The sequence below is a fragment of the Burkholderia sp. MSMB617WGS genome (assembly GCF_001532025.2).
In the GTDB taxonomy this organism is placed as follows: Bacteria; Pseudomonadota; Gammaproteobacteria; order Burkholderiales; family Burkholderiaceae; genus Burkholderia; species Burkholderia savannae.
Genome location: NZ_CP013457.1, coordinates 2006047 through 2236732, shown reverse-complemented (window position 1 = coordinate 2236732; position 230686 = coordinate 2006047). Strand labels below are relative to the sequence as shown.

The window sequence follows — 230686 nt, the reverse complement described above, 5'->3', positions numbered from 1 at the left end:
AGGGGAGGTCGCTCGCCGACGCGGCGCTCGAAGCGGCGCGGCTGCGGCTGCGCCCGATCGTGATGACGTCGCTCGCGTTCGGCGTGGGCGTGCTGCCGCTCGCGTTCGCGACGGGCGCCGCGTCCGGCGCGCAGGTCGCGATCGGCACGGGCGTGCTCGGCGGCGTGATCAGCGCGACGCTGTTCGCGATCTTCCTCGTCCCGCTCTTTTTCGTGTGCGTCGGCCGCGTGTTCGACGTGAGCCCGCGCCGCCGCGGCGGCGCGAATGCGGCCCTGGAGATCAAGTGAAAGCGATGATGACACCTCTGTTCGTGCGAAACGGATCATGCCGTTCGGGGCGGCCGGGCGCGCCTCGGGCGTGGCCGATCGCGCTCGCGGCGGCGCTTGTCGCGGGCTGCACGCTCGCGCCGCGCTACGAGCGGCCGGCCGCGCCCGTGCCGGCGAGCTATGCGCGAACGGACGCGGCGGTGTCGCGGGATGCGGCGGCATCGGCGGCCGACGGCGGGGCGCGCGGCATGCCCGGCGCGCGTGACGCGGCGAACGCGAGCGGCGCGCACGAGATGCACGAACTGCATGAGCTGCAAGAGGTACACGACACGCACGACACGCGCCTCGACGACTGGCGCGCGTACTTCACCGATCCGTCGCTGCGCACGCTGATCGACGCGGCGCTCGCGAACAATCGCGACCTGCGGATCGCGACGCTGCGCATTCAGGAAGCGCGCGGCCTGTACGGCGTCGCGCGCGCGGACCGGCTGCCGTCGATCGACGGCAATCTCGGCTACGAGCGCACGCGCCAGTACGACCCGGTGCTGCGCGAGAGCGCGACGAGCACGCTGTATCGCGCGGGCGTCGGCGTGAGCGCGTTCGAGATCGATCTGTTCGGCCGCGTGAAGAGCCTGTCCGACGCGGCGCTCGCCGAATACTTCGCGACGGCCGAAGGGCGGCGCGCGGCGCACATCAGCCTGATCGCCGAGGTCGCGTCCGCTTACGTGGCCGAGCGCGCGCTCGTCGATCAACTGGCGCTCGCCGAGCGCACGCTCGCCGCGCGCGACGCGACGTACGCGCTCACGCAGCGCCGCTACGCGGCCGGCACGAGCACGGCGATCGAGCTGCGCACGGCCGAGATGCTCGTCGCGTCGGCGCGCGCGTCGAAGGCGGCGCTCGAGCGCGAGCATACGCAGGCGACGAGCGCGCTGAAGCTGCTCGCGGGCGATTTCACGACGACGTTGCCCGCCGGCGCGCCCGCGCTCGACGAGTTCGCCGTCGCGCCGGTGTCGCCGGGGCTGCCGTCGGATCTGCTCGAACAGCGGCCGGACATCCGGCAGGCCGAGCAGCGGCTCGTTGCGGCGAACGCGAACATCGGCGCCGCGCGCGCGGCGTTCTTCCCGCGCATCACGCTTACCACCGACGCCGGTTCGGTCAGCGATGCGTTCTCGGGGCTCTTCTCGGCCGGCTCGAGCGTGTGGACGTTCGCGCCGCGACTCACGCTGCCGATCTTCGCGGGCGGGCGCAATCGTGCGAACCTCGACGTCGCCGACGCGCGCAAGGACATCGCGGTGGCCGACTACGAGAAGACGATCCAGACGGCGTTTCGCGAAGTCGCCGACGCGCTCGCGGCCCGCGATCAGATCGACGCGCAGCTCGCCGCGCAGCAGGCGGCGTACGGCGCGGACGCCGAGCGGCTGCGGCTCGCGCAGCGGCGCTACGGCAGCGGCGTCGCGAGCTATCTCGAACTGCTCGACGCGCAGCGCAGCACGTTCGAATCCGGGCAGGAGCTGATTCGCCTGAAGCAGCTGCGGCTCACGAACGCGATCGCGCTGTATCGCGCGCTCGGCGGCGGCTGGTCGCGCGCCGCGTGCGGTGGCGGGGACATCTGTCCGCAAGCCTGAGCTAGCGTTCGAGCTGATCGGGCGCGCCGCGTGGCCTCGGCATGCGTGCCCGTCGGCTCAGGTAGTGCGCCGTGCGTGGCGTTGGCGCGTCGCAGCGTCGGATTCGTTGCGCGCCGGTGCGCCGCTTCTGGTTCGCTGAGCGCGAGGGCCGATCGTCCGGCCGTTGTGACGCTCGGCACGTCGATACGGAGGTCGATACGCACGTCGATACGCAGATTCGGTGCGGCAAGCGCCGCTAGTCGACCCGCGCGCGTCGCCCGCGCGTGAATTCGCGAAGCATTCCCGCGACGCCGAACGCGTCGCTTCGCATCCGCGCCGCGGTTTTCAATTCTCGTCTTGTTGCCTCGCTGATTCCGCGTGGGCGACGCGCGCCCGCGAAATCCTATCCACCGCCTGCGCATTGCGCATCATCGCCCGGCTAACGGGCGCTCTCGCGCGTTAGCCGGGCCGGCCGCGTCGGCCGTGCGCGATCCGCATATTGGCGGCCTTCGCGATGCGCAACACGCGATGCGCACCCGTCGGCGAGCCGCACCGCTGCCGCTCGGCATCGTCGGCGAAGCGCCCGGCGCTCGCGCTCGGCGGGCGATCCGGCCGCTTCGCTTTCCGTTTCGCTTCCCGCTTTCCGCTTCGCTTCGCACGTCGCTTCTCATTGCACGCGTGACGCCGTTCGAACGTGCGTCGGCCGATCGTCTCGATCGGGGTAGCTCGCGCCAGCGCGCCGCCATCTCGCAACCCCGCGCGGCGCTCGATCGATTCGGGGCCCGCCGGCGCGTTGCGGATCGCATCCGGCAGCCGCCGAATCGCCGAATCGCCCCGATCCGCACGGCGGGGGAGGGCCGCCCCCGAGCGAATTCCACGGTCTTTTCGTTCGGCGACGTCGGCAAACGTTTGAGCACGCACACTCTCAATCGGCAAACGATTGCAAATGAATTAAATCGCTAATCGACTTATCTCATAAATACAAATGTGCAATTTAATTGTCAAATAAATTCAAATTCATGAATATTGAAATGATTGCATGAAATGAAAACATGTGAGCCGTGAGATTTCATGGATTCGCAAACGATTGCGTCAATAATTTTTAATGAAATTGATATCTCATAATTGATTGAAAGGAATTTTTTGACGTTGCGATTTGACAACTCTTACAGAAAAGTCAAAAAGCAAACGTCTCTTCGGCACCTCGGGGCGGATCTGTCGGCGGCCTTTCATACCTACGTCGACACGCCGGCGAAAAGCCAATATGTCCAATTAAAACAATGCATTAACATCAAATAATCGGTGTCGCCGCTTGGCGTAAAAGTGCGGCAAATCGCCGCATTTCCGAAATTCTCCGGCACCACGAGCAAATCGTTTGTAAGGCAATGATCTGACAATGATTTACAAAATACTTTCCAAATCATATTGATAATTCGGCCCGTCGCGACGAACCAGGCCAACGCATTGCGGCGCATTTCCTTGCATTGCGAACACGTCCGACAAATCGTCAAAACCTCATTAGTCACGTTACGGAATCAGCCATGAAAAAAGCACTCCTGTCCGCCGTCGCCTTCGCCGCCCTGTCCACGTCGGCGTTCGCCGCCGGCAACGGCATCATCAACTTCACGGGCGAGATCGTCGCGGGCGCATGCGGCATCGACGCGGGCTCGGTGGATCAGACCGTGCGTCTCGGCTTCGTCCCGACCAACAAGTTCAAGGCGGCGGGCGACAAGTCGACTCCGCAGAACTTCGACATCAACCTCGTCGACTGCGACACGAGCGTCGCGAAGAACGCGTACTTCACGTTCACGGGCACGTCGAACGCGACGCAGCCGAAGCTGATCGCCACTGTCGGCTCGGCGAAGAACGTCGGCATCCGCCTGCAATCGGCGTCGGGCGAAGATCTCGACAACGGCGTGGAGCAGAAGGGCCCGCTCGTGCTGAGCAACGGCACGAGCGTCGCGCGCTTCTCCGCGATGTACGAAGCGACCGCCGCGAGCGTCACGCCGGGCACGGCCGACGGCGTCGCGAATTTCACCGTCCGCTACCAGTAAGCCCGCGCGGCTCGACGAGCCGCCCAGCGAGGAAAGGGCGCGCGCGCCCCTTCCTCGCGCGAATCCTTCTCGCATTCCCGTTTTCCCCGCGATCCCCATCCCGTTACGGTTTCAGTCAGTCGGCGTGCGAATCAGACTTTTCTTCCTCTGCGTGTCCATGCTGGTCGCCGGCAGCCATGCCAGGGCGACGGAGTTCAATTCGTCGTTCCTGAGCATCGACGGCAAGAACGAAGTCGACCTGTCGCAGTTCGCGCAGGCGGACTACACGCTGCCGGGCACCTATCTGCTCGACGTGCAGGTGAACGACGTGTTCTACGGCCTGCGGCAGATCGAATTCGTCGGCGAGCGTGAAGGGGCGGGCGCGCGCGCGTGCATCACGCCCGAGCTCGTCGCGCAGTTCGGCCTGAAGAAGTCGCTCGTCAACGGCATGCCGCGCGTGATGGGCGGGCGCTGCGCGGATCTTTCCGCGATCGAGGGCGTGACGATCCGCTACCAGAAGGGCGAAGGGCGCCTGAAAATCACGATTCCGCAAGCGGCGCTCGAATTCACCGACACGTCGTACCTGCCGCCCGAGCGCTGGAGCGACGGCGTGAGCGGCGCGATGCTCGACTATCGCGTGCTCGCGAACGCGAACCACGCGTTCGGCGGCGGCGCGCAGCAGAACAACTCGGTGCAGGCGTACGGCACGATCGGCGCGAACTGGGGCGCGTGGCGCTTTCGCGGCGACTATCAGGCGCAGACGAACGCGGGCGGCTCCGTCTACGCGGACCGCGCGTTCCGCTTCAACCAGCTCTACGCGTACCGCGCGCTGCCGTCGATCCAGTCGACGCTGTCGTTCGGCGAGATCTACGTCGATTCGGACATCTTCAGCACGTTCTCGATGTCGGGCGTTGCGCTGAAGAGCGACGACCGGATGCTGCCGCCGTCGATGCGCGGCTACGCGCCGCTCGTCACGGGCGTCGCGCGCACGAACGCGATCGTCAAGGTGATGCAGGACGGCCGCGTGCTGTACATGACGAAGGTGTCGCCGGGCGCGTTCGCGCTGTCGAACCTCAACACGAGCGTGCAGGGCACGCTCGACGTCGTCGTCGAGGAAGAGGACGGCTCGGTCCAGCGCTTCCAGGTCGCGACCGCGTCGGTGCCGTTTCTCGCGCGCGAAGGGCAACTGCGCTACAAGAGCGCGCTCGGCAAGCCGCGCACGTTCGGCGGCGCGGGCATCACGCCGTGGTTCGGCTTCGCCGAGGCCGCGTACGGGCTGCCGTTGGACGTGACCGTCTACGGCGGGCTCATCGCGGCGTCCGGCTACACGTCGGTCGCGTTCGGCGTCGGCCGCGATTTCGGCCGCTTCGGCGCGCTGTCGGCGGACATCACGCATGCGCGCGCGACGCTCTGGTGGAGCGGCCGGACGAAGCACGGCAACTCGTACCGGATCAACTATTCGAAGCACTTCGACGCGCTCGACGCCGACGTGCGCTTCTTCGGCTATCGCTTCTCCGAGCGCGACTACACGAACTTCCAGCAGTTCTCGGGCGACCCGAGCGCGTCGAGTCTCGCGAACAGCAAGCAGCGCTATTCGGCGATGCTGTCGAAGCGCTTCGGCGACACGTCGGCCTACTTCTCGTACGACCAGACGACCTACTGGGCGCGCCCGTCCGATCAACGCATCGGCGTGACGCTCACGCGTGCGTTCTCGCTCGGCGGCCTGAAGAGCGTGAACATGAGCTTCTCCGCGTTCCGCACGCAAGGCGCGGGCGGCGGCGGCAACCAGGTGTCGCTGACGGCGACGCTGCCGCTCGGCGAGCGCCAGACGCTCACGTCGAGCGTGTCGGCCGGCCAGGGCGGCACGAGCGTGAACGCGGGCTACATCTACGACGGCATGAACGGCCGCACCTATCAGCTATACGGCGGCACGACCGACGGCCGCGCGTCGGCCAACGCGAGCTTGCGGCAGCGCACGCCGTCCTACCAGCTCACCGCTCAGGCGTCCACGGTCGCGAATTCGTACGCGTCGGCGTCGCTCGAGCTCGACGGCTCGTTCGTCGCGACGCGCTACGGCGTGACCGCGCACGCGAACGGCAACGCGGGCGACACGCGCCTGCTCGTGTCGACCGACGGGGTGCCCGGCGTGCCGCTGTCCGGCACTTACGCCCGCACGAATGCGCGCGGCTTTGCGGTGATCGACGGCGTGTCGCCGTACAACGTGTACGACGCGGCCGTGAGCGTGGAGAAGCTCGGCCTCGACACCGACGTGACGAACCCGATCCAGCGCACCGTGCTGACGGACGGCGCGATCGGCTACCTCAAGTTCAACGCGGCGCGCGGGCGCAACGTGTTCGTCACGCTGACGGGCGACGGCGGCGCACCGGTGCCGTTCGGCGCATCGGTGCAGGACGCCGCGACCGGCAAGGAGCTCGGCATCGTCGGCGAGGCCGGTGCCGCGTACCTGACGCAGGTGCAGCCGCGCGCGAAGCTCGTCGTGCGCGCCGGCGCGAAGACGATCTGCACGCCCGCCGCGCTCCCCGACACGCTGCAGCTCGACGGCACGCCCGCGCCCGTCGCTTGCGAATCCGCGACGCAGCACGCGTCGCGCTGACCGATCCGAACGACCGAACGACCGAACGACCGAACGACCGAACGACCGAACGACCGAACGACCGAACGACCGAACGACCGAACGAACGACCGAACGACCCGAACGACCCGATGACGACCATGACCCCACGACTCCTTTCCGTTTCGAACGCGCGGCGCGTGGCCGCCGCGCTCCTCGCCGCGCTCGCGGGCGCCGCGCACGCGGCGATCGTGCCGGACCGCACGCGCGTGATTCTCAACGAAGGCGAGCAGGCCGCGATCGTGACGATCTCGAACAAGAGTGACGCGTATCCGTACCTCGTGCAGTCGTGGCTCGAGGACGAGCACGGCAACAAGATCACGACGCCGCTGATGGTCGTGCCGCCGCTGCAGCGCGTCGAGCCGAAGGAGCGCAACGTGCTGCGGATCGCGCGCATGCCGGGCGCGGCGCTGCCCGCCGATCGCGAATCGGTGTTCTATCTGAACATCCGCGAGGTGCCGCCGAAGACCGACACGCCGAACGCGCTGCAGATCGCGCTGCACACGCAGATGAAGCTGTTCTACCGGCCGGCCGGCGTGCAGCCCGCGCGCGACGAGGACCCGACGCTGCCGATGACGCTGCGCGTCGATGCGGCCGCGCGCCGGCTCGTGCTCGACAATCCGACGCCGTATCACATCACGGTCGTCGCGCTCGCGGCGGGCGCGAACAAGGCGCCGCTGCCGCTCGATCCGGTGATGGTGAATCCGAAGAGCGCGGCGAGCGTGCCGTTCTCGGCGTCGGCGGCGGGCGGCATCGCCGTTACGCACGTCGACGACTACGGCGGCCAGGTCACGGTCGAATACGCGTGCGACGGCAACGCATGCCGGAGCGTGAAGCAATGAGCGCGCGCCTGCGTTTTCCGCCGCGGCGCATGCCCGGCTGGCTCGCATGGATGTGCGCGGCGCTCCTCGTCGCGCTCGCGCAGCCCGCGTGGGCCGTGCGGTGCCTGACGAACAGCGGCCAGAGCTCGCTCACCGAGCCGATCGGCAACGTCGCGTCGTATCCGACCGACGCGCCCGACGGCTACGTGATCTGGATATCCGCGCCGCGCACGACGGACGGCTATTGCTACAAGGATCTCGGCGGCAAGGGCAATCTGGATATCGTCGACAACATCTACTTCTACGCGAATCCGGACGGCAAGAATCCGGCCGCGTGGGGGCTCGAGATCGGCATCCGCTATCAGGGCGTCGATCATTTCGGCGCGGGCAGCCTCCCCGGCACCGGCGTGCCGACGGGCTTCGCGGTGCCGCCGTGCCCGCAGGCGGACTTCAACGCGAAGCGCTGCCCGAAGATTCCGATCAGCATCACGTACCAGGTGGTCGTGCGCAAGAAGGGCGCGTGGGTGCAGCCGCCGAGCGACGTCTACACGGTGTTCCAGTTCGACGGCGAGAAGGGCTTGAACAACACGAACCCGAGCTTCCAGTACCGGCTGAGCGGCCTGCAGAACCTGAAGCCGACGCCGTGCATGGTCGACGTGACGGTCACGCCCGAGCCGGGGATCGTCAAGTTCGGGCAGATCCAGGCGTTGGGCAACGGCTTTTCGCCCGCCGTGCCGCGCAAGCAGTTCAGCCTCGCGCTCGCGAAGAAATGCAGCGTCCCGGTGCGCGTCGACGGTTACTTCGAGACCTCGCAGACCGTGCGCAACGGCCTGCTCGTGCCGCAGAGCGACAGCAACTTCGGCATCGGCATCGAGGACAGGAACGGCACGGCGATTCCGTTCAACCAGCAGTTCGTGCTCACGCAGATGCCGGGGAACGTGTCGTATCAGAACATCGTGCTCGACGCGGTGCTGAAGTCGTTCGGCGCGCCGAAGATCGGGCCGTTCGCCGGGACGGCGACGATTCGGCTGTTCATCTACTGAGCGCGGCCGCCGCCGCGCACCGATGCCCCCCGAGCGTCATGCGTTCGACACCGCCGGTTCGGGCTGGCGGCGCCAGAACGTGCGGTACTCGTCGCAGGTATCGATGAGGCGCCGATGCGGGCCGGCCGCGACGAGCCGCCCGGCCGACAGAAACAGCACCTGGTCGGCCGCCTCGACGTTCGCGATACGGTGGGTGATCAGCACGAGCGTCGTGCGTCCGCGAAGACGCTCGCGAAGCATCGCGATGCCGAGCGCGTCGCTGTGCGGATCGAGCCCCGAGGTCGTTTCATCGAGGACGATCGCGGGGACGTCGACGCCCATCAGCCTGACGAGCTCGACCTTCTGCACCTGGCCGCCCGACAGGCGCGCGCCGCCTTCGCCCACTTCGCCGTCGAGATCGATGCGCCGGCCGTCCTTGTGGAACGCGAGGCGTTCGAGCAGCCGGGTCGCGTCGTCGTCGGTGAGCGTCGACGGGTAGTAGCGCACGTTCTCCCGCAGCGGGCGGTTGAAAAGCGCGACGTCCTGCGGGACGTATAGCGCGAAGCCGCTGCGCGCGGCGTCGTCGACGCCGTACAGGTCGACGCCGTCGTATGCGACGACGCCGTCGTCGGGCGGCAGCAGCCCGGCGACGATCTTCGCGAGCGTGGACTTGCCCGAGCCGTTGTGGCCGACGATCGCCGTGTAGCTGCCGGCCGGCAGGTCGAACGACAGCGGTTCGATCGCGAAGCGATCCGCCCGGCGAAACGCCAGCCGGCGAACCGCGATGTGCGCGGCCGAGCCGCCCGGCTGCGCTCGGGCGGCGCCGGCAGCGGGCGCGCGGGGCGCGATCTCGAGCGCTTCGCGCACGTTCGCGAGCGCCGCGCCCGCCTGGCGGAGCACGAACCCGTACGCGCCGAGCGGCAGCGCGAACTGCAGCACGTAGGTCTGCAGCAGCATGAAATCGCCGAGCGTGATCCGCGCGGCCGCGATGTCGCGCACGCACAGCACGAACATCGCCGCCATGCCGAGCGCGATGATGCCGTACTGATAGACGGCCGCGCGCGTGAGCAGCCACGACCGCCGCCAGTTGACGTCGAGCCGCGCGCCGGCTCTCGCCGCGACGTAGTCGATCTCCCGCGGCACCGCGCCGTTGTAGACGACGCGCGGCGCATTCGCGAGCACGTCGCCGAGCGCGGCCGACAGCGCGCCGGCGGCCTCGTTCGTCGTCGCGGCGCTCTTCTCGTACTGCTCGGCCGAGAAGTGGGAGAACAGGAAATAGGCGGCCAGCACCGCGAACAGGATCGCGGCGTACCGCAGCGGCATCAGCAGCGAGATCAGCGCGAACGCGACGGCGAGCTGGATCACGACGGGCGTGATCTTCCACAGCACGCCTTCGACGATCACCTGCAGGCTGTACGGCAGGCGTTCGAGGAGGCCCTGCACGTAGCCGCTGTCGGCGCACGCGCGGCCGGCGAGCGCGGGAAGCTGCGCGCGCAGCGCACGACGCAGCAGCGCGTTCGACGCGGCGTTGACGATCCGGCCGGTGTATGCGAGCAGGACGATCGACGAGATCGCGGACGCGGACCACAGCACGGCGAACAGCACGATGTCGACGGACGCCTTCACGGTGTCGAAATGCGGGCGCGACAGCTCGTCGACCGCGAGCTTCAACGTGACCGGGCCGAGCAGCATGAACGCCGACGTCAGCGCCTCGATCAGCACGCCGGCGACGATCAGCTTTCTCGCATTCGTTTCCTTGTCGAGCATCAGACGGACGACGTCCGCCAGCGAGCGTAGTGCGGCAAGTTTCATGTCGATTCGCAATCGTGCCGGAAAACCGGCGTTCGGGACGGGAGGGCGGGCATCTCGGCGCGCGGCGGCGCGATCCGCGGCCGCAACGAATGCAACGAATGCAATGGCGAGGGCGTCATGCGGGGCGCGGCCAAACGCTTCGTCAGCATGCCACAACGCGCCGGTTCGCGACGAAATTCTGCCAGGATGCGCAAAAAACCTCCACGCACCCGACGAGCGCGAGGCTGATCGCGGCCGCATTCTGACCGACGCGCACCGCCTTGAGCGCGTGTTCGAGTTCGGCCTCGTCGATCCTGCCGCTTCGCATCAGCACGCCGTCGCGGATCAATGCGCGAAAAGCGTCGTCATGCGACACGATCCCTTTCACGAAGCCGATGCCGAACGACCCCTTGGTTCTGCGCCACAGCACGTCGACGGGCGTGTGCGCCGAGGCGATCTCGCGCAGCACGATCCGGTCGTTCCGGTGATCGAAGCTGTCGTAGCTCGGAAGGCCGAATGTCGCCTCGACGACCGGCTGCGCGAGATACGGATTGAGCCGGCTCGTATACGCGGCGTCGGTGACGGGCGTCATGATCGACACGAACCGGTCGAGCACCGAGATCGACTCGTCGGACGGCGCGTCCGCGCGCAGGTTCCGCCGCGTGCGGCCGCGCGCCTGCCGGGCCGCGGCGCGCGGCGCGAACAGCTTCGACATCGTCGGCTGCGACACCGACGCGTGCCGCCCGAACAGCCGCCTTCTCAGCGCGATCTTCGCCGCCATCAGCAGGATGCGCGGAATCGAGTCGTTGTGAAGCGTCGCGAGCTTCTCCGCCGTGCGAAGCGCGAACGACCATCCTTTGCCGCGAAGCGCGTCGAGCACCGCGTTCGCGTCCGGCACCGCCTTGAACAGCAGATCGCCGCCCTGGCCCTCGAGCAGCACCGACGAGGGGCCGATCGCGCTCGACACCGCCTTGTCGATGCCGAGAAACAGCATGTCCTGGCTCAGCGCGGCGGGCGGCGTTTGCACGATCCGTTCGGAGAACGGCAAATGGCGGTCGATGTCGATGCAGATGAGTTCCGCGCCGATCGAATCGGCCACGCGCGCCGCCATGTCGCGCTCGTAGAAATCGGGCGACGACGTGGAGAACAAGTGGACGGCCGCGAGCGGCGCGCCCGCGCCGAGCGCCTTGCGCAGCAAGATCGCGCCCGCGGACGAATCGACGCCGCCCGACAGCGCGGCGCACACGTTCGGATGGCTGCTCGCGATGCTCGAATAAACGCCGTCGAGCGCGGCCGCGCACGACGCGCGGACATCGTCGGCCGCGTGCGCGCGCGGAAGCCACGCGCGCTCGATCGTGCATTGCCCGTCGGCGTCGACGACGAGCGCGCATCCGGGCGGCACCGTGCGCACCGCCGCGAATGGCGTTTCGTCGAGCGGGCCGAACTGCGTGCACGCGAATTCGATCAGGTAGTCGAGGTTCCAGTCGATCGACGCGCCGTCGAGCAGGTTCGCCGCCTGCGGATCGACGTCGACGCGGCCGTTTTCGCCGGTCCGGTAATAGAGCCGGACCGAATGCAGCGGGTCGGGCAGGAACAGGCGGCGGCCGCTCGCCGCTTCGTCGAGCACGGCGATGTACGCGCCCCAGACGAAGCGGGTGACGACCTCGCGCGCATCGGACAGCGTGCGGGCGCGCGCGAGCGCGCGATCGAGGTTCGAGTGCGTGTCGCGCAGGTACGCGCGGCCGCGGCCGCCGGCTTCGAGCAGCGTGACGCCGATCGGCCGGTCGGGGCCGCCTTCGCCGGACAGCAGGCTGCGATAGCCGATTGCATCCGTCCACGCGCGCCGTTCAAGCCGCCAGCCCGAGCGGGGCGGCGCGTTCGTCGGGTCGGGGCGTTCGATAGATTTCGCCATAGCTCTTTTTCAGGTCCGGTTCGTCGCCGCACACGCGCCCGTCGACTTCGACCCAAGCATGGGCGACGAACGGCATCGGCCTCACGCCGATCACGAGTTGAGCGGGCACGTTCTCCCGCCTCAGATGCGTGGCGAGCGCGAGCGACATTTGCAGGCACGTGATGCGAAAGGGCGACCAGATCGACGCGCGCAGAAAGCGCTCGACCGTGTGCGACGCGTCGTTGCCGCGCGCCGGCGCGCCGTTCGCGGGGCGGGCGTCGAGCCGCTCGAGCACGGAAAGCGCGTGAAAGCCGCGCAGCTTGAGCGACGCCGCGCCGCGCACGATGCGCCAGAACGGCAGCCACTCGAAGCCGGACGCGTTGCGCTCGCCGAGCGCCCGGCTTGCCCAGATGCCCGAGTCGAACGTGTCGAAGCCCCACCCGCGGTAATCGGCGATGCGGCTTCGGGCGGGCGCCAGCGCTTCGGCGACGATAATTCGGTCGGATATCAACGGCCCCAATGCGCGCGGCGCATCGATTGGCTTGAAATCCAGATAATGGTCGGAAAAAGCCTTCGCACAGGCTTCGTCATAAAGAAAATAACGCGACCGTCGCATATCGAGTGCGACGATCGCTTGATCGAATACCGCAACATGACAACGGCGGGCTAGCATCATGGCTGTTTGTTCCGGTGGGGCGCGATGCCCCACCGGTTTCACGAATCGCTAATTAATTGAATCCGAAGCGCGAAATGACGCGATTGTCCGGCGTTTGGAAGCCCGGCGTGCCGTGCGTCGAGGAAACCGCGTCCAGGCTGACGCCGCTGGAGCCTTGGGCCGTGATACGGAGAAGCTTCGCCAAAAGTCGAACCATTTTAATCTCCTAAAAAGTATCGAATTCGCCAACCTCCTTACGTGTTAGTAAGGTGCCGGCGTTAGGTTTATAGCATCGCCCGGAAGGAAATTCAATCGGAATATTCTTTTCTTTTCGGAGGTAATTTTATATACGCGAATTCGATAATTTATCTCGTGCGGACGATTTATCTTTGATTGAAAATGGAAATCCGGATTTGTCGACTGAATTCCGGAATTTGGAAACAAAATAATATTCGCATTGCTTATCGGCGATCGCGCTTTCGCGATCACGGAGATCGGCGCGCCCGGCAGCGCCGGGCAATCCCGCCGAACTGCCGCGCCCGGCGATGCGTCAGCGCGCCGCCGGCCGCGCGCGAAGCCTGCTGCTTCGCACCAAATTTGACGCCCGCGCCCTCCGCATTCGTCGAAATTCAAAAAAATACCAGTCGGGTGTCTGATTTTTAGTGGCCCGCCGCACGGTCGGCGGCTATCGTTCGCACTACACAAGACGAACGGCGAAAGGCGCTGGCCCGATGCGCGCCGCACCGGAGACGCGCCCCGCGCGCCGTGGCCTGGAGAATAGGAGGAGCGAGTGCAGCCCGATCTCGAAGTCGTCGACGTGCGCCGCGGCGAGTCGTTCAAGGCGTGGTCGCATGGCTACCCGTACCGCACCGTGCGGTGGCACTTTCATCCGGAGTTCGAAGTGCATCTGATCGTCGAGACGACGGGCCAGATGTTCGTCGGCGATTACGTCGGCGGCTTCGGGCCCGGCAATCTCGTGCTGATGGGGCCGAACCTGCCGCACAACTGGGTCAGCGACGTGCCGGAAGGCAAGACGATCGCCGAGCGCAATCTCGTCGTGCAGTTCGGCCAGGCGTTCGCCGCGCGCTGCGCGGACAGTTTCACCGAGTGGCGGCACGTCGAGGGGCTGCTCGCCGACGCGCGGCGCGGCGTGCAGTTCGGCGCGCGCACGAGCGACGCGGTCAAGCCGCTCTTCGCCGAGCTGATCCACGCGCGCGGGCTGCGGCGCATCGTGCTGTTCCTGTCGATGCTGCAGCTCCTCGTCGACGCGCCCGATCGCGAGCTGCTCGCGAGCCCCGCGTATGAAGCCGATCCGTCGACCTTCGCGTCGACCCGCATCAACCACGTGCTCGCATACATCGGCAAGAACCTCGCGAACGAATTGCGCGAGACGGATCTCGCGCGGCTCGCCGGGCAGAGCGTGAGCGCGTTCTCGCATTACTTTCGCCGCCACACCGGCCTGCCGTTCGTCCAGTACGTGAACCGGATGCGCATCAATCTCGCGTGCCAGTTGCTGATGGACGGCGACGCGAGCGTCACCGACATCTGCTTCAGGAGCGGCTTCAACAACCTGTCGAACTTCAATCGCCAGTTCCTTGCGGTGAAGGGCATGTCGCCGTCGCGATTTCGCCGCTATCAGGCGCTGAACGATGCGAGCCGCGACGCGTCGGAGGCGGCCGCGCAGCGCGGCGCGGGCATCGCCGACGCGCCGGCGATCGTGCCCGCCGAGCAGGCGCGCGGCGGCGCCCGGCCGACTTCCGAAGTCCTGCTGTCCGGCTGAGCCGGGCCGCGTTCCCGAGCAACCCAGCAGTCACGCGTCTTCGGCGTGCCGCCCGAGCGGCGCGCGGGGCGCGCTCATGCCTAGAAAACGGAGACAACCATGATGCTTACCGCTTCCTCGACGCCGGCCGCCGGCAACCGGGCCGCGCGCGCGCTGCGCGCCGCGGCGTTCGCAATCGCGCTCGCCGGCGGCGCGGGCGCCGCGCACGCGGCACCGCTCAAGATCGGCATGACGTTCCAGGAGCTCAACAATCCGTACTTCGTGACGATGCAAAAGGCGCTCAACGAAGCGGCCGCGTCGATCGGCGCGCAGGTGATCGTCACCGACGCGCATCACGACGTCAGCAAGCAGGTGAGCGACGTCGAGGACATGCTGCAGAAGAAGATCGACATCCTGCTCGTGAATCCGACCGATTCGACGGGCATTCAGTCGGCCGTCGCAGCGGCGAAGAAGGCGGGCGCGGTCGTCGTCGCGGTCGACGCGAACGCGAACGGCCCGGTCGATTCGTTCGTCGGCTCGAAGAATTTCGACGCGGGCGCGATGTCGTGCGACTACCTCGCGAAGGCGATCGGCGGCAGCGGCGAGGTCGCGATCCTCGACGGCATTCCGGTCGTGCCGATCCTCGAGCGCGTGCGCGGCTGCCGCGCGGCGCTTGCGAAATTCCCGAACGTGAAGATCGTCGACGTGCAGAACGGCAAGCAGGAGCGCGCGAGCGCGCTCACCGTCACCGAGAACATGATCCAGGCGCGCCCGTTGCTGAAGGGCATCTTCAGCGTCAACGACGGCGGCTCGATGGGCGCGCTGTCCGCGATCGACGCGTCGGGCAGGGACATCAAGCTCACGAGCGTCGACGGCGCGCCCGAGGCGATCGCCGCGATACAGAAGCCGAACTCGAAGTTCATCGAAACGTCCGCGCAGTTTCCGCGCGACCAGATCCGCCTCGCGATCGGCATCGGGCTCGCGAAGAAGTGGGGCGCCAACGTGCCGAAGACGATTCCGGTCGACGTGAAGCTGATCGACAAGGACAACGCGAAGAGCTTCAGCTGGTGAGCGAGCGAAGCGACGAGGCCGACGGCATGGACGAAGCCATGGACGAAGCGGGCGACGCGCGCCGAGCCGCCGCGGCCGGCGCGCTCGCGCGGACGGACGGCAGGCGCGGCGCGGCGCGGCGCGCGCGAGCGAGGATGCGATGGACACGATACTGGCGCTGACCGGCATCACGAAGCGGTTTCCGGGCGTCGTTGCGCTGCGGGGGATCGATCTGCGCGTCGCGCGCGGCGAAATTCACGCGCTGCTCGGCGAGAACGGCGCGGGCAAGTCGACGCTGATGAAGATCCTGTGCGGCATCTACGAGCCGGACGAAGGCACGATCACGATCGACGGCGCGCCGCGCCGCTTCGCGAACTATCACGACGCGATCGCGGCCGGCGTGGGCATCGTGTTCCAGGAGTTCAGCCTGATTCCGGATCTGAACGCGGTCGACAATCTGTTCCTCGGCCGCGAGTGGCGCAACCGGCTCGGGCTGCGAGACCGCGCGCGGATGCGCCGCGCGGCGGCGGACATTTTCGCGCGGCTCGGCGTCGCGATCGATCTGTCGGCGCCGGTGCGCGAGCTGTCGGTCGCGCAGCAGCAGTTCGTCGAGATCGGCAAGGCGCTGTCGCTCGACGCGCGGATTCTGATCCTCGACGAGCCGACCGCGACGCTCACGCCCGCCGAGGCCGCGCATCTGTTCGGCGTGATGCGCGAGCTCAAGCGCCAGGGCGTCGCGATGATCTTCATCTCGCATCATCTCGACGAGATCTTCGAGGTGTGCGACCGGATCACCGTGCTGCGCGACGGGCAGTACGTCGGCACGACGGAGTGCGCGCGCACCGACGTCGGCGCGCTCGTCGAGATGATGGTGGGCCGGCGGATCGACAACACCTTTGCGCCGAAGCCGCGCCTCGCGCGCGACGCCGCGCTCGTGCTCGAAGTCGACGCGCTGCAGGTGCGCGAGGACGGCCCCGTGAACCGCTTCGCGCTGCGCGAGGGCGAGATCCTCGGCTTCGCGGGCCTCGTCGGCTCGGGGCGCACGTCGAGCGCGCTCGCGCTGATCGGCGCGAAGCCCGCGCGCGTGCGGCAGATGCGCGTGCGCGGCCGCGCGGTGCGCTTGGCGGACCCCGCCGACGCGCTCGCCGCGGGCATCGGCATCCTGCCGGAGAGCCGCAAGACGGAAGGGCTCATCACCGCATTCTCGATCCGGCACAACGTGGCGATCAACAACCTCGGCAAGCACCGCAGCCTGCGCTGGTTCATCGACGCGGGAGCCGAGACGCGCGCGACGCGCGAGCTGATGGAGCGGCTCGGCGTGAAGGCGCCGACGCCCGAGACGCGCGTGGATACGCTCTCGGGCGGCAACCAGCAGAAGGTCGTGATCGCGCGCTGGCTGAACCACCACACGCGAATCCTGATCTTCGACGAGCCGACGCGCGGCATCGACATCGGCGCGAAGGCCGAGATCTATCAACTGATGCGCGAGCTGACCGCGCGCGGCTATTCGATCGTGCTGATCTCGAGCGAGCTGCCGGAGATCGTCGGGATGTGCGATCGCGTCGCGGTGTTCCGGCAGGGCCGCATCGAGGCGATCCTCGACGGCGACGCGATCGATCCGAACACGGTGATGACTTATGCGACTTCAGACGTACGCGGAGCGAATCATGAACATGCATGAGCGGACGACGCCGCCGTCGTCTTCCTCTTCCGCGCCCGCCGCCGCGGGCGCAGCGCCGGCCGCGGGCCCGGGCGCGCCGCCGCCCGCCGGCGTGCGCGCGCGGCGCGCGTTCGCCGCGCTCAGGCGCTCGACGACGTTCTATCCGCTCGTCGGGCTCGCCGTCGTGTGCGTCGCGATGATGTTCGCGAGCGAGAGCTTCCTGAGCGCCGCGAACCTCGAGAACGTGCTGCGGCAGGTGTCGATCAACGCGATCATCGGCGTGGGGATGACCTGCGTGATCCTGACGGGCGGCATCGACCTGTCGGTCGGCTCGGTGATGGCGCTGTCGGGCACGCTGACGGCGGGCCTGCTCGTCGCGGGCGTGAACGGCGCGTTGGCGCTCGCCGCGGGCGTCGGCGCCGGCGTCGCGCTCGGCGCGGCGAACGGCTTTTTCGTCGCGTTCGCCGGCATGCCGCCCATCATCGTCACGCTCGCGACGATGGGCATCGCGCGCGGCCTCGCGCTCATCTACACGGGCGGCTATCCGATCGACGGGTTGCCCGACTGGGTCCGCTTCTTCGGCAGCGGCAACGTGCTCGGCGTGCAGACGCCCGTCGTCGCGATGCTCGCCGTCTACGCGCTCGCGTGGCTCATGCTGGAGCGCATGCCGTTCGGCCGCTACGTGTACGCGATCGGCGGCAACGAACACGCGACGCGGCTCTCCGGCGTGCGCGTCGCGCGCGTGAAGCTCGTCGTCTACACGTTCGCGGGGCTCACGTCCGCGCTCGCCGCGCTCGTGCTGACGGGACGCCTGATGAGCGGGCAGCCGAACGCGGGCGTCGGCTTCGAGCTCGACGCGATCGCGGCCGTCGTGATGGGCGGCACGTCGATCGCGGGCGGGCGCGGCGCGATCGTCGGCACGCTCGTCGGCGCGTTGCTGCTCGGCGTGCTGAACAACGGCCTGAACATGATCGGCGTGAATCCGTACGTGCAGAACGTGATCAAGGGCGGAATCATCCTGCTCGCGATCTACATCGGCCGCGAGCGGCGCAAGTGATGCACTTGACGCAAGTGACGCACGCGATGCGCACGCTGCGCGCGGCGGCGACGCGTACGGCGCGCGTCGCGCACTTCATGCACCCAACGCACCCAATGCACTCAACGCGCGTCGCGCACCTCACGTGCGTCATGTACGTCACGCGCCGCGCCGCGTCGCGGCAAGCGGCGGCCGATGCGGCTTGCGCCGCGCGGGCCGCGCACGTGACGTACGCGGCGCGCGGAACGCCGAGCACGCGCGCCTCGCGCATCGGCCGCCCGGGCGTTGCCCGCTCGCCGGCCGTTTCATCCGGCATCCCTTTTCATTGAACCCAGCCAGACAAGCCCAGACCATGACGAATCGAGACAACGAAACCCGGCAGATGACGGCGATCGTCTGCCACGCCCCCGAGGACTACCGCGTCGAGCGCGTCGCGAAGCCGCGCGCGCGCACGCGCGAGCTCGTGATCCGCATCGGCGCGTGCGGGATCTGCGCGAGCGACTGCAAGTGCCATTCCGGCGCGAAGATGTTCTGGGGCGGCCCGAGCCCGTGGGTCAAGGCGCCCGTGATTCCCGGCCACGAGTTTTTCGGCTACGTCGAGGAACTGGGCGAGGGCGCGGCCGAGCACTTCGGCGTCGCGCTCGGCGATCGCGTGATCGCCGAGCAGATCGTGCCGTGCGGCAAGTGCCGCTATTGCAAGTCGGGCGAGTACTGGATGTGCGAGGTCCACCACATCTTCGGCTTTCAGCGCGAGGTAGCCGACGGCGGGATGGCCGAATACATGCGGATTCCGCCGAACGCGATCGTCCACAAGATCCCGCTCGGCATCTCGCTCGAGGATGCCGCGATCATCGAGCCGCTCGCTTGCGCGATCCACACCGTGAATCGCGGCGACATCCAGCTCGACGACGTCGTCGTGATCGCGGGCGCGGGGCCGCTCGGCCTGATGATGACGCAGGTCGCGAGGCTGAAGACGCCCAAGCGGCTCGTCGTGATCGATCTCGTCGCCGAGCGGCTCGCGCTCGCGCGCGAGTACGGCGCGGACGTGACGATCGATCCGGCGCGCGAGGATGCGCTCGCGATCATCCGCGACCTGACGGGCGGCTACGGCTGCGACGTCTACATCGAGACGACCGGCGTGCCCGCGGGCGTCACGCAAGGCATGGACCTCATCCGCAAGCTCGGCCGCTTCGTCGAGTTCTCGGTGTTCGGCAAGGACACGACGCTCGACTGGTCGATCATCGGCGATCGCAAGGAGCTCGACGTGCGCGGCGCGCATCTCGGCCCGTATTGCTATCCTGTCGCGATCGATCTGCTCGCGCGCGGGCTCGTCACGTCGACGGGCATGGTCACGCACGGCTTCTCGCTCGAAGAGTGGGACGAAGCGATCCGGGTCGCGAATTCGCTCGACTCGATCAAGGTGCTGATGAAGCCGCGCGGCTGACCGCGCGCCGCTCACCGAAACGCGGAGGCGACATGGAATGCGTGATTGGTGTCGACATCGGCACCCAGAGCACGAAGGCGATCTTGGCCGGCGTCGACGGCGCGATCGTCGCGCAGCACGCCGTGGCGTACCGGCCGGACACGCCGAAGCCGCTGTGGGCCGAGCAGTGGCCCGCCGTGTGGTTCGACGCGGTGCGCGAATGCATCGCGCGCGTGGCGGCCGACGCGCGCGCGGCGGGCATCGACGCGGCGTCGATCAAGGCGCTTTGCGTGAGCAGCCTGTACGGCGGCTCGGGCATTCCGGTCGATCGCGACATGCGGCCGCTCCATCCGTGCCTCATCTGGATGGACCGGCGCGCGACCGACGAAGTCGACTGGGTGCGCGCGCACGTCGACGTCGAGCGGCTCGGCGCGATCACGGGCAACGGCGTCGACAGCTACTACGGCTACACGAAGATGCTTTGGCTGCGGCACAAGCGGCCCGACGTGTGGGCGAACGTCCGCTACTTCGTGCCGCCGAACGCGTACGTCGCGTATCTGCTGACGGGCGAGCTCGCGGTCGACCACAGCGCGGCGGGCAACATCGGCGGCGTCTACGATCTGGGCCGCCGCGATTGGTCCGACGAGGCGCTCGACATGCTCGGCATCCCGGCGACGATGATGCCGGAGCGGCTCGTCGATTCCGACGCGGCGGTGGGCTGGCTGCTCGCGCGATGGGCGGACGAGCTCGGCCTCGCGGCCGGCACGCCCGTCATCGCGGGCGGCGTCGACGCGGCCGTCGCGACGTTCGCGGCGGGCGCCGCGCGCCGAGGCCGGCACGTCGCGATGATCGGCACGAGCATGTGCTGGGGCTACATCGCCGAGACGACCGACGCGCGGCGCGGCCTCGTCAGCATGCCGCACGTGTTCGACGGCCGGCGCGACCTGTACGTGTTCGGCGGCGCGATCGCGGCGGGCGCGTCGGTGTCGTGGTTTCGCGAGCAGTTCTGCCACGCGGAGATCGAGGCCGCGCGCGCGAGCCCGGGCGGCGACGCACATCGCCTGCTCGAAGCCGCCGCCGCACAGGTGAGCGCGGGCAGCGACGGCGTGATGTTCCTGCCGTACCTGATGGGCGAGCGCAGCCCCGTGTGGGACGCGAAGGCGAGCGGCGCGTTCGTCGGCCTGTCGCTTTATCACACGCGCGCGCATCTGTATCGCGCGGTGCTCGAAGGCGTCACGTACGCGCTCAGGCACAACATCGCGGCGGGCGCGGCCGGCGCGCTCGCGCTCGACGAGCGGCTCGTCGTGGTCGGCGGCGCCGCGCATTCGGATCTATGGATGCAGACCGTCGCGGACATCACGGGCTACCCGGTGTGGACGATCGCCGAGGACGTCGAAGCCGCGATGGGCGCGGCGCTGCTCGCGGCGCTCGGCGCGGGGCTCGTGTCGCGCGCCGCCGCGCGGCGCGGCTGGGTCACGCTCGCCGAGCGCGCGCGCCCTGACGCGCGGCGCACGGCGCTTCACGACGCGCGCTTCTCGCTCTACGCCGGGCTCTACCCGGCGCTCAAGCCCTTCATGCACGGATTGCAGACATCATGAGCGTCGCCTTCGATTTCAACGGCCGGTCGTTTCTCGTGACGGGCGCGTCGAGCGGGATCGGCCGCGCGACGGCGGTTGCGCTGCGCGGCTGCGGCGCGCGCGTCGTCGCGGCCGCGCGCAATCGGGGCGCGCTCGGGCGGCTCGCGGACGAGACCGGCTGCGAGCCGCTCGAGCTCGACGTCGGCGACGACGCATCGGTGAGCGCGGCGTTTTCCGGCGAGCGGGTGCGCGGCGCGTTCGACGGGCTCGTCAACTGCGCGGGCGTGACGAGCCTCGCCGCGGCGATCGACACGACGGCCGACGACTTCGACCGCGTGATGGCCGTCAACGCGCGCGGCGCGTTCGGGGTCGCGCGGCGCGTCGCGCGCGCGATGATCGGCGCGGGGCGCGGCGGCAGCATCGTCAACGTGTCGAGCCAGGCGGCGCTCGTCGCGCTGCCGTCGCATCTGAGCTATTGCGCGTCGAAGGCTGCGCTCGACGCGATGACGCGCGTGCTGTGCGTCGAGCTCGGGCCGCACGGCATCCGCGTGAACAGCGTGAATCCGACCGTCACGCTCACGCCGATGGCCGAGGCGGCGTGGAGCGATCCGGCGCTGAGCCGGCCGATGCTCGCGTCGATTCCGCTCGGGCGCTTCGCGAGCGAAGCGGACGTCGTGGCGCCGATCTTGTTCCTGTTGAGCGATGCGGCCGCGATGGTGAGCGGCGTCGCGCTGCCGGTCGACGGGGGCTACACGGCGCGGTAGCGCGGGCGGTTCGGCGCGTGGCGGGCGAAGAGAGCGAAGAGGGCGAAGAGGGCGAGGCGCGCCGAACGCCTGGCGCGGGGGCCGCGCACGCCGGCGAGCCCGCTCGCGCCGCCGCGCATCACGAACACGTCACGAGCGCATCACGAGCACGTCACGCGCGCAGAAGGCTCGCGAGCGCGGCCTGCGGCACCGTGAGCGGCGGCGGCCCGAGCGTCACGTCCGGCGCGGCGATCGCCATCGACGTCTGCGCGAACGCGACGACGTCGAAGCGCTGCGCGTACGCGGCGTCGGCCGCCTGCGCGAGGCGCGCGCGGTAGCCGGCCGCATCGCCCGCATGAAAGCGCGCCCATGCGTCCGGCACGATTCGCACCTCCACTTGCGCGCCCGCGCCGCGCACAGCACGGCAATGCGCCGGCCGGCGCGCGCGCATGCGCGAGCGAGCGCCGCGTCGGCGCGCACGATCGGCGTCGGATGCGCGGCGAGCGCGTCGACGCTCGGCCCGAGCGTCGAGCACGTGAGGAGCGCCGCATCGGCCCCGCGCGCAAGCGCGACGAGCGCCGCGCGGGTCGGCCCGGCGACCGATTCGGGCAGGCCGGCGCCGGCCGCGGCCGCGCGCTCGGCGGCCGCGAGCAGGTCGGAGCGCACGCCGTGCATGAGCGATCCGGGCGCAAGACCGAGCGCGGCGGCCGCCTGCTCGAAGAGCGGCACGTTGCTGTCGGCGGTGTGCAGGCATGCGATGAGCGGCATCGAGGGAAGGGTCGCGACGGACGCGATGGAAAGGGCGGATGCCGCATCGTACCGTCATCGTTGCATCCGCAGCAATGATTGACGACCGAAGCGCCGCAATACGAGATATCCCGCGAGATTATCAGGTTATAAATAAATCAGATTGAGAACGATTCGCGTTTACGTTAGATTGCCGCCATTGGGCAAACATCTGGAGAATCCATGGCGGCAGTGCTCGCCCGGCCGGCGCCGGCAAAACCGTTACCGATCCCCGATTCGCACGCGGTGCTTCCGCCTGGCCCGCGCGCGGCGTCCGCTCCCGCGCACGGCGCGCTCGTGGACGTGCTCGTCGCGAACCGGCCGATGCTCGTCAAGCTCGCGCGCGGCTTCGTCGGCTGCGCGAGCCGGGCCGAGGACGTCGTGCACGACGTGTTCGTCAAGCTCGTCGATTTCCCGAACCAGGAGGCGATCCGGCAGCCGGTCGCATACGTGACGCGGATGGTGCGCAACGCGTCGATCGACGCGTGCCGCCGCCAGACGCTCGAGAACACCTACCACGCCGACGAGGACGACGGCCTCGACGTGCCTTCGCCGGAGCTGTCGCCCGAGGCGGCGCTCGTCGTGCGCGACACGCTGCGCCACGTGTACGACGCGCTCGCGCAACTGCCCGCGCGCAGCCGCGCCGCGTTCGAGATGGTGCGGCTGCGCGAGGAGACGCTGCAAAGCGCCGCGCGCGCGCTGAACGTATCGCAGACGCTCGTGCATTTCATGGTCCGCGACGCCGAGCGGCACTGCATGGCGTGCGTCGACGCGTCCGAGCGCGGGCTCGCATGCCCGGCGTTCTGCGGCGGCCGCGCGCGCGGCCGGTAAAAAAATGCGCGCGCGATTCGTCTATCGAGTAGACGCGGCGCACGCCGTGCGCCGTCCATCCAACTTTTCCAGCGAGCTTTCCCGATCATGACGCAAGCCCAGCCACCCGCGAGCGCGCCGGCCGACGCCGACGACGTCGTCTACGCGGTCGTCGTCAACGACGAAGAGCAGTACTCGATCTGGCCGACGTTCCGCGCGGTGCCGGCCGGCTGGCGCGAAGTCGGCGTGCGCGGCCCGAAGGCCGACTGCCTCGCGCATATCGAGGCCGTGTGGACCGACATGCGTCCCGCGAGCCTGCGCCGTCACCTGGACGCGGCGAACGCGTCGTAAACCGGCGCGCGTCGCGTCCGTATCGCAAGAGGATTCCCGGATGACTCAGCTTTCGATGCCGGCCGTAGCAGCCCGCCCGACGCTCGACGACCTGCGCGTCGAGCCCGGCCTGCCGACCGTCGTGTCGCCGCGCGATGGCGCGGACATCGCGCTGCACGAAGCCGCGCCGCTGTTGCGCGAGATCGCGAACGACGTCGTCGAGCGCGCGGGCGGCGTGCTCTTCACCGGCTTTCGCGTCGCGTCGATCGAGACGTTCCAGCGCTTCGCGGCCGATTTCGGCGATCCGCTGATCGGCTACGAGTTCGCGTCGACGCCGCGCAGCCAGGTGGAGGGCGCGGTCTACACGTCGACCGAATACCCGCCGCACCGCTCGATTCCGCTGCACAACGAGCAGTCGTACACGCGCGAATGGCCGCTGCGGATCTGGTTCCACTGCGCGCTCGCCGCGCGCACGGGCGGCGCGACGCCGATCGCCGACAGCCGCGCGGTTCTTCGCGCGCTCGATCCGGTGCTCGTCGCGCGCTTCGCGCAGCGCGAGCTGCTGTACGTGCGCAACTTCGGGCAAGGGCTCGATCTGCCGTGGCAGCAGGCGTTCGGCACCGGCGATCCGCGCGAAGTCGAGCGCATCTGCGCCGCGCGCGGCATCGACTGCGAATGGCGCGAAGGCGACGACGAGCCGCTGCTGCGCACGCGCGAGCGCTGCCAGGCGGTCGCGCGCCATCCGCGCACAGGCGAGCTCGTGTGGTTCAACCAGGCGAATCTCTTTCACCTGTCGGCGCTCGACGAGGACATGCAGGAGGCGCTCGTCGACGCGGTCGGCATCGAGAACGTGCCGCGCAACGTCTATTACGGCGACGGCGCGCCGCTCGAGGCGGACGCGCTCGCGCAGATCCGCGGCGTGCTCGACGGGCAGCGGATCGTGTTTCCGTGGCGGACGGGCGACGTGCTGATGCTCGACAACATGCTGAGCGCACATGCGCGCGATCCGTTCGAGGGGCCGCGCAAGGTCGTGGTCGCGATGGCGCGGAGCTACAGCGAAAAGAAGGGTAGTTAGCGGATGACGAAACAATGAAGAACGAAGCGGTGGCGGCACTCGCGGCGCGTGCGTTGAGTGTCGGCTACCGGGATCATCGGGTGCTCGACGGCCTCGATCTGTCGATCGCGGCGGGGCGCGTGACGGCGCTTTGCGGGCCGAACGGCTGCGGCAAGAGCACGCTGTTGCGCACGCTCGCCGGGCTGCAGCCCGCGCTGGCGGGCGCGGTCGAAGTCGATGGCGCGCCGCTCGGTTCGTACCGGCGGCGCGCGCTCGCGCGCACGCTGACGATGCTCGCGCAGTTCAACCAGATTCCCGCGGGGCTCACGGTGCGCGAGCTCGTCGCGTACGGCCGCTACGCGCACGGACGCTGGCTGCGCGGGCTATCGCGCGCCGATCGCGCCGCGATCGACGAAGCGCTCGCGGCGACGGGCCTCGAGCAGGACGCGGCGCGCGACGTCGCCGCGCTGTCGGGCGGCGAGCGGCAGCGCGCGTGGATCGCGATGGCGCTCGCGCAGCAGGCGCCCATCGTGCTGCTCGACGAGCCCACCACCTATCTCGACATCCATCACCAGCTCGACATCCTGCGCGAGTTGCGCCGGCTCAATCGCACGCGCGGCCTCACGATCGTCTGGGTGCTGCACGACCTCAACCAGGCGGCCGCGTACAGCGACGAGATCGTGCTGATGCGCGCGGGCCGGATCGTCGCGCAGGGCACGCCCGACGCGATGCTCGAGCCGCATCATCTGCAGACGGCGTTCGGCGTGACGATGCTGAAGACGTCGCACCCGCTCACGGGCGCGCCGATGTGCGTGCCCGCATACGAGGGCGTGCTCGACGCCGATCCGGCCGCGGGCGTCGGCGAAATCGGCGGCGACGGTGAAGGCGACGCGCGCGGCGAAGACGAGGGGGCCGGGGAATCCGGGGAATCCGCCGCGCGTCGCGCCGACGCGCGTGCGCCGCAACGGGATCTCGCCGCATGACGACGCTCGCCGTCCGCAAGCGCCTGCGCGGCGCCGCGCGCGCGCGCGAAGCGGCGCGCGCGGCGCCGGCGAGCCGCGTCCGCGCGATTGCCGGCGCGCTCATCGCGCTCATCGTCGCCACCGCCGCGATGCGGCTCGCGCCCGAGCTGCGCGCGTGGCTCGCCGCGCCGGACGGCAGCGACGCCGCGCAGCTCGCGCACATCATGCTGTTCGAGCTCGCCGCGCCGCGCGTCGCCGCGGCGCTCGTCGCGGGCGGCTGCCTCGCGGTCGCGGGCGCGCTGTTCCAGTCGCTCACGCGCAACCCGCTTGCCGCGCCCGATCTGCTCGGCATCACGGGCGGCGCGCAGCTCGGCCTGGTCGCCGCGATGCTGGTGCCGGCGCTGGCCGCTCATGCGTCGGTGCCGCTGCTGTTCGTCTGCGGGCTCGCCGCCGCCGGCTGCGTCGCGGCCGCCGCGGGCGGCTGGCGCGCGACGCCGTTGCGGCTCATTCTCGCGGGCAGCGTGTGCATGCTGCTGTTCTCGGCGATCACGACGCTGTTGCTCGCGTTCTTCGAGGAAACGGTCGCCGGCGCGTCGCTGTGGGCGAGCGGCAGCCTGTATCAACCGGGCGCGGCCGGGCTGCGCGACGCGCTGCTGTGGCTCGTCGCGCCGCTCGTCGCGCTGCCGCTCGTGATCCGGCCGCTCGATCCGCTCGCGCTCGGCGACGACGCGGCGGCCGCGGCCGGCGTGCGCGTCGATGCGACGCGGCTCGCGGCGACGCTCGTGGCGGTCGGCTTCGCGAGCGTGGCGGTCAGCATCGCGGGGCCGCTATCGTACGTCGGCCTGATCGCGCCGAACCTGATGCGGCAGGTGCGCGGCGCGAAAGCGTCGAAGCTCGGTGCGCTCGTGCCGCTTGCCGTGCTCGCGGGCGGCGCGCTCGTGCTCGTCACCGACAGCGCGGTGCTCGCGTTCGGCCTCGATTCGACGCTGTCGACGGGTGTCGCGATCGCGTTCGTCGGCACGCCGCTGATGCTCGCGATGATCCGGCGCGGCGCGGCGTGGTCGGGCGCGGCGCAGCAGGCGGCTCACGCGCAGGCGAGCACGCGAGGCGGCGCGCGCGTCGTCCGCGCGCTCGCCGCGCTGCCGTGGCCCGCCGTCGCGGCGCTGCTGCTGTTGACGGGCGCTGCGGCGCTCGCGGCGGGCGCCTCGTTCGGTCCGGTGTGGATCGGCCCCGGGCGCTGGATCGCGGCGCTCGCGCAGCGCGACGACGTCGCGCGAATGATGCTCGAGCTGCGCGTGCCGCGGCTGCTTTGCGCGCTGCTCGCGGGCGCGCTGCTCGGCGCGTCCGGCGTGCTGATGCAGAGCGTCGTGCGCAATCCGCTCGCCGGGCCGGAAGTGCTCGGCGTCACGCAGGGCGCGGGGTTCGCGACGCTCGCCACGCTCGTCGCGTGGCCGCTCGCCGCGCACGGCACGCTCGTCGCCGCGTCGCTCGCGGGCGGCGGCGCCACGCTCGCGCTCACGCTCGCGCTCAATCGCAGGCATCGCTATGCGCCGCTCGCCGTCGCGCTGTCGGGCATCGTGATCGGCACGCTGTGGACGACGCTCGCGCAATGGCTGATCACGCAGGAGAGCGTGCAGCCCGCGCGCTTCGTCGTATGGCTCGTCGGCGGCACGTACGGGCGCAGTTGGGGCGAGGTCGTCGCGCTGCTGCCGTGGTGCGCGCTCGCGCTGCCGGCGCTCGCGCTGCTCGCGAAGCCGCTCGATCTGCTCGCGCTCGGCGACGACCAAGCGGCCGCGCTCGGCTTGCCGATCGCCGCGCTGCGCCCGCTCGTGCTGACGATCGCGACGCTCGCCGCCTGCGCCGCGGTCGCGGCGGTCGGCCCGGTCGGCTTCATCGGGCTGATGGCGCCGCATCTCGCGGCGATGCTCGGCGCGCGCGCGCATGCGACGCGTCTCTGGGTGGCCGCCGCGTGTGGCGCGCTCGTGCTCGCGGCGGCCGACATCGTCGCGCGCACGCTGCTCGCGCCGCGCGAGATTCCGGCCGGCGTGCTGACGGCGCTGATCGGCGCGCCGTATCTGCTCGCGTTGCTGATCGCCGAAGCGCGGCGCGAGCGGCGGGGCGGACGGTGACGGCGCGCGTTCGCGCGACGCGCTTTTCGACGTTCGCGCCGGCATCGATCGCGCATTACCTCGAGCATGTGTGGCTCGGCGCGCCTGACGCGGGCGACGAGCCCGCGCTCGCCGCCGACGGAGGCGAACCGCCGGAGCTGATTCCGGCCGCGGCGCTCGCCGGACGGCGCGACGCGCTCGTCGCCGCGATGGTCGCGCTGTACGGCGGCGACGCGTGCGTGCATGCGCGCGCGCTGCTGTCGCAATGGAGCAAGTACTACTTCAACCTGGCCGCGTCGGCGGGCTTCGCCGCCGCGCTGCTGCTCGGGCGGCCGCTCGACATGACGCCGCAGCGGATGCGCGTCGTGCTGCGCGCCGGCATGCCGAGCGCGCTGATCTTCGACGCCGACGCGCTGCGGCCCGCGCAAGCCGAGCCTGCGCCGCGCTACGCGGCGCTTGTCGACCACCTGCGCGCGACGATCGATTCGCTCGCCGCGCTCGCGAAGCTGTCGCCGCGCGTGCTGTGGGCGAACGCGGGCAACCTGCTCGACTACCTGTTCGAGCAATGCGCGCACGCGCCGCGCGCGGCGGCCGACGCCGCGTGGCTGTTCGGCCCCGTCGACGCGCGCGGCGAAGCGAATCCGCTGCGGTTGCCGGTGCGCCGCGTGAAGCCGTGCTCGGCGCGGCTGCCCGATCCGTTCCGCGCGCGCCGCGTGTGCTGCCTGCGCAATGAAATTCCTGGGGAAGACCAACTGTGTGGAAGCTGTCCGCTGTTGTTGACGATGTGCGACGACGAGCTCGCGAAGCAGGACGCCGCGCATTGACGGCGCGGGCGCGGCGCTCGCCGGCCGGCGAGCGCGCGGCATCGTTCGTTCGGGCGATGCCGGTCGCGGGTGCGACGCTCGCGACGCGCGCGTGGCGAGCGCCGCCGTCAATCGGAGCGGCGGGCGGCGCGCGAGGAGCGCCACTGCGGGCCGCCGCCGTCGCGACGCTCACCGTCGTCGCGCTCGCATTCGCACCGCTCGCATACGCCGGCGAGCCGCCCGCCGCCTGCCGGCCGCTCGCCGGCGATCCGACCGTGTCGCAGTTCAGCCGCGCGTTGCCGGTGCGGCCGATGCGCATCATCGTGCTCGAATTCATGTTCGCCGAGGATCTCGCCGCGCTCGGCATCACGCCGGTCGGCATGGCCGATCCCGCGTACTACCCGATCTGGATCGGCTATGACGACGCGCGGCTCGCGCGCGTGCCGGACGTCGGCACGCGGCAGGAGCCGAGCCTGGAGGCGATCGCGGCCGCGAAGCCGGACCTGATCCTGGGCGTCGGGCTGCGGCATGCGCCGATCTTCGACGCGCTGTCGCGAATCGCGCCGACCGTGCTGTTCAAGTACAGCCCGAACTACGTCGAGGACGGCCGGCAGGTCACGCAATTCGACTGGGCGCGCGCGATCCTGCGCACGATCGGCTGCCTGACGGGGCGCGAGCAGCAGGCGCGCGAGGTGTTGGCGCGGGTCGACGCGGGGCTCGCGCGCGACGCCCGGCGGATCGCCGCGGCGGGGCGCGCGGGCGAGCGCGTCGCATGGCTGCAGGAGCTGGGCTTGCCGGATCGCTACTGGGCGTTCACGGGCAACAGCGCGTCGGCGGGCATCGCGCGCGCGCTCGGCCTCGATCCGTGGCCGGGCGAGCCGACGCGCGAGGGCACCGCGTACGTGACCTCGGAGGATCTGCTGAAGCAGCCGGACCTCGCCGTGCTGTTCGTCAGCGCGACGCAGCCGGGCCTGCCGCTCGACGCCAAGCTCGACTCGAAGATCTGGCGGTTCGTGCCGGCGCGCAAGGCGGGCAGGGTCGCGCTCGTCGAGCGGAACATCTGGGGGTTCGGCGGGCCGATGTCGGCGTTGCGGCTCGCCGACGAGATGACGGAGCGGTTGCTGGCGTTGCCGAAACCGGATTCGCACGCGCAAACGCGGTGACGCTTGCTGTCATCGTCAACGACCAACAGCCAACGGCTAACGGCCAATGGCTAACTGCTAATGGCTAACTGCTAATGGCAATGGCCGGGGGCCGACAGCGACGGGCGGTGCGACAAGCGCGCTTGCGGATACTCCGTCCCCGGCCGAGGCCCGCTAGGGCGGTAGATTCGGGCGATTCATTTCAAGTCGTCTCCTTTCGGGAGGGGAACCCGAAAAAGACGCCCGCCCGGCGAACCGGGAGGGCGTCTTGAAACGGCTTCGATTCCGTGGGCCGCGTCACCGACCGACGACGACGCGCCGCGCGCTCACGCTACCGTCGCGTTCGCGTTCTCGTTCGCGAGCGCCGCGTGTCGCGCGCCGTATGTCTCGCTGACGATCTTGCCGTTGTCGAGCTTGAGCACCCGGTCCGCGATCGGGAAGTACCGGTCGTCGTGGCTGATCACGACCACCGTCTTGCCGCGCGCGCGCAGCTCCGGCAGCAGTTGCTCGTAGAACACCGCCTTGAACGCCGGGTCCTGATCCGCCGCCCATTCGTCGAACAGATACAGCGGCCGATCCTCGAGATACGCGACGACGAGCGCCAGCCGCTTGCGCTGCCCGGTCGACAGCGCGCGCGTCGAGAACGCGCCGTCGACGACCTGCACCTTGTGGTCGAGCGCGAGTTTCGCGACGAGCGCGTTCGCGCGCGCGTCGGCCTGCGCGCGCGCCGCGTCGTTCGGATCGACGATGCCGAGCAGCGCGTCGAACAGATGGAAATCGTTGAACACGGCCGAGAAGCGCTCGCGGTACGCGGCGCGCTCGGGCAGGCCAACCGGCTTGCCGTCGAGCTCGATCGCGCCGCTTTCCGGCTCGTAGAGGCCCGTGAGCACCTTCGCGAGCGTCGTCTTGCCGCTGCCGTTGCCGCCGACGATGAACACCAGCTCGCCCGGCTTCAGCGTGAGATCGATCGGGCCGACGCGGAACATCCGCTCGTCGCGCTCGTGGAAGTACGAGTGCGTGACGCCGCGCAGCGCGAGCGTGTCGAACGGCGCGTGCGACGCGGATTCGTCGGGCGGCGGGGCCGTGCGCAGCGCGCCGAACTGCGCCATCAGCTTCTCGATGCGCTCGAGCGACACGCGCGCCGCGTTCAGGGTCGGCACGTTGTTGAGCAGCCCGTCGAGCGGCAGCAGCATGAACAGGAACACGACGACGTAGCCGGACGCCGCGGGCGCGTCGCCGCGCACGCCGAGCGCCGGCCAGAACGCCGCGACGCCGAGGAACACGTAGAACAGGAACACGATCCAGCCGACGCCGATCGCGTATGCGCTGAACGCGCGGCGCCGGTGGTCGCGCACTTCGGCGATCGCGGCGCCCAGTTGGCCGTCGACGAACTGGCGCGAGCGCGCCTGGTGCAGCTTCAGCTCCTTCGCGCCCGAAAAGAGCGCGCCGAGATAGCCGAACAGCTTGTCCTGCGAGCGGCCGGCGTCCTCGAGCCACGCGATCGCGCGCTTGTCGCCCGCGTGGTAGCCGAGCGAGCCGACGACGATCGCCGCGACGGCGAGCAGGCACACGGGCCACGACAGCCACGCGAGGTAGCCGAGGCAGCCGAACACGATCGAGCCGTGCATCACGAGGTTCGGCAGCGCGAAGAACAGCATCGACACGTTGGTCGCGTCGTCGGTCAGCACCGACTGGACGGGCGCCGCGCCGATCCGCTCGACGTCCTGCAGTTCGGCCGCCGCGACGCGCCGCGCGACGTGCTCGCGCAGCTGCGCCATCGTGTCCTGCGACAGGCGCGCGAACAGCACGCCCGTCACGATCCGGGTCACGAGCGCGATCACCGCGCACAGGCCGAAGCGCCACGCGAGCATCGCGTCGGCCGCCTGCGGCTCGGACAGCGCGCGGCTCAGCGTCGCGACGAGCAGCACGCTCGACGCGCCGTTCAGCACGCACGCGGCGAGCGCGATCCCGAACGTGCCGCGGGAGCGGTTCAGGAGCGCGAGGATCAGGCGCCGCGCGTACTTCGCGGCGGGTTGGGAATCGGTCGAGGGCGGGGCGTCGAGGCGCCCGGTGGCATCGGTCATCGGCGGAGCACTGGTCAAGAGGAGTCGGGGCGGCGCTTCGGCGCGGCGAAGCGAACGGCGAGGCGTGAGCGCGCCTCTCTGACTGCTAGACGAACGGGCGCGCGCAATCTTTACCCGCGCGGCGTTACCCGCGCGATGCGCCGGCGAACGGCGCAGGCGGCGCCGCTGCCTGCCGGCTCGGGAAGCGAGGCCGACGTGCCGCGCATCGGGCGTCGCGCCCGGCACGCGTGCGGGCGGGCGAGGGCGAGGCAGGGCGAGGTAAACAACTCGGTAAAAAATTTCGCGCGTGATTCGTCTCACTGTTGAAGCGGCCCTCTCGCGGCCGGCGACATGAACGAAGCGGCCGAAGCGGCCGGACCCAACGGACTTCACGCCCTATGACGAGCTTTCCGACTGCGCTGCATCATCGAATCCACGCGCTCGCGCGACTCGCCCCCGACGCGCCCGCGCTCGCGTCGTTTGCGCCCGACACCGTGCGCCTCACGCGCGGCGAACTCGACGACCGCGCGGCGCGCCTCGCCGCGAAGCTGCGCGCGGCGGGCGTGACGACGGAGGTGCGCGTCGGCGTGTGCGTCGCGCGCTCGTGCGATCTGTTCGTCGCGCTTCTCGCGGTGATGAAGGCGGGCGGCGTGTTCGTCGCGCTCGATCCGCGCCATCCGGCCGCGCGCCTCGACTGGGTCGCGCAGGACGCGGGGCTCGCGCACGGCATCGTCGACGCGTCGGCCGACGCCGCGATGCGCGCGCGCTTCGCGCAGTGCTTCGATGTCGCGAGCGTCGCCGGGGCGGCCCCGTCCGAGCCGCGCGTGCACGGCGACGAGGCGGGCGGCGCGGTCCATCCGCGCGCGGCCGCCTACATGATCTACACGTCCGGCTCGACGGGCACGCCGAAGGCAGTCGTCGTCGAGCACGGCCCGCTCGCCGCGCACGGCGATGCGCTCGCCGAATCGCTGCCGATCGGCCCCGACGACCGCGTGCTGCATTTCGCGTCGGTGAATTTCGACGTCGCGATCGAGGCGTGGCTCGTGCCGCTCGCGGTGGGCGGCAGCGTCGTCATCAGCGATCCGCCGCCGTTTCCGCCCGACGCCGCGCATGCGCTGATCCTGCGCGAGCGCGTGACGAACACGACGCTGCCGCCCGCGTACCTGCGCGAGTTCGCGGCGGTGTGCGCGCGCGAAGGCGTGCCGCCGTCGCTGCGCGTGCTGCTGTTCGGCGGCGAAGCGATGTCGCAGGACGCGTTCGACGAGATCCGCCGCGTGTTTCCGTCGATCCGGCTCGTGAACGGCTACGGGCCGACCGAAACCGTGATCTCGCCGATGCTCTGGCCGGTCGATCCGGGCACTGCGCCCGCGCTCGACGACGGCAACGGCTACGCGTCGCTGCCGATCGGCTGGCCGATCGGCCGGCGCGTCGCGCGCGTCGAGCAGGCGAACGGTCCGGTCGCGCGCGGCGACGCGGGCGAGCTCCTGCTCGGCGGCGCGTGTCTCGCGCGCGGCTATCACGGCCGCCCCGCGCTGACGGCCGAACGCTTCCTGCCGGACCCGACCGGCGAGCCGGGCGCGCGGATCTACCGGACGGGCGACCTTGCGCGCGAACGCGCGGACGGCTCGTTCGACTATCTCGGCCGCATCGACGATCAGGTGCAGGTGCGCGGCGTGCGCGTCGAGCCGGGCGAGATCGCCGCGTGCCTGCTCACGCACGCAGGCGTGCGCGACGCGGGCGTGCTCGCCGAGACGGCGGGCGGGCGCACGCAACTGATCGCGTGCGTGGCGCTCGCTAACCGTCGGGGCGACGCGCCCGCGGGCGCCGGCGATTCCCGGTCGAACGCGCAGCCGGACGACGACGCGCTGCGCGCGCACATCGCCGCGCACCTGCCCGCCGCATGGCTGCCGCACCGGTTCGTGCGTTTCGACACGCTGCCGTACACGCTGAACGGCAAGCTCGACCGCGCGGCGCTGCGCGACGCGGTCGCGGCGCAGCCGATCGAGGCCGCCGCCGATTTCGACGCGCCGCGCACCGACACCGAGCGCCGCGTCGCCGCGCTGTGGCGGCGCCTGTTGAACGATCCCGCGCCGATCGGCCGCGTCGACCGCTTTTTCGTGCGCGGCGGCGATTCGCTTGCCGCGATGCAACTGCAGGCGGCGATCCGGCTCGAATGGCGCGTGAACGTGCGGCTCGACGCGATTTTCGACGACGCGCCGCTCGCCGAGCTCGCCGCGCGCATCGACGGTGCGCAGCCCGAGATGGACAGGCCGGCGGCGAGCGCCATGCCGGCGATGCGCGCCGCGACGGCCGACGCGGCCCAAGCGGGCGGCGCCGTCGAGCGCCCCGCGTCGTTCGCGCAGCAGCGCTTCTGGGTGCTCGCGCGCACGCAGGACGCGGGCGCCGCGTATCACGTGTCGTTCCATTGGGACGTCGACGGCGCGCTCGACATCGATACGCTGCAGCGCGCGCTCGACGCGCTGATCGCGCGCCACGAGGCATGGCGCACGACGCTCGTCGAGAACGACGACGGCATCGTCGTCCAGCGAATCCACGCGGCGCTGCCGGTGCGGATCGCCGCCGTCGATCTGCGCGGCGAGCTCGAATCGTCGCGCGCCGCGCGCCTGGCCGAGCTGACCGAGCGCCACACGAGCGCGCCGTTCGATTTGTCCGACGGCCCGCTCGTGCGTGCGCTGCTCGTGACGCTCGCCGCCGGCGCGCAGCGCTTGCTGTTGACGACGCACCACGCGGTCAGCGACGGCTGGAGCTCGCGCTGCGCGTTCGACGAGCTGACGCGCGCGTATGCGGCGTTCGCCGGCGGCCGCGCGCCCGAGCTGCCGGCGCTGCCGATCCAGTATGCGGACTATGCGCAATGGCAGCGCGACGCGCTCGACGCGGACGAGACCGCGCGCCAGCTCGCCTACTGGCGCGGCGCGCTCGCCGACGCGCCCGCGCCGCTCGCGCTGCCGCTCGACCGGCCGCGCGCGGCCGAGCGCGACTATCGCGGCGGGCGGCTCGCGCGGCGTCTTTCGCCCGCGGCGTCCGGCGCGGTGCGCGACGCCGCGCGCCGGCTGCACGCGTCGCCGTTCACCGTGCTGCTCGCCGCGTTCGACGCGTGGCTCTTTCGCGTCACGGGCGAGCGCGACGTCGTCGTCGCCGCGCCGATCGCGCAGCGCGCGCGCCCGGAAACCGCGCCGCTCGTCGGCCTGTTCCTCAACACGCTCGCGCTGCGCGCGCGCGTGTCGCCCGAGCAGTCGTTCGAGTCGCTCGTCGCGTCGGTGCGCGACGCCGCGTTCGGCGCGTTCGCGCATCAGGACGTGCCGTACGACAAGGTGATCGACGCGGCGAAGCCGCCCGTGCGGCGCGGCGACGAGTGGCTGCGGGTCAAGTTCGCGCAGCAGTTCGATCTCGAGCTGTCCGCAACGCTGCCGGGCGCGGCCGTGCGCATGGCGCCGGGGCTCGATCCGGCCGCGCGCTTCGATTACGCGCTCGATTTCACCGACGACGCGCGCGGCATCGAATTCGTCGCCGCGTACGCGCAGGACGGGATCGACGAAGCGACCGCGCACGCTTGGCTCGACAGCTTCGCCGCGCTCGTCGAGGACGCGGTGCGTCACCCGCGCCGCGCGATCGCCGAGCTCGCGATCGCGCACGGCGGCGCGCCGCGCGCGTGGCTCACGGGCCGGCCGCTCGCGACCGCGTCCGACGTGCTCGCGCTCTTCGCGCGCGAGGCGGCCGAGCATCCGCATCGCGTCGCGCTCGCGGACTCCGACGCGCAGCTCACGTTCGCCGAGCTCGACGACGCGTCGAACCGCGTCGCGCTCGCGCTGCGCCGCGACGGCGCGCGCGCGGAGACGCCGGTGGCGATCTGCATCGAGCGCTCGGCGCGCTTCGCGGCCGCGTTCGTCGGCGTGCTGAAATCCGGCGCGTACGCGGTGCCGCTCGATCCGGCGTCGCCGCGCGAGCGGATTGCCGCCGCGCTCGCCGCGTGCGGCGCGCGCCGCATGCTCGCGGCGGGCGATCTCGACGCGCTCGGCGCGTTCGACGGCGTCGCCGTGCAGGACGTCGACGCGTGCGCGCGCGAGGCGTCGCTCGCGCACGCCGCCGCGCCGCGCGTGCCGCCGCTGCCCGAGCAGGCCGCCTATCTGATTTTCACGTCGGGCTCGACGGGCGAGCCGAAGGGCGTCGTCGTGCCGCATCGCGCGCTCGCCGACTACGTCGCCGGGATGCTCGACGAGCTCGCGTTCGCGCCCGGCGCGTCGATGGCGATGGTGTCGACGGTCGCGGCCGATCTCGGCCATACGACGCTGTTCGGCGCGCTGTGCTCGGGCCGCACGCTGCATCTGCTGCCCGCGCACGCGGCGTTCGATCCGGACCGCTTCGCGCACGAGATGGCGACGCGCGACGTCGGCGTGCTGAAGATCGTGCCGAGCCATCTGCACGCGCTCCTCGACGCGCAGCGCGCGGCCGACGTGCTGCCCGCGCACGCGCTCGTGACGGGCGGCGAGGCGCTGCCGTGGGCGCTCGTCGAGCGGATCGAGGCGCTCAAGCCCGGCTGCCGCGTGATCAATCACTACGGGCCGACCGAGGCGACCGTCGGCGCGCTCGTGTGCGACACGTCCGCGCCCGAGCAGGCGGATCTGCGCGCGACGGCGGCGGGCGCGAACGGCGTGGCGACGCCCGTTGAGGTGACGCCCGATGCCTCGGCGCGCGGCGTGCCGCTCGGCCGGCCGCTGCCGAACGCGCACGCGTGCGTGCTCGACGCGCACGGCGCGAGCGTGCCCGTCGGCGCGATCGGCGAGCTGTACCTGGGCGGCCCCGGCGTCGCGCGCGGCTATCTGGGCCGCGCGGGCGCGACCGCCGAGCGCTTCGTCCCGCATCCGCACGAGGCGGGCGCGCGCGTCTACCGGACGGGCGACCGCGTGCGGCTGCGCGCGGACGGCCGGCTCGACTTCCTCGGGCGTCTGGACGATCAGGTGAAGATCCGCGGCTACCGCGTCGAGCCGGGCGAGGTGAGCGCCGCGCTGCGCGCGCTGCCCGGCGTCGCGCAGGCGCAGACGCTCGCGATCGAGCAGGACGCGCGGCTGCGCCTCGTCGCGTTCGCGACGCCCGCATCCGGCGCGCGCATTGCGGGCGAAGCGTTGCGCGACGCGCTCGCCGCGCGCCTGCCCGACTACATGGTGCCCGCCGCGCTCGTCGTGCTCGACGCGCTGCCCGTGACCGCGAACGGCAAGGTCGATCGCGCGGCGCTGCGCGCGCTCGCGGCGACGCCCGCCGCCGCGAGCGCCGCCGACGAGGACGCGCCGCAAGGCCACGTCGAAGAAACCCTCGCGGCCGTCTGGCGCGACGTGCTGAAAGCGCCGCGCGTCGGCCGTCGCGACAACTTCTTCGAGCTCGGCGGCGATTCGATCCTCGTGCTGCAGGTGATCGCTCGCTCGCGCAAGCGCGGCGTCAAGTTCACGCCGAAGCAGCTGTTCGACGGCCCGACGGTTGCCGAGCTCGCGCGCGTCGCGGCGGAAATCGACGCCGTCGCGCCGAAGGACGGCGCGACGGCCGCCGCGCGGCAGGCTTTCGCCGCCGTGCCGGACGAAGCGCGGCTCACGCCCGCGCAGCTGCGTTTCTTCGCGCTCGACATTCCGCGCCGCGGACACTGGAACCAGTCGATCGAGCTCGACGTCGCCGGCGCGTTCGATTTCGACGCATTCGCCCGCGCGTTCGACGCGTTGCTGACCCACCATCCGGTGTTCCGCGAGCGCTTCGTGCAAACGGGCGCGAGCGGCGCGTGGCGGCTTCGCGTCGCGCCGCGCGCGTTCGACGCGCTGCCGCTCGCGGCCGCCGCCGCGCGCGACGAGGCGGACGCGCTCGCGCAATTCGACGCGCTGCAAAGCACGCTCGACGTGACGCACGGCCCGCTCGCGTGCGCGTTCGCGGCGGCGCTGCCGAATCGGGCAGCGGGAACAGCGGGAACAACGGCGGGCGCGACGAAGCTCTATCTGGCGATCCATCACGCGATCGTCGACGGCGTGTCGTGGCGCGTGCTGCTCGACGATCTCGACGCGGCGTACCGCGCCGCATGCGAGCGCCGCGCGGTGCGGCTCGGGCCGACGGGCGCGAGCGCGTCCGAATGGGCGGCCCGGCTCGCGCGCGCGGCCCGCGATCCGGCGGGGCCGTTCGCGGCCGAGCTGCCGTACTGGGCGGCGCTCGCCGCGCCGCACGACGATCTGCGGCTCGACCGCCCCGACGCCGCGGCGACCAACGCGCACGCCGACGTCGTGATCCAGACGCTCGATCCGGCGCTCACGCGCGACGTGCTGACCGAGGCGAACGCCGCGTACCGCACGCATGCGGTCGAGCTGCTGATCGCGGCGCTCGTCGCCGCGCTCGGCGGGCATGCGGGCGCGGCGTCCTGCCGGCTCGAACTCGAAGGGCACGGCCGCGAGGCGCTCTTCGACGACGTCGACGCGAGCCGCACGCTCGGCTGGCTGACGAGCCACTATCCGGTTGCGTTCGCCGTCGAGCCGACGCCGGCCGCCACGCTCGCCGGCGTGAAGGACGCGCTGCGCGCGGTGCCGAACAAGGGGCTCGGCTTCGGCGTGCTGCGCCACTACGGCGACGACGCGACGCGCGCGGCGCTCGCCGCGGTGGAGCGGCCGCGCGTGACGTTCAACTACCTCGGCCTGTTCGACGCGCCGCGCGACGCCGCGCTCGTGCCGCGCTTCGGCGGCGCGGGCCGCGAGCGCGACCCGGCTGGGCCGCTCGGCAACGCGCTCGCGATCCACGCGTACGTCGACGCGAACGATGGCCGTGCGCTGAAAGTGCATTGGGTGTACGGCGCGACGCAGTTCGAGCGCGCGACGATCGAGACGCTCGCCGCGCGGTTCGACGCCGCGCTGCGCGAGCTCGCCGCCGCGTGCGCGGCGCGCGTCGCCGAGCGCGGCGCGGGCGCGACGCCCGGCGACTATCCGCTCGCACGCGCGGGCGGCCTCACGCAGGAAGCGCTCGAGCGCCTGCCGTTCGACGCGCGCGCGATCGACGACATCTATCCGCTGTCGCCGATGCAGCAGGGGATTTTGTTTCATTCGCTGTTCGCGCCGGAGCGCGCGACGTACGTGAACCAGCTCGTCGCGACGCTCGTCGCGCCGGACGTCGAGCGGCTGCGCGCCGCGTTCGACGCGGCCGTTCCGCGCCACGACATCCTGCGCACCGGCTTCGCCGCGCACGAGGCCGCGCCGATGCAGATCGTCCATCGTCACGCGCGGATGCCGGTCGAGATCGTCGACTGGCGCGGCGCGCACGCGAGCGCCGAGCGGCTCGATGCGGCGCTCGACGCGTGGCTCGCCGCCGACCGCGCGCGCGGCTTCGATCTCGCGACGCCGCCGCTGATGCGCGTGACGCTGATTCAGACGGGCGAGACCGAATGGCGTCTCGTCTGGACCCGCCATCATCTGCTGCTCGACGGCTGGAGCACCGCGCGACTCTTCGCGGACGTGCTGCGCGATTACATCGAGCCGCCGCGCGCGAATCCGTTCGCCGCGCCTGCGCGCACGCGCTATCGCGATTTCATCGCGTGGCTCGCGCGCCGCGACGCCGATGCCGACCGCGCGTTCTGGCTCGAACGCCTCGCGCGGCTCGACGAGCCGACGCACGTCGCCGAGCGCGAACATGGCGCGCACGATGCCGCGCGCGGCGGCGACGCGGCCCGCCGCGCGAACTGGCGCGCGGCGCTGCCCGCCGCCGACACCGCGCGCGTGGCCGAAGCGGCGCGCCGCCTGAAAGTGACCGTCAACACGATCGTGCAAGGCGCCTGGGCGCTCGCGCTGCAGCGCACGACGCACCGCGCGGCGGTCGCGTTCGGCGCGACGGTCGCGGGGCGCCCGGACGCGCTGCCCGACGTCGATACCGTGCTCGGCCTTTTCATCAACACCGTGCCGGTGATCGCCGCGCCGCTGCCGCAGCTCGTCGCGCGCGACTGGCTCTCGAGTCTGCAGCGCGAGAACGCGGCGGCGCTCGAGCACGCGCACACGCCGCTCTACGAAATCCAGCAATGGGCGGGCGCGGGCGGCGCGCTCTTCGACACGCTCGTCGTGTTCGAGAACTACCCGGTCGACGAAGCGTGGCAGGGGCGCGATCCGCGCGCGCTGCACAAGCGCGATCTGCGCAACATCGAGGCGACCGACTTCGCGCTGACGCTCGTGGTCGAGGCGGGCGACGCGCTCGCGATCGACTACGGCTACGATCCCGCGCGGATCGGGCAGGCGCGGGTCGAGGCGCTGCACCGCGCGTTCGCCGCGTGCATCGACGGGCTGATCTCGAACCCGGACGCGCCGCTCGGCGCGATCTCGTGCGCCGGCGCCGACGATCTCGCGCTGATCGCGCGCAGCAACGCGACGAGCGTGAACTGGCCCGACGCACAGCGCGCGCCGCTCTTCACGCAATTCGAAGCGGCCGCACGCGCTCGGCCCGACGCGATCGCGCTCGAATTCGCCGACGCGGCCAGCGGCGGCGGCGACGGTGCGCTCGCGCGGATGCGCTACGCCGAGCTCGACGCGAAGGCCGACCGCGTCGCCGCGGCGCTCGTCGCATCCGGCGTGCGGCCCGATTCGGTCGTCGCGCTGTGCGTCGAGCGCTCGTTCGACATGGTCGTCGCGCTCCTCGGCGCGATGAAGGCGGGCGCCGCGTATCTGCCCGTCGATCCGGACTATCCGGCCGAGCGGATCGCCCACCTGCTCGGCGACGCGAAGCCGCCCGTCGTGATCACGCAAGCGCATCTGCGCGCGCGCGTCGACGCGGCGCTGTCGGGCGGAGCCGCCGCCGCCGTCGTGACCGTCGACGCGCTGCTCGAGCGCGCGCCGGCCGCGCGTCCCGGCGGGGCGGCTGAAGGGGCTGAAGGGGCCGAAGGGGCTGAAGCGGCGGAGCTCGCCGAAACCGCTGAGTGCGCCGCTGCGCGGGCCGCCGCGCCCGGCCAGCTCGCCTACCTGATCTACACGTCGGGCTCGACCGGCAAGCCGAAGGGCGCGGGCAACACGCACGCCGCGCTCGCGAACCGGATCGCATGGATGCAGCATGCGTATCGCCTCACGCCCGACGACGTCGTGCTGCACAAGACGCCGTTCGGCTTCGACGTGTCGGTGTGGGAGTTCGTGTGGCCGCTCGCGGTCGGCGCGAAGCTCGCGATCGCGGCGCCCGGCGACCATCGCGATCCGGCGCGCCTCGTCGCCGCGATCGAAACGCACCGCGTGACGACGCTGCATTTCGTGCCGTCGATGCTCGCCGCGTTCGTCGCGCATCTCGACGATTTCGGCGCGGCCGCGCGCTGCGCGAGCGTGAGAACGATCGTCGCGAGCGGCGAGGCGCTCGCGCCCGAGCTCGTCGCGCGCGTCGCCGCGCTGCTGCCGCACGCAAGGCTGCACAACCTGTACGGCCCGACCGAAGCCGCGATCGACGTGTCGCACTGGAGCTGCACCGCGGACGACGCGTCAGCGGCCGCGGTGCCGATCGGCCATCCGATCGCGAACGTGCAACTCCATGTGCTCGACGCCGCGCTGCAACCGGCGCCCGTCGGCGCGGCGGGCGAGCTGTACCTCGGCGGCGCGGGGCTCGCGCGCGGCTATCTCGGCCGCTCGGCGCTCACGGCCGAGCGCTTCGTGCCCGATCCGTTCGCACCGGGCGCGCGCCTCTACCGGACGGGCGACCTCGCGCGACGGCGCGCCGACGGCGCGCTCGACTATCTCGGCCGGATCGACACGCAGGTGAAGCTGCGCGGCCAGCGAATCGAGCTGGGCGAGATCGAGGCGCTGCTGCGCGCGGCCCACGGCGTGCGCGACGCGGTCGTGATCGTGCGCGACGAGCGGCTCGTCGGCTACGTCGCATGCGCGGCGCCCGCCGAATTCGACGCCGCCGCGCAAATCGAGCGGCTGCGCGCGCAGTTGCCCGCGTACATGGTGCCCGCGCAGCTCGTCGCGCTCGCCGTGCTGCCCGTGACGCCGAACGGCAAGTGCGATCGCCGCGCGCTGCCCGAGCCCGCGTTCGACGAGCGCGTCGTCGACGCGCCGCAAACCGACACCGAGCGCGCGCTCGCGGCGATCTGGCAGCGCGTGCTGAAGCTCTCCGACATCGGCCGCGACGACGATTTCTTCGCGCTCGGCGGCCATTCGCTGCTCGCCGCGCAGGCGAACGCGCAGGCGAACCTGCAGTGGTCGCTGACGCTGCCACTGCGCGTGATCTTCGACGAACGCACGCTCGCGCGCTGCGCGGCGGCGATCGACCGCGCGTGCGAGGCCGGCCGCGACCACCACGCCGCGAGCGCGATCGACGCGCTGCTCGGCGAGCTCGAAGCCCAGTAAGGAGCCCGCATGACCACACCCGATCTGCTGTCGCTCGCCGCGCGCTTCGCGCGGTTGCCCGACACGCAGCGCAAGCAGTTCCTCGCGAAGCTCGGCGACGCGGGGATCGATTTCCGGATGCTGCCGATTCCGCCGCGCGAAGACCGCGCGGCGAGCGTGCCGGCGTCGTTCGCGCAAACGCGCCTCTGGCTGCACGCGCGCTTGCTCGGCGAATCGGCCGCGTATCACATCACCGAGCGGCTGCGCCTCGACGGCGCGCTCGACGCGAACGCGCTGCGGCTGTCGTGCGACGCGCTGATCGCGCGCCACGAGGCGTTGCGCACGACGTTCGCCGAAGGCGCCGACGGCGTGCTGCAGACGGTGCACGCGCCGATGCGCTGCCCGTGGCGCTACACGGATCTCGCCGACGCCGATGCCGATGCGGCCGACACGCCCGCCGCGCCGCGCGACGCGCGCGCCGCGGCCGTCGCCGCGCGGGAGGAGGCGCAGGCGTTCGACCTCGCGCGCGGCCCGCTCGTGCGCGCGCACCTGATCCGGCTCGACGCGGCGACGCACTGGCTCGTGCTGACGACGCACCACATCGTGTCCGACGGCTGGTCGGCCGACGTGATGCTCGCGGAGCTGTCGTCGTTCTACCGGTCGTTCGCGACGGGCGAGGCGGTGTCGCTCGCGCCGCTGCCGATCCAGTACGCCGACTACGCGCTGTGGCAGCGCCGCTGGCTCGACGCGGGCGAGGGCGAGCGGCAGCTCGCGCACTGGCGCGCGGCGCTCGACGCGAGCCGCGACGCGCTGCTTTTGCCGGGCGCGGCGACGCGCCCCGCGCAGCGCAGCGCGAGCGGCGCGCGCCACGCGTTCGACGTGCCCGCCGCGCTCGCGCGGCGCGTGCGCGCGCTCGCGCAGGCGCGCCGCGCGACGCCGTTCGCGGTGCTGCTCGCCGCGCTCGCGACGCTGCTCGCGCGCGCGTCGGGCGAGCCCGAGATCCGGATCGGCGTGCCGTCGGCGAACCGCGAGCGCGGCGAGACCGTCGGGCTGATCGGCTTTTTCGTCAACACGCTGACGCTCGCGGCGCAAACGGGCGCGACGCGCGCGTTCGACGCGCTCGTCGACGCGACGCAGCGCGGCCTCGTCGATGCGCAGTCGCATCAGGACGTGCCGTTCGATCAGGTGGTGGACGCGCTCGGCGTCGCGCGCAGCGCGAGCCACCATCCGCTCTTTCAGGTGATGGCCGCGTACGGCGCGCGGCGCGCGCTGCCGTCGTTCGCCGACGTGCGCGCAACCGAATTGCCCTCGGGCATGCCGTACGCGAAATTCGATCTCGCGCTCAGCTTCGACGAGCGTGACGACGGCGGGCTCGACGCGCGCTTCGTGTACGCGACCGACATCTTCGGCGCCGACGCGATCGAGCGCTTCGCCGCGCGCTACGTCGAGCTGCTCTCGCACGCGCTGGAGGCGCCCGGCGCGGCGCTCGGCGATCTGCAATGGCTGCCCGAGGCGGAGCGCCGCCAGCTCGCCGCGTGGAACGGGCAGACGCACGATTTCACGGATCGCGAGCGCGGCGGCGCGGCGTCGGCGCGCGTTGTCGTCGAGACGCCGGGCGAGCGGGCCGGCATGCCCGTCGACGCAACTTTCGGCGAGCTTGCCGGCACGCCTTCGGGCGCGGCTTTCGATGAACCGTTCGTGTCGGTCCACGACCGGATCGCGGAACACGCGCGGCGTCGCCCGGATGCGCGCGGCGCCGCCGACGTCGAGCGCGCGCTCACGCGCGGCGAGGTCGAGCAGCGCGCGACGCGGCTCGCGAAGCGGCTCGTCGCGGCGGGCGTGCGCGCGGAGACGCGCGTCGGCGTCGCGCTGTCGCGCTCCGTCGATCTGCTCGTCGGCCTGATCGCCGTGCTCAAGTCGGGCGGCGCGTTCGTGCCGCTCGATCCGAGCCACCCGCGCGAGCGGCTCGCGCAGATGCTGGACGACGCGCAGATCGCGCACGTAATCACCGAGCGCGGCAGCATCGACGCGCTGCCGCTCTCGGGCGCCGCGCACGCGTGGCTCGTCGACGACGCGATCGCCGACGCCGGGATCGACGGCGTCGCGCTGCCGGAGGTGTCGCCGCACCAGGCCGCGTACGTGATCTACACGTCGGGCTCGACGGGCAAGCCGAAGGGCGTCGTCGTCGATCACGGCGCGTTTGCACGCCATTGCGAGGCGATCGCCGCGCGCTACGGGGCGACCGAGCGCGACGTGTTCATGTTGTTCCAGTCGGTCAATTTCGACGGCGCGCACGAGGGCTGGTTTTCGCAATACATGTCGGGCGCGGCCGTCGCGGTGACGGCCGACACGCTGTGGCCGCCCGCGCGAACCTGCGCGCTGATCGCGCGCGAGGGCGTGACGATGACGTACGTGCCGCCCGGCTGCGCGACGCAGCTCGCCGAATGGGCCCTCGAGCACGGCGCGCCGCCGTCGCTGCGCTCGATCACGGTGGGCGGCGAGGCGACGTCGCGCGAGGCGTTCGCGCTGATGCGCCGCGCGTTTCCGAACGCGCGCGTCGTCAACGGCTACGGGCCGACCGAAACGGTGATCACGCCGATGCTGTGGATGTTCGAGCCGGGCGACGATCCGGCAAAGCTCGCCGACGCGGCGTATCTGCCGATCGGCACGCTGGTCGGCGCGCGCACCGCGCACGTGCTCGACGCGCGCCTGAATCCGCTGCCCGTCGGCGTGATCGGCGAGCTGTATCTGGGCGGCGAGGGGATCGGGCTCGCGCGCGGCTATCTGGGCCGCGCCGCGCTCACGGCCGAGCGCTTCGTGCCCGATCCGTACGGCGCGCCGGGCGCGCGCCTGTATCGCACGGGCGACCTCGTGCGCCGCCGCGCGGACGGCGTGTTCGATTTCCTCGGCCGCATCGACCATCAGGTGAAGCTGCGCGGGCTGCGCATCGAGCTGGGCGAAATCGAGGCGCAGCTCGCCGCGCACGGCGACGTGCGCGAGGCGGTGGCGGTGGTGTTCGGCAAGGGCGCGCAGGCGCGGCTCGTCGCGTTCGTCGAACTGACGGGCGACGCGCGCGAGCGCGCGGCGCGCGCCGACGCGGCCGAGCTCGACGCGCACCTGCGCCGCACGCTGCCCGACTACATGGTGCCCGCGCACATCGTCGTGCTCGACGCGCTGCCGCGCAACGCGAACAGCAAGGTCGACCGCGCGGCGCTGCCCGAGCCCGCGCACGCCGCGCGCGCGTACGAAGCGCCCGTGAACGACATCGAGGCGGCGCTCGCCGAGATCTGGCGCGAAGTGCTCGGCGCCGAGCGGATCGGCCGCGCCGATCACTTCTTTGAGCTGGGCGGCCATTCGCTCGCCGCGGTGCGCGTCGCGACGCGCGTCGCCGAGCGGCTCGCGCGCGACGTGCCGGTGCGCGCGCTCTTCGAGGCGCCGATTCTCGCGCCGTACGCGCTGCGCGTCGCGGCCGCCGCGCAGGTGGAAGCGGCGCACGGCGCGGGCGATGCGCCCGCCGCGCCGTACGCGCGGGACGCCGACGGCGTGCTGCCGCTGTCCGCCGCGCAGCGCGGGCTGTGGTTCCTGTGGCGCGCGCAGCCGGACAGCGCCGCGTACAACATTCCGGTCGCGCTGCGGCTGCGGGGCGCGCTCGACGCCGACGCGCTCGCCGATGCGTTCTCGCATGCGGACGCCCGCCATCCGGCGTTGCGCACGCGGATCGTCGCGCGCGCGGACGGCGCGCCGGGGCAGCGGATCGCGCCCGCGCGGCGCGTCGAATGGCCGATCGTCGATCTGCGCGCGGCCTCGGGCGCGGCGGACGACGACGCGCGGCTCGCCGCCGCCGTCGCGCTGACCGACGAGGACGCGCTCACGCCGTTCGATCTCGCCGCCGACGCGCCGCTCTGGCGCGCGCGCGTGATCCGGCTCGGCGCTGACGATCACGTGCTGTCGCTCGTCGTCCATCACATCGTGTCGGACGGCCAGTCGATCGAACTGTGGCTCGACGAGGTCCGCTCGGCGTACGTCGCGCGGCGCGTGGGCGGCGGGCAAGCGGCCGCGGAGCCATCCACGGCGTCCGGCGCGCCGGCGGAATCGCTTGCGGAAAAGCGCTCGGCCGCGCCGCCGGCTACGCTTGGCGAAACAGTTGCCCAAACGCGCGCGGATTCGCTCGACATCGACACGCCGGTGCTGCCCGCCGCCGCGCCGCACGCGCGCCTCGCGTTCTGGCGCGAGGCGCTCGCGGGCGCGCCGTCGCACGCGCTGCCGCCGCCGCGCGCGGGCCGCGCGGCGGCGCCGCGCTGGGACGCGGGCCGTCTCGCGTTCGAGCTTGACGGCGCGCTCACGCGCCGCGCGCGCGCGATGGCGCTCGACGCGCACGCGACGCTGCCGATGCTGCTGCACGCGGCGTTCAACGCCGCGTTCTACCGCACGACGGGCGCGACCGACCAGCCGGTCGGCGTGCTCGCGTCGACGCGCGAGCTGACGGGCGAGCCCGCCGAGCGCGCGCTCGGGCTCTTCATCAACGCGGTCGTCGTGCGCACGCGCATGACGAGCGCCGATACGCCCGCGACGCTCGTCGCCGCGGTGCGCGACGCGGCGCTCGCCGCGTATGCGCACGCGGACGCGCCGTTCGGCGACGTCGTGGCCGCGCTGCGCACGCCGCGCGCGGTCAACGGCAATCCGCTGTTCCAGGTGATGTTCAACTACCTGCGGCCAGCGGGCGCCGCCGCGCGCGACTGGGCGGGGCTTGCCGTCGAGGCATTCAACGACGTCAGGCACCGCGTGGTGTTCGAGCTGGAGCTCGACCTCGTCGAGCATCCGGACGGCCGCGTGACGGGCGCGTTCTCGTACGCGACGGAACGCGTCGACGGCGCGTTCGTCGCCGCGCTCGCGGCCGATTATCTCGACGTCGTGCGCGGCTTCGTCGACGCGCCCGCGCGCGCGCTCGGCGCATCCGCCGCGCGTTTTCCGCTCGACGCGCACGACGTGCACGACCCGCGCGACGTGTGCGACGCGCTCGCCGCACGGTCGTCGTCGACATCGCGCGCGGCGGGCGGCGACGAGCGCGCGCGCGAGGCGGGCGGCCGCGCGCACGCGCTCGCCGACGTATGGCGCGCGTGCTTCGGGCGCGCCGCGCCCGCGCCGGAGCACGACCTGTTCGAAGCGGGCGCGACGTCGTTCGACGTCGTGCGCTTCGTCGACGCGGCGCGCTCGGCAGGCTTCGCGCTCGCGATCGCCGACGTGTTCGCCGCGCCGAGCTTCGCGGCGCTCGCCGCGCTCGGGGCGCACCCGGCCCGCGCGGCCGGCCAGCCCGCCACCGAGGCGCGCGATGCCGATTGAGCGCCGCCTGCCGCCGTCACGCCCGGCCCGGATCGGCCGCGTCGCCGATGCGCGCGATCCGCGTCACGTTTTTGTCCAGCCGGCGCCGTCAGCGCGCCGGCCACACCGTTAAGGGAATCAGAGACATGCAGAGAGATACCGTATTCGACCTGATCGGCGTCGGTTTCGGACCGTCGAACCTCGCGCTCGCCGTGCGCCTCGCGGAAGCGGGCGACGCGGCCGCGTTCACGCATTGCCATGTCGAGCGCCAGCCGGCCTTCGGCTGGCACCGCGGGATGCTGCTCGACGACTGCCGGATGCAGATTTCCTTCCTGAAGGATCTCGTCACGCTGCGCGATCCGAAGAGCCGCTTCACGTTCGTCAATTACCTGTACGAGCACGGACGCCTGAGCGAATTCGTCAACCTGAAGAACTTCTATCCGACGCGCGTCGAGTTCCACGATTACCTGAGCTGGGTCGCGAACGCGTTCGACGATCGCGTCCACTACGGCGAGACGGTGACGGCGATCGAGCCCGTCGCCGCGCCGGGCGCGAGCGGCGAGATCGACGCGCTGCGCGTGTTCTCGAAGGACGCCGACGGCCGCGAGCGGCAGCGCGTCGCGCGCGCGCTGTCGGTCGGCGTCGGCGGCGCGCCGAGCGTGCCCGACGCGTTCGCCGCGCTCGGGCCCGATCTCGTCGTCCATTCGTCGAACTACCTGACGTCGATCGACCGGCTCGTCGGCGCGCCGGAAGCCCGTACGCCGGATGCCCGTTCGAAGAAACGCGTCGCGGTGATCGGCGCGGGGCAGAGCGCGGCGGAGGTGTTCGTCGATCTCGCGCGGCGCTTTCCGCACGTGGAGGCGAGCCTCGTGATCCGCTCGGGCGCGCTCAAGCCGGCGGACGACAGCCCGTTCGTCAACGAGATCTTCAATCCGGCGTTCACGGACGTCGTCTACGCGCAGCCGGCGAGCGGCCGGCGCTCGCTGATCGAGCGCTTTCGCGACACGAACTACGCGGTTGTCGATCGGCCGCTCATCGAGCAGATCTACGAAATGCTCTACCTGCAGCGCATCGCCGACGCGAAGGGCGATGCGCCGCGCCACCGGCTGCTCGCGAACGCCGCGATCGAATCGGCCGCGCGCACCGCGAACGGGCAGGCTGAACTCGTGCTGCGCGACCGCCTGACGGGCGACGCGCGCACCGAGCGCTTCGACGCGCTCGTGCTCGCGACGGGCTATCGCCGCGACACGCATCTCGCGCTTCTCGACGGACTCGCGCCGCATCTCGGCGACGCGCTCGCGGCGGGCGACGTCGCGCGCGACTACCGGCTCGCGACGCCCGCGCACTTCAAGCCGCGCATTTATCTGCAAGGTTGCTGCGAGGACAGCCATGGGCTGTCCGACACGCTGCTGTCGGTGCTCGCGCGCCGCGCCGACGAAATCGCCGCGTCGCTCGCCGAGTGCGCGCACGGGGCAGAACACGAAGAAGCCGCCCGGCCTGAAGGCCGCGCGCGGCCACGACACGATAACAACGGGGTGAGCGGCGGCCGGCTGGCCATCGCTCTTTGATGAAGGCGCGGCCTCGCGGCCGCTTTGCAACTTGGAGCAACGGAAGATGGAGTGGGCAACCAGCACGCGCGTGCGTGCGATCGCGGCCGCGGCGGGCGTGGCGTTTTACGCGGCGGCGAGTCATGCGCAGGCACAGGCGGTGCAGCCGGGGGGAGACGCGCGGCAGCCGGGCAGTCAGGTGAATGGGGATACCGCGTCGGGCGGCACGTTGCCCGCGATATCGGTGTCGGCGGATGCGCCGCGCGACGCGACCATCGGTCTCGTCGCGCGGCGCAGCACGAGCGGCACGAAAACGGATACGCCGATCGTCGAGATCCCGCAGACGATCAACATCGTCACCGCGCAGCAGATCGAGGCGACAGGGGCGACCGACATCAATCAGGCGTTCCGCTACATTCCGGGCTTTTCGAGCTACGGATCGGACAACCGCTCGGACTGGTACGCGGCGCTGCGCGGCTTCACGCCGACCGTGTTCGTCGACGGGCTGCAGGTGCCGAACACGCTGAACCTGTCGAGCTGGCGCGTCGATCCGTACATGGTCGACAGCATCGCCGTGCTGCGCGGCCCGACGTCGGTGCTGTACGGGCAGGGCGACCCCGGCGCGATCGTCGACGTGCAGAGCAAGCTCGCGAACGGCGAGCGGATTCGCGAAGTCGGCGTGCAGGTGGGTAACTACGCGCGCAAGCAACTGATGTTCGACGTCGGCGACAAGATCGACAAGGACGGCACGCTGTCGTACCGGATCGTCGGCGTCGGCCGCGACGGCAACGCGCAGACGGGGCCGCTCGCCGATCAGCGCGTGTCGTTCGCGCCGTCGCTCAAGTGGCAGCCGAACGCGGACACGTCGCTCACGCTCGCCGCGACGTACCTGCAGGACTGGGGCGACACGTCGAGCAACTTCCTGCCCGCGCAGGGCACGGTGCTGCCGAACCCGAACGGCACGATCTCGGACGATCTGTATACGGCCGACGCGAATTTCGATCACTACCGGAAGAAGCAATGGTCGCTCGGCTATCAGTTCGAGCACAAGCTGAACCCGGTATGGACGTTCCGTCAGAACGTGCGCTGGATGCACCTGTCGCTCGACGACGCGTCCGTCTACGGCGGCGGCCTCGACGGCGCGGACCCGACGATGGCGACGCTCACGCGCTACGCGGGCCTGTTCCAGTTCAACTACAGCCGCTTCGACGTCGACAACCAGGCGCAGGCGAAATTCACGACCGGCCCGCTTTCGCACACGCTGTTGTTCGGCTTCGACTACAACCGCCAGACGACGACGGACAGCGAATGGCTCGCGAAGGCGCCGAGCCTCAACCTGTACCGGCCGGTCTACACGCCGATCCCGGCCGATATCTTCAGCGGGCCGGGCGCGTATCCGCGCACCGACACGAAGACGACGCTCAACGTATTCGGCCTGTACGTGCAGGACCAGATCAAGTGGCAGCGCTGGGTGCTGACGCTGGGCGGCCGGCAGGACTGGACGCGCACGTCGCAGGACGACATCGCGAATTCGGCGAGCTTCAAGCAGAACGATCACGCGTTCAGCGGGCGCGTGGGCCTGACCTATCTCGGCGACTACGGCCTCGCGCCGTACATCAGCTATTCGACGTCGTTCAATCCGCAAATCGGCCTGAAGCTCTCGGGCGGCGGGCTCGCGGTGCCGACCAAGGGCCGCCAGATCGAGGCCGGCCTGCGCTGGCAGCCACCCGGCAAGAACCTGATGCTGAACGCGGCCGTGTATCAGATCAACCAGACCAACGTCGCGATGAGCAATCCGAATGATCCGACGAGCAGCACGTTCGTGCAGGTGGGCGAAGTGCGCTCGCGCGGCATCGAACTGAGCGCGGTCGGCAATCTGTCGCGCGAGCTGTCGGTGATCGCCGCGTATGTCTATCAGGACGTGAAGAACGTGCAGGCGAACGACAACACGCTGAACAAGTGGCCCATCGACGTTCCGCGTCCGCGCCAGATCGCGTCGCTGTGGGCCGACTGGACGTGGCGCAACGGGCCGCTCACGGGCTTCGGGATCGGCGCGGGCGTGCGCTACATGAGCGCGGCGGCGGGCGCGGCCGACAACTCGCTGACGGTGCCGAGCTACACGCTCTTCGACGCCGCGCTGCATTACGAAATGCGCAACTGGCGCTTCGCGGTCAATGCGACGAATCTGTTCAACCGGCGCTACGTGTCCGGCTGCCAGTCGGATTCGGTATGCATGTACGGCAACCAGCGCACCGTGATCGCGACGGCGAAATACAACTGGTGAGCGCGTCTCATCATCCCATGGGCGGCGCGGCGGCGCGCCGCCCGAACGAGAGGACAACACTGCGATGGCAAAGAAGAAACTCGTCTACATCTGGTCGCTCAGAAACGCCGCCGCCGACAAGGCGGGGCAGCAGGTCGACTACAGGGGCGGCAAGCGCTACATGAAATCGGTGCTCGAATCGCTCGTCGGGGCGTTGAACGACACCGAGCTCGGCGACGCGTACTCGCTCGAGCGAGTGATCTACGACGACGACGCGGGTTCGCCGCTCGACCGCGAAAAGCTCGCCGAATACGGCTTTGCGTACGAGCCCGGCAAGCGCTGGTTCTATCCGCCCGAGCTGCGCGTAGCGGGCCGGCTCGTCAACGACCTGCTGCTCGCGATTCCGTCCGAATACCGGCGCGAGCCGCTCGATTCGCCCGCGCGGCCGGCGGGCAAGCGCGCGTTCGAAGCGCATCTGCGCGACACGCTCGACGCGCTCGGCGCCGATCTCGTCGTGCTCGACGGGCTGCTCGTGATCCTCGACGAACTGGTGCGCCCGGGCGCGCCGTACTGCCGGCGGATCGTCAACATCCATCCGGGCATCACGCGCGCGGAGTCGCCGTACGAGCGACGCGGCGCATATGCGACGCTCGACGCGCTCTTCGGCGCGCGCGGGCAAAAGGTCGTCGACTGGAAGACGATGGAGACCGTGCCCGTCGAGCCGGTGAAGATGACGGGCGCATCGTTTCATTACGTCGACAACGGCGTCGATTCGGGCGAGGTGATCCACGACGTGCTGAACACCGAGATCGATCCCGGCGACACGATCCTCGAGCTGCGCTGGAACAATTTCAACCGCAGCCTCTTTCCGGCGTTGAACGAAGGGCTCGCGATCATGGCGGGGCTCGACGCGCGCGTCGAGTGAGCGGGCCGCGCAAGCAGCGGTTCTTTCGGCTCGGTAAATGAACGAAGCGGGTACGCCGTATCGGCGGCATGCCCGCTTCGTTGCGTGTCGTTTGCCGGCAAGGCGAGTGCGGCGCCATCGCGCACGCCGGCCGGGCCCGTCGAGCCGGCCGGCCACGCCGCGCCGTGCCGTCGATTTTGGCGTCGTATAATCCGATGCGCATCGCCAGTCCGACCGAAGCAGCCTTTCTTTTGCCACGACCCGGCAGGCGCTGACCGACCGCAATGCTTCGCGAAAGAAGGGGTGTGTGACATGGAAAACGACGCGTCGCAAGTATTCCAGAAGATCTACGACGAAAAAGGTTGGCATTCGCAGGAGAGCGTGTCCGGCTGGGGTTCCGAGCTGAAGAATGCGGCGCAGATCATTCGCGAATTGCCCGGGCTGCTGCGCCGCTTCGGCGTGAAGTCGATGCTCGACGTGCCGTGCGGCGATTTCAACTGGATGCGCCACGTCGATCTCACCGGCATCGACTATATCGGCGCCGACATCGTGCCGGATCTCGTCGCCGCCAACCAGCAGGCGTGGGCGGCGGCGAACCGCCGCTTCATGCATCTCGATCTCCTGCACGACGCGCTGCCGCAAGCCGATCTGATTCTGTGCCGCGACTGCCTGTTCCATTTTTCTCATGCCGACGTGTTCCGCGCGTTCGAACGTTTCGCGAACACGTCCGCACGCTTTCTGCTGACCACCACCTTCGTGTATCGCACGTATCCGCGCAACGCGGACATCGTCACCGGCCAGTGGACCCCCATCAATCTGGAGATGGCGCCTTACGATCTCGATGCTCCGCTGTCGCTGCTGATCGAGGGGAGTCACGAAAGCATCATCTACGGGCCCGACATCGGCGTGGTGCCGATGTCCGATCGCTGCCTCGGGCTATGGGACATGGACAGCGTGCGCAAGCGGGTCCGGCGCCGGGCCGAGGAGCTGCAGGCCACGCCATGATCGTGCTCAGCCATTTTTGCCATCCCGCGCCGGCCAGCCTCGCCAATCATCGGCAGTATGCGCGGCTGCACGGATATCGCCACGAGGTGATCGACGCCTGCGCGATGCCGCAAGCGCTTCCGCTGCGTGCGCTGTACCGCTACGAAGCGCTGCTCGACGCGTTGCGGCGCGCGCGGCCGGGCGAGCTCGTGCTGCTGCTGAGCGAAGACGCGGCGATCGTCGAGCCCGTTGCGATCGAGCGCCTGATGGCCGGTCGCGACATGCTGCTCGTGCGTACGTCCTCGCATGCGCTGCCGCAGGTCGACGTGCAGTTCTGGCGCAACACGCAAGCCGTGCGAGAGGCCGTGCTGCGGCTCGTGAAGCAATGCCGGCTCGGCGGCGAGGGCCCGCCGACGTCCGAAGCCGCGTTGCTCGCCGGTCTCGACACGCAGCACTACATGACGTTGATCGACGGGATCTGCGCCGTCATGCCGACGGGATACAACTACGATCCGCTCTGGAGCCGGGTGCCGACGTTCGCGGTCAGCATCGACGACGCGCCGGATTCGCCGGATCACAAAGGCGTGACGCCGCGGTTCCGGGACGTGCTCGTCGAGCACGTCAACCGGTGCCGCGCCGCCGCGCTGCCGATGTTTTCGTTTCCGCAGTATCCGGCCGCCGACGCCGCCGAGCGCAGCACGTACAATCCCGGCCGCGCGATCGCGCTCACGACGCTCTATACCTCCCACATCGAAAGTTATGCGCGAATCGCGGAAGGCAATTTCCGCCGCTACTGCGAAGCGCAGGGCTACACGCTCTACGTGCATCGCGACATTCCGCGCGAAATCGGCCTGGACGCAACCGGCAACTGGTTCAAGCCGTGGCTGCTGCAGAGCTACCTGCAACATCACGACTGGGTCGTCTGGCTCGACGCCGACGTGCTGATCGCCGACCCGCATCGCAAGCTCGAGCCGATGCTCGAAGGCCGCGACGTGCTGCTCGCGCGCGACGTCGGCCAGTGGCCGTTCAACTCGGGGGTGATGGGCTTTCGGCGCACGCCGCGCAACGACGCGATGCTGCGCGATCTCATGGCGACGATCGCCGCGATGCCCGACCGATCCGGCGTCTACGCCGGCGACGGCGACCAGCTCCAGTTCATCGAGGCGATGTCGAGGGCCGGCTTGCTTCAGGACGAAGCCGTCTTGGACATGATCGGCATCAACACGCCCTGGCTGTTTCGCCGCCCCGACAGCTTCATCGTGCATTACTACGGAATGTGGCACGACATGCGCACGCTGATGATGGCGCACGACGACACGCTGCTCGCTTGATGCCCGCGGCCGCCGCGGCGAGAGGCGCTTGCGGCGCGCGCCGCGCGCGGGCGAAGCGTCGCCGCCGAGCGTCGCGCCGGCCGGCTGCCGCGCGTGTGCGGAGCGGCTGCCGCGGCGCGAACGCGCGGCCTGCTGAAATTCAACCCCGCGTTGCAATTCCGCGTTGCCGCCCGGCGAGGCATGACGGCGGGCGCGACCCGGCTGCCCGAGCCGGGCGGCAACGCGTCAGAGCATGTCGCCCGCGAAAAGCGCCGCCGCCGCGCGCGGATTCGACGGCCAGTACGCATGCAGATAGGTCGCGACGATCGGGCCGTGCCGATACACGGCTTCGCCCGCCGCGCCGTCGTCCGGCCGCGTCGCGGCGGCGGCGGGCGCAAGCGGCGTCGCGAAGCGCGAATAGTGGAACGTATGGCCCGTCATCGCGCCGAAGCGCGTCGCGAGTGTCTGCATGCCGAGCGCGGCGAAGCGCCGCTGCATCGCCGCGTGGCCCGGCACGAGGCCGAGCATCGGCGTTTTCACGCCGTCGGCGTCCGTCAGCGAATCGCTCAGGTACAGCATGCCGCCGCATTCCGCGACGACGCGCCGGCCCGCCGCCACGTGCGCGGCGATCGAGCGCGCGGCCGTCGCGTTCGCCGCGAGCCGCGCCGCGTGCAGTTCCGGATAGCCGCCCGGCAGATAGAGCGCATCGGCGCCGTCCGGCACCGGCTCGTCGGCGAGCGGCGAGAAGAACGCGAGCTCGGCGCCGAGCGCCTCCAGTTGATCGAGGTTCGCCGGGTAGATGAACGAGAACGCCGCGTCGCGCGCGATCGCGATCCGTTTGCCGGCGAGGCGCGACGCGGCGTCGTTGGTCGCGCGGGCCGGCGCGGCGGACGCGGCGCTGTCGCCGTCGCCGTCCGAGTGATTGGCCGCCGCGATCGTTTCGCGCGCACGATCGGCGGCGTCCGCCTCATCCGCCTCATCCGCCTCATTGGCCTCGTTCGCCTCGGTGGCCGCATTCGCCGCCGCCGCGACATCGTCGCGATCGTCGGCGGCGCGGGGCGTCGAAGGCGCGCGATGGCGGGCGTGAGCGGCGCACGGCGTCGCGATGGTGCCGCCGCCGTCGCGGCCCGCTTCGAACGCGAATTCGACGACGGGCGGCAATTCCGCGAGCGCCGTGTGCGCGATCGCGTCGGCCGCGCGGTCGAGGCGCGCATCGAGATCGGCGACGTCGTCCGGCTGATGCAGCCCGAGATGCCGCTCCGGCAGCGCGATCTGTGCGTCACGCGGCAGATGGCCGAGCCAGCGGATCGAGGCGGGCAGCGCGCCGCGCAGCAGCTGCGCGTGACGCTCGGAGCCGACGCGGTTCGCGAACACGCCGTGAAACGGCACGCCGGGGCGGAAACGCGCGAGCCCGAACGCGAGCGCGGCGAAGGTCTGCGCCATCGACTGCGCGGAGATCACCGCGGCGACCGGCACGCCAAACGCCTGCGCGAGATCGGCGCTCGACGGCGTGCCGTCGAAGAGCCCCATCACGCCTTCGATCAGGATCACGTCCGCGTCGGCCGCCGCGCGCGCGAGCAGCGTGCGGCAGCCGCGCTCGCCGACCATCCCGAGATCGAGCGAATAGACGCTCGCGCCGCTCGCGCGCGCGAGCAGCATCGGATCGAGAAAATCCGGGCCGGTCTTGAACACGCGCACGCGCCGCCCGAGCCGCCGGTGATGGCGCGCGAGCGCCGCCGTCACCGACGTCTTGCCCTGGCCGGACGCGGCGGCGCTCACGAAGAGCGCGGGGCAGGCGGGCATCGCGTCAGAACTCCACGCCGCGCTGCGCCTTCACGCCTTGCTCCTTGTACGGATGCTTGACGAGCCGCATCTCGGTGACGAGATCGGCCGCGTCGACGAGCGCGTCGGGCGCGTGCCGGCCCGTCACGACGACGTGCAGCGTCGGCGCGCGCGCGGCGAGCGTCGCGAGCACTTCGTCGAGCGGCAGGTATTCGTACTTGAGCACCGTGTTCAGCTCGTCGAGGATCACCATCCGGTAGTCGCCGCTTTCGATCATCCGGCGCGCCTCGTCCCAGCCGCGGCGCGCGGTCGCGATGTCGGCGTCGCGGTTCTGCGTGTTCCACGTGTAGCCGTCGCCCATCGTGACGAAATCACACTGCGCGTTCGCGCCGAGAAAATCGCGCTCGGACGTATGCAGCGCGCCCTTGATGAACTGCACGACGCCGATCCGCATCCCGTGGCCGAGCATGCGCACGGCCATCCCGAACGCGGCCGTGCTCTTGCCCTTGCCGTTGCCCGTGTGGACGATCAAGAGGCCTTTCTCGGCGGTCGCGGCCGCCTGCTTTTTCTCGTGGCCCGCGCGGCGGCGCTCGGCCATGCGTTGATGCGATTCGGAATCGGTTTTCATCGACTGGAGTCCTGTGAGTCGTGTCGTTCGTGGATCGGAAGAGGGCGCGCGTTACAGCGGGCCGGCGAGCGCCGCCGTCACGCCGTCGAGCGCGAGCTTGCGCACGACGAGCGCGCCGTTCGGCGCGGCGAGGAGCGCGCATGGCTCGCAGACGCCGTCGACGCCGAAGCGCGCGCGCGCGGCGAGCGACGGCGCGGCGCCGGCCGCGCGCCGCGCGTCGCGGGCGAAACGCGCGAGCTGCGCGGCGATCTCGTCGCGCGAAAACGCGGCGAGCGGCCAGCCGTTGCGCGCGCAGCATTCGACGAGGCCCGGCTCGCGCGCCTTCGCGTCGAGCGTGGCGACCACGCCGACGTCGGCGAGCGACGCATCCGGCAGTTGCGCGAGCGCGGCGCGAATCGCGGCCTCGATCGCATCGGCGGGCCGTCCCGCGCGGCAGCCGATGCCGAGCGCGACGCGCATCATCGGGCGGTGCGCGAGCGAGTCGCGCTCGCGCGGGTTCCGGCGGCTTGGAGCGAATGGAGTCATGCGGCCTCGGCCATCGACGGCCGGCTCGCGAGCCGGCGCGTCATGCTGCGTGGGTTGCGCGCCCGGTTCCGTCCCCCGCGGAACCGGGCGTTCGGCGAGCGCGGCTCGCCCCTTGCGTCGGCCGGTATCCGGGCTGGCCGCTTGCCATTCCGCCGCCTTCCCGTCCGTGGCGAGGACAGTGGCGCGATGGCGGAATGCGCGAACGCGGCGGGCGCGTCGCAGGCGGCGTACCGTTGCGGGGACAGCACAGGCTGCGCGGGCTCGCCGCTTCCTGTTTCCCGTTTGACTGAGCGCGCGGGTCGCGCGCTCGAGCACCGAACGCGCGCATACGATAGCACAGCGCCGAACACGCGAGGGCACGCCGCCGAAGGCGCGCGGCGGGCGGGCAGCGGGCGTCGGCGCTCGCGGCCGGCGAGGGCCGACGGCTCCGCCCGGATCGCGCCGGGCGGGCGGCGCGGGCAGCGCGGCATGCGCAGGCGGCCGACCGGGCCGACCGCGCGGGGCGGCGCGAGCCGGCCGTCGGCGCGGCGTCCGGCTTGCGCGCGCGAGCGCCGTCTGCGCCCGCTCGCGCGCCGGGCAGCCGTGACACGCCGCATCCGGCGCGCGGTGTCGGCTGATCCGGCGCGGCTCCGATCGACGCGCCGCTTCGGCCGCGGCGCGGCGATCGACGCCGCTCGCGCGCCGGCCCGCCATCGGTCGTGACGTGTTCCAGCCGCCGTGCTGCGCGACACCCGCCGCGCCCGCATCGTCCTTCCGCGCCTTTTGTCCGCCTTGACGCACCGCGCCCGCGCGCCTACACTCGCTCGCGTTTCGGTGCTCGCGTGCGGGTTCTTGTCGCACGCAGTCAAACGGGAAGCAGGGAGCGTCGCCGCGTCGCGGCTCGCCAACCTGCGCTGCCCCCGCAACGGTAAGCGAAGGCATCGCGCGAGCGGTGCGGCGCCCGCTTCTCCGCATGCCCGCCGGCATGCGCGGCCAACCACTGGACGCATCGCGTCCGGGAAGGTGAAGCGGCGTTTTCGTCAGCCCGGATACCGGCCGAGACACGGGGCCCGTTCGCCGTTCGAGCGCATCCGCCGCCGCGACGGCGAGCGGCCCCAGGGTTCAGCGCCGCGGGGATGCGGCGCGTCGTCCACGGCTTCATCGCGTCGCTCGACGCCGCCTTGCCTGGCTCATCCCCGTCCGGTGCCGCGTGCTTCGGCCCGCGCCGCGCGAGTCGCATCTGCGCGAGCGGCCGGCGCGCACGTTGCATATGCGCATGTCGCAAACGCGCGCGTTGCAAATGCGCAGCGGCGCGCAGTGCGCGCGGACGGACGACGAACCGGGCGCGGCGGCACGCGCATCGCGCGCGATGTCGCGCGTGTTGGCATTCGTCTTGTTTGTCGACCGGTTCGCAAAGGGAGCGCCATGCTCAAATCGTTTCTCCGTCTCTTCAACGACAGCCCCGCCGAGCTCCGCAGCAAGATCGTCGGCATCTACGCGCTGCTGATCGCGTTCAACGTCGGCGCGTGGATCTGGGCGTTCGCCGCGTTCCACGGCCAGCCGGTGCTGCTCGGCACGGCGCTCCTCGCCTATACGTTCGGGCTGCGCCATGCGGTCGACGCCGACCACATCGCCGCGATCGACAACGTCACGCGCAAGCTGATGCACGAGAAAAAGAATCCGCTCGGCGCGGGGCTCTTCTTCTCGCTCGGCCACTCGACGGTCGTGATCCTGATGACGGTCGCCGTCGCCTTGACGGCCGCGACGCTCGCCGAGCGCTTCGAAGGGATGAAGGCGTGGGGCGGCGTGATCGGCACGAGCGTGTCGGCGTTTTTCCTGCTCGTGCTCGCGTTCGCGAACCTGCTGATCCTGATCTCCGTGCACCGGACGTTCCGCGCGGTGCGGCGCGGCGAGCCGCTCGTCGAGCAGGATCTCGACCTGCTGCTCAACCGGCGCGGCTTCTTCGCGCGGATCTTCCGGCCGCTGTTCGCGATCGTGTCGCGCAGCTGGCACCTGTATCCGATCGGCTTTCTGTTCGGCCTGGGCTTCGACACCGCGACCGAGATCGCGCTGTTCGGCATCTCGGCCACGCAGGCGCACGGCGGGCTGTCGTTCTGGTCCGTGATGGCGCTGCCCGTTCTCTTCACCGCGGGCATGACGCTCGTCGACACGACGGACGGCATCATGATGATGGGCGCGTACCGCTGGGCGTTCGTGCGGCCGATCCGCAAGATCTACTACAACATGACGATCACGTTCGTGTCGGTGCTCGTCGCGGTCGTGATCGGCGGCATCGAGGCGCTCGCCCTCGTCGGCGACAAGCTCGCGCTCAAGGGCGGCCTCTGGGACTTCGTCGCGATGGCGGCCGAGCACTTCGGCGTGCTCGGCTATTTCGTGATCGGACTGTTCGTCGCGAGCTGGGCCGTCTCGGCGCTCATCTACCGGATCAGGCGCTACGACGACATCGACGTGACGATCTCCGCATGAGCCGCGCGTTCGCGGCCGCCTTGACATCGAACCGATTCGAACCGATACCGACCAACGGAACCACCATGCAAATGCGCAAAATTCCCGTGACGATCGTCACGGGCTTTCTCGGCAGCGGCAAGACGACGCTCTTGCGCCACATCCTCCAGAACGCGGGCGGCCGCCGCATCGTCGTGATCGTCAACGAGTTCGGCGAGCTCGGCATCGACGGCGAGATCCTGAAGGGCTGCGGCTTCGGCTGCGACGAAGCGGGCCGCGCAGCCGACGGCCAGCTCTACGAGCTCGCGAACGGGTGCCTCTGCTGCACCGTGCAGGAAGAGTTCTATCCGGTGATGGAAAAGCTCGTCGAGCGCCGAGCCGGCATCGACCACGTGCTGATCGAGACGTCCGGCCTCGCGCTGCCGAAGCCGCTCGTGCAGGCGTTCAACTGGCCGTCGATCAAGAACAGCTTCACCGTCGACGCGGTGCTGACCGTGGTCGACGCGCCCGCCGCGGCGCTCGGCCAGTTCGCCGAGAACCCGGTCGCCGTCGACGCGCAGCGCCGCGCGGACCCGAACCTCGATCACGAATCGCCGCTGCACGAGCTGTTCGCCGATCAGCTGTCGTCGGCCGATCTCGTGATCGTCAACAAGACCGATTTGCTCGACGACGGCGCGCTCGCGTCGGTCGAGACGACGATCCGCGACGAGATTGCGCCGCAGGTGAAGATCGTGCGCGCGCAGCGCGGCGAGCTCGATCTCGCGACGCTGCTCGGCCTGAACGCCGCGTCCGAGGAGACGATTCACCTGCGCCACGATCACCACGGCTCGGCCGACGATCCCGATCATCACCACGACGAGTTCGATTCGGTCGTCGTCGAGGCGCGCGTGAGCTCGCGCGAGGCCGCGCTCGCGGCGCTCGCGGCGCTCGTCGAGGCGCACACGATCTACCGCGTGAAGGGCTTCGCCGCGCTGCCGGGCGCGCCGATGCGGCTCGTCGTGCAGGGCGTCGGCCGGCGCTTCGACAGCTATTTCGACCGCCGCTGGCGCGACGGCGAAGCCGACCTGAGCCGCTTCGTGCTGATCGGCGAGGACCTCGACGCGGCCGCGCTGCAGCGCGCGTTCGACGCGGCGCTCGCGGCCCGCGCGCAGGCCGCGTGATGCCGCGCGGCGCGGAGTAGAGCGATGCATTTGTTGCGCACGACGCCGGGCGGCTTTGTCGACGATACGCAGGGCGTCGTCCGGATCGACCAGCGTCCGGCCGACATCGTGATCCTGAGCTCGGCCGACACGACGCTGTCGCTGCTCGCGAGCGTCGTGCCGACGCTCGGCGACGGCTTTCCGAGCGTGCGCCTCGCGAACGTGACGTTCCTGAGGCAGCCCGCGTCGGTCGATTTCTATGTCGACGACGTGCTGCGTCACGCGCGCGCCGTCGTGATCGACCACCTCGGCGGCGAGACATACTGGCCGTACGGGATCGAGCAGGCCGTCGCGCTCGCGGCGCGCGCCGGGCAGCAGCTCGCGATGTTCTCGGGCGACCTGCAGGAAGATCCGAACCTGATCGCGAAGAGCACGGTCGCGCCCGAGCTGTGCCGGCTGTGGTGGCGCTATCTGCGCGAGGGCGGGCCCGCGAACGCCCGCGCGCTGCTGCGCAGCATCGCGCACCACGCGCTCGGCGTCGGCGACGAGCCCGAGCCGCCGCGCCCGCTGCCCGCCGCCGCGCTCTATCATCCGGCGCTCGCGAGCCCGAGCCTCGACGACTGGCGCGCGCGCTGGCGCGAGCATGCGCGCGTGGTCGCGATCCTGTTCTACAAGGCGCACTGGCAGGCCGCGAACACCGCGGTGTTCGACGCGCTTGCCGCCGCGCTCGAGCGAGCAGGGCTCAACCCTTTGCCGATCGCGGTGACGTCGCTCAAGGACGCGATGAGCCGCGCGGTCGTCGAGAAGCTGTGCGCGGACGCGAACGTGTCGCTCGTGCTGAACACGACCGCGTTCGCGGCGGGCGCGCTCGGCGCCGACGAGCCGGAGGTGCTCGCGGGCGACGCGCCCGTGCTGCAGGTGATCCTGTCGGGCGGCAATCGCGACGCATGGCTCGCCGATCCGCACGGCCTGAACGCGCGCGACATCGCGATGCACGTCGCGCTGCCGGAAGTCGACGGGCGGATCGTCACGCGCGCGGTGAGCTTCAAGGGGCTCGCGTACCGCTGCCCGCACACCGAGGTCGACGTCGTGCGCTATCAGCCGGACGACGAGCGGATCGCGTTCGTCGCCGAGCTGAGCCGCCGCTGGTGCCGGCTGCGCACGCTCGAGAACGCGGACAAGCGCGTCGCGCTCGTGCTCGCGAACTATCCGGTGAGCGAAGGGCGGATCGGCAACGGCGTCGGGCTCGATACGCCGGCGTCCGCGCTCGCGGTGCTCGCGATGCTGCGCGACCAAGGCTATCGGATCGGCGAGCTCCCCGAAGACGGCGACGCGCTGCTCGCGCGGATCACCGAAGGCGTGACGAACGATCCGTCGACGTGCGCGCTGCGCCCGGCGTTCCAGAGCTACCCGCTCGACGATTACCTGCGCCGCTTCGCGCAATTGCCCCAAGCGGCGCGCGACGCGCTGAACGAGCGCTGGGGCCCGCCCGAAGCGGACCCGACGCTGCGGCAGCGGCGCTTCCCGATTTCCGGCTGGCGCGCGGGCCACGTGTTCGTCGGCGTGCAGCCGTCGCGCTCGCGCGGCGACGACGATTACGCGAACTACCACGACGCCGATCTCGTGCCGCCGCACGCGTATCTCGCGTTCTATTTCTGGCTGCGCGACGCGTTCCGCATCGACGCGCTCGTCCACGTCGGCAAGCACGGCAATCTCGAATGGCTGCCGGGCAAGAGCGTCGCGCTGTCGCCCGCGTGCTGGCCGGACCTGATCCTCGGGCCGATGCCGCACCTGTATCCGTTCATCGTCAACGATCCGGGCGAGGGCAGCCAGGCGAAGCGGCGCGCGCAGGCGGTGATCGTCGACCATCTGATGCCGCCGCTCACGCGCGCGGAAAACTACGGGCCGCTGCAGGATCTCGAGCGGCAGGTCGACGAATACTACGATGCGCTGATGGTCGACGCGCGCCGCGCGAAGGTGCTGCGCGAGACGATCCTCGAGACGATCGTCGAGCACAAGCTGCACGAGGAGCTGAGCATCGCGCCGCCCAGCGGGCGCGATGCCGAGGATGCGCTGCTCACGCGCGTCGACGCGTGGCTTTGCGAGCTGAAGGAGGCGCAGATCCGCGACGGGCTGCACACGTTCGGCAGCTCGCCGCGCGGCCGCCAGCGGTGCGATACGCTCGTCGCGCTCGCGCGCTTTCCGTCGGGCGACGGGCGCGGCGAGCACGCGGGGCTGATCGGCGCGCTCGCGCGCGATCTCGCGCTCGGCGAGCACTTCGATCCGCTCGCGTCCGACTGGGCCGCGCCGTGGACGGGGCCGCGGCCCGACGCGTTGCGTGCGGTGAGCGGCGAGCCGTGGCGTCACGCGGGCGACACGCGAGAGCGGCTCGAAGGGCTGGCGCGCCGGCTGATCGAGCGGATATGCGGGGAGGGCGGCGACGCGCCGGATTCCGCGCGCGGATCGACCGGCGCGCGCGACGACGGCAGCCATGCCGACGCGTGCGGCGGCGACGCGCCCGATCGCGCGCGTGGCCGGCACGGCGCGCGCGACGACGGCGAATACGCGGCCGACGCGTGCGTGGCGAATTCGCGCGACGTGCGCGGCGCGGAGCGCGATCCGAATGGCGCGGCGCGTTCGGCAGCGCTTCGCGGCGCGCCCGCGAACGGCCGCGCGCCGCACGGCCGCCCGACGGAGCGCGGCATCCGCGCGGCGGACCGGCAGACGGCGGATCGCGCGTCGGCCGCCCACGCGGCGCAACCCACGCAGGCGAAGGACGGCGACGCGCCGACAGGCGTCGAGCCGCGCGCCGGGGGGCGGCCGGCCGCCCACGCCGCGCATGACGATTCCGCGGCAAGCCCCGCGTTCCCGAACGCCGCGCCGCGATCGAACGCAACGGACTTCGCCGATCCCGCATACGTCGCCGCGCACTGGCCGCACACGCACGCGGTGCTCGAGCGGATCGCGCGCGACGTGCTGCCGCGCCTCGACGCATGCGGCGACGAAGAGCTGCGCCAGTTGCGGCGCGGCCTCGAAGGCCGCTTCGTGCCGCCGGGGCCGAGCGGCTCGCCGTCGCGCGGGCGGCCGGACGTGCTGCCGACGGGCCGCAACTTCTATTCGGTCGACACGCGCGCGGTGCCGACGCAGGCCGCATGGACGATCGGCCTCAAATCCGCACAGCAGCTGATCGAGCGCCATCTGCAGGAACACGGCGACTACCCGCGCGCGGTCGGCCTGTCGGTGTGGGGCACGGCGACGATGCGTACGGGCGGCGACGACGTCGCGCAAGCGCTCGCGCTCCTCGGCGTGAGGCCGAAGTGGGCGCACGGCAGCCATCGCGTGACCGATTTCGAGATCCTGCCGATCGAGATCTTCGACCGGCCGCGGATCGACGTGACGCTGCGCGTGTCGGGCTTTTTTCGCGATGCGTTCGCGAACGTCATGCACCTGTTCGACGCGGCCGTGCAGGCGGTCGCCGAGCTCGACGAGCCCGAGCATCTGAACCCGGTTCGCGCGCGCGTGCGGCGCGAGACCGACGCGCTCGTCGCGCGCGGCGTGCCCGCCGACGAAGCGCGCCGGCGCGCGGGCTGGCGCGTGTTCGGTGCGCGGCCGGGCGGCTACGGCGCTGGGCTGCAGGCGCTGATCGACGGCCGCCGCTGGCAGACCGATGCCGATCTCGCGCACGCGTACCGCACCTGGGGCGGCTACGCGTATGCGCAGAACAGCGCGGGCGAGGCCGCGCACGACGCGTTCGGCGCGCGCCTCGCGACGATCGACGCCGTCGTGCAGAACCAGGACAGCCGCGAGCACGACATCCTCGATTCGAACGATTACTATCAGTTCCACGGCGGGATGGCGGCCGCTGTGCGCCACGCGTCGGGGCGGCAGCCGAGCCTCTATCACGGCGACCACAGCAATCCGGCCGCGCCGCGCATGAACACGCTGCGCGAGGAGATCGCGCGCGTGATCCGCTCGCGGGTCGTCAATCCGAAGTGGATCGACGGCGTGAAGCGGCACGGCTACAAGGGCGCGGCGGAGATTGCGGCGACCGTCGACTACCTGTACGGCTATGACGCGACCGCGCGCGTGATCGCCGATCATCAATACGCGCTCGTCGCCGACGCTTACCTGCACGACCCCGACACGCGCGCGTTCCTCGAGCGGCACAATCCGCACGCGCTGCACGGGATCTGCGAGCGCCTCGTCGAGGCGATGCAGCGCGGCCTGTGGCAAGCGCCGGGTGTGCACCGCGACGCGATCGAAGGCTATCTGCTCGACAGCGAGCAGCGGCTCGAAGGGGCGCGGCGATGAGCACCCGGGCGATTGCAGGCGGGCGCGCCGCGTGCGGCGCGACGGCAATGAACAAGGCGGCGCGATCGGCGCACGGCGCGCGCGCACCGGATGCGGCGAACGGCGCGACGGCGGCGCACGCACCCGCACCCGCGCACGCGCACGCGCCGCAAACCGCCCGGTCGATCCGAACCTCGCGCACGATGCGCGCCATGCAACCGTCACCATCACGGGAAGCCACGTGAACGACACGAACCCATCGCACGCGGCGGCCGCCGCATCCGACGAGCGCGCGCTGCCCGCCGCGTATCCGTTTTCCGCGCTGATCGGCGAGGAGGCGCTGCAGCAGGCGCTGCTGCTCGTCGCCGTCGATCCGGGCCTGGGCGGCGTGCTCGTCAGCGGCCCGCGCGGCACCGCGAAATCGACCGCCGCGCGCGCGCTCGCCGAGCTGCTGCCCGAAGGGCGCTTCGTCACGCTGCCGCTGTCGGCCACCGACGAGCAGGTGACGGGCTCACTCGACCTCGCGAGCGTGCTCGCCGACAACGCGGTGCGCTTCTCGCCCGGCCTCATCGCGCGCGCGCATCTCGGCGTGCTGTACGTCGACGAGATCAACCTGCTGCCGGACGCGCTCGTCGACGCGCTGCTCGATGCCGCCGCGAGCGGCGTCAACACGGTGGAGCGCGACGGCATCTCGCACAGCCATGCGGCGCGCTTCGCGCTCGTCGGCACGATGAATCCGGAGGAGGGCGAGCTGCGGCCGCAACTGCTCGACCGCTTCGGGCTGATGGTCGAGCTCGCGAACTGCTACGACGCGGCGACGCGGCAACGGATCGTCAAGACACGGCTCGCGTTCGACCTCGATCCGGACGCATTCCGCGCGCAACACCGCGACGCGCAAGCCGCGCTCGTCGCACGGATTCGCAGCGCACGCGCCGCGCTGCCGGCGCTCGCGTTCGGCGACGACGCGCACGCGCGCGTCGCCGAACGCTGCATCGACGCGGCCGTCGACGGCCTGCGCGGCGACCTCGTAATGTTGCGCGCGGCGCGGGCGCTGGCGGCGCTCGAAGGCGCGACGATCGTCGAGGCGGCGCATGTCGAGCGCGTCGCGGCCGACGTGCTGCGGCATCGGCGCACGCGGCCGGAGGATGAAGCGGGCGCGCGGGCCGGGCGGCGCGAATCCGCGCGCGCCGGCGAAACCGACCGCGCGAGCGATTCGGCGCGGCTCGACGCGCCGCCGCGCGACGCCGCGGCTGACGCTCACGCCGACGACATGCGGCGCGCAAGCGGCGCCGGTTCGCCGCGCGAGCGATCGCCCGCCGCAACCGGCACCGCGCGGCACGCAGCCGGCAATCGCGATGCGGCACACGAAAGCGGCCGCCCCCCGCAAACTGACGACGGCGACTGGGGCTACCTGCCGCCCGAGCCGGCGGGCATGACGCCAGTCAAGGGCGTGATCCCGTTGTCGCCAAAAAAACGCTGAGCCATCGGACGGATGCCGCCGCTGCCGTCGCGAACGCGCCGGGCAGCGGACTTCGATGGCTCGAACGAGGCATGCGCACGGACGACGCGCGGGGCCGCCCCGGCGAGCGCATCGCGTGGCGCGCGACACTCGCCGCGACGCGCGGCGCTGCGCTGCGCGCCGATCATCTGCGCTACCGGCCGCAGACGGGGGCGCCCGGCGCGCTCCACTGCTTCGTGCTCGACTGCTCGGCGTCGATGCTGACGGCCGAGCGGCTCGCGCGCGCGAAGGGGCTCGTCGTCGCGCTGTTCGATTGTCTGGCGCGCGAGCGCGCCGACGCGGCGCTCGTCTGCTTCGGCGGCGGCTCGGCCGACGTGCGCTTCGGGCCCGCCGTGCCGCGCTGGTGGAACGAGCGCTGGCTCGCCCCCGTCGGCGGCGGCGGCGGCACGCCGCTCGCGCAAGGCATCGACGCCGCGGCGCGGCTGCTCGCGCGCGCGGCGCGCCGGCGCCCGCAACAGCGGCGCTGGGTATGGCTGCTGTCGGACGGGCGCACGGCCGAAGCGCCCGCGCGGCCGGCGCTCGCCGAGCGGATCGTCGTCGTCGACTTCGACGACGCGGCCGTGCGGCTCGGCCGCTGCGAGCGACTCGCGCATGCATGGGGCGCGACGCTCGCCACGCCCGATGAGCTCGCGCGCGGGATCGCTTGACGCTCGGGCGATCGCGGTGCCGGCGCACGCCGCGGCCGCGCCGGCCGTCCATACCGCGCGCGGCAGTCGATTGCCGCGGCGATATGCGATCATCGATGCGCTTTTCCCCATCCATCCCATCTCGCGGAGCCTCAGCATGCTCGACGACCAGCCGACGATCGAAATCGAAACCGGCCCCAACCCCGCGTTCGCGGTGATCCTGATGCACGGCCTCGGCGCCGACGCGAACGATTTCGTGCCGCTCGTCCCCGAGCTGCGGATCGCGAACGGCCCGGCCGTGCGCTTCGTGTTCCCGAACGCGCCCGAGATCGCGGTCACCGCGAACAACGGCTATGTGATGCGCGCGTGGTACGACATCCTGTCGTTCGAGGGCGTGAACCGGCAGGTCGACGAAGCGGGAATCGACGCATCGTGCGCGACCGTGCGCGATCTGATCGACGAGCAGAACCGGCGCGGCATTCCGACATCGCGGATCTTCGTCGCGGGCTTCTCGCAGGGCGGCGCGATGACCTACACGGCGGGGCTCACGCATCGGGACGCGCTCGCGGGCCTGATCGTGCTGTCCGGCTACGTTCCGTCGCCGCGCTTCATCGACGAGCGGCTCGCCGACGCAAATCGCGCGACGCCGATCTTCGCCGCGCACGGCACCGACGACGACATCCTGCCGATCGCGCTCGGCGAGGCCGCGCGCGATTTTGCGCGCGGGAAGGGCGCGAGCGTCGACTGGCACGCGTATCCGATGCCGCATTCGGTGTGCATCGAAGAGATCGACGCGTTGCGCCAATGGCTGCATGCGCGGATCGCGGCGCTGCACGCGGCGTAATCGCTCCCTTTGCGCTGCGAAGCACGTGCGGCAGCAAGCGGCATGACGCGGCCGTCCACGTCATGCACCCGTCGCCGACGTGTTGCGCGGCGGGGCATGTCGCCGCGCGACGCATCCGATCGGCGGCCGGCGCCTGCAAGGTCGGGCTCGGGCGAATCGCGGAGCGTCCGGCGCAACTGCAAGATCGCGGCAGCAAGATCGCGAGTAAGCCGCCGGAGCTCGCACAACCGGGCGCATCGATGACATCCGCCGCGCCGCGCTCGCGCGAGACGTTCGAGCTCGAGCGCGCGTCAGGCGCGCTTGCGGCCGCCGTTGGCGCGAAGCCGCGGCCCGTCCGGGCGACGCCGTGACCGCGCCGATCGAACGGGCAGGCGCGCCACGAACACCGCGAGCGCCACGAGCACCACGAGCACCACGAGCACCACGAGCGCCACGAACGTCACGAACGTCACGGATGCGAATAGAAGCTGTCGCGCTGCGCGCTGCGGGCGCGGCGGTGCGTCCGGTGGTGCTTCTTGCGGTGCACGGAATGCCGATGCGGCTTGGCCTGATGCGTGCGCGCCTGAGCGGGTGCCGAGGCAGGCTGGGACGTGACGCCCGTCGGCGTCGTGCCGCCTTCGTCGAAGTGGTAGGTCTGTGTTTGGGCATGCGCGGCGGGTAGCGCGAAGCAGAAGGCGGCGACGCACGGCAGGAAGCGTTTCATGGCGACTCCAGAAAAAAGCGACGTGCCCAGCATACTGCAGCCGCGCGGCATCGTTCCATCGTCCGATCGTCATATTCGCGTCGCGCGCCCGCGCGTGTTGGCGATGCCGGAACGATGCCCGGCGACGTTTTGACGGACAGCGTCGGTCGCATGCCACGTGACACAAAGGTTCGCGCACAAGGATATGACGTCGTCAGCGAGAACGTCGTCAGCGAGAATCTGTTGCGGCAACGTGAACGCAGCGAATCGCGCCGCGAGCGCGACAAACCGGTCGCCCCCGCGCGTATCCGGCGGCAGAGCCGCCGTACGCCACGTGCTTCGCACCGCCGCCGCGCTCCCGAATTCCCGAATTCCGGGCGCCGAACGAGCCGAGCATCCTGGCCGGCGACGCGCATCGCCGGCCAGGCGGGAGCGGCCCGCACGAGCGCCGATCCCGCGCGGCGGCCGGCTAGCGCGCGTCGCCGCGCGGCCCGGCCGCCGCCGTCAGGCCTTCGCCCACGGTCCGCCCGCGGTCGGCACATCGCCCTGCGTCCACCATTTCGCGCAGTACTTCGCACCCTGATACATCACGCACGCGCCGCCCGGATACGCGGTCGTCGCGGACCACGCGGGCGAGTTGCCGCCGACCGGCTTCCACACCGACGACTGCCCCGGAATGTCGCCCTGCGTCCACCATTGCGCCTGATAGGTCGTGCCCTGATACGTGACCGTCGCGCCCGCCGTGTAGACCTGCGTCGGCGACCACGGCGCGCCCGGCTGCGGCTTGCCGCCGCCATCCGAGCCGCCGCCGTAGTTCGGGTCCTGCGTGACGCCCGAGCCCCAGTGCGCGCCCAGTTGCTTGAAGATCGACGAGAACGCGTACGGCTGCTGCGCGACGCCCGAGCAGATCGGCGATGCATACTGCGAGCCGCCGTCGCACGGCTTGTCGCGCGTGATCGACCAGATGCCGACGAAGCCGTAGCTGTTGTTCGCGACCGCCGTCTGCACGCTCTGCGCGTTCGCGAGCGTGAAGGTCTCGCCCTGCACGTCGTTCACGCCGATCATCGGCGTCACGCCGACGAGCTGCTTGAGTTGCGCGTCGGTCTGCGGCTGGCCGACCGATTTGTACGCGGTGTCGAGCTGCGAATAGAGGCCCTGCGCGGCGCTGATCGCGGCCGCGCCCATGTCGATGCCGGAGGGGCCGTAGTCCATCGTCATGATGTTCACCGCATCGAGCGCCACCTTGTTCGCGAGCGCCGCGTTCAGCACGTTCAGGCCGTCCTGGACGAGCCCCGTCGGCATCGCCGGCAGCGTGAGCGTCACGTGCAGCGGCTTGCCTTTCGCCGCGTAGTCGGCCTGCAATTGCGCGACCGCCTGGAAGTTGCGCGCGACGGCCGCCGAATCCTGCTGCGACGCGCCTTCGATGTCGAAGTCGACATGCGTGAGGCTGTACGTGTCGATCACGGTCTGATACGCGCTCTTCAGCGCGGCCACGCTCGAGCAGGCCTGCATCAGCGGCAGGCCGGCCGCGCCGCCGAACGACACCGCGACGTCGCCGCCCTTGGCGCGATAGTTCGACACCGACGTCGCGATCGTGTTGAGCAGGTCGCCCGTCGCGCCGTTGCCGATCGACTGCACGCCGCCCCACGACGGCGCGCACTGGTTGCCGCCCGATACGACGAAGGCGAGCATGAATTGCTGGATGCCTTGCTGCACGCCGATCTGGTCGACGAGCGGCGTCGGATAAAGCGTCACGTCGACGTACGGCGCGTAAGCGCTCGCCGCGTGCGACGCGCCCGCGGCCGCGAGAAGACAGCCCGCCGCGATCGCGCGCGGGACGATGCGTGACGACATGCTGAAGTTCATTGTTCTCTCCATGTTGATGGGTGGATATGCTGGCCTGCATATCGCCGTCGCGCCGCCGCGCTCGATGGGCGGTCGGCGTTTCGGCTCGCACATCATGGAGGAATCGTCCGCATTATGGAATCGTTAGTCGTTCTTTTTATTATTCGGATTCAAGGTTTGGCGAGCGACTTGATTCGCGATCCGAAATGATCGCGCGCATTGAGCGCGGCGATGCGATCGCGGCGCGGACTGCATGCGCGCCGCGCCCGGTTCGTCGCGCGCGGCGCGACACGCGATGCGCGCCGCTTCACTCCGCTTCGGGATCAGCGATACCAGCGCGGCGTGTACACCCATTCGCGCGCGCCGTCGCGCACGATGCGCCGCGTCGTCGACGAGCCGACGATCACCATCGTGCGCATGTCGACCTGCTGCGAGGACAGCGCGCCGAGCGTCGTCGTCGCGAGCGTCGCGCCGGGGCGGCCGATGTCGCGCCCGAGCACGACGACCGTGTCCGGCGCGCGATGCCGGCGCACGATGTCGAGCGCGCGATCGAACTGCACGGGCCGCGCGCGCGACACCGGGTTGTAGAACGCGAGCGCGAAATCGGCGGCGGCCGCGCAATCGATGCGTTTTTCGATGATCGCCCACGGCTTCAGGTTGTCCGACAGCGAGATCAGGCAGAAGTCGTGGCCGAGCGGCGCGCCCGCTTCGGCCGCCGTCGCGAGCGCGGCCGACACGCCGGGCACGACGTCGAGCTCGACGGCCGACCAGCGCACATCGTCCGATCCGTCGAGCGCTTCGAGCACGGCCGCCGCCATCGCGAACACGCCGGGGTCGCCCGACGACACGACCGCGACACGCCGGCCTTGCGCGGCGAGCTCGAACGCATGCCGCGCGCGCTGCAGCTCTTCTCGGTTGTCGGACAGGTGCAACTGCTGATCCGCGCGGAACGGGCCCGCCATGTTCACGTAGGTCGCGTAGCCGACGACGTCGGTCGCATCGGCGAGCGCCGCGCGTGCGGCGGGCGTCATCAGGTCGGCGCGGCCGGGGCCGAGGCCGAGCACCGTGAGGCGGCCGCGCGCGGTGCCGAGCGTGTCGGCGTCGACGGGCGCGTCGGCGACGGCGATCGCGACGCCGGGCGATGTCGAATCGGCGTGCGGCATGCTGACGCGGCGGCTCGCGAGCGAGGCGGGCAGCGCGGCGTCGAGCACGCCGGCGGCGTCCTGCGCGGCCGTCTCGACGAAGCGCAGCGGCACGCGCAGCGCGCGAGCCGCGTCGGTCAGCGCGGGATCGGCGATGCGACGCGCCGGCGCGACGACGGCCGCGAGCGCGAGCGGCGCGAAGTCGTGCGCGGCGAGCGTCGCGACGATGCGCGCGGCGAGCGGCGGCAGGCCCGGCGTCGCGGCGTGCGCGGTTGCGCCCGAGCGCGGTGCATCCGGGTGCGCCGTCGGGCTGCGATCCGACGCGCCGCATGCGCCGCCGTCGCCCGCGCAGCCCTCGTCGCCGAACGCGAAGACGACGCTGCGCGGATGAATCAGCAACTCGCGCGCATCGCCGCGCGGCGCATGCGGCGTGATCCGGATCACGCGCGCCGCGTGTGCGTCGCGCGGCAGCGCGACGCCGTCGAGCCACGTCGCGTCGCCGTCGACGCGCGTGCTTTCGCCCGCGAGCAGATCGGACACGAAGCGCTTGCCCGCGTCGAGATCGGCGAGCGCGTAGCCTTCGGGCGGATTCAGCACGCATGCGCCGAAGCGCAGCTCGCCGCTCGTCGTGATCGCGGCCGCAACGCCGAGCGCGCCGGCGATCTCGCGCGCGAGCACGTTCGCGCCCGCGAGGCCGCCCAGCAGCGGCACGACCGCGCTGCCGTCCTCGGCGACCGCGAGCACGGGCGGCTCCGCGCCCTTGTCGGCGAGGCACGGCGCGACGCAGCGAATCGCGATGCCGGCCGCGAAGAGCGCGACGATCGGCGCGCCGCGCGCATACAGCTCGCGCAGGTGCGGACCGAGCTCGGCGAACGCGACGTCGACATCGGCGCCGACGTCGAGCCGCCCCGCGAGCGCATGCACCCGCGCGCCGTCGCAGCGCGCCCGAATCCGGCGCGCGGTCTCGAGCGCGCCGGGCCCGAGTATCACGATCGCGGGCGCGGCCGTCATCCTTGCCATTTTTCCCCCGGCACGACGAGCAGCGAAAAATACGGCGACGCCATCGGATCGACGTCCGCGAGCGGCACGATCCGCTGCGCGGCCATCGTCGCGCGCTCGACGTACAGCGCGCGCCGCGCGAGCCCGAGCTCGTCGAGCACGCGGCGCACCTTGTCGAAGTTGCGGCCGAGCTTCATCACGACGGCCGCGTCGGCCTTCGCGAGGCGCTCGCGCAATTCGTCCTCGGGCAGCACGCCGGAGAGCACCGAGAGGCTCTGGTTGCGGTAGACGAGCGGCACGCCGAGCACCGCCGCGCCGCCGAGCATCGAGCACACGCCCGGCACGACTTCGGCGTCGTAGCGCGGCGCGAGGCGGTCGTGCAGGTACATGTAGGAGCCGTAGAAGAACGGATCGCCCTCGCAGATCACCGCGACGTCGCGGCCCGCGTCGAGATGGGCGGCGACGAGCGCGGCCGCCGTGTCGTAGAAATCGGCGATCACGCTTTCGTAGCAAAGGGGCGGCGGCAGCGCCTCGGTCGTCACCGGATAGACGAGCGGCAAATGCGTCTGCGCGTCGCTCAGATGCGTCTCGACGATGCCGAACGCGTTGCCTTTCTTGCCCTTCGCGACGAAATACGCGACGACGGGCGCGGCCCGCAGCACGCGCAGCGCCTTGATCGTCAGGAGTTCGGGGTCGCCCGGCCCGACGCCGAGCCCGTACAGGCGGCCGGTGTTGCGCGTCATTCGGCCTCCGAAGCGAGCGCGTTGACGGCGGCGGCGACCATCGCGCTGCCGCCACGGCGGCCCGCGACCGCGACGAACGGCACGCCGCGGCTGTCGGCCGCGAGGAGCGCCTTCGATTCGGCCGCGCCGACGAAACCGACCGGAAAGCCGAGGATGAGGGCGGGGCGCGGCGCGCCCGCGTCGATCATGTCGAGCAGATGGAAGAGCGCGGTCGGCGCGTTGCCGATCGCGACGATGCTGCCCGCGAGGTGCGCTCGCCACAGTTCGAGCGCGGCCGCCGAGCGCGTGTTGCCGATCTCGCGCGCGAGCCGCGGCACGTCCGCTTCGCCGAGCGTGCAGATCACCGGGTTTGCCGCGGGCAGCCGCGCGCGCGTGATGCCTTCGGCTACCATCCGCGCGTCGCACAGAATCGGCGCGCCGGCCGCGAGCGCCGCGCGGCCCGCCGCGCCCGCGCCGTCGGAGAATCGCAGGTCGCGGACGATGTCGACCATCCCGCACGCGTGGATCACGCGCACCGCGAGTTTTTCGAGGTCGGGCGGCACGCCCGTCAAATCGGCTTCCGCGCGGATCGTCGCGAACGATTCGCGGTAGATCGCTTCGCCGTCGCGAAGGTAGTCAAGCATCCAAGTCACCCTGAGTGGGCCGCGCGCCGCGCGCGAGCGCGGCGGCGGCCTGGTCGATCGTCAGTTGGCGCGCGACGGCGCGGCCGAAGCCCGTCGCGCCGTCGCGCCGATAGAGGTCGTAGCGGCCCGCCGCGTTCGCGACGAGCGTGTGCTCGGCCGCGTGCGGCAACGCGCAGGAGCGCGCGCAGCCGCTCACGTGCACGTCGACGGGCGCGGCGAGCCGCCCGGCGAGCGCGAGCGCGTCGCCTTTGGTGTCGGCGGGCGAGCGCGCGCAGCCCGTCGAGCCCGCGCACGCGACCACGTGCGCGAGCGGCGCCGACGCGTCGCAGACGAAGCCGAGCGCGGCCAGGCGCGCCAGCGCGTCGCGCGCGGCGTCGCGCGCGACGCCGGGCAGCATCACGCCTTGCCATGGCGTGATGCGCAGCGTGCCGTCGCCGTGCGTGTCGGCGAGCGTCGCGAGCGCGTCGAGCGTGTCGGCGTCGAGCCGGCCGAGCGGCGGCTGCGCGCCGACGACGCGGCGCGCCGGGTCCCGCTCGGGGAGGATGCCGAAACGCAGCGACGCGTCGACGCGCGCGCGTCGCCAGCCGGCAAGTTCCGCGCCGCGCCGCAGCGCGAACGGCAAGCGTGCTTCGACATCCGAAAGGAACGCGTCGGGCGCGCACGTCGCGAGCAGATCGCGCATGCGCGCCGCGCCCGCCGGCGCGCGCTCGACGAAGCGCGTCACGAGCGCGCGCACGCATGCGAGCGCCTGCGCCGGCGCGACGGCGGCGAGCGCGCCGGCGTGCGGCGCGACGGGCTCGCCGTCGACGGGCGGGCAGCCGGCGAGGCCGAGCGCGAGCCATGTGTCTCCGTGTGCGTCGCGCAGCGCGGACAGCCAGATGTCGTGCGGATGATCGAGCGCGGCGAGCCGCTCGCCGCCGTCGAGCAGCACCGAGAACTTCGGCGACAGCGCGGCGCAGCGCGGCTCGGTCTGCAGCATGTCGAGAAGGCGCGCGGCGAGCGCGGCGCTGTCGATGAGCGCGTGCGGATCGCGGCCGGCCGTCGGGCTCAGCATCACGTTACGCACGTCGTCGCGCGCGGCGACGCATGCATCGAGCGATGCGGCGGGCAGGCCGTCCGCGAGCGGCCCGAGCCCCGCGTCGATCAGCGCGCGGCTCGCGCGCGCTTCGCTGCCCGCCTTCACGCCGCGCAACTGCAGGTTCGCGCGATTGGTCGCCTCGATCACGCCCGAGCCGAACGCGCGCGCGACGGCCGCCACCGCGCGCGCCTGCGCGGCGCGAAGCGCGCCGCCCGGCAGCTTGATCCGGCACAGGCCGCCGTCGCGCGCGGCGACGATGCGCACGAGCCCCGGGCACGCGCTCGCGGCGCGAGCGGCGTCGGAAGAAAAAACGGCGGCGGAAGGGTTCAACGGCGCTCCGGATCAGGCGTCGCGCGGCGGCCCGAGCCGGCCGGTCCGCGCGGGATGCGCACGGGCGGCGGGCTGCGGCATCGGTACACCCCGCCCGATGTTGGATGGCACGAACGAAACGTCCCGGCAGGTCTCCTGGCTGGCAGGTCGTCATCCGCAGCGGGCCTTCCCGGCGGCCGCGGGTGGGCGGCGTGACCAGTGGCGTGGATCGGATGCGGACTCGCTGCTCACAGTTGCGGGGGCAGCCGCAGCGGCGCGGCGCGCCCTGCGTTCCCTCTTGGGCCCCGTGGGGCGCCGGTCGACGGACGCTGTATTATGCCTTTTTTCGTGACGTCCGAGCGCGGGATGCGCTGCGCGGGCGACGCTTTCAGGATCGACAGGAACACGATGGAGTACGACGGATGACCGCGTGGCTGACGGTGGTGGGCATCGGCGACGACGGATACGCGGGGCTCGGCAGGAGTGCGCGGCGCGCGCTCGCCGAGGCGGCGGTGGTGATGGGCGGCGAGCGGCATCTGGCGATGCTGCCGGCGCGGCGTGGGGCCGAGCGCGCGCCGTGGCCGAAGCCGTTCGATCTCGCGCCGCTCCTCGCGCGGCGTCCGGCGCGCGTGTGCGTGCTCGCGAGCGGCGATCCGATGCTGTTCGGCGTCGGCGCGACGCTCGCGCGCGCGCTCGCGCCGCACGAATGGCGCGTGCTGCCCGCGCCGTCTTCGCTGTCGCTCGCGGCCGCGCGCGTCGGCTGGGCGTTGCAGGACGTCGACGCGGTGTCGCTCGTCGGCCGCCCGCTCGCGTCGCTCAATCGGCATCTGTATCCGGGCCGGCGTCTCATCGTGCTGAGCGCGGACGGCGCGACGCCCGCCGCGCTCGCGCTCGCGCTCGCCGCGCGCGGCTTCGGGCCGAGCGCGATGACCGTGTTCGAGCATCTCGGCGGCCCGCTCGAGCGGCGCATCGACGCGCGCGCCGACGCGTGGGGCGACGCGCGAACGGCGGCGCTCAACCTCGTCGCGATCGAATGCCGCGCATGCCCCGCGCGCGCCGACGCGCCGCGCCTCGCGCTCACGCCGGGCCTGCCCGACGACGCGTACCGCCACGACGGCCAGCTGACCAAGCGCGATCTGCGCGCGCTCGCGCTCGCACGGCTTGCGCCCGCGCCCGGCGAATTGCTGTGGGACGTCGGCGCGGGCTCAGGGTCGATCGGCATCGAATGGATGCGCGCGCATCCGAGCTGCCGGACGATCGCGATCGAAGCGCATCCGGAGCGGCAGCGCTTCATCGAGCACAACCGCGACGCGCTCGGCGTGCCGGCGCTCGAGCTCGTCGCGGGCCGCGCGCCTGACGCGCTCGCGGGCCTGCCCGCGCCTGACGCGGTGTTCGTCGGCGGCGGCGTGAGCCGCGACGGCGTGCTCGACGCGTGCTGGGCCGGCCTGAAGCCCGGCGGCCGTTTCGTCGCGCACGCGGTGACGCTGCAGGGCGAGGCGGCGCTCGTCGCGTGGCGCGAGCGGCACGGCGGCGCGCTCACGCGCGTATCGGTCGCGCACGCGCAGCCGCTCGGCGGCTTCGACGCGTGGCGGCAGGCGCTGCCCGTCACGCTGTACGACGCGCGCAAGCCGCGCGACGCGCAGCCGGAGCACGGGTGATGCGCGACGAAACGCCCGAGCAGCCGGCACCGCTGCGCTTCGGCTACACGACGGGCAGTTGCGCGACCGCAACGTCGCTCGCGGCCGCGCGCCTGTTGCTGAGCGCTCAGGCGAGCGACCTGGTCGAGATCGTGTTGCCGAAGGGGCAGCGCGTCGCGATGCGCCTCGAGTTCTGCCGCGTGACGGGTGACGGCGGCGCCGAGGCGGGCACGATCAAGGACGCGGGCGACGACCCGGACGTCACGCACGGCGCGCTCGTGTTCGCGCGCGTGAAGCTCGCCCACGAGCCGGGCGTGCGCTTTCACGCGGCGCCGGGCGTCGGCACGGTCACGCGCGCGGGGCTCACGATCCCGATCGGCGAACCGGCGATCAACCCGGTGCCGCGCCGGATGATGGCGGAGCACCTCGCCGCGCTCGCGGCCGAGCACGGTTACGCGGGCGGCTTCGACGTGTCGATCGGCGTCGAGAACGGCGAGGCGCTCGCATTGAAGACGATGAACCCGCGCCTCGGGATCGTCGGCGGCCTGTCGATCCTCGGCACGACGGGCATCGTGAGGCCGTTCTCGTGTTCCGCGTACATCGCGTCGATTCATCAGGGGATCGACGTCGCGCGCGCGAACGGCGTGTCGCACATCGCCGCGTGCACCGGCAACGCGAGCGAGGACGCGGTGCGCACGCGCTACGGCCTGCCCGACATCGCGCTCATCGAAATGGGCGACTTCGCGGGCGCGGTGCTCAAGTATCTGCGCCGCGCGCGCGTCGCGCGGCTCACGCTGTGCGGCGGCTTCGGCAAGCTCAGCAAGCTCGCCGCGGGGCACCTCGATCTGCACAGCCGCCACTCGAGCATCGACTTGCCGCTCCTCGCCGAGTGGGCGGGCGAAGCGGGCGCGAGCGCCGTGCTGCAGCACGAGATCCGCGCGGCGAACACGAGCCAGCAGGCGTTGGCGCTCGCGCTCGCGCACCACGTGCCGCTCGGCGACATCGTGTGCGCGCACGCGCGCCACGTCGCGCGCGACATCGTGCCCGACGAGGTCGACGTCGAAGTGCTCGCGATCGATCGGGCGGGCCGCATCGTCGGCGTCGCGCCATGAGCGCGCGCCGCGTGTTGCTGCTCGGCGGCACGGGCGACGCGCTGCGCGTCGCGCGCACGCTCGCGCCGCGCGACGTGTACAGCCTCGCGGGCCTCGGCCAGGTGCCGGACGATCTGGCGTGCGACGTGCGCGTCGGCGGCTTCGGCGGCGCCGACGGGCTCGCGCGCCATCTGCGCGAGCACGCGATCGCGCTCGTCGTCGACGCGACGCATCCGTTCGCCGCGCGAATCAGCGCGAACGCGGCCGCCGCGTGCCGCGCGGCGGGCGTGCGGTACTGGGCGCTGCGCCGCGCGCCGTGGCGGCCGCAGCCCGGCGACGACTGGCGCGGCGTCGCCGATTGGCACGGCGTCGCCGCCGCGATCGCGCCGTTCGCGCGGCCGCTGTTCACGCTCGGGCGCGAGCCGCTCGCGCATCTCGACGAGATTGCTCCGCATCAGCACTGGCTCGTGCGCTGCCTCGACGCGCATCCCGGCAACGCGCGCGCGCACGTGCTCGCCGCGCGCGGGCCGTTCTCGGCCGACGGCGAGCGCACGCTCTTCGCGACAGCCGGAATCGACGTGGTCGTCAGCAAGAACAGCGGCGGCGCGGCGACCGAGGCGAAGCTCGACGTCGCCCGCGAGCGGGGCATTCCCGTCGTGATGGTCGAGCGGCCGGCGCTGCCCGACGCGGATCGCGAATTCGGCGACACGGCCGCGCTCGTCGACGCGTTGCGCACGTTTCGTGCAATTCGCGCGTCGTGACGGGCCGCGTGTGCGGTGCGCTCGCGCGTCGACGCGGGGCCGGCATGATGATCGAAGACGGCGGGCCGGATGTCCCGCGGACCGCACGCGCCGGGCCGAGTTGCGTGCGCGGCGAGGCGTCATCAAAGCGGGACAGGTCGCGTAGGCGAGAAGAGCGACGAAAGTGACGAAAGTGACGAAAGCGGGCTGCCCGAGCGATGCGCGCAATGCGCGAGAACGCGCCCCGCGGCGCGCGCATCGCATCCTCGAATCGAATCATCGAATGACGGAGTATCTTGAATGACGGTGTATTTCATCGGCGCGGGTCCGGGCGATCCCGAGCTGATCACGGTGAAGGGCCAGCGCCTCGTGCGCAGTTGCCCGGTGATCCTGTACGCGGGCTCGCTCGTGCCGGCCGCGGTGCTCGACGGCCATCGCGCCGAACTCGTCGTGAACACGGCGGAGCTCGATCTCGATGCGATCGTCGCGCTGCTCGCTCAGGCGCACGCGAACGGGCAGGACGTCGCGCGCGTGCATTCCGGCGATCCGTCGCTGTACGGCGCGATCGGCGAGCAGATGCGCCGGCTCGCCGCGCTCCGGATTCCTTACGAGATCGTGCCCGGCGTGACCGCGACGGCCGCGTGCGCGGCGGCGCTCGGCGTCGAGCTGACGCTGCCGGGCGTCGCGCAGACCGTGATCCTCACGCGCTACGCGGGCAAGACGACGATGCCCGAAGGCGAGTCGCTCGCGAGCCTCGCCGCGCACCGCGCGACGCTCGCGATCCATCTCGGCGTGCGGCATCTCGCGCGAATCGTCGACGACGCGCTGCCGCACTACGGCGCCGATTGTCCGGTGGCCGTGATCTACCGTGCGAGCTGGCCCGACGAGGAGCGCGTGACGGGCACGCTCGCCGACATCGTCGACAAGGTCGCCGGCACGCCAATCGAGCGCACCGCGCTGATCCTGATCGGGCGCGTGCTCGACGCGCAAGGGTTCGACGAGTCGACGCTCTACGCGAAAGGGTGAGGACGGCGGCGCTCGGCGCAGGTCAGCATATCGGCAAGCGCCGGCGTGCGCAGGCATGCGGCGATTGCGCGCGTCGAGCGCGCGAACGGGCATGCAAGAGGCAAGGCAAGCTTGGGGCGGCACGCGCATCGATGCCGAATCCGACATCGATTCCGCCCCCCGACGCCGATGCGACCGTCGCTGCGCGAAGCGCGGGCTCGAACGCGTCGGCGACGCATCGCGATCCACGCGCGGCGTCCCGCATCGAGCCGAGCGCGAAATATCAGATGCCGATGCGCGGCGTCGCCCGTGTTCGCGTGAACGACGCTCCGCCGCCGGCGCATCCGCGCGAGCGCTTCAATGCGATCGCAAAGCCGGCGTCACGACGTCGACCGGCTCGCTTTCGTTCCAGAGACGATCGAGCGCGGTGACGACGTAGCGGTAGTCGCGATCGGCGTGCGCGGTGATGTCGACATAATCGGTTCCCCGAACCGTCGCGAGCAAATGGCGCGCGTCGTGGTCGTCGCACATGTCTTGCCGTCCCGTCTCGTGGCGATAGACCGCGTAAGACGCCGCCGCATTCGAGCGCGGCTTCCATCGCAGCCGCACGCCGTCCGGCGTGCGTTGCGCACGGAGATCCTCAGCGGGCGGCGGCGGCGCTCCGTCGAGCGGGCGCATCGCCGGCACGAGCGCCGGCCGCGAATACCAGGTGCGGTTCACGCGCGTCGTCGCGCCGAGCCGGTCCGCGCGCACGTCCTTCGCGGAAAAGTAGACGTCGCCCTTCACCTCGGGCACGGTGAGATTGAACGCCAGATGATTGCTCAGCTCGGCCGGATCGGACCAGCCCGGCGATTGATTCGACGTGCCGACCTTGTACGCCGCCTGCCCGATGTACAAGTGCACGTCGCGGCCGCGCGCCTCGTTCGCCCACCACGACACCACCTTGTCGTAGTCGGCGGGTGCGAAGCCTTGCGCCCAGTACACCTGCGGGACGACGTAATCGATCCAGCGCTCGCGCAGCCATCGGCGCGTATCCGCATACAGGTCGTCATAGGTCTGCACGGCAGCCGACGTCTGCGAGCCCTGCGGATCGGTGGCCGCGTTGCGCCAGACCGCGAACGGCGAGATTCCGAACTTCACCCACGGCTTCGCGGCCTTGATGCGATGCGCGAGCGCTTCGACGAGCCGATCGACGTTGTCGCGGCGCCAGTCGGCGAGCGTCGGGAAGCCCGCGCCGTATCGAGCGTAGGCCGACGCATCGTCGAACGTCTCGCCCGCGACCGGATACGGGTAGAAATAGTCGTCGAGATGCACGCCGTCGATATCGTAGCGGCCGACGGCGTCCATGATCGCGTCGACGACGAACGCGCGCGCGGCCGGCACGCCCGGGTTGTAGTACAGTTTCCCGCCGTAGCGAACGACCCAGTCCGGGTGCTGGCGGGCCGGATGCGTCGCGACGAGCGCGTCGATGCGCTCGTCCATCGCGATGCGATACGGATTGAACCATGCGTGCAGCTCGAGATTGCGCCGATGCGCTTCGGCAACCGCGAACGCGAGCGGATCGTAGCCGGGGTCGCCGCCTTGCGCGCCCGTCAGATATTTCGACCACGGCTCGAACGGCGACGGCCAGAATGCGTCCGCGGTCGGGCGAACCTGGAGGATCACGGCATTTCGATTCATGCGGGCCGCGTCGTCGAGCCACGCGCGCAGCTCGGCCTCCTGGTCGGCGACGGACAGGCCCGGGCGGGACGGCCAGTCGATGTTGATCACCGATGCGATCCACGTGCCGCGAAACTGCCGCTTCGGCATCGTCTCGTCGGGCCGGCACGCGACGTCGGGCGCGGCGCTCGCCGGCGCCGCGAACGCGCCGGCGGACACCACGAGCGCGGCCGCGGCGAAATGACGGAATCGAGTCGACATCATGGGCATTTCCTTGGCCGGATCGGCGCGTTGGGGTCGTGACGTTCAATAGGGACCGTGGCGTGCCGTACGAGTTCCGGCTCGGGCAAAGCGCGATCCGTGCGGCCGATGCGCGGGCGCGCTCGGGATCGGGCCGGCGGCAGCTCGAGCATGAACAGGCACGCGCGCTTCGCGGCGAAGATGTGCGCGGCCGATTTGAGGAGGGCGCATCGCAGGCGTTCGCCGCCGTGCGATCGGGCCGCGCGACGCGACATGGCCGCATTCGCGCATGTCAGCATGCGTAGTTCATCGGCGCGACGAACGCGCGCCATGCGTCGATTCGTAGTTTCGTCGTCGACACGCCGTCGAAACGTTGCGTCTTCGACGCGAGACGCCAATCGGCGCGCGCCATGCCGCCCCGAAGCGACGCCCGCGCATCGGCGATAGGGTAGCCGCCGCGCGCACGTCGCGTCGGCGGCGCGCCGGCATCCGAGCGAGCGGGGATTCCTCCGGCCGCACCCATGCGGCGATACCGGCGAGCGGCGCTGCCGATACGACCGCAACGCAAGCAACCCACACCACGAATGCAACGCGACGTCGCGCAAACGCCAGACGATACGCGTCGCGCGCCGCCCATGCGTCACTCACTCGCCGCTGACTCGCCCCTCACGCGCCGTTTCGCGCGACGGCGAGCCGCAGCGGCGCGAAGCGCGCGGCCATCGCCGCCATCGCGACGCACACGGCGGCCATGAAGCCCCATGCCGGCGACAGATCGGCGACGTTCTGCCGGATCACGCCCGCGACGAACGGGAAAAGGCCCGCGATCAGATAGCCGATTCCCTGGACGAATCCGGTAAGCGCGCCGGCCTCGGCCGCGCTCGGCGCGTGATCGAGCGCAACGATCAGCGACAGCGGAAACAGCGCGCCGATGCCGAGGCCGAGCAGCAGCGACGCGGGCAGCGCGAAATCGATCGGCGCCGCGATCAGCACGATCAAGCCGACGAACAGCGAAGCGATCGCGGCGAAGAGCGCGGGACGGCGATCCGTCAGGCGGTCGATGAACGCCGACACGGTGAGCCCCGCGGCGACCTCGGCGAGCGTCACGCCGCCGAGCAGCCCGCCCGCCGCTTCGGGCGACCATCCGAGCGCCACGTAATACGGCGGCAGCCACGCGAGCACGAGCGTGTACGCGCCCGTGCCGAGGCCGAAGAACGCGGCGAGCAACCATGCGCGCGCGCCGCTCGTGCGCCGCGTGGCCGAGCGCGCCTGCGCGTCGCGGGCCGCCGCGCGCGTCGCGAGCGGCCACAGCAGCGCGGCGGCGACGGCGGGCAGCGTCCAGCCGGCCAGCGCGAGCGGCCAGCCGAGCGCGTGCGACGCAAACGGCGTCGCGACGCTCGCGAACACGGCGCCGCCCATGATCGACGTCGAATAGAAGCCCATCACGCTGCCCGCGCGCGCGGCGAACTCGGCCTTGATGAAGGCGGGCAGGAGCGCCTGCACGGCCGCGATGCCGAGCCCCGCGCACAGCGCGGACGCGAGCAGCACGGCGGGCGCGCTCGCCGCGACGCGCGCCGCGCATGCGAGCCCGATCAGCGCGACGCCGAGCCATACGCCCGCGCGCACGCCGGCGCGGCGCGCGAGCCACGGCGCGCTCAGCGCCCCCGCGCCCATCAGCAGGATCGGGACGGTCGTCAGCAGGCTCGCCGCGCTGTCGGACAAGCCGGTCGCGCGCTGGATCGTATCGAGGAGCGGCCCGACCGACGCGAGCACCGGACGCAGGTTGAGGCCGACGAGGACGATGGCGGCGAGCCGCCAAGCAGGAGAAAGAAGCATGTGCATAGGAATGGAAGCGGCGCGCGTCCGGACGGCTGCCGGGTACGCGCATTGCGTATAATTGTCTCGACATCAAGATAGATTCGATCTATCTCGACGTCAAGATAACTTGGACGAACAGGAGGGGTAATGGATCGCGCAGCACATGCGGTCGAGCAATGGTGTCGCGAGCGCCCGGATCTCGACCCGTCGTCGATGATCGTGCTCGGCAGGCTGCAGGAGGCGGCGCTCGTCATCGCGCGGGACAGGCTCAACCCGCTCTTCGCGCGCTACGGCTTGCAGCCCGGCGAGTTCGACGTGCTCGCGACGCTGCGTCGCAGCGGCGCGCCGTACGCGCTGACGCCGACCGCGCTTTACGACGCCGCGATGATCTCGTCGGGCAGCATGACGAACCGGATCGATCGCATCGAAAAGGCGGGGTGGGTCGAGCGCCGCCCGAATCCGGCGGACGGGCGCGGCACGCTCGTCGCGCTGACGCCCGCGGGGCTCGCGTTGATCGACGACGCCGTCGTCGCGCACATCGACAACCAGCGGCGCGTGCTGGCCGCGCTGAGCGACACGGAGCAGCGCCGGCTCGCGAAGCTGCTCGGCAAGCTGCTGCAAGGGCAGGCCGACGGCTGACTGCACGTTGATGGGCCCGGCTGCGCGGGCGAGCCGATACGGACCGGCGCGGATCGCCGCGAATCGGCGCGAAATCGCCACGAAATCGCTCGAAACAGCGCGGCGCTCGATGCGCCGCTCGCGGAATGATTCGCACCACTTCGCGTTTGGCGCATCGTGAACGGATGCATGTGGCGCGCGGATGCCGGACGGAGGCGACGCAAACGCCGGACGTCGAAGGCGCATGCGATTCGGCGAGAGGAAGGAGGCAAGAAGGAGGCGAGATTGAAACGTTGAAGCGGCGTGACTGGTGACTTTTCGCGTATGCCGTCGCATTCGCGATGGCGTTCGTTGCGAGCGCGAAAAGGAGAAGCGGAAGCGGGCAGAGGATCGAGGAGGCCGGCGACGCGGCGAGCCGCGCGTGCGTCCGGCCGCCCGTCGGCGCAAGGCGTCGCACCGCACGGACGCGGCGCGACGCCGGCACGCGGTTACGGCCGCGCCGGAATGTTCAGCCCGCGCGCGACCGCCGGCCGTGCGAGAAACGCGTCGAGCACGCGCGCGACGTTCGGAAAGCGCTCGAATTCGACGAGCTCGCGCGCCTCGTAGAAGCCGATCAGGTTGCGCACCCACGGGAACGTCGCGATGTCGGCGATCGTATAGGCGTCGCCCATGATCCACTGGCGATCCGCGAGGCGGTCCTCGAGCACCGCGAGCAGGCGCTTCGCTTCGCCGACGTAGCGATCGCGCGGGCGCTTGTCCTCGTAGTCGCGGCCCGCGAACTTGTGAAAGAAGCCGACCTGGCCGAACATCGGCCCGATGCCGCCCATCTGGAACATCAGCCACTGGATCGTCTCGTAGCGGCGCGCGGGATCGGCCGGAATGAACCGGGCCGTCTTGTCGGCGAGATAGAGCAGGATCGCGCCCGATTCGAACAGCGCGAGCGGCTTGCCGCCCGGGCCGTGCGGATCGATGATCGCCGGGATCTTGTTGTTCGGGTTCAGCGACAGGAACTCGGGCGACATCTGGTCGTTCGTGTCGAAGCGCACGACGTGCGCCTCGTACGGCAGCCCCGTTTCCTCCAGCAGGATCGACACCTTGACGCCGTTCGGCGTCGGCAGCGAATAGAGCTGGATGCGCTCCGGATGCTGCGCGGGCCATTTCTTCGTGATCGGAAACTCGGAAAGATCGGACATGGATGAACTCGGTCGATGAATCGATGAAGAAGTCGCCACGCGCCCGCCCGTGATCCGCGCGGGCGGCGCGGTCCGCACAATGTAGCCGATCCCGCGCATCGTTGCTGGCGGCGGCGCGACTTCGTGATATCGCGAAATCATGCAAGCGCATTGCGCCGCGCCGGCGCTTTTGCATGGGGCGGCGGACCAGGCCGTCGCCGGACGCGGACGAAGCACGAGAGCGACGCACAAAAACGACGCACAAGCGCGCGGCACGAGGCGGCATCGCGCCGCAACGGCGAACGCGAAGCCGTCAGCGCCGCGCGTCGGCCGCCGCGTGCTCGCGCAGCACCGCGATGAACGCGCGCAGCTTCGGCGGCACGTGCTTACGGTTCGCGTAGTAGAGCCACATCGGCGGCAACGTCCGGCATGCGCCCGGCAGCACCTCGCGCAGCGTGCCGCGGCGCAGGTCGTCCTCGATCCGCTCGCGCATGAACACGAGCGCGATGCCCGCGCCCGCGCGCGCGGCGTCGATCACGGCGCCCGTATCGGTGCTGACGAAGCGGCCCGCGACGTCGAGCTCGATGTCGCGGCGGCCGTCGCGCAGCGGCCATTTGTGCAGGCGCCCGCTCTTCGGAAAGCGAAAGCGGATGCACATGTGCCGCGCGAGGTCGGCGACCTTCGCCGGCGTGCCGTGCTGCGCGAGATAGCCGGGCGTCGCGACGAGCGCGCACGTGAGCGCGGGCGCGATCTTCACGCCGACCATCCCGGGCTGCAGCCGGTCGGCCAAGCGTATCCCGGCGTCGAGCCGTTCCTTCACGATGTCGACGAGATGATCCTCGTAGCGGATCTCGACGCTCACTTTCGGGTAGCGGCGGAAGAGTTCGGCGAGCACGTCGGCCGTGACGACCGATTTCGCGAGATGCAGCGCGCTGATCCGCAACAGGCCCTCGGGCTCGTCGCGCGCGTCGTTCAGCGCGTCGCGTGCGTCGGCGACCTGCCGGTACGGCTGCGCGGTCGCGTCGTAATAGCGCTGGCCGGCTTCCGTCAGGCTCACGCCGCGCGTGCTGCGGCTGAACAATTTTACTTTCAGCTCGCTTTCGAGCTGCCCGATCGCGAGGCTCACCGCCGCGGGCGTGAGGCCGAGCGCGGCCGCCGCGCGCGTGAAGTTGCCGTGCGTGACGACGCTGATGAACACATGCAGGCCGCCGAGCGGATCGCGTCGCAGAGTCATTAGAAAAACTTGATACGTTTGTGAGCGGAACACTGATTCTCGCAGATACCGCCGATCCTTACACTGGCTCCCAGTCGAATCGCACAAGGAGCCGCCGATGTCCACCGAACTCACGCTCGAACGCGCGCGGCGCGTCGTCGACGCCGGCGTCGCGAACGCCGCGCATCTGAACGCGGCGGGCGTCGCCGTCGCGATCGCCGTCGTCGACGCCGGCGCGCATCTCGTCGCGTTCGCGCGGATGGACGACGCGTTCATCGGCGCGATCGATCTCGCGACGCGCAAGGCCGGCACGGCCGCGCGCTTCCGGATGCCGAGCGCGTCGCTCGGCGTGTTGTCGGCCGGCGACGGGCCGATCCGCAGCATCGAGCACAGCAACGGCGGGCTCGTCACGTTCGGCGGCGGCCTGCCGCTTCTCGACGCAAACGGAAGCTGCGTCGGCGCGGTCGGCGTGTCGGGCGGCACGGTCGACGACGACGGCGCGATCGCACAGGCGTGCGTCGATGCTTTCACCACTCTTCTCAACGCAGGACAAGGAGCAAGGACATGACTCGGAAACGCATTCTGGTGACGGGCGCAGGCTCGGGTTTCGGCCGCGAGGCCGCGCTGCGGCTCGCCGCGAAAGGCCATCACGTGATCGCGGGCGTGCAGATCGTGCCGCAGATCACCGAACTGAACGCCGAGGCCGCGCGGCGCGGGGTCGCGCTCGACGCCGTGAAGCTCGACGTGACCTCGGCGCGGGACCGCGCGCAGGCCGCGCGCTGGGACGTCGACGTGCTGCTGAACAACGCCGGCGTGGGCGAGGCGGGCGCGCTCGTCGATCTGCCCGTCGACATCGTTCGCGAGCTGTTCGAGGCCAACGTGTTCGGCCCGCTCGAGCTCACGCAGCAGGTCGCGCGCGGGATGATCGCGCGCGGGCGCGGCAAGATCGTGTTCGTGTCGTCGATCGCCGGGCTCATCACGGGCGCGTACACGGGCGCGTATTGCGCGTCGAAGCACGCGGTCGAATCGATCGCCGAGGCGATGCACGCGGAGCTCGACGCGCACGGCATCCAGATCGCGGTCGTCAATCCGGGCCCTTACAGCACGGGCTTCAACGACCGGATGATGGAGACGCCGCGCCGCTGGCTCGATCCCACGCGCGACGCGGCGACGCCCGAGAAGCTGACGTTCCCGTTCGAGCAGTTCGACCCGCAGGAGATGGTCGAGAAGATGGTCGAAGTGACGGAAAGCGACGGCGGGCTGTTCCGCAACCTGCTGCCCGCCGCCGTCGAGCAGTTCGTGCGCGACGAGCAGACGCATGCGTGGACGCGCCGTCAGAACGACAAGCGCGGCGCGTGAGCGGACGAAGAGCGCGGCGGGCGGCGCGCTCGCCGGTGCGGGACGTCGATGCTGCGGATCAACGCTGCGGATTGCATCGGCGGTGCGATACGCGAGGGCTCGAAGCGCGCCGCGGCCGCACTGGCCGCGGCCGCACTGGCCGCGGCGCGCGCGACGACAGCCGCCCCTCGCCGCCGGCGCGCGTCGCGCGGCGGCGGATCGCCATGCCGCTCGCCGCCGTCTCGCTCAGTGCGGCTTGCGGTAACGAATCCCGTCGACCTTCGTGCTGACGCGCGTGCCCGCGCGGCCCTCGGCGATCGCGACGATATCCGCGAGCGAGCCGATCACCGCATCGTGTCCGGTCTGCCGTGCGAACTCGATCGCCGCCTGCACCTTCGGCCCCATCGAGCCGGCCGCGAAACCGAGCCGTTCGAGCTCGTCCGGATGCGCGGCCTCGATCTGCGCTTGCGTCGGCTTGCCCCAGTCGACGTACGCGCCGTCGACGTCGGTCGCGATCACGAGCAGATCCGCGCTCAATTCGCGCGCGAGCAGCGACGCGCACAGATCCTTGTCGATCACCGCCTCGACGCCCGAGAGCTTGCCGCTCGCGTCGTAGCGCGTCGGAATGCCGCCGCCGCCCGCGCAGATCACGATCGTGCCTTTCTCGAGCAGCCACTTGACCGGCCGGATCTCGAAGATGCGCCGCGGCCGCGGGCTCGCCACCACGCGGCGGAACTGGTCGCCGTCGGGCGCGATGCGCCAGCCTTTTTCCTGCGCGAGCCGCTCGGCGTCCTCGCGCGAATAGACGGGGCCGATCGGCTTGGTCGGATGCTCGAACGCCGGATCGGCCGGATCGACCTCCACTTGCGTCAGGAGCGTCGCGAACGGCGCGTCGGGCGGCAGCAGGTTGCCCATTTCCTGTTCGATCAGATAGCCGATCATCCCTTCCGTCTGCGCGCCGAGCACGTCGAGCGGATAGGGCGCGACTTCGGTATATGCCGCGCCCTGCAGCGCGAGGAGCCCGACCTGCGGCCCGTTGCCGTGCGCGATCACGAGTTCGTTGCCGGGCGCGATCTGCGCGATCTGCGCGACCGCGATCTTCACGTTCTCCCGCTGCTGGGCCTCGGTCATCGGCTGATTGCGCTGCAAGAGCGCGTTGCCACCCAATGCGATGACGATACGCATCGTGTTTCTCCTTGAAGATGCGCGCGGCGCGGCGCCCGATGATGCATGGCGCCGCACGGTCGCGCGCGTGGGCTCGTCAGATGCCGCCGAGCGTCGATACGAGAACCGCCTTGATCGTGTGCATGCGGTTCTCCGCCTGCTCGAACGCGATGCAGCGCGGCGATTCGAACACTTCGTCGGTCACTTCGATGCCGTCCTTCAGACGCGGATAGCGCTCGGCGATCTGCTTGCCGACCTTCGTCTCGCAATTGTGGAACGCCGGCAGGCAATGCATGAAGCGCGTGCGCGGATTGCCCGTCGATTCGATCAGCTTGCGGTTCACCTGATACGGCAGCAGCGCCTTGATCCGTTCGTCCCATGCCTCGACGGGCTCTCCCATCGACACCCATACGTCGGTGTGGATGAAGTCGACGCCCTTGACCGCCTCATGCGGATCTTCGCTCAACATGATCCGCGCGCCGCTTTCGGCCGCGAACGCCTCGCATTGCGCGATGAACTCAGCAGCGGGCCAGAGCGCCTTCGGCGCGCCGATGCGCACGTCCATCCCGAGCTTCGCGCCGATGAGCAGCAGCGAGTTGCCCATGTTGTTGCGCGCGTCGCCGAGATACGCGTAGCTGATGTCGTGCAGCGGCTTGTCGCTGTGCTCGCGCATCGTCATCACGTCGGCGAGCATTTGCGTCGGGTGGTATTCGTCGGTGAGGCCGTTGAAGACGGGCACGCCCGCATGATGCGCGAGCTCCTCGACGATCTCCTGGCTGAAGCCGCGGTACTCGATCGCGTCGTACATCCGGCCGAGCACGCGCGCGGTGTCCTTCATGCTCTCCTTGTGGCCGATCTGCGACGACGCCGGATCGATGTACGTGACGTTCGCGCCCTGGTCGTACGCGGCGACTTCGAACGCGCAGCGCGTGCGGGTCGACGTCTTCTCGAAGATCAGCGCGATGTTCTTGCGCAGCAAACGCGGCTGCTCGGTGCCGCTGTACTTCGCGCGCTTGAGATCCCGCGCGAGATCGAGCAGGTAGCGCAGCTCGCGCGCGTTGTGATGCATCAGGCTCAGCAGATTGCGGTTGTGCAGGTTGAAGCTCATCTGGATTCTCCGTTGGGTGTCAGGCAGCGGCGCCAAAGCGCCGCGACGCTCGCTTCGGTGTTCGCCTCAGTAGTCGACCGGATCGCGCAGCACCGGGCAGGTCATGCAGTGGCCGCCGCCCCGGCCGCGGCCGAGCTCGCTCGAGCCGATCGTGATCACCTCGACGCCCGCCTTGCGCAGCAGCGTGTTCGTGTACGTGTTGCGGTCGTAGCCGACGACGACGCCCGGCTCGACGCAGACCATGTTGTTGCCGTCGTCCCATTGCTCGCGCTCGGCCGCGAAATCGTTGCCGCCCGTCTCGACGACGCGCAGCGCCCTGAGGCCGAGCGCCTGCGCGACGACGTCGACGAACGGCTTGTCCTCGCGCTCGATCTCGATGCCGTAACGCGCGTCGCCGCCCGGGCGCAGCGAGAACGGCACGATCCGGCTCACGACGTCGGGGAAGACCGTCACGAGATCGCGGTCGCAGAAGCTGAACACGGTGTCGAGGTGCATCGACGCGCGCGAGTTCGGCAGGCCCGCGACGATCACGCGCTCGGCCGCACCCTTTTGGAACAGCGCTTGCGCGAGCTGGCCGATCGCCTGGCGCGAGGTGCGCTCGCCCATTCCGACGAGCACGACGCCGCGGCCGATCGGCATCACGTCGCCGCCTTCGAGCGTCGCCATTCCGTGATCGCGGTCGGGATCGCCGTACCAGATGTCGAACTTCGCGTCGGCGAACGCCGGATGGAATCTGTAGATCGCGGCGACGAGGAGCGTTTCCTGCCGGCGCGCGGGCCAGTGCATCGGATTGAGCGTGACGCCGCCGTAGATCCAGCATGACGTGTCGCGCGTGAACATCATGTTCGGCAGCGGCGGCAGCACGAACGACGATTTGCCGAGATAGTCGCGGAACAGCGTGAGCACCTTCGAGCGCTCGGCGCCCGGGATGTCGCTCGCCGCGACGCCGCCGATCAGGAACTCGGCGAGCGTGCGCGGCTCGAGGCCCTCGAGCCACGCGCGCACTTCGTCGACGAGGCCGATGCCGACGCTGTCGGGCGTGATCTTGCGGTCCAGTATCCACTTGAGCGCGGCCGGATTCTTCACGGTCTCGGTCAACAGGTTGTGCATCTCGAGCACTTCGACGCCGCGCTCGCGCATCTTCGACACGAAGTCGAAATGGTCGCGCTTCGCCTGGTTCACCCACATCACGTCGTCGAACAGCAGCTCGTCGCAATTGCTCGGCGTGAGCCGCTGATGCGCGAGCCCCGGCGAGCAGACGAGCACCTTGCGCAGTTTGCCGACTTCGGAGTGGACACCGACTTGAGGGATGGCGTTGGTCATGTTGGTTACCTCTTCGATCAAAGGGTGATGAGCCCGCTATGGAGCGCGTAGGCCGCGAACACCGCGGCGGCGGACGCCGCCGCGAAGATCAGCTTTTCGACGGCGGTGAAGACCGGCTTGCCGAGCTCGCGCTTCGCCTTCGCGAAAAAGAGCGCGCCCGGCGCATAGAGAAGGGCGGACAGCAGCAGATACTTGGCGCCGCCCGCGTACAGCAGCCACACTGCGTAGAGCACGGCGAGCGCGGCGACGAAGCCGTCCGTGCGGCGCGCGCGGGCGTCGTTCTCGTAGGTCTCGCCGCGCACGGCGAGAAGGAGCGCGTAGGCGGCCGACCAGAAGTACGGGATCAGGATCATCGACGTCGCGAGATAGATCAGCGACAGATAGGTGCTTTGCGAGAACAGCGTGATCAGCAGGAACACCTGGACGAGCGCGTTCGTGAGCCAGAGCGCGTTGGCGGGCACGTGGTTCGCGTTCTCCTTGCGCAGGAACGCGGGCATCGTGTGGTCCTTCGCGGCCGAGAACATGATCTCCGCGCAAAGCAGCACCCACGACAGCAGCGCGCCGGCGAGCGACACGACGAGGCCGACGCTGATGAGCACGGCGCCCCAGTGGCCGACGACGTGCTCGAGCACGGCCGCCATCGACGGGTTCTGCAGCTTCGCGAGCTGCGGCTGCGTCATGATGCCGAGCGACAGCACGTTGACGAGCACGAGCACGAGCAGCACGCCGACGAAGCCGATCACGGTCGCGCGCCCGACGTCGCTGCGCTTCTCCGCGCGCGCCGAGAAGATGCTCGCGCCCTCGATGCCGATGAAGACCCAGACCGTCACGAGCATCATGCTGCGGACCTGGTTCATCACCGAGCCGAGCGACGGGTTCGCGCGGCCCCAGATGTCGGCCCTGAACACGTCCAGCTTGAACGCGAAGAAGCAGATCAGGATGAATACCGCGAGCGGGACGATCTTCGCGACGGTCGTGACGAGGTTGATGAACGCCGCTTGCCGGATGCCGCGCAGCACGAGAAAGTGCACGGCCCACAGCAGCACCGACGCGCCGGCGATCGAGGCGGGCGTGTTGCCTTCGCCGAACACCGGAAAGAAGTAGCCGAGCGTCGAGAACAGCAGCACGAAGTAGCCGACGTTGCCGAGCCACGCGCTGATCCAGTAGCCCCACGCGGACGAGAAGCCCATGTAGTCGCCGAAGCCCGCCTGCGCGTATGCGTACACGCCGCCGTCGAGCTGCGGCTTGCGGTTCGCGAGCGTCTGGAACACGAACGCGAGCGTGAGCATGCCGACCGCGGTGATCGCCCAGCCGATCAGGATCGCGCCGGCTTCGGCCGTGGCGGCCATGTTTTGCGGCAGCGAGAAGATGCCGCCGCCGATCATCGATCCGACGACGAGCGCGGTCAGCGCGCCGAGTCGCAGCTTGCTCGCGGCGGGTTTCGCCGCGACGTCTTGAATCACTTCAGCCATGATGTTTCCTCGCAGTCGCGTTGTTGCAAAATCGCGGCGCGCACGCGGCCATCGCGCTTCCGCCGGGGCGAAAGCGCGCGGCGGTCTGCCGCTGGCATGCGCGTATCCGGCGGAACGCGCGTCGTTAGAAATCCGAAAGTGCGTGCTCGATCGAGCGTTATCGGCGGAGTGTCGTCATCGGTCCGCTCCCGGGTTGTTGCGCGCGGGCTTCGCGTTGACGCCGCGCCTCGGCGGCGTCGCTGCGGTCCCAGAACGAAAAGAGCCAGACGCCGATCCGGCGCCGCTTCCAGTACATGCCGTGCAGGCGGCGACGAATTTCGGCGAGCGCACCCCAATTGGCGCTGTCCATGTCGATCAGCGCGCTCGGCCGCGGGCCCGATTGCCCGATGAATTGAATGTCGGTGAATTTCTTTCCGGTGTATTTGAATAGAAAAGCCTGCAGCTCTTCTCGCGTGACTCCCGGTTGAATATTTTCGATACAGATTCTCATCATGCTTCCTGCTTTTAGGTTCGAATCCGCTCTCGATCGCTTTTGGCGGTCGAATTTCCGCGTGTGCCTGAATCGGACGGTCTATCCGGATTCACACACCCGAAACGAGCCGATCGAAGCCATTCAAAATCCGTCAAATTCGGTATTTGAATTTGCTTTCGTCGATTCAATTCTTCCCGATTGCATAACAATTGAAAACAATTTAAACGGCACTTTATGTCATGGATCAAAAAACGTCGGAAGGCCTCCGGACAGTGTGCAAATGGTGCTAGGAACGGAGTGCATGTCGCTGTCTTTCATGCTCTCGATGAGCGCTTGATCGCCGGCGCCAGTCGCGATTACCTTCATTCGACGCAATTCCATCTTGCTGAAATCGTAATTGACCGCAGGTCGCCGGAGGCGCGCGCGCGAACGCGTGCGTGCCGTGCGCTGGTGCGCGATCGCATGTGGTGCGTGCGCGCCGAGCGGGACGCTTTCGGGAGCGAATCGTGACGAATATGTGACGATGAAGACGCGCGCAAATGTCGTCACGCAATGAAAGCGACGCGCGCAATGCATTCATCGTTTTTTTCTCGACGCATTGCGGCTGACGAGTAGCGACGCGCGCGGCGGCAATCGCCCGAGCGGCAAGTCGAATTGCGCGACCGGCGCAGTGCCGCTCGAACGGAATGCGTAATCGAATTCAACGCGCCGAATTCAACACACCGAATTCAACGCGCCGAATTCAATGCGCCGAATTCAACGAGGGTATGACGTGTCGGCGTCCGATGACGTCGGCGCGGCGTGCGGTCCGATGCGGCGACGCGTACGCGCCCCTATGCGTGCGATATCGTTCATGCGTTTCGCCGCTCGGAAACGGCGAAGCGGCGAAGCGGCGAAGCGGCATCGGCCGGCGAACAGTCACGCATCGCTCGACGCGGCGCGCCGGCGCGCATTCGCGCATCACGCCCGGCCGGCCGCCGTATGCGCCGCTCGACACGCCGACTTACGCGTGAACTCACGCGCCACCTTCGCGCCGCGCCGCGCCCGCAGGCGCGATCCATTGCCCGATCACGCCGAGCGCGTCGTAGATCAGCACCGCGAGCAGTGCGACGACGACGCCGCCTTGCAGCACGAACGCGGTATTCGATGTTTGCAGCCCTGCGATGATCACGTCGCCGAGCCCCTTGGCCGCGACGGTCGAGCCGATCGTCGCGGTGCCGAGATTGATGACGACGGCGAGCCGGATGCCGTTCAGGATCACCGGAAACGCGAGCGGCAGCTCGACCCACGCGAGCCGCTGCAGCGCGCTCATGCCCATCCCGCGCGCGGCGTCGACGGCGTCGGCGGGCACGTCCTGAAGGCCCGCGATCGTGCTCTCGAAGATGGGCAGCAGCCCGTACAGGATCAGCGCGATCAGCACGGGCTTCACGCCGAAGCCGACCGCGGGCACCGCGAGCGCGAGCACCGCGACGGGCGGGAAGGTCTGCCCGATGTGCACGACGCTGCGCGCCACCGGCAGGAATTCGGCGCCCGCGCGCCGCGTGACGAAGATTCCGGCGGCGAGCGCGCATATCGCGCCCGCCGCGCTCGCGACCGCGACGATCGCGAGATGCGAGAGCGTCAGGTCGAAAAGGCTTGCGCGCCGGTAGATCGCGGGGGCGCCGTTGTCGGCGAACGGCGCGAACAGCGGCTCGAGCCAGTCGGGCCGGGCGAGCAGCACGGCGAGCGCCGCGAGCGCGGCGATGCGGGCGAGCGCGAGGCCGACGCGGCGGCTCGCGGCGCCGATCGCGCACGCCGCGCCGGTCTTGCCGGTTGCTTTGGCGGCGTTCATCGTGCGCCTCATGCCGGCCGCCTCGCCTGCGCGACGATCGCGGCGAGCGTGATGCGCGTCGTCACGGTGCCGTCGGCGCTCGACACGGGCAGCGCGGGAACGCCGCGCCACAGCAGCTCGGAGATCGCGTCGCGCAGCGTGAGCGCGCCGGAGATCGGCTCGCCGGGCGCCGCGCCCGGCTCGGCGAGCGCGTCGACGCGTGTGAGCGCGAGAAGCCGCAGCGGCCGGTCGAGGCCCGCGACGAGCCGCTCGACGACGCCCGGCTGCGGCCTGCCGAGAATCTCGGCGGGCGGGCCTGCCTGCAGAATGCGCCCCGCGTCCATCACCGCGATCTGATCGCCGAGCCGCAGCGCCTCGTCGATGTCGTGCGTGACGATCACGATCGTGATCCTGAGCCTGCGCTGCAGCGCGACGAGATCATCCTGCGCCTTGCCGCGGATGATCGGATCGAGCGCGCCGAACGGTTCGTCCATCAGCAGGATGGCGGGCTCGGCGGCAAGCGCGCGCGCGACGCCGACGCGCTGCTGCTGGCCGCCCGACAGCTGATGCGGCAGCTTGCGCGCGTACGCGTCGTAATCGAGCTCGAACAGCTCGAGCAGCTCGCGCACCCGAGCGTCGATGCGCGCCGCGCGCCAGCCGAGCAGGCGCGGCACCGTCGCGACGTTGCGCGCGACCGTCCAGTGCGGAAACAGGCCGTGCCCCTGGATCACGTAGCCGATGCCGCGCCGCAGCGTCTCGGCGGGCACGCTCGCGGTATCGACGCCGCCGACGCGAATCGTCCCGCTCGTCGGCGCGATCAGCCGGTTGATCATCCGCAGCAGCGTCGACTTGCCGCTGCCCGACGCGCCGACGAGCGCCGTCACCGTGCCGCGCGCGACCGCGAGCGACACGTCGTCGACCGCGACGACGGGCGGCACGCCCCGCGAGGCGGCATCGCCGAAAAGCCGGCTCACGCGTTCGATCTCGATCATCGGCGCGCTCCTTTCGCGATCTCGGTCGCGGCCTCGAACAGCACGGCGGTGACGAGCGCGAGCGCGATCGTCGGCAGCGCGCCGAGCAGCACGAGATCGGTCGCCGACTGGCCGATGCCCTGGAAGATGAACGTGCCGAAGCCGCCGCCGCCGATCAGCGCGGCGACGGCGGCCAAGCCGATGTTCTGCACGAGCACGATGCGCACGCCGGACAGCACGACGGGCAGCGCGAGCGGCAGCTCGACCGCGACGAGCCGCTCGCGGCCCGTCATTCCCATCGCCTGCGCGGCCTCGACGACGGCGGCGCTCACCTGCGCGAAGCCGACGACGACGCTCGACACGATCGGCAGCAGCGCGTACAGGAAGAGGGCGATCAGCGCGGGCGCGACGCCGATGCCGCTCACGCCGAGGCGGGCGGCGAGCGGCACGCGCGCGGCGAGGATCGCGAGCGGCGCCATCAGCAGGCCATACAGCGCGATGCTCGGGATCGTCTGCACGACGTTCAGGAGCGGCATCAGCGCGCCGCGCAGCGCGGCCGAGCGCGTGCAGCCGATGCCGAGCGGCACGCCCGCCGCGACGGCCGCCGCGACCGAGCCGGCGACGAGCGCGAGGTGGCGGGCCGCCTCGCTGCGGAACGTGTCGGCGCGCACCGCGTATTCCTGCATCACCGACAGCCCGTCCCAGAAGCCGCCATGGATGAACGCCGCGAGCGCCGCGATGGCGGCCGCGAGCGCGACGAGGCGCGTGCCCGGCGCGAGCGCGATGCGGGCGAGCGCGTCGGCGATCAGCACCGCGAACGCGAACAGCAGCAGCCATGCGCCCGATGCGGGCGACACGCGCGCGAGCGGCGTGTCCGGCGTGACGAGATGCGCGGGCGCGTCGCCGACGGCCACGCACAGCGCGAGCACGAGCGCCGCGCCGACGGCGGCGCGCAGCGTCGCGCGGCTGCGCACGAGCGCGAAGAGCGCGCCCGCCGCCCACAGCGCGTCGAGCGCGCCGGCCTCGAGTGACGGAAACACCGCGCCGGGCGCGAGCCCCGCGCCCGCCGCGATGCGGTTCGCGCGCAGCGTGACGAATGGCTCGACGAACGCCGCGTACGCGACGAGCGCGGCGATCAGCACGCCGACCTTGTCGATGCGCGCGGCCCACGCCGGCAGCGCGCGCGGGCGCGGCGCGGGGGCGGACGCGCCGGCCCCGCGCGCCGTGCGCGCCGTCATTTGACGAAGCCCTTCGCTTTCAGGTAACTCGCCGCGACGCTCGCGGCCGGCTCGCCGTTGATCTGGATTCGCGCGTTGAGCGTCTGCAGGGTCTTCAGATCGAGGCTCGCGAAGACCGGCTTCAGATAGTCGGCGATCTGCGGATGCGCCTTCAGCACCGCCTCGCGGACGATCGGCGTCGGCGCGTAGACGGGCTGCACGTGCTTGTCGTCGTCGAGGACGGTGAGCCCCGCGGCCGCGATGCCGCCGTCGGTGCCGTAGACCATCGCGGCGTTCACGCCGTCCGTCTGCTGCGCGGCGGCCTTGATCGTCGCGGCGGTGTCGCCGCCCGACAGCACGAGCATCTGCTCCGGCTTCAGCTTGAAGCCGTACGCCTTCTCGAACGACGGCAGCGCGGACGCGCTGTTGACGAACTCGGCCGACGCGGCGAGCTTCACCTTGCCGCCCGCGCCGACCCACTTGCCGAAGTCGCCGAACGTCTTCAGATGCTGCGACTGCGCGACCGAGCTCAGCACCGCGACGCCCCACGTATTGTTCGCCGGCGCGGGCGCGAGCCAGACGATCCGGTTCGCCGCGTAGTCGAGCCGCTTCGCGAGCGCGTAGCCTTGCGCGGCGTTCTTCCACGCGGGATCGTCGGCCTTGTTGAAGAAGAACGCCGCGTTGCCGGTGTATTCCGGATAGATGTCGATTTCACCCGTGGTCAGCGCCTTTCTGACGATCGGCGTCGCGCCGAGCCCGATCTTGTCGACGACGGCGATGCCGTGCGCCTTCAGCACCTGCGCGATCACGCTGCCGAGCAGGTTGCCTTCGGTGTCGATCTTCGAGGCGACCGTGACCGCGTCGGCGGCATGCGCGCCGGGCGCGGCGCAAACGAGCGGGACGGCGGCTGCGGCGGCGGCCGCGACCGCGCGCAGGGAACGGCTGAAACGGGGGATTCTCATCGGGGCGGCACTCCTGTCGTGCAACGGGCGAACGGATGAACGGATGCGATAGCGTCCGTGCGCCCGGGCGGCGGGGTTCGGCCAGGGGCGAAGCGGGGGCCGATCGCAGACGGCAGGGGTTCAAGGTACTTGAGCGGGCGCGCTTTGGCAAACGAGGGCGCGTTCGGCCGAATCCGAAACAATCGTTTTGGACTGCGCATTTCCTCATGCGTGGCGATACAATGCGACGGACGGCGCAGCGCACGCAACGGATATTGCACTGCACCGTCGTTCGTCGTTTTCGTGTCGTTTCGAGCCGCTTTTCCGCCGATTGCCGTCTACGTCAAGGAGCGTCCATCGTGAGCAGCGATTCCCACACGGCGCCACAGCCCGCGCCGCAAAACATCTACGACGACGCATCGTTCTTCGCAGGCTACCGCACGCTTCGACAAGGCGACACCGGCCTGAACGGCGCACTCGAATTTCCCGCACTGAAGCGCCTGTTGCCCAACCTCGCGGGCCTGCACGTGCTCGACCTCGGCTGCGGCTTCGGCGATTTCGCCCGCTACGCGCGTGCGCACGGCGCCGTGTCGGTGACGGCCGTCGACGTGTCGTCGCGAATGCTCGACGAGGCGCGCGCACGCACCGCGGACGATGCGATCACCTATCTGCAGCGGTCGATCGAGACCTATCACGCGGCGACGCGCGCGTTCGATCTCGTCGTGTCGTCGCTCGCGCTGCATTACGTCGAGGATTACACCGGCGTCGTCGCGCGGACCTACGACGCGCTGCGCTCGAACGGCCGCTTCGTGTTCTCGGTCGAGCATCCGATGTGCACCGCGTATCCGCACGGCTGGGTGCGCGATGACGACGGCCACAAACAGCACTGGCCCGTCGATCGCTACCGGCAGGAAGGGCGGCGCGACACGCGCTGGTTCGTCGACGGCGTGGTCAAGTACCACCGGACGGTCGAGACTTACGTGAACACGCTGCTGAAGGCGGGCTTCACGCTCACGCACCTCGGCGAGCCGGCGCCGATTCCCGACGCGCTCGCCGTGCGGCCCGATCTCGAGGCGGACTGCCGGCGACCGCCCGTGCTGTTCCTGGCGGCCACGCGGGCGGGGAGTTGAGCGGCGGTTGCGGTAGAAGTCGCGGCGAAGCGCGGCGGCGTGCGGCGAGCGGCCGCGGCAGCCCTTGCGCCCCCATTCCTCGCGCGCGCTCGACGCGCGGAGTGCCACCGTGGCGGCACGGCGCACGCCTGAAACGGTGGAACGGCGGGCCCCGCGCGCATCGGCGCTTTCCGCCCGATCGTCTGCCGCCGTTCCGCCATGGCCGTGCGATCCGCGCCCGATTTAAGGCGCGCCGGCGCGCACTCGCCCGGCGACGCTCGCGCAAGCCGATGGAAATGTCGTGAGCCGGCAGTCGCGGCGATTTCGTCCAGCCGGCGATCGTTCGCGGCGGCGCGCGGCTTCGCCCGGCGGCAAGTGGCTGCTGGCTGCCGCCCGGTCAACGTCGGCATCGCGGCCCTCCCTGACATGATCCACGCGGAAGAACCCATGCATCCGACCGATTCCGCCGCCTCTTCGCGCGCGCGGGCGCTCTTCGACTGCGGCGACGTCCGCGCGATCGCGCTCGTAGCCGACGACATCCCCGCGATCCAGGCCTTCTTCGAACGCAACCCCGAATATTTCCGCGACACGGCAGGCGCGCCGCCCGCGCCGGACGAAGCGGCTGTCGAATACGCGGGAATGCCGTCCGCCGAATGGGGCTGCACCGCCAAATGGGCGATCGGCTATCGGCCGGCCGCGAATGCCGGCGTCGGCGCGCCGCTCGTCGCTTTCGCGACGCTCTTCGCCGACATGTTCGCGCCCGGCGTGTGGCACGTCGATCTCTTCATCGTCGAGACGGCGCGGCACGGGCAGGGCGTCGCGCGTTGCCTCTACGCGGCGCTCGAGGCGTGGACGCGGGCGCGCGGCGCGCGCTGGCTGCGGCTCGGCGTCGTCAGCGGCACGCCCCGCGCCGAGCGCTTCTGGACGCGTTCGGGGTACGGCGAAGTGCGCACCCGCGCGAACGTCCCGATGAAAGATGCGGTGCGCACGATTCGCGTGATGGTCAAGCCGCTCGACGGCGGCGACGTGAGCGCGTATCTCGATCTCGTCGCGCGCGACCGCCCGGAAGCGGCCTGACGCCGCGCGCGCCGGCCGGATCAACGGCCCCACGATCAGAGCGGACCGTCGGCCGCCGCCCGCCCCGAATCGCGTTCCTTGGCCGGCGACACGGATTCGATTCGCGCCCCGTACCTCATCGCTCAATAGCGCCCGGATCATCTTGACCTGATTACACGAAAGGCAAGATGTAAAACGCCTGAGCGCATTTCATCGAATGTAAGCGTCCCTTGGCGTTTCTGCGGCGCCGGGCGCTCCAAGAGCGCCCGTTGCGCGACCGCATTATCGATGGCCAGCGACGAGAGCGCCGACTCACGCCCGACGCCTGCTCTGACGATAATGAACGTGTGGTGTCGATGACGCCGTTCGGACTGGACGCCGGCTGGTGAATTACGGCGAAACGTGCATGTATGGATTCGTCGTTAGCGCACCGGTGATGCCGCACCCGCCAGATAGAGCGACATTATTCAGGCCGATTACGGTTTCGCCATCGGCTTCGCGTATTTGCGTCACGACTTTACTGGGGCCGCATTGTCCGCCCACTAGCGGTGCGTTGACGTTGACTGACACGTTATCGAGCGTCAATTGATTGGGGCCATCGACTTGACCACTCCAGGGTGACGTCACGCTTGCGTTGGCCTTAACGACCTTGCAAAGCGCAGATCCGCTGAAATTTGCACTGGTGACCAGGAGTTTGCCCGCGCCGTCGATCGTGCCGGTAAATACGATCGTGCATCCAATCGGAATACCCGCTTTACTGACGGTGGCCGGCCCGCTTGCGGTAAAAGGCATCGGCGCTCCTGCGCTGCCGGGCGGAGTGATGACCACCGCTTGCGAGACGGAAGTCGAGAGTAGTGCCGCGCATGCCGCCGCGGTGGAGAGCATTCCTTTGAGCTTCATGATTTATCTTCCTCGATATGAGAATGGGATTCGGCGTCACTCTCGATTGACGAGCACGTTCAATCCATCATCCGGCCGCCCAAGGGGAGCAATGAAAATTGACGGCAATCAATTTACTGAAAATTCGGCGTCTTGCGTGAATGGCGACAAAACCAATTCGACTTAGATTGGGTAAGCCACTAATATATGAATCGCCTCTATAGTTAATCAACAAATCATTGATTACATAATTTCATCCTGGTTTTGTGTAATTTGAAAAGATGTTGGATGGCCGACCATCCTTGTTTTATAAAACAAATGTGCCCGATGAAGGAGCGATTTATCGTTTATTCGATTATTCATCTTACGCAAAATCGAGCGCCGCAATGAACCGGTGAAGGATCGGTGTGAATGCCATCGCATCTCGGAACAAGTATTCAACCGGCGGCGTGATAATTGGGCGGCGTGGACATGGCCGTTGCCCGTCGACTCAAGAATTCGGAAACGACGAACGAGCGGCTAAAAGGCTTGATGGCCGATCAGGCGCTCGCCCATCGATGACCTGAAGTTCATCAGCAAAAATGCGCGCCTGACCGGCCGGCGAAGTGCTGATGGTCTTGATTTCGCGAATCTGCTCGGGAATCCAGAGCCGATCCGCGAAACCAACGTTTCGTAAGATTGAGGAGCGCAGGCATGGGTGCGTCTGATTCCGACGGCGGCCTATACGAAGGAATTTCGCTGCGAGGCCGTGAAGCGGGCGTTGACCGCACCGCACACGCGTATCGGGGGCGGGCCGGCGCGGCCGAGCTCCGTCAAGACACCGGCAAACCAGGGACGAGCGGCCCGATCGCGGGTCGCGACATTGCGCGCTGGCCTATCGATCGGCCTGCCGAACCGTGCGCGCCACCCGGCCGTCCGGCCGCGACACGTCCGCGCTTCGCCCCGACGCACGCCGGCCGCCGATTTGCGCGCTGATTTGCTCGCCGCGTCACTCCCGCGACCGGCGCGCCGGCCCCGCGAGCCCTTCGCCCGCGCCCGCCGGCAGCGCGGCGAACATCGGCACCGACGCCAGCACGACGAGCGCGATCGCAACGAACGCGCACGCGAAATCCGTCTGGCTCGCGCGGCCGCGCCCGCCCGCCAGCATCGCCAGATGCAGCGCGCTCGCCGCAACGGCGACGCCGACCGCGCGCATCAGTTGCTGCGCGGTTCCCTGAAACGACGTCGCGGCGGCGAGCCGCTCGCTCGGCACGTCGGAGAACACGAGCGCGCCCATCGACGCGAAGCTGAGCGAGCGCGACAGCCCGCCCACGAGCAGCAATGCGAAGATGGCCGCATCCGGCCACGCGGCCGACAGCATCGCGCACGCGACCAGCACCGCGGCGAACGATGCGCTGCCCGCGATCAACACCGTGCGCATCGACGCGCGATGCAACGCCGCATGCGTCATCGGCCGCATCACGAGCGAGCCGAGCGCGCTCGCAAGCGTGATGGCGCCGCTTTTCGACGCGCTCGCGCCGAAGCCGACCTGCAGCGTCAACGGCACGAGAAACGGCAGCGCGCCGGCCCCCGCGCGAAACAGGCTGCCCGCGATCGTCGCCGCATGAAAAGTAGGAATCCCGAGCAGCGACAAATCGACGGCCGGATGCTCGACGCGCCGGCAATGGCGGATCGCGAGCCAGCCGAGCACGACGCCCGCGCCGACGCCGAGCGCCGGCACGCCAGCCGGCAGCACGCCGCGGCCGGCCGTTTCGACGCCGAGCATCAGCGCGGCGAGCGCCGCACCGACGAGCAGCATGCCGACGAGGTCGGGCGGCGCGCGCCGCTCGCCCGCCGACGCGGGGATGAGGCGCGCGGCGAGCGCCGCGCCCGCGACGCCGACCGGAACGTTGATCCAGAACACCGCGCGCCACGACAGCGCATCGGTCAGGAAGCCGCCGAGCGGCGGACCGAGCAGCGGACCGACGAGCGCGGGCATCGTGAGCCAGGTGGTCGCCGCGAGCATCTCGTCGCGCGACACGCCGCGATAGAGGATCAGACGGCCGACGGGCACCATCAGCGCGCCGCCCGCGCCTTGCAGGACGCGCGCGGCGATCAGCGCCGCGAGCCCGTTCGCCGCCGCGCACATCACCGACGCCGCCGTGAAGATCGCGATGGCCGCGATGAACACGCGCTTCGCGCCGAAGCGGTCCGCGATCCAGCCGCTCACGGGGATGAACACGGTCAGCGCGACGAGATACGACGTGATCGCGCTGCTCAGGAACACGACGTTCACGTCGAGGTCGCGCGCCATGCTCGGCAGCGCGGTCGCGACGACCGTGCTGTCGAGGTTCTGCATGAAAAGCGCGCTCGCGACGACGGCCGCGGTCACGCGAAAGTTGCCGGCGCGCGTCAAGGTTCGGCTCGCATGACGGATGGGCGGTGGATCAGGCGGCGCAAGACGGCCGCGGTCACGGCGCGCGCTCGCGCTGCGTCGCCGCCTCGCATGCGGGCGCCGCGGCGGGCGCGCCGTCGCCGATCCAGTCGACCGGGAACGCATGGCGAGCGAGCAGCTCGGCGAGGGCGTCGCGCGAGCCGCGCGCGGCGATCTTCGCGACGAGCCCGCGCCGCGCGTCCTGCACGACGTCGACCTGCTCGAGCTCGATCTGCGCGTCGCGCGCGCACGCGGCGACGACGTCGGCGATTTCGAGCCGCTGCAGCTCCGGCTTGAAGATCTTGCCGACCGCGGTCGTCGGCACCGCATCGAGTATCCGCACGTGTTTCGGCACCGCCGCGCGCTCGGGAATCGCGCCCGCGGCGAACGCGAGCAGCGCGCGCTCGTCGGCGCTCGCGCCCGCTTTCAGCTGGACATAAGCGACGGGCAACTCGCCCGCGTGCGCGTCCGGGCGGCCGACCGCCGCCGCCAGCGCGACGGCCGGATGGGTCGCGAGCGCGTCCTCGATGATGCGCGGATCGATGTTGTGCCCGCCGCGGATGATCAGCTCCTTCTTGCGGCCAACGAGCCAGAAATAGCCGCCCGCGTCGCGGCGGCCGAGGTCGCCCGTGTTCAGCCACCGCTCGCCCGCGATGTCGATCCACAATCCGCGCTCGTGCGCCGGATCGAGATAGCCGCGAAACACGTTCGGCCCCGCGAGCGCGATCAGCCCGACCTCGTCGACGAGCGCGTCGCGCACGTAGTGCCCGGTGTCGTCGACGATCACCGCGCGCATCCGCTGATACGGCAGGCGCAGGCCGATCGAGCCGATGCGCCGCTCGCCGTCGAGCGGATTGAGCGACGCGACGCACGCGCTTTCGGTCAGCCCGTAGCCCTCGACGATCTTCACGCCGGTCGTCCGCTCGAAGCTGCGCGCGAGCTCGGCGGGCATCGGCGCGGCGCCGCACGCCGCGTATTCGAGCGAGCCGATGTCGTGCCGGCCGACGGGCTGCTGCAACAGCGCCGCGAAAAGCGTCGGTACGCCCGAAAACGCGTTGATCCGGTATGCCTCGACGATTTCCCAGAAGCGCGCGATCACGTTCTTGCCGCGATAGCCCTGCGGCGTGCCAAGCACGACGTGATGGCCGCGCAGCCAGGCCATCAGGCCCGTCACGAGCTGGCCGTTCACGTGAAAGAGCGGCAGGCCGCAGAACACCGTGCGCGGCGCCTCGCCGTCGCGCGCCTGCGTTTCGCTCGCCGACCACACGTCGAACACCTCGGAGCCGTGCGTGCGCACCGCGATCTTCGGGCGGCCCGTCGTGCCGCCCGTGCAGAAGTACGACGACGGCTCGTCGGGCGCGATCGTGCGCGGCTTGATCAGCCGGTCGCCGGGCTGCCGCCGCATTTCGGCGTGCAGATTGACGATCCGTATGCGCTTGTCGCGCATGCGCGCCTTCTCGCGGCGCTCGATCCACGCGAGCGCCGCGCGCTTGGGCAGCGACACGTACGGCCGCAGGTCGACCCACACGACGGTCTCGACGGTCGGCATCGCGTCCAGATGCGGCGCGAGCTTCGGCCAGACGTCGACGCCCGGCGTCGGCGCGAGGCAGATCAGCACCTTCGCGCGCGCCGCATCGACGAGCTCGGCGATCTGCGCGCCGTCGAGGAGCGGATTGATCGCCATCGCGATGCCCGCCGCTTCGCCGCCCCAGATCGCGAAATGCGTCTCGGGCAGGTTCGGCAGCACGAACGCGGCGACGTCGCCCGCGCCGATCCCGGCGCTCGCGAGCACGTTCGCGGTCCTGACGATGTCGGCGTGCAGCTCGGCGAAGGTCCACGTGTGCGAACGGGCGTGCCGGTCGGCGTCGAGGAAGAAGGTTAGGGCGGGCGCATCGGGCGTCTTCGCCGCGCGCTCGTCGAAAATCTGCAGCGTGCTTGCGGGCAGCGCACGCGCGTGAAGCGGCACGCGCTCGATCTGCTCGATGTCGTGGATGTCGCGAACCGCCATGCGTGAACTCCTGTTGGACTGCGAAAGTCGTGTAAAGGATGCGAACCGCGACCGGAAGGCGCGCTCGCACGGCGGCGGTTCGTTCGGGCGGCGCCGGGACGCGATGGCGCAATTGCGACGAGAGTGTAACGTGCCGCGCGCCGGATCGCCGGCCATCGCCATCCGACCCTCCATTGCGTCGCAGCAGCGGCGGCGCGGAAGGCGGCGGGGGGCGCGGCGGTCCGCGGCGCGCATCCGGATTCGTCCGAATAGAGCTCGGGCGGCTACGCCCGCGTATTCATAGACGGATTCAATTTGCGTCGACGCTTTTGGCGTCATTCAATAGGCGTCCCGCTCCAGCCGTTTTTGTCCGTTTACCTCCCTGCGGAGTGCAAACATGGTCCAGAACCGCGTCGACGAGATCGTTCAGGCGATCGCTTCCGAAACCCGCACGCCCGCCGAGGCGGTGTCCCGGCTCTATGAAGAAACGCTGGCCGAATACAGCGAAGGCGCGCGGATACGCGATTATCTGGCCGTTCTCGTCGCGAAGCGGGTGAGGGAGACATTGCGCAATCGGGCGCATTGATCTCGCGCGTCGCGCCTCATTCGTGCGCGGCGGCTTTCAATCGGCGGCGAAAGCCCGTGGCGCCGCGGCCGAGGCGGCCCGGGAATGCCTCAGGCGTCGCGCAGCGAAGGCGCGAAGGCGCCGCCCGTGGATGCGGCGCTTGCCTTTGCGGCACGCCGCCGCATCGCCCAAATTCGGGAAGCCGCCCGGCCGCGCGTTCGTTTGAAACGGGTTCCGGATTCCGCAGTCCTTCACATTGATCAGCCGTCGCGGCACCGCGCTCGGCAGTGAGCGCGCGCGTGGCTTTTCGGTCGAATCTCGCCTCCGTGCGCGGATCGGCCCGCGCGGCTGATCCGCGGCGCATCGTTGCCATTCACGGCCAAGACGCGATCGCCCTCCATTCCGTCCAAAGTCACCGATGCGCTTCGCACTGCGACGCTTCTTCCGCCGGAAATCGATCGGTGATGCGAATCATCGATCGATGCCGGCCTGACCGCCCGCGATGCGCTGCCCGACAAAGCTTCGCGATTAGTTGACGAATCGCTGACACTTCGGCCGTCGAAACGATTGCCTCGGCCCGTAAACCCTTACGCAAACGATTTGCATACCGAAAAATGCCTCAAGCATTCGTCGGCGCAGCCGTTAGAAGACGGCAATGCATCGCACGGCGCGACGCATGTTCCGATGTTGGATGAATCGAGGTGATACATGAATTTTCAGAAATTGACCGTGAGCGCGAAACTGACGATTGCGTTCGGCATGCTGGTCGGGCTCGTGCTGCTCGTGTCCGCGCTCGCGCTGCACGCGCTCGGCGACGCGAACGATCGCTTCGCGAACTATGTGAGCGGCATCAGCGCGCGCGCGGAAGCAGTCGAGCAGGTGCGCACGGCGGTGGACCGGCGCGCGATCGCCGCCCGCAATCTCGTGCTCGTGACGAAGCCCGCCGACGTCGAGCTCGAAAAGGCCGCCGTGAAGCAAGCCGAGGATGACGTGCAGGCGAACCTGCGCCGGCTGAAGGAGCTGATCGCGAACGCGTCGGATTCGACCGACAAGGCGCGCAGCCTCGTCACCGACATCGACCGCATCGAGGCGCAATACGGGCCGGTCGCGCTCGCGATCGTCAACGCCGCGCTGAACAATCGGCATGACGAAGCGATCACGATGATGAACGATCAGTGCCGGCCGCTGCTCGCTCAGCTCGTCAAGGCGACGAACGCGTACAGCGACTACACGCGCGGCCGCGCGCAGGAAATGGTGCGCGAATCGTCCGAGCACTATGCGAACCAGCGCCTGCTGCTGATCGGCCTCTGCGCGGCCGCGCTCGGCGCGGCGGTGATCGCGGCGATCCTCATCGCGCGCGGGCTGATGCGCTCGCTCGGCGCCGAGCCCGCGGCGCTCGGCGACGTCACGCGGCGCGTCGCGAACGGCGATCTGAGCCCGGTAGCGGGCGCGCATTCGGCGCCGTCGGGCAGCGTGCTCGCGTCGATGGGCGACATGCAGGCGAGCCTCGTGCGGCTGATCGGGCAGGTGAGGACCGCGGCGGACGGCATCGCGACCGGATCGAGCCAGATCGCGACGGGCAACCAGGATCTGTCGTCGCGCACCGAGCACCAGGCTTCGTCGCTGCAGGAAACGGCGTCGAGCATGGAAGAGCTGACGTCGACCGTCCGGCAGAACGCTGAAAACGCGCAGCAGGCGAGCTCGCTCGCGGCGAATGCGTCGGAAATCGCGCAAAAGGGCAGTGCGGTGGTCGGGCAGGTCGTCGACACGATGACCGACATCAGCCAGAGTTCCGAGAAGGTCGCGGAAATCACCGGGATCATCGAGGGCATCGCGTTCCAGACCAACATCCTCGCGCTGAACGCGGCCGTCGAGGCGGCGCGCGCGGGCGAGCAGGGGCGCGGCTTCGCGGTGGTCGCAAGCGAAGTGCGCAGCCTCGCGCAGCGCTCGTCGAGCGCGGCGAAGGAAATCAAGGACCTGATCAGCGCATCGGTGCAGAAGATCCACGACGGCTCGACGCTCGCGGGCGAAGCGGGCAAGACGATGACCGAAGTCACGCAGGCGGTTGGGCGCGTGACCGACATCATGGGCGAGATCGCGGCGGCGTCCGGCGAGCAGAGCCGCGGCATCGAGCAGGTCAATCAGGCGATCGCGCAGATGGACGAAGTCACGCAGCAGAACGCCGCGCTCGTCGAAGAGGCGGCGGCCGCGTCGAAGTCGCTCGAAGAGCAGGGGCGCCAGCTGACGCAGGCTGTCGCGTTCTTCCGAGCGAACATGGACGGCGCGGCGCAGCACACGCAACATGCGCACCACGCGCAGCACGCGCAGCACGCGGCGCAAACGCCCGCCAAGCCGAAGGCGAAGGCGAAGCGCAGCGAGGCGGCGCCGCGTGCGGCCCACGCCGCGCCGACGTTCAGCAAGCCCGCGCCGGCTCTCGCCGCCGCGACCGCAACCGACGACTGGCAGACGTTCTGACCGCGACGCGCATCCGATGCGCCTGGAGGACAACGCAATGAATGCAATTCTGGAAGCGCCGCAAGCGGCGCGCGCCGGCGGGCAGGACGCGGCGCGCGACGCGCAGGAGTTCGTCACGTTTCGGCTCGGCGCCGAGGAATACGGGATCGACATCCTGCGCGTGCAGGAAATCCGGTCGTACGAGGAGCCGACGCGCATCGCGAACGCGCCGGCGTTCATCAAGGGCGTGATCAACCTGCGCGGCGTGATCGTGCCGATCATCGACCTGCGCCTGAAGTTCGCGCTCGAATCGGCCGAGTACAACACGTCGACGGTGGTCATCGTGCTGAACGTCGCGGCGCGCACGGTGGGCGTCGTCGTCGACGCCGTGAGCGACGTGCTCCAGCTCGCGGCGGCCGACCGGCGGCCGGCGCCCGAATTTGGCGCGGCGATCAATACCGGGTTCATCACGGACCTCGGGTCGATCGCGGGCGAAGACGGCGACCGAATGCTGATTCTGCTCGACATCGAGCGGCTGATCACGGCGGCCGACATCGGGCTCGTCTCCTGAGCGGATGTCGCCGCCGGGCCGGCTTCGGCGCGCGGCGATCGCGCCGACGCTGCCGGCACCGCCCGTCGCGCCCGGCCGGCTCGTGCGGGCGAGCGTCACCGCGCGCGACTCGGCGCTCGTCGACATGACGCGTCACCTTGGGCTCGTTCGTCCGGCCGAGAATGTCGCCGGGGCGGGCGCAAAGCCGAGCGCCGGCATCGCGGTCGACCGGACGAGCGGCGCGACGAGCCTGCAATTCCGCGGAATGAAGACTGAAGACCGCTTCGCCCGCGCGCGCCGCGAGCCCGCCCGTCGCCCGCAAGCGCCTGAATCGACAGCGTCGCGCTGCCCGGCGTGAACGTGACGAGCGGTACGCCGCACGCCGCGAGCGCGGCGGCGTCCCGGTAACGGGCAACCGGCATCGAGACCGGTCGCTTCGATGCCACTTTCGATGCGGCGGTAATGGGTGATTCGGTGCATGCGCGCGCCGCAGGCAGGCCGTTCGTCCGCCTGCGGCGCGACGATGCCTGCGGGTTGCGGGCGCGGAGGAACGCCCGGGTCCGCTCGACTGCAAGGCGACCAGGCAAGCAGGTGACTCGATGTGCGTGGAGCGATGCGACTTCGGCTCGGGCGCCAGAAGAATCCGCGCGAAGCAGGGCGGTGCCGCCACGCGAAACAAGTGCGATCGAGCATGATGTTGCGCTGCCATGGCGATCGGAATGCGAGCGGCATGACGGCACGCGCTCGACCGCGCTCCCTTGTGCGTGCCGCATGCGCGCAGCCGGCGCGACGAAGGCGTACGGCGTCAGCGCGGCGAGACGGCACGGAGATCCCGGCCGAAACCGGACGAATCCCGCGAGAATCCCGATCCGCCGAACAAGCGGCGCGATCCGATTGCGCCTGATTTTGCAGAGGACCTTTCCTGTTCCGCCCGTTAATCGGCGGGCGCGCCGTCTTCGATAATTGCGCTCCGTCCGTCGATCGGCGCAAGGGCGCGCATCGCCAATCGCGTCGAACAACATAACAAATAATATGCATGACCAACTATATAAAACCGCACGCGAGGCGACTTCAACCGGTATGCATGAGCCTCTTTTCTGCGGTCGCCGGCCGTGCGGCATTGCCGCCACCGTCGTCGCGGCTTGTTTCGCCGGCTTCGGCACGGGTTCGGCCCACGCACAGAGCAGCGTGACGCTGTACGGCTTGATCGATACGTCGATTACCTACGCGAGCAATCAGCGCACCAATGCCGCGGGTTCGCGGGGAAGCGGCAATTGGGCCGTGACGAGCGGCGCGCTGAATGCGTCTCGCTGGGGGTTGCGCGGCGCCGAAGACCTCGGCGGCGGACTGTCAGCCGTGTTCGCGCTCGAGAACGGGTTCTCGTCGGCGAACGGCGCGTTGTCGCAAAAAGGCGTCGACATGTTCGGCCGCCAGGCTTGGATCGGCGTGAAATCGAAAGCGGGCGGGGCGCTCACGCTCGGCCGCCAGTACGATCTCGTCCTGGATTTCGCGACGCCGCTCGGCGCTTCCGGCCCCGGCTGGGGCGGCAATCTCGCGGTTCATCCGTACGACAACGACGACTCGAACCGCAACATCCGCATCAACCACTCGATCAAGTACACGAGCCCGACGTATCGCGGATTGACCTTCGGCATGATGTACGGCTTCTCGAACACGGCCGGCCGGTTCGGCAACAACGCGGCATGGAGCGCGGGGCTCTCCTATGCGAACGGCCCGTTGAAGCTCGGCGCGGGATATCTGAAAATCAACCGGGACCCGAACGCGGCCAATGCAAACGGCGCGGTGAGCACGACGGACGGCTCGGCGACGATCACGGGCGGCAGCCAGCAGATCTGGGCCGTCGCCGGGCGATATGCATTCGGTTTGCACTCGATCGGCGCGGCGTGGTCCCATTCGGCGACCGACGACGTGGCGGGCGTTCTTCAAGGCGGCGGCATCGCCAGGCTCAGCGGCGATTCGCTGGTGTTCGACAATTTCACGATCGACGGACGCTACTTGGTCACGAGCCGCTTCAGTGTCGCGGCCGCGTACACCTATACGATGGGTCGCTTCGATACGCACTCGGGCGAAACCCGTCCGAAGTGGAATCAGGTGGTGGCGCAAGCCGATTACGCATTCTCGAAGCGCACGGACGCGTACATCGAGGGCGTCTATCAGCGCGTGAGCGGCGGCAACGGCAATCCGGCATTCAATGCGTCGGTCTGGACGCTGACGCCGTCCGCGAACGGCAATCAGGTCGTCGTCGCGCTGGGATTGCGGCATCGGTTCTAGCCGGAGCGCGTCGCGTCGCCGCGGGACGGTCGCGATCATCGGCGGCGCGGACTGCGACGTGCCCGCGCCGAACGCAGCGAACGCGACGACAATCCTCGGCCATGGCGCTCGCGATGCGAGAAGCGCCGCGCAAACGGGCACCACGGCAACCGCGTCGGCAAGACCGCTCGTCATCGGAAACCACGAACGACAAGATCAAAGCCCTCGCCGCGCGACACAAGTGGATCGACGGCAAGAAAACATTGGCCCACGCCCCGCTGCGCTGCGGATCGCGGCGGCGTTCCGACGCACTCGCAAGCGTCTAGCGGACCTGTGGCGACTCAACGCGGTTGGACGCAGGCCCGGTGGACTGCCTGATCACCAGTTCGGCGGGCAATACGATGCGTGGCGCCACCGATTCCGGGCTGTCGATTTGTGCCACTAGCGTATTGACGGCGGCGCGCGCCATTTGCGGAAAGGGTTGTCGTATCGTCGTCAGCGACGGATGCACCTGCGACGCCATCGGTATGTCGTCGAATCCGATGACCGAAATGTCGCCGGGAACTCGCTTGCCCGCCTCTCGGACTGCAGCGATCACACCAAAGGCGCGCAAGTCGTTCGCCGCGAATATCGCGGTCGGAGGGTCGGGCAAAGCGAGCAATTGCGACGCAACGTCGAATGCCTTCATCTGCGAGAGACCGCCCTGAACGAGAAGTGCCGGGTCGTTTGGCATATTGAATCGCGCAATCGCATCCAGATAGCCTCGTCGTCGGTCGCGCACGCCTTCGATCGATTCGTCGCCCGACACGAAGGCAATGCGCTTGTGCCCGAGTTCGACCAGATGTTCGACGGCCCGTAGCGCACCGCCATAGTTGTCGACGGAAACGGAGGGAAACCCGGCTAGCGTGCCGCGCTGGTCAATCACGACGACGGGCACGCGCGCCGCGGCCAGCGCGTCGAAGTAGACTGATTCCCTCGGCAGGATGGCGATCACGCCGTCGGTGAATTGCTTCATCAGCCCGAGGACGCCGTGGTGCGAATGTCGGTCTTCGTCGAACACGGTGTACACGAGGATTTCGTAGCCGCCGGCTCGCGCGGCTCTACCGACGCCGACAATCAGTTCTCCGACGAATTGATTGTCGAGCATCGGCGTCACGATCCCAATGATGCCGTTACGCCCGCCGGAGAGTTTCTGCGCGCTGCGATTCATGACATATCCAATGTCCGCAGCAATCCTCAGCACTTCCTCGCGCGTCTCCTGAGATACGCCGGGGCGATCGTTGAGCGCCCTCGAGGCAGTCATCTGCGACACGCCGGCGATTCTTGCAACATGGGCGAGAGTAGGGATTTGCTTAGTCATTGCATGGGCTTCGCAAAGAGCGGTTGGTGCTCCTCGGCTGCCGCTCGGCATGTCCTGCGCGTGCGGATGCATGCGCTGCTGCGAATCCGAGGCTCCGTTCGCACGGTATCGATAACGTCACGCTTACCGGCCGCATTCTATCAGGGCCGGTGACAACGCGCGAAGCTGCTCCGAGCCGTGCCCGCGTGCGACGATGCGCTCCCGCTTGAATCGGCCGGAAGGCCTGCGCTCCTTTGCAAAATAAGAGGGGTGGCGCACTGACCACGTCGTAACGATGGGTGCTCGCGCGAAGCGTCGCGGTTTTGCGTGGACTCGTCAAACCCTTCGCTGGCTTGCATCGCACAAATAATGGGTATACCCGAATAGCGGTCCGGATGGCGCAACCCTAACATCAATTAACGTTATCGATAACGTTCCATGTGATTAGATGAAACGATGCGGAGACATGCATGCCCGTAGTCAAACGTCTGAAGTCTGCACAAATCCTGGGTACCGCCGCGCTGCTGTTCGCCGGTTCGATGCTCTACGCGGAAGGCGCCCACGCGCAGGCGAACAAGGTCATCGTCGCGTGGGATCACCAGACCGAAGGTAATGCGCCGAAGAATGCTCGCGCGGCCGCGGATCGTTTCGAAAAGCAGACTCCCGGTTACAAAGTCGAGGATTCGCACATTCTCAACGACGCATACAAGGCAAAGCTGAAGGTGGCATTCGGCGCGGAGCAGCCGCCCTGCGTGTTCGATACCTGGGGAGGCGGTCCGCTGCGGGAGTATGTAAAGGCGGGGCAGGTCGTCGACCTCACGCCTTTTTTGCAGAAGGACCCGGCCTTTCGCGACAGGTTCTTGCCTACATCGTGGCAAGCCGTCACATTCAACGGCAAGATTTATGGCATCCCTTCCGAGAACACTGCGGTCGCGGTGATTTTCTACAACAAGGATCTGTTCCGGCAATACAACCTCGCGCCGCCAACGACGTGGGACGAATTGATGAAGGTCGTGAAGGTATTCACTTCGCACGGAATCGCACCGTTTGCGTTGGCAAACAAGAGCAAGTGGACCGGATCGATGTACTACATGTATCTGGTCGACCGCCTGGGTGGCCCCGATGTTTTCCGTCGCGCGGCGCAAAGAGCCGCGGGCGGCAGCTTCGCCGCCCCGGTGTTCATCGAGGCCGGCAAGTACCTGCAGCAACTCGTCAAGGCCGGTGCGTTCGCGCAGGGTTATAACGGACTCGACTACGACACCGGCGTGTCGCGGCGGCTGTTGTATTCCGGCCGGGCTGCAATGGAACTGATGGGCGGCTGGGAGGCATCCACGATTCAGAAAGAGAATCCGGCGTTCTACAGGAAACTCGATTTCTTCCCGTTTCCGAGCATGCCGGGCGGCAAGGGGGACCCTCGTGACGTAGTCGGGACCGTCGGCGACAGCTTCCTGAGCATCTCGGCGCAATGCCCTGAGCGAGATGGCGCCTTCGGGCTAATCAGAACGATGACGGACGATGCCTCGGTGCAGGCCAAACTGGCCGACGCGCGTATTCCTCCTGTCAAGAATCTCGCGCTCTCCGATCCCTTCCTGAAACGAATGCAGACGCTGATCGCGCAGGCGCCCAACGTCCAGCTCTGGTACGACCAGGAATTGTCGCCGAGCCTTGGGGAACGGCATAAGGACATTTCACAGGCGCTATTTGGATTGTCCGTGACGCCCGAGGCCGCCGCGGCCCAAATGGAAGATGCCGCCAAGGCGGAAGCCGGCCGATAGGCAGGCAGTCGAACGAACGAGAAACAGGAGACAGCTTTGGATGCGACATTTGCCGTCGAGCCGATGAGGCGGCCCCGGACATCATCGCAGTGGTTGGCCACGGTGTGTCTGCTCGCGCCATCAATGATGTTGCTGGCAGTGTTCCTGCTCTATCCGCTCGTCTCCAGTTTCGAACTTTCGTTGTTCGACTGGAATGGGCTCGGCAGCGACACGCATTACGTGGCATTGGCCAATTGGATGCGACTCGCACATGATTCGGTCTTCTGGAAGGCGCTGTACAACAATCTGCTGCTCGCATTGTTTTCCGTGCTCATTCAATTGCCGATCGCGCTTGCGCTCGCGGTCCTGCTGGATATGGCGGGGAAGGGGTCGAGAATTCTCAAGATCCTGTATTTCCTGCCGCTGCTGATGTCCAGCGTCGCAATCGGCGTGCTGTTCAAGAACGTCTATGACCCGAACTTCGGCCCGTTGAACGCGGCGTTCCACGGATTGGGATGGGACTCGCTCGCTCAGGACTGGCTGGGGGACACGCGCTTTTCGTTGGCCTCCACGATCGCCGTGATTTGTTGGCAGAACGTTCCGTTCTACATGATCCTGTTTCTCGCCGGCCTGTCTTCCTTTTCGCCTGAGCTGAGCGAGGCTGCGCGGCTGGACGGCGCTTCCGAGTCGACAATCTTCTGGCGTATCAAGTTGCCGCATCTGCAAGGCACGATCCGGACCGCGATGCTCCTGTCCGTGCTGGGCTCCTTGCGTTACTTCGACCTGATATTCGTCATGACGGGCGGCGGGCCGGAAAGCTCATCCGAGCTGATGGCAACCTATATGTACCGGACGGTATTCAGTTCATTCCAGCTCGGTTACGGCAGCACGATCGCTTCCGCGATGTTCGTGATCGTGGCGCTGGTTGCCGCGATCGCATTGCGCACGACGCGACGCTATTCACACGAGGTCTAATCGTGCTCAATCACTCACGCAAGGGCCGTTCGATGATTTTCCTGCTCGCGCTCATATGGTTGGCCGTCACCACCTCGCCGTTCATATTCGTGATGCTCACGAGTCTCAAGTCGCAAGAGGAAACCTATTCGACGTCGGTGTGGGCGCTGCCCGCGCGGTTCGACTTATCGAACTACACGGAGGTGCTTCACGGCGCTTTCCTGATCTACCTTCGCAATAGTGTCTTCGTGGTCGGCGTGTCCGTGATCTTCATCGCCCTGCTCAGTTCGATGGCCGCGTACGTATTCGCCAGGATCAAGTTTCGCTTCAACCGGCCGCTCTTCGGCGTTGTCGTCGCGGCGATGATCGTACCACTTCACGCCACCCTGGTGCCCATCTACCTGCTGATCAGGAACATCGGCCTGTACGACACGTCGCTGGCGCTGGTGGGACCCTACGTGGCGCTCAGCCTGCCCATCTCCATATTCATTTTGACCGAGTTCATGAAGCAGATACCGCATGAGCTGGAGGAGGCCGCGCAGCTCGACGGCTGCGGGCGGTTCACGATCTTCTGGCGAATCTATTTCCCGCTGTCGACACCAGGCCTAGCCACGGTTGCAATCTACAACGCCGTTGCGTTGTGGAATGAATTCATCTTTGCCTATGTGCTGACATCGACGCCGGACCATCGAACGCTCCCGCTCGCCGTGTGGGATTTTCAGGGGCAGTATTCGTCGAATGTCCCGGCAATGCTTTCCGTCGTCACGCTCACATCTCTTCCGTTGATCGCGGCGTATGCCTTCGGACAGGAGCGGATCATCAAAGGGATGATGGCGGGCTCCGTGAAAGGGTAGCAACGACAGCAGGCATGACCCGAACGACCGCCCCCGTCCCGGGTGCGGGATCGCATCCTGACTTCAAGTTGAGTGGATCATGGCAAGCATCAGTCTCGCAAGCATTCATAAAGCGTACGGCAACAATCCCCCCGTCATTCGCGACATCAACCTCGAGGTTGGCACGAACGAATTCTGCGTGTTTCTCGGGCCGTCCGGATGCGGAAAATCGACTCTGCTGCGGATGATCGCGGGCCTCGAAACGATCACCGGCGGCGAGATGCGGATCGACGGGAAGTTGGTCAACGCAGTGCATCCGTCCCAGCGGCGCGTTGCCATGGTTTTTCAAAACTATGCGCTCTATCCGCACATGAGCGTCTACGAGAACATGGCCTTTGGCCTGCGGCAAGCCAAGCTGAATTCGGCCGCGATCGACAGGAAGGTCCGCGAGGCCGCAGCGTCGCTGCAACTCGATAAGCTGCTGGAGCGCAAGCCGGCGGCACTGTCCGGCGGGCAGCGGCAGCGTGTCGCCATCGGGCGGGCCATCGTTCGGGAGCCGGGAGTGTTTCTCTTCGACGAGCCGTTGTCGAACCTCGACGCCGCGCTGCGCGTCCAGACGCGCATCGAGATCGCACGCCTTCATAAAGCTTTTAACCAGGCGAGCGCCGTCTACGTCACGCACGATCAGACCGAGGCTATGGCGCTGGCGGACAAGATCGTGCTGTTGCGTGCGGGTGCGGACGTGGAGCGCCACGGCAGCATTGCGCAGATCGGCTCGCCGCTGGATTTGTACCATCGGCCGGGAAGCCGGTTCGTCGCGGAGTTCATCGGCTCGCCGAGGATGAATATCGTGCGAGGCCGGATTGCCGCTGTCGATGCGGGCGGCGTGACGGTTTGCCTGCTCGGCGGCGAAGTATTGCGTGCATCCGTGAGCGGAGCCAACGCGCACGTCGGAATGGAGGTGACCTTGGGCATGCGTCCCGAGCATCTCGTCATTACGGACGGCGACACCCGCAGTCAAATCATCCGCGCAAGGACGCGTCGGGTCGAGCGCTTCGGCGAATGCACGTATCTGCACGCAAGTATTGGCCAGAACGGCGACGCTAATGTGATCGCGAAGCTCAGCGGCGACGTCGATCTGGCGGGCGGGCAACCGATCACATTGACGGCTTCTCCCCATTTCTGTCATGTCTTTGATGACGAGGGCCTCGCATTGCGGCGCCTCGACGTCGGCCGCGCGCGCGATTACCCGCTGCGATCGGCATGATCTCGCCCATTTCCGCCACTCGCCAACCCATCGATACAACTGAAACGATCATGTCCCACACAATCTATCCCAGCCTTGCGGGGAAGGCCGTCGTCGTCACCGGAGGGGGAAGCGGCATCGGCGCCGCGATGGTGGAGGCGTTCGTGAGGCAACGCGCGCGAGTGTTCTTTCTGGACATCGCACAAGAGGAGTCCAGCGCACTCGAGGCTACGCACCGCCGGGCCGAATGCCCGCCGACGTTCGTCTCGTGCGATCTGCGGGACGTCGGCGCCATCGGGCGCGCGTTCGAACGGGTCGTAGCGGGCGCCGGTCCCGTCGACGTGTTGATCAATAATGCGGCAAACGATAATCGGAACACCGTCGAATCCGTTACAAGCAGCGACTGGGACCAACGGCTCGCCGTCAACCTCAAGCATCATTTTTTTTGCTCGCAGGCCGTGACGAATGGCATGCGTGAAGCCGGCGGCGGATCGATCGTCAATCTCGGATCGATCTCGTGGCATCTCGCGTTGAAAGACCTGTCCATCTACATGACCGCCAAGGCCGGCATCGAAGGCCTGACTCGCGGGCTTGCCCGCGATCTCGGACCATATGGCATCCGGGTCAACTGCATTGTGCCGGGAGCGGTGCGTACCCCTCGACAGATGAAGCTCTGGCAATCTCCGGAAAGCGAAGCGAAGATCATCGAAGGGCAATGTCTGCCGCTGCGGATAGAGCCGGAGCACGTGGCCAACATGGCATTGTTCCTCGCCTCCAGCGATTCCGCCCGTTGCTCGGGGCGGGCATATTTCGTGGATGCGGGTTGGTACGGCGCATGAAGACAACCGCACCGATCTGCATTTGGGATGTCGCCGCGGAGCTCGGCGAAGGTCCGATCTGGAGCGACGCCGAGCGCTCGGTTTACTTCGTCGATATCAAGAGCCAGCGGGTGCATCGCCTGAATGTCGACAGCCGGCAGGCGAGTTCGTGGGCGGCGCCCGCGCAACCGGGATTTCTCGCTCCGCTGGCCGACGGCGGGCTGGCGTCGGGCCTCGAGGACGGCATCTATCGATTCGACACGATCACCGGGGCATTCCTCAAGATCATCGACGTCGAATCGAACATCCCGGGGAACCGGCTGAACGACGGTTATGTCGATCGGCGGGGGCGGCTGTGGTTTGGTTCAATGGATGACAGCGAGCGACAGGCGCGAGGCACGTTGTACCGCGTCCAGCCCAATGGCAGGCCAATTGCCTGCGATACAGGCTACGTCATCACCAACGGCCCAGCCGTCAGCCCCGACGGCCGCGTGATGTATCACGCCGATACGCTGAATCGCGTCATCTATGCGTTTGACGTCGATGAGGAGGGAATGCTCGCGCGCAAGCGCCGATTCGTCTCCATATCGGGAGGCGGATATCCGGACGGCATGGCAGTGGACGCGAACGGATTCGTATGGGTCGCCCTCTTCGGCGGGGCCCGAATCGAACGATTTTCGCCGGATGGCGCGCTGACCGACCAGATACATTTCCCTTGCGACAACGTCACCAAGCTGGTTTTCGGCGGAGACGATTTACGAACGGTGTATGTGACGACCGCCCGGAAAGGATTGTCGAACACCGCTTTACAACGGCAGCCGCATGCGGGCGGGCTCTTCGAGTTTCGAGCGGACGTGCCTGGCCAGCCGCAGGCATTTTGCACGGAGGGATTCTGCAATGAGTGAGAAGAGCCGCGCCCGGGGAAGCTTCCGTTCGCAGGACTGGTTTGCCAACGCGGATCGCATCGACATGACGGCGTTGTATCTCGAGCGATTCATGAATTACGGCATGACGCCGGCTGAATTGCGCTCGGGCAAACCGATCATCGGCATCGCGCAGTCGGGCAGTGACATCAGTCCCTGCAACCGCATTCACCTTGAACTTGCCAGGCGGGTTCGCGACGGCATTCGAGATGCCGGCGGGATACCGCTCGAGTTTCCCGTCCATCCGGTATTCGAAAACTGCCGCCGCCCGACGGCTGCGCTCGATCGAAATTTGGCCTACCTCGGATTGGTGGAGATTTTGCATGGATACCCCATTGACGCCGTTGTGCTGACCACCGGTTGCGACAAGACCACGCCGTCGCAGATCATGGCGGCCAGCACCGTGGACATCCCCGCCATCGTGCTGTCCGGCGGCCCGATGCTCGACGGCTGGTATGGCGGCGAACCGGCCGGCTCGGGGGCGAGCATCTGGAAGGGCCGCAGGCGATTGGCCGCAGGTGAGATCGATCGTGAGGAATTTCTACGGATCGCCACGGCTTCCGCACCGTCCGCGGGGCATTGCAACACGATGGGGACCGCGCTCACGATGAATTCTCTGGCTGAAGCGCTCGGGTTGTCGCTGACCGGCAGCGCGACCATCCCGGCGCCTTATCGCGAGCGCGCACAGGTCGCATACGAAACCGGACGTCGTATCGTCGCATTGGCGTACGACGATCAACGGCCATCGACGATTCTGACTCGCGACGCCTTTCTGGACGCGATCGCAGTGAACGCCGCGATCGGCGGATCGACGAATGCCCAACCCCACATCATGGCGATGGCGCGCCATGCGGGCGTCACATTGTCGCCGGACGACTGGAAGGCCTACGGTTACGATGTGCCGCTCCTCGCGAACGTGCAGCCCGCGGGCAAATATTTGGGGGAGCGCTTCCATCGCGCGGGCGGCGTTCCGGCCGTGATGTGGGAGATGATGCAAGCCGGCCGGCTGAGAGTGGATCGTCCTACTGTCACAGGACGCACCATGCGCGAGAACCTCACAGGACGGGAGAGCGTCGACCGGGAGGCGATCGCGCGGTTCACCGCTCCGCTGATGGAGCGCGCGGGTTTCCTGGTGCTCCGAGGCAACCTGTTCGATTTCGCCATCATGAAGACGAGCGTCATTTCCGACGAGTTCAGGCAACGCTATTTGGCGACGCCGGGAAGCGAGAACGTGTTCGAGTGCCGCGCCGTGGTATTCGAAGATTCGGACGACTATCACGCTCGAATCAACGACCCGGCACTGGGCATCGACGAGCGAACCATTCTCGTGATTCGCGGCGCCGGGCCGGTGGGCTGGCCCGGTTCGGCGGAGGTCGTGAATATGCAGCCTCCCGACGCGCTCATCCGGCACGGCGTGACCAGTTTGCCGACGCTCGGCGACGGGCGTCAGTCCGGCACATCCGATAGTCCTTCGATCCTCAATGCATCGCCGGAAAGCGCGGTGGGTGGAGGACTCTCGCTGCTGCGAACCGGCGATGTCGTTCGCATCGACCTGAATGCCGGAACGTGCGACATGCTGGTGTCCGAATCCGAGCGCCAGCGTCGCCGCACGGAGGAAGGCGCGCCGCCGGTGAGGCCGAATCAGACGCCGTGGCAGGAGATCTATCGCTCGACTGTCGGCCAATTGGAGCACGGCGCATGCATGGAGTTGGCCGTCAAGTATCGCGGCGTTGCTCACACGCCTGCTCGGCACAATCACTGAACATCGCCATGAGTTGACTGAACTCCTCCGCTGTCTTGCCGGCGGCGCCTGATCGCCCTATCGGGCGATGCGCCAGCAACCGCTGAGCCAGCGAAGTCACCGGTCCGATTCCTGTCCGGAAGAACCGAGCAGCGGGAAGTTCGACTTCATGAAGGCTTCACGCCAATATATTTTGCATAACTAAATGATCTGTTTGCGCCAGGAATCGGGCGCCTGACAAATGGTGTTGCATCCACAAAAGGACCGAATAAGGTAGATGGAGGGTTTGGAGCATGATGAGGAAGGCGTGTTTGATAGCCGGTTTTGCCGTGGGTGCAGCACCGGCGTATGCCGAAAGCGGCCTCACGTTGTACGGTCGCATTGATACGGGAATCGAATACATGAACGCGGTCACGAATCCGCACGGCGGTCAAAGTTCGCGCTTCCGTGCCGAGAGTGGAGACTGGGGGACCAGCCTGTGGGGATTGACCGGCAAGGAAGATATTGGCGCGAACACCGACATTGTCTTCAAACTCGAAAACAGCTTCAACGCCATGAATGGACAATTCAGCGCTCCGAACTCGATATGGACGCGGTGGGCAGCGATCGGTTTAGATAACCCGCGTTACGGGAGATTGCAGGTAGGCCGCCAGTTATTCATTTCATATGGAACGTGGGACTTCGACCCGTTCATCATGTCATCGTGGTCGTCGGCTTCGTTGGTGCGCGGAAGGAGCTGGCCGATTTCGAGCAACAACATCTCGTATCAGTCGCCCGCGTTTCATGGGTTTGATTTCGCGGCCCAGTACGCACTATCGAACGCGACGAACTGGAATGGAAACGGCACGACGGCTCAGGGGCGGCAAGGCGGTTTTCAGATCACCTATACCGCGCCGCTCTTCCAGATCCGGGGCACATATGACGAGGTGAGAAATCCCGCGAACGGCGCGCTCGACGATGTCTTTCAGTATTCCAAAGAGTATTTCGTGGGCGCCAACGTGTTTCTGGCTCCGTTCAAGCTGCAGGCGGTGTGGCTGTCGTCGCACGCCGGCCAGGTCGCGCCGGGCGCTCCGTCGGTGACCAACCAGATATGGGGTGGCGTGTCATGGCAGGTTGACGCGCAGGCGTCGTTGATCGCGGCGATCTACCACGTGAATGCGAATCACGGCAACGGTAACGCAACGATGTACACGCTGGGCGGCACATACAACCTGTCGAAGCGGACATTGCTTGATTTTCAGATGGCCACGGTCAGAAACAGCAAGACGGGAACGTTCGGCTTGGAAGCGAATCTGCCGGGCAGTTCGACGAGCCCGTTACCGGGGCAGGCGCAAACCGGTGTTTATGCCGGTATTCAGCACACGTTCTAAATATCGTTTGGCGAGCGCGATGCCGGTAGGACGTCGTTCCTCCGGATGTGCGGAAACGGCTTTGGTGCGACGCGATGGGCGCTTCATCGTCGAATGCACGATGAACTTTTGAGAGAGTTCGGTGAGATCAGATATGAACGAGACAAATTTGCCGATCGATTTGTGCGATGCCTTGCTCGTCGGACGCGTGTGGCGAAGCGCACCCGTTGACGGTCCGGCGGTCGTAACGGTCAGAGACGGATGTGTTGTCGATATCACCCGGTTCGGACCTACGACGTCGGATCTCTTCGAGCGTCCCGATATTCTGGAGATCGTCCGTTACGGCGAGGGCGAGTTCCTGGGCTCGATCGACGACATTCTGAAGGACGCTCTTGATCCGGGCGCGGTTTCGCCGGCGAGGCTCCTGGCTCCGTGCGACGTGCAAGCCATTAAAGCGTGCGGCGTGACATTCGCGGTTAGCCTGCTGGAGCGCGTGATCGAAGAGAGTGCGCGAGGAGACGCAAAAAATTCTCATGAGATGCGACGGGCGATCACGACGCTTATCGGGGCCGATCTGTCGGAGATCAAGCCGGGGTCCGAGGCCGCTGCGAAGCTGAAAGAGGCGTTGCTGCAAAACGGCGCGTGGTCTCAGTACATGGAGGTCGGCATCGGCCCGGACGCCGAGGTCTTCACAAAATCGCAGCCGATGGCTTCGGTCGGGTTCGGCGCCGATGTCGGACTTCATCCGATGTCGAGCTGGAACAACCCTGAGCCGGAAATCGTCCTTGCAGTCAATAGTGCGGGAAGGGCCGTTGGCGCGACGCTGGGGAACGACGTCAATTTGCGCGACATCGAGGGGCGATCCGCGTTGCTGCTCGGCAAGGCGAAGGACAACAACGGATCGTGTGCGATCGGTCCGTTCGTGCGCCTGTTCGACGAGAAGTTCACGCTCGACAGCGTGAGAGCAGCAAGCGTTTGTCTTCGCATCGAGGGCGCCGACGACGGTTTCGTCCTCGAAGGGAAGAGCCACATGCGCGAGATCAGCCGCGATCCGCTGGACCTCGTCGCACAAACGTACGGTCGCCATCATCAGTATCCGGACGGCTTCATGCTGTTTCTGGGAACGATGTTCTCACCGATCCAGGATCGCGATATTCGCGACGAAGGGTTTACGCATCACGCCGGCGACGTCGTCACGATTTCGACGCCGTCCATCGGCTCGCTGATCAATACCGTTCGGCTGTCTACCGAAATTTCGCCGTGGACGTTCGGCGTGCGCGCGCTCTACGGCAATCTCGCGCGAAGAGGATACGTCGGTGCGGCGAGCAAATCGCCGAAGCCGATTGTCGCGGCAACCTCGAGGACGAAACAATGAGACAGTTCACTCATTTCATCAACGGCAAGTGGATTCCGGGCCGCCACTTCTTGCCGAACATCAATCCGTCGGACACGGCGGACGTCGTCGGTCACGTGGCTCAGGCCGACGAGGAAGAGACGCAGTGGGCGATCGACGCCGCATGTCGCGCGTTCGATCGCTGGAGCGTATCGACGCCGCAGCAGCGCTTCGATGTGCTGGATAGAACAGGGAACGCCATTCTCGAACGCAAGGACGAGTTGGGCGACCTGCTCGCCAGGGAAGAAGGGAAAACGCTTGCCGAGGCGATCGGAGAAGTGACGCGCGCCGCTCAGGTGTTCAAGTTCTTTGCGGGCGAGGCACTCCGGCTCAACGGCGACGTCTTGCCTTCCGTTCGAGCCGGATTGACGGTTGAAGTGACGCGCGAGCCGCTGGGCGTGATCGGCCTGATTACGCCATGGAATTTTCCGATTGCGATACCCGCCTGGAAGATTGCGCCGGCGCTCGCCTACGGAAATTGCGTTGTCCTCAAGCCGGCGGCGCAGGCGCCCGCGAGTGCGTGGGAACTGATCGGGATGATCGAGAAAGCGGGCGCGCCGCCCGGCGTCGTCAACCTGGTCATGGGGCCCGGCTCGGTGGTCGGCGCGGCGCTCGTGAAGTCGCCGCTGGTGGCCGCAGTGAGTTTCACAGGTTCGGTCGCCACCGGCCGCGATATCGGAAGAGCGTGTTTCGACTCGGGAAAACGCATCCAGTTGGAGATGGGGGGAAAGAATCCCATGGTCGTTCTGGACGATGCGGATCTCGATATCGCAATCGAGGCCAGCCTGAACGGCGCTTTTTTTTCTGCCGGCCAGCGCTGCACGGCATCGAGCCGCCTGATCGTGACCGCGGGCATTCACGATCGCTTCGTGGCAGGGCTGACTGAACGGGTCCGTGCGCTGAAAGTAGGGGACGCGAGGCAGCCGGGCACACAGATCGGGCCGGTCGTGGACGCCGTTCAACTACGGCAGGTCGAAGCGTATCTCGATGTCGCCCGCGGCGAGGGCGCGGAAATTCACGGCGGAGAACGCGTGACCTGCCTGACGGACGGGCATTTTCTGGCGCCCGCGCTCGTCACCGGCACGACCAATTCAATGCGGATCAATCGCGAAGAGGTGTTCGGTCCTGTCGCGACGATCATCAGGGCCGCCGACTATCAAGACGCCCTGGCGATCGCGAACGATACGGAATTCGGTTTGTCCGCGGGAATCTGCACGACCTCGCTGACATACTCGACACACTTCCGGCGGCACGCTCAGGCAGGGATGGTGATGGTCAACACGCCCACCGCCGGAGTCGACTATCACGTGCCGTTCGGCGGCCGCAAGGGCTCGAGCTACGGTCCGCGCGAGCAGGGCGCCTATGCGCGCGAGTTCTACACCACCATTAAAACGGCCTACATCAATCCTGGCGATCTTTAATGCGGTTCGCCTTGCTTGCTGCGATTGAATCGGAGCGAGCGCGGGCGACGCGTCACGTCAGATCCTGAATATTCTCCTGAAAGTTCTTATGTCGATCGATCACGCAACAGACTCCGCCCTTTATCGCAATCCGAATGCGCCAATCCGGGAGCGCGTCGCCGACCTGCTTGCAAGAATGCATCTGGACGAAAAGATTGCCCAGTTGCATGCCGGTTGGCTGGAACTGTCATCCGACGGGAAACATACCTGGCGAATCGCGGATTTTGCTCAGCGCCAGACCGGCATTACGGTCGATACGCTGCTCGCACACGGCCTCGGGCAGATCACCCGGCCGCTCGGGACCCATGCGGTCGACGCCCGCGAAGGTGTCCGGGCGCTCAACGAACTGCAACGCCGGATGGTCGAGGATACCCGATTGGGTATCCCGGTAATGTCTCACGAGGAATGCCTGGTCGGCCTCATGATCGACGGCGCCACCTTGTTTCCCTCGCCGCTGAACTACGCCGCCACCTGGAACCCGGGGCTGATCGAGGCGGTCGGCCGAGAAATCGGCCTGCAAGCGCGTTCGATCGGCTGCCACCAGGGGCTCGCGCCGGTGCTGGATGTGTCGCGTGATCCGCGATGGGGACGCACGGAGGAGACGTTCGGCGAAGATCCCTATCTGGTGGGCGTGCTGGCTTGTCATTACGTCAAGGGACTGCAGGGCGAGCGACGGGATCTGCTCGCCACGCTCAAGCACTTTGCCGGGCATTCGGCGAGCGAGGGCGGGCGCAATCACGCCCCCGTGCGCATCGGACCGAGGGAATTCAACGATATCTTCATGCTTCCGTTCGAGATGGCGGTCAAGCTGGCCGACGCGGGGTCCGTCATGCCCGCCTATCACGATATCGACGGCATTCCCTGTCATGCGGATCAGGCATTGATCGAAGGCACGCTGCGCCGTCGATGGGGATTCGACGGACTGGTTGTTGCCGATTATGCCGGGGTCAATCTGCTCCTCACCCATCACGGCGTCGCGCAAGACGAGGCGAAAGCCGCGGCATTGGCGTTCAATGCCGGGCTCGATGTCGAACTTCCCGGCCACGAGTGCGCGTTGCACTTGAAAACCGCGATCGAACGCGGCGATATCGAGTTGGAGGCGATCGATGCCGCGGTGTCGCGAGTGTTGACCGAAAAATTCCGGCTGGGGCTTTTTGAGCGCCCTTATGCGGACCCCGACGGCGTGAACGTGAGCGGCGGCGACGCCACGGCGCTCGCGCGGCAAGCCGCGCTCGAATCCATTGTCCTGCTGAAGAACGACGGCACTTTGCCGGTTCGTGCAGCGCAGGAGCATCGTGTGGCGGTCATTGGGCCGACTGCCGACGATCCTCTCGCGCTGCTCGCCGGCTATAGCTTCCCGGTCCATCTGATCACGACCGGCAAGGATGCGCGATCGCCCGTGAAAACCCCGCTGCAGGCTTTCAGGGAACGATTCGCCGCCGATCGCGTCGTCTACGCGAAGGGGTGCGAGATTATTCAGGAGCGGCGCGCGGGCACGCCGGTGTTTCCAGGCGACGTGGATATGGCGCGCGCGCTCGATGAGAATCGGCAGGCTCCAATCAGCCGCGACCTCCGACAGATCGATTCCGCTGTCGCCGCGGCACGATCGGCGGCGGTCGCGTTCGTGTTTGTCGGCGACCTCGCAGGGCTGTTCCAGTCCGGCACCGTTGGGGAGGGCTCGGATACCGATAGCCTCGAACTGCCGGGCGTGCAGCAGACGCTGCTCGAGGCCGTCGTCGCGAGCGGCACGCCGACGGTCGTCGTGCAGACAGGGGGACGCCCCTACAACCTTGGAGGGCTGGAGGAGGTGGTGGCCGCACATATCGTCGCCTTTGCACCGGGTGAGGGCGGAGCGGATGCGATCGCCGAGCTGATTTCCGGCGCGGCCGACTTTAGCGGCCGCCTGCCGTTGTCGATTCCCAAAAGCGCGGGCGCGGTGCCCTACGTGTACAACCACAAACTGAAGAGCGCAGGCACGCCTGTCGCCTACCATTTCGGCTCGCGCTATCCGTTTGGATTCGGTTTGGGGTATACGCGGTTTCGCTACGGGGCGCTTGATTTGATCGACAGCCACGCCGATGTGGCCAGCGGGGTATTCGAGTTTGTCTTCGAGATAGAAAACGTCGGCCAGCGGGATGGAACAGACGTCGCTCAGATTTACGTCCGTGACCGTATTGCATCGGTCGTGCGCCCGGTGCGCGAACTCAAGGGATTCCAGCGCGTTTTCGTGCCGGCGGGCGGGCGCAGAACCGTACGGGTCCGATTGCCGGTCGACATGCTCAACTTTACCGACGAGCGTGGCGAGCGCGTCGTGGAACCCGGGGAGTTCGATCTGATGATCGGCAGTTCCAGCCGCGATATCCATCTGTTCGGCACGCTGACCGTATCGGGACAGGAAGTGCGCACGCTTGGCCGCAATTGGCGCATGCTTTGCGACGTCAGCGTATTCGAATGAGCGGCGACGATGACGTCGAGAGCGCGATACCGGCTTCGGCCAACCGTTCGGCATGGCGAATAGAGACGTATCGCGCCCCGCGGATGCCCTCGCAAATGTCGACCGTAACGGCCGAAACGCCGGGGGGCGGTAATTTCGCGGGCGCTCTGCCGCGCGAGGCGGAAGACTCGACGGTCAAAAGCGTATCGATGCCGCGTCGGCCGGGACGTGTCATGGATCGGCGCGGCAGTCCGGACAATCGGACGGCCGCGCCGGCGAGCAAGCGAAACGTGGCGCGCCATGGCGCCTTGCCGTCGCCGGCGCGCATCGACAGGCCTCGAGCAGTCCCCTTTGCATCTCAAGGTTTCACTGACGACGCCCAGTCGCGAGCAAGATCGCAACTGGGGCGCCGACACTCGTTTACTTCGTCTTCGCAGCCTTCGCAAGCGCTTGAACCGCGCGCTTCGAATCCTGGTTCGAGTTCATGAACGTGGTGACGACGTCGGTGATTGCGCCGGCGATCGCATCCGATTGAGCCATGCTGCCCGAAAGCGACGGCACGTACCCGTTGCCGGCGATCGCTGTTTGTTCGTCCGCGTAGGACTTCCTGGCGCAGTCGTCGAATTTCGCCATCGGCGCGCCAAGCCGCACCGGAATCGAGCCCTTGTACAGGCTGAACTGTTCCTGAAACGCCGGAGACATGATCGTCTTCGCGAGTGCGAGCTGGCCGGGCGTCGCTTCCTTTTGGCCCGGCTGCTGGAAGAACACGAACGCATCGACGTTGAACGTGTACGCCTTGTCCGTGCCCGGCACCGCCGCGCAAATGTAGTCGCTGCCCGGCTTTTTGTTCGCGCCGGCGAATTCGCCTTTCGCCCAGTCGCCCATGAACTGCATGCCGGCCTTGCCGTTGACGACCATCGCCGTCGCGAGATTCCAGTCACGGCTGGCGCGGCCGCGATCGAAGTACGATTGAATCCTGCGCACCGTGTCGAATACTTGGACCATCTTGTCGGACGTGAGCGTCTTTGGATCAAGATCGACGATCGCCTTCCTGTAAAAGTCCGCGCCCTGCGAGAGCACCACGCCTTCCCACAGCGTCACGTCCTGCCACGGCTGGCCGCCCATCGCAACCGGAACGATGCCCGCGGCCTTCATCTTGTCGGCCACGGCGAAGAATTCCGGCCATGTGGTCGGCACTTTACCGCCTGCCTTGTCGAGCGCGGCCTTGTTGATGTACAGCCAATTCACGCGATGCACCGAGAAGGGCGCCGCGACGTAATGGCCGTTGGCGCGGATGATCTTGTCGATCTGCGGCGGAAGGTTCTTCTTCCAGTCTCCGGCGGCCGAATCGATCGGCGCGAGCACGCCTTGCTCGGCCCACTCCTGAATCAGCGGGCCTTTGATTTGCGCGGCCGCCGGCGCGTTGCCCGAGATCACCTGGGTCTTGAGCACGGTCATCGCGGAGGCGCCCGCGCCGCCCGCGACCGCGAAGTCTTTCCACGCGTAGCCTTGCTTCTGCATGTCGCTCTTGAGGACGCCAACGGCCTTCGATTCGCCGCCCGACGTCCACCAGTGCAGCACCGACACGGCTTCGGCGGCCTGCACCGATGCCGCTGCGCCAGACAAGAGGCCTGCGGCGCACAGGCCGCCCATGAATTTGCCGACTTTCATTCTTATCTCCCCCAGACACCTGATCGAAAAAGGAACGCTTCCCTGACGCCGCCAGAGTGCGTCGAAAAATCAAAACGTGTAAATCGCCGATCTCGGGCTACGCCGACGCGATGCGCAAAATCTCGTCGAGCCGAGCCTCGCTCAATCGCCCTTTCGAGAACGCCGGCACCTTGTTGATGGGCATTTCGTCGACGAACGCGCGGGTCGCCATGCGCGCCTTGCGCGCCGCGGTGATCTGCTCCCGCGTCATGTCGGCGGACGATGCCTCGGGCGCCGGCTCGACCAGTTCGGCGAATCCGAGCGCGCGCGCGAATTCTTCGTACACCGCCGGCATCCGGCTGAAATCCTGCACCAGCGACTGCCGCGTGAGCGTCCTCGCCAACGGGCGCGCCCGCACGTGGAGGGTCGCCTGCAGCGGCAGATCGCGTGACGATCCTCCCACGCGCACATCGAACTCGCCCGGGTTCACCGACCATGCTTGCGCTTGCGGATCGTAGTGCGCGAAGTCGCGGCGGCCGAGCGCGAAGCGCAGCGTCCTTTCCTCGCCGGGCGCGAGCATGACCTTGTCGAACGCGCGCAGTTCGTTGACAGGCCCCGGGTGCGCGGGTGCGCGCTCGTGCACATAGAGCTGCACGACCTCTTGCCCCGCAACAGCGCCGACGTTCCTGACCGTCACATCGACGGCGATCGAGCCGCCTGCATCGGCATCGAAGGCGGCCGTGCCGCTTTCGATGCGGGTATACGCAAACTCCGTATAGCTCAGGCCGAAGCCGAACGGGAACAGCGGTTCGATATCCCGAATGTCGTAGTGCCGGTAGCCAACGAAGAGCCCCTCTCCATAAAGCGCATGGCCGCAATGGCTCGGGAAGGCCGGAAAGGCCGGCGTCTGCTCGATGCAAACCGGAAAGGTCTCGCTGAGCTTGCCCGACGGATTGACGCGTCCCGTGAGCACGTCCGCCAGCGCGCCACCGCCGGCTTGCCCGCCGAGCCAGCCCTCGACCACGCCCTTGACGCCGTCGATCCACGGCATTGTGACGGCGGAACCGTTCAGCAGCACGACCACGATGTTCGGCTGCGCTATCGCTACGGCTTCGATCAGTCGCACGTGGCCGGGCGGCATGTCGATCGAGCGGCGGTCAAAGCCTTCCGATTCGTAACTATCGGGCAAGCCGACGAAGACGATCGCCACGTCCGCCGACGCGGCTTTGTTCACCGCGTCGGCGAGCAGCGCGTCGTCGGTGTCGCCCTCGGCGTCGCAGCCTGCCGCGTGCAACAGTCTGTCCGCGCCGAGCAAGGTGGCGAACTCGTCGAAGGCGTTCGTCACGCGGATCGGGTTGACCTGCGAACTACCCGCGCCCTGATACCGCGGCGCCTTCGCAAAATCGCCGATCAGCGCGACTTTCTGGCGGGCGCGCAGCGGCAACACGCCATCTTCGTTCTTCAACAGCACGATCGACTCGCCGCCGACTTGCCGAGCGAGGGCGTGATGCGCGTCGGCGTCGAAGGCGAAGGCGGGCTTCTTCGCGGCGGTCGCCTTCAGCGCCACGGCCACGAGTTCGGTCGCGGCGCGCTCGAGCGTCTCGTTCGACAAGCGTCCGTCACGCACGGCCGCGATGATCCGGTTGCGGTTGTAATCGCCGCTGCCCGGCATCTCCAGGTTCGTGCCTGCCGCCACGCTGCTCGCGCGGTCGTTGATTCCGCCCCAGTCCGACACGACGAAGCCTTCGAAGCCCCACTCGTCGCGCAAGATATCCGTCAGCAATTCGCGATGCTCCGATGCATAAACGCCGTTGACCGGGTTATAAGCGCTCATCACGGACCACGGCTGCGCCTCGCGCACCGCGATCTCGAAGGCCTGCAGGTACGTCTCGCGCAGCGTCCGTTCGTCGATGTCGGAGCTTGTCGCCATGCGTTGCGTTTCCTGGCTGTTCACCGCGAAGTGCTTGAGCGACGTGCCGACGCCTTCGCCCTGCACGCCATCGATGTACGCGACTGCCATGCGGCCCGACAGCAACGGGTCTTCCGAGAAGTATTCGAAGTTGCGGCCGCCGAGCGGCGAGCGTTTGATGTTGACGCCGGGGCCGAGCAGGATCTGCACATCGGCTGCCTGCGCCTCGCGTCCGAGCGCCGCGCCGACCTCACGGATCAGGCTGGTATTCCAGGTCGCGGCCAGCGCGGTCGCGGTCGGAAAACAGGTGGCCGGCACGCTGTCGCCGAAAAGGCCCTGCAGTCTGCGCAGACCGTGCGGCCCGTCCGAACAGGTGATCGCGGGCAGCCCGAGGCGCTCGACGGCGTGCGTTCGCCACCAGCCGTCGCCGGAGAGGAGCCGCGCTCGCTCCTCGATCGTCATGCGCGATACCAGGCCGGCGGCCTCGTGCAGCGTGTTGTCCATCGTGGTTCCTCCAGTCGGCGTTCGATTATCGAAGACAGCGTGTAACCCGCCCACGGACGGATTGCGTTCACTGACGAGCGCATTCTAGAAGTCGCCGGGTGAGGGCGTTGTAAGGGAAGTCGGACATCGCGCTGCTCGATTACCCTATGCGAAGTGGAATCGGCTATGCTCGAACGGCCCTCATCGAGACCCTAACGTGAAGGACCGCAGCGCGTGGCAACCCGTCAAACAGCGGCCCCGGTGGCCGATCCCGCCAGTTCGAAAACCTCGTCCGCGAATGCCGAGCCGTGGGGCACGACCAAACTGTGGTATCGGCAGGTCGAGGAAGACGGCCTCGATCGCGTCGGCGAGGCGCGCGCGGCGGCGCTCGCGGTCGCCAACAGCGGCCGCGCATGGCGTTTCCTGCGCGATATGCCGCTTGGCCTCGTGCTCTATGACGATCAGTTCCGCATCGTCTATCAGAACCTCGCAAGTGAGGTGATGACGGGTTACCCCTCGTCCGATTTTGCCGGTCAGTCGCCGATCGGCCTCTGGATTCCGGAGAGTCAGCGCACCGTCATCGGAGAAATTCTGCGCCGCATGCGCGAAGAGCGCGTTGCGCTGCATGGCCGCGCCGTGCACGTGCGGCGCGACGGGCGCCTTTCCTGGGTCCAGTGGCACACGACGCCGCTCTTCGACGGCGACTGCTTCATCGGCTATCTCGGCACGCATAGCGAACTGAGCGAGGCGGTGCGCGCCGCCAAGCATCAGGCCGAATTGCTGATCGATGCGGCGGTCGATATCGCGATGGTCCAGCTCTCGCCCCAGGGCCGCATACTGAGTTGGAACCGCAACGCCGCCGCACTGTTCGATTCCCATGCGAAAGAGGCGCTGGGCTTACCGTTCGAGATGCTGTTTTCGTCGGATGGCGCCGAGTGCGGCGTGAGCGCATCGCTGCTCGCCCGCGCCCGTGACGGAGACCGCACCGAATACGAAGGCTGGCTCGGACGTACGCGCGAGACGCGGTTCTGGGGCCACTTGCGGCTCTACCCGCAGCGTGACGACGACGATGTCGTCTACGCGCTCGTGATGGTGGCGCGCGACCTGAGCGAACGCCGGCGCGCCGAACAGCAGGTGCGCGAGAGCGAAGCGCTGCTTTCGGCGATCGTGTCGGCGGCAAGCGACGTCATTCTCGGTATTGACGACGCCGACCGCGTCATCCTCTGCAACCCTGCGGCCGAACGTGTCTTCGGCCGCAGCGCCGCCCAGTTGAAGGACGGTCCGCTGCCCGACATCCTTCCGCGCGGCGACGGCCTGCGATCGCTTGTCGATGCGAGGCGAACCTTGTCGGGCGTAGGTCACGACGGGCGCATGCAGCACCTCGAAGTCTCCGCGACGCGCACGAGCGTCGAAGGCCGGAGCTTCATCACGCTCGTTGCACGAGACGTCACCGAGCGCGTCGAGTCCGAGCAGGCTGTCGAGCGCTATCGTGAGCAATTGTCCGCGTTGACGCGCGACCTGATGGACGCCGAGCAGAAGACCAACCGCCGTCTCGCGCAATTGCTGCACGACCAATTCGGCCAGACGCTCACCTCGCTGCGCATCTTCGTCGACGCCGTGCGCGCGCGTCTGCCCGCGAGCGACGACGCTATCGTGCAGAACGGCTGGTCGCAGATCTCGTCGCTCATCGATCGCGGCATGCGCGAAGTGCGCGAAGTGCTGGTTGAATTGCGGCCGGCGCTATTGCAAGAGCAGGGCCTTGCGGTAGCGCTCGACAACGAAGTGCAGGCGCAGGCGGCAAAGCATCCGGAAGTGCGCGTGACGCTCGATGCCGCCGACGAACTCGCCGAGCGCCGCTGGGCACCCGATGTCGAATATGCGGTCTTCATGGTGGCGCGCGAGGCCATTGCCAATGCGCTGCTGCATTCGCGCGGCGGCCATGTCGCGGTCAGGCTGGATGCACGGGGCATGCCCGGGCTGGTCCTGAGCGTGCACGACGACGGCCGCGGCCTCGGGCCCGCCGAACGTGCGCACAAGCCCGGCCATCTCGGGCTGGTGGGCATGCGCGAGCGCGCGCTGGGAATCGGTGCGCAACTTGTCGTGAGCTCTAGCACCGGACGGCGCGGCACGACGATCGAGTTGAGGTACGCGCCATGAACCAGACCATCTATCTGGTCGACGATCACGCTGTGCTGAGAGACGGACTGCGCGCGCTGCTCGAACCTGCCGGATACCGGGTCGTGGGCGAGGGCTGGATTCCGCAGGCAGTGCTTCGAGACATCATGCGCGCGCCGCCCGACGTGGTACTGCTCGACCTGTCGCTCGGCGAGCATTCCGGCCTCGAACTGCTCGGCGAGATGCACCGCCGCAAGCTGCCGTCGCGCGTGCTGGTGCTGAGCATGCTCTCGCAGCCGCGCCAGGTGCTCGACGCCGTGAGGATGGGCGCGATGGGCTACGTACTCAAGGGATCAAAGGGCGGCGAGGTCATCGAGGCGCTGCGCAACGTGGTTGCGGGCCGCCACTACTGGAGCGCCCAGATCGCCTCCGCCGCGGCGAAGGCGCTCTCGTCGGCGGCGGCGCCGGAGCCTGCGGTGGCGCTCTCGCTGCGCGAGCGTCAGGTGCTCAATTTGGTGGTTCGGGGCCGCACGAGCGCCAGCATCGCGGAGTCGTTGCACCTGTCGGTCAAGACTGTGGAGACGTATCGCCTGCGCCTGATGCGCAAGCTCGGCGTCAGCGATATCACTGGTCTCATGCGGCTTGCCTTCAAGGAAGGGATGCTCGACACGGAAGGCAACTGATGGATTCTCTTGGGGTGGCGGGGATTGAAATTCGGCTCTCAAGTTCCGGGCACAGTTTGACGAGACCGTCGCCTTCAAATCGCCCAGCGTCGGCAGAGGGCGATCTTCCGCGAACGCTACCTGGATGGGCGGCGCGTTCTCATGCTCGCGTCCAGCACGCGGCAATGCGCACCAGTTCGACAGCGCAGGCGTCGTCGAGCACGTAGTCGATCCGCGCAGCCGCTCTCAGATCGGCAGCGTTCGTTCAGGCGTTGATCGAGCCCGAACCGCCGACAACCTTGCCACGCGAGCAGCAGAGCTTGCGGCCGTCGAGCTGCGCCTCGGGCTCGCTGATAGGTGGCTCCGTCGTGGGGAACCGGCGAGCGTATCGAGGTCCAAAGCACGGCATTTCTAAATGGCTAGAACGCGACGTTTCTATAAAGCTACTACAGCAATATTGTTGATAATTGATATTATGTCAATTTTAGCACGTAGACTGACCGCGACGATTCGGGCAATCAAAGCAGCCCGGTCCCTGACAATCGCGCGCCCGGCAACAGCGTAGCAAGCCCAAAATCATTTCCTTCGACACGCCTGCCATGAGCAGGCGTTTTTTATGCTCGGCAATCTTGTAATACACGCGCCGTCGCTTCGCGTCATGGATTCCGCGCCGAGTGTTGCGGATCACCCAGTAGAGATTCCTGATATCCCGAGCCACATCGGCCAGTTCTTGGGCCGACAGATACGGCCGTTCCAGCAATTCAAGCTGCATCTTCAATTTCCACCACTCGGACGCCGGAACAGCCGATTCGCGCCACATACAACCGCAACCGCCACAATCAGCGACGCCAGGAACGACGAGGCCAGATAAACATCCTCGACGCCCTCGTCGCCGTACGCACCGAAGAGCCCCGCAAAACGAACCAAGGCATTTGTAGCCCACGGCGCGAACTGGATCGACCCGGCCACCTTGGCGAGCGCCAGCGTAACCGCCAGCGTCGCCACCACGTTAAACACGATTCGAGACGCTTTCATCGAACATCGACCGTACCGTATGCACGACCGGCGAAACCGGGCACGCTGATCATGGGCGTTGCCTTGAGGGCGGCTCGCAGCTTCACGAAGTCCTGCAGATTCACCAGAGTGACACAGCCTTCACTCAAGCCCCTAGGCCCGTTCGGATGAAGGCGGAAGCTCCCTCGCCTCACGCCGTTGATGAAGGTCCAATCGTCAATTTGGCCGTCCGCACGATACAGCGCAAACCAAGTCGTCCGATCGGTTTCGTAGAAGTGCTCCAAAACGAAATCGCGTATGCTGCCCAAACGCCCACCCGACTCTCTATCGACGATGTAATAGCGTCCAGGCGGCAACGGACCGACATCCTTTTTGGCAATTGCCGCCGGATTATCTCGCCCCTCGCTCGTTCCCGAAAATGCAGGAAAAGCACCAACGCCCGGGCACTGAAGCGTCGAGAATTTCTGATTATTAAGTGCAAACGTGCAAGAAATCGGCATGAGAACCCCCGCTTGTCGGTCGGGCGCAAGCTACCAAATTGTCATACATTTGACAAACTAGCAAGCCTGACAGGTTCCCTGCTGATACTTAGAGACGGTTTCAAAAAGGGCCCCTGGGGCTGTTAACTTTCGCGGCGAGCTGTTAACCTCAGGCATCGGAACAACCGAGACCGAGGAGATGGCCAAGCCGATCATCGACGACGAATTGTGGACACTGATCGAACCGCTGCTGCCGCGACCCAAGCCGCGGCGCGAGAAGAACCCAGGGCGCCTGCCGGTTTCGAATCGCGCTGCGTTGACTGGCATCCTGTTTGTCCTCAAGACCGGACTGCGCTGGCGCGACCTGCCTGCCGAGATGGGTTGCGGCTCGGGCGTGACATGTTGGCGACGGTTACGCGACTGGCAGGCCGCCGGCGTATGGGATCGCTTGCACGAGCTGCTTCTTGCGAAGCTGCGAGCAGCAGACCAGATCGACTTCTCTCGAGCTGCGATCGATTCATCCTCGATCCGTGCCGTTGGGGCGGGCCAAAAACTGGGCCAAACCCTACCGATCGTGCGCGACCCGGTTCCAAGCACCACATCGTCACCGACGCCAACGGCACCCCGCTCGCCGCGATCCTGACCGGCGCGAACGTCAACGACGTCACGCAGTTGCTGCCGCTGATCGACGCGATTCCGCCGATTCGTGGATTGCGTGGCCACCCATTGCAGAGACCGCGTGTGGTCTACGCCGATCGCGGTTACGACTCCGAGCGACATCGACGCGCGTTGCGCGATCGCGGTATCGAGCCCGTGATCGCCAAGCGCCGTACCGAACATGGCAGCGGCCTTGGCAAATATCGCTGGGTCGTCGAGCGCACGCATGCCTGGCTGCATCACTTCCGTCGCCTCCGTATTCGTTTCGAGCGCCGTGCTGACATTCACGGCGCGTTCCTCAAACTCGGTTGCTGCCTGATCTGCTGGAATACCCTCCGGCGCGCCCAGCAGCCTTTATGAAACCGTCTCTTAACAATGCTCGCGGCTATGCCATACCCGGGTCACGAGCACCTCGTCGCCATCCAGTACGGCATACCTGATAACGTAGGAACTACGGCCGAATCTGGCCGCCCATTCGCGAAATTCCGCCCGAGGTGCACCGATGCCGGGGTTTTCGGCGATCAAATCGGCTGCGTCCACAATGATCTGAGCCGCACGGCGTGCAGCCGCCGGGCTGTTCATCACGAGAAAATCGTACAGTCGTGCAACGTCTTCCAGCGCATCTGGATGCCAGATCAGCGCGGGCATTCGGTACGATTTCCCGAAGCAAGTTCAGTCAGCCACGCGCGAACACGGTCATGTTGCACCGCCGGCGTACCTGAAAGATACGAATCGAGTCGCGCCCGATCCATTTCGAGCGACAAAGCATCGGCGCAAACCGTGGCCACATATTCGTCAACGGACTGGCCTGACCGGTGTGCCGCCGTTACGATGGCGGCTTCCAATTCGACGGGCAATGCAACAGTGAGCATATCGTTCCCCAATTTCTGCATGCCACTATTGTAGCGGTATCTGAAGCCCTTTGTTCACGTCACGGCCCGCGTCCAACCTACCTGCCGTACTTCGCAAATTTGTAAGCTCTGCGCCACTGGACAGACGGCTTTGCTTGCACGGCCTCAAGATACGCTGATAGTTTCTCGAATTTCTTGCCCTCGCGCACAATGAGGGACTTGCTCCTGACACGACCGCTAATAGTATGAAAGCACTCCCCGTAGAACTCTCTGACTTGCTCTGGCAGCTTCGGCTTATAGCCCAACTCTGCCTCTAGAAAACGACGAATACAAAAAGCAACAAGATCGGACAATTGAATCATCGGATTTTTCTTCGAATCAACTGGATAACTAAACTCAACAATCCACTTTACTTTTTTATTCGCAGGACCCACGAATCGACGATGATGAATAATCGACTCTATGCCCTCATGGTGTTCTTTTTTCTCGTCCAACACCAACATTCCGCGAGCAGATTGACCAAGATTTCTCTTTATGTGCCAGTTAATATAAGTGATCAGATAGTCAAAAGAAACAAGATATGGACTCTTTGAGTCAAAAATACAAACATACTCACTAGTCACTTCTTTCATACGTGATTTGTCGATCGAAAAATAATGAACGTGATGACCAAGATCGCCCAGCAACCCAAGAAGATTGCGTACCAAACCTAGTCGTCTTTCAATATCGTGACCCTCGAAGACCCCCTCGCCATTCGGCGAAAGTAATTTGCTGGAATGCAACTCAAAATTATCTGGAATCTTTCCGTCGAAATAATCAGCAAGGCACTTATCCAGTCGCTCTTTAGTGTTATTCCACTTTTTATCCGCGACGCTTAGGCCAGCCAAAACGAATATTGGCTGCTGCTCATTTTCAAGATCAGGACCGGTGTCACCGCTTTCATCCATATAGAAGAAATGCATAACGCCCCCTTTCTTCGTCATCAACTGCAAAGTGCGAGAAGACCAGAAGCAAGCACAGGAAGTCACATAAGGGGCGGATTATCGCAACTTTTTTCGTATTGCTTTTTGACGTATGAATTTATGTAACCATTCAGTCCATACCCCCGGACGGCAAGCCCCTTCATATTGTCAACGTGTTGTTGGCCGGGAATAAGGTAACTGTATAAATAGAGACTGTTGTTATTAAATTCCACCATAACTGAATCATTGGAAATCTCATACGCAACGACCCCCGAGCCCCCGTTAAGATTTTTGTATCGATCCATGTTTTTCCCCGTAAGCCGCCACCATTTATCAAGATTTACGAATCAATATTCGGGCAGGCGTTTTAATAATGGTACAACTCAGGCTTTACGACATCAGTTTATTCCCTGAGAAGATTCTTCCTGAAACGGCTAATTCTCTCGCGTCGACAACCAGAACACGCCCAACTCCTGACGCCAGAACGCTTGACAGCGATCCAGCGTAGCCCCAGCACGCAACGCCGCGCCGAACGCGACCTTCAGCGCCTCAACAGGATTGTTTGAGAGAATGTGTCCGATCGGCATGACTTCCGGGACGACCACGCCGCGACTCGTCCAGTACCGCTTTTCGTTCAGCGCGTGCTCAGTAAAGTTCTTTGTGATGTACTTCGCTAGGTAAGCCGCAAGCTTGTGGCGCAGCCCCTTTTGGAGCAGCCCCCTGAAACGTCGGACACAGTCACCCGCTTACAATAGCGGGTAGGCATAAGACTGTGTATATGACTAACAACAAGAACGAAGTGATGGTGCGGTAATCCCCCCGCTTTTAACGCGAGTCAGAAGTAGAGACTATGCCGCGGCCATGAGCCGCTGTTTCGGCGTCATGCCGCCAAGGCCCATGTTAGGGCGCTCGTGATTGTATTGCCACATCCATTCGGTCGCGAAGCTCTGCACGTGCGCAAGGTTGTCCCAGTAGTACTGCGACAGCCACTCATAGCGCACCGTCCGGTTGAATCGCTCCACATAGGCATTTTGCTGCGGCTTGCCCGGCTGAATGTAGTTCAACGCGATGCCATGCCTGGCTGCCCATTGCGTGATTGCCTCGCTTAAGTACTCGGGACCGTTATCGCACCGTATCGCCATCGGTTTTCCTCGCCAGCCGATGATCTGCTCCAGAGCCCGGATGACGCGCGCCGAGGGCAACGAGAAGTCGATCTCGATGCCCAATGCTTCGCGGTTGAAGTCGTCGATCACGTTGAACAGTCGGATACTGCGGCCGTCCTTCAACTGGTCGTGCATGAAGTCCATCGACCACACCGCATTCACCGACGCCGGCACGATCAGCGGCTCCGGCGCCTGCCGTACAAGCCGCTTACGAGGCTTGATGCGCAGGTTCAGCTCCAGTTCTCGGTAAATCCGGTACACGCGCTTATGGTTCCAGCCGAAGCCCTTCACGTTGCGCAGGTACAGGAAACACAGCCCAAAGCCCCAGTTGCGATGATTGTCGGTCAGCCGTAGCAGCCAGTCGGCAATCTGCTCGTTCCCTGCATTGCGCTGCCGCTCGTAGCGGTAGCACGTCCGGCTTACGCCAAATGCCTCGCATGCGAGCCGGATCGACACGCCCCGGCTCGCTACTGCTTCTCTGGCCATCTCGCGGCGGGTAGATGGCCTCAGTCTTTTTTTGCCAGCGCCTCTGCGACGATCTCCGCCTTGATCTTCTCTTCCACGTACATCTTGCGCAGTCGCGCGTTTTCCGCTTCCAGCTCCTTCATCCGGGCCATCAGCGACACGTCCATCCCGCCGTACTTGCTGCGCCAGTTGTAGAACGTCGCCGTGCTGACACCCAGCTCCCGGCAAATCTCCGGCACCGCCACGCCAGCCTCCGCGCGCTTGAGCGCATCCATGATCTGGCTATCCGTGAACTTCGACTTCTTCATTGCGTAGAACTCCCTTTGCTGGAAATTCTACTTCTGATCCCACCTACTGGACGGGAGGATTACCGTGCAGCCCGCAGAGCAACGGGATGGCCGAAAGCTTCGTGAAGACAATGAAGCGCGATTACGTTGCCTTCATGCCCAAGCCGGACGCAGCGACTGCCGTGCGCAATCTGGCTGTCGCGTTCGAACATTACAACGAGAAGCATCCCCATAGCGCGCTGGGGTACCGCTCGCCACGCGAGTTCCGACGCAGAGCCGAATCATCGACTCAAGTGTGAGACCGTGTACGGATATATGAGGTAAATCCAGCGACGTTTATGATTGGTACGCTACGTTACGAAAACCGAATGATCTTCATCGACGGCGCGGTAAAGAACTACCAGCATGAAAAAACATGACAACATTGAAATCCAACGATATTGACTTGGCCTACGAAAGTTTCGGCGACGAGACCAATGAGACGATCCTACTGATCTCCGGTCTTGGAACGCAGATGCTCCGCTGGACCGCTCCATTTTGCGAGGCATTAGCGGAGAGAGGCTATCGCGTTATCCGGTTCGACAATCGCGACGCAGGTCGCTCGACGCATTTCGCGAATCACCCCACACTGGATTTTGGCGCGTTGGCCGCCATGCTGGCGAATGGCCAGCGACCAGAGGTTCCCTACACGCTCCAGGACATGGCAAGCGACGCCATGGGTCTGCTTGAGGCTCTTTCGATCGAGAAAGCGCATTTGGTTGGTCGTTCAATGGGCGGAATGATTGCGCAGATCGCGGCAGGCGAGCACCCCGATCGCGTCCTTTCTCTGACATCCATCATGTCCAGTTCTGGCAATCCAAAACTTCCTCCTGCAGAAGCGGACGTCATGGCGCTGATGACGAAGCCGACGCCGAGCCCCTTCGACGACGAATCGGGCTTTTTGGAACACAGTCTCGCGTTTGCGCGACGCATTGCCGGGACCGGCGCTCCGTTCAACGAGGAGGCCCACCGTGCGCTCGTTTTGGAAGAAGTCAGGCGCGCCTACAATCCAAGCGGATTCGGCCGGCAAATCACAGCAATCGCTGTGGCAGGAGACCGCCGGCCGGAGCTTGCAACCATCAACGTTCCAACGCTGGTCATCCATGGCGCGGACGATCCGCTGTTCCCTCCCGATTGCGGTAGGGACACGGCCGCGTCTATCCCGGGGGCGGAATTCATGCTGATCAATGGTATGGGACATGATCTGCCGTCGACGTTCTATCAGGCAGTGGCAGATGCGATCGACCGAACCGCTCTTCGGGCCAGAGGTGGGACCCTGATGTTATAAATTATTCGGGGCGCAACGACTTGACGGTGCACCGAGGTCCCGCTCGTTGTGCGAGTTTCGACACCGTGCAGTTTCATTAACCTAAGTGTGACGCAGTGTCCGATGATATGGGGGCAAATCCAATGCCGCCCAGCCCGGTCTCTCGCAGACAACGAACGACACCACAGCGCTCGCAAGACGATCCGCGCGTGCGCTCACCATGGCGCGCCGCGCATGCCGATTGGCGCGCTTGGCGAGTTACGGCGCGCGTGAAAGCCGGCATCATGTCGAACATCATGTGAAGTGGAATCGACGACGATGGACATCAACACCGACACCCCGGTCATGGTGACCGGCGCAACCGGCTACGTCGCGGGCTGGCTCGTGAAACGGCTGCTCGACGCGGGCTTCACGGTTCACGCGGCTGTGCGCGATCCTGCCGACCGCGACAAGCTCAGGCATCTGGAGCGGATCGCGGCCCGCGCGCCCGGCGCGATCCGCTACTTCCGCGCCGATCTGCTCGAACCCGGCTCGTATGCGCAGGCAATGGCCGGCTGCGGGATCGTGTTCCATACCGCATCCCCGTTCAAGGTCGACGTGCGAGATCCGCAGAAGGAACTGATCGATCCCGCGCTGCTCGGCACGCGCAACGTGCTCGACACGGTGAACCGCACGCCGTCGGTCCGGCGCGTCGTGCTGACGAGCAGCTGCGCGGCCATCTACGGCGACAACGCCGATCTCGCCGCCACGCCGAACGGCATGTTCACCGAGGCGATCTGGAATACGAGCTCGTCGCTCACGCACCAGCCGTATTCGTATTCCAAGACGGTCGCCGAACGCGAAGCGTGGAAGATCGCGGGCGCGCAGCAGCGCTGGGATCTGGTGACGATCAATCCGTCGCTCGTCGTCGGACCGGGCATCAACCCGAAAGGCACGTCCGAGAGCTTCGCGATCGTGCGGCAGATGGGAGACGGCACGATGAAGAGCGGCGCGCCCGATCTCGGCATCGGCGTGGTTGACGTGCGCGACGTGGCCGAGGCGCACGTCCGCGCGGCGTTCCTGCCGGGCGCGAGCGGCCGCTACCTCGTGTCGGGCCACGATACCAGCCTGCCGGCGATGGCGGCGACGCTGCTCGAACGGTATGGCGACGACTACCCGATTCCCCGGCGCGTGCTGCCCAAATGGCTCGTTTGGCTGGCCGGCCCGCTCGCGAACCGGGCCGTCACGCGCAGGATGGTGGCCCGCAACGTCGGCTTGCCGTGGCACAGCGACAATAGCCGCAGCCGCAACGAGCTCGGCATCCGCTACCGGCCCCTCGCCGAATCGATGAACGACTTCTTCCAGCAGCTCGTCGAGACCGGGCAACTGCGGCGATGAACCGCTTCGCGATCTCGCCGGGCTGGCGGATATTGCTGGCCGATCTGGATCTATCCGTCGACGAGTTGCTGCGGCGCGCGCAGTTGCCCGCCGACCTGTTCGCGCGGCCGGACGCCGGCCTGTCGACCCGCGAGTATTTCCGCCTGTGGCAGGCGTTCGAAGACATGGCCGGCGAGCCGTCGATGCCCCTGCCCCTGCGCATACTCGACTACGTATCGGTCGAGACGTTCGATCCGCCGATCTTCGCGGCGTTGTGCAGCCCGAGCCTCGAAGTCGCGGTACGGCGCATCAGCCAGTTCAAGCCTCTGATCGGTCCGTTGCGCCTGCGCGTCGCACTGGAGGCGGACGCGCTCACGCTCGCCATCGACTTCGTCGAGCAAGACGTCGCGCCCCCCGGCGCGCTGCTCGCGACCGAACTCGGCTTCTTCGTGAAACTGGCGCGGATCGCGACCCGCTTGCGCGTGCCTGCGAGCGCGATTACGCTGCCGCGAGAACTGCGGCCGCACGACGACTACGCACGCTTTTTCGGCGCGACGCCGCGCTATGGCGCGGCGCCATCCGTGAGCTTTGCGCTGTGCGACGCGCGACGCCCGTTCGTGACGGCGAACGACGCGATGTGGCAAGTATTCGAGCCTGACCTGCGTCGGCGCCTGACCGCGCTGTCGGCCGAAGCCGGCATCGTCGAGCGGGTCCGGGCAGCGCTGCTGGAACTGATCCCCGGCGGCCTCGCGACCGCCGAGGACGTCGCGCGCTCGCTTGCGATCAGCAAGCGCACGCTGCAGCGCCGGCTCGGCGAAGAAGGCGCGAGCTTCAAGGCCGTGCTGGCCGACGTGCGCGAGCGGCTCGCGTGGCACTACCTCGATCGCTCCGATTTACCCTACAGCCAGATCGCGTTCCTGCTCGGCTACCAAGATCCGAACTCGTTCTTCCGGGCGTTCAGCACATGGACGGGCATGACGCCCGACGCCGCGCGCACGCGCGCGACGCGCTGAGCCGGCACGCGCCCTCGGGCCGACCGGCCCCAGCGTGTGACTTCCACCGCAAGCGGCCCGCTGCAGCGGCGATGCGTTCAATTGCGGCGGCCGCTGCGCGATGAAGACGTGAGCAACGACACGCGCGGCACATGCGGCCCGCACATTTCCCTATCCTCGGATCGAAGACGCGCCACGCGCCCCTTCCGGCCGTTCGTCGAGTCAAACCGTCGTTTTGATCTCGACTCCGAACAGTCGAGAAGATGCGCCGCGGCGCAGCGTTCGCGCCGTCGTGCCGCATCGGCACGACGAGCGCAACGCCGCACGCGGCGCACTCCCTCAGATCGCCGTCAACAAGCCGCCGGCGTGCTGCCGCATACGGTATTCACGAGCACCACGATGTTGCCGCTCGTGAACGGAGAAGCGCCCTGCTGCTTCACCGTCGTATCCGTATAGCCCCAGCTCGTCACGCCGACCACGACATTGTGCGAGGCCGCGTTGCCGAAACCCGTGCCGTTGAGCGCGGGCGGCATGCCGAGATTGACGAGCCACGGGCCGCCGCTCGAACCTCCGGTCATCAGCGATCCGATGATCGTGTTGTTCGAATAGCCGGCGGACACGAAACCTTGCGATCCGTTGCGCTCCATGAAGACGCCGTTATCCAGCGCCACCGGGTAACCGAGCTGGTCGATCTGAGCGAGCCCCGACGAGTTGTAGCTATATCCGTTCCAACCATAGCCATACCATCCGGCGCTATTGCCCGCGTACGCTCCGCCTTGCGGCGTCAGCACGATCACGGCCACGTCGTCTTGGCAAACGACGCCGGCGACGGCGCACGGATCGGAGCCGTCGAAGTAGGACGTCATGATGGTGGCGGACGCCCCGCTCCATACCCCATAGGGCGCCGACCCATTGCTATAGTCGGGAACGAATACCCAGTTCGAATAGAACTGCCGCTGGCCGAAATTCGCTACGCAATGCGCCGCCGTGACGACCACTCCCGGCTTGATGAGGGATGCGGAGCACAGATAGGTTGCGGAGCCGATGTTGAAAAACAGCTTCCCGGCCGGGCGGAACGGATAGTAATACTGCGTGTTGTCGCCGTATGCGTTCACCTGGCTGGTGTTGTACGGCTGATTCGACGTGCCGAATTCCTGCGGCTGGACCCCGGTCTGGCTCAAATCGACGGGCGCCACCAATTGCACCGGTCTTTGCTTGCCGTCGCCCGCGCCGCCTCGCGCGTAGCCGGGCAAGCCGAGAGTCGGCTTGGCGTTGTACATCAGCGATTCCAGCATGGTGGGCGGCGCAGCGATCGGCTTCGGCAACGGCATCGGCAATGCGTTCTTGAAATCGATCGCGGCCACTTGCACGGCGCGCTCCGGCAACGTGAGCTGTGTCACGCCTCCATGCGTCTTGATCTGCTGGGCAACAGCGCTGGTCGCGATCAGCGAACCGAGCGCGGCAAAAGCGACTTGCTTGATCAAACGTTTCATTTGAATCTCCTGGCGCATTTTTGAATGATTTTTTCCGAGATTCGAAATTTTGTTCGAATGTTAAAACGCCCCTCGGCACACATTTGGATCAATGTCAGGCGAATTAGACGCTTTGCGAGGCCGTCGCGAGCGACATCGCTCACGGGCGAGCCTCTTTTTTGTTATTGATCGATCAATTCGATTGGACGGCCGGTTTTTGATTTATCAGTATATTTAATACCTGTCGTCCGACAGGACACGATGGAATGTCGATTTGAATTGCCTTTTAAGCGTTGACTTTATTTTGATTTTCGACATCGATGTGAGATGTCTTTTGTCCAGATGAAAGATGGCGTAGATCCACTTTACATTTTATTTTCTGCCTGCGATATCATATTATTTCATAACGGTTATTATTTTTAGTAATTCCCCCTGAGAGAAATGGTAGTGTCGGCATCCGGCGTTCGCGAGCGTCGTACAGCCGGCCGGGATGGTTCTGCGCGGGATCGCGGCATGAGACAACATGCACGCGCGCGGCGCTTCGGTTTTGCGCGGCGAGCTCGATTCATCCGTCCGGCGAGCCGCGGCGCGCCGTGCGACAGCGGCGTCATCCGCCGGGCAGGCTCCCCATCGCCCTCGCCGGAGCGTGACGTCACGTCGACCGGCGCACGTCGAGATCTGCGCTGGCTCCGCGTCCTCACGTAGACGATTTCATGGCGGCACGGCATTCGGGCAAGCCACCCCATCCCCTTCGACACCGTGCCGCCCAGTCGCAATCGAGTCGGGATGTCGGGGCGACCTGGGCGTCGCATCGCTAGCCACGGATATCCCCGTGTATTCCCCTTTTGCGCTCAGTTCTTCGAACTCGAGCGCTTCCTCTCGCGAAACGGATCGCTCTAGCGGAACTGTTCCCAAGGACCTGCAACGGAAGCGCGTGCGCGCAGCATCCCGTACTGATCACCGGTGTAACCGAGTTCCGCCGAGACGAATAGTCCATTCGCCTGCGACTGGACCGTCGTGCAGCCGAGGCCGCAGGCGCCGAACGTGAATTTCTCCCACGGCCCGACAACGGACGCGCGTGCGCGCAGCATCCCGTACTGGCCACCCGAGTAGCCGAGCTCCGCGGAAACGTATAGTCCGTTCGCTTGCGATTGAATCGTCCAATACCCGTCGCTCGTGTAGTTGCACACGGTGTACTGCTCCCAGGGGCCCGCCGCGGTCGCACGGGCGCGCAACATCGCATATTCGCTCCCCGCATATCCCAACTCGGTCGATACGAGGTCGTGATTGGCGAGCGACGTGATGGACACATTTTGCGTGCACGCCGGACCAACCGCGTTGCGCACCGCAGGCGCGGCAATCACGCTCGACAAACTCCGCATCCCGGGCGCGGATTCCCCGTCCGCGAAGGCGAGAGGCGGGAGCAGCGCGACTCCGGCGGTCAACATTGCCGACATGACGTGATCCAAACGGCGCCTCCAAAGCATTGCATTCATTTTTGCCCCCAATTAAACACCCGATAACGAATGATCAGAAATGCGCGGCATGGAAACGATTTCTCTTTACAGCCTCCATCGAAGCGGCCGCGCGACACTCGACGCCAAACCGGTTTCATCGAAATTTCACTTCGTTTTCAACCCCGTTTAATCAATACGGATTTAATTTTTTAAATCCCTCCATGCCTTCAGGAACGATAGATCGTTTTCAACGAAAACATAGAAACTTCAATTCCGCACGAGGATGTTAAATTTCAAACGCCGATTCATTTAATCGAGGATATCGATTCACAATCTGAACTGGTGAATATGGGCGACTTGGAATAATCGTCGTAGAGCCCTGCTCTGTTGGCAGCTTCGGAAGGTCGCCGCATCGACGGGGCGAAGTCGTGTGACGTGGCCGAATGGGAAACCAGACCGTTAGTTGCACCTCTGGATAAACGGACGTTGAGCACGGCTGTCGTGCGCCGTCCCGACGCGTGCCGCTCGACGGGCCCGGATCGCGCGCTAAGCGTCCCGCCGCCCGATGCGACGCACGACGAGCCAGCCCGCGGCGGCGAGGCACGCGGCGAGCGCCGCGATCGAGCGGGACGGCGCGATCGCGAACTGCGTCGTCAACACACCGCGCATCAGGTCGACCCCGTAAGCGGCGGGATCGAACGCGGCCGCCGCGCGAATCCAGTCCGGCGCGAGGTCGAGCGGATACAGGCCGCCCGACAGGAAAAACATCGGCAGCAGCAGCGTGTTCGACACGACCGGAAACACGATCACCGAACGGAACGGCAACGCGAGCGCGAGTCCGAGCGCCGAGAACACGAGCGCGGCGAACGCCATCGCCGCGACGAGGAGCGCGAGGCGCGGCGCCGTGAGGCCGATCCCGATCGCCGGCGAGAACGGCAGCAGCAGCAGCGCCTGCATCCACGCGAGCAGCGCGCCCGAGCCGATCTTGCCGAGGGCGATGTCGACGCGGCGCACGGGCGACACCAGGAGCGCGTTCAGAAAACCGGTCTGGCGGTCGTGCACGATGCCGACTGCGGCCGAGATCGCCGTGAACATCAGCGACAATCCGACCACGCCCGGAAAAATGTACGCCTGGTAACCGCCGATCTCCGCATAGGTGCCGCTTCGCAGCGCCGCGCCCAGCACGAACAGATACAGGAGCGGCTGCGTGAGCCCGAACAGTATCCGCAGCGGCGACGCCCAGAAGCGCTTCAGATCGAACCAGACGATCGCGAGAACGTCGCTCATGCGCGCTCCCCGGCGCGCGGCGCCGCCGCGTCTTCGCGCCGCCGCGCGGCGATCCAGTGGCCGACGACGTCCTTCAGGCCGGGGGCCGCGATATCCGCGCCGAGCACGCGGCACGGCATCCGTCGCAGCAGCGCCGGCAGCACGGCCTGCGGATCGGCGCCCGCGACGACGACATTGTCTTCGTCGACTTCGACCGGATAGCCGTGCTCGGCGAGCCAGCGGCGCGCGGCGTCGATATCCGGCACGCGCAGGCGGATCACGCCGGGCACGGGCGCGCGCATCGCACGCCACGAGCCGAGCGCGACCCGCTCGCCGCGATCGAGCACGACGATGCGATCGGCGTCGCGCGCCTCTTCCGTGTAATGCGTCGAGCACAGCACCGCGCAGCCGTCGGCGACGAGCCGCTTGATCTCCGCCCAGAACGCATCGCGCGCGGCCACGTCGAGGCCGAGCGTCGGCTCGTCGAGCAGCAGCACGCGAGGCTTCGCGACAAGCGCGCGCGCAAGCTCGAGCCGCCGGCGCTGGCCGCCCGACAGCCAGCGCACCGGCGTCGCCGCGTGCGCGTCGAGGCCGAGCATCGCGAGCAGCTCGCCCGTGCGCGCCCGCTCGGCGCGCCCTCTTACGCCCTGGCAATGCGCGATGAACCACAGGTTGTCGCACGCGGACAGGCGCGGCTCGAGCGCGGACTCCTGAAACACGACGCCGATTCGCTCGCGCACCCTGGCCGGCTGCGCGAGCGCGTCGACACCGTCGACGAAGATCCGCCCGCCGCTCGGCGCGGCGAGCGTCGCGACGAGCGACAGCAGCGACGTCTTGCCCGCGCCGTTCAGCCCCACCATCGCGACGAGCTCGCCGTATCCGATCGACAGGCTCACGCGCCGCAGAATCGCCCGGCCGCCGCGATGGAGGCTCACGTCCTGCAAATCGATGCTCGGCCCGTGCGACATCGCGACGGCGCTCCCGTCGCTCAATCGAGGCGAGCGGCGCTCAGCGCCGGATCGGCGAAGCGCACGCGCGCGGCCATCGCGTCCGTCGCCCACACGCGCCCTTGCGCATCGACGATCAGCACGGCGTCGACGCCGAGCCCGCGCGTGAGCGGCATCGCCGCTCGTCCCGCGATGAAGGGCGGCTTGCTCGCGCCGTCGGAAAGCGCGCCGGCGTGCGGGCCGGGCGCGACGAGCACGGTCACCGATTCGCTTTGCGTCGCGGGAAAGCCGCTGCGCGGATCGATGATGTGGCAATAGCGAACGCCGTTCGCCTGGAAGAAGCGCTCGTAATCGCCGCTCGTGCCGATCGCCTCGCCGTCGCGCAGCTCGAGCGTCGCGAGCGTGCCGGGCTTGCGCGGGTCCTGAATGCCGACGCGCCACGCCTCGCCGCCCTTGCTGCCGAGCGCGAGCAGATTGCCGCCGACGTCGATCAGCGCGTTGTCGATGCCCTGCGCCTTGAGCATCGCGGCCGCGTCGTCGAGCGCCCAGCCTTTCGCGTAGCCGCCGAGATCGATCGCGATCGCGCGGTTCGCGCTCGTAACGACGCCGGACGGCGAAATGACGAGATCCTCGATGCGCGCATGCCGCGCCGTTTCGCGTTGCACCGCGTCGCGCGACGGCGGCTTCACGTCGAACTGATCGGACTGGAAGCCCCAGAGCCGGATCAGCCGTCCGATGCCCGGCTCGAAAAGCCCCTGTGTGTCGATCGACAAACGGCGCGCCGCGCGCAGGATCGCGGCGAGCTGGGGGAGCGCGTGAAACGGCTCGCCCGCCGCGAGGCTTCGATTGAGCCGCGTGACGTCCGACGGCTGCCACGCGTGCAGCCCGCGATGCATCGCCTGGAAATGCGCGAACACCGCGTTCGTCGCCTGCTGCGCGCGATCGAGCGGCACGCCGTAGAGCGCCAATTGCACGCGCGTGCCGAATACATAAGTGCCCTGGACATAAACCTCCGGCGCTCTGAGCGTCAGCCAGAGCGCAAAGGCGATACCGATAATGGCCGTCAGCGACAGGCCAATGGTTTTCCTAAAAGCAGACAATTTAAATGCACTCGAATCAGTTTTTCACCATGAAGCTCGATGACCGAATTTCATCCGGCCAATGGCGAATTATTATTTTTCCCGGTTACTTTTTGGTTTGATTCAAATCAAATTGGGCCGGCGAAAGGTCCGACAGCGATTTCTTGGCCGGCGGTCCGCTGCGTCCGGGTGCCGCATGTCGGCAGCGTCTTTTCGCATCATTCATCAGACGTTTAAAGTGCCGTAAAACCGCGTCAAGTTGCGTCGAACCCGCACTTCGCCTCCTCCCTCCGGCCGTGTTTCGCGCATCCGGTTTGACGCCGTTCAAGCGCACCCGCGACGATGCCAGAAAACATTCATCGCCAATACCCCTTCTTGATCCAGATCATTTCTCATGAATAGGCGAGCTACGACACTAGCGACGGAAATCTTTCCGTTCAAATCACGATGAATAAATAAGTTTCATAATCCTTATTTTTTGTTTTATTTTCATTTGCCCTTGAGATGAAAGGAGATTGAGGCTATTGAGTGACATTTTGCCGCAATGCGGTGCATATCCAGTCACCAGGAAACCCGTATTTCTGAAATCGAAGTAAAGCTACCGGTTGCTTGGCGCTGAATCGAAACGATAAGTGAGAATGTGATGGCTAATACCAAGGCAAACACTGAAGACGCGGCGGCGCCGCAGGACGCGCGGCGGCGCAAGTTCCTCGCGTCGTCGGCGGTCGCCGGGCTCGCGGGCGCGAGCCTGTCGCTCGGCCTCGCCGGCTGCAACAAGGGCGGCGACGCGCCCGCCGCCGCGGGCGGCACGAGCGCGAGCGCGGCGAGCGGCGCGAGCCCCGCCGCCGCGATCGACTTCGGCAAGTACGAAGTGCATCCGGGCAAGCTCGACACGTACTACGTGTTCTCGAGCGGCGGCCACTCGGGCGACATCCGCGTGCACGGCCTGCCGTCCGGCCGCGAGATACGGCGCATTCCCGTCTACAACATCGACTGCATGTCCGGCTGGGGCATCACGAACGAATCGCGCAAGATCATCGGCACGAAGGCCAACGGCCAGCTCGACTACTTCACGGGCGACACGCACCACGTGCACATGTCGTATGCGGACGGCACGTACGACGGCAAGTACATCTTCGTCAACGACAAGATCAACGCGCGGATCGCGCGCGTGCGCCTCGACACGATGGAATGCGACGCGATCACGCCGTTGCCGAACGTGCAGGGCTTCCACGGCATCTTCCCGGACAAGCGCGACCCGCTCGACGACAAGATCAACTACACGACGCGCGTGTTCTGCGGCAACGAGTTCCACATTCCGCATCCGAACGACGGCCGCGACCTGAACGATCCGAAGAAGTACTACTGCCTCTTCACGTGCGTCGACGCGAAGACGATGCAGCCGCGCTGGCAGGTGAAGATCGACGGCAACATGGATCTCGTCGCGACGTCGTACGACGGCAAGCTCGCGTGCTCGAACCAGTACAACACCGAGAACGGCGTCCATTACGAGGACATGATGGCGGCCGAACGCGACGCGTGCGTGTTCTTCAACGTCGCGCGCATCGAGGAAGCGGTGAAGAACGGCAAGACGTTTCGCATCGGCAATTCGCCCGTGCCCGTCGTCGACGGCACGCATGCGGCGAACGCCGATCCGAAAACCGCCCTCACCTGCTACGTGCCCGTGCCGAAGAACCCGCACGGCGTGAACGTCTCGCCCGACGGCAAGTACTATGCGTGCGCGGGCAAGCTCTCGCCGACCGCGACGCTGATCTCGCACGAGCTGATGCTCAAGTGGTTCGCGGGCGAGCTGAAGGAGCCGCGCGACGCGGTCGTCGCGGAGCCCGAGATCGGGCTCGGGCCGCTGCACACAGGCTTCGACGGCAAGGGCTACGCGTACACGACGCTCTTTCTCGACAGCCAGATCGTCAAGTGGAGTCTCGACGAGGCGATCAAGGCGTACAAGGGCGACAAGGCGGCGAAGGTGGTCGTCGACCGGATCGACGTCCACTACCAGCCGGGCCACGGCTTCACGTCGATGGGCGAGACGAAGGAGCCGGACGGCAAATTCTTCATCTCGGACAACAAGTTCTCGAAGGACCGCTACCTGCCCGTCGGCCCGCTGCATCCGGACAGCGCGCAACTGATCGACATCAGCGGCGAGAAGATGCAGCTCGTCGCCGATCATCCGACGTATCCCGAGCCGCACGATTCGATCGTCGTGCGCCGCGACATCATCAAGACGCGGCAGATCTACAACCTCGACGAGTTCCCGCTCGCGGTGAAGAACGCGAAGGACAGCCGCGTCGAGCGGCACGGCAGGAAGGTCACCGTCTACCTGACGTCGCAGGCGCCGACTTTCGGGCTGCGCGAATGGACCGTGAAGAAAGGCGACGAGGTCACGATCATCCTGACCAATCTCGACAAGGTCGAAGACCTGACGCACGGCTTCGCGATCCCGTTCTACAACATCAACTTCGTCGTGCATCCGCAGCAGACGCAGTCGGTGACGTTCGTCGCGGACAAGCCCGGCGTGTTCTGGTGCTTCTGCACGAACTTCTGTCACGCGCTGCACCTCGAGATGCGCTCGCGAATGCTCGTCGAAGCATAGCGCGCTCGCACGCCGGCGGCACGTGCCGCGCGGGCGGCGGCGACGGGAACCGGGGCTTCGCGCCCGGGCGAGCACGCCGCCGTCCGGGACGACGCGGGCCGCCGGCGGCCCGCGCGCGAAGCGAACGAAGCGAACGAAGCGAAAAACGCCGACGCCCTGACGAAACGGAAAACAATGCCCACTCCCCACGTTCTCGCGACGCTCGCCGCCGCGCCGCTGCTGATGCACGCCGCGTTCGCGGCGACGCTCGCCGTGCATCCCGGCGAGCGCATCGGCGCGGCGCTCGCCGCCGCGCGGCCGGGGGATACGGTGCTCGTGCATCCCGGCCGCTACGCGGAGAACCTGACGATCGACAAGCGCCTCACGCTGCGCGGTGTCGGCCGCCCGACGATCGACGGGCGCCTTTCCGGCGACGTGATCCGCGTGGCCGCGCCGGACGTGACGATCAGCGGCCTGTCGATCGTCGACAGCGGCGCCGACCTGACCGCGCAGAACGCGGGCGTCTACGTGCAACCGGGCTCCGACCGCGCGCGCATCGACCACTGCGAGCTCGTCTACAACCTGTTCGGCATGTGGATCGAGCGCTCGGCCGACGTGCAAGTCACCGACAACGTGATCGTCGGCAAGCGCGATTTCCTGTCGCCGAAGCGCGGCAACGGCATCCAGCTCTACAACACGACGGGCGCGCGCATCGTCGGCAACACGATCAGCTACGCGCGCGACGGCATCTACGTCGACGTGTCGCATCACGCGCGCTTCGAGCGCAACACGATCCACGACGTGCGCTACGGCACGCACTACATGAACTCCTACTACAACGTCTGGGACGGCAACGACGTGTATCACAACCGAGGCGGCCTCGCGATCATGGAGGCGCGCAATCAGATCGTGCGGAACAACACGGTCTGGGGCAACACCGATCACGGCATCATGCTGCGCACGATCCAGGATTCGCTGATCGAGAACAACGTCGTCGCCGGCAACCAGCGCGGCTTTTTCGTCTATGACGCCGAGTACAACACGATCCGCGGCAACCTCGTCGTCGACAACAAGGTCGGCGTGCATCTGTGGGGCGGCTCGATCCACAACGACGTGACGGGCAACGATTTCGCCGGCAACCGCGAGCAGATCCGCTACGTCGCCGCGGCCGACGTCGCGTGGCCCGGCAACTACTGGAGCAACTACATCGGCTGGGACCCACGCGGCCGCGGCGTCGGCGACGTGCCGTACAAGGCGAACGATCTCGTCGACCGGCTGACCTGGCGCGTGCCGCCGGTCAAGGTGCTGATGAACAGCCCGGCCGTGCAGGCGCTGCGCGTCGTCGCGCGGCAATTTCCGCTGCTCGCGGTGCCGAGCGTCGTCGACGACGCGCCGCGCATGCGCGCCGCGCACGCCGGCTGGCAACAATGGGCGGGCAAGCGATGATCGAGCTGACAGGCGTCGTCAAGACATTCGGCGCGGTGCGCGCGATCGACGGCGTCGATCTCTCGATCGCGCCGGGCGAGCTGTTCGGCCTCATCGGCCGCAACGGCGCGGGCAAGAGCACGCTGTTCCAGCTGATGCTCGGCCTCGTCGCCGCCGACGCGGGCGACGTGCGGATCGAAGGCGTGTCCGCGCGCGACGCGCGGTTTCTCGCGATCCGGCGCACGCTCGGCTATCTGCCGGAAAACGTCGTGCTCTACGACAACCTGACGGGGCTCGAGACGCTGCGCTTCTTCGCGCGGCTCAAAGGCGTCGAGCCGGCCGCGTGCGCGCCGCTCCTGGAAGAAGTGGGGCTCGCCCGCGCGGCCGCGCGCAAGGTTCGCGAATACTCGAAAGGCATGAAGCAGCGGCTCGGCTTCGCGCAGGCGCTGCTCGGCGATCCGCGCCTGCTGTTCCTCGACGAGCCGACAAACGGCCTCGATCCGGAAGGCATCCGCGCGTTCTACCGGATTCTTCGCGAGCGGCAGCGCGCGGGAGCGACGATCGTCATCACGTCGCACATCCTCGCCGAGATCCAGCAGCGCGTCGATCGCCTCGCGATCGTGCGCGCGGGCCGGCTGCAGGCGGTGGGCAGCGTCGACGCGCTGCGCGGCGAGACCAACCTGCCGCTCACGATCGAGCTCGTGCTGCGCGACGACGACACGCGCGCCGTCGAGGCCGCGCTGCGCCGCGCGCCGTTCGGCGAACCGACGATCCGCGGCCGCCGGATCGCGTTCGCCTGCCCGCAACACGCAAAGATGGCGGCGATCGCCGCGCTGTCGCCGCTCGCCGCGCGCATCGTCGACCTGCACATTCACGAACCGTCGCTCGAAGACGTGTTCCTCGGCTACGCCGGATACGAGGTGAACGCATGAGCACGCCCGCTCGCCCGCCGTGGGCGCAAATCCGCGTGATCGCGGGCAAGGAGTTCCACGACCGCATCCGCAACCGCTGGGTGCTCGCGGTCTCGCTCGTGTTCGCCGCATTCACGCTCGCGATCTCGTATTTCGGCGCGGCCGCGCAAGGCGCCGTCGGTTTTCACGGCATCGAGCCGCTGATCGCGAGCCTCGTGAGCCTCACGATCTACCTGCTGCCGCTCATCGCGCTCATCCCCGGCTTCGACGCGCTGGTCGGCGAGCGCGAGCGCGGCACGCTGAACCTGCTCCTGTCGTATCCGCTCACCCGCACCGAGCTGCTCGTCGGCAAGTACGCCGGCCTCGCGGCCGCCCTCACCTGCGCGACGCTCGCGGGCTTCGGCGCGGCGGGCGCGGTGATCGCCGCGCGCGTGCCCGTCGCCGACTGGTATCAGTACGCGGGCTTCGTCGTGAGCGCGGTGCTGCTCGGCTGGGTGTTCCTGAGCATCGCCGTGTGCGCGTCGGCGTTCTGCGCGAGCCGCACGTCGGCGAGCGGCGTCGCGATCGCGCTGTGGTTCTTCTTCGTGCTCGTCTACGACCTGCTGCTGCTCGGCGCGCTCGTGCTCACGGGCGGCGCGGGGATCGGCCCGCTGCTGCCGCCGCTGCTGCTGCTCAATCCCGCCGACGTGTTCCGCATCCTGAACATCTTCGGCCCGGGCGATCTGCATACGATGTTCGGCGCCGTCAGCGCGTTTCCCGCCGCGCTCGCGTCGCCGCTCTTTCTCGGCCCGGTCATGCTCGCGTGGATCGTGGCGCCGCTCGGCCTCGCCGCCTGGAGATTCAATCGATGAAACACCGCCGCATCCCCGCCGCCGTGAGGACGGCCGTCGCCGCGCTCGCCGCCGCTGTCCTCGTCGCCGCCTGCGGCCACGATGCGCAAACGCCGCCCGCGCCGCGCGAAATCACCGACGCGACCGTCAGCGTGCTCGACGGCATGAGCCTGAAGGATTACCCGGGCCCGAAGGCGCAGATCGTCTACGCGGACGGCCAGCCGGACTTCTTCTGCGACACGCTCGGCCTCTTCTCCGTCTATCTGCGCCCCGAGCACGACCGCAAGGTCCGCGCGCTCTACGTGCAGGACATGGCCGCGGCCGACTGGCGGCACCCGGTCGGCCACTGGATCGACGCCAAGCGCGCGATCTACGTGATCGGCTCGAAGAAGCTCGGCGCGATGGGCCAGACATTCGCGTCGTTCGCCTCCGAAGCCGACGCCGCGCGCTTCGCGCAAACCGAGGGCGGCAAGCTCTACCGCTTCGACGAGATCACCCCCGAGATGGCGACGACGGATGGCGGCGTCGTCAAGGACCAGACGATGTGAGGACGACGAGATGACGCATTTCTTCCGCAACCTGCCCAACGAGGCGGCGCAGCAGATCAACGCGCTGAGCCGCCTGCTCTACGACCTGCGCGAGGATCGCAAGCGCCTCCTCGCCGAATTCGGCGCGGCCGACGAAGCGGCGCTGCTCGCGCGGATCGCGGCGGGCGAAGTCGACGAACACCCGGCGTACGAGCACTACGTCGCCGCGAAGACGCTCACCCACACGCGCGAGACGATCCGCGAGCAACTGCGCGCGCTGCTGCTCGCGCAAGGAGCATGACGATGCTGCACATCGAACTGAAGGAGCGCATCGAGACCACGTTCGACGCGACGCGCGTCGCGTCCGTCACGCTGCGCCGCGACGCGCTCGACGTGAGCCTCGCGAACGGCGTCGAGCTGACGCTGCGCATCGCGGGCCCGCACGAATACGCGATCGCCTGGCGCCGGGGCGACGCCGAGATGCGCATCGACACCGCGCCGCGCCCCGCGGGCGTCGACGCCCGCGCGCCGTCGGACGCCGCGCACCCGAATCATCTGCACACGCCGGACGGGCGCGTCGTCGCCGATCCCGTCACCGAGATCGGCGCCGAGCCGTGGCGCAACGTCCGCGTGCTGATCGAACGGCTTGCCGACGCGCCGCTGCTCGGCCACGAACCCCCGTCCGCGCACGGCTCGTCCGATGCGCGGGCCGTTACATCCTGACTCCCCTGATACGAGGAAAAACCATGAAGATTCGAAACCTGTCGATCGCCGCCGTCGGATTCGCGCTTGCGCTCGGCCTGTGGGCTGCGGCAAGCGCGACGGCGGCGCGCCGCCCGCCGCGTCGTCGGCATCGATCGCGCCCGCCGCTTCGGTCACGGTCGACGCGTCTGCCGGCGCGAGCGCCGGGGCCGCTTCCGCGCCGTCCGCCGCGCCGGCCGCGCCCGCGCCTTCGAGCGACCCGGCGCCCGCGGCCAATGCAGCCGCGGCGGCCCCGACCACCGCCGCGGACGCGCCGAACCCCGCTGGCGAGAAAGTGTTCAAGAGCGTGTGCTTCATGTGCCACCAGACGGGTGCGGCCGGCGCGCCGATCGCCGGCAACAAGGACGACTGGGCGCCGCGCATCGCGCAAGGCAAGCCGACGCTGTACAAGCACGCGCTCGAAGGCTTCACCGGCGGCAAGGGCACGATGCCGCCGCGCGGCGGCAATCCGAGCCTGAAGGACAACGAGGTCGAGGCCGCGGTCGACTTCATGGTCGCCAAGGCGCACTGACCGCACCGCCGCCGGCGACGCGGGCGCGATCGACGTCGCGCCCGCGCCCGCGCCTTCGTCAAAGTGACCAACATGAAAGCACTGTTCCGGATCATCCTGTTCGCGCTCCTCGTCGCGGCGGCCCGCCCCGGCGTCGCGTCGATCTACGAGCAGGAGCTGCCGCCCGAACTCTTCAGCCAGCCCGAGATGTGCAAGTGGACCGATTGCGCGTCCGTGCTGCCGGGCGCCAACGCGTTCTCGGCGCGCAAGGGCAGCCCGCCGTACGTCGACGCTTACGCGGACGACGGGCGCACACGCACGCTGAAGGGCTACGTGTTCCTGTCGACCGACATCGTCGACATCCAGGGCTATTCGGGCAAGCCGATCGTCACGCTGATCGGGATGGACACGAAAGGCACGATCACCGGCGTGCGCGTGCTCAAGCACAGCGAGCCGATCCTGCTCGTCGGGATTCCTGAAAGCAAGCTGCTCGCGTTCCTGCGTCAGTACGTCGGCAAGTTCGCGGGCGCGCGGCTCGAAATCGGCAACGGCGACGCGGGCGCGACGAGCGTCGACGCGATCTCGGGCGCGACCGTCACCGTGATCGCCGAGAATCAGTTGATCTCGCGCTGCGCGGTCGCGATCGCGAGCCAGGTCGGCATCGTGAAGGAAACAGTGCTGCCGCAGGCGAGGCTGCTGCCGTCGAACACGCGCTATGCGTGGCGGACGCTCGTCGAGCGCGGCGCGCTCGCGCATCTCGCGATCCGGCCGGCCGACGTCGGCGCGCCGGACACGGGCGCGCCCTATCTCGATCTCTACTACGGCTATCTGAACGCGCCCGCGATCGGCAAGAGCATCCTCGGCGACTACGAATACGCGCAACTGATGAGCCGGCTGAAACCGGGCGAGCACGCGCTGTTCGTCGTCGCGAACGGCACCGAGTCGTTCAAGGGCTCGGGCTTCGTGCGCGGCGGCATCTACGATCGCATCCAGGTCCGGCAAGGCATCAACGCGTTCACGTTCAAGGATTCCGACTACCTGAATCTGTACGCGATGCAGGCGGCCGGCGCGCCGGCCTTCGACGAGACGGGCATTTTCATCGTGCGCAGCACGCGGTTCAGCGCCGCGTATCCGTGGCAGTTCGTGTTCCTCGGCCACCGGTCCGACAAGGAGACGGGCGCGAAGACGTTCTCCGCGTTCGGCTCCCGGTACTGGCTGCCGGGCGAATTCCTCGCGGGCGGCCGCCCGCGCGTCGACGAAGACGTGCCCGCGTGGCGCAAGGCCTGGACGGCCAAGCATCTCGAGATCGGCCTGTTCGTCGCCTGGATCGCGGCCGTCACGCTCTTCTTCGCGACGCGCGAGCGCTGGGTGCGCCGCGCGACGCGCGCGGACAAGCGCTGGGTGTCGTGGCCGAAGACCGCGAGCTGGCTGATCGCGATCGGCTTCGCCGGCTGGCACGAGATGGCGCAGCCGTCGATCACGCAGGTACTCACGCTCGTCCATTCGCTCGCGGGCGGCTGGAACTGGGGGCTTTTCCTGTCCGATCCGTTCGTCTTCCTGTTCTGGATCGCGATCGCGATCACTGCGATCGTCTGGGGCCGCGGCCTCTTCTGCGGCTGGCTGTGCCCGTTCGGCTCGCTGTCCGAGCTGCTCTACAAGACCGCGCGCGCAACAGGCCTCGCGCGCCTGCAGCGCAAGCTGCCGCCGCGCTGGCACGGCCGGCTGCGCATGCTGAAGTACGCGGTGTTCGCCGTGCTGCTCGTCGTGTCGTTCTTTTCGATGCCGTGGGCCGAGAAGCTCGCCGAGATCGAGCCGTTCAAGACGACCTTCCTCGTCGGCGTCCTCAACCGCTCGTGGCCTTTCATGCTGTTCTGGACGCTCGTCGTCGGCGCGTCGATCTTCATCGAGCGGCCGTTCTGCAAGTATCTGTGCCCGCTCGGCGCGAGCCTCGCGCTGCCCGGGCGCTTGCGGCTCCTCAAGCTGCGCCGCAAGCCCGAATGCACGAGCTGCCATGCGTGCGCGGTCGGCTGCGGCTCGCAGGCGATCGACGCCGCCGGCCGGATCGATCCGATGGAATGCCTGCTGTGCCTCGACTGCATGGTCATGTACTACGACGCGCACAGCTGCCCGCCGCTCGCGAAGGAACGAAAGCGCCGCGAGAAGGCCCGCCTGCCGGTGACGCCCATCGGCAAGGACGGCCGTTACATACCGATCGAGCGGATCTGAGGTCCGCCGCGCGCCGCCGCGCATCGCGACCGGAGCCGCGCGCGGCACCGGCGCGCGGCGGCGCGCGGCATGCGCTGTCAAGAACCTTAATATTTCGTTTTCCTTTCAGTTGTTTCGGATTGTCGTCGGCGATACGCGAGCCGAAAAACCGTGGCAATCTACAGCGCATTCCGGTTGTCCGTTCGCGCAACCGATCTGTAAGGTTTCCCGATGGTCCGTTTTCCGAAATTTGCGCGCCATGTCGCGCTCGTTTGTCTATTTCATCTGTTCTGTGTGGCGCTGCCCGCCGTCGCGGCCGTCGACCTCGCGTCCGGCGCGACCGTGCCGCCCGCGCCGACGATCTCGCGCGACGAGGCCGTCGCCGAGCTCAAGCGCGTGCAGGTCACGCTCGACCGCATCAAGCAGCAGGCGTCGACCGCGACGACGTACAAGCAGCTGAACGCGCTCGACGAAGCGACGCAAGCGCTCGCGACGGACGTCGAGAAGCTGACGGCCGCGCTCGTGCCCGCGCGCGCGCAGCTCCAGGCGCAGCTCGACGTGCTAGGCCCGCCGCCCGCGCCGGGCGCCGCGCCCGAGACGGCCGCCGTCGCGCGGCAGCGCGCGGACCTGAACGCGCGCAAGACGCAGTTCGACGCCGCGCTCAAGCAGGCCGCCGACGAGAAGGACAGCCTCGTCAACCTGACCCAGCAATACTCGAAGCTGCGTCGCAGCCTGCTGCGCGACCAGCTCGTGCTGCGCTCGGGCAGTATCCTCGGCGCGCAGTTCTGGGCGCCCCTCTTCCATCCGTCGGACGACGACCGGCAGGAGCTCGACGCGTTCGGCGCGCAGATCGGGCAAATGCTGCGCGCGGCGTGGGAGCCGGGCCGGCGGCTCGGCACCGCGCTCCTCATCGCCGCCGCGCTCGCCGTGTGGACGATCGGCAGGCGGCTCGCCGAGCGCGCGCTCGCCTGGTTCAGCCTGACGAAGCTGCCGGAAACCCGCGTGCGGCGCAGCGCGCTCGCGACGTCGGTCGTGCTGGCGAGCGTCGTGACGACGGGCGTCACGGTGCAGCTCGTCTACCTCGCGCTCACGCGCGACTACGCGCTGCCGAGCGCACTGCAGGATTTCGCCGACGAGCTCGCGAAGCTCGCGCTGACCTGCGCGCTGATCGCGGGCCTCGGCCGCGCGCTCTTGTGCACGCGCCATCCGAGCTGGCGCCTGCCCGCGCTCGCCGACGAAGTCGCGCTCGCGATGCGGCCGTTTCCGGCGATCCTCGCGACGCTGCTGCTCGTCGCGGGCGCGCTCGAGCAACTGAACCGCACGGCCGACACGAGCGTGCAGGTCACGCTGTTCGGCCGCGGGATCGTGTCGCTCGTCGTCGTCGTGACGATCGGCGCGTCGCTGCTGCGCGCGAACCGCGTGCGCACCGCGCTCGCCGCGGCGGGCGAGCCGCCCGAGGCGCGCTCGACGCTCGCCGGGCTGATCCACGCAGGCGTCACGCTGACCGTCGTCGCGGCGCTCGTCGCGCTGCTCGTCGGCTATATCTCCGTCGCCCGCTTTCTGACCTACGAGCTCGTCTGGTTCGAGATCGTGCTCGGCAGCCTGTACCTGCTGACCCGTCTCACGCGCGACGTGTGCGCGAGCGCGTTTTCCGCGAACCTGTCGAGCGGCAAGCTGATCAAGCATCTGTTCGGGCTGAACGACAGCCATCTCGATCAGGCGAAGACCGTGCTGTCCGGGTTCGGCACGAGCATGCTGCTGCTCGTCGCCGTGGTCGCTCTGCTGACGGGCGGCTTCGGCACGACGCCGAACGACCTGCTCGTGAGCGTGATCTCGATGTTCGGCGGCGACAAGCTGCAGCGCCTGAACATCGTGCCCGACCGCATCCTGAACGCGGCGCTCGCGCTCGCGGTCGGCCTCTATCTGCTGCGTTCGGTGCGCCGTTGGCTCGACAACGAGCTGCTGCCGGCGATCGGCATGGACCCCGGCATGCGCGCGTCGCTCATCACGCTCTTCAGCAATGTCGGCTACGTCGCGATCGTGCTGCTTACGCTGTCGCTGCTCGGCGTCAAGTGGGACAACCTCGCGTGGATCGTGAGCGCGCTGTCCGTCGGCATCGGCTTCGGCCTGCAGGAAATCGTGAAGAACTTCGTGTCCGGGCTGATCCTCTTGACCGAGCGGCCGGTGAAGGTCGGCGACATGATCAGCATCTCGGGCGTCGAAGGCGACATCCGCCGGATCAACGTGCGCGCGACCGAGATCCAGCTGTCCGACCGCTCGACCGTGATCGTGCCGAACTCGCAGCTGATCTCGCAGAACCTGCGCAACGTGACGATGGGCAACAGCACGCAAGGCGTCGCGACGCTGATGCTCACGTTCCCGCTCAACACCGATCCCGAGCAGGTGCGCGACCTGCTGCTCGGCGCGTACCGCGAGCACGCGGCGATCCTCGAGAAGCCCGCGCCGTCCGTCACGTTCAGCCAGCTCACGCCGGACGGGATCACGCTCAGCGTGACGGGCTACGTCGGCAGTCCGCGCATCGCCGGGACGACGAAGAGCGATCTGCTGTTCGAGATCCTCAAGCGGCTGCGCGCGGCGGGCATTCCTCTGTCGAATCCGCAGACGCTGATGGTGCAGAACCTGCCGCCGCCGCGAAGCGAGTGATGCGATCGCGCCGCGTCGATTCACTTGCGGCGCGAGCCGATGCGAATGGGCGCGCGGCGGCGCACGGCATGCGCACCCCGGTCGCGATGAACGGCCTTCGGCGGCTGCACGAGCGTCGTGCCTTTCCCGAGCGGCGGTCCGCCGCCCGTGACGACACGCGGCGCCGCATCGCGCGGCGCGGCGGCCGTCATCGTCATATACCGTTGCAATCCTATACACGCGGCGGTCCGCCAACTCTCTATGATTCGGGTTACGAACCGACTTCATGGGGTTGAAAGTCATGAAAAAACTGATGCTTCTGCCGCTCCTCGCGAGCGCAATGCTCGCAGGCTGCGCTGTGTATCCGGCCGAACCCGCCGTCGGCGTGAACGTCGGCATCGGCTGGCACGGCGACCGTTATTGGGACGGCCAGCGCTACTGGGAACGCGCTGAATGGGAACGCTCGCATCCGCCGCAATACTATCGCCGTGACGACAACCGGCGCGACGATCGCGGCGGCTATCGCGACGGCGACCGCGGGCGCGACGACCGACGCGGCGACGACAATCGCCAGTACTGAGCCGACCGACGGCGGCGTAACAAGCCAATGCGCGGCGCCGGCCGTCCGCGTCGATGCGAGACGGGCCGCGCGCGTCGCCCCGTCCGTGCGACGCGCCGGCATCGAGCGCGTCGCGCGATTGTCAAAGATCATTCGGCGCAGGCAAACGAAAGGCACACGGCCCGCAGTCGCGCTATGCTCGTTCGCCTTATCCGACCGGAGCACATTCTCTTGAAGCTTTCGATTCTCATCGCGGCCGCCTGCGCCGCATTCGCGCTGACCGCGCTGACGCCGGTCGCCCACGCGCAGACCTATCACTTCGGCGAAGGTCAGACGGGCATGTCCGGCGGCGCGCAGGCCACGCCGGCACGGCACGCCGTGAAGACGACGCATCATCACAAGCAGCGCCGACACCACGTGCGGCGTGCCGTGCGCGCGCCGCGCACGTACGCGCATCACTGACGTCGCGTGACGCGCGGGCCGCGGGCCGCGCGCGGTAGGTTACGGCTCGCGGCGTTGGGCTGACCAGGCCATTGAAAAACTGGTTTGCGAGGTGCTCCTCGCACAAGGTTTTGGGGGAGCCTCCCTCATACCGAAGCCGAACGAGCGGTTTGTCGCGCATTCAGAGAGGTCGACGATTTTCTCCGACACCTTGCAGGAGAGAATTTCAACGGCCTCTGTTAGGGCTTAGGGCTTGCGCGAGCGCTTCTTCGCGGCCCGGTTCCCCGCCTTTCCCAACCTTCTCGCGCCACAATCTTTCCGTGCAGCGGCCAATCGCCGAATGCGATCGGGCGTCGCGCTCGCGCGCGAGTTCGCTGTCGCGGCGACCATTTACTGCCCAGCCCGCCTCCAATCGGCGCGACCGAGCACATGCCGCGCGCACCACGGCGCCCACCGCCGCGATCGGTCGTTGCAACGCGCGGGGGCCCCGCCCGAAGCCGGTCGCCGTGCGCTCACATCGGCTTCGAGCGATGAGCGACACGCCACGCGCCGCTTCGGCGGCGGCTCAATTGCATGAAGCCGATCGCCGCCGCATGAAACCGGTCGCCGCCGCACGCCGAAATACGCCGCACTCCCGCCGACCACCGGCCGCGAACGGCCGGCTCACTGCGGCTGCGACGCGCCGCTCGCCGCGATCGCACCGCTGATGCGGTCGATCAGCGACTTCGCCGCACCGGCGGCGAGCGCCGCATCGACGTGCGACGTCTGCCACGCGCCGTCGCTGCCCTCGGTGAACGTGAGCGTCGTGCGCAGCGACGCGTCGCCTTCGTCCGGCCGCCCGTCGTGCCAGGTGATCGCGACGTTGCACGAATACGTGCGCTCGGCCACCTTCGTGCAATCGCCGACGGGCTTCACCGACGCGACGTCGGCCGCCACCGGCAGCGGCTGGCCAAGCATCGAGTTGAGCGGCCCGCGATTCTCCGCGTCGAGCGCGCGGCGCACGGCCGCGTCGATGTCGCGCTCGCCGGGGCCCGCATGGAACCAGCCGCACGCGGCGAGCATGGCGGACGACATTCCCAGTAGCAACAGTGTTCGGAGCTTCATCGATTCGTGTGGTGTCGTGTGATTCGGTGCGGCGTCGCGATCGCGCCGCCTGCGTATCGCAAAGGCATGCCGCGCGACGGTCGTGAGCGCTCGCGTACGCTCGTGCGTCTGCCGTCGCGCGATGCGTCCGCAGCGTCCGCCCGATGGATGAACATGCGGACGAACGTGCGCATTGCGCGCCAGTCTGACGCGTGCGGGCGCCACGGTCCGTATCGATTTGTAACGGCGTGTTCGCCGCGACGCGCGGCAACCGCCGCGCCGCCGACGCGATTCGGCGCTCAAACCCGCCGGGCGCGCCGACGCGAACGTTCAGGGGCGGCGCGCGGTCGATGCGAGGTGTTCGCCCGCGACCGATTGTTACACGATGCGGCGCCCGCGAAGCCCAGCCTATACTGGCCGTTTACTGGCCGTTGCCCGTGGCCGTTGCCCGTATAACCGCCCGCCGCGGGTTCGCGCCGACGGGCCGGCATGCCCCATCCTGCGAGGAGCGCTCCATGTACTACCTGCTGACCTACGAACTCGTCGACGACTATCTCGAGCGGCGCGGCACGTACCGCGCCGAGCATCTCGAGCTCGCGAAGGCGGCCACCGCGCGCGGCGAGCTGCTGCTCGCGGGCGCGCTCGCCGATCCGGCCGACGAAGCGGTGCTCGTGTTCGACGCGCCGTCGCCTGCCGCCGCCGAGGCGTTCGCGCAAGCCGATCCTTACGTCGCGAACGGCCTCGTCAAGCGCTGGCGGGTGCGGCCGTGGAGCGTCGTCGTCGGCAAGCTCGCGACGCCCGCGTGAGCACGGCGGCTCACAGCCATCCGGCCTTCCTGAAGCGTTTCCACAGGAACAGGTCGGCGGCCGCCATCACGCCGAGGCACACGTAGAAGCCGTAGCGCCAATGCAACTCCGGCATGTTGTTGAAGTTCATCCCGTAGATCCCGGCGATCATCGTCGGGATCGCGAACAGCGCGGCGAACGAACCGAGCCGCTTCGTCACCTCGCTTTCCGCGAGCGAGATCATCCCGAGGTTCACCTGGAGCGCGGTCACGAGCATCTCGCGCCGCCCTTCGATCGTCCGCACGATCCGCAGCAGATGGTCGTAGACGTCGCGGAAATAGTGGTCCATGCCCGCGCAGACCTGCGGAATCCGCCCGCCGACGAGCTTCGCGAGCGGCTCGACGAGGGGCGCCGTGTGCTGGTGCAGCATCACGAGCCGGCGCTTGAGCGTGTACAGATCCTCGATCAGCGCGCGGGCGGCGGCCGTGCCCGTCTTCTCGAAGATCCGGTCCTCGAGCGCCTCCAGCTCCGCGCCGAGCGCCTCGAGGATCGGGAAATAGCGGTCGACGACCTGGTCCATCAACGCGTAGAACACGAACGCGGCGCCCTCCCTCAGCAGATGCGGCTCGCGCTCGCAGCGCGCGCGCACCGCGCGGAAGTCCTGCTCGGTGTGATTGCGGATCGACAGCACGTAGTTCGGGCCGACGAACACGTTCAGCTCGCCCAACCGAAGCTCGCCTTGCCCGTCGATCTCCAGCGTATGCAGCACCGCGAACAGCGAATCGCCGTATTCCTCGATCTTCGGGCGCTGATGGCCCTTGCGTGCGTCCTCGAGCGCGAGTTCGTGCAGATCGAACTCCTCGCCCATCCGTTCGATTTCTTCCGGCTCGGGGTCCTTCAGCGCGACCCAGACGAAGCACTCGGGCTTCGCGACGTAGTCGCTGATGTCGTCGATGTCGATGTCGGCCAGCTTGCGGCCATCCTGGTATGCGGCGCAATTGATCAGCATGCTGTTGCTAGGTTCGAAGCGATTCCGGCGCACAGTTTAGCCGCTCTCGCGCGAAGCGGCGGCGACGCGTCGCTTGCGCGGGCCGCCGATATTGGTCATGATCGGCGTCGTGCACGCGTCGCCGCCCGCCCTCGCGCGAAGCGGCGCTCCCTCGAATCGTCCGGCGGCCCATGCCGCCGTCCTGAGCGTCAAGGAGGCAGCGATGTGGTACTTCGCATGGATTCTCGGCATCGGCGTCGCGCTCGGCTTCGGCATCATCAACGCGATGTGGCTCGAAGCGAGCGGCAATTTCCCGACGGGCTCGCCCGACGACGCACACCGGGCGAGCGAGCCCGCCGCCCCGGAGGGCAGCCGTTCGTGACGTATCTGGTGTTTTTCTGCGGCCATGCCGGCACGGGCAAGACGACGCTCGCGAAGCGGCTGATCCGGCCGCTGATGAAGACGACGGGCGAAGCGTTTTGCCTGCTCGACAAGGACACGCTGTACGGCCGCTACAGCTCGGCCGCGATGGGCGCGCTGACGCACGACCCGAACGACCGCGACAGCCCGCTTTATCTTCAGCATCTGCGCGATCCCGAATATCAGGGGCTCCTCGACACCGCGCGCGAGAACCTCGAGCTCGGCATCAGCGTGATCGTCGTCGGCCCGATGTCGCGCGAAGTGCGCGACAGGCGCCTCCTGGACCGCGCGTGGCTCGGCATCGGGCCCGACGTCGAGCTGCGCATCGTCTGGGTCCACACGGCGGAGGAGACCGCGCACACGCGGATCGTCGCGCGCGGCAACCCGAATGACGCCTACAAGCTCGCGCACTGGGACGAATACCGGCAGCGCCGCTTCATCCCGACGGGCGAGCAGTGCGAAGGCCTCCTGATGTTCGACAACACCGCGCCGTCGGATGCCGACGTCGGCGCGCTCCTCGATCACATCGCACCGCCGCCCGCGCGCGGCGCGTCGACCGTGCCGCCGCTGCCCGCCTGACGCGGCGAATCGCGACGGCTGTCCCATTTCCGTTTCCGACACGGCTTGCAAAAAACGCCGGGCGGCCCTACGGCCGGCCCGGCGTCGTTTCGCGGGGTCTTTGCGGTCTTTGCGGTCTTTGCGGTCTTTGCGGTCTTTGCGGTCTTTGCATCGACGCGCCTCGATTCACGTTGACGCGCCGCGCTCCGGTCGGCACCGCTCGTCGCGACGGAGCCGCCCGCCGCGCGCAACACGCGTCGCGCGCGGCGCAGGCATTACGCGAGCGCGTGCATCCTCTCGAGCGTGCCGCCCTCGTACAGCTTGCCGAAGCGGTTCGCGAGGAACGCGTGCAGCGGCACCTGCTCCTGGCGCACGAAGCCGCTCTGCGGCAGCTTCTTTTCGCGGAACAGATCGAGCACCGCGCACATCGCGCCCGCCGTCGTGATCTGGATCGCGCTCATCGGCATTGCGCAAACTTCCTTCGCGAAGATCTTGCGCGTGAACACGTCCTGCACGAGCTGGCCGTGCTTCATGCCCGTCACCGTGACGAACACGAGCACGACGTCCTGCTTCGTCGACGGCACCGCGCGGCGCATGATCGCCTTCAGCGTGTCGCGATCGGTCGACAGGCGCAGATCCTCGAGCAGGAACTGGATCAGCTCGCGGTGGCCCGGATAGCGGACCGACTTGTAATCGAGCGTCTCGACCTTGCCTTCGAGCGTCTCGCACAGCGTGCCGAGGCCGCCCGACGTGTTGAACGCCTCGTATTCGATGCCGTCGAGCGAGAAATGCTCGAGCCCCTCGAGCGGCTGCACCCATTGGCGGCGGCCGTCGCGAACCGCTTCGCACGGCTGGCAGTATTCGTTGATGAGGCCGTCGACGCTCCACGTCAGGTTGTACTTCAGCGCGTTGGTCGGATACTCGGGCAACGCGCCGACGCGCATCTTCACGTCGCGCACCTCGGAGAAGCCGTTCACGAGCTCGTGCGCGGCGATGCCGATGAAGCCGGGCGCGAGGCCGCACTGCGGCATGAACGCGCGGTTCGCGCCTTCGGCGAGCTCGCGGATCGCGCCCGTCGCGCGCACGTCCTCGGTCAGATCGAAGTAATGGACGCCCGCAGCCTTCGCGGCGGCGGCGACGTTGACGGCCAGGTAGTACGGCAGCGCGTTGACGAGCGCGTCGAAGCCCTTCACCGCTTCGCGGATCGCGGTCGCATCGGCGGAATCGACACGCAGCGTCGCGATCCCTTCGTTCGCGAGCTTCGCGAGCGCGTCCGGATCGCGGTCGAACGCGACGACTTCGTAGTCGCCGGTTTCGCGCAACAGATGAGCGATGGTGTGACCGATGAGACCCGCGCCGACGATGGCGATTTTCATGTCGTTCTCTCCTGACAAGGTGATTGTTGTAAGTGGCGTGTTGCCCTGTCGGAAAGTGTAGGGATGTGCAAAAACACTTTGTAGACGAAAACTGATGCGGATCGACGCGAATTTTCGACGGATTGCCGATCGTTTTCGACGAATCGTCGAAAACGATCGGCGGGCGGCCGATTCGAGCGGACCGCCCGCCTGTGCTGCTCCGCGATATTGCCGCCGCGTGGCCACCATATCGCCACCATATCGCCGCAACGCGCCGCAAGGCATCGGCCGCCATTCGACGCGCGTTGCCCGCCCACCAGATTTCGCAGCTTGACGGCACGCTTTCGGCTTTCTTAGGCTCGATCGCGGGCATCGTCGCGCCGCATCGCGCCGTGACGCATCGATCCCGCCCGGCTCCGGCGCGCCGCCGGCCCATCGCCGCGCCCCTACGGGCGGCCGGCTCGTCCGAGGCCGGCCGGTCTCGGCCCCATTCGCTGGAAAGAAGAACAATGACAATCGTGACCCGGAACGCAGGCCGTCTGATCCGTCTTGCCGTCGTCGCAGGCTTCGCGTCGCTCGCCGCCGCGCCTGCCGCTCACGCGGCAAAAGTCAGCCAGGAGGGGCGTTGCTCGATCAAGGAAGGCGCGCCCGCCGACCCGTGCAAGGCCGACCGCGGGCGGTCGGCCACGGGCGTCGTCCCGGGCAACAGCCACGACGCGTGCACGGCAGCCAAGAAGCTCGCGCGGGAAAACCTGCAACGGCTCGTCTCGAACAAGACGTGCATGAGGTACACGGACTGCAACAAGCCCTGCAAAGTGATCGAATCACCGTAACCCGGCCGCGCGCGCAAACGGCCGCCCGCCACACACCCATGACGCACGCATGACGCGCCGGCCGCGCGTCATGCGTGATGCGTCACGCGTCGTCCGCGCGCCGCCGCTCGTCTTCCGCACGGCTCACCGACGCCCCGCAGCCGCTGCAAAACGGGAAAAACGCGAAGTTGCGCGTGCCGCACCCGCACGGCTCGAACAGCTTGAGCCCGCAGTGGATGCAGAACGTCGCGCCGTCGCCGCCCAGGTTCCATGGCTTGTCGCACGACGGGCACAGCTTCTTCTGATACGCGGCGATCGCCTTGTCGTAATCGATCGCCTGTGCGCGTTCGCGCTGGCTGCGCCGCATCTCCTCGCGCTTGCGCTCCACGTACCGCTGGAACGCGCGAAGCATGTAGACGCCCGCGAACACCGTCAGCACGATGCCGACGATGACGCGCACGTAGCCGCCGAAGCTCGGCAGATACGGCACGAGCTCGACGAAGAACGCCGTCAGCGCGAACATCCCGAAGCCATAGACGAACGGCCAGTAGCGCACTTTCCGGTAACGGACGAACAGCCAGACCGCGAGCACGAGGATCGGCAGCGTGAATGCGAGCCGCCACGCGAACACGACGAGCTCGTAGCGCCGGCTCGCCTGCTCGAAGCGCTGCTCGGCCTGCGTCCGCGATTGCGCGAGCTGCGCGCTCACGTCGTCCTGGCGCTTGCGCAGCGCGTCGAGCTGATCGGCGATCTGATCGTGCCGGCGCTGCCATCCGGCCACGGCTGCCTGCAGCTCGTCGAGCTGGCGCGTGCGCGCGAGCACCTCCGGGTTGCGGCTCGCGTCGCCCGTCGCGCTGCGCGTCGCGATCCAGTTGCGAAAGCTCTCCTTCGCCTGGTCGTAGTCCTGCTGCGCGCGATTGCGGGCGGTCGCGAACGCGTCGGCCTTATCCGTCAGCGCGCCCTGCTCGCGCTGCAGTTCCCGCTGCGACGCGCGCAGCGCGGCGTCCGCCTGCGTGTCGGCGTAGCGCGCGAGCGTCGGCGGCCCGCCGCGCGGCGCGAACGCCATGTCGCGGATCACGAGGCTGCCCAGCATGTTGAGGAACAGCGCGAACGCCACGGCGATGCCCCACGACGCGATCTGCAGCAGCCGCTCGGGGCGCGAATAGGTTTGGCTCGTCGTCATGATCCCGGCCTCTCGTCAAGGTTGTCTCATTCGTCCTCGCCCGTCGCGCGCTCGGGCGACGCGGCGCGTCAGCCGATCGTCCCGCGGTCGATCTTGCGCGCGAGGATGATCGACGTCGTCGTCCGCTCGACGCCTTCGAGCGCGCCGATCTGATCGAGCAGATCGTTCAGGCGCTCGGGCGAATCGGCGCGCAGCCACGCGACGTAGTCGTACTCGCCGCTCACCGCGCACAGCAGTTGCACCTCCGGCATGCGATCGAGGCGCTTGAGCACGTCCTTGCCGTACTTCGGCGCGAGGATGATGCCGACGTACGCGTAGATGCTCGCGTCGAGCACGTCCTGCCCGAGCCGCACGCTGTAGCCCGCGATCACCTGCGTGCGCTCGAGCCGCGCGATCCGCGCGAGCACGGTCGTGCGCGCGACGTCCAGTTGCCGCGCGAGATCCGCGACGCTCGCGCGGGCGTTCGCCTGCAATAGCGCGACGAGGTTGCGGTCGAGTTCGTCGAGTTGATCGAGTCGGGGTGGACGCATGGCGAATCGGCAAATGGAAGTGCCGCGATGATAGCGCCGAACGGCCGCGCGCCCAACCTCGCGTTCGATCGACAGACCGATCGGCTTTTCGACCGAATCCGCCGTACCGAGCTGTCGTGCGAGCGACGGGGACGCTGCGCGCGGGCGCGAGAGCAAGATGGACGCCGCGCTGGTGCGCCGGTGTCGGTCGATGTCGGTCCGGCTTGGTCACTTGGTCGGTTGGTCGGTTGGTCGGTTGGTCGGTTGGTCGGTTGGTCGGTTGGTCGGTTGGTCGGTTGAGACATCCATTCATCGAAGCGCGTTGCGCACATCCTTCGCCGCCGTCCGGATTCCAGACATCGGCGCCGCGCTTTCGCAGCTTGCCGACACACACCGCAAGCGATCCGATTCGCGCCACGGCGCGCCGACTCGACGAAGGCGTCGCCGATCGCGGCCCCGCCACCGCGCGCACGCCCTGATCCACCCGCCGCACGCCGACGCGCACGCCGGCCGAAACCTCCCCCGCACAGGCGTGATTTCGATTCGTTTCGGTTGTAAGCAGATGTCGCATCGTCGCCCAACGGCCCGATACCGTGCTACTAATAGCGCGGGACGCGCGCCGCGCAGGCGGTCGAACGCGCCGCGCCGCATCCGAATTCCCGTCCGACGACCACACAGGAGCTCCAATGAAAAAGATCTCGCTGACTTTTGCTGCCGCGCTCGCGCTGGCGGCCACGCTCGCGCACGCGCAGACGAGCGCGTCGGCGCCGGCCGCGCCGGCCTCCGCCCCTGCCGCCGCCGCGCGTCATGAAGCGCGCGTCGAGGAGCGCATCACGTACCTGCACAACCAGTTGAAGATCACGCCGGAGCAGGAAGCGCAATGGAAGACGTTCGCCGACACGATGCGCGACAACGGCGCGACGATGGCGCGGCTCTATCGCGAGCGGATGGAAAACAAGAACGCGTCCGCGCTCGACGACATGAAGCAATACGCCGAGCTGACGCAGGCGAACGCCGACGGCGCGAAGAAGCTCTCCGACGCCTTCGCGCCGCTGTACGCGAGCTTCCCGGCCGAGCAGAAGACGCTCGCCGATTCGACGTTCCGCAAGTGGCTGCACCCGGAGCCGGGCAAGGCGCGCGCGCGCAAGCATCCGGGCAAGGCGGACGGCCAGGCCGCCGCGAGCTCGGGCGCCGCGCAGTAACGGCATGAAAAGCGTGTCGCGCGGGCCCGCGCGACACGCTCCCGTCAGCTCACGCCCGCTTGCGGCGCGTTGGGCGAGCGCGCAACCTCGCGAACGCACCGCGAACCAATCTCCGACGCGTCGCCCCATAACCGTCCCCTACGGCACACGCTCGCTCGGTCATCACGCGTTCACCGGCCCGCCGCTAGCTCGCTAGCTCGCCGATTCGCTCGCCCCTCGCACGCGCGCCCGAGCCGCCCGAACCCCGCCTCTACGGCACACGCGCGTCACCGCGCGGACGTCACCCGATCGATCATCGCCCGCACCGCGCGCATCTGCGCGCCCGACTTCAGCGCATAGTTCTGCCCGGTATACGCGAACCAATCCCAGCATCCCTGCGGATTGCCCGGCGTGCCGGCCTTCGCGACCTGCGGATACAGCACCACGATATTGTTCGCATCCGCCCAGTCCCGGTAGGTCGTCATGTCGCGCACGACGTCCGCCGACTGCAGGCAGCCATGGAACACGACGTGGACCTTGCAGCCGGCGCTCGCGCCGCATGCGCTCGGCACGTACGCGTAGCCGTCCGCCGCGAGCCCGCTCGACGCCGGCGCGAACTCGCGCTGGTCGAACGTGATCGCGCGCCCCGTCGGCTGCGCGACGGGCGGCGCAAGCGGCCCGTAGATCGTCTCGAGCAGCGCGCCCGCCTGGTCGTAGCCCGACTGACCGACCCTGCAATGGCTGATGTACGGCGCGGCGTTCGCATCGCACGCGTTGCCTGCCGACGGCGTGATGAATGCGTGCCCGGCCGGAATGTCGGCGACGTAGACGATGTTCGTCACGGGCACGCCGGCCAGCCAGAAAAACGACCACGTCGCATCGACGGCGGGCTCGCGGACGATCGTGTCCTTCGTGCCGCTGAACAGATAGATCTTCGCGCGCTGCAGGTTCGCGAGCGGATCGATCTGACCGCTCGCCGCGAAGCCCAGCGCGGCGGTCAGCAGCAGCCCGGAATCGGGCACCGTGTTCGGCAAGAGTCCCATGCAGATGCCCGTGTTCGTGAGGCTGCCCGCCGCGCAGTAGTACGGGCCGCCCGCGATCACGCCCGCGCCGATCACCGACGCCGAATACGCGACCTGATACTGCACCGCCATGTACGCGCCCGACGACAGCCCGGACACCGACACCTGGTTCGGGTCCGCGCGCAGCGCGGGCAGCGGCGGCGAAGCTTGCGCGCTCGCGGACACGGCGGCGAGCGCGATGGTCAACGCGGCGGCGAGGATCGCGCGCGCGGCGGCGTGGCGCATCTGCATGGATTTCCCCTTGATCCCGCCGGGCGACGGCAACGACGGCCGGCGTCGCCCGGACAGGTCGACACAGTCGGACGGCAAAATCGAGACGCGATCACTTCATATTCGTCGCTGCCTCCGTTGCCCGCAAGGTCGGCGTTCACGCGCGCCTGGATTCGCGCTAAAGTGATGCGCTTTTATTGACAAAATCAACATGATCGAATTGAAAAACGTCGACCTCCGCAATGATCCGGACGCCTTGCGCGTCGTCAAGAACGAGACGGTCGAGGTCGAATTCGCCGCGCAGGCAGGCGAGCTGATGAGCCTCGAAGGGCCGAACCGCTATGCGGCGGGCGACGCGCTCGTCACCGGTTCGACGGGCGACCGCTGGGTGGTGTCGCGCGAGCGCTTCGACGCGAAGTACCTGCCCGCCGCCGGCAGCGTCGTGCACGGCGCGCCGGGCGCGTACCGCAACCGTCCCGCCGTCGTGCTCGCGAAGCGGATGGACGCGCCGTTCTCGATCGCGCGCTCGGCGGGCGGCGACACACTGCATGGCGACGCGGGCGACTGGGTGATGCAATACGCGCCGGGCGACTACGGCGTCGTGCAGGCGCAGCGCTTCGCGCAGGTGTACCGCGAGGCGGACTGACGCCGGCGGTACGACGCCGCCCGCGCCGGCCGTGAACACTCCGCGTGCGCGCCGCGCGCACCTCCGCCGCTCTCCCCATGCGGCGGGCGGCGGCGAAGCGTCATGCACGCCACGCCGCATGCGCGCCGCCGCCTTCCTGCTCCCTCCCGCGCCGCGTCGCCGCGGCTTCACGCGCGAGCGCGTCTGCGCGTCTGCGCGTCAATGCGACGACGTCACCCGTTCGATCATCTTGCGCACCGCGCGCATCTGCGCCCCCGACTTCAACGCATACTCCTGCCCCGTATAAGCGAACCAGTCCCAGCATCCCTGCGGATTGACGGGCAAATCCGCCGCCACCTGCGGATACAGCACGACGATATCGTTCGCATCCGCCCAGTTCCGGTAGGTCGTCATGTCGCGCACGACGTCCGCCGATTGCAGGCAACCGTGGAACACCACGTGCACCTTGCAGCCGGCGTTCGCGTCGCACGCGCGCGGCACGTATGCGTAGCCGTCTTTCGCAAGCCCGCTCGCCACGGGCGCGAACTCACGCTGATTGAACGTGATCGCGCGCCCCGCCGGTTGCGCGACGGGCGGCGACAGCGGCCCGTAGATCGCCTGAAGGAGCGCTCCCGCCTGGTCGTAGCCCGCTTGCGAGACGGTGCAATGATTGATGAAGGGCGTCGCGTTCGCGCTGCACACGCCGCCAGCGGCAGGCGTGACGAACGCGTGTCCGGCCGGCACGTCGACGACGTACGCGAGATTTGCCGCAGGCACGCCCGCCAGCCAGAAAAACGACCACGTCGCGTCGACGACAGGCTGACTCACGACCGCGTCCTTCGTGCCGCTGAAGAGATAGACCTTCGCATGCTTCAGGTTCGCGAGCGGATCGATCTGGCCGCTCGCCTCGAAGTCGCGCGCCCTGGTCATCAGTTGCTCGGTATCCGGCATGCCTTGCATGCAGTTCTTCGTGTTCGCGAGCTTGCCCTTCGCGCAGTAATACGGGCCGCCCGCGACCACGCCCGCGCCGATCACCGACGCCGAATACGCGACCTGGTACTGCACCGCCATGAACGCGCCCGACGACAGCCCGGACACCGACACCTGACGGGCGTCGGCCCGTAGCGCGGGCAACGACGCGGAAGCTCGCGCGTTCGACGACGCAGCGGCCGCGAGCGCGAGCGTGAGCGTGAGCGCGGCGGCCGACATCGCACGCGATGCAACGTGACGTATCTGCATGGATTTCCCCTTTTCGTCATGCCGATCGACCGTCGGATGCGATCGGAGTCGATCGGCCGGTTGGCACAACCGGTCGGCCCCTCGGGCCGCGATGCGGGCATCTTGAGCGCATCGCGGCAAGCTCGGCAAGCGCGATGCCCGTGCGGGTCCGGTTTCAAGCCGGCGCGACGCGTCTTTTTCCGCGCGCCCCGATGCGATCGGGCCGAAAGATGCCGGCCTTCGCAACGATCCCGATGCCTGACGCCGCGTCGAGCGCATCGCTGCCTGCATGAAACGTCGCGCGCGAATGCGCCGCGAGGTGAAGCGAGACGAAATGAGATGAGGCGAAACGAAATGCATCGCGGCTCGCGATCGCGCGCGCATGTCGCGAAAAAGACGAATGGAAGGAAAGCCCGCCGAGTCGAGAAACGGCCGGCCGTCGAACCGATCGAAGCCGGACGTCGATTCGGCCCGTGAGAAGACCGACGTCGCGAAGCAAGGCAAGCGGTTCGAGCGGGACGTTACGCCGGGATGTCAGGCAGGCAGGATCGGAACGGCGCCCCGGGCGATGCGTCGCGGCGTTCGCCGATCGCCCGTTTGCGCGCGCGCCGCCGCCATCGTGCGCGCGGCGATCACGCACGCCGCACGCCCGTTACGCAACCCCCGTCACGCGAACTCGTCGCCGAGCTCGAGCGTCGTCTCGCGCGGCACCGCCTCGCCCGCCGCATGCCGTTCCTCGAGCGAGCCGAGCGTCGCCTCGACGTACGCGCGCAGCACCGCGTGGCTGCGCGCGCGCTGCATCGGCCTGAGCGCGAGATAGCGCCGCAGCGCGGCGCCCGCGAAGCGCACGTCGAGCGTCGTCTTGCGCGGCGTCGCGCCGAAGCGCATCGCGAGCCAGTGCACGGATAGAAAGCGCCCCGCTTCGTCGGCGCGTTCGGCAAAGCGCGTCTGCTCGGGAAAGAGATCGCAGATCACCCGCGCGAGCTCGTCGAATTCGGCGCTCGCGCAGTCGTATTGATAATCGTCCATCGTCGCGTTTCGGTTCAGCGTGCGGCGCGCGCGGGCCGGCACAGTTTCATCAGCGCGCCGGCGAAGCCCGCCGTCAGCAGCAGATACAGCGCGACCATCCATTCGAACGGCACGCCGCCGCCGTTATACAGGATCGACGGCAGATCAATGACGGGATGCAGCACGATCATCGCGGGCAGAATCCAGCGCTTGTTCGCGCGCATGCCGCGCCACATCAGCACGGACAGCGCGAGCTGCACGACGAACGCCGCGACGCGCTCGAGCGCCGACACCGCGACCGACACGGGCGACATCGTCGCGAGCATCACCTGGATGCGCAGCGCCAGGTCGGCGGGCATCGTCGACAACTGCGCGTTCAGCTCGCCGCGGTTCGCGAGCCACGCGAGATAAACCCATTGCGCGAGCACGACGACGCCGACGAACCACGCCTGCGCGCCGCCGTGGCCGATGCCGTTCGACAAGCCGCGCGCGTCGCCGTCCGACGGGCCGTAGCGTTTCGCGAGAAAGCGCAGCCCGAGATAGCGGCCGATTTCCTCGAAGAGCGCGGCGACGACGGTGCCGAACACGGCGAACGTGACGGGCTTCGACAGCCACAGCACGGCCGACGGCTGGCTCAGCAGAATCGCGTAGAGGCCGCGTTCGAGCAGCGTCGCGAACACCGTGTAGACGGCGACGCCGACGATCGCGTCGCGCCGGTCGAGCGCCAGCGGCTTGCGGAGGAATCGATGAAGGCCGATCGGCAGCAACGCCACGACGAGCGTGGCGATGACGAGCGCCGCCAGCGTGACGGGAGCAACGGTCATGACAATCCTTGTTCGGAACCCGCACCGGTGCGATGCGTGCCCCGAATGATACTCAACTCAGCTCGCCGTCGACGCGCGCACGCAAAGTTCGCCCGGCAGCAGCGCCTCGTGGAAGCCGCCCGTGCCGCCGTCGATCCGCTCGTGAACGAATTCGACCGCGCGATAGCCGATGTCGTAAGTCGGCTGGCGGATCGTCGTCACGCCGATGAGCTCCGCCCAATCGGGATCGTCGATCGCGATCAGCGCGGCGCGCTTTTGCCACGCGTCGCCGTACCGCGCGTGCAGATGCCGCGCGATCACGAGCGCGACGGGCGCGTTCGCCGCGAAGATCGCGGGCCGCACCGGCTCGCCCGCGGCCGCTTCGATGCGCGCGTCGAGCTCGGCGAGTGCGCGCTGCGTCGACTCCGGACCCTTCGGCTCGAGCACGATCGTCGGATGGACGGTGCGCCCCGATGCGCCAACCTGCGCGCGGAACGCGGCCTCGCGCAGCCGCCGCGAACTGACGTGCTCGAAAGGCTGCACGACGAAATGAATCGACCGGAAGCCCTGCGTGAACAGATGCTGCAAGCCCATCTCGATCGCGGCCTCGTTGTCGAGGCCGATCATGTCGGTCGCGAAGCCTTCGACGCTGCGATCGACGAGCACGGTCGGAATGCCGCCGCCGCGCAGCGATCTCAGCGCGTTCTCGTCGGCCCCGAGCGCGTTGACGATCATCCCTTCGACGCGGTAGGTGGTCAGCAACTGCAGATAGCGGCGCTCCATCTCGAGCTCGTTCGCCGCGTGGCAGATGAGCGGCATGTAGCCGAGCGCGTGGCACGCGGCCTCGACGCCGCGCAACACTTCGACCGTATAGGGATTCGTCAGGTCCGCGGCGAGCAGGCCGAGCAAGCGGTTGCGGCCGCGCTTCAGGCCGCGGGCCATCTGGTTCGGACGGTAGTTCAGGCGCGCGATCGCATCCTCGATGCGCTGGCGCAGGTCGGCGGACAGCACGTTCGTCTCGCCGTTCAGATAGCGCGAGACGCTGGTCTTGCCGGTGCCCGCTTCGCGGGCGACATCGCTGATCGTCGCGGGACGCGACGGTAGAGTTCGTGGATCGCTCACAGTGGCGCCTCGTAACGAGCGGCCCGCGCCGCCTCGCAAACGGGCGGGTCATTGTTGTTGGATGGAAAGGCCAACTGACGATGTCTCCTGTCGGCCGATTCCGGCCCGGCAAAGCTACGGACGGCGCACGAGCGCCCATCTTGCCGCGACGGCTGCGCGACAATTAGCGGGCGATCATAACGCAGGCGATCGGACCGTACCAAGACGGCCTCCTCTAGCGTGGAGGGACGCGCGGCGCCGGCGTCCGGGCGCGGCGCAAATCGAATGAACGGTCGCTGCGTTGCGCATCATCGCGTTCTCGGCATCGAATCCTGCGTACGCGGGCAAGCCCGCATGCTGTCGGACTGCTGACGATTCGGCAACCGAATCCCGGCGCCGTGCTCGGCATCGGCCTCGACGCGAAACGGGCCGCGCCCGACGCCGCGCACGCGGCTCGCCGCATCGGATACGATGCGGCGAGCCGATTCGGAACATTCCTAAAAGTCCGCCAAACGCGCCGCGGCGCGCATGACGAACCGCTCCCTTCTTCCGCCCTGCTTGCGTCCGTCGCCATCGCGAGCGGCGAACATGCCGCGCGCGATCCGCCGGACGTTCGCGCCACCTTTACGACACCGATTGCGCGCGCTGCAGCACATCGCGGTTGACGACGTTGCGCGCCAGCGTGCCGTCGAGCGCCGCGATCAGGTTCTCCGCCGCGCAGCGCGCCATCGCGTGGCGCGTCTCGCGCGTCGCCGAGCCGATGTGCGGCAGCGCGACGACGTTGCTCATCGACAGCAGCGGCGAATCCGCCGCGAGCGGCTCGTGCTCGAACACGTCGAGCCCCGCCGCCCGGATCGTGCCCGCGCGCAGCGCGTCGATCAGCGCGGCCTCGTCGACGACGGGCCCGCGCGACGCGTTCACGAGGATCGCGCTTCGCTTCATCTTCGCGAATTCGCGCGCGCCGATCAGATGCCGCGTCTGCGGCGTGAGCGGCACTTGCACGCACACGAAGTCGGCTGTCGCGAGCAATTCGTCGAGCGCGACGCGGCGCGCGCCGAACTGCGCCTCGGCCTGCGGATTCGCGCTGCGGTTCGTGTAGAGCACCGGCATCCGGAAGCCGAGCGCGGCGCGGCGCGCGAGCGCCGCGCCGATGCGCCCGAGCCCGATGATGCCGAGCGTCTTGCCGTTCACGTCGGTGCCGTAGAGCGGCTCGCCGATGCTCTGCCGCCACTGCCCCGCCTTCACGAATTCGGCGAGCTCGACGACGCGCCGCGCGCTCGCGAGGATCAGCGCGAACACGGTGTCGGCCGTCGATTCGGTCAGCACGTCTGGCGTGTGCGCGAGCACGATCCCGCGGCGCGTCAGGTCGGCGACGTCGAAATTGTCGAAGCCGACCGAGATCGTCGACCATGCGCGCAGCCGCGGCGCGCGATCGAGCAGCTCGGGCGTGATCTCGAGGCTCGCGCCGAGCGCGCCGTCGGCGGTGTCGAGCGCGCGCGCAAGCGCGTCGGCGCCGTCGACGATGGTTAGGTCGGCGCGCTCGCGCAGATACGCGAGCACGTCGTCGGGGAGCGGCTTGTAGACGACGATGCGATGCTTCATCGATTCACTTTCCTTGCAACGGATGGGCGAGCGGCGGCGTCGCGCCCGCCTGCCTCACCGACAGCGTGAGCACGACGGCCGCGACGAGCGCGGCGCTCATGAATGCGTAGGACGCGGCGGGCGAGCCCGTCGCGCCGTTCAGATAGCCGACCACGTACGAGCCGACGAACGAGCCGAGCGCGCCCATGCTGTTGATGAGCGCCATCGCGCCGCCCGCGACGTTCTTCGGCAGCAGTTCCGGCACGATCGCGAAAAACGGCCCGTACGGCGCGTACATCGCCGCGCCCGCGACGACGAGCAGCGCGTACGACAGCCAGAAGTGCGCCGAGCCGAGCGCGTACGACGCGGCGAACGCGGCCGCGCCGATCAGCAGGAACGGCCACACGAAGCCCTTGCGCGAGCCGAGCTTGTCGGACGCCCAGGACGCGGCGAGCATCGCGATCGTCGCCGCGAGATACGGCAGCGCGGACAGCCACCCCGTTGCGACCATGCCGAGCGCCGAGCCGTTCTTCACGATCGACGGCAGCCACAGCACGAAGCCGTATACGCCGATGCTCCAGCAGAAGTACTGTGCGCACAGCTTGACGACGGCGGGCGAGCGGAACGCCTCGCGATAGTTGCGCACCGGCTTGAGCGCCGCCTGCTCGGCGGCGAGCGCGGCGTCGAGATCGCGCTTTTCCTGGTCGGTGAGCCACTTCGCCTGCGCGGGCTTGTCCTGCACGAGGAACCACCAGCACACCGCCCACACGACGGCGGGCAGCCCTTCGGCGACGAACATGTGGCGCCAGCCGAACTCGTGGACGAGATAGCCCGATACGACCGACATCCACAGCACCGTCACCGGGTTGCCGAGGATCAGGAAGGTGTTCGCGCGCGAGCGCTCGCGCTTCGTGAACCAGTTGCTGATGAAGATCAGCATCGCGGGCATCACGGCCGCCTCGACGACGCCGAGCAGGAAACGGATCGCCATCAGCGACGGGATGTTGCTCACGATGCCCGTGAGCGCCGCGCAGCCGCCCCACAGCACGAGGCTCCAGAACACGAGCGTCTTCACGCTGCGGCGCTCCGCGTAGATCGCCCCCGGAATCTGGAAGAAGAAATAGCCGAGGAAGAACAGCGCGCCGATCAGCGACGACAGCCCCTTGCTGATGCCGAGATCCTGATTGATCCCGGCCGCGGCGGCGAAGCCGTAGTTCGCGCGGTCGAGATACGCGAGGCTGTACGTGACGAAGACGATCGGCATGATCGTCCACCAGCGGCGAAGCGCGAGCGTTGCGGGCATGATGTGAGTCTCCAGTGTCGTGCGGCGCCGTATGAAACGCGGGGATTCGCCGCGATTGTGCCCGTCCTGCGTCGGGACGGGCGGCTTATCGGACGAGCGGCGCCTCTAGCCGATCCGGCGCATTGCTCAGATTTTCGATCCGATCGAGCTGCGCGCGCGAAGGCAATCCTTCCGAGTCGCCGATTACCTGGATCGCGAGCGCGCCGATCCGGTTGCCGCGCGCCACCGCGTCGTCGATCGCGCGGCCTTCGAGCAACGCGCTCACCACGCCGACCGCGAAGCCGTCGCCCGCGCCGACCGTGTCGACGACGTGCTCGACGCGCTCGGCCGCGACCGTGCCTTCGCGGCCGTCGTCCGTGCGGAAGTACGCGCCCGCCGCGCCGAGCTTGACGACCACGCCGCGCGCGCCCCGCTCGATGTAGAAGCCCGCGATATCCGCGGGCGTGTCGAGGCCCGTCAGCTGACGCCCCTCGGCGAGGCCCGGCAGCACCCAGTCCGCCTGCTCGGCGAGCGCGTTCAGCGTGCGCGCCATCTCGTGCGCGGACGGCCACAGCGTCGGCCGCAGGTTCGGATCGAACGACACCGTCTTGCCCGCCGCGCGCATCGTGCGCGCGAGGTGGAACGCGAGCTCGCGCGACGAATCGGACAGCGCCGGCGCGACGCCCGTCAGGTGCAGGTGGCGCGCGCCGAGCGCGTAACCGGGCGCGTAGTCGTCGAGCGACAGGCGGCTCGCGGCCGAGCCCTTGCGGAAATATTCGACTGCCGGGTCCGCGCCGTCGGTCGCGCGCGACTTCAGCTGGAAGCCCGTCGGATAGCGCGCGTCGATCGTCACGCACGACGCGTCGACGCGCTCGCGCGCGAGCGTGTCGAGCACGTAGCGGCCGAACGAATCGGCACCGACGCGGCTGATCCAGCCGACCCGAAAGCCGAGGCGCGCAAGGCCGATCGCGACGTTCAGATCGGCGCCCGCGATGCGCTTCGTGAACTGCGTCGCGCTGTCGAGCGGGCCGGGCTCGGCGGCGACGAACATCGCCATCGCTTCGCCATAGGTGAGAACGTCGAGCGGGGCTTGCATGGTGTTGGCTTACTCCTTCGGTCAACGGCCTGGCGCCGGCGCAAGCGTCGAGCTTGGCCGACTCCGGCGCGAGTGGGTGGATCTCATGCGGCCGCGAGCCATGCGACGCGCGTCGACGCGTCGTCGGCCACGCGCGCCGCATCGAGCGGAAACTCGATCCCGCGCGGCGCCGTGCGCGGCAGCAGCGCGAGCACGTCGTCGCAGAAGCGCTCGCCCGGCCTCGGCGCGACCGCGAAGCGGCGCGCGCCCTCGCCGTCGACCGCCTTGCAATGGACGTATTCCACGTGCGCGGCGAGCGAGCGCGCGGCGGCGAGCGGCGCGTCGCCCGCCCACAGCCAGTTGCCGATGTCGAACGTCATGCCGATGAGCGTCGGGCATCGCTCGTCGCGCAGCGCGGCGAACAGCGACTCGAACTGCGCGAGCGCGCCGCCCTGCCGCAACTGGCCGTTCTCGACGAGCGCGCGGGCGCGCGCGCCGCGCGTCGCGGCGGCGATCTCGGCCGCGTGCGGACGCGCGGCGAAGCCGCCGAGCTGAAACTTGACGAAGCGCGCGCCGAGCGCGTCGGCCTCGGCGAGCGTCGCGGCGAGCGCGTCGCGGTTCAGATCGCCGCCGTCCGTGTAGAGCGTCGCGGGGGTCGAATACACCGACCACAGCCCGGCCGCGGCGATCGCGTCGCCGAGCCGCGCGAGCGCGGGGGCGGCCGCGTCGTCGTCCGACGCGAACAGCTCGCGCCGCACCTCGAACCCCGCGGCGCCCGCGTCGGCCGCCGCCGCGACGAATGCGCGATGGCCCGCGCGGCGCACCGCGTCCGCGCCGAACGCGCTCGCGACGATCACGATGTCGACCATGCTTGGCTCGCCTCCTTCTCGATCGGGATATTGTTGAAACTGCACGACTGGAACCGGTTCCATTCATCAACGGACGAATAGTGCGCCGAGCGTTCGAGGCGAACCATAGTGGAAATCCCTAGGCGCGGCGGACGGTGAACCCGCGGCGTTGACCGCGCGCAGGCGGCGCGCCGACGGTGCAGAATAAGCAGCGGCAAACCGCCCGGACGCCGCGGCAACGAGCCGATCGCGCCGCTTCGTTGTGCTTCGTTGTGCTTCGCTGTACTTCGTGGCGCTTCGTTCGCCTGTCCGCCCCCAGGAGCAAACGGCATGCTCGATTTTTCCGATGGCGCCCCGTACCTGCTCGTGAGCGCGCTCTTCTTCCTGCTCGCCATCCCGCTCGCGGCGAAGCGGGTCGGCCCCAATCGCTTCTACGGCGTCAGAACGCGCGCGACGCTGCGCGACCCGGCGCTCTGGTATCGCCGCAACGCGATCTTCGGCGTCGCGCTGATGGGCACGAGCGCGGTCTTCATCGCCGCCGTCGAATATTGCCGGCTGCGCGGCGTGCGCGTGCCGAACGCCGCCCTGCTGGCGGCGTTCGTCGTCGAAATCGCGGTGCCGGCCGCGCTCTGCTTCGCCGCGCCCGGCCCGCCGGGCGACCGTCCGGACGGCGGCCGCCGCTAACGCGTCAATCACTCGCCGGTCACTCGCCGGCCACTCGCCGATGAGCGGCCGATGAGCCGCCGACAGCGCGACTGCCGTCGCCGCGCCGCCCGTCAGGCCGGATCGGCCTGCGCGACGCACAGCGCGAGAAAACGCTTGGCGACGCGCGACGGCGTCGCGCCATGCGGCACGAGGATCGAGAAATGGCGCGTGAGCGGCTCGGGCGCGATCGACACCATCGCGAGCGCCGCATCGTCATGCCTGAGCGACATCGCGGACACGAAGCCGACGCCCATTCCGGCGCGCACCGCCTCCTTCACCGCCTCGACGCCCGCGATTTCGAACGCGACCGCAAGCGGCGCCGCCGCGCGCGCGAACGCGCGCTCGACGAGCTGCCGCACGCCCGAGCCCGCCTCGCGCAGCACGAGCGGATACGCGGCGAGCTCGTCGAGCGTCGCCCGCGCGCGGCCTTGCTCGCGGCGCGCGGCGAGCGGATGCGACGACGGCACGATCGCGACGATCTCGTCCTCGCGCCATTCGTGCACCGACGTGCCCGTCGGCAGCGCATCGCCGGGCGGGCCCTCGATCAGCGCGATGTCGAGCGACGCCAGCGCCGCGACGACGTCGGACGTGTTGCCGCTCATCGTCTGGATCGCGACGTCCGGCGCGAGCGGATGGAACGCGGCGAGCAGGTACGGCAGCAGGTAGCTCGCGGGCGTCGTGCTCGCGCCGATCCGCAGCGTCCCGCGCTCGAGCCCGCGCACCGCGTCGCGGTACGCGCGCGCCTGCGCGAACGTATCGCGCAGTTGCGTCGCGTGCCGCGCGAGCGCCTCGCCGACCGGCGTGAGACGCACGCCGCGCCCGTCGCGCTGGTACAGCGGCTCGCCGAACTCGTCCTGCAGCTGGCGCAACTGGCCGGACACCGCGGGCTGCGACAGATGCAGCGCGAGCGCCGCGCGGCTGATGTTCAGGTGCTCGGCGACCGCCGCGAACGTTATCAGTTGATCTGGGGTCATCGGTCTAAAATATCGGATTTTTGGATATTTTACGTTACAAATCACGATTTTTCATATCGATATAACCAATTTAGGATTAGGCCCATCGTCACAGAGAACGAAACGAACGAAGCCATGTCCACGCTCACCTCTCCCCAGCTCAGCGCCGCCGCGCCGTCACTGCGCGGGCGGCTCAACGGCATCCTGTTCGTCGGCCTGTTCGCGCTCGCCGTCACGAGCGTCGCGCAACTGCCCGCCGTCGCGCGCTTCGGCTTGAGCCCGCTCATCGTCGGGATCGTCGCGGGCGCGCTGTACGGCAATCTGCTGCGCGACGGCATGCCCGCGAGCTGGGCGGCCGGCATCGATTTCTCCGCGCGCAAGCTGCTGCGGATCGCGGTGGCGTTCTTCGGGCTGCGCGTGAGCCTGCAGGAAATCGCGCAGGTCGGCCTGCCGGGGCTCACCGTGTCGGCGCTCGTCGTCGCGAGCACGCTCGCCGTCGGCACCTGGGCCGGCATCAAGCTGATGAAGCTCGACCGCGACACCGCGCTCCTGACCGCCGCGGGCAGCGCGATCTGCGGCGCGGCCGCGGTGCTCGCGTTCGAATCGACGCTGCGCTCGAAGCCGCACCAGAGCGCGATGGCGGTCGGCAGCGTCGTGCTGTTCGGCACGCTGTCGATGTTCGCGTATCCGCTCGCATACCGCGCCGGCTGGCTGCATCTCGACGCCACGGGCCTCGGCCTCTTCTTCGGCGGCACGATCCACGAGGTCGCGCAGGTGGTCGGCGCGGCGAGCGACGCCGGCCCGGAGGTCACGCGCGTCGCGACGATCGTCAAGATGACCCGCGTGATGCTGCTCGTGCCCGTGCTGCTCGTGCTCGGCGCGTGGCTCGCCCGCTCGGCGCGCCGCTCGCCGGCAGCCGGCGACGGCGCGCCGCGCAAGCTCGCGGTGCCGTGGTTCGCACTCGGCTTCCTCGGCTTCGTCGTCGTGAATTCGCTGCAGATGCTGCCCGCCGCCGCGATCGGCACGCTCAACGCGCTCGACACGTTCGCGCTCACGATGGCGATGACGGCGCTCGGCATCGAGACGCGGATGTCGCAGATCCGCGCGGCCGGCCCCCGCGCGCTGATGACGGGCCTCATCCTCTACGCGTGGCTGATTTTCGGCGGCTATGCGATCGTCTGGGCGACGGAGCGCTGGCTTGGCTGACCGCCCGCCCTCCTCGCCGCGCCGCCGCGCCGCGTCCGCCGGGTTCGCCCCGCGCACGCGGCGCGGTGCTATTCTTCCGCTCGATTTCATCCGCCGGGCCACTGCCGCCGTGCTCTCGTTCCTGCTCAAGCTGCGCACCCGCGCGCAAACCCTGTTTCGGCTGTCCGACGCGCACACGATGCTCGTGTGGTCGGTGATCGTCGGCATCGGCGGCGCGCTCGCGACGGTTGCGTTCCGCGAAGGGATCGAGCTGATCCAGCGCGCGGTTTCCGGCACGAGCGGCAGCTTCACCGAGATGGCGAAGCGCCTGCCGTGGCAGATCCGCTTCTGGCTGCCGGCCGCGGGCGGCTTCCTCGCGGGCTGCGTGCTGCTCGTCGCGCAGCGCGACGCACGCAAGCAGAGCAAGACCGACTACATGGAAGCCGTCGCGCTCGGCGACGGCGTCGTGCCCGTGCGGCAGAGCTTATGGCGCAGCGCGTCGTCGCTCCTCACGATCGGCAGCGGCGGCTCGATCGGCCGCGAAGGCCCGATGGTGCAGCTGGCCGCGCTCGCCGCGTCGCTCGTCGGGCGCTTCGCGCACTTCGATCCGCCGCGGCTGCGCCTGCTCGTCGCGTGCGGCGCGGCGGCGGGGATCACGTCCGCGTACAACGCGCCGATCGCGGGCGCGTTCTTCGTCTGCGAGATCGTGCTCGGCTCGATCGCGATGGAAAGCTTCGGGCCCGTCGTCGTCGCGTCGGTCGTCGCGAACATCGTGATGCGCGAGTTCGCCGGCTACAAGCCGCCTTACGAGATGCCCGTGTTTCCCGCCGTGGCCGGCTGGGAGGTGCTGTTCTTCGTCGCGCTCGGCCTCCTGTGCGGCGCGGCCGCGCCGCAGTTCCTGCGCCTGCTCGAGCTGTCGAAGACGCAGTTCAGGCGCCTGCCCGCGCCGCTGCCGGTGCGGCTCGCGGCAGGCGGCCTCGTCGTCGGCGTGATCTCGGTGTGGGTGCCCGACGTCTGGGGCAACGGCTACAGCGTCGTCAACGCGATCCTGCATTCGCCGTGGACCTGGCAGGCGCTCGTCGCGGTGCTCGTCTTCAAGCTGATCGCGACCGCGGCGACGGCGGGCTCGGGCGCGGTCGGCGGCATTTTCACGCCGACGCTCTTCGTCGGCGCCGTGGCCGGCTCGCTGTTCGGCATCGCGCTGCACGCGCTTTTGCCCGAGCACGTGTCCGCGTGGTACGCGTACGCGATCGTCGGCATGGGCGCGTTCCTCGCGGGCGCGACGCAAGCGCCGCTGATGGCGATCCTGATGATCTTCGAGATGACGCTCAGCTATCAGGTCGTGCTGCCGCTGATGGTGTCGTGCGTCGTTGCGTATTTCGCGGCGCGCGCGCTCGGCAGGACGTCGATGTACGAGATCACGCTGCACCGGCACCGCGACGACGAGGAACGCACGCGGCTGCGCGCCGCGCAGATGCGCGACCTGATCCAGCCGGCCGCGACCGTCGTGCCGCTCACGGCGAGCGTCGCCGACATGACGCGCGTGTTCCTCGAATACCCGGTCAAGTACCTGTACGTGACGGACGACGCCGGGCGCTTTCGCGGCGCGGTCGCGCTGAAGGACATCACGTCCGATCTGCTCGAGAAGCGCGACACGACGCACAAGCGCGCGGCGAACTACTTGCACACGCCGTTTCCGCTGCTCACGCCCGACATGCCGATCGGCACGGCGCTCGAGCACTTCATGCGGTTCCAGGGCGAGCGGCTGCCCGTCGTCGAGCGCGAGGACGAGCCGACGCTCGCGGGCGTCGTCTACAAGACGTCGCTGCTCGACGCGTATCGTCGGATGAACACGGACCTGGAACGCTGATCAAAGGTTGGCGGTTGGCGGTTGGCGGTTGGCGGTTGGCGGTTGGCGGTTGGCGGTTGGCGGTTGGCGGTTGGCGGTTGGCGGTTGGCGCGATCGCTCATTCGCCCCACGCAGGCCCGCCGGCGCGCGATCGCCACGCGCGACGATCGCACGCGATTCGCGCGAAAAATCGCCTGAAAAAAGTCGAGGCGGGCGAAGTCAAACGCCCGTGCGAAACGCGGCGGCCGGACACGCGCGCGAATGCCGCGCCGCCATCGTCAGTCCGGCGCGCGCCCGAGCACGACGCGCGCGAAGAAGCCGGCAAGCACCTCCTGCGCGGTATCGCCCGTCACGTGCCGCGGGTCGGCCGCGTGATAGGACTGCACGCCGTCGCAAAGGCTCATCAGCCCGAGCGCCAGCACGTCGGCGGGCAGCAAGAGCGGCGTACCCACGCGCTCGGCGAACGTCAGGATGTAATGCGTGAAGCGGTCGCGCTTTTCCTTCACGAACTCGTTGAAGCGCGCGCGGAACTTCGCGTCGCGCGTCGCCTGCAGCTTCGCCTCGCCCCACAGCAGGAACGCCGGGCTGTTGCGGAAGAACTGGCTGTAGTACTCGAGCGCGTGCGCCTCCATCTGCTCGCGCGTGCCGCCGCTCTCGAAGATCTTCTGCATATCCGCTTCCGCCTCTTCGTGATCGCGCCTGAGCAGCTCGAGCAGCAGCTCGGCCTTGCTGCGGAAGTTCGAATAGAACGCGCCGCGCGTGTAGCCCGCCGCCGACGCGATGTCCTCGACGCTCGCGGCCACATACCCCTTCTTCGTGAAAGTGGCGTGGGCAGCGCTCAGCAGACGCTCGCGCGTCAAATCCTTGCTTTGTTCTCGAGTCAGGCGGGTCGGCTTCATGGCCGGGAAGTCTAGCATCTTCTCGCGAACCGAAACACCTTTGCATCCAGATACAACCCTGTATTAGAATTCAGCCAAGTTTTTGTAAGCAAGTTGGCAACGTGCGCGCGGATTGTTTTGTTTTTGCCGCGCGCGACGCCGGGCAAGCGTATCCGGCTTGCCGGTTTTTCCGTTTTCTCCTGTTCCGAGGGGTCACCGTGAATCGTTCCGGTTCTCGCGCCGCGCTGATGATCGGCGTCGCGCTCATCGTTGCCGCCTGCCACCGCAAGGAAGCCGCGCCGAGCGCGCCGCGCCCCGTGGTCGCGGTGCCGGCCCAGGCGGACGGCGTCGCCGCCGCCGTGTCGCTGCCCGGCGAGATCCAGCCGCGCTATGCGACGCCGCTGTCGTTCCGGATCGCCGGCAAGATCGTCGAGCGCAAGGTGCGCCTCGGCGACGCCGTGAAGAAGGGGCAGGTCGTCGCGCTGCTCGACACGTCCGACGTCGCGAAGAACGCGGCGAGCGCGCAGGCGCAGCTCGACGCCGCGACGCATGCGCTGACGTTCGCGCAGCAGCAGCTCGAGCGCGACCGCGCGCAAGCGCGCGAGAACCTGATCGCGCCCGCGCAGCTCGAGCAGACCGAGAACGCGCATGCGTCCGCGCGCGCGCAGCGCGACCAGGCGGCGCAACAGCTCGCGCTCGCGAAGAACCAGCTTCAGTACGCGACGCTCGTCGCCGATCACGCGGGCTACATCACCGCCGAGCAGGCCGACACCGGTCAGAACGTGTCCGCCGGCCAGCCCGTCTACCAGCTCGCGTGGTCGGGCGACGTCGACGTCGTCACCGACGCGCCGGAAAGCGAGCTGCCGCGCCTCACGCCGGGACACGCGGCGAGCGTCACGCTGCCCGCGCTGCCCGGCCGCACGTTCGACGCGCGCGTGCGCGAGATCGCGCCCGCCGCCGATCCGCAAAGCCGCACGTACCGCGTGAAGCTCACGCTCGCGCAGCCCGATCCGGCCGTGCGGCTCGGCATGACCGCGAACGTCGCGTTCACGCCCGACGCCACCGGCAACGCGCGCGCGCAGACGCTCTTCACGCTGCCGTCGACGGCCCTCTTCCATGCGGGCAACGCGCCCGCGCTGTGGGTCGTGCGCAAGCAGGACGACACGCTCGAGCTGCGCCGCGTCGACGTCGTCCGCTACAACGAGCGCACGGTGACCGTGTCGAACGGAATTGCGCCCGGCGAGCGCATCGTGCTGCAAGGCGTGCACACGGTGAGCGCGGGCGAGAAGGTGCGCGCGGTGCCGCCGCTTCATCCGGAGGACGTCGCGTCATGACGGCTGGCCGAGAAGAAGGCGGGCGCTTCAATCTGTCCGCATGGGCGCTGCGCCATCAGGCGCTCGTCATCTACCTGATCGCGCTCTCGACGATCGCCGGCATCCTCGCCTACTCGCGGCTCGCGCAATCGGAAGACCCGCCGTTCACGTTCCGCGTGATGGTGATCCGCACGTTCTGGCCCGGCGCGACCGCGCGCCAGGTGCAGGAACAGGTCACCGACCGCATCGGCCGCAAGCTGCAGGAGATGCCCGCGATCGACTATCTGCGCAGCTATTCGCGCCCCGGCGAATCGCTGCTGTTCTTCGCGATGAAGGATTCCGCGCCCGTCAAGGACGTGCCGGAAACGTGGTACCAGGTGCGCAAGAAAGTGGGCGACATTTCGGTGACGCTGCCGCCCGGCGTTCAGGGCCCGTTCTTCAACGACGAGTTCGGCGACGTCTACACGAACATCTACACGCTCGAAGGCGACGGCTTCTCGCCCGCGCAGCTGCACGACTACGCGGACCAGCTGCGCGTCGTGCTGCTGCGCGTGCCGGGCGTCGCGAAGGTCGACTATTTCGGCGATCCCGACCAGCGGATCTTCGTCGAGATCGACAACACGCGCATCGCGCGGCTCGGCATCTCGCCACAACAGATCGCGCAGGCGATCAACGCACAGAACGACGTGTCGTCGCCGGGCGTGCTGACAGCCGCGCACGACCGCGTGTTCATCCGCCCGAGCGGCCAGTACGAAAGCGTCGACGCGATCGCCGACACGCTCGTGCGCGTCAACGGCCGCACGTTCCGCCTCGGCGACCTCGCGACGATCAAGCGCGGCTACGACGATCCGCCCGTCACGCAGATGCGCACGGTCGGTAAAGGCACGAGCGGCAAAGCCGTGCTCGGCATCGGCATCACGATGCAGCCGGGCGGCGACGTGATCCGGCTCGGCAAGGCGCTCGACGCAAGCTCGAAGGCGTTGCAGGCGCAGCTGCCGGCGGGCCTCCGGCTCACCGAAGTGTCGAGCATGCCGCACGCGGTCGCGCGTTCGGTCGACGACTTCCTCGAGGCGGTCGCGGAAGCGATCGCGATCGTGCTGATCGTGAGCCTCGTGTCGCTCGGCCTGCGCACCGGGATGGTCGTCGTGATTTCGATTCCCGTCGTGCTCGCCGTCACCGCGCTGTTCATGTATCTGTTCGACATCGGGCTGCACAAGGTGTCGCTCGGCACGCTCGTGCTCGCGCTCGGCCTGCTCGTCGACGACGCGATCATCGCGGTCGAGATGATGGCCGTGAAGCTCGAGCAGGGCTTCAGCCGCGCGCGCGCCGCCGCGTTCGCGTACACGAGCACGGCGTTCCCGATGCTCACGGGCACGCTCGTCACCGTGTCCGGCTTCCTGCCGATCGCGCTCGCGAAGTCGAGCACGGGCGAATACACGCGCTCGATCTTCGAGGTGTCGGCGATCGCGCTGATCGCGTCGTGGTTCGCGGCAGTCGTGCTGATTCCCCTGCTCGGCTATCACATGCTGCCCGAGCGCAAGCCGCCGCCGAAAAACGCCGCGAGCGGCGCGCCGCACCCGGACGCCGCGCACGACCACGAGCACGGCCACGACATCTACGACACGCGCTTCTACACGCGGCTGCGCGTGTGGATCAAGTGGTGCATCGAGCGGCGCTTCGTCGTGCTCGCGATCACGGGCGCGCTGTTCGTCGTCGCGCTCGCGGGCTTCTCGCTCGTGCCGCAGCAGTTCTTCCCGAGCTCCGACCGCCCCGAGCTGCTCGTCGATCTGCGGCTGCCCGAAGGCGCATCGTTCGACGCGACGCTCGCGCAGGCGCGGCGCCTCGAGAAGTTGATCGACAAGCGCCCCGAGATCGACCATGCGGTGAACTTCGTCGGCTCCGGCGCGCCGCGCTTCTACCTGCCGCTCGACCAGCAACTGCAATTGCCGAACTTCGCGCAGTTCGTGATCACCACGAAGTCGGTCGAGGAACGCGAGAAGCTCGCGGCGTGGCTCGCGCCCGTGCTGCGCGAGCAGTTCCCGGCGGCGCGCACGCGGATCTCGCGGCTCGAGAACGGCCCGCCCGTCGGCTATCCGGTGCAGTTCCGCGTGAGCGGCGACAGCATCGCGACCGTGCGCGCGATCTCGGAGAAGGTCGCGGCGACGATGCGCGCCGATGCGCGCGCGGTCAACGTCCAGTTCGACTGGGACGAGCCCGCGGAGCGCTCGGTGCGCTTCGAGCTCGACCAGCACAAGGCGCGCGAGCTGAACGTCACGTCGCAGGACGTCGCGAGCTTCCTGGCGATGACGCTGTCCGGCACGACGGTCACGCAGTATCGCGAGCGCGACAAGCTGATCGCGGTCGATCTGCGTGCGCCGCGCGCGCAGCGCGTCGATCCGGCAAGCCTCGCGGGCCTCGCGATGCCGACGCCGAACGGCCCGGTGCCGCTCGGCTCGCTCGGGCGCTTCCACAACACGCTCGAATACGGCGTCGTCTGGGAACGCGACCGCCAGCCGACGATCACCGTGCAGTCCGACGTGGCGGCGGGCACGCAAGGCATCGACGTGACGCACGCGATCGACGCGAAGCTGAACGCGCTGCGCGCGCAGCTGCCCGTCGGCTACCGGATCGAGATCGGCGGCTCCGTCGAGGAAAGCGCGAAGGGCCAGACGTCGATCAACGCGCAGATGCCGCTCATGGCGATCGCCGTGCTGACGCTGCTGATGATCCAGCTGCAAAGCTTCTCGCGCGTGCTGATGGTCGTGTTGACCGCGCCGCTCGGGTTGATCGGCGTCGTCGGCACGCTGCTGTTGTTCGGCAAGCCGTTCGGCTTCGTCGCGATGCTCGGCGTGATCGCGATGTTCGGGATCATCATGCGCAACTCGGTGATTCTCGTCGATCAGATCGAGCAGGACATCGCGGCCGGCCACGGCCGTTTCGACGCGATCGTCGGCGCGACCGTGCGGCGTTTCCGGCCGATCACGCTGACGGCCGCGGCCGCGGTGCTCGCGCTGATTCCGCTGTTGCGCTCGAACTTCTTCGGCCCGATGGCGACCGCGCTGATGGGCGGCATCACGAGCGCGACCGTGCTGACGCTCTTCTTCCTGCCGGCGCTCTACGCCACTTGGTTCCGCGTGAAGCCTGACGAGCGCGATCCGGAGCCGCCCGCCACGCCCACGGGAGCCTGACCATGCGCGCCTCGATCTCTCTGTTCCCGTTCGCGGCCCGCCTCGCGCCGCGCGCGACGGCCGCGGCCGCCGCGGCCGCGCTCACCGCCTCGCTTGCCGGCTGCTCGCTGTTCGCGCCGAGCGATACGCCGCCCGCGATGCCGTCGCCCGCGCATTACGGCGCGACGCCGCTGCCCGAGCGCACGGCCGCGGCGCAAGGGCTCGCGCAGCGCTTCGACGTCGGCGCGCAGCCCGTGCCCGACTGGTGGAAGCGCTACCGGTCGCCCGCGCTCGATGCGCTCGTCGACGAGGGCCTGCGCAACAGCCCGACGCTCGCCGCCGCCGACAAGAGCCTGACCGCCGCGCGCGAGCAGTTGCGCGCGCAGATCGGCAGCTCGCTGCTGCCGTCGATCGACGCGGGCGGCCAGGCGACGCGCGAGCGCGCGCTCGGCGTGCCGACGTTCGGCCCGCAGACGGTGCTCTACAACGTGTTCGCGGGCCAGTTGCAGGCGAGCTACACGCTCGACCTGTTCGGCGCCGCGCACTTCGCGAACCGCGCGCTGTCGAAGCGCGTCGACGTAACCGCGTACCAGCTCGAATCCACTCGGCGCGCGCTCGCCGCGAACATCGTGACGGCGGCCGTGACGTCGGCCGCGCTCGCCGAGCAGGTGGCGACGACCGAGCGGCTCGTCGCGCTCGCGCGCGAGCAGGCGAACGACACGGCCGCGCGCCATCGGCTCGGCGCGGCGTCGCGCACCGACATGCTGAACGCGCAGCAAAGCGCGGCGGCGCTCGAGGCGAGCCTGCCCGCGCTGCGCCAGCAATGGCAGACGACGCGCCACGCGCTCGCCGTGCTGCTCGGCCGCACGCCGGATCAGGCGAGCACCGATCTCGCGCTCGCCGATCTGCATCTGCCGCAGGACGTGCCCGTCGTCGTGCCGTCGACGCTGCTGCAGGCGCGGCCCGACATCCGCGCCGCCGAGGCCGGGCTGCAGGCGGCCGCGGCCGAGGTCGGCGTCGCGACCGCGCAATTGTTCCCGCAGCTGTCGCTGTCGGCGTCGATGGGCCATGCGGGCTTCAACTGGCCCGCGATGCTGTCGGGCGCGGGGGCGATCTGGAGCGTCGGCGCATCGCTCACGCAGCCGCTCTTCCACGGCGGCGCGCTGCTCGCGCAGCGCCGCGCGGCGCGCGCGACCTACGAGGCGGCCGTCGACCAGTACAAGCAGACCGTGCTCGCCGCGTTCCAGGACGTCGCGGACAAGCTCGCCGCGCTCGACAACGACGCGAGCGCGCTCGACGCTTCGAACCGCTCGGCCGTCGCCGCGCGCGGCGCGTTCGACGACACCGCGGCGCGCGTGCGGCTCGGCGCGCTGCCGCCTTCGGCCGCGCGCGCGAGCGAGCAGCAGTACCGCAACGCGCGGCTCGACGAAATCCGCGCGACGGGCACGCGGCTCGTCGACACCGCGCGGCTCTTTCAGGCAATGGGCACGCCGACGGACGGCGGCAAGGACGCGAAAGACACGAAGAGCGCGAGCGGCGCGGACGGGGCGAACGATGTGGGCGCGACGCAGCGCGCGAACGACGCCAAGCGGACCGGCGACGCCGGCGATGCGCGCGTGCCCGGCACGGCCGGCGAGGTCGACGCGGCGGGAGCGTCCGGCGCGGCGGGCGCTGCCGCCGGCGCAATGGTCGCGACAAACGGCGAAACAAACAGCGAAAACGCACCAGGTACGCAGCCGGCCGACGGCCCCCGATGAACGCGATGAGTGCGATGACCGCGGCAGGGCCGACGGGCGCGCGCGGCACGACGGCCGATTCGAGCCCGGCGAATTCGCCGGGCCGGGCGAGCGCATCGGTCACGTCCGGGGACACGTCGGGCGCTTGACATCTGACGTGACGCGCCGCCCGCGCGCGGCCGACGGCGCGGCCGCCGGCTCCGGCCCCCGTTGCCGAGACAACGGCCGCGTCAGCCGCGTCAGTCGCTGAACGCGCTAGAAACGATGAACGCGCCGAACGACGACGATTGACGGCAACGCCACCGGAGCCCCACCCGCTCGCGCGCCGAACGACGCGCGAAGCCCGCGCCGCCACTCGCGCGTCGCGCGCACGCCCCGCACCGAGCGCATACGTTCACGCAAGCGCGGCAAGCAGTTACCATCCGCAGCGCGCGTCGAATGCATCGCGCACGCAGTGGCGTGCCGTGCGGCCCACCACGTCGGCCCGCCACGCCCGCGCTGCCCGGCGTCCCGCCCTCGACCGGTGCCGGCCGCCGCGCCGGCCGATTCCGCTTGACCCTCACGCAACGTCAGGTTTCATCCTCCACGGTGCGCATGAAACGGAGGCAAGAATGCTGCTCAAGATCGGAGAGCTGGCGAAACGCAGCGGGCTGACGGTCCGCGCGCTGCACCACTACGACGCGATCGGCCTGCTCAAGCCTTCGGCGCGCGCCGACAACGGCTACCGGCTGTACGACCGCAACGACATCGCCCGGCTCCACCAGATCCAGGCGCTGCGTCGTTTCGGCCTGACGCTCGCCGACGTCGGCGCCTACCTGGCCCAGCCCGGCACGCCGCTCACGTCGATCGTCGCGCGGCAGATCGCGATGCTCGACCGGCAGATCGAGCAGGCGGCGCGTCTGCGCGAACGTCTCGCGCAACTGCACCGCGAGCTCGTCGACGGCGCGCAACCCGAGCTGGCCGATTGGCTCAAGACCCTGGAGTTGATGACCATGTACGACAAGTACTTTTCCGAAGAAGAGCTCGCGCGCCTGCCGATGTATCGCAACAGCCAGGTGCCCGTTCCGGAGTGGGCCGCGCTCGTCGACGAGGCGCGCGCGCTGATGGACGCGGGCGTCGCGCCCGAGGACGAGCGCGTGCGCGCGCTGTCGGTCCGCTGGATGACGATGCTCGTGCGCGACACGAACGGCGACCCGCGCTTCCTCGCGAAGCTGAACCTGATGCACGACCGGGAGCCGTCGATGCAGGCGCACGTCGGCATCTCGCTCGCCCTGCGCGACTACGTGCTGCGCGCGTTTTCGGAAACCAAGATGCGCATCTACGAGCGTTATCTGTCGCCCGAGGAAACGCGCTTCATGCGCGCGAACTACGGCAAGCGCGCGATGGAATGGCCGCAGTTGATGGCGGACGCCCGCGACGCGATCGAAGCGGGCGTCGCGCCCGCCTCGCCTGAAGGCCACGCGCTCGCTCGGCGCTGGCTCGAGCTGTTCAGGAGCTACGCGGGCGACGATCCGGCGACGCAGCTCAAATTCCGCGAGGCGCTCGCGAACGAGCCCGAGCTGATGACGGGCACGTACGCCGACGACGCGCTGCTCGGCTTCGTGCGCGAGGCGATGCAATCTTTGACGCAGGCGCGCTGACAAGCCGCGCGCCGGGCGATCCGGCCCGGCGGCGGCTGAGCGTGCGCATCCGGCCCGCGCGGGCCGGATGCGATCGGCGACTCAATATTCCGAGATCGCCATGTATGCGCTCATCAGCATCTCGTCGCGCTCGGCCGCTTCGAGGTAAGCGTCCCAATGCGGCGTTTGCGCGGCGTCGCGATGCCAGAACTCGATCTCGCTGCCGCCGTGCTGCAGGCTGCGCCACGCTTGCGTCAGCAAGCGCCGCTCCTCGTCGCCGAGCGAGCTCAGCTGCGAGACCGGCACGTCGCCCCCGTCGACGATCGCCCCGATCAGGTTCGACAGATGCGCCCACAGCAGGCGGATCGTCGATTCCCGGAACAGATTGACGTTGTATTCGACGTGGCCGACGATCGCGCCGCCCTCCTCGCGCAGATCGAACAGCAGATCGAGAATCGACGCGGCCCGGTCGAGCTCGACGGGCGCGATGCGCAGCCCGTCGACCTGCGGCATCGACAGATCCTCGTTCTGCAGCACGAACATCACCTGCACGAGCGGATTCACGCGCGGGTCGCGCTCCCTGAGCGCCATCTGCACGAGATGCGCGAACGTCACGTCCTGATTGTCGAACACGTTCAGCACGTCGTCGCGCACGCGCGCGAGATGCGCGGCGAAGCTCGCGGACGGATCGAAGCGCTGCCGCACCGGCAACGTGTTCGTCAGGAAGCCGATGAGCGGCTCGGTCTCGATGCGCGAGCGGTTCGCGACGGCCGTGCCGAGCACGAGATCGCCCTGCTTCGCGTAGCGCGACAGCAGCAAGCCCAGCGCGGTCTGCAGGAACACGAACACCGTCGACTTCGACGCCCGGGAGAACGCATGCACGCGCTCGACGAGCGCGGCGGGCAACGCCACCGCGATCCGCCGCCCGTCGAACGTCGGCTGGTCCGGGCGCTCGAAATCGGTCGGCAATTGCAGCACGCCGGCGTAGCCGTCGAGGTAGCCGCGCCAGAAGTCGAGCTGGCGCTTGAACGGCTCGGACTGCGCAAAACGCCGCTGCCAGATCGCGTAATCGGCGAACTGGATCGGCAGCGGCGGCAGCTCCGCCGCCCGCCCGTCGCGCCGCGCCGGATACAACTGCTCGATCTCGCGCAGGATCACGCCCGCCGACCACCCGTCTCCGATGATGTGATGATTGCGCCAAAGCAGCACGTGCTCGTTGTCGGACAGCCGGTAGATCGTCGCCGAGCACAGCGGCAGCGCGTCGAGCCTGAACGGCCGGCTCAGCTCGGATTCGATCGCGCTGTCGAGCGCTTCGCGCGCGCTCGAGGCGTGCTCGCCGGACAGGTCCTTCACGGCGAGCGGGAACGTCATCTCGGGCGCCACCACCTGACAGGGCTGATTGTCGAGCGTCGCGAAGCGGGTTCGCAGGATCTCGTGGCGATCCGTCATCCGCTGGAGCACCCAGGCGAGCGTGTCGACATCGAGCGGCCCGTCGATCCGCAGCGCGAAGTGCGAGCCATAGGCGCGCTGCGAGGCGTCGATCTTGTCGAGGAACCAGAGACGCTCCTGGTTGAACGACAGCGGAATGTGCTCGGGGCGCCCCTGCGGCGCGATCCTGTCTTCCCGCAACGCCTCGGCCTGGGCGGCCGCGATCGCCGCGGCGAACGAGATCGCCGTGTCGTGCTCGAACAGCGCGCGGATCGGCAAATCGATCCGGAAATGCCGGCGCGCGCGAGACACGACCTGCGTCGCGAGCAGCGAGTTGCCGCCGATGTCGAAGAAGCTCCAGTCGGCGCTGACCGCCGGGCGCTTGAGAATCTGCCGGAACAGATCGACGACGAAGGCCTCGACGTCGTTGCCCGGCGCGACCACCTCGAGCTGCGCGCACGTCTGCGCATCGTCCGGCAACGCGAGCGCCTTGCGGTCCACCTTGCCGTTGACGTTCTTCGGCAGACGGTCGAGCGCGACGATCACGTCGGGAATCATGTACGCGGGCAGCCCGAGCTTCACCTGCTTGCGCAGCGCCGACACCCACGCGCTCGTCGCGCCCGCGCCCTCCAGCGCGCGAAGATCCGCAGGAACGGCCCACGCCGCGAGCGACAGTTGCCCCGTCGCGTCCGGCAGCGCGAGGACGACCGCTTCCTGCACCGACGGCTCGCGATTGAGCGCGGCCTCCACTTCACCGATCTCGATGCGATGGCCGCGGATCTTCACCTGGTTGTCGCGCCGGCCGATGAAGAACAGCTCGCCGTTCGCGGCGCGCCATCCGCGATCGCCGCTGCGATAGAGGCGATGCGAGCCGGCGAACGCGGCCTCTCGCGACGAATAGGCGGCCGCGGTGCGCTGCGGATCGTTCAGATACCCGAGCCCGACGCACACGCCGCCGACGTACAGCTCGCCGGGCGTGCCGGCCGGCACCGTGCGCCCCCACGGATCGAGCACGTAGACGGCCGCGTTCTTGATCGGCCGCCCGATCGAGATCTTCGGCGCGCGCGCGTCGAGGTCGAACGGCACCTTGTAATGCGTGCAGTCGTCGGAGGTTTCCGTCGCGCCCCACATGTTCAGGATGCCGACGCGAGGGTGCACCGCGCGCAGCTGATGCACGAGCGACGGCTGCAGCGTCTCGCCGCTCGACACGACCCAGCGCAGCGCCGACGCGCCGAGCGCGAGCGCCGGCGCGTCCGGCTGCGCGGCGTGCACGAGCAGCATCGTGCTCAGCACGGAGGGCGACACTTCGAGAATCGACACGCCGTCGGCGACGACGCGCTCCAGGAGCCGCGCCGGATCTTTCGCGACGGCGTCGTCGTAGATCCTGACCTGCGCGCCCGCGATCAACGGCGCGCAGAATTGCCACACGCAGATGTCGAACGTCGCGGCGGCGTCCTGCGACACGATGTCCGCCGCGCCGATCCCGAGATCCTCGATCTTCGCCTCGATGTGATTGATCATCCCGCCGTGGTCGATCATCACGCCCTTGGGCTCGCCCGTCGAACCGGACGTGAAGATCACGTAAGCGAGCGTGTCGGCGGACGCCTCGAACGCGGGCGCTCGCAGCGCGGCCGCGTCGGCCGGCTCGGCGAGCGCGTCGAGCGCGATCCTGGCCGCGCCGCTGCGCAGGCGCTCGGCGACGCTCGCATGCCCGCGCGCGACGACGAGATGCGCGGCCCGCGCGCGCTCGAGCAGCGCGTCGATCCGCTCGGCCGGCCCGTCCGGCAGCGGCACGAACGCCGCCCCGACCCGCCAGAGCCCGAGGATCGCCGTCAGATAGTCGATCGAGCGATCCGCGAGCAACGCCACGATGTCGCCCGGACGCACGCCGCGCGCGCGCAGCTGCGCGGCGGCCGTGCGGCTTGCGTCGAGCAGCGCGCGATAGCCGATCGAGCGCGACGCGTCGACGGCCGCGATGCGATCCGGCCATTCGCTCGCGCGCCGCTCGAACGTCGCGACATATAGCCCCGGCGCGCCCGCCGGCCGTTCGACCAGGGCGCCCGCGGCGGCGCGGCGCTCGACGGCGGCCTCGTCGTCGCCGAGCAGCGTGCGCGCGGCGAAATGCTCGTCGGGCGACGCGACGATCGCCTCGAGCGCGCGGCGGAAATAGCCGCCGATCGCGACGAGGCGCTCGAGCGGCAACGCGTCGAGATTCGCCTCGAGATCGAGCGTCAGATGCTTCGTGAACGGGTCTTGGTTGAATTCGACGCGCAGCGCGAAGTGCGTCTGGATATACGCCTTCGCATCGACGACGCTCACCCCCGCCAGTTGCTCCAGCTCCTCGTACACATGGAAGTGCGTGTAATTGAAGCTCACGTCGAAGAGCGGCTCGTTGCCCTTCAGGTGCTGGATTTCCTGATACGGATAGCGGCGATACGCCTGCAGCGCGGATTCCTTGTCATGGATGCGCTTGACGAGCTCGGACCAGGTGTCGCCGCCGAGCTGCACGCGCCACGGCACGACGTTCAGATGCGTGCCGAGCACGCGCTCGCCGTCGCCGTCCTCGAGCCGGCCGTTCGACTCGACGGCGAGAACGACGTCGGACTCGCCGCTCACGAAACTCATGACGCTCGCATGCGCCGCCAGCAGCACGTGCTTGAGCGACACGCCGAGCCGCGCGGCCAGCGCCTTCAGGTCGTTCGACAGCGCCGCCGGCACATCGACCGCGTAAAAGCGCATCGGATTGCGCCCGGCGTCCGCGTGCGTTTCCTGCAGGTACGCGAGCCGCGTCGGCCGGAAATCCTCGAGCTCCGCTTCCCAGAATGCGCGCACCGCCGGATCGGCGACGGTCTCCTGTTCCAGTGAGACGTAATCGGAAAAGCGCGTATGCAGTTCGGGAAGCTGCGGCAGCGCGCCGTCGCCGACGAGGCTCACATAGTTGCGCAGGATCTCCGACACGGCCGACGATTCGCTCCAGCCGTCGAGCAGCGCGTCGTGGAACGACATCGTGAACACGAACTCGTCGTCCGTCCAGCGGTGCAGCGAGAAGCGCAACAACGGCGCGCGCGCGACGTCGTACGGACGGCGCTTTTCGCCGTCGAGCCACGCCTCGTAGCGCTGCTTGCGGCGCGCGTCGTCGACGTCGCGATAGTCGAACACGTCGACGACCGGGGCCGAATGCGCGTGAACGATCTGCAGCGGCCGCTCGAACTCGCCGAGGTGGAACGACGTCCGGAAAATCGGATGGCGCTCGATCAACGCGGCGAGCGCTTGCTCGAACGCGCGCAGATCGTAGCGCGCGCGCAGCCGGAATTCGAAGATGTCGCAATACATCGCGATGTCGTCGCCGAATTGCGAGTGGAACAGCAGCCCTTCCTGAAGACGCGCGAGCGGATAGGCATCGACCGCATCCTCAGGCAGCTGGCGACGCTCGGCGTCGCTCGTTTGCGCGAACGCGGCGACGCGAGGCCGCTCGGCCAGCTGGGCCGAAATCTTCGTGACGGCGGCGAGCGCGGCGGGCGTCTGGAGCCGGAACACGTCCTGGACGCTGATCTGCAAACCCGCCTTCAACGCGCGGCTGCGCAACTGGATGATGCGGATCGAATCGCCGCCGAGCTCGAAGAAGCCGTCGTTGGCGCCCACGCGCGGTTTTTCCAGCACGTCGGCGTACAGCTTGCACAGCAGCTTCTCCTCGTCGGTGCGCGGCGCGACGTAGGCCGCGCGCAACGGAATCGCGCCGTCCGCCCGCTGCATGAGCGCCTTCGCGTCGACCTTGCCGTTCTGGTTCAGCGGAATCGCATCGATCGGCAGCACGGCCGACGGCATCATGTAATCGGGTATGCGCTCCGACAAGTGGCGATACAGCGCCTGAACGTCCGGCAGCGCATCGCAGACGATGTACGACACGAGCCTGGTCTGTTCGTCGTCCGGTTGCGGCGTCGACGCGGCGCGGATCAACTGCCGGATCTCGGTGATCGCGCCGGCCCCGCCGCCCGCCGACGCCGGTGCAACGACGTTGCGCGGCTTGTGCGGCTTGCTCGCGAGCGTGACGGCGTCGCGAATGCCGTCGAAGCGCGTGAGCGCCGCCTCGATTTCGCCGAGCTCGATCCGAAAGCCGTTGATCTTGACCTGCTGATCCTTGCGGCCCAGATACTCGTAATCCGCGTCGCCGACCTTGCGCGCGAGGTCGCCGCTCTTGTAGTAGCGCCCCACGCCCACGCCCGGCTCGATGTCGAGATCGACGAAGCGCTCGCGCGTGAGCGTCTCGTTTCGCAGATAGCCGAGCGCCACGCCCCGGCCCCCGACATAGATCTCGCCGACCTCGCCGTCCACCACCGGCTTGCGATCCTCGTCGAGCAGCACGATCGACAGGTCGCGCAGCGGCAGGCCGATCATGCTGCCCGGCGCGTCGAGATCCGCGAGCGTGACGGGCCGGTAGGTTCCGTGCACGGTGATCTCGGTGATCCCGTACATGTTGACGAGCAGCGGCTGCGCGTCGCCGTACTTGCGGAACCAATCCTTGAGGCTGCCGAACACGAGCGTCTCGCCGCCGAAGATCACGAGGCGCAGCGCGCTCAGGCGGTCGTCGCGCCGCAGATCGGCAGCGATGAAATACTTGAACGCGCTCGGCGTCTGGTTGAGCACCGTCACGCGCTCGCGTGCGCACAGCGCGCGGAACTCGTCCGGCGAGCGCGAGATTTCGTACGGCACCCCGACGATCCGGCCGCCGTAGAGCAGCGCACCCCACATTTCCCAGACCGAGATGTCGAACGCGATCGAATGGAACAGCGTCCACACGTCGCGCTCGTCGACCCGGTATTCCGGCTCGGACGACGTGAACAGGCGCAGCACGTTGTCGTGCGTGACCTGCACGCCCTTCGGCCGCCCGGTCGTGCCGGACGTGAAGATCACGTACGCGCAATCGTCGCGGCGCAACGCGCGCGCCGCCTGCGGCGCGCGATCCGCTGCGTGCGCCCCGTCGCGCGCCGGCTCGGCGAGCGCGTCGACGAGCAGGACGGTGCGGCCCTCGACGGACGGCAGCTTGCCCAGCAAGTCGCCGAACGCCGTCGACGTGACGAGCACGCTCGGTTGCGCGTCCTCGAGAATGAAGCCGAGCCGCTCGGCCGGAGAGTGCGGGTCGAGCGGCACGTACGTGCCTCCCGCCTTCAGAATGGCGAGGATGCTCACGACGACGTCCACGCCGCGGTGCAGCAGAATCGCGACGGTGGTCGGCCCGTCGGCCCGCATCCGCGGCGCGAGCGCGCGCGCGAGCTGCGTCGCGCGTTCGTCCAGTTCGCGATACGTGAGCGACGATTCGCCGTAGGTGAGCGCGACTCGCTGCGGGCCGCTGCGCACCTGCTGCTCGAATCCTTCGATCAACGAATCGCATTGCGCGAGCGGCACGGCTGCCGCCGGGAGATCGGCGGCGCGCTCGGCCGCCGGTGCGTCGATCGCGGCCGGCGCCGCCTTGGGCTCGATCGTGTGCAACGGCGCGTCGGCCGCGTCGAGCACCGCATCGAGCAGTTGCAGGTATTCGTCGGCGAACGCGGCGACCTGATCGCGCGTCGCGAGCGTCTCGCCATATTCGAGCATCGCTTCGATCCCGCGCGCGGCAGGCGCCATCGTCAACGCGAGATCGAACTGGGACGGCGCGGAGCGCAACGGCAGCGAACGCGCGGTGATCGAACCGATTTCGATTTCGGCGGCGACGCCCTTGATCGCAAACGCTTCGGTGCCGCGGCGGCCGCTCGACTGCTGCATCACGAACAGCGCCTGGAAGAACGGATGCCGGCCGGCGCGGCTCTTCGACGCATGCTCGTTGACGAGGTGCGCGAACGGATACGCCTGGTGGGCGATCGCGGCGGTGAGATTGTCGGCCGACTGCGACAGGAACGCCGCGAACGTCGTGTCGTCGCGATACGCGGTGTGCAACGCGAGCGGATTGACGAAATAGCCCTGCGTGCGCGCATACGCCCAGTGCGTCCGGCCGGCGGCGAGCGTGCCGATCGCGAGGTGCTCGGCGGCGCCGCGGCGATGCAGCAGCAACTGGAACGCGGCCAGATAGACCGCGTTGAGCGTGCGGCCCGAGCGCCGCGCGAATGCCTCGACCCGTTTCGCGAGCGTCTCGCCGATCCGGAAATTGACCGGCTTCGGCGCGCCGTCCTGAGCGCCTTCCGCGCGTTGCGCGCTTGGCTCGAACACCGAGGCGAGCGCCGAATCCGCACGGTTCTCGCCCAGGACGGAGCGCCAGTACTGGCGGTCCGCCAGCGCAGCGGCGCTGCCCGTGTACGCGTCGCGCTCCCGGCACCAGTCCTGGTAGTCGCGCTCGGGATCGGCAATCGGCTCGCCGCCCGACGCGTCCGACACGATTTCCTCGACGAGTTGCGACATCGACCAGAAATCGGAGGCGATGTGATGCAGGTTGACGAGCAGCCAGGTCCGCCCGCCGTCGCGCTGCGCGACGCGAATGCGCAACGCCGATCCCCGCTCCAGGTCGAACGGCCGCAGCGCTTCGTCGCCGAAACGCTCGATCAACGCGGCGTCGTCGAGCCCTTGCGGATCGATTTCGGCGAAATCGACGCATGGCGTCGCCTCGACCGTCTGCACGTTGCGGCTGTCCTCCGCGCGATAACGCGTACGCAGGATCGGGTGCCGCGCGCACGCGCGCGCGACGCTCGCCTCGAGCGCGTCGGACGCGAGCGCCGGCCGGCATTCGATCAGGAGCGCCAGGTTGTAGTCATGCCGATCCGGGTCGAATTGATGCAGGAACCAGAGCTGCTGCTGGTTCGGCGACAGCGCGAACTCGCGTTCTTTCGCACCCGCCGTCGCGCGCGGCGCGGCGGGCGCCGCAGTGTCCGTTCGGGCGATCTGCGCGCCCAGCTCCGCGATGCTCGGCGCGCCGAACAGGTCGTCGAGCCTGACCTGCGCGCCCAGATGCTTCTCGATCAAGCCCTGCAGCCGCACGACGCCGATCGAATTCAGCCCCGCGCCCGCAAGCGGCAGATCGGCGCCGATCGCCTCGGGCGTCTGCCCGGTCAGCGCCGCGACCGCGCGCCGCAGCGCAAGCACGATCCGAGCCGCATGCTCGTCGGCGGGCACCGCGCCGGAGCGCGCCGTTTGCGGCCAGAGCGCATCGAGATCCTGATCGGACGCCGCACCGGCGCCGCTCGCCGAACGCACGTCGCGGCCGACGAGCGGCAGCGTGCCGTCGAGGTAACGCGCGCGCGTCTCCCGGCGGCGGATCTTGCCGCTCGACGTCTTCGGAATGCTCGCCGGCTGAATGAACACGATCTCGTCGACGGCGACGTCGCAGGCGCGCGAAATCGCCGTGCGGATCGCCCGGGCGGCGGCATCGACGTCGATCGTCTTCGCGAAGCGCCGGTCCACCTCCTGCACGACGACGACGCGCGCATCGCCCTCGCCGTCGATCGAGAACGCGGCCGTGCAACCTTCGCGCAAGGCCGGATCGCTCGCGCCCGCGGCGGCTTCCAGGTCCTGCGGGTAGTAATTGCGCCCGTTGACGATGACGACGTCCTTGCTGCGCCCGGTCACGAACAGTTCGCCGTCGACGACGCAACCGAGATCGCCCGTGCGCAGGAAGCCCGACGAGGCCGGGTCCGGGGCGGCGAGGCGCGCGCGAAACACGTCGGCGTTCACCGCGTCCTTGTTCCAGTATCCGGACGGAATGCTCGGGCCGCGCACCCAGATCTCGCCGATCTCGCCTTGCGCCGCCTCGCGCAAGTCGTTGACGATGCGCAGTTCGTGCCCCGCCGCGCAGCGGCCGGACGACACCAGTTCGACGCTCGCGGCGCCGCCCTGCGGCTCGAGGCGGCCGAGCGTCAGCGCGAAACGGTCGGCCGCCCGTGCGTGAAACGCTCCGCCGGGCGCGCCGCCCGTGACGAAAAGCGTTGCTTCGGCAAGGCCATAGCACGGATAGAATGCGCGCGGATCGAACCGCGCGCGCGCGTAGATCTGCGCGAAACGCCGCATCGATTCCGCCTGTACCGGCTCGGCGCCGTTGAACGCGATGCGCCAGCTCGACAGATCGAGCGCGGCCACCCGCTCCGGGCTGCGAGCCGCATGCTCGGCGCAGAGGCGATAGCCGAAGTCCGGCCCGCCCGCGACCGTCGCGCGAAACCGCGTGATGTTCTCGAGCCACGACAGCGGGTCCTTGATGAACGCGGTCGGCGACATGATGTGCGACGGGTATCCGTAAAAGAGCGGATGCAAGGTCGTGCCGATCAGCCCCATGTCGTGGTACAGCGGCAGCCAGTTCAGGCAGACGTCGTCGTCGCGCGATCCGAAGCCCGCCGCGATCGCGATCTGATTCGCGATCAGATTGCCGTGACTCACCGCGACGCCCTTCGGCTCGCCCGTCGACCCGGACGTGTACTGGAGAAACGCCACGTCCGCCGGCGTGCGCCGATAGTCGCTCGCCGGAATCGGCGGGACGTCCGCCGCCGCGTCGATCGACAGCAGGCGGATCGCCGCCGACAGCGCGCGGCCCATCTCGCCCGAGAACCACTCGCTCGCCTTCGCCACCGCCTCGCCGTCGCCGAACGCGAACCGTGCGCCGCAATCGCGCACCACGTGCGCGATGCGGTCGAGCTTTTCTCCGCGCCGCGGCGGATAGAGCGGCACCGCGATCACGCCCGCATACAGGCAGCCGAGGAACGCGGCGATGTATTCGAGCCCCGGCGGGAAGAACAGCAGCACGCGATCGTTCTCGCTCGCATGCTGCCGCAAGTAGGCGGCGACCCGCCGCGCGCGCTCGTCGAGCTGCCGATAGGTCAGCTGCGGCCCCGCCCCCGTTTCCGGGCTTTCGATGAAGTGATACGCGAGCGCGTCGGGACGCTCGCCGGCATGTCGCTGAAGTACGTGAACGATCGTGCCGGCCTGCTGCATTTTGTCGAGATCGGTGGTCGTCATGTCAGTCGGTCAGGCTAAAAAGAATGAGGGATTGGAACGGATGCGAGCCGCGGCGCGCGGCGGCGCATTCTTCGTGCGCCGCCGGCATTCGCCGCCGCGGCGCACATCGAGCGGCGAACGGCGTCTAGTCGACGATCGAAAGATCGAAGCGCTTGCAAAGGAAATACGACGTCGCGATCAGCATCAGCGGAATCTCCAGCTTCGACAGGTCGGCCTCGTTGCCGTCCGACAGGAGCTTCGACAGGCGCGCGAGCTGCGCGGGATCGAAGAGCCCCAATTGCGCGAGGCGCGGCGAGTGGACGATGTCCTGGATCAGCGCGAACAGCTTGCCGTTGCGCTGCAGCGTCGAAGGCGGCGCGAGGAACGGCTGCTTCACGCGCCGATGGACCCGCTCGGTCAGATAGGGCTTCATCGCGTCGCGGAAGAGGCTTTTCTCCTCGCCGTCGCGGAAGAACCACGACACGGGAAGGGTCCGCGCGAATTCGAACAGGCGATGGTCGAGAAGCGGCATGCGCACTTCGACCGAATGCGCCATGTCGAGGCGATCCGCGAACAGGATCTGATTGCACAGAATGGACTTGCACCACAGATACATCGACTGCTGCACCGGATGCCGGTCGCGAAGCTGATCGTGGATCGGCAGGCGATCGATCAGGCTCGACACGAGCAGATCGGGCGTGACGTCGCGCTTCAGGTCGGCATGCAGCAGCGTGTCTCTGAGCGGCGTGCGGCTGTTGAGCACGATCGACAGCCACGCCGGCGTGAAGCCGATCAACCGGCTCGCGAAGCCGTTGCGCGCCGGCCGGAACCACGGCGGAATCGCCGCGCTCAGCTTGCCGGCCGCCTGCACGTCGGCGAACGTCGCGAGGCGCGCCGTCTCGTCGCCCGCATAACCGGACAGCAGATAGTCGATCTGATGAAAGTTGTAGCCGTAGAACAGCTCGTCGGCGCCGTCGCCCGACAGCACCGCCTTGAACCCCGCGTCCCGCACCGCGCGACTTTGCAGATAGCGCGCGACCGCGTTCGAGTTGATGCCGATGCTCTCCGCGTGCCAGACGACCTGCTCGAGATGGTCCGCGAAATCGGCCGAATCGACGGCGACCGTCCGGAACGCCGCGCCGAACGACTCCGCTGTGTCGCGCGCCACGGCGCTCTCGTCGTAATCCGCGTGGTCGAACTGCACGTTGAAGGCGGTGAGCCGGTGGCCGAGCCGCTTCGCCGCGACGCCGAGCACCGCCGACGAATCGAGCCCGCCGCTCAGGTAGTGGCCCATCGGCACGTCCGCGTGCAGGCGCGTCTCGACCGCGTCGGCGATATGCTCGGCGAGCGCCTCTGCGGCGCATGCGCGCGAGCGCGCGTCGTCGCGCCATTGCGGATGGCGCGGGTAGTCGAGATCCCAATAGCGCCTGACGACGGTCTTGCCGTCCGAGCAGATCAGCATGCACCCCGGCGGAACCTGCCGGATGCCCTCGAACAGCGTCGCGTCGTGCGGCTTGATGAGAAGCAGATGCTGCACGTATTGCTCGCGGCTCAGCCTGCCCGCGACGCCCGCCGCGAGCAGCGCCTTGACCTCGGAGGCGAGCAGGACCCGCTCGCCGCTCTCGTGATAGTAGAGCGGCTTGATGCCGAACCGGTCGCGCACGCACAGGAGCTGGTTCGCCTCGCGGTCCCAGATGGCCAGCGCGAACTCGCCTCGCAGCCGCTCGACGAAATCGATGCCGTATCGCTCGTACAGCGCGAGCGCCACCTCGGAATCGCTGTCGGTCTTGAACTGCCAGCCTTCGCGCCGCAATGCGCGGCGCCATTCGTGATGACCGTAGATCTCGCCGTTCGCGACGATCACGTTGCCTCGCGCGCTGACGATCGGCTGGTCGCCCGTTACGAGATCGACGAGGCCGAGGCGCGCGTGCGCGAGGCCGACGCGCGCGTCGGGCGACAGCCACAGCCCCGTTTTTTCCGGGCCGCGATGGTCGAGCGTATCCACTGCGCGCTGCAGCGTCGACGCGTCGATCGGCGCGCTCCGATCGAAGATTGAAACGATTCCACACATGACGGGCTTCAGCTCCGTGGTGAAGGTGGGACGGTCCTGCCAGGCACCGCAGAACGCGGAGAGGATGCTCCCCGCGACGAACGCGCGGCAGCGAAGCGACGATGCGCACGAGATCCGATGCGGATCACGCACGCCGTGTTCGCCGACCTCCGCGCATCGCCGTGATCCGTGATTCTCGATCGGGCGACATTGATTCTTTTCCGTTTACAACCGTCTACCGAAACATCAAATTTGCTTTGACGACAGATTTAAACGAACGCACTGAGTATTTTTCTAATCGCACCATGAATCTCAGGTCGCAAGCATAGCGTAATACTTCGATTCGGAAAACACGATTTACGAAGGATGCGCGGATCGTGAACGACATGAATTCATAGCGGCCGGCATGTTTGTGACGATATTTAGATTCAATGCGGCTCGCAGTTTTGTTTTCTTGTTTCTTTTTGTGTTTTTTGCGACCAAATTCCACCGATCGATTGAGAATTTCGCCGACCCAATCTCGTTCGAAACGAAAGATTGAGCGACGAACTGCTTGTTATCAATCAATTCCGATGGCTTTCATTTAACGGCTTGACTAACGATTGCTTTACATGTACGTTTCGCTACCAGAGTGAATTGCGGCGCTCGTCTACTCTGAAGCAATCTTCGCTCGCCGAGTATTTTTCTCCCGGCTGAGCTTATGCTCTCGACTACGCAGCGGCGCAGTGAATTCCGTATCGCATCGTCCCGGCGTTCGAAACTGTTTTTGATCCGCGGAGCCCGTCTGCGCTGCCTCGATTGCGCCGGCGCTCCATGGATATCCGGGCCGACGCTCGGCGCCGACCGTCCCGCCTGTCGGGCGGGGCGGCCGGCATCACCGCGCCCGCGCGCACCGCGTCGCCGCCATCGAAGACGATTCGCTGTTTGCATCGCCCGCTCGCCGCATCCGCGAGCACGAGTATCTAGGCTTCACCGGATTTCCCTGAATATGTCTGCATACTTTGAAGGACGGTCGCCGGATGAATCGGAATTTGTCTACCCCAGGCAAACGCATGGCATGCGGTTCACTGGATGAAATATCCACGCTGAGCGAATGCCGCCGCAAACGAAGTCACGGCGGCATGCCAGCCGCATTTGCCACCGCACGCGGAATCCATATTCCCGATTCACTCATATCGATGTTCTTCAATTTCGATACCCGTCGTTCTGAAATTTTATTACCCGGGTAGCTCGAACAAATTAAAACGAGTGTTTGACTTTTCAACCACATTTATCGATGTGGCGGATCATGCACGTCCTTTTTCTGGATTGACGAGCCAAAATGTACGTAACAGAACCGGTCAAGCGCTCTGTTCATTCGTCGCTCGCCCGAGAGGAAATCAACGGCGATCGGTCGATCGGCATTGCCAATGCACTTATCAATAAATACGGAAATCGGTTTTCCTCCAATTCCGGCCACTCCGGCAAGGCGAGAACCCGAAAGGCGGGCTCGCCGGCCGAGCGTTTTTTCTCGACCGGCAACGCGCCCGCCACGTTCGGCGAGCTGGTCCAGGGGCGCGAGCCGATATCGGGAAACGATTTCCTGGTGACGTTTCCGATCACGCTGACGACGACGGCGAGATTCTGCCGGTTCCGGCATTCCGATCGCCTTTACGTCTTTCCGGCGAGCAAGAAGAAATCGCTGAAGGCGGCGCAGCTCTTCTTCGAGAAATTCGGCATCCGCACGGGCGGCATCCTGCAGATCTGCAGCGCGGTGTCGGAGGGCAAGGGGCTCGCGAGCTCGTCCGCCGACATCGTCGCGACGCTGCGCGCGCTCGCCGCCCACTTCGACATCGAGCTCGCGGTGGCCGACATGTGCGCGATCATCCGCGAGATCGAGCCGACCGACGGCGTGATGTTCGACGAATCGGTCGCGTTCTTCCATCGCAAGGTCGAACTGGGCAAGGTGATGGGCAGGCTGCCGAAAATCTGCATCCTCGCGATCGACGAAGGCGGAATCATCGACACGGTCGCCTACAACCGGCATCGCTTCGATTTCTCCGACGAGGAAACGAGCCAGTACGCCGCGCTGCTCGCCGTCGTCGACGCCGCGATTTCCAGCCGCGACGTCCGCGAGATCGGCCGCGCGGCGACGCTCAGCACGCAGCTTCATCAGAAGCGCAATCCGAAGCGCAGCCTGCGGCAACTGGAGGCGCTGATGGCCGACGTCGGCGCCGACGGCATCGTCAACTGCCACAGCGGCACCTTCATCGGCCTGTGTTTCGACGCGGCGCGCCCGGATGCGCTCGACACGATCGCCCGGGCGGAACGCACGCTCCGGGAAACCCTAAGACAACCCATTTCGCGATTTTTCACCAGGTGAGCTCATGACATACGACGCAGCATCGATCAGGAAAACGCAGGAGAAGGTGTCCGATGCGATGGCGGAACCGCGCATCGTCCAGATCTCGCCCAATCTCTACGCCGTCGCGCTCGAAGTCATGAAAGTGATTCCGGCCAAGCACATCATCGAGCAGGCGCTGCGCGACGGGCGCATCAACCGCGATTCGCTCGTCATCGAATCGTCGAGCGGCAATTTCGCGCTCGGCCTCGCCGTCGTGTGCCGTGAGCACGGGCTGAAGCTGCGGATCGTCGGCGATCCGGCGATCGACCCGAAATTGCGCGGCATGCTGCGCAACCTCGGCGCGGAAGTCGACATCATCGAGAAGCCGGACGCGTTCGGCGCATTCCAGCGCCTGCGGCTCGCACGCATCGCGCAACTGCTCGAAGCGCATCCGAACGCGTTCTGGGTTCGCCAGTACGACAATCCGCAGAATCCCGACGCGTACCGCGCGCTCGCCGACACGCTGCTCGCGGAGGCGGGACCGGCGTTCGACCTCGTTGCATGCGTCGGCTCCGGCGGCTCGTCGGTCGGCCTCGCGACGCACCTGCGCCGCCACAGCGACGCAATCCGCGTGACGGGCGTCGACACGTTCAACAGCGTGCTGTTTGGCTTGCCGGACGGCAAGCGCACGCTACGGGGCCTCGGCAACAGCATCATGCCGAAGATTCTCGATCACTCGCAGTTCGACGAGATCCATTGGCTGACGAGCCCGCAGGCGAACCGCGCGGCAATCGAGCTGCATGCGCGCCACGGCCTCTTCTGCGGCCCGACGAGCGGCGCCGCCTACCGGGTCGCGCACTACAAGGCCGCCCGCCAGCCCGATCGCAAGATCCTGTTCATCGCGCCCGATACCGGCTATCGCTACCAGGACACGATCTTCGACGAGCGGTGGCTGAAAGAGCACGACGAGATCGCCGACGTGCCGCGCGACGCGCCCGTCGCCGTCGACCGGCTCGATCAGGTGATCGCCGCGGACGAATGGAGCTGCATCGACTGGCAGCGCAAGCCGCTCGCCGAGCGGCAAAACCTGCAAGCGCCCGGCGCGTGACGCGCGGGCCGCGCGCTCGCCCCTCCCCTTCCACCGACGTTCTGTACACAACATGACGGGCATCTTTGTCTTCATCGAGAGCAACACGACCGGCACGGGCGAGCTCTTCATCCGCAAGGCGCTGCATCGCGGCCTCACGCCCTACTTCCTCACGGCGAACCGCGACAAGTATCCGTTTCTCGACACGACCCGAGTCGTGACGGTCTCGATCGATACGAGCGACGCCGACGCCGTTCACCGTTTCGTATCCTCGCTCGGCGGCGTCGTCGCCGTTTTTTCGTCGTCCGAGTTTTACATCGAGGTCGCGGGCGAAGTCGCGCGGCGGCTCGGGCTGCCGACCGCGAACACCGATGCGACGCGCATCTGCCGCGACAAGAAGCGGCTCGCGGACGTGCTCGCCGAACGCGGCATCGACGCGCCGCGCACGCTCGCGCTGACGCTCGACGAGGCCGCCGCGCCCCGGCTCGACGGCCTCGCCTATCCGGCCGTCGTCAAGCCGAGAATGGGATCGGGCAGCGTCGGCGTGCGCCGTTGCGAAAACGCGGACGAAGTATTCGAGCACTGCGACAGCCTGCGCCGCGCCGGCACCCACGCGGCCCTCGCGCAAGCCTACGTCGAAGGCGACGAGTATTCGGTCGAAACGCTGACGATCGGCGGCAAGACGCAAATCGTCGGCGTCGTCAGGAAGCGGCTCGGGCCCGAGCCGCTCTTCGTCGAGATCGGCCACGACTACCCGGCGCCGCTGTCGAGCCGGCAACGGGAGCGCATCGAGAGCACCGTGCTGCGTGCGCTCGACGCGGTCGGCTACGCGTTCGGCCCCGCCCATACCGAGCTGCGCATGCGCGACGACGCGGTGACGATCATCGAGATCAATCCGCGGCTCGCGGGCGGGCTCATTCCCGTCCTCCTCGGCGAGGTATTCGACGCCGATCTGCTCGACCACATCCTCGACATGTGGCTGGGCGCCACCGCCTTTGCCGATCTCACCGCGAAACGCTACGGTGCGATCCGCTTCGCGCTGCCGGCGCGCGAAGGCGTGCTGCGCGGCCCGCTCGCGCTGCCGCCCGACGTCGCCGCGGCCCCCGAGCTCAGGCACTTCCACCCGATCGCGCGGCCGGGCGACGCGCTGCGGCTCGAAGGCAGCTTCCGCGACCGCATCGCGGCCGTCGTCTGCGCGGGCGACGATCGCGAATCGGTCGAGGCGCTCGCCGATCGCGCGGTCGCCGAACTGCGCGTCGACATCGACGCCGACGCGTCGGCGAACGCGGCCGCGCCGCATGCCGCCGATGCCGTGAAACCCGGCCTGCCCGCGCACGTGCAGGCGATCGTCTACGGCGGCGCGGACGAGGACGCGCCGCTCGCCGAGCTCGACTACCTGTTCGATCTGAACGAGGCGCATCTCGTGATGCTCGGCGCGACGCACGTCGTCGGACTCGACAGGATCAAGCCGCTTCTGCTCGCGCATCAGAGCCTGAGAGCGCAACGCTATGCGCCGCTTCTCGCGCGACCGCGGCCGCGCGGCCTCTACATGCTCGTCGAGCGCTACCTGATCGACACGCTCGGCGAGGAAGTCGGCGGCGTGCTGCAAACGGGCCGGTCGCGCAACGACATCAACGCGGCCACGACGAAGCTGCATCTGCGCGACGCGACATCGCGCGTGTTCGACGCGCTGTGGCACCTGCGGCGCAGCCTCGTCTTCAAGGCGTCGGCGAACGTCGACCGGGCGTTTCCGATCTACAGCCAGTATCAGCCGGCGCTGCCGGGCACGTTCGCGCATCAGCTTCTCGCCTACGACGAAGCGCTCGCGAACGAATGCCGCGCGCTTCTCGCGCTCTATCGGCACGTCGACGTGTGCCCGCTCGGCGCAGGCGCGGGCGGCGGCACGACCTTGCCGATCGATCCGGAGCTCGTGTGCAAGCTGCTCGGCTTCGAGCAGCCGGCGTCGAACAGTCTCGACGCCGTGGCCAACCGCAGCGGCGTGCTGCATTTCCTGTCGGCCGCGAACGCGATCGGCGTGATGCTCTCGCGCATCGCGCAGGACCTGCAGATCTGGACCACCGCCGAGTTCGCACTGGTGTCGCTCCCCGACGGGCTGACGGGCGGCTCGTCGATGCTGCCGCAAAAGAAGAATCCATTCCTCGTCGAATTCGTCAAGAGCCGCGCGGGCGTTCCGCTCGGCGCGCTCGCGAGCTGCACCGCGACGCTCGGCAAAACGCCGTATACGAATTCGTTCGAAGCGGGCTCGCCGATGAACGGCCTCATCGCGCAAGCATGCACGGCGATCGTGGAAGCGGCGACGATCGCCGCGCTGCTGATCGACGGGCTCGACGCCGCGAGCGAACGAATCGACGACCATCTGAAGGAGACCGCGGTCGCCGCGATGGCCGTGTCGGAATCGCTCGTCGCGCGCCAGTCGCTCGATTTCCGCACCGCGCACACGCAAGTCGCGCAGGCGGTGCGCGACAGCGTCGCGCACGGGCGGTCGAGCTACGACGCGCTCGCCGCGCTCGAGCCCGACTTCATGTCGCGCCGTCCGCTCCATTGGGCGCAAAGCCACCGGTTCGGCGGCGGCCCCGGCGCCGCGGACCTGAATCACGGCGTCGCGCGGGCATGCCACGCGCTCGCCGACGACGAAGCCGCTTTGCGCCGCAGACAGGACATCTGGCGCGAAGCGGAACAGATGCGACGGCTCGCCGTGCAGCAACTCGCCAGCCATTAGTCCGCCCCATTCGCGAAAGAGAACACCTATGAGCACGACCATTCGAACGGGCGCGCCGAACTTCAAGCGCGCGTTGATCTCGAGACTCGGCAAGCCCCCCGCCGCACGGCCCGCGTGGCTCGACCTCACCCACACGCTGCCGCGCGCGGCGGGCGCGGAGCAAGCGCACTGCCGCCGCCCGCTCGACGGCGACTGGCTCGCGCGGCTCGCCGAGCAGGCGCAACGCCTGTCGGTCGATCCGCGGGCGCTTTTCGTCTCGGCGGCGCGCGTGCTGGTGGCGCGCATCACCGAACATGCCGCAAGCGCAACGGCGCTCGCGCTTGCGCTCACGCACGACGTGCGCGCGGCGACGTACTCGGCGCTGTCGACGACGCCGCCCGGCCGGCAGACGGTCGGCGAATTGCTCGCGGACAGCGACGGCTGGCTCGCGCATCCCGGCGGCCCGGTCGACGCCTGGCCGCATGTCGTGATCGCGGCGACGCAGACGCCCCCCGACCCGCACGCGCTTCCGGATGCGCAACTCGCCATCGCGTTCGCGATCTCGGGCGAGGGTGCATGCGTCGCCGCGCGCGCGGCGGCCGGACTCTTTTCCCGGCAGGCGCTCGACGCGTTCGTCGAACAGTGGCTTCACGTCGTGTCGCAGCTCGGCGCGAGCGCGGCCGACGCTGCGCTCGACGAGCTCGACCCGCTCCCGCCCGCGCAACGCGCACGCCTGCTCGAACAATGGGAGCGCGGCGCCGCGATCAACGCGACAGGTCCGCTCGCGCATCAGGCCTTCTTCGCGCGCGCGGCGGCCGAGCCCGACGCGCCGGCCGTCCAGTCCGGCGATGCGCCGATGCGGTACGCCGAGCTCGCGTCTCGCGCGGCCGACGTCGCGCGACGACTGCGAGCGCTCGGCATCGGACCGCTCGATCGCGTCGCGATTTACGCCGGCCCGGGGGCCGATCTGGTCGCCGGCATCCTCGGCGTGCTGGAAACGGGCGCCGCCTATACGATCCTCGACCCGGCGAGGCCGCCCGCGGAGCTGAGCGCGCGGCTGCGCGATTTCGCGCCCGGCGCGACGCTCGTGCAGGCGGCGCTCTCCGCGTATCTCGACGGCTCGGACACGCCGGCGCTGAAGCTCGACGCGGACGCGGCGCAAGACCTGGCGCAAAGCGTGCCGCACCACGCGGCGAGCTCGCGAGACGTCGAATCCGCCGAATCCGCCGAATCCGTCGAATCCGTCGAATCCGTCGAATCCGTCGAATCCGACGCAGGCGCAGGCGCTTTCGATTCCGGCCTTCCGGCCTTCGTCACCCGCCCGTCAGGCGGCGTTGCGCACGCCGTCGTCGCGACTCATCGCGACCTGCGCGACGTCGCGCGCTGGTACGCCCGGGCGTTCTCGCTCGACGCAGCGGACCGCTTCCTCGTGACGACGAGCTTCGATACGGCAGCCGCGCAAAAGCACATCCTGACGCCGCTGCTGATCGGCGCGCAGGTGCATTTCAGCGACGCGCGCTTCGATCCCGACGCCGTGCTCCGCGAGATCGCCGCGCGCGGCATCACCGTGTTGAACGTCGCGCCGAGCTTCTTCCACGCACTCGTCGACGCCGAGCGGCATCGGGAATTGTCGGGCGTGCGGCACGTATTCCTGGAAGGCGAGCCGGCGAGTGCGCGCCGTATCGCGCCATGGCTCGACAAATATCCGCACTTGCGCGTCGTCGCGCTCCATGACGCGAACGCGTTCGCCGGTCCCGTCGCCGCGTGGACGCTTAGCGCGGCGACGGAGCCGTCGAGCGACGAAACGTGCGTGCTCGGCTGTCCGGCGGACGGCGTCACGCTGCAGATACTGGATGCGCGCAAGCGGCCCGTGCCGCCCGGGATCGCCGGGCGCGTGTACGTCGGCGATGCGCGCACGCCCGCATCGGCGCGGCGGGATGCGAACGCGCCGCACGTCGACTCCGTTCGCCCCGACGTCGGCGAGCACCCCGACGTCGACGAGCGCCGCGGGCCGCGCGATACCGGCGACCTCGCGCGCTGGCGCGCCGACGGCGTCGTCGAATATCTCGGACGCGCCGACGCGCCGACGCGCGGCTACGGTTCCTGGGCCGGCGCGCGGCACGTCGAAGCCTGGCTGTCGGCGCAAGACGGCGTAAGCGACGCAATCGCGATCCTTCGGCGCACCGCGGGCGACACCGGTCACGAGCGCGTCGCTTACGTCACGCCGCGCGCGGGCGCGATCCTGTCGACGCCCGACTTGTTGCGTGACGCAGGTGCGGCCTTGCCCGCCGAGCTCGCGCCCGACGCGATCGTCGTGCTGCCCGCGCTGCCGCTCGCGCTCGACGGCACGCTCGACCGCGCGCGCCTGTCGGCGCCGGCATCGGCCGGCGCGGCCGCCGCCCGCGACGATGATTCGCCGACGCGCGAACGCGATCTCGCCTACTGGACGGCGGCGCTGCACGATCTGCCCACCGTCCACAACCTGCCCCTCGATCGCCCCCGGCCCGCCCTCGCCGATCATCGCAGCGGGCAGATCGTCCGGCACCTCGACGCCTCCCGGCACCGCGATCTCCTCCAGTTCGCCTCCTCCCGGCAGGCCACCCTCTTCATGGTCCTCCAGGCCGCCTTCGCCGCTTTCCTCTCCAGGCTCTCCGGCACCGCCGACGTCATCGTCGGCTCCCCCGTCGCCAACCGCCCGCGCCCCGAGCTCGCGCCGATCGTCGGCTTCTTCGTCAACACCCTCGTCCTGCGCAGCCGCGTCGACCCGGACCTCTCCTTTCACGCCCTGCTCCTGCAGTCCCGGCAGCGCCTGCTCGACGCCTACGAGCACCAGCAGCTCCCCTTCGAGCAGCTCGTCGACGCCATCAACCCCGCGCGCAGCCTCGCCCATGCCCCGTTGTTTCAGGTCATGCTCTCCCTGAACAACAACGACTCGCCCCCGCTGCACCTCGCCGGCCTCCACGCCCGCTCGCTCGGCAACCCCGTCATCCCCGCCAAGTTCGACCTCAGCCTCCAGATCGACTCCCTGCCCGACGGCCGCCTCCGCCTCGTCTGGGAGTATGCATGCGCGCTCTTCGAGCACGACACCGTCTCACGCTTCGCCGAGCGCTTCGACAGCCTCGTCGCCGACGCCCTGCGCCGACCCGACACCCCCGTCGCGCAGCTCGACCTCCTCCCCGACGACGAACGCCGGCTCCTCCAGCGCTGGAACCGCACCGCCGCCCCCTATCCCGAACTCGCCTGCATCCACCGCCTCTTCGAGGAACAGGCCGACCGCTTTCCCCAGCGCATCGCGCTCCACTGCAACGGCGTCGCGCTCACCTACCGCGAGCTCAACGCGCGCGCCAACCGCCTCGCCCATCTGCTGCGGCCGCTCGGCCTCGCCCCAGACTCCCTCGTCGGCGTCTGCCTCGAGCGCTCGACCGAACTCGTCGTCTCGCTGCTCGCCGTCCTCAAGGCCGGCTCCGCCTATCTCCCCCTCGATCCCGCCTACCCCCGCGAGCGCATCGACTACATGCTGCGCGACTCCCGCGCACAGTGCGTCATCGCCTCCCGCTCCTTCGCCCTCGACGACGGCTCCACCGTCCGCCACGTCGTCCACCTCGACGATCCCGGCCTGGTCGACCGCCTCGGCCGCGCCCCGGATCACAACCCCGACCCCGCCGACGTCGGCCTCGCCCCCCATCATCTCGCCTATCTCATCTACACCTCCGGCTCCACCGGCTCCCCCAAGGGCGTGATGATCGAGCACCGCAACGCCGTCTCCTTCATCGACTGGGCCCGCCGCGCCTTCCCCCCCGAGTCGTTCGACGGCGTCCTCGCCTCCACCTCGGTCTGCTTCGACCTGTCCGTCTTCGAGATCTTCGCCACCCTCGCCGCCGCCGGTCGCATCGTCCTCGTGCGCGACGTCCTCGCCCTGCCCGAGCTCCCCGACGGACTCGTCCGCCTCGTCAACTCCGTCCCCTCCGCCATTCACGCGCTCTTGCAGACCGGCCGCCTCCCCGCCTCCGTGCGCACCGTCAACCTCGCCGGCGAACCCCTGCGCCAGAGCCTCGTCGACGCCCTCTACGACGCCGGCGTCGAGCGCGTCTACGACCTCTACGGCCCCTCCGAGGACACCACCTATTCGACCTGCGCCCTGCGCACCCCGCGCGGCCGGCCCTCCATCGGCTCCCCCATCTCCAACACCCAGGCCTTCGTCCTCTCCGCCGCCGGGCAACTGCAGCCCGTCGGCGTGCCCGGCGAGCTCTTCCTCGGCGGCGCCGGCCTCGCGCGCGGCTACCTCGGCCGGCCCGAGCTCACCGCCGAGCGCTTCGTCGACAACCCCCTCCACGACTCCCCCGTGCGCCGCCTCTACCGCACCGGCGACCTCGTGCGATGGCTCCCCGACGGACAGCTCGAATTCCTCGGCCGACTCGATCACCAGGTCAAGATCCGCGGCTTTCGCATCGAGCTCGGCGAGATCGACGCGCGCCTCGGCGCCTGCGACGGCGTTCGCGAAGCCGCCGTCATCGCCCTCGAGCGCGCCGGCGATGCCCAGCTCGTCGCCTACGTCGTCCCGCACGACCCCCAGGCCGCCTCCGCCGCCAACCTGCGCGCCGCGCTCGCCGCCTTCCTCCCCGCCTACATGATCCCCGCCGCGTTCGTCTTCCTCGACGCCCTTCCCCTCACTCCCAACGGCAAGCTCGACCGCAAGCGGCTTCCCGTGCCTGACGATGCCGAGCGCTCGCACGCCGCCGCGCATCTCGCGCCGCCCGCGAACGACACCGAAGCGATGCTGCGCGACGTCTGGCAAACGCTGCTGCAACGCGAGCCGATCGGCGTGACGGAAAACTTCTTCGAACTCGGCGGACATTCGCTGCTGGCCACCCGGATGATCGCGACCGTCGCCGATCGCCTGAAGGTGACGTTGCCCGTGATGACCGCGTTCAATCACCCGACGATTCGCGAACTCGCCCGCGCGCTCGACGCGCTCGCGCCAGCCGCGCCCGTCGCGCACACGCCCCTGCGGCCGTCGCCCCTCGACGACACCGAAAAAGACGAGCTCATCCTATGAATCTGTTGAATACCCTCATCGACCTGCACGATCGCGGCATCGAACTCGACCGCGTCGACGGCAACCTGAAGATCGCGTTTCGCCGCGACGGCTTGCCGGAAGATCTCAAGCTCTACCTGAAGACGCACAAGAGCCGGATTCTCGACTTGCTTGAACGTCTCGGCATCGATTCGAACCGGGACGTGTGCCATGCGTCGTTCGCGCAGCAGCGCCTGTGGATGCTGGAGCGGATCGAATCCGCGAGCGGACAATACAACATGCCCGTCGCGCTGCATCTCGACGGCGATCTGAACGTGGGCGCGCTCGAGCGAACGCTCGACACGCTGCTCGAGCGGCATGAAGTGCTGCGCACGGTCTACGGAACCGACGACGACGGCGACTGCGTGCAGATCGTGCGGCGCGCGAGCGCCGTCGAGCTTGCGCACATCGACCTGAGCGACGAGGCGGAAGACGCGCGCGTTGCACGCGCCGAGCAGCTCGCGCGCGAGGAAGCCGCAGCGCCGTTCGATCTGAGCACGGACCGGATGCTGCGCGCGACATTGCTGCGGCTCGCGCCGCGCACGCACGTGCTGCTGGTCACGCTCCACCACATCGCCTCGGACGGCTGGTCGATGGGGGTCCTGACGCGCGAAATCGGCGAGCTCTACAACGCCTATGTCCAAGGCCTGCCGAATCCGCTCGAGCCGCTGCGGATTCAGTACAAGGACTACGCAAGCTGGCAGCGCCGCGACGCGCGCTCGCCGACGCGCGAACGCGATCTCGCCTACTGGACGGCGGCGCTGCACGATCTGCCCACCGTCCACAACCTGCCCCTCGATCGCCCCCGGCCCGCCCTCGCCGATCATCGCAGCGGGCAGATCGTCCGGCACCTCGACGCCTCCCGGCACCGCGATCTCCTCCAGTTCGCCTCCTCCCGGCAGGCCACCCTCTTCATGGTCCTCCAGGCCGCCTTCGCCGCTTTCCTCTCCAGGCTCTCCGGCACCGCCGACGTCATCGTCGGCTCCCCCGTCGCCAACCGCCCGCGCCCCGAGCTCGCGCCGATCGTCGGCTTCTTCGTCAACACCCTCGTCCTGCGCAGCCGCGTCGACCCGGACCTCTCCTTTCACGCCCTGCTCCTGCAGTCCCGGCAGCGCCTGCTCGACGCCTACGAGCACCAGCAGCTCCCCTTCGAGCAGCTCGTCGACGCCATCAACCCCGCGCGCAGCCTCGCCCATGCCCCGTTGTTTCAGGTCATGCTCTCCCTGAACAACAACGACTCGCCCCCGCTGCACCTCGCCGGCCTCCACGCCCGCTCGCTCGGCAACCCCGTCATCCCCGCCAAGTTCGACCTCAGCCTCCAGATCGACTCCCTGCCCGACGGCCGCCTCCGCCTCGTCTGGGAGTATGCATGCGCGCTCTTCGAGCACGACACCGTCTCACGCTTCGCCGAGCGCTTCGACAGCCTCGTCGCCGACGCCCTGCGCCGACCCGACACCCCCGTCGCGCAGCTCGACCTCCTCCCCGACGACGAACGCCGGCTCCTCCAGCGCTGGAACCGCACCGCCGCCCCCTATCCCGAACTCGCCTGCATCCACCGCCTCTTCGAGGAACAGGCCGACCGCTTTCCCCAGCGCATCGCGCTCCACTGCAACGGCGTCGCGCTCACCTACCGCGAGCTCAACGCGCGCGCCAACCGCCTCGCCCATCTGCTGCGGCCGCTCGGCCTCGCCCCAGACTCCCTCGTCGGCGTCTGCCTCGAGCGCTCGACCGAACTCGTCGTCTCGCTGCTCGCCGTCCTCAAGGCCGGCTCCGCCTATCTCCCCCTCGATCCCGCCTACCCCCGCGAGCGCATCGACTACATGCTGCGCGACTCCCGCGCACAGTGCGTCATCGCCTCCCGCTCCTTCGCCCTCGACGACGGCTCCACCGTCCGCCACGTCGTCCACCTCGACGATCCCGGCCTGGTCGACCGCCTCGGCCGCGCCCCGGATCACAACCCCGACCCCGCCGACGTCGGCCTCGCCCCCCATCATCTCGCCTATCTCATCTACACCTCCGGCTCCACCGGCTCCCCCAAGGGCGTGATGATCGAGCACCGCAACGCCGTCTCCTTCATCGACTGGGCCCGCCGCGCCTTCCCCCCCGAGTCGTTCGACGGCGTCCTCGCCTCCACCTCGGTCTGCTTCGACCTGTCCGTCTTCGAGATCTTCGCCACCCTCGCCGCCGCCGGTCGCATCGTCCTCGTGCGCGACGTCCTCGCCCTGCCCGAGCTCCCCGACGGACTCGTCCGCCTCGTCAACTCCGTCCCCTCCGCCATTCACGCGCTCTTGCAGACCGGCCGCCTCCCCGCCTCCGTGCGCACCGTCAACCTCGCCGGCGAACCCCTGCGCCAGAGCCTCGTCGACGCCCTCTACGACGCCGGCGTCGAGCGCGTCTACGACCTCTACGGCCCCTCCGAGGACACCACCTATTCGACCTGCGCCCTGCGCACCCCGCGCGGCCGGCCCTCCATCGGCTCCCCCATCTCCAACACCCAGGCCTTCGTCCTCTCCGCCGCTGGGCAACTGCAGCCCGTCGGCGTGCCCGGCGAGCTCTTCCTCGGCGGCGCCGGCCTCGCGCGCGGCTACCTCGGCCGGCCCGAGCTCACCGCCGAGCGCTTCGTCGACAACCCCCTCCACGACTCCCCCGTGCGCCGCCTCTACCGCACCGGCGACCTCGTGCGATGGCTCCCCGACGGACAGCTCGAATTCCTCGGCCGACTCGACCATCAGGTCAAGATCCGCGGCTTTCGCATCGAGCTCGGCGAGATCGACGCGCGCCTCGGCGCCTGCGACGGCGTTCGCGAAGCCGCCGTCATCGCCCTCGAGCGCGCCGGCGATGCCCAGCTCGTCGCCTACGTCGTCCCGCACGACCCCCAGGCCGCCTCCGCCGCCGACCTGCGCGCCGCGCTCGCCGCCTTCCTCCCCGCCTACATGATCCCCGCCGCGTTCGTCTTCCTCGACGCCCTTCCCCTCACCCCCAACGGCAAGCTCGATCGCAAGCGGCTTCCCGTGCCTGACGATGCGCGCGCGTCGTCGCGCGACAGCGAACCGCCTCGCGGCCCGACCGAAACGGCCGTCGCCGCCGCGTGGCAGACGCTGCTCGATTACGCGCCCGTCGGCCGGCACGATCACTTCTTCGAAATGGGCGGCCATTCGCTGACGGCGCTCAAGCTGCTCGACCACCTGGCGAAGCGCTTCGCCGTGCCGTTGACGGCGGCGATGCTGTTTCGCAGCCCGAGCATCGAGCAGCTCGCGCGCGAAATCGACGCCGCCCGCACCGGGCACGACGTCGAGCCGCCCGTCGAGCGGTTCCGCGACGGCGCCGCCGCCGTCGCGCCGCTGCTGCTCGTGCCGCCCATCGGGGGCTCGTCGCTCTGCTACGGCGACCTCGTCAACGCGCTCGACTATCCCGGCGTCGTCTGGGGCTGTCAGCAGACGCGCGAGATCGTCGCCGCGGAAACGACGGGCAGCGCGGCCGGGCTCGCCGCGCTCTACGCGCGCGCATGGCTCGAGCGCGCCGAGCACGCGGAGGTTTGCCTGCTCGGCTGGTCGTTCGGCGGCGTCGTCGGCTTCGAGATGGCGGGCGAACTCGAGAAGCACGGCGTGAAGGTGCGCTGGCTCGGACTCATCGACACGCACCTGTCCGTGCCCGGCGGCGAAACGCTCGGCCGCCAGGCGCTCGCGACCTTCGCGCTCGATCTCGGCTTCGCCGCCGACGAGCTCGCGCAATGGAAGCATCTCGTGCCCGACGGCGACATCGACGGCGAAGAAAGCGACGCGCTGCGGCACCTGTGGACGATCGGCCGCGACACCGGCCGCCTGCCGGCCGCGATCACGCTCGACGAGCTGACCGAACGCTACCGGATCACGGCGGCGAACCTGCGCCGGCTCGCCGGCTACCTGCCGCGGCCCGCGTGGCAAGGCCCCGCCGACTACTTTCTGGCCGCGCGGGACGCCCAAGCGGCAGCCGCGCGCCGATCCGCCGACGTCTGGCGCACGCGGCTGCCCGAGCTCGCCGTCACCGACGTCGACGCGGACCATTTTTCCATCGTCAAGAGCCGGCACGCGCAAGCGATCGCGCGGCTCGTCACGCTAAAACTCGAGGAGCTGATTCCAGCATGAGCGGCAAACCCATCCAATTCGACTTCCTGAGCGACACCGTCACCCTGCCCACGGCAGCCATGCGCCAGGCGATGTACGAGGCCGACGTCGGCGACGACGTCTATGGCGAAGACCCCAGCACCAACCGGCTCGAATCGTATGCGGCCGACCTGCTCGGCAAGGAGGCCGCCTGCTGGCTGCCGTCGGGCACGATGGCCAATCTGAGCGCGATTCTCGCGCAGTGCGAGCGCGGCAGGGAACTGTTCGTCGGCGACGATTCCGACCTTTACAACTACGAGGCGGGGGGAGTGTCCGTGGTCGGCGGCATCGTCCTGCACCCGCTCGCGACGAACGCGCGCGGCGAAATTCCGCTCGACGCGCTGCAAGGCGCGCTGCGCGACGCCGACGACACGCAGTGCGCGCCGCCCGGCATCGTGGCGATCGAAACGCCTCACGTGCGCACGGGGGGCACCCCGCTGTCGCTCGACTATCTGCACGCGCTGCGCGCGTTCTGCGACGCGCACTGCCTTGCGCTCCATATCGACGGCGCGCGCGTGTTCAATGCGGCGATCGCGCTCGGCGTCGACGCGAAGCGCATCGCCGCATACGGCGACACGCTGCAATTCTGCCTATCGAAAAGTCTCGCCGCGCCCGCGGGCTCGATCGTCGTGTCCGATCGCGACACGATCGCGCGCGTGCGCCGCTGGCGCAAGCTGCTCGGCGGCGGCATGCGGCAGATCGGCGTCGTCACGGCCGCCGGCGACGTCGCGCTGCGCACGATGGTCGAGCGCCTCGCCGACGATCACGCGCACGCGCGGCGCCTCGCCGACGGCCTGGCCGCGATCGACGGCATCGAGCTCGCGCACGAGCGCGTGCAAACCAACATGGTGTTCTTCAAGGTCCGGCACGCGTCGCTCGAACAGCGCGGCTTTCTCGGCGCGCTCGCGGCGCGCGGCGTTCGAATGGCGGAGCTCGGCCACGGCAACATCCGCGCCGTGACGCACTACCACCATTCGGCGCACGACATCGACCGCACGCTCGCGATCGTGCGTGAAATCCTGTCGGGCGAAAGCTGACGCTTCGCCGACGCCAAGCTTACGCAACCACAAAAACGCTGAGTACAATACCGGACCTGCGGCACGGCGCACGCTCGCGCGACGGCGCATGCGCCGCATCGCGCGAGCGTGCGCCGCCTCGGTACGGCACGGCCGGTCCTCAACGGTTTTCGATGAGACATACATGAGTCAAGCAAAGGCAAGACACCCGCTCCTCGTCTGGCTGCTGATCGTCGGCACCGGCTTCGTCGTGATGGCGCGCGCGATGAGCCTGCCGTTTCTGGCGATCTACCTGCACGAACGGATGGGGCTCGACGCGGCGACGATCGGCCTGCTGCTCGGCACGGGCGCGCTCGTCGGCACGTTCGGCGGCTTCTTCGGCGGCCATCTGTCCGACGTGCTCGGCCGGCGCAAGGTGCTGACCGGCTGCCTGCTCGTATCGAGCCTGTCGTTCGCCGCGCTTCATTTCGCGGCCGACGCGTGGCAGGTCTTCGTGATCAACCTCTTCATCAATCTCGCGAGCTCGTTCTACGATCCGGTCTCGAAAGCGACCATCAGCGACAATCTGCCGCCCGAGCAGCGGCTGCGCGCATTCGCGCGGCGCTACGTGGCGATCAACATCGGCTTCGCGATCGGGCCGCTGCTCGGCGCGTCGCTCGGCCTGCTCGACAAATCCCCCGTGTTCCTCATCACGGGCGCCGTCTACCTGCTGTTCTCGATCGCGATCTACGCGATCACGGCCCGGCTCGTGTTCGGCCGCGCGCCGCACGAAGCGGCCGCCTCCGAGTTGCCGCTCGCCGCGAAGCTGCGCGTCATCGGCACCGACCGGCGCCTCGTCCTCTTCACCGCGGGCAGCATGCTCGCGATCGCCGTGCACGGCGAAATGTCGGTCACGTTCTCGCAATACCTGATCGGCGCGTTCGACGACGGGCTCAAGATGTTCGCCTGGCTGATGAGCACGAACGCGATCACGGTCGTCTTGAGCCAGCCGTTGCTGAACCGCATCGGCGAACGGCGCGGACCGTTCACGTCGCTCACGCTCGGCGCGATCCTGCTCGCGATCGGCGCGGCCGGCTTCGCGAATTCGCCGAACATGATCGCGCTCGTCGTGTCGATGGTCGTCTTCACGTGGGGCGAAGTGCTGCTGATCCCGTCGGAATACGCGGTCCTCGACAGCATCACGCCCGAGCCGCTGCGCGGCATCTATTACGGCGCGCATTCGCTCAGCAACGTCGGCAACCTGCTCGGGCCCTGGCTTGGCGGCCTCGTGCTGCTGCACTACGGCGGCGCCGCCATGTTCTACGGCATGGGCTTCATCGCGCTGCTCAGCCTGCTCACGTTCGCCGTCGGCTCGCAGATCAAGCCCGCGCCGGCGGGCCGGCTCGAAGTCCAGAACCGCTGACGGCCCCGCCCGCCGGCGCGTCGCGCCTCGAGCCGCGCCGCAAGTCGCGCCTCGAGCGCACGTCCGCGGCCTCGTCCGCCCCTCTTCCGGTGTCGATCATGAACGTCAGCAGAACCCTTCGCGCCGCGTTGTGCTTCGCATCGGCCCGCGCCCGGCGGCCGTTCTACCGGCTGGCCGAGGGCCGTCCCGTCGAGCTCGCGTATCGCGACGCGCGCGTGTCGATCACGCGCGGCCGGTCGGGCGTGCCCTGCATCGTCGCGCGCTCGGAGCCCGCCGTCTATTTCGGGCAAGGCTACGCGATGGCGCTCGATCGCCTCTGGCAAATGGACATCCTGCGCCGCGAAGCGGCAGGACGCCTCGCCGAAATCCTCGGCGCGCCCGCGCTGCCGCTCGACCGTTATCACCGCACGCTGCGGCTCGACCACTACGCGGCCGAATCGGCACGGCTCGTCGGGGCCGACGCCAGCCTGTCGCTGTCGGCTTTTTGCGACGGCGTGAACGCCGCGATCGAGCGGCTCATGCGCGATCGCGTCCGTCGCCCGGTCGAATTCGACCTGCTCGGCTATTCGCCCGAACCGTGGCGGCCGGACGACACGTTCGCCGTCCTGAAGCTGATGGCGCTGCAACTCGGCATGAACGCGAAATACAAGGCGCTCATGCACGAGCTCGGCCGCGCGTTTCGCGCCGACGCGGTCGACGCGCTCGGCGCCCGGACGACGGTTCACGACTACGCGACGCTGACGGGCGCCGCGCTCGCGCGCGATGCGGCCGACGTGCCGATCCGCGCGTGCGGCCACACCGTCGATCTGAGCGCGCTGCTGCCCGTGCTCGGCCAGGCGAGCGCGACGGGATCGAACGCATGGGTGGTGAGCGGCCGGCACACGCAAAACGGCTATCCGATCCTGTGCAACGACCCGCATCTGCCCTTCATGCTGCCCGCGATCTTCCATCAGGCGCGACTGCGCTGCACGGACCCCGACAACCGCTTCGACGCATCCGGCGTCAACGTGCCCGGCCTGCCCGGATTCATTTCCGGGCACAACGCGGACATCGCATGGGGAATCACGAACTCGCAGCTCGACGTGCAGGACTTGCTGGTCGTCGATTCGTCGACGGCCGCCGGGCTGTATCCTGCGTTCGAACCCGGCGTGCACGAAGCCGAGATTCGCGTGCGCGGCGGCGGCACGGTTGCCGTGAGCGCGCATTTCACGCGCCTCGGGCCGAGCGTCGACGCGTTCTGCCGCCACGACGGCGAACGCGACGCGCGCCGGCACGTCGTGCTCGCGTGGAGCGGGCTGCTCGCCGCGCCCGACGTGCGCGGCCTGCTCGGGGTGACGAAGGCGCGCGACTGGTCGAGTTTCAGGCATGCGCTCGCCGACATTCAGAGCCTGTCGCTGAATTTCATGTTCGCGGCGCGCGGCGGCGACATCGGCTTCAAGACGGTCGGACGCGTGCCGCGCCGCCGCGCCGGCCTCACGCACACGCTCGCATCCAACGATTGGGACGGCTTCATCGAATTCGATGCGCTTCCCGAGGTGCTCAATCCGCCGAGCGGCATCATCGTCAACTGCAACAATCCGATCGCCGACGAGCGCGACGACGCTGCGCTCACGCTGCTCTGGAACCCGAGCTTCCGCGCATGGCGCGTCGACGCGCTGCTGAAGGCGAAGTCGACGTGGACCGTGGACGACATGCAAGCCGTGCTCGGCGACACGGCCAATCTTCACGCCCGGCAGTTGCTGCCGATGCTGCTGCCGCTCCTCGACGCACATGCGGCGCGCGCGGGGGAGCGCGTCGCGCAGGCGGTTGCGCTGCTTCGCGCGTGGGATTGCCGCGACGAACCCGCGTCGCCCGCCGCGCTCGTCTGGCACCGCTTCTTCAAGGCGCTCGCGACGGCGATCTACGGGCCGCGATTCGAGCCGTATCGCGCCTATTTCGAGAACGGCGCGCTGGCGACGACGCGCCTCGTCTCGCGCGCGCTGCGCGGCGAGCCGTCGCCATGGATTCCGGCCCCGGCCGCGGTCGGGTCGATCGTCGCCGCCGCATTCGACGACACGCTCGAATCGCTGCGCGCACTCGCCGATCGGCCGACATGGGGCCGGCACCACCGGCTCGGCTTCGCGCATCTGCTGTCGGCCGCGCTCGGGCCGCTGCGCCGCTGGACGGACATCCCGGCCGCCGAGCGGCACGGCAGCGAAATGACCGTCTCGCTCAATGCCGGCAGCCCGCGCGTGATCGAAGGCGCCGTGTGGAGCATGGCGGCATCGTTCGACGCATCGTCGAGCTTCAGCCGGAGCACGCTGCTGCCCGGGCAAAGCGGCGATTTCCGCAGCCGCTGGTATGCCGACCAGTTCGACGCGACCGCCGGCGACGGCGGCAAGCTCGTCGAATTCACGCGCATCGACGCCGCCTGAACGCGACGGAAAGCGGCGGATAGCGGCGGATAGCGGCAGGAACCGGCGACGAGGCGCGACGGCGGTCGCATTCGACGTGCGGGCTTTCTCGCTTTCTCGTGTTCTCGTGTTCTCGCGCGCTTTCACGCGCTCACACCGAACGATCGTCGATGCGCGATCGGCCCACCGTCGCCCCGCGAACGAGCCGCGCCCGCATTGCGCCCCGCCCGCACGCGGACCGGCCGGTCTCACGCATCCCGCGTCGCGATCCCGAGCGCGCGCAGCCGCCGGTACAACGTGCGCTCGCTCATCCCGACGCGCTCGGCGAGCGCGCGCCGCGTGCCGTCGAACGCGCGCGCGATCCGCGCGAGCTCGTCGTCGGACAGCGTCGCCGACGCGCCGGGCCCCGCCGGCGCTTCGCCCGCGCGCGCGACTTCGTCGGGCAGATGCTCGACGCGAATCACGCCGTCGTCTGCGAACAGGCACGCGCGATCGAGCACGTTGCGCAGCTCGCGGATGTTGCCCGGCCACGCATACGCTTCGAGCCGCGCGAGCGCTTCCGGCGCGACCGCGAAGCGCTGCCCGGCTGCAGGCACGAGCGCCGCGATCCGGCGCAGGATCGAATCGACGAGGAGCGGAATGTCGCCCGGGCGCT

General features: G+C 68.6%; 169 protein-coding genes, 4 pseudogenes and 3 riboswitches (2 of these 176 running past the window's edge). Of the genes and pseudogenes, 101 read left to right on the top strand and 72 right to left on the bottom strand.

Annotated elements, in window-relative coordinates; translation table 11 throughout:
* From WT60_RS10980 to WT60_RS10945, 7 genes are all read left to right on the top strand, one after another.
* Positions 1–287, top strand: partial view of a multidrug efflux RND transporter permease subunit gene (locus WT60_RS10980; RefSeq protein ID WP_060356022.1) — the 3' portion only. Its footprint begins 2845 nt before the window's first position; the window shows 287 of its 3132 coding nt (coding positions 2846–3132); the start codon falls outside the window, past its left edge; the stop codon is at positions 285–287.
* 5 nt (positions 288–292) lie between these two features.
* Positions 293–1891 (top strand): efflux transporter outer membrane subunit, encoded by a 1599-nt coding sequence (locus tag WT60_RS10975; RefSeq protein WP_059647911.1) that lies wholly within the window; start codon positions 293–295, stop codon positions 1889–1891.
* A gap of 462 nt (positions 1892–2353) precedes the next feature.
* Positions 2354–2833, top strand: a complete 480-nt coding sequence (locus tag WT60_RS33575; RefSeq protein ID WP_145986772.1) for a hypothetical protein — start codon at positions 2354–2356, stop codon at positions 2831–2833.
* 578 nt (positions 2834–3411) lie between these two features.
* The gene (locus tag WT60_RS10965; RefSeq protein WP_038743082.1) at positions 3412–3924 is read left to right on the top strand and encodes a fimbrial protein; all 513 of its coding nucleotides are present in this window, start codon (positions 3412–3414) and stop codon (positions 3922–3924) included.
* A 151-nt stretch (positions 3925–4075) separates the two neighbouring features.
* Positions 4076–6517, top strand: a complete 2442-nt coding sequence (locus WT60_RS10960; protein WP_186448586.1) for a fimbria/pilus outer membrane usher protein — start codon at positions 4076–4078, stop codon at positions 6515–6517.
* Between the two features lie 119 nt (positions 6518–6636).
* Positions 6637–7377, top strand: a complete 741-nt coding sequence (locus tag WT60_RS10950) for a molecular chaperone (RefSeq protein ID WP_161788619.1) — start codon at positions 6637–6639, stop codon at positions 7375–7377.
* Entirely contained in the window at positions 7374–8399 is a 1026-nt protein-coding gene (locus WT60_RS10945) for a fimbrial protein (protein ID WP_060356024.1), read from the top strand. Before WT60_RS10950 ends, WT60_RS10945 begins: the two co-directional genes overlap by 4 nt.
* Before the next feature lie 36 nt (positions 8400–8435).
* On the opposite strand, the gene WT60_RS10940 is transcribed toward WT60_RS10945, so the two are convergent.
* The 4 genes from WT60_RS10940 to capA form a co-directional block, all read right to left on the bottom strand.
* Positions 8436–10190, bottom strand: a complete 1755-nt coding sequence (locus WT60_RS10940; RefSeq protein WP_060356025.1) for an ABC transporter ATP-binding protein — start codon at positions 10188–10190, stop codon at positions 8436–8438.
* Between the two features lie 142 nt (positions 10191–10332).
* On the bottom strand, positions 10333–12081 hold the full coding sequence (locus WT60_RS10935; protein ID WP_060356026.1) for a lasso peptide isopeptide bond-forming cyclase: 1749 nt from the start codon (positions 12079–12081) through the stop codon (positions 10333–10335).
* Positions 12017–12736 carry a lasso peptide biosynthesis B2 protein gene (locus tag WT60_RS10930; RefSeq protein WP_038743076.1) on the bottom strand — a complete coding sequence of 240 codons (720 nt, stop codon included), beginning with the start codon at positions 12734–12736 and terminating at the stop codon, positions 12017–12019. The genes WT60_RS10935 and WT60_RS10930 overlap by 65 nt, the downstream gene beginning before the upstream one ends.
* Before the next feature lie 52 nt (positions 12737–12788).
* Positions 12789–12932 (bottom strand): capistruin family lasso peptide, encoded by a 144-nt coding sequence (gene capA, locus WT60_RS33570; RefSeq protein WP_145986771.1) that lies wholly within the window; start codon positions 12930–12932, stop codon positions 12789–12791.
* A 573-nt stretch (positions 12933–13505) separates the two neighbouring features.
* Here capA and WT60_RS10920 point away from each other — a divergent pair.
* The 7 genes from WT60_RS10920 (at position 13506) to WT60_RS10885 (ending at position 21984) form a co-directional block, all read left to right on the top strand.
* Positions 13506–14495: an AraC family transcriptional regulator gene (locus WT60_RS10920; protein ID WP_038743075.1), complete on the top strand. Its 990-nt coding sequence runs from the start codon at positions 13506–13508 to the stop codon at positions 14493–14495.
* Positions 14496–14594: 99 nt separating this feature from the next.
* Complete coding sequence (locus WT60_RS10915) at positions 14595–15545, top strand: substrate-binding domain-containing protein (RefSeq protein ID WP_059647919.1); 951 nt, start codon at positions 14595–14597, stop codon at positions 15543–15545.
* Positions 15546–15684: 139 nt separating this feature from the next.
* Positions 15685–17205 carry a sugar ABC transporter ATP-binding protein gene (locus tag WT60_RS10910; RefSeq protein WP_060356027.1) on the top strand — a complete coding sequence of 507 codons (1521 nt, stop codon included), beginning with the start codon at positions 15685–15687 and terminating at the stop codon, positions 17203–17205.
* Positions 17198–18241, top strand: a complete 1044-nt coding sequence (locus WT60_RS10905; protein ID WP_038743073.1) for an ABC transporter permease — start codon at positions 17198–17200, stop codon at positions 18239–18241. The genes WT60_RS10910 and WT60_RS10905 overlap by 8 nt, the downstream gene beginning before the upstream one ends.
* Before the next feature lie 331 nt (positions 18242–18572).
* A complete protein-coding gene (locus WT60_RS10895) occupies positions 18573–19664 on the top strand; it encodes an alcohol dehydrogenase catalytic domain-containing protein (RefSeq protein ID WP_038743071.1) in 1092 nt (363 codons plus the stop codon).
* Between the two features lie 32 nt (positions 19665–19696).
* Positions 19697–21241: an FGGY family carbohydrate kinase gene (locus WT60_RS10890; protein ID WP_060356029.1), complete on the top strand. Its 1545-nt coding sequence runs from the start codon at positions 19697–19699 to the stop codon at positions 21239–21241.
* Positions 21238–21984, top strand: coding sequence for an SDR family oxidoreductase (locus WT60_RS10885; protein ID WP_059575001.1), 747 nt, complete (start codon positions 21238–21240; stop codon positions 21982–21984). The genes WT60_RS10890 and WT60_RS10885 overlap by 4 nt, the downstream gene beginning before the upstream one ends.
* A 151-nt stretch (positions 21985–22135) precedes the next feature.
* On the opposite strand, the gene WT60_RS35135 is transcribed toward WT60_RS10885, so the two are convergent.
* A complete protein-coding gene (locus tag WT60_RS35135; protein ID WP_236860814.1) occupies positions 22136–22345 on the bottom strand; it encodes a hypothetical protein in 210 nt (69 codons plus the stop codon).
* Positions 22346–22455: 110 nt separating this feature from the next.
* On the opposite strand from WT60_RS35135, the gene WT60_RS35130 reads away from it, so the two are divergent.
* The 8 genes from WT60_RS35130 (at position 22456) to WT60_RS10845 (ending at position 29979) form a co-directional block, all read left to right on the top strand.
* The gene (locus tag WT60_RS35130; protein WP_236860813.1) at positions 22456–22809 is read left to right on the top strand and encodes a hypothetical protein; all 354 of its coding nucleotides are present in this window, start codon (positions 22456–22458) and stop codon (positions 22807–22809) included.
* Positions 22810–22932: 123 nt separating this feature from the next.
* A complete protein-coding gene (locus tag WT60_RS10875; protein ID WP_059574999.1) occupies positions 22933–23580 on the top strand; it encodes an RNA polymerase factor sigma-70 in 648 nt (215 codons plus the stop codon).
* A gap of 87 nt (positions 23581–23667) precedes the next feature.
* On the top strand, positions 23668–23910 hold the full coding sequence (locus tag WT60_RS10870; RefSeq protein ID WP_038743066.1) for an MbtH family NRPS accessory protein: 243 nt from the start codon (positions 23668–23670) through the stop codon (positions 23908–23910).
* A 40-nt stretch (positions 23911–23950) separates the two neighbouring features.
* Positions 23951–24964, top strand: a complete 1014-nt coding sequence (locus WT60_RS10865; RefSeq protein ID WP_060356031.1) for a TauD/TfdA family dioxygenase — start codon at positions 23951–23953, stop codon at positions 24962–24964.
* Between the two features lie 14 nt (positions 24965–24978).
* Positions 24979–25926, top strand: a complete 948-nt coding sequence (locus WT60_RS10860; RefSeq protein ID WP_060356032.1) for an ABC transporter ATP-binding protein — start codon at positions 24979–24981, stop codon at positions 25924–25926.
* Positions 25923–28034, top strand: a complete 2112-nt coding sequence (fhuB, locus tag WT60_RS10855; RefSeq protein ID WP_060356033.1) for a Fe(3+)-hydroxamate ABC transporter permease FhuB — start codon at positions 25923–25925, stop codon at positions 28032–28034. The genes WT60_RS10860 and fhuB overlap by 4 nt, the downstream gene beginning before the upstream one ends.
* Positions 28031–28837 carry a siderophore-iron reductase FhuF gene (gene fhuF, locus WT60_RS10850; RefSeq protein ID WP_060356034.1) on the top strand — a complete coding sequence of 269 codons (807 nt, stop codon included), beginning with the start codon at positions 28031–28033 and terminating at the stop codon, positions 28835–28837. The genes fhuB and fhuF overlap by 4 nt, the downstream gene beginning before the upstream one ends.
* Positions 28768–29979: an iron-siderophore ABC transporter substrate-binding protein gene (locus WT60_RS10845; RefSeq protein WP_236860812.1), complete on the top strand. Its 1212-nt coding sequence runs from the start codon at positions 28768–28770 to the stop codon at positions 29977–29979. Before fhuF ends, WT60_RS10845 begins: the two co-directional genes overlap by 70 nt.
* 305 nt (positions 29980–30284) lie before the next feature.
* Here the strand turns inward: WT60_RS10845 and WT60_RS10840 are convergent, their stop codons facing one another.
* Positions 30285–32042, bottom strand: a complete 1758-nt coding sequence (locus WT60_RS10840; RefSeq protein WP_060356036.1) for a cyclic peptide export ABC transporter — start codon at positions 32040–32042, stop codon at positions 30285–30287.
* Between the two features lie 377 nt (positions 32043–32419).
* Here WT60_RS10840 and WT60_RS10835 point away from each other — a divergent pair, with 377 nt between their 5' ends.
* The 7 genes from WT60_RS10835 (at position 32420) to WT60_RS10805 (ending at position 54691) form a co-directional block, all read left to right on the top strand.
* Positions 32420–42364 (top strand): non-ribosomal peptide synthetase, encoded by a 9945-nt coding sequence (locus WT60_RS10835; protein WP_060356037.1) that lies wholly within the window; start codon positions 32420–32422, stop codon positions 42362–42364.
* A gap of 9 nt (positions 42365–42373) precedes the next feature.
* On the top strand, positions 42374–47683 hold the full coding sequence (locus WT60_RS10830) for a non-ribosomal peptide synthetase (protein WP_060356038.1): 5310 nt from the start codon (positions 42374–42376) through the stop codon (positions 47681–47683).
* A 125-nt stretch (positions 47684–47808) separates the two neighbouring features.
* Complete coding sequence (locus WT60_RS10825; RefSeq protein ID WP_060356039.1) at positions 47809–49230, top strand: lysine N(6)-hydroxylase/L-ornithine N(5)-oxygenase family protein; 1422 nt, start codon at positions 47809–47811, stop codon at positions 49228–49230.
* Positions 49231–49276: 46 nt separating this feature from the next.
* Positions 49277–51493 carry a TonB-dependent siderophore receptor gene (locus tag WT60_RS10820; RefSeq protein ID WP_060356040.1) on the top strand — a complete coding sequence of 739 codons (2217 nt, stop codon included), beginning with the start codon at positions 49277–49279 and terminating at the stop codon, positions 51491–51493.
* A 64-nt stretch (positions 51494–51557) separates the two neighbouring features.
* Positions 51558–52397, top strand: coding sequence for a formyltransferase family protein (locus WT60_RS10815; protein ID WP_038743055.1), 840 nt, complete (start codon positions 51558–51560; stop codon positions 52395–52397).
* Between the two features lie 291 nt (positions 52398–52688).
* On the top strand, positions 52689–53381 hold the full coding sequence (locus WT60_RS10810; RefSeq protein ID WP_052144962.1) for a methyltransferase domain-containing protein: 693 nt from the start codon (positions 52689–52691) through the stop codon (positions 53379–53381).
* Positions 53378–54691: a galactosyl transferase GMA12/MNN10 domain protein gene (locus WT60_RS10805; protein ID WP_038743054.1), complete on the top strand. Its 1314-nt coding sequence runs from the start codon at positions 53378–53380 to the stop codon at positions 54689–54691. The genes WT60_RS10810 and WT60_RS10805 overlap by 4 nt, the downstream gene beginning before the upstream one ends.
* Positions 54692–54916: 225 nt before the next feature.
* Here the strand turns inward: WT60_RS10805 and WT60_RS10800 are convergent, their stop codons facing one another.
* The 3 genes from WT60_RS10800 to WT60_RS10790 are packed head-to-tail and all read right to left on the bottom strand — an operon-like array spanning position 54917 to position 57542.
* Complete coding sequence (locus WT60_RS10800) at positions 54917–56473, bottom strand: cobyrinate a,c-diamide synthase (protein ID WP_060356041.1); 1557 nt, start codon at positions 56471–56473, stop codon at positions 54917–54919.
* 4 nt (positions 56474–56477) lie between these two features.
* The gene (cobO, locus tag WT60_RS10795; protein ID WP_038743052.1) at positions 56478–57080 is read right to left on the bottom strand and encodes a cob(I)yrinic acid a,c-diamide adenosyltransferase; all 603 of its coding nucleotides are present in this window, start codon (positions 57078–57080) and stop codon (positions 56478–56480) included.
* 51 nt (positions 57081–57131) lie between these two features.
* Complete coding sequence (locus WT60_RS10790; RefSeq protein ID WP_038743051.1) at positions 57132–57542, bottom strand: cobalamin biosynthesis protein; 411 nt, start codon at positions 57540–57542, stop codon at positions 57132–57134.
* A gap of 164 nt (positions 57543–57706) precedes the next feature.
* Positions 57707–57939: riboswitch (cobalamin riboswitch) on the bottom strand.
* Between the two features lie 460 nt (positions 57940–58399).
* Positions 58400–58660, top strand: a riboswitch (cobalamin riboswitch).
* Positions 58661–59009: 349 nt separating this feature from the next.
* On the opposite strand from WT60_RS10790, the gene WT60_RS10780 reads away from it, so the two are divergent.
* The 6 genes from WT60_RS10780 to WT60_RS10755 all read left to right on the top strand — a co-directional run bounded on the left by WT60_RS10780 (position 59010) and on the right by WT60_RS10755 (position 68468).
* Complete coding sequence (locus WT60_RS10780; protein ID WP_038743049.1) at positions 59010–60071, top strand: HoxN/HupN/NixA family nickel/cobalt transporter; 1062 nt, start codon at positions 59010–59012, stop codon at positions 60069–60071.
* Positions 60072–60136: 65 nt separating this feature from the next.
* On the top strand, positions 60137–61210 hold the full coding sequence (cobW, locus tag WT60_RS10775; RefSeq protein ID WP_038743048.1) for a cobalamin biosynthesis protein CobW: 1074 nt from the start codon (positions 60137–60139) through the stop codon (positions 61208–61210).
* Positions 61211–61234: 24 nt separating this feature from the next.
* The gene (gene cobN / locus WT60_RS10770; RefSeq protein WP_060356042.1) at positions 61235–65500 is read left to right on the top strand and encodes a cobaltochelatase subunit CobN; all 4266 of its coding nucleotides are present in this window, start codon (positions 61235–61237) and stop codon (positions 65498–65500) included.
* A gap of 220 nt (positions 65501–65720) precedes the next feature.
* Positions 65721–66959, top strand: a complete 1239-nt coding sequence (locus WT60_RS10765; protein ID WP_060356065.1) for an ATP-binding protein — start codon at positions 65721–65723, stop codon at positions 66957–66959.
* A gap of 71 nt (positions 66960–67030) precedes the next feature.
* Positions 67031–67645 (top strand): VWA domain-containing protein, encoded by a 615-nt coding sequence (locus tag WT60_RS10760; RefSeq protein WP_060356043.1) that lies wholly within the window; start codon positions 67031–67033, stop codon positions 67643–67645.
* A 136-nt stretch (positions 67646–67781) separates the two neighbouring features.
* Complete coding sequence (locus WT60_RS10755) at positions 67782–68468, top strand: alpha/beta hydrolase (protein WP_038743043.1); 687 nt, start codon at positions 67782–67784, stop codon at positions 68466–68468.
* A gap of 290 nt (positions 68469–68758) precedes the next feature.
* Here the strand turns inward: WT60_RS10755 and WT60_RS34415 are convergent, their stop codons facing one another.
* Positions 68759–68920 carry a hypothetical protein gene (locus tag WT60_RS34415; protein WP_186448530.1) on the bottom strand — a complete coding sequence of 54 codons (162 nt, stop codon included), beginning with the start codon at positions 68918–68920 and terminating at the stop codon, positions 68759–68761.
* Positions 68917–69171, bottom strand: coding sequence for a hypothetical protein (locus WT60_RS10745; protein WP_038743039.1), 255 nt, complete (start codon positions 69169–69171; stop codon positions 68917–68919). The genes WT60_RS34415 and WT60_RS10745 overlap by 4 nt, the downstream gene beginning before the upstream one ends.
* Between WT60_RS10745 and WT60_RS35555 the strand changes: the two genes are divergently transcribed.
* Positions 69170–69304, top strand: coding sequence for a hypothetical protein (locus tag WT60_RS35555; protein WP_257789108.1), 135 nt, complete (start codon positions 69170–69172; stop codon positions 69302–69304). The two genes, WT60_RS10745 and WT60_RS35555, sit on opposite strands and share 2 nt — an antisense overlap.
* 350 nt (positions 69305–69654) lie before the next feature.
* Here WT60_RS35555 and WT60_RS10740 read toward each other — a convergent pair whose 3' ends face one another.
* On the bottom strand, positions 69655–71016 hold the full coding sequence (locus WT60_RS10740; RefSeq protein ID WP_059574962.1) for a chitinase: 1362 nt from the start codon (positions 71014–71016) through the stop codon (positions 69655–69657).
* On the opposite strand from WT60_RS10740, the gene WT60_RS34410 reads away from it, so the two are divergent.
* Positions 71003–71143 carry a hypothetical protein gene (locus WT60_RS34410; RefSeq protein ID WP_162836166.1) on the top strand — a complete coding sequence of 47 codons (141 nt, stop codon included), beginning with the start codon at positions 71003–71005 and terminating at the stop codon, positions 71141–71143. The genes WT60_RS10740 and WT60_RS34410 overlap by 14 nt on opposite strands.
* 175 nt (positions 71144–71318) lie before the next feature.
* Here the strand turns inward: WT60_RS34410 and cobJ are convergent, their stop codons facing one another.
* Genes cobJ through cobG form a run of 4 tightly spaced genes read right to left on the bottom strand, consistent with a single transcriptional unit; the run spans position 71319 to position 75910 of the window.
* Positions 71319–73148: a precorrin-3B C(17)-methyltransferase gene (gene cobJ / locus WT60_RS10735; protein ID WP_060356044.1), complete on the bottom strand. Its 1830-nt coding sequence runs from the start codon at positions 73146–73148 to the stop codon at positions 71319–71321.
* A complete protein-coding gene (locus WT60_RS10730; RefSeq protein ID WP_059574958.1) occupies positions 73145–73879 on the bottom strand; it encodes a precorrin-2 C(20)-methyltransferase in 735 nt (244 codons plus the stop codon). The genes cobJ and WT60_RS10730 overlap by 4 nt, the downstream gene beginning before the upstream one ends.
* Entirely contained in the window at positions 73876–74502 is a 627-nt protein-coding gene (locus tag WT60_RS10725; RefSeq protein ID WP_059574956.1) for a precorrin-8X methylmutase, read from the bottom strand. The genes WT60_RS10730 and WT60_RS10725 overlap by 4 nt, the downstream gene beginning before the upstream one ends.
* A complete protein-coding gene (gene cobG, locus WT60_RS10720) occupies positions 74495–75910 on the bottom strand; it encodes a precorrin-3B synthase (RefSeq protein WP_060356045.1) in 1416 nt (471 codons plus the stop codon). The genes WT60_RS10725 and cobG overlap by 8 nt, the downstream gene beginning before the upstream one ends.
* A gap of 107 nt (positions 75911–76017) precedes the next feature.
* Positions 76018–76224: riboswitch (cobalamin riboswitch) on the bottom strand.
* Between the two features lie 87 nt (positions 76225–76311).
* Here cobG and WT60_RS10715 point away from each other — a divergent pair.
* The 4 genes from WT60_RS10715 (at position 76312) to cobM (ending at position 80383) form a co-directional block, all read left to right on the top strand.
* Positions 76312–77547, top strand: a complete 1236-nt coding sequence (locus WT60_RS10715; RefSeq protein WP_059574952.1) for a bifunctional cobalt-precorrin-7 (C(5))-methyltransferase/cobalt-precorrin-6B (C(15))-methyltransferase — start codon at positions 76312–76314, stop codon at positions 77545–77547.
* Positions 77547–78638: a cobalt-precorrin-5B (C(1))-methyltransferase gene (locus WT60_RS10710; protein WP_082759400.1), complete on the top strand. Its 1092-nt coding sequence runs from the start codon at positions 77547–77549 to the stop codon at positions 78636–78638. The genes WT60_RS10715 and WT60_RS10710 overlap by 1 nt, the downstream gene beginning before the upstream one ends.
* Entirely contained in the window at positions 78635–79378 is a 744-nt protein-coding gene (locus tag WT60_RS10705; protein ID WP_060356047.1) for a cobalt-precorrin-6A reductase, read from the top strand. The genes WT60_RS10710 and WT60_RS10705 overlap by 4 nt, the downstream gene beginning before the upstream one ends.
* A 279-nt stretch (positions 79379–79657) precedes the next feature.
* Complete coding sequence (cobM, locus tag WT60_RS10700; protein WP_038743020.1) at positions 79658–80383, top strand: precorrin-4 C(11)-methyltransferase; 726 nt, start codon at positions 79658–79660, stop codon at positions 80381–80383.
* Positions 80384–80719: 336 nt separating this feature from the next.
* Here the strand turns inward: cobM and WT60_RS10695 are convergent, their stop codons facing one another.
* The 3 genes from WT60_RS10695 to WT60_RS10685 form a co-directional block, all read right to left on the bottom strand.
* Positions 80720–82285: a family 10 glycosylhydrolase gene (locus WT60_RS10695; RefSeq protein ID WP_038743018.1), complete on the bottom strand. Its 1566-nt coding sequence runs from the start codon at positions 82283–82285 to the stop codon at positions 80720–80722.
* On the bottom strand, positions 82282–82593 hold the full coding sequence (locus tag WT60_RS33565) for a hypothetical protein (RefSeq protein WP_145986770.1): 312 nt from the start codon (positions 82591–82593) through the stop codon (positions 82282–82284). The genes WT60_RS10695 and WT60_RS33565 overlap by 4 nt, the downstream gene beginning before the upstream one ends.
* A gap of 334 nt (positions 82594–82927) precedes the next feature.
* Complete coding sequence (locus tag WT60_RS10685; RefSeq protein WP_059670411.1) at positions 82928–84100, bottom strand: MFS transporter; 1173 nt, start codon at positions 84098–84100, stop codon at positions 82928–82930.
* 123 nt (positions 84101–84223) lie between these two features.
* On the opposite strand from WT60_RS10685, the gene WT60_RS10680 reads away from it, so the two are divergent.
* The gene (locus WT60_RS10680) at positions 84224–84715 is read left to right on the top strand and encodes a MarR family transcriptional regulator (protein ID WP_038743011.1); all 492 of its coding nucleotides are present in this window, start codon (positions 84224–84226) and stop codon (positions 84713–84715) included.
* A gap of 467 nt (positions 84716–85182) precedes the next feature.
* Here WT60_RS10680 and WT60_RS10675 read toward each other — a convergent pair whose 3' ends face one another.
* On the bottom strand, positions 85183–85887 hold the full coding sequence (locus WT60_RS10675) for a glutathione S-transferase C-terminal domain-containing protein (RefSeq protein WP_038743008.1): 705 nt from the start codon (positions 85885–85887) through the stop codon (positions 85183–85185).
* Between the two features lie 292 nt (positions 85888–86179).
* On the bottom strand, positions 86180–87100 hold the full coding sequence (locus tag WT60_RS10670) for a LysR family transcriptional regulator (RefSeq protein ID WP_060356048.1): 921 nt from the start codon (positions 87098–87100) through the stop codon (positions 86180–86182).
* 97 nt (positions 87101–87197) lie between these two features.
* On the opposite strand from WT60_RS10670, the gene WT60_RS10665 reads away from it, so the two are divergent.
* Positions 87198–87647, top strand: coding sequence for a heme-binding protein (locus WT60_RS10665; protein WP_060356049.1), 450 nt, complete (start codon positions 87198–87200; stop codon positions 87645–87647).
* The gene (locus tag WT60_RS10660) at positions 87644–88438 is read left to right on the top strand and encodes an SDR family oxidoreductase (RefSeq protein ID WP_060356050.1); all 795 of its coding nucleotides are present in this window, start codon (positions 87644–87646) and stop codon (positions 88436–88438) included. Before WT60_RS10665 ends, WT60_RS10660 begins: the two co-directional genes overlap by 4 nt.
* Before the next feature lie 225 nt (positions 88439–88663).
* On the opposite strand, the gene arcC is transcribed toward WT60_RS10660, so the two are convergent.
* The 9 genes from arcC to WT60_RS10610 all read right to left on the bottom strand — a co-directional run bounded on the left by arcC (position 88664) and on the right by WT60_RS10610 (position 98916).
* The gene (gene arcC, locus WT60_RS10655; protein WP_038743001.1) at positions 88664–89602 is read right to left on the bottom strand and encodes a carbamate kinase; all 939 of its coding nucleotides are present in this window, start codon (positions 89600–89602) and stop codon (positions 88664–88666) included.
* 76 nt (positions 89603–89678) lie between these two features.
* Positions 89679–90689 carry an ornithine carbamoyltransferase gene (locus tag WT60_RS10650; RefSeq protein ID WP_038742999.1) on the bottom strand — a complete coding sequence of 337 codons (1011 nt, stop codon included), beginning with the start codon at positions 90687–90689 and terminating at the stop codon, positions 89679–89681.
* Positions 90690–90755: 66 nt separating this feature from the next.
* Complete coding sequence (gene arcA / locus WT60_RS10645) at positions 90756–92012, bottom strand: arginine deiminase (protein WP_038742997.1); 1257 nt, start codon at positions 92010–92012, stop codon at positions 90756–90758.
* Positions 92013–92029: 17 nt separating this feature from the next.
* Positions 92030–93484, bottom strand: a complete 1455-nt coding sequence (arcD, locus tag WT60_RS10640; RefSeq protein WP_052144961.1) for an arginine-ornithine antiporter — start codon at positions 93482–93484, stop codon at positions 92030–92032.
* A 157-nt stretch (positions 93485–93641) separates the two neighbouring features.
* Positions 93642–93974, bottom strand: a complete 333-nt coding sequence (locus tag WT60_RS10635; RefSeq protein ID WP_038743315.1) for an RNA-binding protein — start codon at positions 93972–93974, stop codon at positions 93642–93644.
* A gap of 997 nt (positions 93975–94971) precedes the next feature.
* Complete coding sequence (locus WT60_RS10625; protein WP_038742993.1) at positions 94972–95799, bottom strand: ABC transporter permease; 828 nt, start codon at positions 95797–95799, stop codon at positions 94972–94974.
* Positions 95796–96758, bottom strand: a complete 963-nt coding sequence (locus tag WT60_RS10620; RefSeq protein WP_060356051.1) for an ABC transporter ATP-binding protein — start codon at positions 96756–96758, stop codon at positions 95796–95798. Before WT60_RS10620 ends, WT60_RS10625 begins: the two co-directional genes overlap by 4 nt.
* Positions 96755–97975, bottom strand: coding sequence for an ABC transporter permease (locus tag WT60_RS10615; protein WP_038742988.1), 1221 nt, complete (start codon positions 97973–97975; stop codon positions 96755–96757). Before WT60_RS10615 ends, WT60_RS10620 begins: the two co-directional genes overlap by 4 nt.
* The gene (locus WT60_RS10610) at positions 97972–98916 is read right to left on the bottom strand and encodes an ABC transporter substrate-binding protein (RefSeq protein ID WP_038742985.1); all 945 of its coding nucleotides are present in this window, start codon (positions 98914–98916) and stop codon (positions 97972–97974) included. The genes WT60_RS10615 and WT60_RS10610 overlap by 4 nt, the downstream gene beginning before the upstream one ends.
* A 338-nt stretch (positions 98917–99254) precedes the next feature.
* On the opposite strand from WT60_RS10610, the gene WT60_RS10600 reads away from it, so the two are divergent.
* Entirely contained in the window at positions 99255–100025 is a 771-nt protein-coding gene (locus WT60_RS10600; RefSeq protein ID WP_038742983.1) for a class I SAM-dependent methyltransferase, read from the top strand.
* A 426-nt stretch (positions 100026–100451) separates the two neighbouring features.
* Positions 100452–101081: a GNAT family N-acetyltransferase gene (locus WT60_RS10595; protein WP_060356066.1), complete on the top strand. Its 630-nt coding sequence runs from the start codon at positions 100452–100454 to the stop codon at positions 101079–101081.
* A 369-nt stretch (positions 101082–101450) separates the two neighbouring features.
* On the opposite strand, the gene WT60_RS33560 is transcribed toward WT60_RS10595, so the two are convergent.
* The 3 genes from WT60_RS33560 to WT60_RS10585 form a co-directional block, all read right to left on the bottom strand.
* Positions 101451–101960, bottom strand: a complete 510-nt coding sequence (locus WT60_RS33560; protein ID WP_145986769.1) for an activator protein — start codon at positions 101958–101960, stop codon at positions 101451–101453.
* Between the two features lie 967 nt (positions 101961–102927).
* Entirely contained in the window at positions 102928–104277 is a 1350-nt protein-coding gene (locus WT60_RS10590) for an MFS transporter (protein WP_060356067.1), read from the bottom strand.
* Positions 104278–104389: 112 nt separating this feature from the next.
* Positions 104390–106360 carry an acyl-CoA synthetase gene (locus tag WT60_RS10585; RefSeq protein ID WP_038742978.1) on the bottom strand — a complete coding sequence of 657 codons (1971 nt, stop codon included), beginning with the start codon at positions 106358–106360 and terminating at the stop codon, positions 104390–104392.
* Between the two features lie 376 nt (positions 106361–106736).
* Here WT60_RS10585 and WT60_RS10580 point away from each other — a divergent pair, with 376 nt between their 5' ends.
* From WT60_RS10580 to WT60_RS10560, 4 genes are all read left to right on the top strand, one after another.
* Positions 106737–106925, top strand: coding sequence for a DUF3562 domain-containing protein (locus WT60_RS10580; protein WP_060356052.1), 189 nt, complete (start codon positions 106737–106739; stop codon positions 106923–106925).
* Between the two features lie 687 nt (positions 106926–107612).
* Complete coding sequence (locus tag WT60_RS10575) at positions 107613–109379, top strand: methyl-accepting chemotaxis protein (protein ID WP_060356053.1); 1767 nt, start codon at positions 107613–107615, stop codon at positions 109377–109379.
* Positions 109380–109416: 37 nt separating this feature from the next.
* On the top strand, positions 109417–109929 hold the full coding sequence (locus WT60_RS10570; RefSeq protein ID WP_038743311.1) for a chemotaxis protein CheW: 513 nt from the start codon (positions 109417–109419) through the stop codon (positions 109927–109929).
* A 1059-nt stretch (positions 109930–110988) separates the two neighbouring features.
* A complete protein-coding gene (locus tag WT60_RS10560; protein ID WP_060356055.1) occupies positions 110989–112200 on the top strand; it encodes a porin in 1212 nt (403 codons plus the stop codon).
* A gap of 301 nt (positions 112201–112501) precedes the next feature.
* Here the strand turns inward: WT60_RS10560 and WT60_RS10555 are convergent, their stop codons facing one another.
* Positions 112502–113539 (bottom strand): LacI family DNA-binding transcriptional regulator, encoded by a 1038-nt coding sequence (locus WT60_RS10555; RefSeq protein WP_060356056.1) that lies wholly within the window; start codon positions 113537–113539, stop codon positions 112502–112504.
* Positions 113540–113988: 449 nt separating this feature from the next.
* On the opposite strand from WT60_RS10555, the gene WT60_RS10550 reads away from it, so the two are divergent.
* From WT60_RS10550 to WT60_RS10500, 11 genes are all read left to right on the top strand, one after another.
* The gene (locus WT60_RS10550; RefSeq protein WP_059670416.1) at positions 113989–115293 is read left to right on the top strand and encodes an extracellular solute-binding protein; all 1305 of its coding nucleotides are present in this window, start codon (positions 113989–113991) and stop codon (positions 115291–115293) included.
* Between the two features lie 36 nt (positions 115294–115329).
* Positions 115330–116247 carry a sugar ABC transporter permease gene (locus WT60_RS10545; protein WP_226383119.1) on the top strand — a complete coding sequence of 306 codons (918 nt, stop codon included), beginning with the start codon at positions 115330–115332 and terminating at the stop codon, positions 116245–116247.
* Positions 116248–116249: 2 nt separating this feature from the next.
* Complete coding sequence (locus tag WT60_RS10540) at positions 116250–117080, top strand: carbohydrate ABC transporter permease (RefSeq protein ID WP_236860811.1); 831 nt, start codon at positions 116250–116252, stop codon at positions 117078–117080.
* A gap of 79 nt (positions 117081–117159) precedes the next feature.
* A complete protein-coding gene (gene ugpC, locus WT60_RS10535; RefSeq protein WP_052144959.1) occupies positions 117160–118326 on the top strand; it encodes a sn-glycerol-3-phosphate ABC transporter ATP-binding protein UgpC in 1167 nt (388 codons plus the stop codon).
* Between the two features lie 50 nt (positions 118327–118376).
* Positions 118377–119144 carry an SDR family oxidoreductase gene (locus WT60_RS10530; RefSeq protein WP_038742961.1) on the top strand — a complete coding sequence of 256 codons (768 nt, stop codon included), beginning with the start codon at positions 118377–118379 and terminating at the stop codon, positions 119142–119144.
* Positions 119141–120028 (top strand): SMP-30/gluconolactonase/LRE family protein, encoded by an 888-nt coding sequence (locus WT60_RS10525; protein WP_038742959.1) that lies wholly within the window; start codon positions 119141–119143, stop codon positions 120026–120028. The genes WT60_RS10530 and WT60_RS10525 overlap by 4 nt, the downstream gene beginning before the upstream one ends.
* The gene (locus tag WT60_RS10520; RefSeq protein WP_059577535.1) at positions 120021–121808 is read left to right on the top strand and encodes an IlvD/Edd family dehydratase; all 1788 of its coding nucleotides are present in this window, start codon (positions 120021–120023) and stop codon (positions 121806–121808) included. Before WT60_RS10525 ends, WT60_RS10520 begins: the two co-directional genes overlap by 8 nt.
* Before the next feature lie 275 nt (positions 121809–122083).
* Positions 122084–123157 (top strand): porin, encoded by a 1074-nt coding sequence (locus WT60_RS10515; RefSeq protein WP_059647740.1) that lies wholly within the window; start codon positions 122084–122086, stop codon positions 123155–123157.
* A gap of 133 nt (positions 123158–123290) precedes the next feature.
* Entirely contained in the window at positions 123291–124511 is a 1221-nt protein-coding gene (locus tag WT60_RS10510) for a fumarylacetoacetate hydrolase family protein (protein WP_060356058.1), read from the top strand.
* Positions 124508–125950, top strand: a complete 1443-nt coding sequence (locus WT60_RS10505) for an aldehyde dehydrogenase family protein (RefSeq protein WP_038742956.1) — start codon at positions 124508–124510, stop codon at positions 125948–125950. Before WT60_RS10510 ends, WT60_RS10505 begins: the two co-directional genes overlap by 4 nt.
* An 88-nt stretch (positions 125951–126038) precedes the next feature.
* Positions 126039–128444, top strand: a complete 2406-nt coding sequence (locus WT60_RS10500; protein WP_060356059.1) for a glycoside hydrolase family 3 N-terminal domain-containing protein — start codon at positions 126039–126041, stop codon at positions 128442–128444.
* A 399-nt stretch (positions 128445–128843) separates the two neighbouring features.
* On the opposite strand, the gene WT60_RS10495 is transcribed toward WT60_RS10500, so the two are convergent.
* Positions 128844–130094, bottom strand: a complete 1251-nt coding sequence (locus tag WT60_RS10495; RefSeq protein WP_059577526.1) for an ABC transporter substrate-binding protein — start codon at positions 130092–130094, stop codon at positions 128844–128846.
* Between the two features lie 97 nt (positions 130095–130191).
* Positions 130192–132486: a glycoside hydrolase family 3 C-terminal domain-containing protein gene (locus WT60_RS10490; protein ID WP_060356060.1), complete on the bottom strand. Its 2295-nt coding sequence runs from the start codon at positions 132484–132486 to the stop codon at positions 130192–130194.
* 213 nt (positions 132487–132699) lie between these two features.
* On the opposite strand from WT60_RS10490, the gene WT60_RS10485 reads away from it, so the two are divergent.
* Both WT60_RS10485 and WT60_RS10480 read left to right on the top strand, forming a co-directional pair.
* Positions 132700–134622: a PAS domain S-box protein gene (locus WT60_RS10485; protein ID WP_145986768.1), complete on the top strand. Its 1923-nt coding sequence runs from the start codon at positions 132700–132702 to the stop codon at positions 134620–134622.
* Complete coding sequence (locus WT60_RS10480; protein WP_038742946.1) at positions 134619–135263, top strand: response regulator transcription factor; 645 nt, start codon at positions 134619–134621, stop codon at positions 135261–135263. The genes WT60_RS10485 and WT60_RS10480 overlap by 4 nt, the downstream gene beginning before the upstream one ends.
* Before the next feature lie 463 nt (positions 135264–135726).
* Here WT60_RS10480 and WT60_RS10475 read toward each other — a convergent pair whose 3' ends face one another.
* Genes WT60_RS10475 through WT60_RS10465 form a run of 3 tightly spaced genes read right to left on the bottom strand, consistent with a single transcriptional unit; the run spans position 135727 to position 136756 of the window.
* Positions 135727–136014, bottom strand: a complete 288-nt coding sequence (locus WT60_RS10475; protein WP_226377225.1) for a hypothetical protein — start codon at positions 136012–136014, stop codon at positions 135727–135729.
* A 2-nt stretch (positions 136015–136016) separates the two neighbouring features.
* Positions 136017–136277: a hypothetical protein gene (locus WT60_RS10470; protein ID WP_038742942.1), complete on the bottom strand. Its 261-nt coding sequence runs from the start codon at positions 136275–136277 to the stop codon at positions 136017–136019.
* Entirely contained in the window at positions 136274–136756 is a 483-nt protein-coding gene (locus WT60_RS10465) for a DUF2778 domain-containing protein (protein WP_059577520.1), read from the bottom strand. Before WT60_RS10465 ends, WT60_RS10470 begins: the two co-directional genes overlap by 4 nt.
* 178 nt (positions 136757–136934) lie before the next feature.
* Between WT60_RS10465 and WT60_RS10460 the strand changes: the two genes are divergently transcribed.
* Positions 136935–137752 (top strand): IS5 family transposase gene (locus WT60_RS10460; protein ID WP_100185225.1). Its coding sequence is split into 2 segments (ribosomal slippage): positions 136935–137283 and positions 137283–137752, totalling 819 coding nucleotides; the frame shifts between segments, so codons are not numbered across the junction.
* 9 nt (positions 137753–137761) lie between these two features.
* Here WT60_RS10460 and WT60_RS10455 read toward each other — a convergent pair.
* The 5 genes and pseudogenes from WT60_RS10455 to WT60_RS10430 all read right to left on the bottom strand — a co-directional run bounded on the left by WT60_RS10455 (position 137762) and on the right by WT60_RS10430 (position 141141).
* Entirely contained in the window at positions 137762–138040 is a 279-nt protein-coding gene (locus WT60_RS10455; protein ID WP_186448529.1) for a type II toxin-antitoxin system RelE/ParE family toxin, read from the bottom strand.
* On the bottom strand, positions 138028–138285 hold the full coding sequence (locus tag WT60_RS10450) for a hypothetical protein (RefSeq protein WP_226377224.1): 258 nt from the start codon (positions 138283–138285) through the stop codon (positions 138028–138030). Before WT60_RS10450 ends, WT60_RS10455 begins: the two co-directional genes overlap by 13 nt.
* A gap of 56 nt (positions 138286–138341) precedes the next feature.
* Positions 138342–139226: a DUF3800 domain-containing protein gene (locus tag WT60_RS10445; RefSeq protein ID WP_222430138.1), complete on the bottom strand. Its 885-nt coding sequence runs from the start codon at positions 139224–139226 to the stop codon at positions 138342–138344.
* Between the two features lie 413 nt (positions 139227–139639).
* Positions 139640–139915, bottom strand: a pseudogene (locus WT60_RS35690) (hypothetical protein); the annotation flags it as partial.
* A 138-nt stretch (positions 139916–140053) separates the two neighbouring features.
* Positions 140054–141141, bottom strand: a protein-coding gene (locus tag WT60_RS10430) for an IS3 family transposase (RefSeq protein WP_100185219.1) whose coding sequence is annotated in 2 segments (ribosomal slippage) — positions 140054–140880 and positions 140880–141141 — 1089 coding nt in all. Because the reading frame shifts where the segments join, the coding sequence is not laid out codon by codon here.
* Between the two features lie 68 nt (positions 141142–141209).
* On the opposite strand from WT60_RS10430, the pseudogene WT60_RS10425 reads away from it, so the two are divergent.
* From WT60_RS10425 to WT60_RS10410, 4 genes and pseudogenes are all read left to right on the top strand, one after another.
* Positions 141210–141419, top strand: a pseudogene (locus WT60_RS10425) (integrase core domain-containing protein); the annotation flags it as partial.
* A 116-nt stretch (positions 141420–141535) separates the two neighbouring features.
* Positions 141536–142447 (top strand): alpha/beta fold hydrolase, encoded by a 912-nt coding sequence (locus tag WT60_RS10420; protein WP_060355600.1) that lies wholly within the window; start codon positions 141536–141538, stop codon positions 142445–142447.
* 297 nt (positions 142448–142744) lie between these two features.
* Positions 142745–143803 (top strand): NAD-dependent epimerase/dehydratase family protein, encoded by a 1059-nt coding sequence (locus tag WT60_RS10415; RefSeq protein ID WP_059577516.1) that lies wholly within the window; start codon positions 142745–142747, stop codon positions 143801–143803.
* Positions 143800–144795: an AraC family transcriptional regulator gene (locus tag WT60_RS10410; protein ID WP_060355601.1), complete on the top strand. Its 996-nt coding sequence runs from the start codon at positions 143800–143802 to the stop codon at positions 144793–144795. The genes WT60_RS10415 and WT60_RS10410 overlap by 4 nt, the downstream gene beginning before the upstream one ends.
* Positions 144796–145124: 329 nt before the next feature.
* On the opposite strand, the gene WT60_RS10405 is transcribed toward WT60_RS10410, so the two are convergent.
* From WT60_RS10405 to WT60_RS10385, 5 genes are all read right to left on the bottom strand, one after another.
* Positions 145125–146267, bottom strand: coding sequence for a trypsin-like serine protease (locus tag WT60_RS10405; RefSeq protein ID WP_161788618.1), 1143 nt, complete (start codon positions 146265–146267; stop codon positions 145125–145127).
* Between the two features lie 875 nt (positions 146268–147142).
* Positions 147143–147715: a hypothetical protein gene (locus WT60_RS10400; RefSeq protein WP_145986767.1), complete on the bottom strand. Its 573-nt coding sequence runs from the start codon at positions 147713–147715 to the stop codon at positions 147143–147145.
* A gap of 534 nt (positions 147716–148249) precedes the next feature.
* Positions 148250–148990, bottom strand: a complete 741-nt coding sequence (locus tag WT60_RS10395; RefSeq protein ID WP_060355602.1) for an ABC transporter permease — start codon at positions 148988–148990, stop codon at positions 148250–148252.
* Complete coding sequence (locus tag WT60_RS10390) at positions 148987–149937, bottom strand: ABC transporter ATP-binding protein (RefSeq protein WP_060355630.1); 951 nt, start codon at positions 149935–149937, stop codon at positions 148987–148989. The genes WT60_RS10395 and WT60_RS10390 overlap by 4 nt, the downstream gene beginning before the upstream one ends.
* Before the next feature lie 20 nt (positions 149938–149957).
* The gene (locus WT60_RS10385; protein ID WP_236860880.1) at positions 149958–150995 is read right to left on the bottom strand and encodes an FAD:protein FMN transferase; all 1038 of its coding nucleotides are present in this window, start codon (positions 150993–150995) and stop codon (positions 149958–149960) included.
* Positions 150996–151638: 643 nt separating this feature from the next.
* Between WT60_RS10385 and nosZ the strand changes: the two genes are divergently transcribed.
* The 10 genes and pseudogenes from nosZ to WT60_RS10330 all read left to right on the top strand — a co-directional run bounded on the left by nosZ (position 151639) and on the right by WT60_RS10330 (position 163399).
* Positions 151639–153606 (top strand): TAT-dependent nitrous-oxide reductase, encoded by a 1968-nt coding sequence (nosZ, locus tag WT60_RS10380; protein ID WP_038742928.1) that lies wholly within the window; start codon positions 151639–151641, stop codon positions 153604–153606.
* A 174-nt stretch (positions 153607–153780) separates the two neighbouring features.
* Positions 153781–155031, top strand: a complete 1251-nt coding sequence (locus tag WT60_RS10375; RefSeq protein WP_060355604.1) for a nitrous oxide reductase family maturation protein NosD — start codon at positions 153781–153783, stop codon at positions 155029–155031.
* Positions 155028–155942 (top strand): ABC transporter ATP-binding protein, encoded by a 915-nt coding sequence (locus WT60_RS10370; RefSeq protein WP_059647735.1) that lies wholly within the window; start codon positions 155028–155030, stop codon positions 155940–155942. Before WT60_RS10375 ends, WT60_RS10370 begins: the two co-directional genes overlap by 4 nt.
* Positions 155939–156772 (top strand): ABC transporter permease subunit, encoded by an 834-nt coding sequence (locus WT60_RS10365; RefSeq protein ID WP_060355605.1) that lies wholly within the window; start codon positions 155939–155941, stop codon positions 156770–156772. Before WT60_RS10370 ends, WT60_RS10365 begins: the two co-directional genes overlap by 4 nt.
* Positions 156769–157299, top strand: a complete 531-nt coding sequence (locus tag WT60_RS10360; protein WP_059577497.1) for a nitrous oxide reductase accessory protein NosL — start codon at positions 156769–156771, stop codon at positions 157297–157299. Before WT60_RS10365 ends, WT60_RS10360 begins: the two co-directional genes overlap by 4 nt.
* A 10-nt stretch (positions 157300–157309) precedes the next feature.
* Positions 157310–157579, top strand: coding sequence for a hypothetical protein (locus WT60_RS10355; RefSeq protein WP_059670834.1), 270 nt, complete (start codon positions 157310–157312; stop codon positions 157577–157579).
* A gap of 2 nt (positions 157580–157581) precedes the next feature.
* Positions 157582–158001 (top strand): hypothetical protein, encoded by a 420-nt coding sequence (locus WT60_RS10350; protein ID WP_059670844.1) that lies wholly within the window; start codon positions 157582–157584, stop codon positions 157999–158001.
* A gap of 23 nt (positions 158002–158024) precedes the next feature.
* Positions 158025–158551: pseudogene (locus WT60_RS10345) on the top strand (c-type cytochrome).
* 72 nt (positions 158552–158623) lie between these two features.
* Positions 158624–160756, top strand: coding sequence for a 4Fe-4S binding protein (locus WT60_RS10340; protein ID WP_060355606.1), 2133 nt, complete (start codon positions 158624–158626; stop codon positions 160754–160756).
* 210 nt (positions 160757–160966) lie between these two features.
* Positions 160967–163399 carry a DUF3772 domain-containing protein gene (locus WT60_RS10330; protein ID WP_059670832.1) on the top strand — a complete coding sequence of 811 codons (2433 nt, stop codon included), beginning with the start codon at positions 160967–160969 and terminating at the stop codon, positions 163397–163399.
* Between the two features lie 20 nt (positions 163400–163419).
* On the opposite strand, the gene WT60_RS34405 is transcribed toward WT60_RS10330, so the two are convergent.
* On the bottom strand, positions 163420–163596 hold the full coding sequence (locus WT60_RS34405) for a hypothetical protein (RefSeq protein WP_156432406.1): 177 nt from the start codon (positions 163594–163596) through the stop codon (positions 163420–163422).
* Between the two features lie 83 nt (positions 163597–163679).
* Here WT60_RS34405 and WT60_RS34400 point away from each other — a divergent pair, with 83 nt between their 5' ends.
* On the top strand, positions 163680–163958 hold the full coding sequence (locus WT60_RS34400; RefSeq protein WP_060355607.1) for a hypothetical protein: 279 nt from the start codon (positions 163680–163682) through the stop codon (positions 163956–163958).
* A gap of 210 nt (positions 163959–164168) precedes the next feature.
* Positions 164169–164399, top strand: coding sequence for a hypothetical protein (locus WT60_RS10315; protein ID WP_060355608.1), 231 nt, complete (start codon positions 164169–164171; stop codon positions 164397–164399).
* A gap of 642 nt (positions 164400–165041) precedes the next feature.
* On the opposite strand, the gene WT60_RS10310 is transcribed toward WT60_RS10315, so the two are convergent.
* A complete protein-coding gene (locus WT60_RS10310) occupies positions 165042–165482 on the bottom strand; it encodes a hypothetical protein (protein ID WP_038742906.1) in 441 nt (146 codons plus the stop codon).
* 494 nt (positions 165483–165976) lie between these two features.
* On the opposite strand from WT60_RS10310, the gene WT60_RS10300 reads away from it, so the two are divergent.
* Complete coding sequence (locus tag WT60_RS10300; protein WP_038742904.1) at positions 165977–166267, top strand: YciI-like protein; 291 nt, start codon at positions 165977–165979, stop codon at positions 166265–166267.
* A 10-nt stretch (positions 166268–166277) separates the two neighbouring features.
* Here WT60_RS10300 and corA read toward each other — a convergent pair whose 3' ends face one another.
* A complete protein-coding gene (gene corA, locus WT60_RS10295; RefSeq protein WP_038742902.1) occupies positions 166278–167255 on the bottom strand; it encodes a magnesium/cobalt transporter CorA in 978 nt (325 codons plus the stop codon).
* A 202-nt stretch (positions 167256–167457) separates the two neighbouring features.
* Between corA and cydX the strand changes: the two genes are divergently transcribed.
* A complete protein-coding gene (cydX, locus tag WT60_RS10290; protein WP_038743296.1) occupies positions 167458–167616 on the top strand; it encodes a cytochrome bd-I oxidase subunit CydX in 159 nt (52 codons plus the stop codon).
* A complete protein-coding gene (locus WT60_RS10285; protein WP_038742900.1) occupies positions 167613–168233 on the top strand; it encodes an ATP-binding protein in 621 nt (206 codons plus the stop codon). Before cydX ends, WT60_RS10285 begins: the two co-directional genes overlap by 4 nt.
* Positions 168234–168487: 254 nt before the next feature.
* On the opposite strand, the gene WT60_RS10280 is transcribed toward WT60_RS10285, so the two are convergent.
* Complete coding sequence (locus WT60_RS10280) at positions 168488–169588, bottom strand: saccharopine dehydrogenase C-terminal domain-containing protein (protein WP_038742899.1); 1101 nt, start codon at positions 169586–169588, stop codon at positions 168488–168490.
* Between the two features lie 488 nt (positions 169589–170076).
* Between WT60_RS10280 and WT60_RS10275 the strand changes: the two genes are divergently transcribed.
* Positions 170077–170400, top strand: coding sequence for a hypothetical protein (locus WT60_RS10275; RefSeq protein ID WP_059577475.1), 324 nt, complete (start codon positions 170077–170079; stop codon positions 170398–170400).
* Positions 170401–170482: 82 nt separating this feature from the next.
* Here WT60_RS10275 and WT60_RS10270 read toward each other — a convergent pair whose 3' ends face one another.
* From WT60_RS10270 to WT60_RS35115, 3 genes are all read right to left on the bottom strand, one after another.
* Entirely contained in the window at positions 170483–171562 is a 1080-nt protein-coding gene (locus WT60_RS10270; protein WP_038742895.1) for a zinc ribbon domain-containing protein, read from the bottom strand.
* Between the two features lie 68 nt (positions 171563–171630).
* Positions 171631–172035 (bottom strand): Lrp/AsnC family transcriptional regulator, encoded by a 405-nt coding sequence (locus WT60_RS10265; protein ID WP_236860879.1) that lies wholly within the window; start codon positions 172033–172035, stop codon positions 171631–171633.
* Positions 171930–172376: a PT domain-containing protein gene (locus WT60_RS35115; RefSeq protein ID WP_236860810.1), complete on the bottom strand. Its 447-nt coding sequence runs from the start codon at positions 172374–172376 to the stop codon at positions 171930–171932. The genes WT60_RS10265 and WT60_RS35115 overlap by 106 nt, the downstream gene beginning before the upstream one ends.
* 381 nt (positions 172377–172757) lie before the next feature.
* On the opposite strand from WT60_RS35115, the gene WT60_RS10255 reads away from it, so the two are divergent.
* Positions 172758–173273: a Spy/CpxP family protein refolding chaperone gene (locus tag WT60_RS10255; RefSeq protein WP_038742893.1), complete on the top strand. Its 516-nt coding sequence runs from the start codon at positions 172758–172760 to the stop codon at positions 173271–173273.
* A 266-nt stretch (positions 173274–173539) separates the two neighbouring features.
* Here the strand turns inward: WT60_RS10255 and WT60_RS10250 are convergent, their stop codons facing one another.
* The gene (locus WT60_RS10250; RefSeq protein ID WP_059577468.1) at positions 173540–174565 is read right to left on the bottom strand and encodes a PHB depolymerase family esterase; all 1026 of its coding nucleotides are present in this window, start codon (positions 174563–174565) and stop codon (positions 173540–173542) included.
* A gap of 190 nt (positions 174566–174755) precedes the next feature.
* On the opposite strand from WT60_RS10250, the gene WT60_RS10245 reads away from it, so the two are divergent.
* Positions 174756–175190 carry a PGDYG domain-containing protein gene (locus tag WT60_RS10245; protein WP_060355609.1) on the top strand — a complete coding sequence of 145 codons (435 nt, stop codon included), beginning with the start codon at positions 174756–174758 and terminating at the stop codon, positions 175188–175190.
* Between the two features lie 198 nt (positions 175191–175388).
* On the opposite strand, the gene WT60_RS10240 is transcribed toward WT60_RS10245, so the two are convergent.
* From WT60_RS10240 to WT60_RS10195, 9 genes are all read right to left on the bottom strand, one after another.
* Positions 175389–176408: a PHB depolymerase family esterase gene (locus WT60_RS10240; RefSeq protein WP_059577465.1), complete on the bottom strand. Its 1020-nt coding sequence runs from the start codon at positions 176406–176408 to the stop codon at positions 175389–175391.
* Positions 176409–176562: 154 nt separating this feature from the next.
* Positions 176563–177027 (bottom strand): hypothetical protein, encoded by a 465-nt coding sequence (locus WT60_RS10235; RefSeq protein WP_145986765.1) that lies wholly within the window; start codon positions 177025–177027, stop codon positions 176563–176565.
* Positions 177028–177053: 26 nt separating this feature from the next.
* Positions 177054–177416, bottom strand: a complete 363-nt coding sequence (locus WT60_RS10230; protein ID WP_059577551.1) for a DUF3022 domain-containing protein — start codon at positions 177414–177416, stop codon at positions 177054–177056.
* Between the two features lie 14 nt (positions 177417–177430).
* Positions 177431–178219, bottom strand: a complete 789-nt coding sequence (locus WT60_RS10225; protein ID WP_059577459.1) for a YhfC family intramembrane metalloprotease — start codon at positions 178217–178219, stop codon at positions 177431–177433.
* Positions 178220–178276: 57 nt separating this feature from the next.
* Positions 178277–179320 (bottom strand): LacI family DNA-binding transcriptional regulator, encoded by a 1044-nt coding sequence (locus tag WT60_RS10220; RefSeq protein WP_060355611.1) that lies wholly within the window; start codon positions 179318–179320, stop codon positions 178277–178279.
* A 603-nt stretch (positions 179321–179923) separates the two neighbouring features.
* Positions 179924–180901: a D-glycerate dehydrogenase gene (locus WT60_RS10210; RefSeq protein WP_038742879.1), complete on the bottom strand. Its 978-nt coding sequence runs from the start codon at positions 180899–180901 to the stop codon at positions 179924–179926.
* A 4-nt stretch (positions 180902–180905) separates the two neighbouring features.
* Entirely contained in the window at positions 180906–182183 is a 1278-nt protein-coding gene (locus tag WT60_RS10205) for an MFS transporter (protein ID WP_038742877.1), read from the bottom strand.
* 85 nt (positions 182184–182268) lie between these two features.
* A complete protein-coding gene (locus WT60_RS10200) occupies positions 182269–183258 on the bottom strand; it encodes a sugar kinase (RefSeq protein ID WP_060355612.1) in 990 nt (329 codons plus the stop codon).
* 83 nt (positions 183259–183341) lie between these two features.
* The gene (locus WT60_RS10195; protein ID WP_060355613.1) at positions 183342–184106 is read right to left on the bottom strand and encodes a TIM barrel protein; all 765 of its coding nucleotides are present in this window, start codon (positions 184104–184106) and stop codon (positions 183342–183344) included.
* 309 nt (positions 184107–184415) lie between these two features.
* Here WT60_RS10195 and WT60_RS10190 point away from each other — a divergent pair, with 309 nt between their 5' ends.
* Entirely contained in the window at positions 184416–184769 is a 354-nt protein-coding gene (locus WT60_RS10190; protein ID WP_060355614.1) for an SdpI family protein, read from the top strand.
* Positions 184770–184861: 92 nt separating this feature from the next.
* On the opposite strand, the gene WT60_RS10185 is transcribed toward WT60_RS10190, so the two are convergent.
* Positions 184862–185764: a LysR family transcriptional regulator gene (locus tag WT60_RS10185; RefSeq protein WP_038742869.1), complete on the bottom strand. Its 903-nt coding sequence runs from the start codon at positions 185762–185764 to the stop codon at positions 184862–184864.
* 114 nt (positions 185765–185878) lie between these two features.
* Here WT60_RS10185 and WT60_RS10180 point away from each other — a divergent pair, with 114 nt between their 5' ends.
* Both WT60_RS10180 and WT60_RS10175 read left to right on the top strand, forming a co-directional pair.
* Positions 185879–186949 carry a YeiH family protein gene (locus WT60_RS10180; RefSeq protein ID WP_038742867.1) on the top strand — a complete coding sequence of 357 codons (1071 nt, stop codon included), beginning with the start codon at positions 185879–185881 and terminating at the stop codon, positions 186947–186949.
* Positions 186950–187058: 109 nt separating this feature from the next.
* Positions 187059–188798: a ClcB-like voltage-gated chloride channel protein gene (locus WT60_RS10175; RefSeq protein ID WP_060821804.1), complete on the top strand. Its 1740-nt coding sequence runs from the start codon at positions 187059–187061 to the stop codon at positions 188796–188798.
* 257 nt (positions 188799–189055) lie between these two features.
* On the opposite strand, the gene WT60_RS10165 is transcribed toward WT60_RS10175, so the two are convergent.
* Entirely contained in the window at positions 189056–189676 is a 621-nt protein-coding gene (locus WT60_RS10165) for a TetR/AcrR family transcriptional regulator (RefSeq protein ID WP_038742865.1), read from the bottom strand.
* 197 nt (positions 189677–189873) lie between these two features.
* Between WT60_RS10165 and WT60_RS10160 the strand changes: the two genes are divergently transcribed.
* The 4 genes from WT60_RS10160 (at position 189874) to WT60_RS10145 (ending at position 197511) form a co-directional block, all read left to right on the top strand.
* Positions 189874–190989, top strand: a complete 1116-nt coding sequence (locus WT60_RS10160) for an efflux RND transporter periplasmic adaptor subunit (protein ID WP_038742863.1) — start codon at positions 189874–189876, stop codon at positions 190987–190989.
* Entirely contained in the window at positions 190986–194156 is a 3171-nt protein-coding gene (locus tag WT60_RS10155; protein ID WP_060355615.1) for an efflux RND transporter permease subunit, read from the top strand. The genes WT60_RS10160 and WT60_RS10155 overlap by 4 nt, the downstream gene beginning before the upstream one ends.
* Before the next feature lie 2 nt (positions 194157–194158).
* Positions 194159–195892, top strand: coding sequence for an efflux transporter outer membrane subunit (locus WT60_RS10150; protein WP_100185272.1), 1734 nt, complete (start codon positions 194159–194161; stop codon positions 195890–195892).
* A gap of 590 nt (positions 195893–196482) precedes the next feature.
* Positions 196483–197511: a MerR family transcriptional regulator gene (locus tag WT60_RS10145; RefSeq protein ID WP_060355616.1), complete on the top strand. Its 1029-nt coding sequence runs from the start codon at positions 196483–196485 to the stop codon at positions 197509–197511.
* An 81-nt stretch (positions 197512–197592) separates the two neighbouring features.
* Here WT60_RS10145 and WT60_RS10140 read toward each other — a convergent pair whose 3' ends face one another.
* The 3 genes from WT60_RS10140 to WT60_RS35110 form a co-directional block, all read right to left on the bottom strand.
* Entirely contained in the window at positions 197593–207846 is a 10254-nt protein-coding gene (locus WT60_RS10140; protein WP_060355617.1) for a non-ribosomal peptide synthetase, read from the bottom strand.
* A gap of 124 nt (positions 207847–207970) precedes the next feature.
* A complete protein-coding gene (asnB, locus tag WT60_RS10135) occupies positions 207971–209896 on the bottom strand; it encodes an asparagine synthase (glutamine-hydrolyzing) (RefSeq protein WP_038742858.1) in 1926 nt (641 codons plus the stop codon).
* Between the two features lie 1332 nt (positions 209897–211228).
* Positions 211229–211477 carry a hypothetical protein gene (locus WT60_RS35110; RefSeq protein WP_226377245.1) on the bottom strand — a complete coding sequence of 83 codons (249 nt, stop codon included), beginning with the start codon at positions 211475–211477 and terminating at the stop codon, positions 211229–211231.
* On the opposite strand from WT60_RS35110, the pseudogene WT60_RS10130 reads away from it, so the two are divergent.
* The 8 genes and pseudogenes from WT60_RS10130 to WT60_RS10095 all read left to right on the top strand — a co-directional run.
* Positions 211398–212237: pseudogene (locus WT60_RS10130) on the top strand (kinase); the annotation flags it as partial. The gene WT60_RS35110 and the pseudogene WT60_RS10130 sit on opposite strands and share 80 nt — an antisense overlap.
* Positions 212238–212241: 4 nt before the next feature.
* Entirely contained in the window at positions 212242–213306 is a 1065-nt protein-coding gene (locus tag WT60_RS10125; protein ID WP_038742856.1) for a cysteine synthase family protein, read from the top strand.
* A 52-nt stretch (positions 213307–213358) separates the two neighbouring features.
* Positions 213359–216025, top strand: a complete 2667-nt coding sequence (locus WT60_RS10120) for a lyase family protein (RefSeq protein WP_060355618.1) — start codon at positions 213359–213361, stop codon at positions 216023–216025.
* 28 nt (positions 216026–216053) lie between these two features.
* Positions 216054–221060 (top strand): non-ribosomal peptide synthetase, encoded by a 5007-nt coding sequence (locus WT60_RS10115; protein WP_060355619.1) that lies wholly within the window; start codon positions 216054–216056, stop codon positions 221058–221060.
* The gene (locus tag WT60_RS10110) at positions 221057–225202 is read left to right on the top strand and encodes a non-ribosomal peptide synthetase (RefSeq protein ID WP_060355620.1); all 4146 of its coding nucleotides are present in this window, start codon (positions 221057–221059) and stop codon (positions 225200–225202) included. The genes WT60_RS10115 and WT60_RS10110 overlap by 4 nt, the downstream gene beginning before the upstream one ends.
* Positions 225199–226257 carry a GntG family PLP-dependent aldolase gene (locus tag WT60_RS10105; protein WP_060355621.1) on the top strand — a complete coding sequence of 353 codons (1059 nt, stop codon included), beginning with the start codon at positions 225199–225201 and terminating at the stop codon, positions 226255–226257. Before WT60_RS10110 ends, WT60_RS10105 begins: the two co-directional genes overlap by 4 nt.
* A 163-nt stretch (positions 226258–226420) precedes the next feature.
* A complete protein-coding gene (locus WT60_RS10100) occupies positions 226421–227638 on the top strand; it encodes an MFS transporter (RefSeq protein WP_009927591.1) in 1218 nt (405 codons plus the stop codon).
* A gap of 98 nt (positions 227639–227736) precedes the next feature.
* Positions 227737–230052, top strand: a complete 2316-nt coding sequence (locus tag WT60_RS10095) for a penicillin acylase family protein (RefSeq protein ID WP_082759305.1) — start codon at positions 227737–227739, stop codon at positions 230050–230052.
* Between the two features lie 227 nt (positions 230053–230279).
* On the opposite strand, the gene WT60_RS10090 is transcribed toward WT60_RS10095, so the two are convergent.
* Positions 230280–230686, bottom strand: the 3' end of a protein-coding gene (locus WT60_RS10090; RefSeq protein ID WP_060355623.1) for a sigma 54-interacting transcriptional regulator. 949 nt of this gene lie beyond the right edge of the window; only the last 407 of its 1356 coding nucleotides appear in the window; its start codon lies off the right edge, out of view; it ends in the stop codon at positions 230280–230282.

Coding starts and splice junctions, on each gene's coding strand:
- WT60_RS10975 (WP_059647911.1), top strand. CDS start 293: ATGATGACACCTCTGTTCGTGCGAAACGGATCATGCCGTTCGGGGCGG.
- WT60_RS10965 (WP_038743082.1), top strand. CDS start 3,412: ATGAAAAAAGCACTCCTGTCCGCCGTCGCCTTCGCCGCCCTGTCCACG.
- WT60_RS10950 (WP_161788619.1), top strand. CDS start 6,637: ATGACCCCACGACTCCTTTCCGTTTCGAACGCGCGGCGCGTGGCCGCC.
- WT60_RS10945 (WP_060356024.1), top strand. CDS start 7,374: ATGAGCGCGCGCCTGCGTTTTCCGCCGCGGCGCATGCCCGGCTGGCTC.
- WT60_RS10940 (WP_060356025.1), bottom strand. CDS start 10,190: ATGAAACTTGCCGCACTACGCTCGCTGGCGGACGTCGTCCGTCTGATG.
- WT60_RS10935 (WP_060356026.1), bottom strand. CDS start 12,081: ATGGCGAAATCTATCGAACGCCCCGACCCGACGAACGCGCCGCCCCGC.
- WT60_RS10930 (WP_038743076.1), bottom strand. CDS start 12,736: ATGATGCTAGCCCGCCGTTGTCATGTTGCGGTATTCGATCAAGCGATC.
- capA (WP_145986771.1), bottom strand. CDS start 12,932: ATGGTTCGACTTTTGGCGAAGCTTCTCCGTATCACGGCCCAAGGCTCC.
- WT60_RS10915 (WP_059647919.1), top strand. CDS start 14,595: ATGATGCTTACCGCTTCCTCGACGCCGGCCGCCGGCAACCGGGCCGCG.
- WT60_RS10910 (WP_060356027.1), top strand. CDS start 15,685: ATGGACACGATACTGGCGCTGACCGGCATCACGAAGCGGTTTCCGGGC.
- WT60_RS10905 (WP_038743073.1), top strand. CDS start 17,198: ATGCATGAGCGGACGACGCCGCCGTCGTCTTCCTCTTCCGCGCCCGCC.
- WT60_RS10895 (WP_038743071.1), top strand. CDS start 18,573: ATGACGAATCGAGACAACGAAACCCGGCAGATGACGGCGATCGTCTGC.
- WT60_RS10890 (WP_060356029.1), top strand. CDS start 19,697: ATGGAATGCGTGATTGGTGTCGACATCGGCACCCAGAGCACGAAGGCG.
- WT60_RS10885 (WP_059575001.1), top strand. CDS start 21,238: ATGAGCGTCGCCTTCGATTTCAACGGCCGGTCGTTTCTCGTGACGGGC.
- WT60_RS35130 (WP_236860813.1), top strand. CDS start 22,456: ATGCGCGGCGAGCGCGTCGACGCTCGGCCCGAGCGTCGAGCACGTGAG.
- WT60_RS10875 (WP_059574999.1), top strand. CDS start 22,933: ATGGCGGCAGTGCTCGCCCGGCCGGCGCCGGCAAAACCGTTACCGATC.
- WT60_RS10870 (WP_038743066.1), top strand. CDS start 23,668: ATGACGCAAGCCCAGCCACCCGCGAGCGCGCCGGCCGACGCCGACGAC.
- WT60_RS10865 (WP_060356031.1), top strand. CDS start 23,951: ATGACTCAGCTTTCGATGCCGGCCGTAGCAGCCCGCCCGACGCTCGAC.
- WT60_RS10860 (WP_060356032.1), top strand. CDS start 24,979: ATGAAGAACGAAGCGGTGGCGGCACTCGCGGCGCGTGCGTTGAGTGTC.
- fhuB (WP_060356033.1), top strand. CDS start 25,923: ATGACGACGCTCGCCGTCCGCAAGCGCCTGCGCGGCGCCGCGCGCGCG.
- WT60_RS10840 (WP_060356036.1), bottom strand. CDS start 32,042: ATGACCGATGCCACCGGGCGCCTCGACGCCCCGCCCTCGACCGATTCC.
- WT60_RS10835 (WP_060356037.1), top strand. CDS start 32,420: ATGACGAGCTTTCCGACTGCGCTGCATCATCGAATCCACGCGCTCGCG.
- WT60_RS10830 (WP_060356038.1), top strand. CDS start 42,374: ATGACCACACCCGATCTGCTGTCGCTCGCCGCGCGCTTCGCGCGGTTG.
- WT60_RS10825 (WP_060356039.1), top strand. CDS start 47,809: ATGCAGAGAGATACCGTATTCGACCTGATCGGCGTCGGTTTCGGACCG.
- WT60_RS10820 (WP_060356040.1), top strand. CDS start 49,277: ATGGAGTGGGCAACCAGCACGCGCGTGCGTGCGATCGCGGCCGCGGCG.
- WT60_RS10815 (WP_038743055.1), top strand. CDS start 51,558: ATGGCAAAGAAGAAACTCGTCTACATCTGGTCGCTCAGAAACGCCGCC.
- WT60_RS10810 (WP_052144962.1), top strand. CDS start 52,689: ATGGAAAACGACGCGTCGCAAGTATTCCAGAAGATCTACGACGAAAAA.
- WT60_RS10805 (WP_038743054.1), top strand. CDS start 53,378: ATGATCGTGCTCAGCCATTTTTGCCATCCCGCGCCGGCCAGCCTCGCC.
- WT60_RS10800 (WP_060356041.1), bottom strand. CDS start 56,473: ATGCCCGCCTGCCCCGCGCTCTTCGTGAGCGCCGCCGCGTCCGGCCAG.
- cobO (WP_038743052.1), bottom strand. CDS start 57,080: ATGAAAACCGATTCCGAATCGCATCAACGCATGGCCGAGCGCCGCCGC.
- WT60_RS10790 (WP_038743051.1), bottom strand. CDS start 57,542: ATGATGCGCGTCGCGCTCGGCATCGGCTGCCGCGCGGGACGGCCCGCC.
- WT60_RS10780 (WP_038743049.1), top strand. CDS start 59,010: ATGCTCAAATCGTTTCTCCGTCTCTTCAACGACAGCCCCGCCGAGCTC.
- cobW (WP_038743048.1), top strand. CDS start 60,137: ATGCAAATGCGCAAAATTCCCGTGACGATCGTCACGGGCTTTCTCGGC.
- cobN (WP_060356042.1), top strand. CDS start 61,235: ATGCATTTGTTGCGCACGACGCCGGGCGGCTTTGTCGACGATACGCAG.
- WT60_RS10760 (WP_060356043.1), top strand. CDS start 67,031: ATGCGCACGGACGACGCGCGGGGCCGCCCCGGCGAGCGCATCGCGTGG.
- WT60_RS10755 (WP_038743043.1), top strand. CDS start 67,782: ATGCTCGACGACCAGCCGACGATCGAAATCGAAACCGGCCCCAACCCC.
- WT60_RS35555 (WP_257789108.1), top strand. CDS start 69,170: ATGGCGACTCCAGAAAAAAGCGACGTGCCCAGCATACTGCAGCCGCGC.
- WT60_RS10745 (WP_038743039.1), bottom strand. CDS start 69,171: ATGAAACGCTTCCTGCCGTGCGTCGCCGCCTTCTGCTTCGCGCTACCC.
- WT60_RS34410 (WP_162836166.1), top strand. CDS start 71,003: ATGCTGAAGTTCATTGTTCTCTCCATGTTGATGGGTGGATATGCTGGC.
- WT60_RS10740 (WP_059574962.1), bottom strand. CDS start 71,016: ATGAACTTCAGCATGTCGTCACGCATCGTCCCGCGCGCGATCGCGGCG.
- cobJ (WP_060356044.1), bottom strand. CDS start 73,148: ATGACGGCCGCGCCCGCGATCGTGATACTCGGGCCCGGCGCGCTCGAG.
- WT60_RS10730 (WP_059574958.1), bottom strand. CDS start 73,879: ATGACGCGCAACACCGGCCGCCTGTACGGGCTCGGCGTCGGGCCGGGC.
- WT60_RS10725 (WP_059574956.1), bottom strand. CDS start 74,502: ATGCTTGACTACCTTCGCGACGGCGAAGCGATCTACCGCGAATCGTTC.
- WT60_RS10715 (WP_059574952.1), top strand. CDS start 76,312: ATGACCGCGTGGCTGACGGTGGTGGGCATCGGCGACGACGGATACGCG.
- WT60_RS10710 (WP_082759400.1), top strand. CDS start 77,547: ATGCGCGACGAAACGCCCGAGCAGCCGGCACCGCTGCGCTTCGGCTAC.
- WT60_RS10705 (WP_060356047.1), top strand. CDS start 78,635: ATGAGCGCGCGCCGCGTGTTGCTGCTCGGCGGCACGGGCGACGCGCTG.
- cobM (WP_038743020.1), top strand. CDS start 79,658: ATGACGGTGTATTTCATCGGCGCGGGTCCGGGCGATCCCGAGCTGATC.
- WT60_RS10695 (WP_038743018.1), bottom strand. CDS start 82,285: ATGATGTCGACTCGATTCCGTCATTTCGCCGCGGCCGCGCTCGTGGTG.
- WT60_RS33565 (WP_145986770.1), bottom strand. CDS start 82,593: ATGGCGCGCGTTCGTCGCGCCGATGAACTACGCATGCTGACATGCGCG.
- WT60_RS10685 (WP_059670411.1), bottom strand. CDS start 84,100: ATGCACATGCTTCTTTCTCCTGCTTGGCGGCTCGCCGCCATCGTCCTC.
- WT60_RS10680 (WP_038743011.1), top strand. CDS start 84,224: ATGGATCGCGCAGCACATGCGGTCGAGCAATGGTGTCGCGAGCGCCCG.
- WT60_RS10675 (WP_038743008.1), bottom strand. CDS start 85,887: ATGTCCGATCTTTCCGAGTTTCCGATCACGAAGAAATGGCCCGCGCAG.
- WT60_RS10670 (WP_060356048.1), bottom strand. CDS start 87,100: ATGACTCTGCGACGCGATCCGCTCGGCGGCCTGCATGTGTTCATCAGC.
- WT60_RS10665 (WP_060356049.1), top strand. CDS start 87,198: ATGTCCACCGAACTCACGCTCGAACGCGCGCGGCGCGTCGTCGACGCC.
- WT60_RS10660 (WP_060356050.1), top strand. CDS start 87,644: ATGACTCGGAAACGCATTCTGGTGACGGGCGCAGGCTCGGGTTTCGGC.
- arcC (WP_038743001.1), bottom strand. CDS start 89,602: ATGCGTATCGTCATCGCATTGGGTGGCAACGCGCTCTTGCAGCGCAAT.
- WT60_RS10650 (WP_038742999.1), bottom strand. CDS start 90,689: ATGAGCTTCAACCTGCACAACCGCAATCTGCTGAGCCTGATGCATCAC.
- arcA (WP_038742997.1), bottom strand. CDS start 92,012: ATGACCAACGCCATCCCTCAAGTCGGTGTCCACTCCGAAGTCGGCAAA.
- arcD (WP_052144961.1), bottom strand. CDS start 93,484: ATGGCTGAAGTGATTCAAGACGTCGCGGCGAAACCCGCCGCGAGCAAG.
- WT60_RS10635 (WP_038743315.1), bottom strand. CDS start 93,974: ATGAGAATCTGTATCGAAAATATTCAACCGGGAGTCACGCGAGAAGAG.
- WT60_RS10625 (WP_038742993.1), bottom strand. CDS start 95,799: ATGAGGCGCACGATGAACGCCGCCAAAGCAACCGGCAAGACCGGCGCG.
- WT60_RS10620 (WP_060356051.1), bottom strand. CDS start 96,758: ATGATCGAGATCGAACGCGTGAGCCGGCTTTTCGGCGATGCCGCCTCG.
- WT60_RS10615 (WP_038742988.1), bottom strand. CDS start 97,975: ATGACGGCGCGCACGGCGCGCGGGGCCGGCGCGTCCGCCCCCGCGCCG.
- WT60_RS10610 (WP_038742985.1), bottom strand. CDS start 98,916: ATGAGAATCCCCCGTTTCAGCCGTTCCCTGCGCGCGGTCGCGGCCGCC.
- WT60_RS10595 (WP_060356066.1), top strand. CDS start 100,452: ATGCATCCGACCGATTCCGCCGCCTCTTCGCGCGCGCGGGCGCTCTTC.
- WT60_RS33560 (WP_145986769.1), bottom strand. CDS start 101,960: ATGAAGCTCAAAGGAATGCTCTCCACCGCGGCGGCATGCGCGGCACTA.
- WT60_RS10590 (WP_060356067.1), bottom strand. CDS start 104,277: ATGCAGAACCTCGACAGCACGGTCGTCGCGACCGCGCTGCCGAGCATG.
- WT60_RS10585 (WP_038742978.1), bottom strand. CDS start 106,360: ATGGCGGTTCGCGACATCCACGACATCGAGCAGATCGAGCGCGTGCCG.
- WT60_RS10580 (WP_060356052.1), top strand. CDS start 106,737: ATGGTCCAGAACCGCGTCGACGAGATCGTTCAGGCGATCGCTTCCGAA.
- WT60_RS10575 (WP_060356053.1), top strand. CDS start 107,613: ATGAATTTTCAGAAATTGACCGTGAGCGCGAAACTGACGATTGCGTTC.
- WT60_RS10570 (WP_038743311.1), top strand. CDS start 109,417: ATGAATGCAATTCTGGAAGCGCCGCAAGCGGCGCGCGCCGGCGGGCAG.
- WT60_RS10560 (WP_060356055.1), top strand. CDS start 110,989: ATGCATGAGCCTCTTTTCTGCGGTCGCCGGCCGTGCGGCATTGCCGCC.
- WT60_RS10555 (WP_060356056.1), bottom strand. CDS start 113,539: ATGACTAAGCAAATCCCTACTCTCGCCCATGTTGCAAGAATCGCCGGC.
- WT60_RS10550 (WP_059670416.1), top strand. CDS start 113,989: ATGCCCGTAGTCAAACGTCTGAAGTCTGCACAAATCCTGGGTACCGCC.
- ugpC (WP_052144959.1), top strand. CDS start 117,160: ATGGCAAGCATCAGTCTCGCAAGCATTCATAAAGCGTACGGCAACAAT.
- WT60_RS10530 (WP_038742961.1), top strand. CDS start 118,377: ATGTCCCACACAATCTATCCCAGCCTTGCGGGGAAGGCCGTCGTCGTC.
- WT60_RS10525 (WP_038742959.1), top strand. CDS start 119,141: ATGAAGACAACCGCACCGATCTGCATTTGGGATGTCGCCGCGGAGCTC.
- WT60_RS10520 (WP_059577535.1), top strand. CDS start 120,021: ATGAGTGAGAAGAGCCGCGCCCGGGGAAGCTTCCGTTCGCAGGACTGG.
- WT60_RS10515 (WP_059647740.1), top strand. CDS start 122,084: ATGAGGAAGGCGTGTTTGATAGCCGGTTTTGCCGTGGGTGCAGCACCG.
- WT60_RS10510 (WP_060356058.1), top strand. CDS start 123,291: ATGAACGAGACAAATTTGCCGATCGATTTGTGCGATGCCTTGCTCGTC.
- WT60_RS10505 (WP_038742956.1), top strand. CDS start 124,508: ATGAGACAGTTCACTCATTTCATCAACGGCAAGTGGATTCCGGGCCGC.
- WT60_RS10500 (WP_060356059.1), top strand. CDS start 126,039: ATGTCGATCGATCACGCAACAGACTCCGCCCTTTATCGCAATCCGAAT.
- WT60_RS10495 (WP_059577526.1), bottom strand. CDS start 130,094: ATGAAAGTCGGCAAATTCATGGGCGGCCTGTGCGCCGCAGGCCTCTTG.
- WT60_RS10490 (WP_060356060.1), bottom strand. CDS start 132,486: ATGGACAACACGCTGCACGAGGCCGCCGGCCTGGTATCGCGCATGACG.
- WT60_RS10480 (WP_038742946.1), top strand. CDS start 134,619: ATGAACCAGACCATCTATCTGGTCGACGATCACGCTGTGCTGAGAGAC.
- WT60_RS10475 (WP_226377225.1), bottom strand. CDS start 136,014: ATGCAGCTTGAATTGCTGGAACGGCCGTATCTGTCGGCCCAAGAACTG.
- WT60_RS10470 (WP_038742942.1), bottom strand. CDS start 136,277: ATGAAAGCGTCTCGAATCGTGTTTAACGTGGTGGCGACGCTGGCGGTT.
- WT60_RS10465 (WP_059577520.1), bottom strand. CDS start 136,756: ATGCCGATTTCTTGCACGTTTGCACTTAATAATCAGAAATTCTCGACG.
- WT60_RS10455 (WP_186448529.1), bottom strand. CDS start 138,040: ATGCCCGCGCTGATCTGGCATCCAGATGCGCTGGAAGACGTTGCACGA.
- WT60_RS10450 (WP_226377224.1), bottom strand. CDS start 138,285: ATGCAGAAATTGGGGAACGATATGCTCACTGTTGCATTGCCCGTCGAA.
- WT60_RS10445 (WP_222430138.1), bottom strand. CDS start 139,226: ATGACGAAGAAAGGGGGCGTTATGCATTTCTTCTATATGGATGAAAGC.
- WT60_RS10420 (WP_060355600.1), top strand. CDS start 141,536: ATGACAACATTGAAATCCAACGATATTGACTTGGCCTACGAAAGTTTC.
- WT60_RS10415 (WP_059577516.1), top strand. CDS start 142,745: ATGGACATCAACACCGACACCCCGGTCATGGTGACCGGCGCAACCGGC.
- WT60_RS10410 (WP_060355601.1), top strand. CDS start 143,800: ATGAACCGCTTCGCGATCTCGCCGGGCTGGCGGATATTGCTGGCCGAT.
- WT60_RS10405 (WP_161788618.1), bottom strand. CDS start 146,267: ATGAAACGTTTGATCAAGCAAGTCGCTTTTGCCGCGCTCGGTTCGCTG.
- WT60_RS10395 (WP_060355602.1), bottom strand. CDS start 148,990: ATGAGCGACGTTCTCGCGATCGTCTGGTTCGATCTGAAGCGCTTCTGG.
- WT60_RS10390 (WP_060355630.1), bottom strand. CDS start 149,937: ATGTCGCACGGGCCGAGCATCGATTTGCAGGACGTGAGCCTCCATCGC.
- nosZ (WP_038742928.1), top strand. CDS start 151,639: ATGGCTAATACCAAGGCAAACACTGAAGACGCGGCGGCGCCGCAGGAC.
- WT60_RS10375 (WP_060355604.1), top strand. CDS start 153,781: ATGCCCACTCCCCACGTTCTCGCGACGCTCGCCGCCGCGCCGCTGCTG.
- WT60_RS10370 (WP_059647735.1), top strand. CDS start 155,028: ATGATCGAGCTGACAGGCGTCGTCAAGACATTCGGCGCGGTGCGCGCG.
- WT60_RS10365 (WP_060355605.1), top strand. CDS start 155,939: ATGAGCACGCCCGCTCGCCCGCCGTGGGCGCAAATCCGCGTGATCGCG.
- WT60_RS10360 (WP_059577497.1), top strand. CDS start 156,769: ATGAAACACCGCCGCATCCCCGCCGCCGTGAGGACGGCCGTCGCCGCG.
- WT60_RS10355 (WP_059670834.1), top strand. CDS start 157,310: ATGACGCATTTCTTCCGCAACCTGCCCAACGAGGCGGCGCAGCAGATC.
- WT60_RS10350 (WP_059670844.1), top strand. CDS start 157,582: ATGCTGCACATCGAACTGAAGGAGCGCATCGAGACCACGTTCGACGCG.
- WT60_RS10340 (WP_060355606.1), top strand. CDS start 158,624: ATGAAAGCACTGTTCCGGATCATCCTGTTCGCGCTCCTCGTCGCGGCG.
- WT60_RS10330 (WP_059670832.1), top strand. CDS start 160,967: ATGGTCCGTTTTCCGAAATTTGCGCGCCATGTCGCGCTCGTTTGTCTA.
- WT60_RS34405 (WP_156432406.1), bottom strand. CDS start 163,596: ATGACGATGACGGCCGCCGCGCCGCGCGATGCGGCGCCGCGTGTCGTC.
- WT60_RS34400 (WP_060355607.1), top strand. CDS start 163,680: ATGAAAAAACTGATGCTTCTGCCGCTCCTCGCGAGCGCAATGCTCGCA.
- WT60_RS10310 (WP_038742906.1), bottom strand. CDS start 165,482: ATGAAGCTCCGAACACTGTTGCTACTGGGAATGTCGTCCGCCATGCTC.
- WT60_RS10300 (WP_038742904.1), top strand. CDS start 165,977: ATGTACTACCTGCTGACCTACGAACTCGTCGACGACTATCTCGAGCGG.
- corA (WP_038742902.1), bottom strand. CDS start 167,255: ATGCTGATCAATTGCGCCGCATACCAGGATGGCCGCAAGCTGGCCGAC.
- cydX (WP_038743296.1), top strand. CDS start 167,458: ATGTGGTACTTCGCATGGATTCTCGGCATCGGCGTCGCGCTCGGCTTC.
- WT60_RS10280 (WP_038742899.1), bottom strand. CDS start 169,588: ATGAAAATCGCCATCGTCGGCGCGGGTCTCATCGGTCACACCATCGCT.
- WT60_RS10275 (WP_059577475.1), top strand. CDS start 170,077: ATGACAATCGTGACCCGGAACGCAGGCCGTCTGATCCGTCTTGCCGTC.
- WT60_RS10270 (WP_038742895.1), bottom strand. CDS start 171,562: ATGACGACGAGCCAAACCTATTCGCGCCCCGAGCGGCTGCTGCAGATC.
- WT60_RS35115 (WP_236860810.1), bottom strand. CDS start 172,376: ATGTCTCAACCGACCAACCGACCAACCGACCAACCGACCAACCGACCA.
- WT60_RS10255 (WP_038742893.1), top strand. CDS start 172,758: ATGAAAAAGATCTCGCTGACTTTTGCTGCCGCGCTCGCGCTGGCGGCC.
- WT60_RS10250 (WP_059577468.1), bottom strand. CDS start 174,565: ATGCAGATGCGCCACGCCGCCGCGCGCGCGATCCTCGCCGCCGCGTTG.
- WT60_RS10245 (WP_060355609.1), top strand. CDS start 174,756: ATGATCGAATTGAAAAACGTCGACCTCCGCAATGATCCGGACGCCTTG.
- WT60_RS10240 (WP_059577465.1), bottom strand. CDS start 176,408: ATGCAGATACGTCACGTTGCATCGCGTGCGATGTCGGCCGCCGCGCTC.
- WT60_RS10230 (WP_059577551.1), bottom strand. CDS start 177,416: ATGGACGATTATCAATACGACTGCGCGAGCGCCGAATTCGACGAGCTC.
- WT60_RS10225 (WP_059577459.1), bottom strand. CDS start 178,219: ATGACCGTTGCTCCCGTCACGCTGGCGGCGCTCGTCATCGCCACGCTC.
- WT60_RS10210 (WP_038742879.1), bottom strand. CDS start 180,901: ATGAAGCATCGCATCGTCGTCTACAAGCCGCTCCCCGACGACGTGCTC.
- WT60_RS10205 (WP_038742877.1), bottom strand. CDS start 182,183: ATGCCCGCAACGCTCGCGCTTCGCCGCTGGTGGACGATCATGCCGATC.
- WT60_RS10200 (WP_060355612.1), bottom strand. CDS start 183,258: ATGCAAGCCCCGCTCGACGTTCTCACCTATGGCGAAGCGATGGCGATG.
- WT60_RS10195 (WP_060355613.1), bottom strand. CDS start 184,106: ATGGTCGACATCGTGATCGTCGCGAGCGCGTTCGGCGCGGACGCGGTG.
- WT60_RS10190 (WP_060355614.1), top strand. CDS start 184,416: ATGCTCGATTTTTCCGATGGCGCCCCGTACCTGCTCGTGAGCGCGCTC.
- WT60_RS10185 (WP_038742869.1), bottom strand. CDS start 185,764: ATGACCCCAGATCAACTGATAACGTTCGCGGCGGTCGCCGAGCACCTG.
- WT60_RS10180 (WP_038742867.1), top strand. CDS start 185,879: ATGTCCACGCTCACCTCTCCCCAGCTCAGCGCCGCCGCGCCGTCACTG.
- WT60_RS10165 (WP_038742865.1), bottom strand. CDS start 189,676: ATGAAGCCGACCCGCCTGACTCGAGAACAAAGCAAGGATTTGACGCGC.
- WT60_RS10155 (WP_060355615.1), top strand. CDS start 190,986: ATGACGGCTGGCCGAGAAGAAGGCGGGCGCTTCAATCTGTCCGCATGG.
- WT60_RS10150 (WP_100185272.1), top strand. CDS start 194,159: ATGCGCGCCTCGATCTCTCTGTTCCCGTTCGCGGCCCGCCTCGCGCCG.
- WT60_RS10145 (WP_060355616.1), top strand. CDS start 196,483: ATGCTGCTCAAGATCGGAGAGCTGGCGAAACGCAGCGGGCTGACGGTC.
- WT60_RS10140 (WP_060355617.1), bottom strand. CDS start 207,846: ATGACGACCACCGATCTCGACAAAATGCAGCAGGCCGGCACGATCGTT.
- asnB (WP_038742858.1), bottom strand. CDS start 209,896: ATGTGTGGAATCGTTTCAATCTTCGATCGGAGCGCGCCGATCGACGCG.
- WT60_RS10125 (WP_038742856.1), top strand. CDS start 212,242: ATGACATACGACGCAGCATCGATCAGGAAAACGCAGGAGAAGGTGTCC.
- WT60_RS10120 (WP_060355618.1), top strand. CDS start 213,359: ATGACGGGCATCTTTGTCTTCATCGAGAGCAACACGACCGGCACGGGC.
- WT60_RS10115 (WP_060355619.1), top strand. CDS start 216,054: ATGAGCACGACCATTCGAACGGGCGCGCCGAACTTCAAGCGCGCGTTG.
- WT60_RS10110 (WP_060355620.1), top strand. CDS start 221,057: ATGAATCTGTTGAATACCCTCATCGACCTGCACGATCGCGGCATCGAA.
- WT60_RS10105 (WP_060355621.1), top strand. CDS start 225,199: ATGAGCGGCAAACCCATCCAATTCGACTTCCTGAGCGACACCGTCACC.
- WT60_RS10100 (WP_009927591.1), top strand. CDS start 226,421: ATGAGTCAAGCAAAGGCAAGACACCCGCTCCTCGTCTGGCTGCTGATC.
- WT60_RS10095 (WP_082759305.1), top strand. CDS start 227,737: ATGAACGTCAGCAGAACCCTTCGCGCCGCGTTGTGCTTCGCATCGGCC.